At 47.3% G+C, this 230,686-nt stretch carries 207 protein-coding genes, 1 tRNA gene, 2 pseudogenes and 1 riboswitch (2 of these 211 only partly in view); of the genes and pseudogenes, 156 read left to right on the forward strand and 54 right to left on the reverse strand.

The window, feature by feature from the left end; genetic code table 11:
- The 4 genes in view from fliD to ACTNEN_RS02390 are tightly spaced (at most 23 nt apart) and all read left to right on the forward strand, a layout consistent with a single transcriptional unit that may run on beyond the window.
- Positions 1–1,808, forward strand: the 3' portion of a protein-coding gene (gene fliD / locus ACTNEN_RS02375; RefSeq protein ID WP_441204464.1) for a flagellar filament capping protein FliD. The gene continues 706 nt to the left of window position 1, outside the view; only the last 1,808 of its 2,514 coding nucleotides appear in the window; its start codon lies beyond the left edge, outside the window; the stop codon is at positions 1,806–1,808.
- A 15-nt stretch (positions 1,809–1,823) separates the two neighbouring features.
- On the forward strand, positions 1,824–2,234 hold the full coding sequence (locus ACTNEN_RS02380) for a flagellar export chaperone FliS (RefSeq protein ID WP_441204465.1): 411 nt from the start codon (positions 1,824–1,826) through the stop codon (positions 2,232–2,234).
- A gap of 16 nt (positions 2,235–2,250) precedes the next feature.
- Entirely contained in the window at positions 2,251–2,703 is a 453-nt protein-coding gene (locus ACTNEN_RS02385) for a hypothetical protein (RefSeq protein ID WP_441204466.1), read from the forward strand.
- Positions 2,704–2,726: 23 nt separating this feature from the next.
- Positions 2,727–3,926 carry a hypothetical protein gene (locus ACTNEN_RS02390; RefSeq protein WP_441204467.1) on the forward strand — a complete coding sequence of 400 codons (1,200 nt, stop codon included), beginning with the start codon at positions 2,727–2,729 and terminating at the stop codon, positions 3,924–3,926.
- A gap of 162 nt (positions 3,927–4,088) precedes the next feature.
- Here ACTNEN_RS02390 and ACTNEN_RS02395 read toward each other — a convergent pair whose 3' ends face one another.
- The 6 genes from ACTNEN_RS02395 to ACTNEN_RS02420 all read right to left on the reverse strand — a co-directional run bounded on the left by ACTNEN_RS02395 (position 4,089) and on the right by ACTNEN_RS02420 (position 9,289).
- Entirely contained in the window at positions 4,089–4,331 is a 243-nt protein-coding gene (locus ACTNEN_RS02395) for a carbon storage regulator (RefSeq protein WP_441204468.1), read from the reverse strand.
- Between the two features lie 154 nt (positions 4,332–4,485).
- Positions 4,486–4,923, reverse strand: coding sequence for a flagellar assembly protein FliW (gene fliW, locus ACTNEN_RS02400; RefSeq protein ID WP_441204469.1), 438 nt, complete (start codon positions 4,921–4,923; stop codon positions 4,486–4,488).
- A gap of 129 nt (positions 4,924–5,052) precedes the next feature.
- Positions 5,053–6,498 carry a hypothetical protein gene (locus tag ACTNEN_RS02405; protein ID WP_441204470.1) on the reverse strand — a complete coding sequence of 482 codons (1,446 nt, stop codon included), beginning with the start codon at positions 6,496–6,498 and terminating at the stop codon, positions 5,053–5,055.
- Positions 6,499–6,519: 21 nt separating this feature from the next.
- On the reverse strand, positions 6,520–8,280 hold the full coding sequence (locus ACTNEN_RS02410) for a flagellar hook-associated protein FlgK (protein ID WP_441204471.1): 1,761 nt from the start codon (positions 8,278–8,280) through the stop codon (positions 6,520–6,522).
- A gap of 197 nt (positions 8,281–8,477) precedes the next feature.
- The gene (locus ACTNEN_RS02415) at positions 8,478–8,909 is read right to left on the reverse strand and encodes a hypothetical protein (protein ID WP_441204472.1); all 432 of its coding nucleotides are present in this window, start codon (positions 8,907–8,909) and stop codon (positions 8,478–8,480) included.
- Between the two features lie 56 nt (positions 8,910–8,965).
- Positions 8,966–9,289: a flagellar biosynthesis anti-sigma factor FlgM gene (locus tag ACTNEN_RS02420; protein WP_441204473.1), complete on the reverse strand. Its 324-nt coding sequence runs from the start codon at positions 9,287–9,289 to the stop codon at positions 8,966–8,968.
- 207 nt (positions 9,290–9,496) lie between these two features.
- On the opposite strand from ACTNEN_RS02420, the gene ACTNEN_RS02425 reads away from it, so the two are divergent.
- From ACTNEN_RS02425 to ACTNEN_RS02440, 4 genes are all read left to right on the forward strand, one after another.
- Positions 9,497–10,897, forward strand: a complete 1,401-nt coding sequence (locus tag ACTNEN_RS02425; RefSeq protein WP_441204474.1) for a hypothetical protein — start codon at positions 9,497–9,499, stop codon at positions 10,895–10,897.
- On the forward strand, positions 10,884–11,189 hold the full coding sequence (locus tag ACTNEN_RS02430; RefSeq protein WP_441204475.1) for an EscU/YscU/HrcU family type III secretion system export apparatus switch protein: 306 nt from the start codon (positions 10,884–10,886) through the stop codon (positions 11,187–11,189). The genes ACTNEN_RS02425 and ACTNEN_RS02430 overlap by 14 nt, the downstream gene beginning before the upstream one ends.
- The gene (locus ACTNEN_RS02435) at positions 11,176–11,994 is read left to right on the forward strand and encodes a lytic transglycosylase domain-containing protein (RefSeq protein WP_441204476.1); all 819 of its coding nucleotides are present in this window, start codon (positions 11,176–11,178) and stop codon (positions 11,992–11,994) included. The genes ACTNEN_RS02430 and ACTNEN_RS02435 overlap by 14 nt, the downstream gene beginning before the upstream one ends.
- Before the next feature lie 184 nt (positions 11,995–12,178).
- The gene (locus ACTNEN_RS02440) at positions 12,179–13,357 is read left to right on the forward strand and encodes a flagellin N-terminal helical domain-containing protein (RefSeq protein ID WP_441204477.1); all 1,179 of its coding nucleotides are present in this window, start codon (positions 12,179–12,181) and stop codon (positions 13,355–13,357) included.
- Positions 13,358–13,564: 207 nt separating this feature from the next.
- Here ACTNEN_RS02440 and ACTNEN_RS02445 read toward each other — a convergent pair whose 3' ends face one another.
- The 6 genes from ACTNEN_RS02445 to flgB form a co-directional block, all read right to left on the reverse strand.
- Positions 13,565–14,512 carry a C39 family peptidase gene (locus tag ACTNEN_RS02445; RefSeq protein ID WP_441204478.1) on the reverse strand — a complete coding sequence of 316 codons (948 nt, stop codon included), beginning with the start codon at positions 14,510–14,512 and terminating at the stop codon, positions 13,565–13,567.
- Positions 14,509–15,567, reverse strand: coding sequence for a protein-glutamate methylesterase/protein-glutamine glutaminase (locus ACTNEN_RS02450; protein WP_441204479.1), 1,059 nt, complete (start codon positions 15,565–15,567; stop codon positions 14,509–14,511). The genes ACTNEN_RS02445 and ACTNEN_RS02450 overlap by 4 nt, the downstream gene beginning before the upstream one ends.
- 18 nt (positions 15,568–15,585) lie before the next feature.
- Complete coding sequence (locus ACTNEN_RS02455) at positions 15,586–16,401, reverse strand: CheR family methyltransferase (RefSeq protein ID WP_441204480.1); 816 nt, start codon at positions 16,399–16,401, stop codon at positions 15,586–15,588.
- 93 nt (positions 16,402–16,494) lie between these two features.
- On the reverse strand, positions 16,495–16,989 hold the full coding sequence (locus ACTNEN_RS02460) for a chemotaxis protein CheW (protein WP_441204481.1): 495 nt from the start codon (positions 16,987–16,989) through the stop codon (positions 16,495–16,497).
- 11 nt (positions 16,990–17,000) lie between these two features.
- Complete coding sequence (locus ACTNEN_RS02465; RefSeq protein ID WP_441204482.1) at positions 17,001–19,121, reverse strand: ATP-binding protein; 2,121 nt, start codon at positions 19,119–19,121, stop codon at positions 17,001–17,003.
- Between the two features lie 49 nt (positions 19,122–19,170).
- Positions 19,171–19,560 carry a flagellar basal body rod protein FlgB gene (flgB, locus tag ACTNEN_RS02470; protein WP_441204483.1) on the reverse strand — a complete coding sequence of 130 codons (390 nt, stop codon included), beginning with the start codon at positions 19,558–19,560 and terminating at the stop codon, positions 19,171–19,173.
- A 216-nt stretch (positions 19,561–19,776) separates the two neighbouring features.
- Between flgB and ACTNEN_RS02475 the strand changes: the two genes are divergently transcribed.
- A complete protein-coding gene (locus ACTNEN_RS02475; RefSeq protein WP_441204484.1) occupies positions 19,777–22,065 on the forward strand; it encodes a methyl-accepting chemotaxis protein in 2,289 nt (762 codons plus the stop codon).
- A 133-nt stretch (positions 22,066–22,198) separates the two neighbouring features.
- Here the strand turns inward: ACTNEN_RS02475 and ACTNEN_RS02480 are convergent, their stop codons facing one another.
- Positions 22,199–23,299, reverse strand: coding sequence for an HD-GYP domain-containing protein (locus ACTNEN_RS02480; protein ID WP_441204485.1), 1,101 nt, complete (start codon positions 23,297–23,299; stop codon positions 22,199–22,201).
- 252 nt (positions 23,300–23,551) lie between these two features.
- On the opposite strand from ACTNEN_RS02480, the gene ACTNEN_RS02485 reads away from it, so the two are divergent.
- Positions 23,552–24,478 (forward strand): hypothetical protein, encoded by a 927-nt coding sequence (locus ACTNEN_RS02485; protein ID WP_441204486.1) that lies wholly within the window; start codon positions 23,552–23,554, stop codon positions 24,476–24,478.
- A gap of 55 nt (positions 24,479–24,533) precedes the next feature.
- Here the strand turns inward: ACTNEN_RS02485 and ACTNEN_RS02490 are convergent.
- Positions 24,534–24,668 (reverse strand): annotated as a pseudogene (locus ACTNEN_RS02490) (IS30 family transposase); the annotation flags it as partial.
- Positions 24,669–24,762: 94 nt separating this feature from the next.
- On the opposite strand from ACTNEN_RS02490, the gene ACTNEN_RS02495 reads away from it, so the two are divergent.
- The 9 genes from ACTNEN_RS02495 to ACTNEN_RS02535 all read left to right on the forward strand — a co-directional run bounded on the left by ACTNEN_RS02495 (position 24,763) and on the right by ACTNEN_RS02535 (position 33,960).
- Positions 24,763–24,933 carry a flavodoxin gene (locus tag ACTNEN_RS02495; protein ID WP_441204487.1) on the forward strand — a complete coding sequence of 57 codons (171 nt, stop codon included), beginning with the start codon at positions 24,763–24,765 and terminating at the stop codon, positions 24,931–24,933.
- Complete coding sequence (locus ACTNEN_RS02500; RefSeq protein ID WP_441204488.1) at positions 24,917–26,134, forward strand: GNAT family N-acetyltransferase; 1,218 nt, start codon at positions 24,917–24,919, stop codon at positions 26,132–26,134. The genes ACTNEN_RS02495 and ACTNEN_RS02500 overlap by 17 nt, the downstream gene beginning before the upstream one ends.
- A gap of 4 nt (positions 26,135–26,138) precedes the next feature.
- Positions 26,139–26,420, forward strand: coding sequence for a DUF2200 family protein (locus ACTNEN_RS02505; protein WP_441204489.1), 282 nt, complete (start codon positions 26,139–26,141; stop codon positions 26,418–26,420).
- 3 nt (positions 26,421–26,423) lie between these two features.
- Positions 26,424–27,458 (forward strand): hypothetical protein, encoded by a 1,035-nt coding sequence (locus ACTNEN_RS02510; protein ID WP_441204490.1) that lies wholly within the window; start codon positions 26,424–26,426, stop codon positions 27,456–27,458.
- Positions 27,430–28,482, forward strand: a complete 1,053-nt coding sequence (locus ACTNEN_RS02515) for an SPL family radical SAM protein (protein WP_441204491.1) — start codon at positions 27,430–27,432, stop codon at positions 28,480–28,482. Before ACTNEN_RS02510 ends, ACTNEN_RS02515 begins: the two co-directional genes overlap by 29 nt.
- Positions 28,483–28,662: 180 nt before the next feature.
- Complete coding sequence (locus tag ACTNEN_RS02520) at positions 28,663–29,640, forward strand: ketopantoate reductase family protein (RefSeq protein WP_441204492.1); 978 nt, start codon at positions 28,663–28,665, stop codon at positions 29,638–29,640.
- A 332-nt stretch (positions 29,641–29,972) separates the two neighbouring features.
- Positions 29,973–32,252: an endopeptidase La gene (lon, locus tag ACTNEN_RS02525; RefSeq protein WP_441204493.1), complete on the forward strand. Its 2,280-nt coding sequence runs from the start codon at positions 29,973–29,975 to the stop codon at positions 32,250–32,252.
- Between the two features lie 176 nt (positions 32,253–32,428).
- The gene (locus tag ACTNEN_RS02530) at positions 32,429–33,082 is read left to right on the forward strand and encodes a YczE/YyaS/YitT family protein (protein WP_441204495.1); all 654 of its coding nucleotides are present in this window, start codon (positions 32,429–32,431) and stop codon (positions 33,080–33,082) included.
- A gap of 176 nt (positions 33,083–33,258) precedes the next feature.
- A complete protein-coding gene (locus tag ACTNEN_RS02535; protein WP_441204497.1) occupies positions 33,259–33,960 on the forward strand; it encodes a C40 family peptidase in 702 nt (233 codons plus the stop codon).
- Between the two features lie 219 nt (positions 33,961–34,179).
- On the opposite strand, the gene ACTNEN_RS02540 is transcribed toward ACTNEN_RS02535, so the two are convergent.
- Both ACTNEN_RS02540 and ACTNEN_RS02545 read right to left on the reverse strand, forming a co-directional pair.
- Positions 34,180–35,397 (reverse strand): dicarboxylate/amino acid:cation symporter, encoded by a 1,218-nt coding sequence (locus ACTNEN_RS02540; protein ID WP_441204498.1) that lies wholly within the window; start codon positions 35,395–35,397, stop codon positions 34,180–34,182.
- 105 nt (positions 35,398–35,502) lie between these two features.
- Positions 35,503–36,780 (reverse strand): L-cysteine desulfidase family protein, encoded by a 1,278-nt coding sequence (locus ACTNEN_RS02545; protein WP_441204499.1) that lies wholly within the window; start codon positions 36,778–36,780, stop codon positions 35,503–35,505.
- Between the two features lie 158 nt (positions 36,781–36,938).
- On the opposite strand from ACTNEN_RS02545, the gene ACTNEN_RS02550 reads away from it, so the two are divergent.
- On the forward strand, positions 36,939–37,850 hold the full coding sequence (locus ACTNEN_RS02550; protein ID WP_441204500.1) for a LysR family transcriptional regulator: 912 nt from the start codon (positions 36,939–36,941) through the stop codon (positions 37,848–37,850).
- A 145-nt stretch (positions 37,851–37,995) separates the two neighbouring features.
- Here ACTNEN_RS02550 and ACTNEN_RS02555 read toward each other — a convergent pair whose 3' ends face one another.
- Entirely contained in the window at positions 37,996–39,336 is a 1,341-nt protein-coding gene (locus tag ACTNEN_RS02555; RefSeq protein WP_441204501.1) for a C1 family peptidase, read from the reverse strand.
- A 133-nt stretch (positions 39,337–39,469) separates the two neighbouring features.
- On the opposite strand from ACTNEN_RS02555, the gene ACTNEN_RS02560 reads away from it, so the two are divergent.
- The 7 genes from ACTNEN_RS02560 to ACTNEN_RS02590 all read left to right on the forward strand — a co-directional run bounded on the left by ACTNEN_RS02560 (position 39,470) and on the right by ACTNEN_RS02590 (position 48,069).
- Positions 39,470–40,417, forward strand: coding sequence for an L-lactate dehydrogenase (locus ACTNEN_RS02560; RefSeq protein ID WP_441204502.1), 948 nt, complete (start codon positions 39,470–39,472; stop codon positions 40,415–40,417).
- A 265-nt stretch (positions 40,418–40,682) separates the two neighbouring features.
- Complete coding sequence (locus ACTNEN_RS02565) at positions 40,683–41,987, forward strand: GH25 family lysozyme (protein ID WP_441204503.1); 1,305 nt, start codon at positions 40,683–40,685, stop codon at positions 41,985–41,987.
- A gap of 71 nt (positions 41,988–42,058) precedes the next feature.
- Positions 42,059–43,294, forward strand: coding sequence for a hypothetical protein (locus ACTNEN_RS02570; RefSeq protein ID WP_441204504.1), 1,236 nt, complete (start codon positions 42,059–42,061; stop codon positions 43,292–43,294).
- Between the two features lie 97 nt (positions 43,295–43,391).
- Positions 43,392–44,651 carry a ComEC/Rec2 family competence protein gene (locus ACTNEN_RS02575; RefSeq protein ID WP_441204505.1) on the forward strand — a complete coding sequence of 420 codons (1,260 nt, stop codon included), beginning with the start codon at positions 43,392–43,394 and terminating at the stop codon, positions 44,649–44,651.
- A 180-nt stretch (positions 44,652–44,831) separates the two neighbouring features.
- A complete protein-coding gene (locus tag ACTNEN_RS02580; protein ID WP_441204507.1) occupies positions 44,832–45,755 on the forward strand; it encodes a nucleotidyltransferase family protein in 924 nt (307 codons plus the stop codon).
- 20 nt (positions 45,756–45,775) lie between these two features.
- Positions 45,776–47,065 carry a DUF5711 family protein gene (locus ACTNEN_RS02585; protein ID WP_441204508.1) on the forward strand — a complete coding sequence of 430 codons (1,290 nt, stop codon included), beginning with the start codon at positions 45,776–45,778 and terminating at the stop codon, positions 47,063–47,065.
- A gap of 53 nt (positions 47,066–47,118) precedes the next feature.
- Positions 47,119–48,069 carry an ROK family glucokinase gene (locus ACTNEN_RS02590; protein WP_441204827.1) on the forward strand — a complete coding sequence of 317 codons (951 nt, stop codon included), beginning with the start codon at positions 47,119–47,121 and terminating at the stop codon, positions 48,067–48,069.
- A gap of 63 nt (positions 48,070–48,132) precedes the next feature.
- Here the strand turns inward: ACTNEN_RS02590 and ACTNEN_RS02595 are convergent, their stop codons facing one another.
- The 3 genes from ACTNEN_RS02595 to ACTNEN_RS02605 are packed head-to-tail and all read right to left on the reverse strand — an operon-like array spanning position 48,133 to position 52,831.
- Positions 48,133–49,542, reverse strand: coding sequence for an ATP-binding protein (locus ACTNEN_RS02595; protein ID WP_441204509.1), 1,410 nt, complete (start codon positions 49,540–49,542; stop codon positions 48,133–48,135).
- An 11-nt stretch (positions 49,543–49,553) separates the two neighbouring features.
- Positions 49,554–50,300 (reverse strand): response regulator, encoded by a 747-nt coding sequence (locus ACTNEN_RS02600; protein WP_441204510.1) that lies wholly within the window; start codon positions 50,298–50,300, stop codon positions 49,554–49,556.
- 35 nt (positions 50,301–50,335) lie between these two features.
- On the reverse strand, positions 50,336–52,831 hold the full coding sequence (locus ACTNEN_RS02605; protein ID WP_441204511.1) for an endonuclease MutS2: 2,496 nt from the start codon (positions 52,829–52,831) through the stop codon (positions 50,336–50,338).
- Positions 52,832–52,981: 150 nt separating this feature from the next.
- Here ACTNEN_RS02605 and ACTNEN_RS02610 point away from each other — a divergent pair, with 150 nt between their 5' ends.
- The 4 genes from ACTNEN_RS02610 (at position 52,982) to ACTNEN_RS02625 (ending at position 57,665) form a co-directional block, all read left to right on the forward strand.
- Positions 52,982–54,256, forward strand: a complete 1,275-nt coding sequence (locus tag ACTNEN_RS02610) for a S1C family serine protease (protein WP_441204512.1) — start codon at positions 52,982–52,984, stop codon at positions 54,254–54,256.
- Between the two features lie 47 nt (positions 54,257–54,303).
- Positions 54,304–55,275: a 3'-5' exoribonuclease YhaM family protein gene (locus tag ACTNEN_RS02615; protein WP_441204513.1), complete on the forward strand. Its 972-nt coding sequence runs from the start codon at positions 54,304–54,306 to the stop codon at positions 55,273–55,275.
- Positions 55,262–56,647: a 23S rRNA (uracil(1939)-C(5))-methyltransferase RlmD gene (gene rlmD, locus ACTNEN_RS02620; protein ID WP_441204515.1), complete on the forward strand. Its 1,386-nt coding sequence runs from the start codon at positions 55,262–55,264 to the stop codon at positions 56,645–56,647. The genes ACTNEN_RS02615 and rlmD overlap by 14 nt, the downstream gene beginning before the upstream one ends.
- 211 nt (positions 56,648–56,858) lie before the next feature.
- A complete protein-coding gene (locus ACTNEN_RS02625) occupies positions 56,859–57,665 on the forward strand; it encodes a hypothetical protein (RefSeq protein WP_441204516.1) in 807 nt (268 codons plus the stop codon).
- A 45-nt stretch (positions 57,666–57,710) separates the two neighbouring features.
- On the opposite strand, the gene ACTNEN_RS02630 is transcribed toward ACTNEN_RS02625, so the two are convergent.
- Positions 57,711–58,106: a hypothetical protein gene (locus ACTNEN_RS02630; RefSeq protein WP_441204517.1), complete on the reverse strand. Its 396-nt coding sequence runs from the start codon at positions 58,104–58,106 to the stop codon at positions 57,711–57,713.
- 376 nt (positions 58,107–58,482) lie between these two features.
- On the opposite strand from ACTNEN_RS02630, the gene ACTNEN_RS02635 reads away from it, so the two are divergent.
- The 6 genes from ACTNEN_RS02635 (at position 58,483) to ACTNEN_RS02660 (ending at position 61,677) form a co-directional block, all read left to right on the forward strand.
- A complete protein-coding gene (locus ACTNEN_RS02635; RefSeq protein ID WP_441204519.1) occupies positions 58,483–58,779 on the forward strand; it encodes a type II toxin-antitoxin system RelB/DinJ family antitoxin in 297 nt (98 codons plus the stop codon).
- Positions 58,780–59,115: a type II toxin-antitoxin system RelE/ParE family toxin gene (locus ACTNEN_RS02640; RefSeq protein ID WP_441204521.1), complete on the forward strand. Its 336-nt coding sequence runs from the start codon at positions 58,780–58,782 to the stop codon at positions 59,113–59,115.
- A 380-nt stretch (positions 59,116–59,495) separates the two neighbouring features.
- Complete coding sequence (locus tag ACTNEN_RS02645; protein WP_441204522.1) at positions 59,496–60,125, forward strand: NAD(P)-dependent oxidoreductase; 630 nt, start codon at positions 59,496–59,498, stop codon at positions 60,123–60,125.
- A gap of 66 nt (positions 60,126–60,191) precedes the next feature.
- Positions 60,192–60,629, forward strand: coding sequence for an Rrf2 family transcriptional regulator (locus ACTNEN_RS02650; protein ID WP_441204523.1), 438 nt, complete (start codon positions 60,192–60,194; stop codon positions 60,627–60,629).
- 368 nt (positions 60,630–60,997) lie between these two features.
- Positions 60,998–61,276, forward strand: coding sequence for an AbrB/MazE/SpoVT family DNA-binding domain-containing protein (locus ACTNEN_RS02655; protein ID WP_441204524.1), 279 nt, complete (start codon positions 60,998–61,000; stop codon positions 61,274–61,276).
- Positions 61,273–61,677 (forward strand): putative toxin-antitoxin system toxin component, PIN family, encoded by a 405-nt coding sequence (locus ACTNEN_RS02660; protein WP_441204525.1) that lies wholly within the window; start codon positions 61,273–61,275, stop codon positions 61,675–61,677. Before ACTNEN_RS02655 ends, ACTNEN_RS02660 begins: the two co-directional genes overlap by 4 nt.
- 288 nt (positions 61,678–61,965) lie before the next feature.
- Here the strand turns inward: ACTNEN_RS02660 and ACTNEN_RS02665 are convergent, their stop codons facing one another.
- Positions 61,966–62,091, reverse strand: coding sequence for a hypothetical protein (locus tag ACTNEN_RS02665; RefSeq protein WP_441204526.1), 126 nt, complete (start codon positions 62,089–62,091; stop codon positions 61,966–61,968).
- A 245-nt stretch (positions 62,092–62,336) separates the two neighbouring features.
- Here ACTNEN_RS02665 and ACTNEN_RS02670 point away from each other — a divergent pair, with 245 nt between their 5' ends.
- Together ACTNEN_RS02670 and ACTNEN_RS02675 are read left to right on the forward strand one after the other, a co-directional pair.
- Positions 62,337–63,680, forward strand: coding sequence for an MATE family efflux transporter (locus ACTNEN_RS02670; RefSeq protein ID WP_441204527.1), 1,344 nt, complete (start codon positions 62,337–62,339; stop codon positions 63,678–63,680).
- 172 nt (positions 63,681–63,852) lie between these two features.
- Positions 63,853–64,218: an ACT domain-containing protein gene (locus ACTNEN_RS02675; RefSeq protein WP_441204528.1), complete on the forward strand. Its 366-nt coding sequence runs from the start codon at positions 63,853–63,855 to the stop codon at positions 64,216–64,218.
- Here ACTNEN_RS02675 and ACTNEN_RS02680 read toward each other — a convergent pair.
- Positions 64,126–64,503, reverse strand: a complete 378-nt coding sequence (locus ACTNEN_RS02680) for a hypothetical protein (protein WP_441204529.1) — start codon at positions 64,501–64,503, stop codon at positions 64,126–64,128. The genes ACTNEN_RS02675 and ACTNEN_RS02680 overlap by 93 nt on opposite strands.
- 381 nt (positions 64,504–64,884) lie before the next feature.
- Here ACTNEN_RS02680 and ACTNEN_RS02685 point away from each other — a divergent pair, with 381 nt between their 5' ends.
- From ACTNEN_RS02685 to ACTNEN_RS02710, 6 genes and pseudogenes are all read left to right on the forward strand, one after another.
- Positions 64,885–65,508: a TetR family transcriptional regulator gene (locus ACTNEN_RS02685; RefSeq protein ID WP_441204530.1), complete on the forward strand. Its 624-nt coding sequence runs from the start codon at positions 64,885–64,887 to the stop codon at positions 65,506–65,508.
- A gap of 52 nt (positions 65,509–65,560) precedes the next feature.
- Positions 65,561–65,689 carry a hypothetical protein gene (locus ACTNEN_RS02690; protein ID WP_441204531.1) on the forward strand — a complete coding sequence of 43 codons (129 nt, stop codon included), beginning with the start codon at positions 65,561–65,563 and terminating at the stop codon, positions 65,687–65,689.
- Between the two features lie 89 nt (positions 65,690–65,778).
- Positions 65,779–66,258 carry a flavodoxin gene (locus ACTNEN_RS02695; protein WP_441204532.1) on the forward strand — a complete coding sequence of 160 codons (480 nt, stop codon included), beginning with the start codon at positions 65,779–65,781 and terminating at the stop codon, positions 66,256–66,258.
- 173 nt (positions 66,259–66,431) lie between these two features.
- Positions 66,432–67,478, forward strand: coding sequence for an aldo/keto reductase (locus ACTNEN_RS02700; protein WP_441204533.1), 1,047 nt, complete (start codon positions 66,432–66,434; stop codon positions 67,476–67,478).
- 491 nt (positions 67,479–67,969) lie between these two features.
- Positions 67,970–68,134 (forward strand): annotated as a pseudogene (locus ACTNEN_RS02705) (ATP-binding protein); the annotation flags it as partial.
- A gap of 77 nt (positions 68,135–68,211) precedes the next feature.
- Positions 68,212–68,877 carry a B3/B4 domain-containing protein gene (locus ACTNEN_RS02710; protein ID WP_441204534.1) on the forward strand — a complete coding sequence of 222 codons (666 nt, stop codon included), beginning with the start codon at positions 68,212–68,214 and terminating at the stop codon, positions 68,875–68,877.
- Positions 68,878–69,117: 240 nt separating this feature from the next.
- Here ACTNEN_RS02710 and ACTNEN_RS02715 read toward each other — a convergent pair whose 3' ends face one another.
- Positions 69,118–69,363 (reverse strand): hypothetical protein, encoded by a 246-nt coding sequence (locus tag ACTNEN_RS02715; protein WP_441204535.1) that lies wholly within the window; start codon positions 69,361–69,363, stop codon positions 69,118–69,120.
- A gap of 336 nt (positions 69,364–69,699) precedes the next feature.
- Here ACTNEN_RS02715 and ACTNEN_RS02720 point away from each other — a divergent pair, with 336 nt between their 5' ends.
- The 3 genes from ACTNEN_RS02720 (at position 69,700) to ACTNEN_RS02730 (ending at position 72,193) form a co-directional block, all read left to right on the forward strand.
- Positions 69,700–70,104 carry a MerR family transcriptional regulator gene (locus tag ACTNEN_RS02720; protein ID WP_441204536.1) on the forward strand — a complete coding sequence of 135 codons (405 nt, stop codon included), beginning with the start codon at positions 69,700–69,702 and terminating at the stop codon, positions 70,102–70,104.
- A gap of 120 nt (positions 70,105–70,224) precedes the next feature.
- On the forward strand, positions 70,225–71,388 hold the full coding sequence (locus ACTNEN_RS02725) for an iron-containing alcohol dehydrogenase (RefSeq protein ID WP_441204537.1): 1,164 nt from the start codon (positions 70,225–70,227) through the stop codon (positions 71,386–71,388).
- Between the two features lie 67 nt (positions 71,389–71,455).
- The gene (locus tag ACTNEN_RS02730; RefSeq protein WP_441204538.1) at positions 71,456–72,193 is read left to right on the forward strand and encodes a carboxymuconolactone decarboxylase family protein; all 738 of its coding nucleotides are present in this window, start codon (positions 71,456–71,458) and stop codon (positions 72,191–72,193) included.
- A gap of 311 nt (positions 72,194–72,504) precedes the next feature.
- Here ACTNEN_RS02730 and ACTNEN_RS02735 read toward each other — a convergent pair whose 3' ends face one another.
- On the reverse strand, positions 72,505–72,648 hold the full coding sequence (locus ACTNEN_RS02735; protein ID WP_441204539.1) for a hypothetical protein: 144 nt from the start codon (positions 72,646–72,648) through the stop codon (positions 72,505–72,507).
- A 276-nt stretch (positions 72,649–72,924) separates the two neighbouring features.
- On the opposite strand from ACTNEN_RS02735, the gene ACTNEN_RS02740 reads away from it, so the two are divergent.
- The 17 genes from ACTNEN_RS02740 to ACTNEN_RS02820 all read left to right on the forward strand — a co-directional run bounded on the left by ACTNEN_RS02740 (position 72,925) and on the right by ACTNEN_RS02820 (position 88,309).
- Entirely contained in the window at positions 72,925–73,779 is an 855-nt protein-coding gene (locus ACTNEN_RS02740) for a LysR family transcriptional regulator (protein ID WP_441204540.1), read from the forward strand.
- Positions 73,780–74,072: 293 nt separating this feature from the next.
- Positions 74,073–74,618: a pyridoxamine 5'-phosphate oxidase family protein gene (locus tag ACTNEN_RS02745; protein WP_441204541.1), complete on the forward strand. Its 546-nt coding sequence runs from the start codon at positions 74,073–74,075 to the stop codon at positions 74,616–74,618.
- An 18-nt stretch (positions 74,619–74,636) separates the two neighbouring features.
- On the forward strand, positions 74,637–75,584 hold the full coding sequence (locus ACTNEN_RS02750; protein ID WP_441204542.1) for a lactate/malate family dehydrogenase: 948 nt from the start codon (positions 74,637–74,639) through the stop codon (positions 75,582–75,584).
- A gap of 158 nt (positions 75,585–75,742) precedes the next feature.
- A complete protein-coding gene (locus ACTNEN_RS02755; protein WP_441204543.1) occupies positions 75,743–76,594 on the forward strand; it encodes a MerR family transcriptional regulator in 852 nt (283 codons plus the stop codon).
- 103 nt (positions 76,595–76,697) lie between these two features.
- On the forward strand, positions 76,698–77,726 hold the full coding sequence (locus tag ACTNEN_RS02760) for an NAD(P)H-dependent amine dehydrogenase family protein (RefSeq protein ID WP_441204544.1): 1,029 nt from the start codon (positions 76,698–76,700) through the stop codon (positions 77,724–77,726).
- A 239-nt stretch (positions 77,727–77,965) separates the two neighbouring features.
- Positions 77,966–78,136, forward strand: a complete 171-nt coding sequence (locus tag ACTNEN_RS02765; RefSeq protein ID WP_441204545.1) for a hypothetical protein — start codon at positions 77,966–77,968, stop codon at positions 78,134–78,136.
- A 366-nt stretch (positions 78,137–78,502) separates the two neighbouring features.
- Positions 78,503–79,525 carry a LacI family DNA-binding transcriptional regulator gene (locus tag ACTNEN_RS02770; protein ID WP_441204546.1) on the forward strand — a complete coding sequence of 341 codons (1,023 nt, stop codon included), beginning with the start codon at positions 78,503–78,505 and terminating at the stop codon, positions 79,523–79,525.
- Between the two features lie 202 nt (positions 79,526–79,727).
- The gene (locus ACTNEN_RS02775; RefSeq protein WP_441204547.1) at positions 79,728–80,897 is read left to right on the forward strand and encodes a TRAP transporter substrate-binding protein; all 1,170 of its coding nucleotides are present in this window, start codon (positions 79,728–79,730) and stop codon (positions 80,895–80,897) included.
- Positions 80,898–81,031: 134 nt separating this feature from the next.
- Positions 81,032–81,532: a TRAP transporter small permease gene (locus tag ACTNEN_RS02780; protein ID WP_441204548.1), complete on the forward strand. Its 501-nt coding sequence runs from the start codon at positions 81,032–81,034 to the stop codon at positions 81,530–81,532.
- On the forward strand, positions 81,532–82,836 hold the full coding sequence (locus ACTNEN_RS02785) for a TRAP transporter large permease (protein WP_441204549.1): 1,305 nt from the start codon (positions 81,532–81,534) through the stop codon (positions 82,834–82,836). The genes ACTNEN_RS02780 and ACTNEN_RS02785 overlap by 1 nt, the downstream gene beginning before the upstream one ends.
- A gap of 124 nt (positions 82,837–82,960) precedes the next feature.
- Positions 82,961–83,803, forward strand: a complete 843-nt coding sequence (gene kduI, locus ACTNEN_RS02790; protein WP_441204550.1) for a 5-dehydro-4-deoxy-D-glucuronate isomerase — start codon at positions 82,961–82,963, stop codon at positions 83,801–83,803.
- Between the two features lie 32 nt (positions 83,804–83,835).
- Complete coding sequence (locus tag ACTNEN_RS02795) at positions 83,836–84,201, forward strand: VOC family protein (RefSeq protein WP_441204551.1); 366 nt, start codon at positions 83,836–83,838, stop codon at positions 84,199–84,201.
- Positions 84,202–84,251: 50 nt separating this feature from the next.
- Entirely contained in the window at positions 84,252–85,223 is a 972-nt protein-coding gene (locus ACTNEN_RS02800) for a sugar kinase (RefSeq protein WP_441204552.1), read from the forward strand.
- On the forward strand, positions 85,220–85,852 hold the full coding sequence (locus ACTNEN_RS02805) for a bifunctional 4-hydroxy-2-oxoglutarate aldolase/2-dehydro-3-deoxy-phosphogluconate aldolase (RefSeq protein WP_441204553.1): 633 nt from the start codon (positions 85,220–85,222) through the stop codon (positions 85,850–85,852). Before ACTNEN_RS02800 ends, ACTNEN_RS02805 begins: the two co-directional genes overlap by 4 nt.
- Positions 85,853–85,980: 128 nt before the next feature.
- Positions 85,981–86,853 carry a gluconate 5-dehydrogenase gene (locus ACTNEN_RS02810; protein WP_441204554.1) on the forward strand — a complete coding sequence of 291 codons (873 nt, stop codon included), beginning with the start codon at positions 85,981–85,983 and terminating at the stop codon, positions 86,851–86,853.
- Positions 86,854–86,886: 33 nt separating this feature from the next.
- A complete protein-coding gene (locus tag ACTNEN_RS02815) occupies positions 86,887–87,372 on the forward strand; it encodes a YhcH/YjgK/YiaL family protein (protein ID WP_441204555.1) in 486 nt (161 codons plus the stop codon).
- Positions 87,373–87,418: 46 nt separating this feature from the next.
- Positions 87,419–88,309 carry a dihydrodipicolinate synthase family protein gene (locus ACTNEN_RS02820; RefSeq protein ID WP_441204556.1) on the forward strand — a complete coding sequence of 297 codons (891 nt, stop codon included), beginning with the start codon at positions 87,419–87,421 and terminating at the stop codon, positions 88,307–88,309.
- Positions 88,310–88,558: 249 nt separating this feature from the next.
- Here ACTNEN_RS02820 and ACTNEN_RS02825 read toward each other — a convergent pair whose 3' ends face one another.
- Positions 88,559–91,750, reverse strand: a complete 3,192-nt coding sequence (locus tag ACTNEN_RS02825; RefSeq protein ID WP_441204557.1) for an EAL domain-containing protein — start codon at positions 91,748–91,750, stop codon at positions 88,559–88,561.
- 585 nt (positions 91,751–92,335) lie between these two features.
- Here ACTNEN_RS02825 and ACTNEN_RS02830 point away from each other — a divergent pair.
- Positions 92,336–93,409, forward strand: coding sequence for a LacI family DNA-binding transcriptional regulator (locus tag ACTNEN_RS02830; protein ID WP_441204558.1), 1,074 nt, complete (start codon positions 92,336–92,338; stop codon positions 93,407–93,409).
- A 222-nt stretch (positions 93,410–93,631) separates the two neighbouring features.
- Here ACTNEN_RS02830 and deoC read toward each other — a convergent pair whose 3' ends face one another.
- Positions 93,632–94,279: a deoxyribose-phosphate aldolase gene (gene deoC, locus ACTNEN_RS02835; protein ID WP_441204559.1), complete on the reverse strand. Its 648-nt coding sequence runs from the start codon at positions 94,277–94,279 to the stop codon at positions 93,632–93,634.
- A gap of 468 nt (positions 94,280–94,747) precedes the next feature.
- Here deoC and rbsK point away from each other — a divergent pair, with 468 nt between their 5' ends.
- The 17 genes from rbsK (at position 94,748) to fba (ending at position 114,261) form a co-directional block, all read left to right on the forward strand.
- Positions 94,748–95,665 (forward strand): ribokinase, encoded by a 918-nt coding sequence (rbsK, locus tag ACTNEN_RS02840; RefSeq protein WP_441204560.1) that lies wholly within the window; start codon positions 94,748–94,750, stop codon positions 95,663–95,665.
- A 45-nt stretch (positions 95,666–95,710) separates the two neighbouring features.
- A complete protein-coding gene (locus ACTNEN_RS02845; protein ID WP_441204561.1) occupies positions 95,711–96,157 on the forward strand; it encodes an RbsD/FucU family protein in 447 nt (148 codons plus the stop codon).
- Between the two features lie 68 nt (positions 96,158–96,225).
- Positions 96,226–97,392 (forward strand): substrate-binding domain-containing protein, encoded by a 1,167-nt coding sequence (locus ACTNEN_RS02850; RefSeq protein WP_441204562.1) that lies wholly within the window; start codon positions 96,226–96,228, stop codon positions 97,390–97,392.
- 97 nt (positions 97,393–97,489) lie between these two features.
- Positions 97,490–99,016 carry a sugar ABC transporter ATP-binding protein gene (locus ACTNEN_RS02855; RefSeq protein WP_441204563.1) on the forward strand — a complete coding sequence of 509 codons (1,527 nt, stop codon included), beginning with the start codon at positions 97,490–97,492 and terminating at the stop codon, positions 99,014–99,016.
- Positions 99,017–99,029: 13 nt separating this feature from the next.
- Complete coding sequence (locus ACTNEN_RS02860) at positions 99,030–100,001, forward strand: ABC transporter permease (RefSeq protein WP_441204564.1); 972 nt, start codon at positions 99,030–99,032, stop codon at positions 99,999–100,001.
- Between the two features lie 307 nt (positions 100,002–100,308).
- On the forward strand, positions 100,309–101,958 hold the full coding sequence (locus ACTNEN_RS02865) for a DUF3298 domain-containing protein (RefSeq protein WP_441204565.1): 1,650 nt from the start codon (positions 100,309–100,311) through the stop codon (positions 101,956–101,958).
- Positions 101,948–102,100: a hypothetical protein gene (locus tag ACTNEN_RS02870; protein WP_441204566.1), complete on the forward strand. Its 153-nt coding sequence runs from the start codon at positions 101,948–101,950 to the stop codon at positions 102,098–102,100. The genes ACTNEN_RS02865 and ACTNEN_RS02870 overlap by 11 nt, the downstream gene beginning before the upstream one ends.
- Before the next feature lie 115 nt (positions 102,101–102,215).
- Positions 102,216–103,259, forward strand: coding sequence for a P1 family peptidase (locus ACTNEN_RS02875; RefSeq protein WP_441204567.1), 1,044 nt, complete (start codon positions 102,216–102,218; stop codon positions 103,257–103,259).
- Between the two features lie 162 nt (positions 103,260–103,421).
- On the forward strand, positions 103,422–104,507 hold the full coding sequence (gene gap, locus ACTNEN_RS02880; protein WP_441204568.1) for a type I glyceraldehyde-3-phosphate dehydrogenase: 1,086 nt from the start codon (positions 103,422–103,424) through the stop codon (positions 104,505–104,507).
- 380 nt (positions 104,508–104,887) lie between these two features.
- Positions 104,888–105,565, forward strand: a complete 678-nt coding sequence (locus tag ACTNEN_RS02885; RefSeq protein WP_441204569.1) for an HD domain-containing protein — start codon at positions 104,888–104,890, stop codon at positions 105,563–105,565.
- A gap of 463 nt (positions 105,566–106,028) precedes the next feature.
- Entirely contained in the window at positions 106,029–107,477 is a 1,449-nt protein-coding gene (locus ACTNEN_RS02890) for an ABC transporter substrate-binding protein (RefSeq protein WP_441204570.1), read from the forward strand.
- A gap of 217 nt (positions 107,478–107,694) precedes the next feature.
- A complete protein-coding gene (locus ACTNEN_RS02895) occupies positions 107,695–108,552 on the forward strand; it encodes a carbohydrate ABC transporter permease (protein ID WP_441204571.1) in 858 nt (285 codons plus the stop codon).
- Positions 108,552–109,457, forward strand: coding sequence for a carbohydrate ABC transporter permease (locus tag ACTNEN_RS02900; RefSeq protein ID WP_441204572.1), 906 nt, complete (start codon positions 108,552–108,554; stop codon positions 109,455–109,457). Before ACTNEN_RS02895 ends, ACTNEN_RS02900 begins: the two co-directional genes overlap by 1 nt.
- 60 nt (positions 109,458–109,517) lie before the next feature.
- A complete protein-coding gene (locus ACTNEN_RS02905) occupies positions 109,518–110,549 on the forward strand; it encodes a LacI family DNA-binding transcriptional regulator (protein ID WP_441204573.1) in 1,032 nt (343 codons plus the stop codon).
- Between the two features lie 23 nt (positions 110,550–110,572).
- Positions 110,573–112,060, forward strand: a complete 1,488-nt coding sequence (malQ, locus tag ACTNEN_RS02910) for a 4-alpha-glucanotransferase (RefSeq protein ID WP_441204574.1) — start codon at positions 110,573–110,575, stop codon at positions 112,058–112,060.
- 2 nt (positions 112,061–112,062) lie between these two features.
- Positions 112,063–113,220, forward strand: coding sequence for an ABC transporter ATP-binding protein (locus ACTNEN_RS02915; RefSeq protein ID WP_441204575.1), 1,158 nt, complete (start codon positions 112,063–112,065; stop codon positions 113,218–113,220).
- A gap of 174 nt (positions 113,221–113,394) precedes the next feature.
- A complete protein-coding gene (gene fba / locus ACTNEN_RS02920; protein WP_441204576.1) occupies positions 113,395–114,261 on the forward strand; it encodes a class II fructose-1,6-bisphosphate aldolase in 867 nt (288 codons plus the stop codon).
- A gap of 181 nt (positions 114,262–114,442) precedes the next feature.
- Here fba and ACTNEN_RS02925 read toward each other — a convergent pair whose 3' ends face one another.
- A complete protein-coding gene (locus tag ACTNEN_RS02925) occupies positions 114,443–116,362 on the reverse strand; it encodes a PrpR N-terminal domain-containing protein (protein WP_441204577.1) in 1,920 nt (639 codons plus the stop codon).
- 211 nt (positions 116,363–116,573) lie between these two features.
- Here ACTNEN_RS02925 and ACTNEN_RS02930 point away from each other — a divergent pair, with 211 nt between their 5' ends.
- From ACTNEN_RS02930 to ACTNEN_RS02945, 4 genes are all read left to right on the forward strand, one after another.
- Positions 116,574–117,854, forward strand: coding sequence for an SLC13 family permease (locus tag ACTNEN_RS02930; RefSeq protein ID WP_441204578.1), 1,281 nt, complete (start codon positions 116,574–116,576; stop codon positions 117,852–117,854).
- Between the two features lie 39 nt (positions 117,855–117,893).
- Entirely contained in the window at positions 117,894–118,892 is a 999-nt protein-coding gene (locus tag ACTNEN_RS02935) for a mannonate dehydratase (RefSeq protein WP_441204579.1), read from the forward strand.
- An 11-nt stretch (positions 118,893–118,903) separates the two neighbouring features.
- Entirely contained in the window at positions 118,904–120,187 is a 1,284-nt protein-coding gene (locus ACTNEN_RS02940) for an SLC13 family permease (RefSeq protein ID WP_441204580.1), read from the forward strand.
- A 74-nt stretch (positions 120,188–120,261) separates the two neighbouring features.
- The gene (locus ACTNEN_RS02945) at positions 120,262–121,149 is read left to right on the forward strand and encodes an MBL fold metallo-hydrolase (RefSeq protein ID WP_441204581.1); all 888 of its coding nucleotides are present in this window, start codon (positions 120,262–120,264) and stop codon (positions 121,147–121,149) included.
- 182 nt (positions 121,150–121,331) lie between these two features.
- Here the strand turns inward: ACTNEN_RS02945 and ACTNEN_RS02950 are convergent, their stop codons facing one another.
- Positions 121,332–123,074, reverse strand: coding sequence for a carbon starvation CstA family protein (locus tag ACTNEN_RS02950; protein ID WP_441204582.1), 1,743 nt, complete (start codon positions 123,072–123,074; stop codon positions 121,332–121,334).
- A 700-nt stretch (positions 123,075–123,774) separates the two neighbouring features.
- On the opposite strand from ACTNEN_RS02950, the gene nrdD reads away from it, so the two are divergent.
- From nrdD to ACTNEN_RS02975, 5 genes are all read left to right on the forward strand, one after another.
- A complete protein-coding gene (gene nrdD / locus ACTNEN_RS02955; protein ID WP_441204583.1) occupies positions 123,775–126,024 on the forward strand; it encodes an anaerobic ribonucleoside-triphosphate reductase in 2,250 nt (749 codons plus the stop codon).
- 289 nt (positions 126,025–126,313) lie between these two features.
- Complete coding sequence (locus ACTNEN_RS02960) at positions 126,314–128,296, forward strand: aconitate hydratase (RefSeq protein WP_441204584.1); 1,983 nt, start codon at positions 126,314–126,316, stop codon at positions 128,294–128,296.
- Positions 128,297–128,440: 144 nt separating this feature from the next.
- The gene (locus ACTNEN_RS02965) at positions 128,441–129,316 is read left to right on the forward strand and encodes a LysR family transcriptional regulator (protein WP_441204585.1); all 876 of its coding nucleotides are present in this window, start codon (positions 128,441–128,443) and stop codon (positions 129,314–129,316) included.
- A gap of 173 nt (positions 129,317–129,489) precedes the next feature.
- Positions 129,490–130,665 carry an isocitrate/isopropylmalate family dehydrogenase gene (locus ACTNEN_RS02970; protein WP_441204586.1) on the forward strand — a complete coding sequence of 392 codons (1,176 nt, stop codon included), beginning with the start codon at positions 129,490–129,492 and terminating at the stop codon, positions 130,663–130,665.
- A gap of 163 nt (positions 130,666–130,828) precedes the next feature.
- A complete protein-coding gene (locus ACTNEN_RS02975; protein ID WP_441204587.1) occupies positions 130,829–131,977 on the forward strand; it encodes a 2-methylaconitate cis-trans isomerase PrpF family protein in 1,149 nt (382 codons plus the stop codon).
- Between the two features lie 157 nt (positions 131,978–132,134).
- On the opposite strand, the gene ACTNEN_RS02980 is transcribed toward ACTNEN_RS02975, so the two are convergent.
- Positions 132,135–132,827: a response regulator transcription factor gene (locus ACTNEN_RS02980; RefSeq protein ID WP_441204588.1), complete on the reverse strand. Its 693-nt coding sequence runs from the start codon at positions 132,825–132,827 to the stop codon at positions 132,135–132,137.
- Positions 132,828–132,917: 90 nt separating this feature from the next.
- On the opposite strand from ACTNEN_RS02980, the gene ACTNEN_RS02985 reads away from it, so the two are divergent.
- The 8 genes from ACTNEN_RS02985 (at position 132,918) to ACTNEN_RS03020 (ending at position 141,181) form a co-directional block, all read left to right on the forward strand.
- The gene (locus tag ACTNEN_RS02985; RefSeq protein WP_441204589.1) at positions 132,918–135,092 is read left to right on the forward strand and encodes an ATP-binding protein; all 2,175 of its coding nucleotides are present in this window, start codon (positions 132,918–132,920) and stop codon (positions 135,090–135,092) included.
- Between the two features lie 130 nt (positions 135,093–135,222).
- The gene (locus tag ACTNEN_RS02990) at positions 135,223–136,620 is read left to right on the forward strand and encodes a CitMHS family transporter (RefSeq protein WP_441204590.1); all 1,398 of its coding nucleotides are present in this window, start codon (positions 135,223–135,225) and stop codon (positions 136,618–136,620) included.
- 102 nt (positions 136,621–136,722) lie between these two features.
- Entirely contained in the window at positions 136,723–137,277 is a 555-nt protein-coding gene (gene nrdG, locus ACTNEN_RS02995) for an anaerobic ribonucleoside-triphosphate reductase activating protein (protein WP_441204591.1), read from the forward strand.
- 13 nt (positions 137,278–137,290) lie between these two features.
- Positions 137,291–137,680, forward strand: coding sequence for a hypothetical protein (locus ACTNEN_RS03000; RefSeq protein WP_441204592.1), 390 nt, complete (start codon positions 137,291–137,293; stop codon positions 137,678–137,680).
- Between the two features lie 285 nt (positions 137,681–137,965).
- Positions 137,966–139,465: a 4Fe-4S dicluster domain-containing protein gene (locus ACTNEN_RS03005; protein ID WP_441204593.1), complete on the forward strand. Its 1,500-nt coding sequence runs from the start codon at positions 137,966–137,968 to the stop codon at positions 139,463–139,465.
- A gap of 216 nt (positions 139,466–139,681) precedes the next feature.
- On the forward strand, positions 139,682–140,290 hold the full coding sequence (locus ACTNEN_RS03010; protein ID WP_441204594.1) for a hypothetical protein: 609 nt from the start codon (positions 139,682–139,684) through the stop codon (positions 140,288–140,290).
- Positions 140,291–140,314: 24 nt separating this feature from the next.
- Positions 140,315–140,518, forward strand: coding sequence for a DUF1858 domain-containing protein (locus ACTNEN_RS03015; protein WP_441204595.1), 204 nt, complete (start codon positions 140,315–140,317; stop codon positions 140,516–140,518).
- A gap of 36 nt (positions 140,519–140,554) precedes the next feature.
- The gene (locus ACTNEN_RS03020) at positions 140,555–141,181 is read left to right on the forward strand and encodes a hemerythrin domain-containing protein (protein ID WP_441204596.1); all 627 of its coding nucleotides are present in this window, start codon (positions 140,555–140,557) and stop codon (positions 141,179–141,181) included.
- A gap of 100 nt (positions 141,182–141,281) precedes the next feature.
- Here ACTNEN_RS03020 and ACTNEN_RS03025 read toward each other — a convergent pair whose 3' ends face one another.
- The 3 genes from ACTNEN_RS03025 to ACTNEN_RS03035 form a co-directional block, all read right to left on the reverse strand.
- Positions 141,282–142,166, reverse strand: coding sequence for a DMT family transporter (locus ACTNEN_RS03025; protein ID WP_441204597.1), 885 nt, complete (start codon positions 142,164–142,166; stop codon positions 141,282–141,284).
- Complete coding sequence (locus tag ACTNEN_RS03030; RefSeq protein WP_441204598.1) at positions 142,153–142,791, reverse strand: histidine phosphatase family protein; 639 nt, start codon at positions 142,789–142,791, stop codon at positions 142,153–142,155. The genes ACTNEN_RS03025 and ACTNEN_RS03030 overlap by 14 nt, the downstream gene beginning before the upstream one ends.
- A 162-nt stretch (positions 142,792–142,953) precedes the next feature.
- Entirely contained in the window at positions 142,954–143,331 is a 378-nt protein-coding gene (locus ACTNEN_RS03035; protein WP_441204599.1) for a hypothetical protein, read from the reverse strand.
- A 168-nt stretch (positions 143,332–143,499) separates the two neighbouring features.
- Positions 143,500–143,671: riboswitch (Lysine riboswitch) on the forward strand.
- 93 nt (positions 143,672–143,764) lie between these two features.
- On the opposite strand from ACTNEN_RS03035, the gene ACTNEN_RS03040 reads away from it, so the two are divergent.
- The 15 genes from ACTNEN_RS03040 to ACTNEN_RS03110 all read left to right on the forward strand — a co-directional run bounded on the left by ACTNEN_RS03040 (position 143,765) and on the right by ACTNEN_RS03110 (position 158,486).
- Entirely contained in the window at positions 143,765–144,694 is a 930-nt protein-coding gene (locus tag ACTNEN_RS03040) for a transporter substrate-binding domain-containing protein (protein ID WP_441204600.1), read from the forward strand.
- Positions 144,694–145,464 (forward strand): amino acid ABC transporter permease, encoded by a 771-nt coding sequence (locus tag ACTNEN_RS03045; RefSeq protein ID WP_441204601.1) that lies wholly within the window; start codon positions 144,694–144,696, stop codon positions 145,462–145,464. The genes ACTNEN_RS03040 and ACTNEN_RS03045 overlap by 1 nt, the downstream gene beginning before the upstream one ends.
- Before the next feature lie 3 nt (positions 145,465–145,467).
- Positions 145,468–146,205, forward strand: coding sequence for an amino acid ABC transporter ATP-binding protein (locus tag ACTNEN_RS03050; protein ID WP_441204602.1), 738 nt, complete (start codon positions 145,468–145,470; stop codon positions 146,203–146,205).
- 174 nt (positions 146,206–146,379) lie between these two features.
- Complete coding sequence (locus ACTNEN_RS03055; protein WP_441204603.1) at positions 146,380–147,540, forward strand: exonuclease SbcCD subunit D; 1,161 nt, start codon at positions 146,380–146,382, stop codon at positions 147,538–147,540.
- Positions 147,537–150,314 carry an AAA family ATPase gene (locus ACTNEN_RS03060; RefSeq protein ID WP_441204604.1) on the forward strand — a complete coding sequence of 926 codons (2,778 nt, stop codon included), beginning with the start codon at positions 147,537–147,539 and terminating at the stop codon, positions 150,312–150,314. Before ACTNEN_RS03055 ends, ACTNEN_RS03060 begins: the two co-directional genes overlap by 4 nt.
- Before the next feature lie 176 nt (positions 150,315–150,490).
- Positions 150,491–150,712, forward strand: coding sequence for an acyl carrier protein (locus ACTNEN_RS03065; protein WP_441204605.1), 222 nt, complete (start codon positions 150,491–150,493; stop codon positions 150,710–150,712).
- Positions 150,713–150,775: 63 nt separating this feature from the next.
- Positions 150,776–151,591 (forward strand): acetyl-CoA carboxylase, carboxyltransferase subunit beta, encoded by an 816-nt coding sequence (accD, locus tag ACTNEN_RS03070; protein WP_441204606.1) that lies wholly within the window; start codon positions 150,776–150,778, stop codon positions 151,589–151,591.
- A gap of 11 nt (positions 151,592–151,602) precedes the next feature.
- A complete protein-coding gene (locus ACTNEN_RS03075) occupies positions 151,603–152,415 on the forward strand; it encodes an acetyl-CoA carboxylase carboxyltransferase subunit alpha (protein WP_441204607.1) in 813 nt (270 codons plus the stop codon).
- The gene (locus ACTNEN_RS03080) at positions 152,412–153,410 is read left to right on the forward strand and encodes a ketoacyl-ACP synthase III (protein ID WP_441204608.1); all 999 of its coding nucleotides are present in this window, start codon (positions 152,412–152,414) and stop codon (positions 153,408–153,410) included. Before ACTNEN_RS03075 ends, ACTNEN_RS03080 begins: the two co-directional genes overlap by 4 nt.
- Entirely contained in the window at positions 153,407–154,318 is a 912-nt protein-coding gene (locus ACTNEN_RS03085; protein ID WP_441204609.1) for a nitronate monooxygenase, read from the forward strand. The genes ACTNEN_RS03080 and ACTNEN_RS03085 overlap by 4 nt, the downstream gene beginning before the upstream one ends.
- A complete protein-coding gene (gene fabD, locus ACTNEN_RS03090; RefSeq protein ID WP_441204610.1) occupies positions 154,315–155,274 on the forward strand; it encodes an ACP S-malonyltransferase in 960 nt (319 codons plus the stop codon). The genes ACTNEN_RS03085 and fabD overlap by 4 nt, the downstream gene beginning before the upstream one ends.
- Positions 155,267–156,034 (forward strand): 3-oxoacyl-[acyl-carrier-protein] reductase, encoded by a 768-nt coding sequence (gene fabG / locus ACTNEN_RS03095; RefSeq protein ID WP_441204611.1) that lies wholly within the window; start codon positions 155,267–155,269, stop codon positions 156,032–156,034. Before fabD ends, fabG begins: the two co-directional genes overlap by 8 nt.
- A 147-nt stretch (positions 156,035–156,181) precedes the next feature.
- Positions 156,182–157,429 (forward strand): beta-ketoacyl-ACP synthase II, encoded by a 1,248-nt coding sequence (gene fabF / locus ACTNEN_RS03100; RefSeq protein ID WP_441204612.1) that lies wholly within the window; start codon positions 156,182–156,184, stop codon positions 157,427–157,429.
- Positions 157,430–157,431: 2 nt separating this feature from the next.
- Complete coding sequence (gene fabZ / locus ACTNEN_RS03105) at positions 157,432–157,869, forward strand: 3-hydroxyacyl-ACP dehydratase FabZ (RefSeq protein WP_441204613.1); 438 nt, start codon at positions 157,432–157,434, stop codon at positions 157,867–157,869.
- A gap of 164 nt (positions 157,870–158,033) precedes the next feature.
- Entirely contained in the window at positions 158,034–158,486 is a 453-nt protein-coding gene (locus ACTNEN_RS03110) for a MarR family transcriptional regulator (RefSeq protein WP_441204614.1), read from the forward strand.
- Between the two features lie 69 nt (positions 158,487–158,555).
- Here ACTNEN_RS03110 and ACTNEN_RS03115 read toward each other — a convergent pair whose 3' ends face one another.
- Complete coding sequence (locus ACTNEN_RS03115; protein ID WP_441204615.1) at positions 158,556–160,367, reverse strand: acyl-CoA dehydratase activase; 1,812 nt, start codon at positions 160,365–160,367, stop codon at positions 158,556–158,558.
- Positions 160,364–161,656: a 2-hydroxyacyl-CoA dehydratase subunit D gene (locus ACTNEN_RS03120; RefSeq protein ID WP_441204616.1), complete on the reverse strand. Its 1,293-nt coding sequence runs from the start codon at positions 161,654–161,656 to the stop codon at positions 160,364–160,366. The genes ACTNEN_RS03115 and ACTNEN_RS03120 overlap by 4 nt, the downstream gene beginning before the upstream one ends.
- Positions 161,657–162,064: 408 nt before the next feature.
- Here ACTNEN_RS03120 and ACTNEN_RS03125 point away from each other — a divergent pair, with 408 nt between their 5' ends.
- The gene (locus ACTNEN_RS03125) at positions 162,065–162,292 is read left to right on the forward strand and encodes an HPr family phosphocarrier protein (protein ID WP_441204617.1); all 228 of its coding nucleotides are present in this window, start codon (positions 162,065–162,067) and stop codon (positions 162,290–162,292) included.
- Between the two features lie 128 nt (positions 162,293–162,420).
- Positions 162,421–162,981, forward strand: coding sequence for a M48 family metallopeptidase (locus ACTNEN_RS03130; RefSeq protein ID WP_441204618.1), 561 nt, complete (start codon positions 162,421–162,423; stop codon positions 162,979–162,981).
- Between the two features lie 48 nt (positions 162,982–163,029).
- On the opposite strand, the gene ACTNEN_RS03135 is transcribed toward ACTNEN_RS03130, so the two are convergent.
- From ACTNEN_RS03135 to trmB, 6 genes are all read right to left on the reverse strand, one after another.
- Positions 163,030–164,661, reverse strand: a complete 1,632-nt coding sequence (locus ACTNEN_RS03135; RefSeq protein ID WP_441204619.1) for a D-alanyl-D-alanine carboxypeptidase family protein — start codon at positions 164,659–164,661, stop codon at positions 163,030–163,032.
- On the reverse strand, positions 164,658–166,829 hold the full coding sequence (locus tag ACTNEN_RS03140) for a sensor histidine kinase (protein ID WP_441204620.1): 2,172 nt from the start codon (positions 166,827–166,829) through the stop codon (positions 164,658–164,660). The genes ACTNEN_RS03135 and ACTNEN_RS03140 overlap by 4 nt, the downstream gene beginning before the upstream one ends.
- Positions 166,830–166,859: 30 nt before the next feature.
- Entirely contained in the window at positions 166,860–167,570 is a 711-nt protein-coding gene (locus tag ACTNEN_RS03145) for a response regulator transcription factor (RefSeq protein ID WP_441204621.1), read from the reverse strand.
- A gap of 269 nt (positions 167,571–167,839) precedes the next feature.
- Entirely contained in the window at positions 167,840–169,459 is a 1,620-nt protein-coding gene (locus ACTNEN_RS03150) for a C40 family peptidase (protein WP_441204622.1), read from the reverse strand.
- A 241-nt stretch (positions 169,460–169,700) separates the two neighbouring features.
- A tRNA-Lys gene (locus tag ACTNEN_RS03155) sits at positions 169,701–169,773 on the reverse strand.
- Positions 169,774–169,959: 186 nt separating this feature from the next.
- The gene (gene trmB, locus ACTNEN_RS03160; protein ID WP_441204623.1) at positions 169,960–170,637 is read right to left on the reverse strand and encodes a tRNA (guanosine(46)-N7)-methyltransferase TrmB; all 678 of its coding nucleotides are present in this window, start codon (positions 170,635–170,637) and stop codon (positions 169,960–169,962) included.
- 366 nt (positions 170,638–171,003) lie between these two features.
- Here trmB and ACTNEN_RS03165 point away from each other — a divergent pair, with 366 nt between their 5' ends.
- Positions 171,004–172,395, forward strand: coding sequence for an SH3 domain-containing protein (locus tag ACTNEN_RS03165; RefSeq protein ID WP_441204624.1), 1,392 nt, complete (start codon positions 171,004–171,006; stop codon positions 172,393–172,395).
- Between the two features lie 67 nt (positions 172,396–172,462).
- Here ACTNEN_RS03165 and ACTNEN_RS03170 read toward each other — a convergent pair whose 3' ends face one another.
- The gene (locus tag ACTNEN_RS03170) at positions 172,463–173,395 is read right to left on the reverse strand and encodes a LysR family transcriptional regulator (RefSeq protein WP_441204625.1); all 933 of its coding nucleotides are present in this window, start codon (positions 173,393–173,395) and stop codon (positions 172,463–172,465) included.
- Positions 173,396–173,600: 205 nt separating this feature from the next.
- Between ACTNEN_RS03170 and ACTNEN_RS03175 the strand changes: the two genes are divergently transcribed.
- From ACTNEN_RS03175 to ACTNEN_RS03235, 13 genes are all read left to right on the forward strand, one after another.
- Positions 173,601–174,287: a F0F1 ATP synthase subunit A gene (locus ACTNEN_RS03175; protein ID WP_441204626.1), complete on the forward strand. Its 687-nt coding sequence runs from the start codon at positions 173,601–173,603 to the stop codon at positions 174,285–174,287.
- Positions 174,288–174,308: 21 nt separating this feature from the next.
- Positions 174,309–174,530 carry an ATP synthase F0 subunit C gene (atpE, locus tag ACTNEN_RS03180; protein ID WP_441204627.1) on the forward strand — a complete coding sequence of 74 codons (222 nt, stop codon included), beginning with the start codon at positions 174,309–174,311 and terminating at the stop codon, positions 174,528–174,530.
- Positions 174,531–174,577: 47 nt separating this feature from the next.
- Positions 174,578–175,066, forward strand: coding sequence for a F0F1 ATP synthase subunit B (gene atpF / locus ACTNEN_RS03185; RefSeq protein ID WP_441204628.1), 489 nt, complete (start codon positions 174,578–174,580; stop codon positions 175,064–175,066).
- A 5-nt stretch (positions 175,067–175,071) separates the two neighbouring features.
- Entirely contained in the window at positions 175,072–177,123 is a 2,052-nt protein-coding gene (gene atpA / locus ACTNEN_RS03190) for a F0F1 ATP synthase subunit alpha (RefSeq protein WP_441204629.1), read from the forward strand.
- Positions 177,124–177,125: 2 nt separating this feature from the next.
- Positions 177,126–178,034, forward strand: coding sequence for an ATP synthase F1 subunit gamma (gene atpG, locus ACTNEN_RS03195; RefSeq protein WP_441204630.1), 909 nt, complete (start codon positions 177,126–177,128; stop codon positions 178,032–178,034).
- Positions 178,035–178,040: 6 nt separating this feature from the next.
- Positions 178,041–179,432: a F0F1 ATP synthase subunit beta gene (gene atpD / locus ACTNEN_RS03200; protein WP_441204631.1), complete on the forward strand. Its 1,392-nt coding sequence runs from the start codon at positions 178,041–178,043 to the stop codon at positions 179,430–179,432.
- Positions 179,425–179,841: an ATP synthase F1 subunit epsilon gene (atpC, locus tag ACTNEN_RS03205; RefSeq protein ID WP_441204632.1), complete on the forward strand. Its 417-nt coding sequence runs from the start codon at positions 179,425–179,427 to the stop codon at positions 179,839–179,841. The genes atpD and atpC overlap by 8 nt, the downstream gene beginning before the upstream one ends.
- A 534-nt stretch (positions 179,842–180,375) precedes the next feature.
- Positions 180,376–181,086 (forward strand): hypothetical protein, encoded by a 711-nt coding sequence (locus ACTNEN_RS03210; RefSeq protein ID WP_441204633.1) that lies wholly within the window; start codon positions 180,376–180,378, stop codon positions 181,084–181,086.
- Positions 181,087–181,182: 96 nt separating this feature from the next.
- Complete coding sequence (locus ACTNEN_RS03215) at positions 181,183–181,665, forward strand: Lrp/AsnC family transcriptional regulator (protein WP_441204634.1); 483 nt, start codon at positions 181,183–181,185, stop codon at positions 181,663–181,665.
- A complete protein-coding gene (locus ACTNEN_RS03220; protein WP_441204635.1) occupies positions 181,662–182,840 on the forward strand; it encodes a pyridoxal phosphate-dependent aminotransferase in 1,179 nt (392 codons plus the stop codon). Before ACTNEN_RS03215 ends, ACTNEN_RS03220 begins: the two co-directional genes overlap by 4 nt.
- Positions 182,840–184,159: an alpha-amylase family glycosyl hydrolase gene (locus ACTNEN_RS03225; protein WP_441204636.1), complete on the forward strand. Its 1,320-nt coding sequence runs from the start codon at positions 182,840–182,842 to the stop codon at positions 184,157–184,159. The genes ACTNEN_RS03220 and ACTNEN_RS03225 overlap by 1 nt, the downstream gene beginning before the upstream one ends.
- Positions 184,160–184,341: 182 nt before the next feature.
- The gene (glgB, locus tag ACTNEN_RS03230; protein WP_441204637.1) at positions 184,342–186,297 is read left to right on the forward strand and encodes a 1,4-alpha-glucan branching protein GlgB; all 1,956 of its coding nucleotides are present in this window, start codon (positions 184,342–184,344) and stop codon (positions 186,295–186,297) included.
- A 249-nt stretch (positions 186,298–186,546) separates the two neighbouring features.
- A complete protein-coding gene (locus ACTNEN_RS03235) occupies positions 186,547–187,338 on the forward strand; it encodes a tRNA threonylcarbamoyladenosine dehydratase (RefSeq protein ID WP_441204638.1) in 792 nt (263 codons plus the stop codon).
- Between the two features lie 82 nt (positions 187,339–187,420).
- On the opposite strand, the gene ACTNEN_RS03240 is transcribed toward ACTNEN_RS03235, so the two are convergent.
- From ACTNEN_RS03240 to ACTNEN_RS03290, 11 genes are all read right to left on the reverse strand, one after another.
- Entirely contained in the window at positions 187,421–188,629 is a 1,209-nt protein-coding gene (locus ACTNEN_RS03240) for a DUF6382 domain-containing protein (protein ID WP_441204639.1), read from the reverse strand.
- Entirely contained in the window at positions 188,610–188,852 is a 243-nt protein-coding gene (locus tag ACTNEN_RS03245) for a hypothetical protein (RefSeq protein ID WP_441204640.1), read from the reverse strand. The genes ACTNEN_RS03240 and ACTNEN_RS03245 overlap by 20 nt, the downstream gene beginning before the upstream one ends.
- Positions 188,839–189,312 carry a hypothetical protein gene (locus tag ACTNEN_RS03250; RefSeq protein ID WP_441204641.1) on the reverse strand — a complete coding sequence of 158 codons (474 nt, stop codon included), beginning with the start codon at positions 189,310–189,312 and terminating at the stop codon, positions 188,839–188,841. Before ACTNEN_RS03250 ends, ACTNEN_RS03245 begins: the two co-directional genes overlap by 14 nt.
- Before the next feature lie 47 nt (positions 189,313–189,359).
- Positions 189,360–190,127, reverse strand: coding sequence for a hypothetical protein (locus tag ACTNEN_RS03255; protein WP_441204642.1), 768 nt, complete (start codon positions 190,125–190,127; stop codon positions 189,360–189,362).
- A 178-nt stretch (positions 190,128–190,305) separates the two neighbouring features.
- The gene (locus tag ACTNEN_RS03260; RefSeq protein WP_441204643.1) at positions 190,306–192,354 is read right to left on the reverse strand and encodes a DUF5702 domain-containing protein; all 2,049 of its coding nucleotides are present in this window, start codon (positions 192,352–192,354) and stop codon (positions 190,306–190,308) included.
- Positions 192,341–192,538, reverse strand: coding sequence for a Flp1 family type IVb pilin (locus ACTNEN_RS03265; RefSeq protein ID WP_441204644.1), 198 nt, complete (start codon positions 192,536–192,538; stop codon positions 192,341–192,343). Before ACTNEN_RS03265 ends, ACTNEN_RS03260 begins: the two co-directional genes overlap by 14 nt.
- 53 nt (positions 192,539–192,591) lie before the next feature.
- Positions 192,592–193,974, reverse strand: a complete 1,383-nt coding sequence (locus tag ACTNEN_RS03270; RefSeq protein ID WP_441204645.1) for a hypothetical protein — start codon at positions 193,972–193,974, stop codon at positions 192,592–192,594.
- Positions 193,975–193,977: 3 nt separating this feature from the next.
- Positions 193,978–194,769, reverse strand: a complete 792-nt coding sequence (locus tag ACTNEN_RS03275) for a type II secretion system F family protein (protein WP_441204646.1) — start codon at positions 194,767–194,769, stop codon at positions 193,978–193,980.
- Positions 194,705–195,880 (reverse strand): CpaF family protein, encoded by a 1,176-nt coding sequence (locus tag ACTNEN_RS03280; RefSeq protein ID WP_441204647.1) that lies wholly within the window; start codon positions 195,878–195,880, stop codon positions 194,705–194,707. Before ACTNEN_RS03280 ends, ACTNEN_RS03275 begins: the two co-directional genes overlap by 65 nt.
- A gap of 10 nt (positions 195,881–195,890) precedes the next feature.
- Complete coding sequence (locus ACTNEN_RS03285; protein ID WP_441204648.1) at positions 195,891–196,889, reverse strand: hypothetical protein; 999 nt, start codon at positions 196,887–196,889, stop codon at positions 195,891–195,893.
- A gap of 72 nt (positions 196,890–196,961) precedes the next feature.
- Positions 196,962–197,375 carry a prepilin peptidase gene (locus ACTNEN_RS03290; RefSeq protein ID WP_441204649.1) on the reverse strand — a complete coding sequence of 138 codons (414 nt, stop codon included), beginning with the start codon at positions 197,373–197,375 and terminating at the stop codon, positions 196,962–196,964.
- A gap of 293 nt (positions 197,376–197,668) precedes the next feature.
- On the opposite strand from ACTNEN_RS03290, the gene ACTNEN_RS03295 reads away from it, so the two are divergent.
- The 25 genes from ACTNEN_RS03295 (at position 197,669) to ACTNEN_RS03415 (ending at position 230,140) form a co-directional block, all read left to right on the forward strand.
- On the forward strand, positions 197,669–197,851 hold the full coding sequence (locus tag ACTNEN_RS03295; protein WP_441204650.1) for a hypothetical protein: 183 nt from the start codon (positions 197,669–197,671) through the stop codon (positions 197,849–197,851).
- Positions 197,848–198,249, forward strand: coding sequence for a DUF488 domain-containing protein (locus ACTNEN_RS03300; protein WP_441204651.1), 402 nt, complete (start codon positions 197,848–197,850; stop codon positions 198,247–198,249). The genes ACTNEN_RS03295 and ACTNEN_RS03300 overlap by 4 nt, the downstream gene beginning before the upstream one ends.
- Before the next feature lie 264 nt (positions 198,250–198,513).
- Complete coding sequence (clpB, locus tag ACTNEN_RS03305) at positions 198,514–201,165, forward strand: ATP-dependent chaperone ClpB (protein WP_441204652.1); 2,652 nt, start codon at positions 198,514–198,516, stop codon at positions 201,163–201,165.
- 126 nt (positions 201,166–201,291) lie between these two features.
- Positions 201,292–201,741 carry a hypothetical protein gene (locus ACTNEN_RS03310; protein WP_441204653.1) on the forward strand — a complete coding sequence of 150 codons (450 nt, stop codon included), beginning with the start codon at positions 201,292–201,294 and terminating at the stop codon, positions 201,739–201,741.
- A gap of 186 nt (positions 201,742–201,927) precedes the next feature.
- Positions 201,928–203,352, forward strand: a complete 1,425-nt coding sequence (locus tag ACTNEN_RS03315) for an ABC transporter ATP-binding protein (RefSeq protein ID WP_441204654.1) — start codon at positions 201,928–201,930, stop codon at positions 203,350–203,352.
- Positions 203,349–207,044, forward strand: coding sequence for a glycosyltransferase (locus tag ACTNEN_RS03320; protein WP_441204655.1), 3,696 nt, complete (start codon positions 203,349–203,351; stop codon positions 207,042–207,044). The genes ACTNEN_RS03315 and ACTNEN_RS03320 overlap by 4 nt, the downstream gene beginning before the upstream one ends.
- A gap of 18 nt (positions 207,045–207,062) precedes the next feature.
- Entirely contained in the window at positions 207,063–207,779 is a 717-nt protein-coding gene (locus tag ACTNEN_RS03325) for a nucleotidyltransferase family protein (protein ID WP_441204656.1), read from the forward strand.
- Positions 207,776–208,492 (forward strand): D-glycero-alpha-D-manno-heptose-1,7-bisphosphate 7-phosphatase, encoded by a 717-nt coding sequence (locus tag ACTNEN_RS03330; RefSeq protein ID WP_441204657.1) that lies wholly within the window; start codon positions 207,776–207,778, stop codon positions 208,490–208,492. Before ACTNEN_RS03325 ends, ACTNEN_RS03330 begins: the two co-directional genes overlap by 4 nt.
- Positions 208,462–209,319, forward strand: a complete 858-nt coding sequence (locus tag ACTNEN_RS03335; protein ID WP_441204658.1) for a glycosyltransferase family 2 protein — start codon at positions 208,462–208,464, stop codon at positions 209,317–209,319. Before ACTNEN_RS03330 ends, ACTNEN_RS03335 begins: the two co-directional genes overlap by 31 nt.
- A complete protein-coding gene (locus ACTNEN_RS03340; RefSeq protein WP_441204659.1) occupies positions 209,279–211,480 on the forward strand; it encodes a hypothetical protein in 2,202 nt (733 codons plus the stop codon). The genes ACTNEN_RS03335 and ACTNEN_RS03340 overlap by 41 nt, the downstream gene beginning before the upstream one ends.
- A 17-nt stretch (positions 211,481–211,497) precedes the next feature.
- Positions 211,498–213,105, forward strand: coding sequence for a hypothetical protein (locus ACTNEN_RS03345; RefSeq protein WP_441204660.1), 1,608 nt, complete (start codon positions 211,498–211,500; stop codon positions 213,103–213,105).
- Entirely contained in the window at positions 213,065–214,543 is a 1,479-nt protein-coding gene (locus tag ACTNEN_RS03350; protein ID WP_441204661.1) for a hypothetical protein, read from the forward strand. The genes ACTNEN_RS03345 and ACTNEN_RS03350 overlap by 41 nt, the downstream gene beginning before the upstream one ends.
- Entirely contained in the window at positions 214,540–215,313 is a 774-nt protein-coding gene (rfbF, locus tag ACTNEN_RS03355) for a glucose-1-phosphate cytidylyltransferase (RefSeq protein ID WP_441204662.1), read from the forward strand. Before ACTNEN_RS03350 ends, rfbF begins: the two co-directional genes overlap by 4 nt.
- Positions 215,314–215,322: 9 nt before the next feature.
- Positions 215,323–216,429 carry a CDP-glucose 4,6-dehydratase gene (gene rfbG / locus ACTNEN_RS03360; protein ID WP_441204663.1) on the forward strand — a complete coding sequence of 369 codons (1,107 nt, stop codon included), beginning with the start codon at positions 215,323–215,325 and terminating at the stop codon, positions 216,427–216,429.
- A gap of 158 nt (positions 216,430–216,587) precedes the next feature.
- Positions 216,588–217,937 carry a lipopolysaccharide biosynthesis protein RfbH gene (rfbH, locus tag ACTNEN_RS03365; protein WP_441204664.1) on the forward strand — a complete coding sequence of 450 codons (1,350 nt, stop codon included), beginning with the start codon at positions 216,588–216,590 and terminating at the stop codon, positions 217,935–217,937.
- The gene (locus tag ACTNEN_RS03370) at positions 217,937–218,812 is read left to right on the forward strand and encodes a LicD family protein (RefSeq protein ID WP_441204665.1); all 876 of its coding nucleotides are present in this window, start codon (positions 217,937–217,939) and stop codon (positions 218,810–218,812) included. Before rfbH ends, ACTNEN_RS03370 begins: the two co-directional genes overlap by 1 nt.
- 46 nt (positions 218,813–218,858) lie before the next feature.
- Positions 218,859–219,803, forward strand: coding sequence for a glycosyltransferase family 2 protein (locus ACTNEN_RS03375; RefSeq protein WP_441204666.1), 945 nt, complete (start codon positions 218,859–218,861; stop codon positions 219,801–219,803).
- A 366-nt stretch (positions 219,804–220,169) separates the two neighbouring features.
- On the forward strand, positions 220,170–221,309 hold the full coding sequence (locus ACTNEN_RS03380) for a galactose ABC transporter substrate-binding protein (protein WP_441204667.1): 1,140 nt from the start codon (positions 220,170–220,172) through the stop codon (positions 221,307–221,309).
- 99 nt (positions 221,310–221,408) lie between these two features.
- Positions 221,409–222,917: a sugar ABC transporter ATP-binding protein gene (locus ACTNEN_RS03385; protein ID WP_441204668.1), complete on the forward strand. Its 1,509-nt coding sequence runs from the start codon at positions 221,409–221,411 to the stop codon at positions 222,915–222,917.
- A gap of 36 nt (positions 222,918–222,953) precedes the next feature.
- Complete coding sequence (locus ACTNEN_RS03390) at positions 222,954–223,958, forward strand: ABC transporter permease subunit (RefSeq protein ID WP_441204669.1); 1,005 nt, start codon at positions 222,954–222,956, stop codon at positions 223,956–223,958.
- 143 nt (positions 223,959–224,101) lie between these two features.
- A complete protein-coding gene (locus tag ACTNEN_RS03395) occupies positions 224,102–224,434 on the forward strand; it encodes a hypothetical protein (protein WP_441204670.1) in 333 nt (110 codons plus the stop codon).
- A 12-nt stretch (positions 224,435–224,446) separates the two neighbouring features.
- Positions 224,447–226,066, forward strand: coding sequence for a response regulator (locus tag ACTNEN_RS03400; protein WP_441204671.1), 1,620 nt, complete (start codon positions 224,447–224,449; stop codon positions 226,064–226,066).
- 32 nt (positions 226,067–226,098) lie between these two features.
- Positions 226,099–228,084, forward strand: a complete 1,986-nt coding sequence (locus ACTNEN_RS03405) for a histidine kinase (RefSeq protein ID WP_441204672.1) — start codon at positions 226,099–226,101, stop codon at positions 228,082–228,084.
- Positions 228,081–229,061, forward strand: coding sequence for a substrate-binding domain-containing protein (locus ACTNEN_RS03410; RefSeq protein WP_441204673.1), 981 nt, complete (start codon positions 228,081–228,083; stop codon positions 229,059–229,061). Before ACTNEN_RS03405 ends, ACTNEN_RS03410 begins: the two co-directional genes overlap by 4 nt.
- A 14-nt stretch (positions 229,062–229,075) precedes the next feature.
- Positions 229,076–230,140, forward strand: a complete 1,065-nt coding sequence (locus ACTNEN_RS03415; RefSeq protein WP_441204674.1) for a galactose ABC transporter substrate-binding protein — start codon at positions 229,076–229,078, stop codon at positions 230,138–230,140.
- Here ACTNEN_RS03415 and ACTNEN_RS03420 read toward each other — a convergent pair.
- Positions 230,134–230,686: the 3' portion of a DUF6553 family protein gene (locus ACTNEN_RS03420; protein ID WP_441204675.1), read on the reverse strand. The gene runs 68 nt beyond the window's last position; 553 of the gene's 621 nt are visible here — the last part of the coding sequence; the start codon falls outside the window, past its right edge; its stop codon occupies positions 230,134–230,136. The genes ACTNEN_RS03415 and ACTNEN_RS03420 overlap by 7 nt on opposite strands.

The raw sequence follows: 230,686 nt of genomic DNA on the forward strand, positions 1-230,686 counted from the left end.
TTGAGTTGACCTCAGATAAAAAGATTCGTCTGACGGGGTCGGAGGGAGAGTTAAACCGTAAAGGAAGTATTCCTGGTGTAAATATCAGTGCAAGCACAGCCCTGAGCGGACTTGGTTTTAAAACAACTCTTACCGGAAATGCCAAAGGCATGATTTCCTTAGAGGAGTTGAATAAGAATGCGGATAAGACTTTTCAAGATGCATATGCCGCAAAAGATACAAAGACCAGCATGGCGCAGTACCTGAAGGAAAACAAGGTTAATATCAGTTTTTCCGGGACATCAAAGGAACTGAGTCTTGTAAATGATGAAGCCGTAAAGGCAGCTGGATTTCATAATATTTCTGAGATTACGTCCAATGAAGATCTGCAGAAGGTCGTACAATCCGCTATGGAGACTGCATTTGGAAAGGGAAAAATCTCTGTTACATTGAAGCAGAGTACAGATGGCAGTGATCAGACCTTGTGCTTTGATGCGGCTGACGGAAAGTCTACACTTACCATCAATGCGTCCGATATACTTGTACGTGGTAATATCGGAATTAAGGAAAATGAATCCAATCGTCTTACACTCCGTAATTCAATTTGGGATAATCGGGAGAAGCTGGGACTTCTTAGTTATCATACAGAAGAAGAGATGAATCAGGCACTGGCCAACTTTTCTATCAATGGAAAGGTAATCAAAGGAATTACTGCTGATACCTCTATTTTTGATATGCTCAGCAAGATTAATAACAGTGATGCGGGAGTAAAAGCGTCATATTTATCAGACAGCGGCAGATTTATCCTGATTTCGGATGAAACAGGAAGCGGGCGGCAAATAGATATCCATGGAGATGGTTCCAACACGATTGCCAATCAGATTTTTGGAGGCGGTCAAAATACCGACGGTCAGGACGCAGAGATGGTATATACCTATGGGGGTACTGTCCAGGAAACTGTAACAAGCAGTACCAATACCTTCCAGATTGATGGGCTTAAGGTCACGGTAAATGGAATCTTTGGCGGCGCCAGTCGTGATGAAAACGGTGATCTGCTTCGTAATGCAAAAGGAGATGTAGTGCTTGACAGCTCTCAGCAGGTTACGTTTACAGCAAAGGCGGATACGGATACTGCAGTAAAAAAGGTAAAGAGCTTTATTGAAGCATTTAATAAGCTGGCAGAGGGTGTACGGAAAGAAGCAACGACCAGACCGGATAAAAGTTATACTCCACTCACAGATGATCAGAAAAAGGAAATGAGTGAGGATGAAATAAAGAAATGGGAGGATAAGGCAAAATCTGGTCTTCTCTATGGGGATAGTACCATAAGTTCCCTTTCTTCTTCACTGGAGACTGTATTTAGCCGGTTTATGAACAATGGCGGAAATTATGAAGAACTTAAGGAGATTGGTATTTCCATGTCAGAAGACACCTTTGATGGAGGAAAGATCCAGTTTGATGAGACAAAGTTCAGAGCAGCCATGGATAATGATCCGGATAAGGTAAAAAAGCTGATGGCCGGTGGTGAAGGAAACAAAGGCCTGGGAGAAATCATAGAAGATATCCTGACCCCCTATGCTACACGTTACGCAACGAGAAACGGTAACTCCTATGGATCGCTTGTAAAAGAGGCAGGATCAACTAAGATTCCTCTGTCCATCAGAGATAATCAGATTTTCAGTGATCTTAATATACAGAATGATATGTTAACACAGCTTAAGGGAAAGTTGAAGACAGAGCAGGAGAGTTATCTTAATCAGTTTTCTACATTGGAAACAACGATCAGCAATTTGAACAGTCAGTCCGCTTACTTGTCTTCATTAGCGTAATACGAGGAACCAAAAATGGAAAATTCCTTCCAAAAATATAAAGAAAACAGTATTCTGTCCATGAGCCAGCCAGAGCTTCTGCTTCTTTGCTTTGATGAAGCAATCAGAAACCTGCGGAAGGCACAGATTTCACTTGATGACAAAGAATATGAATATTTTGAAGCATCCCTTCAAAAAACATCAAGGATAATCCGTTATCTTACGGTGACACTGGAAATGAATGTGCCGATCTCTGCGGATCTTAAGAGGCTTTATAATTATATCAATTTTGACATCGGCAGACTGCTTGCAGGCAGAGAGAGACGGAAAGATGAGCTGCCGGCGCTGATTCAGATCCTTGCAGAACTGAGAGAGGGATTTGAAGGCGCAAGTCGTGAAGCTGGAAATGCGGCGCAAGGACCTTCGGAAACCGGCATTGTCGTGTAAGAGTAAACAGGATTTAATGGCAATGGAAATTACAGATGATGAGACACAGGCTTTAACAAAACAGTCTGCAGATTTAGCGGACCTTACCTGGGAGGCTGCGCTGCTTTTACAAAAGAGATACAATATTATTTCCGACATAAGAAACTGTACGGATGAGCTGTTGGAAGCATCTCAACGGGGCGACCAGATTTCCATTGACCTTCTTATCGGGATCAGAGAGGAAGAAATCCTGAAATGTGAAGAGAACTGGAATGCGCTTCACCAGCTTGTATTGTCGGATACACCCGGAGAGCATTATCTCAGGGAAATGATCTTTGCTGATCCTGAGAGTATGCATCCTGGTAATGGAATTGAAAACAAGCTTTTGGAACTTCGGAGACATATTCAGTCGCTTGTCAATGAAGTGAAAACAAAAGATCGCTGTTTAAGCAGAAATATTGCAAAGGAGAGGTCTTTTTATCACAAATAAATCAGGAAACGGAAATTAACCACATGAATCAGAGGATTGCAGATGGCAAGTTAATAGTCAGCATGGTCGGTAGTACGATGCGAGAAGGAAATCTTGTAGTAAATGTGAAGCAGGCAAGGGATTGGGAAAAGATCTATTTGCTTGCGAGGCATTTTCAGGTTGGAGATCTGGTGTACCTTTCCATGCTTGGAACAGACCTCCCGGTTCCTGTGGATATTCATAAACTCTTTTTTTTACAGTACATTGCGTCGCTAAGATACAACGAAATTGAAGATAGCTCTGAAAACGGGATACTCGATTATTTTAATCAGAGAGGACTTGAAACAACGGTAATCTCCTCTTCCCGGATTCGTAAACTTTACCCAAGAGAAGAAAATGGTGGATGTACGCCACTCGTGCTTCTTTTAAGTCAGGAGAATTTTTTTCTTGCCAAGGGATATCTTGTGGATATGGGTTATTCTCTGGATAAAAGCTTCCCTCATTGTGGAGAAAGGATGTCCGCACCTGACGGATTTATCGTAGAGCTTTATTATGATCTGCCCTTTTTTACAAGAGAACTTGTGAAGGTGACAGAATCGCTGCTTTCTCAGGCAGTGAGGGATCCGCAGAGGCCTTTGATCCGATTTCTGGCAGAAGAGGATCGTTTTTTACTGAAATGGATGAAAGCATGCTGGGATTATTGCAGAGCGGAACTCTCACTCCGGATGATGCTGGATATTTTTATCCTGTATCAGACGTACACCGATCAGGCTAATACAGCGAGAGTTAATATGAAGCATTGTTTGCAAATTCTGAAGCAGGCTAAAGTTGAAGCGCTTGCAATGAGGATCCTTTCCATTTCCGAGATGTGGTTTGGACATTACGAAGGGAAAGATTTGACCAAGGCTGATTTTGAGATCTTTGACAAAATGGAGAAAAGAATCCTAAGCGGTGATAATGAATATGATAATCCGATTCCGGAGGCCGCACATCTGCTGTCAGAAATACAGCTTAGTCAGGAAAAAAGAAATCAGGAGAGGAAAGGAATCATTGACCAGATTCTTTTTGTGCTTCATGTAACGGCAATACATTTTGCAGATGTAATTCACTGGATCTTACCGGGGTATCGCGATATGTGTAGAGAGTATCCGATCCTTACATCCATCCCCCTGCTGCTTCCGATATTCTGGGGGATCCGGGGAGTGAATTTAATTTTGAAGTCTGCATATCACAATAATATATAAAAATTTGTTATAAAAAAGCCACATAATAGTAACCCATCATGGTTGTGATGGGTTACTATGTATTTTTGATTCATCATAATAATAAAATATTTTTATATATTCTTTGTAACTTATAATGGACAAAATTGTGTGAAAACCATTTAAACAGGATTTGTATCAAAATTAATTGTCTTTTTTCTCCAGATGTGAAATCTTATGGATCATATTGGATAGAGCTGCAGAACTTGGAGTGCTTGCTGCTTCATTCGCTTTTGTAGCATAGGAAAGCTCTTCCCGGATGATGGATACAGATTTTGGTGCATCAATGGCAAGACGCACACCATCGGCAGCGGTTTCGACTACAGTAAGCCTAATATTATCTCCAATTAATATGCTGTCGTTTTTTTTACGACGTAAAACTAACATAGTTCCTATAACCCCTTAAAAATCGTCTAGGCAACATTATAACATGTTTTAAAAATTTTTAAATAAAATTTCTGAGAAAAATATAATATCTTTATAAATAATAAACCACAGAATGGCAAAAACTTCAACTGCAACTAAAAAATTATTATTTTATTTATACAAATTCACTCAATTTATGACTGTACTTATAATTGGAATCTGATAAGATGACCTGCATGCCTGTCCGATTCTCAGGATTAATCACGATGGGACACTTGAGATTTACTGTATTATCCTTGTAATTATCACGCAAAACACAGATTGCATAATAGGAAAGTTTATCCTCAGAAGATACGCCCATATAGGCAAGTTCCTCGGGAAGGAGAGAGGGAGCATAATTAGGATCCAGCATAAAGGGATCAATGACTGCAAAGGCGATAGACGGGTTTTCCTTTGCGAGAAGCAGAAGGATAGAACCATCGCTCTGGTCCTCTAATGCGAGTGGTATAAAGCTTTTTAATTCACTAAAACCAAAGATACCGTCCGGAAATGCAAGGATATCTTCGTTGTGATACTCAATTTTTCCATAATCCTTAGACATTAATACTGACATAAATGATTCCTTTTCACTGAAAGTAGGATATTACACATAAAATAGTGTGGTAAAAGTCGGAATGTGATATATAGCTATGTAGAACATTTAACGTAAAGACATTTGATTTGCGATAAAAGAATACTCGCATCATTGGACAAAGTCAAATAGAGAATTTTGCATGATTTTTGATCCTACCTTCATTGCGGCTTGGTAGGAGAACTGATTGGCATACATCTCCGCGATTGCGTCATAGGTATCTACTCCCAGACGTTCGGCATATTCATTTTTGTAAGTATCTTCCTTTAAATCAAGGGCAGTCTGCGTGTTTTCCAGCAGGGAATAACGTACACCAAGCTCACGGTAGGTATTGCTGACGCGGTCCTCGGAATGTGTCCACTCACCGATAATTTCAGCCATGCTGGTATGCAGCTGTTTCCGCACATCGGATGTGTCAGTGGAGTTGGAATTTTCCTTTAATGCATCTGAAAAGTCGGTTGCGGTATAGGTAGCTTTTGAGATTAAAAAAACAGGAGAGTTCTTTAGACCGCTGTCTATGTCTGCATAAATACCTGCCATATCCGGAGTGCTTAATGCGGCTTTTTCCCGCAGGCTGTCAGAGGTAACACCGGTAATCACATTGAGACCACCAGTGTAAGTATCGATCAGTGTCTCTCTTTCTCTGATATTTCCGTAACCGAGATCCATACGTCCCTGTTCTTTCATTGCAGAGGCAATTTTATCGAGCGCGTTTCTGCCAACCGTATCACCTTTCGTGTGAAATTCAGGCTGATTTGAGCCGTCAGATGTACCGTTGTCATAAACAATCGTACCGGTTCCGGGATCCTTTTTTCCAAGGGCGTATTCCATAATGTAACCGTCGGATGCATCCAGATCATCAACGGATGCATTGGTACTGCTTTTTGAATTTTTAGAGGCAGCCTTTTTGGAAGCCTCTATTTCCGCATCGGTTGCCTTACGGAGACGCATTTTCATAACGGTCACTTCGTTCTCGCCCGGGAACTTGTGTTCATAGGTGAGAGTATTGTAGGTATCTGTGTCCAGTGAAATACTTTTATTTCCATCAGGAGTTTTTGAATCTACCGGCAGCGAGGAAATACTTTTAGAATCTTCTTTATCAGAGGATGTCAGTGCAAATGGCAGTGTAGACATATCATTACCACCATATACATAGTAGTTTTCATAGGTAGCATTGAGATTGTTTACGATTGTCTGATTTCTGGTCTGGAATTCCTCAATGACAGTCTGTACAGTGGCTGCATTTCCAGTAGAGGAATCTGTATTAAGGAATTCCAGCTTGCTGTTTGTTTTCCGCATCTCTGCCTGGATCGCGAGAGCACCAGATTCCTGCTGATAGAGTCTGTTTTTGACAGAATCAGCAGTGGTATTTTTAGCCTTGACATCCTGGTATAGATTGTCCAGCTTTTTACCGGCATAATAGGATAAAGGGTCATCCACGGAGCTGTTATACTTTCTTCCGGTGGAAACCTGTTCCATACTTTTATTGTATTTCGATTTCAGATCCTGCACACTTTGTGCATAGGTTTTGTAAAATGTACCACTTGTTACGCGCATTGACTGTCTCCGTTCTTGAGGTTATCCTGCAATGTTAAGAAGTGTTTTCAGTGTGTCATCCAATGTTTGCATGAGTTTTGCTGCTGCATTATAGGATGAGGCATAGGTCATCATATTGGCGGCCTCCTCATCCATACTGACACCGGAAAGCTGGTCACGAGATTGATTGATTGCGGTCCGGACAGCGTCATTAGCGCTTAATGCACTTTTGTTGCTAAATCCGTCATTTGCAAGTACGGTGGAAATATTGTTCATATAGTCACCATAGGATTTCTGATCCAGATCAGGCTGAGCGTCTGTCATGGATTGCAGCATATTGAGCACCGTGTCTGTCGTACTGTCGCCTTTAATACCAATGTGGGTATGATTATTTGTCCAGTTTTTGGCAATGCTGATATTGATGGCACGGATATTGTTTCCTGTTTCCGCATTTGCCGGATCATTGGTGCCGCGGTTTACAAGCAGAAGATACGAGTTGCCTTGTCCATCATCGGTACGGCTTTTAGCATAAGCTTTGCTGGCATCATTTATGGTGCGCAGGTCTTGATCTGCATAGTTCCGCCCGAGCATATTGATTGTATTGAAGTTTTCTGCAAATTTCCCCGCCAGATCATCGAGACGATCCATATAGTAATCATATCCGTAAAAGGTGCCGGTTTTGAGTGTATCTGCATCGGAGGATGCCAGCATATCCAGACTTGCCTGTAGAGATCCGCCGGTAAAGCGCACACTACGGTTGTCGGTTGTCATGGATTGCGGGGCAGCGTCGCTTTTTAGCGGATCGGAGGAAGTGTTCTCGGAACCGGTGAATGTAAGTTCGCTACCGATGGGAGAGCTCTCCGAACCGGATTTCAGTACGACCTTTCCAACATTTTTAGGGGGAATGCTTTCTCCACCAAGAGCGCCATTTACCAGGGTAAGCCGTTGCTCCCGGTTTGCCGCATCTGTATAAACGAGTTCTACACGGAGATCCTCCGGATACGAGGATTTTGTTGTAGCCTTTCCGTCAGCATCATAATTCATCGTTTTAAGACGAGTGACACCGTTTATTTCATAGGTTTCGGAAAAGGTGGACGTTTCAATTGGAACATAGGCAGAAAGCTTATCAAGCAGCAGATTTCGCTGATCTTTGAGTTCCAAAGCGCTGTTTCCAAGCAACTCATTTTTTTTGATTTTTACGTTAAGATCACCGATCTGCCGGATATAGTCATTGATTTCCTGTATTGCGCCATTTTCACTCGTACCAGTTCCGTCTATCTTATGAAATTCGTTTGCCTCTTCTGTCTGGATCTGACGAGCTGCACTGTTTAGTTGATTTGCGGTAGCCGCCATCCGGGAGCGAAGCTCGGATTCATAAACAGGATCGTTTACCTTGGAAGGATCCTGCATGGTAGTGAGTGCTGTCTGGACATTGTCAAATGAGGCAGCGATACCATCTACCTTTGTTTCATCCAGAAACTGCGTAAGTGCACTGACGCTGCTGCTGATGCTCTCGTTGTAGGAAGCGGAGGCATTTTGCTGGCGATATTGTTTATCGAGAAACTGATCCCGGAGCTGAGAGACCTTGTCCATGGAAACGCCAAAACCCACATTAACATCGTTTTCATTCATATAAAAAGAAACCGGGTTCTCATAGTTGAGACCGGAGGTTTCCAGTTTCTGACGGGTATAACCCTCCACGTTCATATTTGCAAGGTTCTGGCTTGTGACGTCCAGCTTTTTGGAATTTGCCTGCATCGCGGTAAGCGCAGTTTGAAAGCCTGCGAATGTAGCTCTGATCATGTTTTCCTCCAGGGTACCATAAAGAATCTATCTATAATTAAATTATCGGCAGAATCCGCGTAATGATAAGAAATAAAGAGAAAGAATCCATCTAAATAAAAAAGTCCGGTTCTATCGCAGAGCCAGACTTTACAATAGTACGATATGAAGCAATCGGTTAGAGCGTGAATAATACAGGCACAAACAGGCGAATGAATTCAGGCTCTTATATCATGGGATACAGCTGCCGCTTCCGGGTGACTGTTTAGGATGAATTCAGTATCCATTATACGTGTCCGCAAAATCCTTGTGGCAGAGGATTGAGCGTCCTGAAGCTGGTTCAAGGCAGTGCGCAGCTGTATGAGACAAGGTGAGAGAGAAACTGAAATTTCCGGATTATCTTCCGCAAGGAGCGTACTGATCGTTTTACTACGGAACCCCAACTTTTCTGATAATGTATTATGGAGAAGCTCCAAACCACGGAATTTAAGCAGCGTGGGCTCTGCACTTTGCATGACCTGACGAAGCTTCTCTATATCTTTTTGAGATGCGGCTGTGGCAAGTGCCTGTTCTGTTTCTGTCAGATGGTCTGCAGTTTTTGTGATTTCGATCAGAAGATCACGGTATTGATGTAATAATTCCGGATTCATGAAATGCTCTCCTATTAAATAAAAATAAACAAAAGCTTTCTCTGGATTGTGTGCTTTTATTCGCGGTATCCGAGCAGCTTTTCTGCAACGCGCCGGGCATTGACATGATACTGTCCTGACTGAACCAGAGCCTTTAATTCTTCCACACAGTCATCGGATACCTGCTTATTTTTGATCTCATGCACAATACGATTAGAAAGTGCTTCCGTAAAAGCTTTATCAGATTGTGCTGCAGGTTGTGATATTTCTATAGAATCACAGTTTATAGCTGCGCTTGTTTTATCTGAATAGGAGGCTCGTTTTCCCATAGGCTTTCCTGCTTCTTTATTATATATTTTACGCTTTTCCATTGAGAGATCGGTATTGAAATTGATACTCATAGCGTTTCCTCCTTTGGTGTGATGCTCTCGGCGAGATCACAATATACTCTTTTATATTATTTGTCGACACAAAATGTAAAATAATAATGGTTTTGAAATAAAATAATATAATTTTTTTGAAGAGCATCTATTTTTCGCTAATAAATTTTGTAAAGCTGACGATAGTATATTTGATATATAATAGTATTGCAATTCATGGGGATGAAAATGGCAAATATTTTACAGGTTTCTAAATCTGCGGTTTCCGCAAAAACAGAGATTTCTGATCATTCCGGAGTTCGGTCACAGGAGTCAGTAACACTTCATCCGGAGAGAGAAAACATATCTGTGCAGGATCCGGCTGCACGTCAGCTGGAGCAGGAAGGCCGCAAATTCATTCATTTTGAGAGCAATGTTCAGAACTTTCTCAGCCGGCTCTCTCAGGGGATGTCACTTTCCAAGGAACTTAACGAGCTCTTTTTCCGCGATTTAGGGACCGCGGCAGAAATCTCGGATCCTGAAACTGATGCACTTTATCAAGCATTGTTAAAGGAGATGGATCTACAGAATCCGGAACAGCTTATGGAGTTTATGGATTCGATCAATCGATCTCAGCGAGGCTTTGCAGGAGACTTTTTTCAAAGTATGCAGAGCATCCTTTCAGCCCCGGTTTCTCAACAGCTTAAGGATGAGGTTTTTCAGTTCGTAAAAAGTTTTGACAATATGTCTGCAGGCTCCCATCTACTTGTACAGCTTAAGGACATTGGCAATGATCTTACACAATTGATTGTTCCGTCCGCCCGGCAGCAATTTACAGCACTTCTTAATGAAATAAACTGGGAGGAAACGCCAGGTAATACAGAGCGAAATGCCAAGGTAATGAATGAAAAAATCATACCTTTTCTCGCAAAGTATATTTCAAAAAATCATCACTATGGAGCGGTACGGACGGCGAGTGCGTTTTTTGTCCTTTATGCGGCTAAATATGAAAACGGAGATCAGACAAGACTTCGGACTGCTTTTGCACGTTTACTAAAAAACGCAAGTTTCCGGTCATACTTTCAAAAGGATCCGGAAGAATCTTTTCAGGAGCTTGTGAAGCAGGCAGAGCAAAAACAGATGGGAGAGTCACGATTCCCGGAGTTGTTTGCAGAGATGCTGGAAAGAGGAGCTGAGGGAAAGGCAGGAGGAGACAGCATCGAGCGATATATGAGTGTTCTTAACAGCCTGCTCATGAATGAGAGTGTTTACATGCCGCTTCTGCATATGCTGATTCCGTTTCACTATCAGGATAAAAATGTGGTATCGGAGATGTGGGTGGATCCGGATGCAGAAGATGAGAGCATTAATAAGGTACAGCGCTTCTTTGTGAAATTTCAAATTGAAGATAAAGGATCTTTTGAACTTGTCTCTACGGTGAAGGATGCTTCTGTCAGTATGCAGATGTTTATACCGCATGAACTTACCATGGATTCGGAACAAATGAACCAGGATATTCAGGAGATTCTGAAACGAAACGGGCTTAAGGTTAAGTCACTGCTGATTACCGGGAAGGAACGGGATCTCCGTGTCGATGAGGTATTTCCAAAGATTAGAGAGAGGGCAAAAAGCATCAATGTCAAAGTATGAAAATTTAAAGCAGAAGCGGGCAGCCGCGCTCAAATATGATCCGGAACGAAACAATGCGCCCGTCGTGGTTGCCGCGGGGATGGGATATACTGCGGAAAGGATTACAGAGGCGGCGATGCGGGCAGGAGTACCGGTATATGAGGATGATTCCACGGCAACGCTTCTCACAAGACTGAAGCTTGGAACGGAGATCCCTCCGGAGTTGTATCATGCGATTGTGGATATTTATCTGTATTTTCTGGGTATGACACCGACGACAGTAAAAGAGGAAAGAAAAGATGCCACTCATTGAATCCATTACGGAATTAAATAACATCGGAAAGAAAAGGGCAGAGGGAGCACAGATACTTTCTGATCGTGCAGAAACATTTCAAAATGTGCTGACGGAAAGAGCGGAAAAAGAATCTCTCTCAAATGTGATACCGACATCCGTATCCACCCAGGCCGTTTCGCCATCGATGCAGGCTGAGCCCAAACAGTCTGAACCTACAAGATTTGACAGAATTTTTGAGGCAGCGTCTCAAACAACAGGGGTACCTGTTCGTATTTTAAAAGCGGTTGCAAAACAGGAATCAGGCTTTTCCAGCACCGCTGTTTCCAAGGCAGGGGCCATGGGCGTCATGCAGCTGATGCCATCTACAGCCAAAAGCCTTGGAGTCAGAGATCCGTTTGATCCGGAGCAGAATATTATGGGTGGAGCAAAGCTGCTTGCTGCCAATCTGAAGGAATATGGAGGCGATCTCAGACTGGCGCTTGCGGCATATAACGCAGGCTCCGGTGCTGTAAAAAAGTATAATGGAATTCCACCTTATCAGGAAACACAAAATTATGTAAAGTCTATCATGGGTAATCTTGGTGGAGAAGGTAAATATGTATCGCGGGACAATTACACTGGTCCCGGTGTTGGCATGTCCAAAGGCCGGGGTGGATCTGACTTATCCGGAATATCAGGATATAGTATAAAGACAAATGAGGATGGCGATATTGTGCTTGATAAAAAGATGTTTTTAAATCTGATTGAGATACTCCGCATGCAGATTTTGATGCATACAGACATGTCGGTCGGGGATACAGAGCCACAATTTATGAATATTTGAACCCTATATAAGACAGTATCACAAGAGCTTTTGAAAATCTTTTTTCAGAAGCTCTTATTTTTTTTAGTTTTTAACCGAACTATATAGTGTAAACAGAAAAAACAATGCATCCAGCAAGGATCCAGCGGGGTGCTAGCGGGGACAGGGAGGTTCCGGCGAAAAAAGAAAGGAAGTTAAATTTATTATGGTTATTCAGCACAATATTCCAGCAACCAATGCATACCGTCAGTTAAACACCAATCAGTCAGCACTTTCCAAGAATCTTGAGAAGCTGTCTTCTGGATACCGCATTAACCGTGCAGCGGATGACGCAGCAGGCCTCGCAATTTCCGAGTCGATGCGTTCCAAGATCAATGGCCTTGATCAGGCAACTGCCAATGCAAATGACGCCATCGGGCTCATCCAGACAGAAGAGGGAGCTCTTACCGAGACGCACAGCATGCTGCAGCGTATGACAACTCTTGCTACACAGGCTGCTAATGGCACGTATAATAAGACATCACGTGCATCCATCCAGAAGGAAATGGATGAGCTTGGCAAGGAGATCAACCGTATCGCCAATAATACTGATTATAATGGTATTAAGCCACTTGCGCAGAAGGGTGAGAACGGTCAGGTTGATACGATGACGATGCAGATCGGTGCCACCAAGGGCGAGACGCTGACTCTCAATGGCTCTGACATGACGACAAATGGTATTTTCAGTGCAATTGATACTGCCAAGAAAGATACGGCTTACAAAGATCTAACAAAAGATCAGAAGACACAGTATGAGGCTGATCTTACCGCTGCGGCTAATGACTTAATTAATAAGAATAATATTACCGGAGCAACTGTGAAGGTCGACACGACGACAGGAGCGCTTACCGTTACAGCTGATAAAGATGCCGCTACTAAAAATCTTTCATTACAGACTGCTATTGATGCTATTTTTACCGAAGACAAGAAAAAGGGTCTGCAGGCATCTGCTACAGATAATTCGGATGGAGTAAAGGCAACCGGAGATCCCGCAAAATTCACGGGTGATGCATCAGGTCTTGAGTATCTGCAGATCGAGTCTACAGAGGGTGAAGATCCGACCGCAAACGCAAACCAGGTTGTACAGAACATCCAGAAGGCGATTGATCATGTCTCCTCCTACAGAGCAGACCTGGGTGCAAAGCAGAACCGTCTGGAGCACACCATCAACAACCTGAAGGTAACATCTGAAAATACTACAGCAGCAGAGTCCCGTATCCGTGATACTGATATGGCAAAGGAGATTGCATCTTATACAAAGAACAACATCCTTTCACAGGCTGCACAGTCTATGCTCGGACAGGCTAATCAGTCCGGTCAGGGTGTACTGTCTCTCCTTCAGTAATACTTTTAAGGAAGGATCAAAACAAGCTAACCGAAAGGTTAGCTTGTTTTTTTATGAATAGGTTTTTGCTTTATAGGGAGATTCTATAATTGTATGGTAGAGACAGACGTAAAGCGGAAAATGCTTTACAAAAAAAGATAAAATAAAGGTCCATATGTCTTTTAACGTATCATGTCTTAGACATATGGGCCTTTGTAAAATTATAGATTATGATGGATTTCTGCGGACGGACCAAAGTGGACCTCCATCGCGGTCACGATATTTCATCTCAGAAATAAGTTGTTCCGGACTCCAGGGTCTCTGACAGTTCTCAAAGTTGTTAGTATCAGCAACATAAATGAGCCCGTCTGAAGTAGTCTTAGCAAGTAATAAAAAATGTCCGGTGTTTGTAAAGGATCCCTTGCCCATGAGAGCAATCAGCAGATGGCCGGCAGAGAGCTCAGACCGGATGGTATCCGGTGTGATATCTGTGACAGGGACCACTTCCATGCCATAAGCAGTCAGCGCATTGGAGATCAGACTGTGGTAGGAGCCTCCACCTGGGGCATATTCCCGATTGGCAACTGCCCAGTCTGCGATTTCCTGTGGTTCTATTACATTGGGATCATCGGAAAAGCTATTTAAAATCATCGCAACCACAGTAGGACCGCATCCATAATGCGCAAGTGGATCCCGTCCCCCGATAAGATAGTTTCCCCAGTGGCTGTCATGCTGATTAAAGTAAAGCATCGGTCCCATGGCTGTGTCAAGGAGTACGTTGTAGTCATTGTCGGTATAATGAAAGCCTTCCGGCAGAGGGAAATCGCTGTTTCCTGTATCTGAGCTTCCGTTCGATCCTGTAAGAACAGAATCTTCTGCATCGGATGAAACATCGACGGACAGGGCATTTTTGGTGTTTTCGGATCCATTGGATACTTCTTCCTGCGGATGCTTTTCCCAATAGGATGTCCACTTGTCATGGATCCCTTGTATACCATTATTTAATACTGCTCCACAGGTTACAAGTCCACTCTCTGCAAGCTCTGATACGGATGGCGCATTTTGGGGCCGGAATGTGGAGTAAGCGGAGACAGTCACGGATGCAGAACAAACGAGGATACCCGTCTTAAGTGCATGTGGAAGCAGACCAGAAGTCGAACTTCGTGTGCGGTTCATCTGGAGACTCCATTTAACTGATTCAGGATAAGCTGCGGAATCTGCGAGAGAGGTGCCTGTTTTATTACGGCTCCGATTTTCCATGCTTCCATTGGCATCCCGTAAACAACACAGGAATCCTTATCCTGGACGATGGTATAGGCACCGTTTTTCCGCATACGCAAAAGACCCGCTGCGCCGTCTGCGCCCATGCCAGTCAGAAGCACGCCAATTGCTTTTTCACGAACATGCTGGGAAACAGAGTTAAATAGTACATCTACGGATGGACGGTGGCCATTGACCCGGTCCTCCTCTGTAACAGTGACTTCATAACCATTTCCGATGCGGATCACTCGCATTTGAAATCCGCCGGGCGCAATCAGGATCCTGCCGCGGCAAACCTTATCCCCATTTTGGGCTTCTTTAACATCCATATGACAGATCCGCTGCAGTCGCTCAGCATACATTTCGGTAAATCCGGCAGGCATATGCTGTGTAACGACAATTCCAGGAGTATCGGCAGGCAGATCCTTTACGACACTCAAGATCGCTTCTGTACCGCCGGTAGAGGCACCAATTGCAATCACTCGGCTACTGTCTGTATATTTACGGATACCGGATGTAGATACAGATGTCCTGAGTACAGGTACGGGTTTCGGGGAGCCGGATGGCAGATGAACATGTGCGTAGCTTGCGAGAAGCACTTTTGATTTTAATGTTCTTTCAAACGCATCAGCCGCGTTTTTACTGTTGAAATCCGGTTTACGGACATAATCCACCGCACCTGCTGCGAGAGCGTCAAATACCCGGATATTAAGAGAAGAACAGAGCACAACAGGTACAGGACAGATGGGCAGCAGATTTTTAAGAAGCTCCAGTCCGTTCATACCAGGCATTTCAATGTCAAGTGTGACTACATCAGGTTTAAGCTCTGGAATTTTTTTTAATGCTTCCAAAGCATTGGATGCGGAGCCGATGACCTCAAATCGATCCTCTTTAGATAAACTCTCCAGGAGAAATCTGCGAAATAATGCAGAATCATCTACATTAAATACTTTAATTTTGGAAAGAGCCATGATAATACTTCCTTTATGTTATGTTTTTTTCTGGTAGATTGCAGGCATGATATACTGATACGGACAGTTGGCCTTATTGAGACCCTCCGAGTGGCCGATGAAGAGATATCCTTCCGGCAATGTGACGTCATAAAAACGCTTTACCAATGCGTCTTTTGTTGGCTGATCAAAATAAATCATGACGTTACGACAGAAAATAAGATCAAATGGACGTTTCCAATGAGGAGTATCCATCAGATTAAAGGTTCGGAAGATTACATTATCCCGTATTACAGGAGCGATGGTATAATTTCCATCCGGTCGGGGGAGAAAGTATTTTTTTTGCCATGCAGACGGGAGTTTGCGGATACTTTCCGTACCATAAACCGGATGCATTGCGGAGTTCAGGATGTTTTGTGATATATCCGATGCCAGCACACGAAGGTCCCAGCGACAGGCATCCGCACCGAAATATTCCCGGAGATACATGGAGATCGTATAGGGCTCCTCTCCACTGGAGCAGCCCGCGCTCCAGATGGACAAGGAGCGATCTTTCATATGCTTTTTTTTAAGTTCCGGAAGCACCACCTGTTCCAGGAAATCAAAATGTTCTTTTTCGCGGAGAAAATAAGTATAGTTTGTTGTAAGGCGGTTCAGCATGGCCGTGATGGCAGCCTGGTCCTTACCGCCAAGTATGAGCTCAGTATAATCGTGAAAGGAGGTATATCCCTCCTGCATCAGCCAGTTTGTGAGGCGGCTTGAGATCAGCTGCTTCTTTTTGCTCAGATTGATCCCATAATTTTTCTGGATATACTGCCAGAGACGGACAAAGTCCTGATCTGTTAAATCCTGCAAGGAAGACCTCCTTTATCACTTAAGACAGCCTGTCCACTGTCTGTGGGCAGGCTGGATGTGCAAGTTTGTATACGATGCGCTGTAAATACTTTTTTAGTTTGTACAGTTAATCAGCGCATTATAGTCAAATGACATGGCAACCGTGCCATCCTCAAGATTCAGCATGCCGTTTAGCAACTTCTGCTGGCGTTTCACAGGGATTGGCCGGATTGCGTTGAAATCAATATCTATGACCTGTCGGACATTGTCCACGACGATACCGATTGGGAGTTCATTGATATTAAGTACAATGATACAGGTCTTGGAAGTATATTCCGGTATCTCGTTTCCCATCAGCAGCTGGATATCCACAATCGGGAGCACCTGTCCTCGCAGATTAATGATGCCCTTTACATACGACGGGAGCATAGGCACGGAAGTAATGGAGTGGCCGTTGATGATTTCAATCACAAATTCTGTACTTATAAACATGAGGAGCCCGCTTGACTCAAAGGTCAGGCAGCGTACCAGTTTTCTGCTGTCATCGTTTGGCTGACTCTCGTCAATCGGGCGGGCTTCATCACTCATCGAAGTAAGTTCTTCTGACATTTTTGCCTCCTTTATGCTTCAATGGCAGCATTGTAGATACCCAGCACATCCAGGATGATGCTGATTGTGCCGTCACCGAGGATGGTACATCCATTGATGCCATAGTTTTTTAAATTAAAGTTTGCAAGATACTGGGGCAGCGGCTTGACCACAACCTGCTGCTCACCGATCAGTTTGTCTGCATAGAGACAGCAGCTTCGATCTGCGGCCTCGACCCAGATTAGTATACCGTCCGAGATATTCTGGCAGGTCCCCTCGATTTGGAAGAAATGATCCAGCCGGACAATCGGATAAAATTCTCCGAGTCGGTCTGCCATCTCGTTTCCACTTTCGTCTCTTACCACATCGGCTTCAGAGAGCTTGAAGGACTGGCGGATGTTTGAAATCGGGATTGTGAATGTGGTATTACCGACGGAAACCTTCATACCGTCCACGATGGCAAGTGTAAGTGGAATCTTCATGGTAATCGTTGTTCCCTTTCCGAGCTCGGATTCAATAGAAAGCGCACCACCGACAGACTCTACATTTTTCTTTACGACATCCATCCCGACACCTCTGCCGGAGTACTCGGTGACTACTTTGTTGGTGGAAAAGCCAGGCAGCATGATCAGTCCCAAAGCTTCTTTCCTTGTATACTGGTCTCGCGGTTTTGTCAGGATTCCTCGTTCTTCCGCTTTATCAAGAAGCTTTTCCGGATCCATACCATACCCATCATCCTTAATAGAGATCACGACCTCAGAGGAAGTATGAGAGGCGGAGAGAATAATTTCTCCTTGTGGATCCTTACCTGCCCTTATACGTTCATCCGAGGTTTCTTCAATGCCATGGTCCATAGAATTACGGACGATATGCATAATCGGATCTTGAATTGCATCAACGATGGTTTTGTCCACTTCGGTGTCCTCACCGATCAGTGTAAGACGAACATCCTTATGCAGCTTTGATTTCATATCGCGGACGATTCGGTTCATTTTCTGAAATACGCCGGAAATGGATACCATGCGGAGTGACATGGAAATGTCTTGCAGGTCATCGGTAAGCTTACGGAGCTGGCGGGCAGATTTCATAAAACTGTCCATATCCTCTTGCGGCAGAAGACGAAGAACAGGATTGGAGGTTACCATAGATTCAGTGATAACAATTTCACCAACCAGGTTGTTTAATGCATCGAGTTTCTGCAGATTTACACTGATCAGACTCTGTTTGACAGGTCCGGTGGATTTTGACTTTGCGGATTTTGCCGGTGCAGAGGTACTGCCGGTAGATGCAGTATTTTGCGGAGCAGGCGTAGCTGCATCAGCAGGTGCAGCTGCAGAAGCTGGAGGTACCGGATCTTCCTTTGGAGGGTCGATGGTTTCAACACTGCTTATATGTGCCATTGTTTTTAGAAGCGTCTCGGCAGAAGCCTCGGCATCAAGTGAATCAAAGGTGAGGTAAAAGCCATTTGCGATGATGCTTTTGGCTGTATCTGGATTACTGTCCATGTCCTGCGGATAATAACGAAATTCCAGTCCACTTTCTTTCAGAGCATTGACAATCATAAAAGCACGGAGGTTTTCCATGCCGACGCCGTCTTCCAGATAGATATGCGTAAAAACATGAGCGTTAGGATCTTTTGGGAGAGATGCCGGATCTGTTGAGGGAGCAGCTGGTGTGGAAGAAGCAGACACTGCTGTATTAGCAGATGCAGCTGCATTACCAGACTCTGCTGCTGTCTCATCCGCCTTAAGGCGAGCCAGATAATCGTCTATGATGGACTGAAATTTACCAACATCCTGATCTGGATCTTCTCCGTTTTCAACTTTTGCAACATTAACTCTTAAATAATCTTCGCTTTTGAACATGAGATCAAAAAGCTTTTCTTTCTGTTCCTTGTTAAGGAAATCAATACCTTTATCCCGGATAAAAAAGAAAAGGTCTTCGACCCGATGTGCAATGACAGAGATTGGAGTAAACTCCATCATTGCACTGGAACCCTTGATCGTATGCATGATCCGGAAAATTTCATTTACATCATCCGTTGAAAAATCCCCGGCTTTTTCATCAGCAACAAGCATCTCGTCCAGACGGTCCAATAGACCATTGGTTTCAAAGAGATACGTGTCAAGCATGCCTTCCATTTCTGCGTTCATGAATTTCTTACCACCTTTATCTGTTGCTTTTTATATTGCCTACAGGATCTCAGAAGCTTTTTGCGGCTGCGCGAAGCCGGCTCAGCTCGCTGTTTACCGATTGCACCATATACTGGTACTGATAGGCGTTTCGTACAAGATCGACCTGTTCCTGATCCATATCCACATTATTTCCGTCAAGACGAGTGGACTCATTGCTTGTGGTATGGATTGAGGCACGATTGTCCCGGATGGCCTGTTCTACTGCGTTTGCAGTTCTGGGAGAGTTTTGCGCAGCGCAAATACTTCGACTCAAAGTGTCCTCAAATGTCATGTACTGTGATTTAAATCCGGGAGTGTCAACATTCGCAATGTTGTTTGCCGTAATCTGCTGGCGGCTCCAGATATAATCCAAAGTCCGTTCTGTGAGATTTACGCCGTTTCCATATAAATTAACCATGCTGCTCCTGTATCAGCCGTCCCTGGCAATCATTATTTTGAGATCCATCTCAGTAAATATATCGATCCTTTTTTTGCTTATATAAGCGTAGAACTCTCAAAATTTCATTTGCATCTGTCTTATAGGAGCGAGAATACAGTCGATAACTATTGCATAAACATTTTATAGTTTAACGGATTTCATAATCCAATATCATAATTAAAAGCGAGGAGTACAATGAAAAAGTCAAAGGATCATAAGAAGAGCTTTTGGAAGGACATGAGTGTCGGCAGACGTCTGGCCGCGTTTATTTCGGTCGTGGTACTTGTCTGCATGGCTGTACTTACCTTATATGTAAGCATGATTTCAAAAAAGGCGATCAATGATAAAACAGATGATGGGATGTATGGATACAGTCAGACCAATGTCAAGGCGCTGGATGCAATCATGAAGCCGACGCAGATCATGGATCGTGTTGTGAGCGCTGCTGTTGCGGATCGCTATGCTGTTGATGACAGTATGGATCCGCAGACGGTTTTGAGCCGTGTTTCTGGCGGCATGCTTACGGAAAGCCAGAGTAAAGCGGAAAACACCATACTGAATGTAATCCTGTCCGCAGTAGAAAAGGATGAAAACATTATTGGCGCCGGTGTGTTTTTTGAACCGGGAGCATTTGGAGGCAACACTCCGGTGTATGCGCCTTATGTCAATAAAGAGGATCTTGAGAGTGGAGAGATTGAGAACCTTCCTTATGACAGCTATGCCGGCGAGGATTACTACACAACTCCCAAAAGTACCGGAAAAATGGGATTTTCAGATGCATATGTTGAGGATGGGATCAATATGGTCAGCGTATATTATCCGCTTACAAATGCATCCGGAGATTTTGTCGGAGCACTGGATGTGGATTATGATACCAATGTTTTTGCAGTAATCGATCAGAAAAACAGCAACTATCCGTCCATGTATGTCAATGTTATCAATGCCAATGAAAGCATACTTTATTCTACACATACGGATGCGATCGGAAAGAAGTTTAAGGATACTGTCTCGGAAGATGCATATAAATTAATTTCCTCTAAGTGGGCATCCGGAAATATGTTTAAGGTGGAAACCGATTCGGGTAACGGAAAGGTGGTGCGGTTTTATGCACCTCTCACGATGGGAACTCAGACCTGGTGGGTACAGACCGCAATTTCAAGTAAGGAGTATAACGCGGCAGCCAATCACATTGCGGTGGCAATCCTTGTAGCAGCTGTGATCATAGTTCTTTTGCTGGCAGTATCTGCAAGACGTGTTATCAAAAAGGCATTGAAGCCGCTTGAAAAGATTGATCTTGCGGTAGAGCAGGTTTCCAAAGGAAATTTCAGTAATGTGGATCTGGTTTATCTCCGAAATGATGAAATCGGAAGAATCACCGCCGCAGTACAAAGCGTGATTACCCGGATCCAGAGCATTATCGGGGATCTGGATGAAAAACTCGAGGATGTAGCTAAAGGCCATTTTGACCTTGATCTTACCGATCAGGACAATCGATATATTGGAGATTATGCGCCGCTGCTTAAGTCTCTCACAGATATTACTGAGGATCTGAATACAACCATGCTGGATATCCGCGAATCCTCCCGCCAGGTAGCGAGTGGTGCGGATCAGGTTTCCGGAGGTGCGCAGGAGCTGGCACAAGGTGCGACAGAACAGGCATCCTCGGTAGAGGAGCTGTCTGCAACAATGAATGATATTTCCGCAAAGGTGACAGAAACTGCGGATAAGGCCAGACAGGCAATGGAGATCAGCGATCAGGTGGGTAATTCCATGCAGATCAGTAATGAGAAGATGGATGAGATGTCAGATGCTATGACAGAAATAACCGGAAAATCCACGGAAATTTCCAAGATCATCAAAACCATAGATGATATTGCATTCCAGACGAATATCCTGTCTCTGAATGCGGCAATTGAGGCGGCACGCGCAGGTTCTGCGGGTAAAGGTTTTGCAGTTGTTGCGGATGAAGTAGGTAATCTTGCCAAGAAGTCGCAGGAGGCCGCACAAAATACTGCGCATTTGATTGAGGAAACCATAGCCTCCGTGCAGAAGGGTGACCGGATTGCAAAAGAAACAGCAGAATCTCTGCACAATGCGGCAGACAGCGCCAAGCAGATTACAGGATTGGTTCAGCAAATTTCCAGTGCAACCGGAAGTCAGGCAGATGGTATCCGTCAGGTAACCCAGGGCATAGATCAGATTTCTTCCGTGGTACAGACGAATTCCGCTACGGCTCAGGAATCTGCAGCTGCGTCTGAGGAGCTTTCCGGACAGGCTAATACGCTGGAAACACTTGTGAGTAGATTTCGCTTGAAAGAGGATGCACATCCTTCAGAAACATCGGATGCGCAAGATGGAGCATCTGATTTGGAAAAGCATGCTTCAGCAGGGACCACAGATATGAGAGAATATGAGGAGAAAAAATCTAGTGTAAATTCACGTGATTTCACTTATGATACTCAAAATTATGCCGATAAATATTAATGTGAGAGCAATATAGCTTTTCACAAACATCCCCAGAATAACCGCCGCACTAAGTGCTTCCCCTAAAGCACGCGGCGATTTTTTTGTTATAAAAATGCAGCAATATAAAATGATCGAGTCCTGATAAGAAGTATCAGGACTCGATCACTATGTTTGCACGGTCGATTTCTGTAAGATTGTAGACGTTACCGGAAGTGAGTCCGACAACTACAGGACGGAGGGGATATCCAGGGGTTCTGCGAACGACTCTTGCAAGTTCTCCATTACTGAGAAGTAGGGTGGAATCCACAGGGTATGGAACTAATGCTTGGAGAAATGCTTTCAGTACGTTTTCATCAAGCTCGGAAATCATACCGTACATCATTTCAATAGCTTCCCGTGGGGTTTTTGCCTTTTTATAGGGTCGTTCTGTGACCAGGGCGTCATAAATATCTGCCACAGCAAGAATTTTGGCATAAGGATGGATCTCATTTTTTTTAAGACCTAATGGATATCCGCTGCCATTTAATTTTTCGTGGTGCTGCATCATGGCACGCGCTACAGACCTTGGAATTTCATGATTATTTTCCACCATAGCATAACTGAAATAACTGTGTTGCTTCATGATCTTGAATTCTTCATCTGTAAGCCGCGCCGGCTTATTGAGGATTTCCGGTGGAATACGGGTTTTGCCAATGTCGTGAAGGAGACCGGCTTCCCCGATTTCATAGATTTCCCTGGTGGAGTAATTCATCTGCTTGGCAATCATCATGGATAGTACAGCGACATCGATACTATGCTTATAGGTGTATTCATCAGAAATTCTGAGGTCATTTAAGTTAATTGCCACTGCATTATTACTTTCGATTGCTTTATAGAGATCTTTTGTGACATCAGTTGCAGCCATGGCAATCTCGTGTGGACTGCTGAAACGATAAACCTTTTCAATATCCTGCGCAAGCTTCTTGCGTGCATGCTTGCTAAGAGTAACCTTTGGCGGGTCTCCTCTTCTTAACTCACGGATTGTATGCAGTATAGCAGGAGATATTTTTTGTTGCGGCTTAAGATCTTGAGTTTTACTCAAAAACAGAATGGGTATTGCTTCGATCCCATATTTTTTCAGGTTCTCGATGATGTAGGCATTAATTACAGCACCTCTTTCCACAAGATGACGCCCTAAATTGTCAAGGACCGGACCACCACAGATCATACCTTCTTTTATATTTTTTATTGGAATAAGTTTTATTTCTGACATGATTTCTCTAGCCTGTAAAGGCTCTGTTATCTTACATTGCTGCACCTATTGGATGTATCACACTAGACAAACAATAAACAAAGGATATAATTCTGCATTTCTCTATCAAATATAGATATATTTCGGCATATTATGATCAAAATATAAGTACCTGGACAAAATTTTTTATGCTTTATCAGATGAGTGAAAAATAGTTATAAAATTGGATAAATCTGCCGAAGTTTAAAAAGAAACAGCAAAAGAGGGACAAATATGAAAGAGCCATGGTTACCAAGGATAATATACAGTACGGCAGTGTTTATGGTATGCTGCCCTCTTTTTATTCAAGCGGAGGAAAGGGAGACAAGCAGTGCTGTGATTTCCAGTGAGATGAGTTCTCCGCCGGCGGAATCGGGCATCATAGAGGCTGGTTCTGAAACGGAGAGCATTGCTAATGGAGAGACTTCCGGAGTGGATCCAGAACAAAGTGACGGGGAGCAGTACAAAGACTATTATGTGCTTGTTACATCAGATGATGGTGTTTCTCTACATCAGGATGCATCAAACAGTAGTCCGCTAAGCATTAATATTCCGATTCCTAAAGGTACGCTTTTACATATAACCGAGGAAAAGCAGGATGCAGAAGGTAAGATCTGGGGATTTACCCAATATGCGGATCTTAATTCGGGGTATTTCTGGACCGGAGCAGCATCTGCGGTTCAGATTTCCACCGGAAAAGAGCAGGCGGAAAAAAGGATGAAAAATGGAAATGCATGGGGAGACAGCTTTGTCCCGGTAGATGGGGCAGGCACTCCGATTACATTTAATAGTATCCCTGAAGAAGCTGTAGAGGAGGCTGAATCCAGGCAAAACGAGGAGAGTATACAGCCGGAGACGGATGCTGACACAGAGGAAACGGATGCAGCAGATGGAGCAGTTAGTAATGGAAATGATCAGCAACAGAGTGGTGACGATAATAATACAGATGAAAACACTGTAAATATTGCAAGTGATGTTCCGATCAATAAGAAGGGTAAATTCTCTATTGCCACGTTTGGATTTGGATTTTTGTCTGCAATTGGCCTGGAGGCAGTGATTGCAGGATTAATGATTCTTTCCAGGAAATTCCGGGGTAAGAGTAGTGGGAAGTTTAGGTTCAAGATCGGAAGAAAAAAGAAGAGTTCATATCAGAATATCTGATGTGAGATGTACATGTGAAAAGTTTACTTCCAGTCTGACAGCAGATTTTGTCTGATTAGTTGTTCCGAATCAGCTTAGGCGAGAGTTTGACTTCATCAGGGTCAATGCGCCTAAGCTGTAGTTTTTTTAAGACTTCCTCGCTGTATGCTTCGGCAGAAACATTATAGGGTGTACTTCCATTCAGGCTTTTACTTGTAACCTATAATACGTTATAATTTAGACACAACAAATAATCTATGAATGCCTGATCAGGCTTATACCTGGGCAGATAAAGAAAGAAGACAATGAGCAAGACATTAGTAGCGTATTTCAGTGCAAGTGGTGTGACTGCCAAGGTTGCAGAGAGGCTGTCGCACGTGTATAAGACCATGCTGGAGGACATGAACAGCATGTATCTTTCTGATTTATATCAAGAGATGAAGGAGCAAATCAGTAGAGATGAGTCAGGAAATTAAGATCAGAAAGCTTAATACGGAACAAGAGCGCTTTCAGGCGGAACGCTTGCTTGCGACATCTTTTTTGCATGATTGGAATGAAAAAGAGGCGCAGGAAGCCGCAAGGAAGCCTAATGGTGATGTCTTTGCAGCGTTTGGAGAGAATGGGAATATGATATCCGCGACCTTAGTCCTGCAGCGTGCATCCACATTTGAAGGAAAGGTTGTTTCCTGTCCGGAATTTCATATGATTGGAACGCTTCCGGAAGCAAGGGGAGCAGGTGCGGTTCGGACATTGCTCGGTTCCATTTTACGAGAGCACGCATCAAAAGGCGAGCTGTTTGCGGTACTGATTCCGTTTTCATTCGCATTTTACCGGAAATATGGATTTGAAGTGGCTTCGGAGATACTTGCGCAGGAGGCGGGGATTGAGCAGTTTGCCTCGTTCCGGCAGGAGTTTGAGGCGGAGCAGATCCTCTCGCAGAAGGATGTGGATGAGGCCAGGCAGCTTTATACCGATTTTATGGCAAAATACAATCTGGCGGACCTTAGGTCAGAGGAGGACTGGAAGTATCGCGGAAGCGGAGAGTTTGGAGAGCGAAGCTGGGAGTATGCGGACAAGACGCATTATTCCTATTTGTTCCGGGATGGAAATGGCAAGCCGGCGGCATATTTTACCTTTGCATTCACGCATGGTGCGGATGGACCATTTACCGGCACGATGCGGGTTACGGAGTTGATTTTTAACAGTCCGGAAGCGCTTTGCAGTGTGTTTGGGTTCTTTTATGGTATGCGCGCCAAAATTACGGATGTCAGCCTTGAACTGCCGAGGGATGTGGATCTGAGTCTGCTCCTGCCGGAGTGTGACAGCGTGAAGCGTCGGCTCAATGGCTATTTCATGGCAAGAATTTTGAATGTTGATAAGGTGCTCGCAGCGCTGTGTCAGCCGAAGGGAGAGGGTAAGTACAGCATACATGTTGTGGATCGTTTCCTCCCGGAAAATACCGGAACGTACGATGTAAGCTATCGTGATGGAAGGACGATGGAAATTACCAGAGGCACGGAGTCTGCGGATCTGGATGTTACGGTGGAAACGCTCTGTCAAATGGCGGTAGGGCTCAGTGACTTGGGAGCTGCGCTGTACCGCGAGGGCACGATTCTGCGATCCAATCGGGATGTGCTGGAACAGGTTTTTGTCAGGAAGCCCTTGTTTCTGAGGTAGAAGTATGGCACGGCAAAACGTTTTTGATATGAAGCTTTCAAAGCTCTATACTCTGCTTACAGCCAAAGCGATTAAAAAGGGTAGAAGTAAAGCTGAGGTGGACAGAGTGATTTCCTGGTTGACAGGCTGGGATATGAGCCGTCTCGATATGGAAATGCCATATGGGGATTTTCTTGCGAATGCGCCTGCCTATTGCAGTCAGGTGCTTCTATTGAAACTGACTTTCATTAATATAGATCCTAGTCCGATGGATAATAAGGTATTTGATACGAAAACAACGAGGTAAGGCATGATTTATATATTTGCGGCGCTCTATGCGGAGGTCAAACCTCTGATTGAAGCTCTGCAGCTTAAGAAGCGGATGGACAGCAGCCATTTCCAGCAATTTGCATCCCGAGACGGAGAGCTGCTGCTTACGCTGACGGGTGTAGGGATAATACCCGCGGCGGCTGCGGTGGGAGCTGTGCTGTCGCAGGGCAGGGCAGGCGCGACGGATCTGCTTCTGTCGATCGGAAGCTGCGCGGATTTGAATGCTTCAGACATTGCTAAAACCCCGGGCACCAAAACGTACCTGCTGCATAAGCTGATAAATGAGAGCACCGGACGCAGCTTTTATCCGGATATTGTGCTGGATACGCAGATCCCGGAAGCCACCTGTATTACCGGAGCCAGGGTTCTGGAAAGTCCGGCAGTGAAACCTGGCCCGCAGCAATCATGCGAGGACAGGATCGGCACAGAACTCCAGGACCAGTCGATCACCAGCACTTCTTTACATAAAAGGCTTACGTCTGCTAATGAAATGTACATAGCGGAGGAAGCTGCATTGCAGGTCAAGCAGATGGAGTATTATGAGCGAGAAGCCTTGGCTGGAGCCGGTCCACTTCTCTACGATATGGAGTCTGCCGCGATTTATGAGGCGGGATCTATTTTTCTGGGACCGCACCAGATGCATTTTTTACGATTTGTGACGGATACCGGCGCAGAGCAGGTTACCCGGCAGCAGCTTGAGGCGAGAGCCGGGGAGGCAGCCGGAACCATTCTTTCCTATATTAAAAAGCTTCAGGAGCTCATGGGAATGCTTCAGGCGCGGCAGACCATCCAGACACAGGAGCAGGAGATGGAAATTTCCAGGCTCGGAGAGGAGCTGCACTGCTCCACTGCGATGTATTATGAGCTAAGGCAATATCTTAAGTTTGCGATCCTATCGGGACTTCACTGGGAGAGTATGGTGGATGAACTCCGCAAGACAGGGAAACTGCCGACAGGAGACCGGAGAGCAGGGAAGAAGGTGCTGAATGAAATCAAACATGCAATACTCGGATAGGGCGGGGAACTGTCTGATGAAGCCGTTCTCCCATATCTACGTTGAGGACAGAGTCCGGGTTTTGAGCCGTACCGCAGAGATCCTTAAAAAATTCCCCAATGCCAAGGTCATCCCGATCCATCATTATAAGGACGTTTTTAACCGGCGGAAACAGAATTACCATCTGCAGCATGAAACGCGGGCGCTGATCCTTGCATGTAAGGAGGGACAGCTTGTGTATCCCGGCGCGCCGGTCTGCCAGAGCTTTGGAAACGAGCACTTTTATTACAGCTCGTCCATGATGAACTGTGTCTTTGACTGCGAATACTGTTATTTAAAGGGGATGTATCCGTCCGGAAATATTGTACTGTTTCTAAATCTTGAGGATATCTTCCGGGAGGTGGAAACGCTGCTTCAGAAGCATGCAGTCTATCTTTGTGTGTCCTATGATACGGACCTCCTTGCGATGGAAGCGTGCACAGGCTATGTCCGGGAATGGACCAGATTTACGGCGGAGCATCCGGGGCTCTCGATTGAGATCCGCACCAAAAGCGCCGCGAATTTTTTCTGGGATACAGCGACCTTATCTGATCGGAATATTTTTGCCTGGACCTTGTCCCCTGAGAGGATCATACGGACTTACGAGCATGACACGGGAAGTCTTGCAGGCAGGCTCGCAAGCATCCGGCGGGGGCTGGAGCTGGGATTTCCGGTGCGGCTCTGCTTTGATCCGATGCTGTACTGCCCGGACTGGAAGGAAGCCTATGGCAGCATGCTGGAGCAGGTAGCGTGTGCGATACCCATGGATCGGATCCGCGATGTCAGTGTCGGATCGTTCCGGCTGTCGCAGGAGTATCTGCAGGCAATGCGGAAAAATATGCCGGATTCAGCCGTGGTGCAGTATCCTTATGTGAATGATCATGGCGTCTACCATTATCCTGAGGAGCTTACGGAGGAGATGGAGCGGTTTCTCGTGGACCGGCTCCGGCAGATGGTCCCGGAGGAGCAGATCTTCCGCTGGGAGAATTCGGACGATCTGACATAACGTTTCGTGCAAGCAAGCAGAAAATGCAGCTGGTAGAAAATGTAGTCAGCAGAAAATGTAGACAAAATGCGCTAATAGAAAATACAATAAGAAAAGACAGCAGGGTGGTGCAGCTACTGCATTAAGTACAGGCATCATAATATCGTAAGGCATTATAATTAATATAGTAGGAAACATTTTATGGAAATGAAAGATAACAATATGGATTTCAATACAGCAAAAATCTGCGTGGCGGGCATCGGCGGCATCGGTGGTATGCTTGCCGGAATGCTGGGCAGAAAATATGACAAGAATCTGAGCCTCATTGCGCACGGCGAGCACCTTAAGAAGCTTCAGCAGCAGGGAGTAATTCTGCACAGTGATTTTTATGGAGACAGTGTAACGCATCCGGCAGTAGTGACAGAGCAGGGAGAGGAGATCGGAACTCAGGATTTTATCTTTGTCTGTGTTAAAAATTATTCGCTTGAGGAGCTTGCCGGGCAGCTTCGCCCTGCTGTGGGACCGGACACGGTGCTGATTCCGGTCATGAATGGCGTAGAGCCCGGAGATCATTTGCGGAAGCTGTTTCCGGAGGCGATCGTCGTGGATGCACTGATTTACACGATCAGCGCGGCAGAGCCGGATGGCTCCACAAAACAATCCGGTAAATATACACATATCTTCCTTGGGAGCAAGGAGCAGGATGCCCGCCATGTAGATGCGTCCAAACAGGCATATGCATTGCTCAAGTCCTGTGGCTTTGATGCTCGCTACACAGAGGATATCGAGAGCGAGATCTGGCAGAAGTATATCCTGAACTGTGGATTTAATACGATTACAGCACGATATCTGATTTGTTCAGGAGATATACGGAAAAATACTAAGTACCAGGAGGATCTGCATGCCATCTTACGAGAGGCGAATGCGGTCGGCCTTGCATTGCACGTCCATCTCCCGGAGGGACTCGCGGACACCAAATTTCATTTTGTCATGACGGCACAGCAGGATACGGCAACGAGCTCGATGCGGAGAGATGTGGAGGCACATCGCAGGACGGAGCTGGATGCCTTCCTCGGTGCACTGATCCGGAAGGGTAAGGAAACAGGAGTCCCGACGCCGGTTGCAGCCAGATACTATGCAGAGCTGAGTGAAATTATCGACGGGTATTTAAAAAAATAAAAAGCAGAATCATAGGCAAAATAAAAACCAATGATCAAAACAAAATTATAACGTAGACGATAATCGGGATAAAGCAAAATAAAGCAAAGTCTTAAAATATAAAAGTTTTGTTAACAAGATTGACACCGGATATTCCCGGTGTTATTCTGTATCTTACAGTTAGCACTCTATAATACTGATTGCTAACAAAAACATTATTTAGATAGACAGAAGACAGGAAGCTTATGAGCATCAGAGATGGAATTGGACGTTTTACGGCAGAAATTATAAAAAAAGCATCCGGCAGGCGAAGCTATACCGTCATACAAGCTAAAGATACAGGAGGACATGACATGACAGTAATACCCGTATATAATGTGCTGGTTTTACCGCATTCCAATACATATTTTCAAACCGCAACCTTCCGTGCTCTGGCAGGAGACAAGACGCAGCAGGGAGATGATATTATCTTTGTGATCCTCAGGAAGGAGCAGGCACTGAATGAGATCACCAAGGACAGTTTTTATCCGATTGGTGTTGCAGGTACGGTACAGGAGATTTCGCAAGAGGGTTATGTTGTTATCAAAACAGAGGACCGCGTAAATCTCGACGAAATCATCATTCACGAGGATCACAGCATAGAAGTCAGCGGTTCCCGTCTGTATGATGTTATGGATCTGGATCCGGAGGAGAGTCATGTAAAGCTTCAGAAGATCAAGGAGGATTTTAAGGAGCTGGCAAGCAGGTTCCGCTGGGGCAGCGTGATGCAGACCTATATCGACCAGTATACAACGATCGAGGAGGCGGCAGCGATTCTGAGTCCGTGGCTCACGATCTCAAATGAGGAACGCTACAACGTCCTTAAGGAGGATCGCCAGTCGGTTCGCTTTAAAATGCTGGAAAAGATCATCTATGAATATATCGAGGTGACCAAGGTTACTACCGACGCGCAGTCCGCGCAGCAGGAGGATTATCAGAAGCTGTACCGGGAGCAGGCGCTGAAAAAACAGATTGATTATCTTCAGAAGGAGCTGGATGAGATGCATCCGGAGCAGGTTTCCGATGTCCGGAAGTTTGAGTTAAAGATCCAGGAATCCGGTATGAATGAGGATGCCAAAAAGGAAGCCACCAAGGTGCTCAATCGTCTTAAGAACGATGGTCAGAACTCGGCGGAGTCCGGTATGTTATATGATTATCTGGATTTTGTGACAAATCTCTCCTGGAAAAAGGAACCGGCTAAAACAATTGATCTGGATGCCGCGCAGAAGATCCTGGATGAGGATCACTATGGTCTTAAAAAGGTAAAGGAGCGTATTATCCAGCAGATTGCGGTGATGAATCTTAAGAAATCCCAGTCCGGATCCATCCTGCTGTTTGTCGGTGCGCCTGGTACCGGTAAGACCAGTATCGGCAAGAGCATCGCAAAGGCACTGGGGAGGGAGTATGTCCGTGTGAGCCTCGGCGGTGTACGAGACGAAGCTGACATTCGCGGACACAGGAGAACCTATATCGGCGCCATGCCCGGACGGATCATGGATGGCATCTCCAAGGCGGGGGTATCCAACCCGGTGATGGTACTGGATGAGGTGGATAAGCTTTCCAGCTCATATAACGGAGATCCGGCGAGCGCACTGCTTGAGGTGCTGGACCCGGAGCAGAACAATACCTTTACGGATCATTACATGAATGTGCCGTATGATTTGTCGGATGTGCTGTTTATCTGCACAGCCAATACGATGGATACGATTCCGGCGCCGCTTCTTAACCGTATGGAGGTGATCCAGTTCCAGGGCTATACTCCGACGGAGAAGTTCCAGATTGCAAAGCAGCATCTGATCCCGAAGTCGCTTAAGGGAGTAGGTCTTACGCCTGAGCAGGTGACGATTTCAGATGATGCGCTGGATACCATTATCTCGGATTACACGAGAGAGGCCGGAGTCCGTGGACTTAAGAAGCGTCTGGATACACTGGCGAGAATTGCAGCAGTGCGTTCTGTCCGCGGTGAGGGAGAGACGGTTCAGGTTACCAGAGATGATCTTAGAGAATATCTGGATATGTCGCCGCTCCCGCATCAAAAGGTTAAGGAGCAAAGCAAGCCGGGTGTGGTTACGGGACTTGCCTGGACGCAGGTTGGAGGTGAGATTCTTTATATTGAAACCTTGTTTACCAAGGGTTCAGGTAAGCTGATTATCACCGGGCAGCTTGGTGATGTCATGAAGGAATCCGTGCAGATCGCGGTGAGCCTTGTGAAATCCATGTATCCGGACAAGGCAGAGGTTTTTGAAAAAAATGATCTGCATATCCATGTGCCGGATGGTGCGACACCGAAAGACGGTCCGTCCGCAGGCATCACCATGGCAACTGCGATTGCATCCCTGGTATCCGGAAATGCGGTGGATCCGCATATCGCAATGACCGGAGAGGTTTCTCTGGAGGGTACCGTTAATCCGATCGGAGGACTCCCGGAAAAGCTGATGGCGGCACAGCGCGCGGGTGTCACACGGGTATTCATCCCTAAGGATAATGTCAATGATTTACGGGATGTCGCAGAAGAAGTGAAATCCAAGCTGGAAATTATTCCGGTAACAACGGTGGAGGAAGTGCTGGAGCAGACCGGCGTAAAAAAGGCTTGAAACAATGAGCCTTGAAACAATGATAGTAAGAGCAGTGGAGAAATCCATTGCTCTTTTTTTGCGTCTGAAATATAATTTTTTTGCATGCGGTTTTTGCAGGCAAATTGCCATGCACGGCAAATTTATATATTGAGAAGGTAAATATGCGAGTACAAGGATATAAGGAGAAGAATTTTATGAAAACAATTTCGCTGCGCAGAGTCATTGGAATGATTATAGGAGTCATCATTATATCACTTGGCATCGCAATCTTTAAGGAGTCACATCTGGGCAATGACTCCATCAGTGCATTGAATCTGCGTATTGCGGACTTGCGGGGAGTTTCCTTCGGCGTACAAAACATGACGATTAATGTCGTATTTCTGATGATCGAGTTTATCTTTGGGCGGAAATATATCGGGCTTGGAACTCTCGTCAATGGAATCGGCGTCGGTTATATCGTGACGTTCTTTTCCGGATATCTCACCCAGTGGTTTGGCACATTGCAGTCTTTACCCGTACAGCTTTTATTTGTCGTGTTGGGCGTACTTGTGACTTCGCTGGGGGCTTCCCTTTATCAGACGGCAGATCTGGGCATTGCACCTTATGACTATCTGTCTCTGGGATTAAGAGACTATACGCCATTTCCATATTTTGGATGCCGAATCTTTACCGATGCACTCTGTGCCTTGCTCACATTTCTGCTCGGAGGACTGGTTGGAATTGGTACACTCGTATGTGCGTTCTGCCTCGGACCGTTTATTTCTTTCTATAATAAAGCAGTTTCGGAAAAAGTACTTCGCTATACACCCGGAGGCCTGGATGCAGCCGATATGAGTTCAAAGAATTGAACATTTGTCAAGCTATAAATGCAAATTATAGTGAAAATTAGCAAAAAATTAGAAAATCAGAGAAAATCTTAAAAAAGTCTCTGCTTTCCTGTAAGAATCGTTTAGATAGTTTTTAGGCTGAGTTATCATTTTAGTCATATTTAAAACGTAAAGTAAAACCTCGAAAGCGAGGTTTTATGGTTTTTACAGAAGACACAACAAGAAACGAAGTAATAACACGAAACATTCCTACAGCCGGAAGCATCTTTTACCGGTCTTTGATTGGTATCGTTTTTGGCTTCATGGCGCTCGTTCTTATGGCGCGACCGGCAATGGCAGACACCAGATCAGCTTCAAGTATGCAGCTTCTGGAGACATCTATTAAAAATGAAATATCTGATAAGGTTGTAAAAACGGCAATCAAAGCACAGAATGCGGCTGCGATCGCAGAAGCCAAGGCGGCACAGGAAGCAGAGGCGGCGGCGAAGCTTAAAGAGGAACAGGAAGCTGCCGCAAGAGCGCAGGCAGAAGCAGCAGCCAAAGCTCAGGAGGACCGCAGAAATGCAGTTGTAAGCTTTGCCTCTCAGTTTATTGGAAATCCCTATGTATATGGAGGGGTATCTCTTACGCATGGAGCAGACTGTTCCGGCTTTGTCATGAGCGTATATTCGCATTTCGGCATTTCCCTGCCGCATAGCTCGGATGCCATGGCAGGTGTAGGTTCCAGAGTATCCGGCGGTCTTGCCAATGCACTGCCGGGAGACATTATTGTATATGACGGACATGTGGGCATCTACCTTGGCGGTGGCAGGCTGCTTAGTGCACTAAATTCCCGAAAGGGCATTACGATCAACTCCGCAAGCTATAAGGCGATCGAGAGCATCCGGAGAGTGCTGTGATTTTATAAGTGCGTTGAATGCAGATGATCATAAATATGCTTAGTTAGAGCAGGCGGTAAAACTCTAAGCCTTTAAAACTCTCAGTTTTTGCTATATCTCGACACCAATTAACGGAAACATGATATATTAAAAATGACTGCGGTATCTGTCTGGGAATCAGGGACAGATACCGCAGTCATTTTATATTCAGCATATATCGCACAAGCTTATACAGCAGGCTTAAGCCTCAAGAGTTTTCTCTTGCTTCATATCGGCGATATGATGTTTTTCCTTATATCCAGTAAGAATTAGGGTAAGCGCGCCGTCGCCGGTGACGTTGCAGGCGGTTCCGAAGCTATCCTGCAGAGCAAAGATTGTAAGCATCAGGGCGGTACCAGCGTCATTAAAACCGAGAACTCCGGTGATCAGTCCGAGAGAAGCCATTACCGTGCCACCCGGAACGCCAGGAGCTCCTATGGCAAAGATGCCAAGCAGCAGGCAGAACAGAATCATAGTGCCCGGAGCCGGTATGGCGCCGTAGAGGATCTTTGAGATCGTCATGACAAAAAATACCTCGGTGAGTACAGATCCGCAAAGGTGAATGTTGGCAAACAGCGGGATGCCGAAGTTGACCATATCATCTGACAGTGGTGGCTCTGACTTCTTGGCGCAGCGGAGCGCAACTGCGAGTGTTGCTGCGGAAGACATAGTTCCGACTGCTGTGATATACGCAGGTCCGTAATTTTTAAGGACATTGAGCGGATTTTTGTGAGTATACGCTCCGGCAATACCGTACAGCAGGGTAAGCCAGATATAGTGTCCGATCATGACGATTACGATAATCTTAAGGAATACCGGAAGCTGCTTTGTAATTGTACCCTCATAGGATAGTCCGATGAAGGTGACCAGGATAAAAAATGGCAGAATCGGAATGATGATCTTGGTTACGATGGAGAGTACGATATTCTGGAACTCCTCGAGCAACCGGATGGTTTCTTTAGAGTTTGTCCATGTTGCAGCAAGTCCGAGCAGCATAGAAAACGCAAGCGCACTCATTACGCTCATAATCTGCGGAATGTCCAGCTGAAATGCCGGAACCGGAAGTTCTCGTAAGCCTTCAACGCTGCTTACAATGGAGAGATGCGGAATCAGCGCGTAGCCTGCGGCGGTGGACATCAGCGCTGCGCCGAGCGATGAGACGTATGCGATACACACTGCGACCAGAAGCATTCGCGAAGCATTGCGACCCAGCCTTGTGATAGACGGAGCAATGAAGCCGATAATAATCAGCGGAACGCAGAACATAATCAGCTGGTTCAAAACATATTTAATGACAACGATTACCTGCATGACAGTCTCATTCAGGACCTGTCCGAGCAGGATACCGGCGACAACTGCCAGCAAGAGATGAAATGGCAGACTGTGCAGAATGCCACTCTTACTTTTTGTACTACTCATAATTTTTCCCCTCCTAGGTGTTTTGTTAGAGTATTTGCTTTGTTTGCTGAGCTTATCCATGGGTTTTTGGGCTGCATGGATCAATTTTAATGAACAAATCTATGCTTACTGTCCGATCATGATTTTAATGATCTCGTTATTGGTTTCGCGCATGCCGTCTTTGCCGAGACGTCCGACATTTGCAAGAGTATTTTCAATACCCTTGGTGACGATGCCGTCGCCGCCGTGGAACTGCTGCCCCTGCAGATACATCTGCCAGCCAAGGATCCCCGCATCTACAGCAGAAGCGATCTTAGCGGCACAGGATGCCTTAGCACCATCGCAGACAATGCCGGAGACAACCGCAAGCGCGTTGACGACGGTGTGGATGATTGTCTCATAATCTCCGCCGCAAACATAGGCGATACCGGCACCGGCGCCGGATCCGGCATTGACCGCACCACAGAATGCAGATAGACGGCCAATTGCGGATTTTTCATGGATTGCTGTGAGGTTTGAGAGTACCAGAGCCCGATAGAGCGTTTCCTCACTGACCTTTTTTTCTCTTGCATAGACAATGACCGGAACGGATACGGTGATTCCCTGATTGCCGCTGCCACTGTTTATGATAACCGGCATTTCACAGCCGTTCATCCGTGCATCAGAGCCTGCTGCTGCCATTGAAATCGCCTGGCTGCGGACATCACTTCCGTAAGAATGCAGGATAACCTTGCCGATATTTGCGCCGTAATTGTTATGGATTCCTTCCTCGGCAATCGCCATATTGAGACGGATCTGTGGTTCGATGATTCCACGGATATCCTCAATGTCTACGGTTCCGGCAAAATCCCAGATATCCTTCATATTGAGCACGTCCCTCGGTGTCATACCCTTGTCATCATCGTTTTCTACCGGGATGTCTTTGATGATCTCACCATTACGCTCCATATATACGATATTTGTGTGGAAGTTAGCGATGCGCACCTTGGAATATGCGGTACCATGGTGAAGCGTGACCACAATGTCAAAGGTGAGTGGTGTTTCAAGACAGCTGACCTTGAATTCTGTATTTTTAAGATATGTCTGGATTTCCGGAATCTGCTGCTCCGTAATATCAGAGAGCACCTGGAGCTCTTTGTCCGGGTCTCCGGCGACAATACCTGCAGCAACAGCAGCCTCAATACCCTTCATATGTCCTGTGTTAGGGACAATAACGGATTTTACGTTTTTGATAATGCTTCCGCTGGCACCGACCTCAACACGTTCCGGGCGCACGCCGAGCAGCTTCCGGGCAGCCGCTGCCGCATAGGCAAGCGCAATCGGCTCTGTACATCCCATCGCCGGAATGAGTTCTTCCTTCAAAATGCTGATATATGCATTATATTTATCATCCGTTTTTAGCATGAATTAACCTCCTTCTATCAGCCTGGATGGAAAAGATATACAATTTCTTGCAACTTTCATAGACTTTATGTATCATAAATAAACAATTAAGTGAAATGAGCAGATTTCATTCACAATATGAATATTTTTTATATCTAGTAGAAAGACAGGTAATATCAATGGAAATCAGGTGTATGCGCACCTTCCTTATGGTCGCGGATCTCGGAAGCTTTTCCAAGGCGGCTGATGTGCTCGGCTATACGCAATCAGCAGTCACGGTCCAGATCCGGCAGCTGGAGCAGGAGCTTGGGCTGCCGCTTTTTGATCGGAACGGCAAATGTGTTACGCTCACGGATGTTGGCAGATCGTTTTATGATGGAACTATGCAGATTGTCAATGAAATGGATGAACTGATAGATAGTACACTTTCATCTAAGGAACTATGCGGAGAACTGCGGATCGGCACAGTCGAGTCAGTCTGTTCCAGCATTTTGCCGACCGTGCTTACCAGCTTCAGCAAGACCTATCCTAAGGTCCGGGTGAGTGTTGAAATCGGATCTCCGGGAGAGCTGCTTGACCAACTGGACAAAAATCTTTTTGACGCAGTTTATCTGCTTGACCAGGGGATCTATGGTTCTAAGTGGACTACGATTCTTGCAAAGCCGGAGGAAGTGATTTTTGTGGCATCCCCCAACCACCCGCTTGCCAGGCAGCAGCGGATTACTCTGGACGAAGTCATTGCCTGTCCTGTAATGCTGACCGAGGCTAATGTGAGCTATCGCCGTGCGCTTGAGAACTATCTTGCAGCAGAGGGTAAGGACATCAGGACACATCTCTCCAGTGCAAGCACGGATCTTATTTTAAAGGTACTCTGCCTTGGCGGAGGTGTTTCGTTTCTTCCGGAATTTACCGTCCGTAACATGGTGACATGTGAAAGTCTCAAAGTGCTCAACATTACGGACTTTCATTTCCGGATCTGGAGGCAGATTCTCTGCTCATCCAGGCGCCATATCTCGCGGGAGATGCAGGCATTTTTTGATATTGCGGCACCAGAATGGAAGAATTTGCTTACAAATAAAACTTGTGAATGAGAGTGAAGCTTAAAAAAAATACGTCCGCAGGAGGCATGAACACCTTCTGCGGACGTATTTTATCAATTTCGTTTTGGCAGAACCAAAAGTCTTTTACTGCAGCATTTCAGCGGGTATGAATATCTCTCATCCCGGGTACATCCCATTACTCTGCAAGGGAACCCATCGGATCCCATGGCTTCAGTACGATCGGATCCTGATCAAATGCTTTTTTCTGCTCCTCCGAGAAGTACTTCCGGTGTAAAAGGATCTGGTAGGCAAATTCCGAGAACCACTCATCGCTCATGACATAGTAGCCATCCTTGCCACGGTCCTTGCCCCAGGAATTTTCCACCTTCCACTTTACTGGTTTGCCATCGGCATCGAGATCCACACCGGTGATAACCATTGCATGTGTCATCAGACTCTCATGGTAATCAAGACGCTGTGCTTTGGTGAGAGGGAAGCTTGTGTTAAACAGAGCATCTACGGCCAGGCTGTCCTTTGACAGGAATCCCTTGGCACGATCAGAGAACTGTCCTACATCCGAGCCGAACCAGACGCACTGGTTGTCCTTTAACTGCTTGATGGCAAGCTCCTTAAGCTCCGCCATGGGAAGATTTAAATACTTCACCGGGTATTTTCCGCCGCGGACAGAGCCGAGATACTGCACGGTATAGGTTTTGCCGTAGGGCTTGTCCTTTGTCGGAGCGTTGATTACTGTAACATAATCATTTAAGTCCCAGCCGACGTATTCCTCAAAAAATTCCTGTGGGCTTACATCCTGTAAACGGATAAACTTTCCGTCCTTGTCATAGGTCTCCCAGTCAAACTTCACAGGCGGTTTGCCGAGCGCAATGCAGAGCATCCGGAAAATGGTCTCCATCATCTCATCCTTCAGCGCCCGGAGTCCGGCAAGGTCCATCCCCTCGCTATGACGGGTACGAAGAGTGCAGGCATATTCGCGGAGCTTACATGTGAGGTATTTACGCAGCTCGGCTGTGTTTTCCGAAACGGCTGACTCCGGGTACACATCCTTTGGAACCACGCCGTACTTTGCAACCAGGGAACGGAACATGTCCCACTGTCCGCCGTCACCGACCGGGTCCTGCAGCAGGAAGCTTACTACGCGGCTGTCCTCCGGCTCATCCAGAGTTTCCAGGATGTTTTCCAGGAGATAGTTGGATTTCTCGAGCTTATCGTAAAAGAGCGGATAGGCCTGGGAGAGCTCTGTGTTGGGGAGGTTTAAACGCTTCATGACCTCAAGACGCATCACGTTAAGGCTTGCAAACATCCAGCACCTGCCTGAATGTTTCTGATCGCAGACATCCCCGGAGTCTACGGTAATGGAGAAGGCATGCTGAAGCTTACCTGCAGCATCATAGCGCAGTGCGGAGTTAACGATACCGTTGTGGACAACTGCATTCATCGCAACTGTATTGACAGGATCCTTCTGAAAGGCAGCAGCAAAGGAATCAAGATCGGTGACAGAAATGGATTCGTTCATGAATTTACTCCTTCATTTAATATTTGACATTGCCGACAGACTGGTCAGCATTTAATATTTTACTTCATATTCATTTAATGCTAGTATGAAGTTGTCTTAATGGATTATAAGCTATTTATAGAGAGGTGGAAAGATGAGCAGTGTAAATTTACGTAAGGTAGCCATGATCGGCTGTGGATTTGTTGGTTCGGCTTCCTGCTTTGCACTCATGCAGAGCGGACTTTTCTCTGAAATGGTTTTGCTGGATATGGATCAGGACAAGGCAGAGGGAGAGGCGCTGGATATCAGCCACGGACTTCCGTTTGCCCAGCCAATGCAGATTTATGCAGGTGGATATGATGACATCAAGGACGCGGCAATTATTATTGTATCCGCGGGTGCCAATCAGAAGCCGGGAGAGACCCGTCTCGACCTTGTCAAGAAAAATGTAGGAATTTTCAAATCCATCATGCCGGAGATTAAAAAACGTGACATCGGAGGTATCCTGTTGATCGTTGCCAATCCGGTGGATATCCTGACCTATGCGGCAATTCAGCTTTCCGGACTGCCGGAGAACCGGGTGTTTGGTACCGGTACGGTTCTGGATTCTGCAAGATTACGGACGATCCTCGGAGAGCATCTCGGTGTGGACAGCCGTTCGGTACATGCATCCATCATCGGAGAGCACGGAGATTCCGAGATTGCGGCATGGAGCAGTGCCAATGTTTCCGGCATCCCGATCCGCGATTTCTTTGAAATGCGGGGCTTCCATGATGTGGATGAATATCTTGCCAAGACGGCAGAGGATGTTAAAAACGCGGCATATGAGATTATCAAAAAGAAGCATGCGACCTATTATGGCATTGCCATGTCGGTGAGAAGAGTATGTGAAGCCATCATTCGCGATGAAAAGTCGATTCTGCCGGTATCGAGCCTGATTTACGGAGCATATGGCATCGAGGATGTCTGCCTCAGTATGCCGGCGATTGTATGTAAGACCGGTATTGAGACACTGGTGCCGATTGAGCTTTCTGCTAAAGAGCAGGAGGCACTCAGAAATTCAGCGGATACGCTTAAGCAGGTAATCCGTGACTCGCTGTGAATTTTGATTTATGTAGCCTGCAGGCCAAGACTACAGTGATATGAGCTGCATTGACCTGCACGGCTTGTGGACCAGCGAACAGCGCAGAAAGGTTTATCCCGGGAGTGATTTACCTCCTGGGATTTTTTATGACCTGCAGGGCTTGCGACGGTTTTCCTACCCGTTCTTTCTTTTTTCTGACGATCACTTTAAACTTACCCTAATGCCCTTGATTCGGATATTTATAGCTGTTATGCTGACAATGCTAAAAAGGAGATCGAAACGTATGAATTTATACAAAAGGAAAATCGCGGCAGCAGCACTTATGACGCTCATGTGCATGTCGCAGGCAATAACAGCATGGGCGGCAGGACCGGGAGATGCCATGACCGGCAGCAGTACAGCGGGCAGCAGCACAAATTCTGCCGCATCCTCGGATGCCTGGTCAGGCTATACCAACGAGGACGGATCTGCGTTTTCCTATCTGGAAAAAGGAACCGAGGTTTCCCGCTTCCAAAATGATGCCGGAGAGATTAACTGGAACAAGGTAAAGGCGGCAGGGCTTGATTTTGTCATGGTCCGGATTTCCTACGGACTTACCGAGGATCAGTATTTTGACACCAATGTTTCCGGCGCGCTTGCTGCAGGGCTCAAGGTGGGTGCCTACGTCTGCTCTACGGCTAAGAACATGGACCAGCTGGTGGCGGAGGCAAATCTCGCAATCGAAAAAATTAAAAAGTACAAGCTCCAGTATCCGGTAGCCTATGATGTGGAGGTGAGCTCGATCCTGAGTGAGGGCGCAAGCAAGGAGGACATCACGGCAATGGCCAACAAGTTCTGCAGTATGGTGCAGGCAGCCGGCTATACCCCGATCGTCTATGCCAACAAGACCTGGCTTACGACACATATGAATGTTTCGGATATCCCGTATGATGTCTGGTATGCTTCGTATGCGGCGGATAAGGTTTACCGTCCGGTCAGCGGCACCAAAACGACCATCTGGCAGTCCAGCGAGAAGGGTATCATCGATGGAATCAAGGGCAATATTACCACGGAGTTTTCCAAAAAGGCATATGGCGGCGGTTCCGGTGCGGTGATCTACTCCAAGGGTACGCAGGAAAAAATTTCGGCGGTTATCCCGGTGCCATCCTCCGCTTCTGAAACTACGACTGCGGTGGTGAATGCTTCCGGCCCGGCTGCTACGGGCAGCGCTGCGGGAACCTCAAGCGGAAGCATTCAGACACAGGAAAGTCCGGCAGCGGCGATCAGCTCCAATGGTCCTGTCAATGGATGGGTCAAGACCAATGACCAGTGGTTCTACTATGAAAACGGCAAACAGGCAACCGGCTGGCGGCTTGTGGATGGAAACTGGTATTACATGGAGCAGAACGGTGTCATGGCGAGCGGCTGGCGGCAGGTAAACGGTGTCTGGTACTGGCTTGCATCTGATGGCGCAATGCGGACCGGCTGGAGATATATCAATAATGTCTGGTATTACATGAACGAGAGCGGCGCAATGCTTGCCAATACTACGGCGACCATCAATGGAGTGAGCTACAGCTTTGATGCTAGCGGTGCCTGGATCCAGTAAACATAAAGCTTTTCCGGAGACGCATCCGGACTACATTTATCAACAAGTCATAATAGAAAGAGAGGAATCGTATGAAACGTAGCATCAGAAACTTCCTGGTGACTGCAGTGGGCATGATCCTGCTGTCCGCTTTTCCGGTCATGGCTTCAGAGGTACGGAATGTAAAGGTGGATATCGGACCGGCAAGTGACCGGGAGTGGCAGGCAGGCGAGATCTGGGCAGGTGAGGAACCGGAGCTCTCGTCCGATGGATATTATCTTTATGATTATTCCACCACAAGTCACACAACCCCTAAAAACTCTTACACCTATACGATGGACATCCGGACAGAGGATGGATACAATTTCAGCTCCGGCTGCTCTGTATCCGTGCGCGGAGCATATGAGGTTACCATCACTTCAAGATCCTCGGATCGGATCCGCATTAAGGCAAAGACCTATCCTTACTATACGCTTGCCAATGCCCGCAATATCCATGTGGATGGCAAGTATGCCAAATGGGATGAAATAAAGTACGCCGGATCCTATGATGTCATGATCTACTATGAAGATAAGGACGGGGATGATCACAGCGTTAAAAAAACAACATCCAAGGCAAGCATAGATATTTCCAACTATAAGAACTCCAGCAGAACCCTGGATCATATTTCTGTCCGCGGTAAAAAGTCCACCAGCGGCAAGGCAGCGGATTACATCGCAAACGGTAAGTATGTGCGGGAAAATGGTTCTCTGGACGATGACGCGGAGGACAATGAGGACTATACGTTTACCGTATCGACGGTGACGGCAAGTACATTAAACAGTGCATCTACCAGCAGCTCCAGCTCTAATGGCTCCTCCAGCCTTTCCGTCAATAACAATGGCGGACCGTCCAGTCCCGGCTCCGGCAATCGAAACGGCTGGGCAGGTTCCGGCAACGACTGGTACTATTACAGCAATGGTGCACTGGTACGCGGATGGGTTAATCCATCGGGCAGCGATTGGTATTATACCGGCAGTGATGGCAAAATGTTATCCGGCTGGCAGTATGTCAATGGCATCTGGTATTTCATGAATCCAAATCATGATGGCACCTATGGCAGAATGCTTACGGGCTGGCAGAATGTCAATGGCTTCTGGTATCTCATGAATCCAAATCATGATGGTACCTACGGTAAGATGCTTACAGGCTGGTGGCAGGTTAATGGGAAGTGGTACTATATGAATGCGCAGTCCGGAAATGGTATTCCATTCGGCGCTATGTATACTAACCGTACCACACCGGATGGAAATCATGTCAATGCAAGCGGCGAGTGGATGGGTTACTGACATTCGCCGTAAGACATCGTGCGGCGTAGGAGCATGCATAGCCGTGTGAATGGCACGAGATAGAAATAAATTGTAGATTCAGAGGAATTTTGTTTTCATGCATCAGATTACGAAACTGAAACAAGTGGCAGCGGTTTGTGCCGTTGTGGGTCTTATGACTCTGACGATTCCGGGGGATCCTGCCCGGGCGGAAACATCTTTTACCCGGGATGGGATCCCGACGACAACAGCAGTATCGATGGCAGGATCTTCAGCACAGGGCGGTACCACTGGCTCTATAGGCAATACAGCCGCACAGGTTACAGCAGCAAATTCTGGAACGGGTGTGCAGGCTGCGACAGCATCGGGAAATACGCAGTCAGCAGGCAGTGGCACACAGACGGTTGCTGCTGCGACAATGGCGGCTTCTGCCGGGGCAGGAACCAAGACTAAAAGTACGATCAGCTCCAGCTATTATGTTGTCGGTCAGGGCAAAAACGTAAAGCAGAACGTAGACAGCAGTATCGGACTCGGTGGGGCGACCATCACAATGCTGAAGGGCACCGAGACCGGGCAGCAGCTTGCCATTGTGATACAGACCTCGGATGGGCATCTCATTGTGGTAGATGGCGGCATTAAGACCAATGCTCCTTATCTTGGCAATTTCATCAAATCGCATGGCGGTAAGGTGGATGCATGGCTACTGACACATCCTCATGTGGACCATGCCGGCGCCCTTGCCGTGATTCTGGAGCATCAGATGAATCCCTCTGTATATCAGAGCTATGCGGATTTTCAGATTGATAATCTCTATTACAGCTTTGCGCCAATGGATTTTTATCAGGCGCATGAGGACGGATATCGTATTCCGTTTATCCAGGAAATTACGGCAGACCTTGCGCAGTATACCTCTACGCAGGTGAAGGCGGTGCATGCCGACTCTCCGGCGGGTACGAGCTTTAATGTCGGGAATGTTAACATTCGCATTTTGAATCAGGCAATGCAGATCGATACGGATTCCGGAAACAATTCTTCTGTTACCTATATGATTACCATTAATGGTAAGAAATTACTGATCCTTGGAGATCTGCCGTATGAGGCGTCGCAGGTGCTGCTTCAGAAGTATGGCAGCGAGCTTAAGGCTGATATTGTTCAGATGGCGCATCATGGACAGCATGGCGCATCACAGGTGTTTTACCAGACGGTCGCGCCGGAGTATGCGCTCTGGCCGACACATCAGGCGCTCTGGACGGCTGTGACGGACTCCTATGACCCCAATCAGTCAGTTTATACGATTGCGCTCACAAAATACTGGATGGATCAGATCGGCGTTAAGAAAAACTTTGTCATGGCGGATGGAGACTGGATCCTGAAATAAAGGAAATTAAGCCTTTTGCAGGCTGTGTGTCGGATAGACAAACGATTTTAATTCGAGTATACTTTGAGGGTGACCTGTGAAGTATACTCGATTTTTTAATACATATTTAAATACATATTTTAATAAATTTTGGGAAATTCCGGAAAAACGGAAAATACCAGGTAAAGAGAGGATTTGGGCATGAAAAAAACTGCACTGGTAATCATGGCGGCGGGACTAGGATCTCGTTTTGGCGGCGGCATCAAGCAGCTTGCAAAGCTTGGACCAAGCGGTGAGATTATTATGGATTATTCCATTCACGATGCACTGGAAGCAGGTTTTGATAAGATTGTGTTTATTATCCGTAAGGATATTGAGGCGGATTTCCGCGAGATTATCGGCAACCGGATTGAGAAGCTTGCAAAGTGCGAGTATGCTTTCCAGGAGCTTGATAAGCTGCCAGAGGGGTATTCTGTACCGGAAGGGAGAAATAAACCCTGGGGCACTGCACATGCATTGATCCAGGTGCGGGATCTGATTGACTGTCCGTTTGCGGTTATCAATGCGGATGATTTTTACGGTAAAGAGGGCTTCCGCCTGATCCATGAGTATCTTGTCAATGAAATGGATGAGGATAAGCCGGTCTTTGATATGTGCATGGCAGGATATATTGTGGGCAACACGCTTTCGGATAACGGTTCGGTAAACCGTGGTGTCTGTGTCATGGGAGAGCATGGATATCTCCATGAGATTGATGAAACCTATGATATCATGCGGCAGCCGGATGGCAGACTGATGGGTAAGGATGCTAAGGATCAGCCTGTTGAGGTGGACGGCAATGCGATTGTTTCCATGAATATGTTTGGTCTGCCGAAGAGATTCCTGGATACACTTGTGGAAAACTTCCCGGCATGGCTGGATCAGCATGGTAAAGAAATGAAGTCAGAGTACCTGCTGCCGCAGGAAATTAGTCGTCTGATGCTGGAGGGCAAGGCAACGGTTAAGGTTTTAAAGGATCATGACCGCTGGTTTGGCGTAACCTATCAGGAGGATAAAGAGGCAGTGCAGAAGTCTCTGAGAGAGCTGGTGGATCAGGGCGTTTACCCGGAGAAGCTTTTTAACTGATGGAGTAGCTGACGGAGCATATGGCAGATAAAAACAGAGAAATCTTAAAACAGAAGCTGAAACAGCGGGTTGTGGATCCGAGAGATCTGGAGGAGGAGCCGGCCGGATCCTATCAGGGCGACGCAACATCCGGGTCCGGGAATCCACGGGGCAGAAAACGCTTCCTGATCATCCTTTTTGCAGCTCTGGTGCTTGCAATCCTAATAACCGGAGGCATTTTACTGACCCGCCGCCAGTTCGGAGGCTATGATGTTTCATGGACTACGGATTTTGCGGCTGCAAACGGCACGGTGGAATCAGACTATGAGAGCTATGAACCGTTTGGCAAGGGCATGATCAAGGTAACAAGAGACGGTGCCAGCTACATAGATGCCAGCGGCAAAACCATCTGGAATCAGTCTTATGAAATGAATACGCCGTATGTATCGGTCAACGGAGATTACTGCGCAATTGCGGATCAGACACGGACAACGATATATATTCTGAGTACCAGCGGACTTACCGGTCAGGCAGAAACCAGTCTTCCGATTACCAAGGTTTCGGTTTCCAGCGAGGGTGTTGTCTATGCACTGCTTGAGGATTCCAATGCAAGCTATATCACGGTCTTTACCCGGGAGGGAGCGGCACTGGATATTACGATCAAATCTGTATTGAGCGGTGATGGATATCCGGTGGACATTTCGGTATCTCCGGATGGTACGGAGGTCATTGCGTCCTTTGCCTATCTCACCAATGGTACACTCAACAATAAGATTATTTTCTATAATCTTGGTGAGGTTGGACAGAATGCCAGTACCAACCGTGTGGTTGGAGGTTTTACCGATGATTTTGCGGGACATCTGACCGGTAGAGTACATTTTTCCGATAATTCCAGCGCACAGGCATTTTATGACGGAGGAATTGCATTCTTTTCCACCAAGGTGCTCACTTCGCCGGAGCTTATTAAAAATGAAGCGATCTCGCAGACAATCCGGGCGATTGCGTATGACCATGATTATGTCGGACTCGTTACGGATAATGTGGGGACGGACAGTCAGGAGCCGTATCGTCTCATGCTGTATAAGACCAACGGAACAAAGCTTTTTGACAAGCCGGTCAGTTTTAATTTTGAACGTTTTGATATCAGCAATGGTCATATTTTACTTTACAATGACACATCGCTTGAGGTCTATGATAATAATGGAAATCTGAAATATCAGGGAAATCTGGATACGACGATCACAAGAGCAAGAGTTATGAGCGGCGGCGTTTTAGGACTTCATCTCCTGGTGGGAAGCGAAGGCAAGATGGAGAGTGTACGCCTGAAGTGAGTTAAAAATACGTCTGCCACGTATAGTGCATGTAACAGCAAGGGGGTTATATGATGAAACAGTATTGTGTGGGTATTGATGTCGGAGGAACTACCGTAAAATGCGGACTTTTTACTACGGATGGTTCTCTTAAGGATAAGTGGGAGGTTCCGACCCGCAAGGAGGAGGAAGGCCGCTTTATCCTGCCGGATGTTGCGGAGGCACTTAAAAAGAAGCTCGCGGAAACAAATCTCAGCATAGATGAGCTGGAGGGGATCGGCATTGGAGTTCCGGGACCTGTAGAGCCGGACGGCTATGTCCATACCTGCGTAAATCTCGGGTGGAAGGGACACTGGCCTGCAAAGGAGCTTTGCGAGCTTATGGATGGTAAGGTTCACTGCGCGGTAGGAAATGATGCCAATGTCGCTGCCCTGGGTGAGATGTGGCAGGGCGGCGGTAAGGGACATGATAATCTCCTGATGGTAACACTTGGAACCGGTGTCGGCGGTGGCTTGATCCTTGACGGACATGTTGTAGCCGGAGTGCACGGTGCCGGTGCGGAAATCGGTCACATTCATGTAAGAGATGGAGAGCAGGAGACCTGCAACTGCGGCGGTCATGGCTGTCTTGAGCAGGTCGCGTCTGCGACTGGCATTGTCCGGGAAGCCATGCGGAATCTTAAGTCATCCTCGGAAGCATCCGCCATGCGGGAGTTTGGAGATCAGCTCAGCGCCAAGGATGTCTGCGATTGTGCCAAGGCAGGTGATGCACTGGCAGTAAAGACGATCCGTACCTCGATGCGGTATCTTGGACTGGTGCTTGCAACCGTGTCTATGATCGCGGATCCTGAGCTTTATGTGATCGGCGGGGGAGTGTCCAGAGCCGGTCAGTATCTTATTGATCTTACAAAGCAGTATTATGAGGAGTATACTCCGCTTCTTAATAAAAAGGCAGAGATTGTACTGGCAACCCTAGGTAACGATGCAGGTATCTACGGCTCCGCACGACTTGTGCTTACCAGGTAAGACTTGCGGCAACCTAAGAGGCAGAAGAGATAAGACAGGAAGAAAGCCTGGATCGAACAGCGCTTACTCTGCGTCATATCTTGCCGGAGGCAGGGTAAAGGTAAACTCTGTACCGACATTTTGTGTGGAAACGCAGTCAATATTTTCCCCGTGGGCATTAATGATGGATTTTACAATGGAGAGCCCGAGTCCGGTGCCCTGCTTGTCTCTGCCCCGGGACAGATCGGTTTTATAGAAACGGTCCCAGATTTTACCGAGATCCTTCTTGGCAATTCCGATACCGCTGTCCTTTACTGTGATAAAAACCTTGGAGCCGCGGATTTCTGTACGGATCTGAATTTCCGTATCCGGATTGGAAAACTTTACGGCATTATCTACAAGATTGTAAAGCACCTGCTGGATCTTGGAGTAGTCGGCATAGACCATTTCTTTTTTATCGGAAAAGGTAAGCGCAAAGCTGAGCCCCTTTTTCTGACAGGTCATTTCAAAGCTTGCCAGGACATCCCGTATCATGCGGTTAATGTCAAAATTGGCGCGATTGAGGAAGCCCTTGCTGTCAATGGAGTCAAGTGAGAGCATGGAGTGTGTGAGCTTTGTAAGACGATCCGTTTCCGCAATCAGCCGGATCAGGTATTTCTCCTGCAGCTCCGGGGGAATGGTACCATCCAGAAAGGCCTCAAGATATCCCTTGATGGAGGTCAGCGGCGAACGGAAGTCATGGCTTACATTGGCAATAAACTGCCGCTGGTAGTCATCTGCCTTGGCAATTTCATCTGACATAAAATTCAGAGTTTCTGCAAGATATCCCATTTCATCGTGGGAGCTTGTTTCGATCTTGTATTTATAATCACCGGCGGCGTATTTGGTTGCGCCCTCGGTGATTTTTTTTAGCGGACGATAGACAATAAAGTAAAATACCAGGAGGATCAGGAGAGAGAGCGCAAACAGGATCAGTCCCGTGATATAGACAATGTTAAGGATCTGATACTGGGAGTTCAGGATATGTGTGATAGGCATATGGATCAATACATAGCCGCTGGTCGTATATCTCCTTGTGATCGGTGCCGACACCGTAAGTACCGGATCGGTAAACATGTCGTGATAGGTACCAGTCAGATAACGACGGTTCCCGGTCATAGTAGGATCAAAGTTCGGAATGACTTGATTTTTTTCTGCCTCTTGATTGGAATCGGAGATGATTTGCCCATTCCGGTCCACGAGCCAGATGTCGACATGGAGAAACTCGGAGACGGCTTTCATCTGCTCATTGATGATTTCCTCAGAGAGGGCAGCATTCTCATCATCCGAATATGTGGTGGAAATCAACGTGGCTTCGGAGTACAGGTTCTCTGCCTGCTCCCGGATCAGATAATTATAGGTGAGACGGGAGGAAAGAGTTGCAATTACGGTAAATGCCAATGCACCAAACAGGATATAGGTAAGCAGAAATTTAAGAAACAGAGATTTTTTCATAAAAGCCTCGTTTAGCCGACACGGAATTTATAGCCGATCCCCCAGACGGTCGCGATTTCCCACTCGCTGTTGCCGGGCAGCTTTTCCCTGAGACGTTTGACATGTACATCCACGGTTCTGGAATCTCCGGCAAATTCGTAGCCCCAGATATGATCCAGAAGCTGCTCCCGGGTAAAGACCTGGTTGGGTGAGCTTGCAAGAAAATAGAGAAGCTCCAGTTCCTTGGGAGGCATTTCCAGGGTTTTACCCTTATAGGAGACCGCATAGTTGGTTTTACTGATGATCAGATCGGTATACTCGATGTAATCACCGCTGCGCAGCATATCCCCGGAATCAGCGGATACAGTCCGGGCGGAGACATTGGCAGACTCCTGCTCAGGGGAAGCAGTGGTATAGCGGCGCAGCACGGCTTTGACTCTCGCGACAAGTTCTTTGGCATCAAAGGGCTTGATCATATAATCATCTGCCCCAAGCTCCAGTCCGAGCACCTTATCAAAGGTTTCTCCCTTGGCAGACAGCATGATGACGGGCACATTGGAGGTGGTCCGAAGTCTGCGGCAGACCTCGTAGCCATCGATTCCGGGCAGCATCAGATCCAGAATGATGAGATTGGGCTGATACTCGGGGAAGACCTTGAGCGCGGACTCTCCGTCCTCAACGATCCTGGTATCGTACATTTCCTTCATGAGATACAGGGAAATCAGCTCTGCGATGGAGCTGTCATCATCCACTATCAGAATTTTCTGTTTCTCAGCCAAAGTAAGCCTCCTTGCGGATCGGAATCGACCGAAATTTATTTCTTAAAAAATGCTATCGTAACACCGTCGGAGCCCTCGCCGTATTCTCCGAGACGGAAGGAATCTACGTACTTGTTCTTTTTAAGGACAGTGTGCACCATCTTTTTTAGGGCACCGGTTCCACGCCCATGGACAATCCGCACCTGTGGAAGACGCGCAAGATAGGCATCATCCAGGTACTTGGTAAGTTCCGGCAGTGCCTCGGAGGTGGTTTCTCCGATCAGATTGATTTCAGGAGAGATGCCCATAGCCTTGGACATGCCGATACTGCCGCGACCCTTGGTGCTGCCCTTTTTATGCTCGATCCCCGGGCCCGAAACGGACGGTTCATGTACCAGCTCCAGATCCCGGATGTTGACCTTGGTCCGGATGATGCCTGCAGTTACATAGAGATTGTCATTTTGATCCGGCAGTGTGGCAACCGTGGCATTGAGATGCATGGAGAGAACCTTGACGGTATCGCCGATCCGAATCTTTTTGGGACTGATTGGCTGTGCAGGTCCCTTGACCTTGTCACTGCCGCTGGAGAGGGATGCCTGTGTTTCTCTCAGCTTTTTATTGAGCTTACTTCGGGTCTTCTCGGCATCCATGGTGCTGGCGCTGTTCTGCTCCTGTTTCCTCAGCTCTTTTACGATGGAGTCCGCCGTTTCCTTGGCATCTGCCAGGATCTCGGCGGCTTCTTCACGAGCCTTTTGCAGGATCCGGTCCCGGCCCTTTTCCACGCCCTTGGAGCTTTCCCGGGCGCGCCGCTTGTATTCCTCGATTTCCGTCTTGTATTTCTCAATCTTCGCACGTTCACGCTCTACGGTCACGCGGCTCTCCTCGAGACTAGCGATGACATCCTCAAACTTGACATCCTCGGATTCCAGCCTGCTTTTGGCATCGTCAATGATAAACTGCGGCAGTCCGAGCTTCTGTGAGATTGCGAATGCATTGGACTTCCCGGGTACCCCGATGAGCAGGCGATAGGTCGGGCTCAGGGTATTGACATCAAACTCGCAGCTTGCATTCTCCACACCCTCCGTAGAGAGCGCATAGACCTTGATCTCGGCATAGTGCGTCGTCGCAATGGTGCGGGTCTGCATGTTATGCAGGAAATTAAGAATTGCCATGGCAAGGGCGGCACCCTCTGTGGGATCTGTACCGGCGCCGAGCTCATCAAAGAGGCAGAGGCTGTGCGCGTCCGCCTGACCCAGGATCCGGACTGTGTTGGTCATGTGCGCAGAGAAGGTAGAGAGACTCTGTTCAATCGACTGCTCGTCTCCGATGTCTGCAAAAATCTCATCGAACACTGCAAGCTCCGAGCCCTCAAAGGCAGGGATAAACAAGCCGGCCTGACCCATCAGCTGGAAAAGTCCGACGGTTTTAAGACATACGGTTTTACCGCCGGTGTTAGGTCCGGTAATTACCAGCATGGAAAATTCATCTCCGAGGTAGATGCTGATCGGCACAACCTTGGCGGGATCAATCAAAGGATGGCGGGCATCCTTGATGTTGATATAGTAGCGGTCGTTGAAGCCGGGCTTTGTGGCCTTGATGGAGTGAGCATACTTTGCTTTGGCAAATACAAAGTCAAGATGTGACAGCAGGCGGATATCCTCGGCAATCTGTTCCGTGGAGCCCATCAGCGAAGAGGAAAGAGTTTCCAGAACCTTCTCGATTTCCTTCTTTTCCTCTGCCTCCAGTTCCCGGATTTCGTTATTCATACGGACAATACTGATCGGCTCGATAAAAAGCGTAGAGCCGGTCGAGCTTTGATCATGTACCATGCCCGGGAAAGAGGATTTGTATTCTGCTTTCACCGGAAGACAATATCTGCCATCCCGCATGGTAATCACCGCCTCCTGCAGCATCGCGCGGGAGGCATTTAACGTTGCGTTTAGCTGTGAATGAATCCGCTCCTCCAGAACATGCATTTTGCGGCGCACGCTGTAGAGCCCGTCACTCGCATCATCCGCGACGGTATCCTCGGAAATGATGCATCGCGTGATTTCCCGGTTAATTGGAGTCAGAGGCTCAAGCGCATGGAAATATGAGCTCAGTGCATCCTCTGTGGATTCCGGTTCCTCGGAAGACACAGAAGCCTGGTTCTGCAGATTTTTGGTATAGTGCTGTACCTTGCGGATCTCGCGCGGCACTGGCTTCGGAGCTTTTTTGTCTTCATCGGTGTCTCTGCCGTATGCCTTGGCTCTTGCAGCGACCGTAAGGATTCCGCTGATTGCAAGCAGCTCCGGGATAGAGAGGGATGCCGCAATCTCAAGACGCTTGAGAGAATCCCGTACGTCTTTTACGCCGGAGAAGCTGATATTTCCATAGAGCCGGATCCGGTTAACCGCAGACTCGGTCTCGTCCTGATTTGTCCGGATTTCATTGATATCTGATGATGGCTCCAGGGCGCGGACCTCTTTTTTTCCTTCCTCGGAGCTTGCATAGTCTTCAAGCTTAAGGAGTATCTTATTGTATTCGAGAGTAATAAATGCTTTTTTATTCATAGAAAGAATTATACCAAATCGGAAGTGGGATTTCCATAGCGCATGTTTATCTGCCGGCTTTACCGGCTTAAGATGCCGGCAGGTAAGAGCAGCTAAAGTCCGCAAGGCTTTTTCTTGCGTGCCATACGGGTTCTGTATATAATACAGATTATGGCAGATAAAGATTTTATCAAAGAAAATATCGTCGGAAGGAAGCAGAGCTGGAGGAAGCGCGCAAGGCACTATGTCCGGGTGATTGTGTCTGCGCTGCTTTTTGGTGTGGTGAGCGCAGGGACTCTTGCGGTAAGCGAACCATGGATCTCTGCGCGGATTCATCCGACGGAGCCGGAAACGGTGGATCTTGAGCCGGAAACTACGGTTCCGGTGGAAACTACAGCTGTCCCTCAGGAGGCAGAAACCACGGCAAAAGAAACGGAGCCGATTGAGGAGGTTGTACGGTCGGAGATTGAGACCTATCCGTTTTCTGTCAATGCGGTAAGTGCTATGGTCTCGAGTCTCAAGCAGGTAGCCACCGAAGCGGAAAAATCTATCGTTGAGGTGACGAGCAGTGTCAGTCAGAAGGACTTTCTGGGACAGGACATCAAGGCGGAGAACAGCCGTGCCGGTGTGATTATCGCGATGACTGGGGATGAAATCCTGATCATGTGTCCGGGGCAGGATTTAAAGGAACAGGATACTGTAGAGGTTACGTGCCTCAGGGAAAGTGTGTATTCTGGACAGGTTAAGGCGCTGGATCACACGGACAATATCGCTATCATTTCTATACCGCTTTCTTCCGTTTCGGAAAAGGACCGCACAGAGCTTACCGGCATTCGCCTTGGCAGCTCGCATCTCCTGCAAAAGGGAGACCTTGTGATTTCCGTGGGCGCACCGGCAGGAGAGCTGTACTCGATGAGCTATGGCAATGTATCCAGCATAAACTATAATTATCCATATATTGATGGCACATTAGGGGAAATCCTTGCAGACCTTGACAGTGATGGTACAATGGGTACGTTTGTACTAAATACCTCCGGGGAGCTTGTCGGCTGGGTTTCCGGAAATTTTGGCAAAAGTCCGGAGCATTACTGCCATATTGCGGGCATTTCTGATTTTCTTGGTACAGTGGAGTCTCTCATCAATGGTGCAATGGTGCCGTATCTTGGACTTGATGTCCAGCAGATCACGGCAGAGATGCAGCAGCAGGGGATTCCCGCAGGGCTTTACATCCAGGAGGCGCGGACGGACTCGCCGGCATATGCGGCAGGAATCCAGAGTGGTGATATCCTTGTAAGAGTAGGAGACCGGGAGATTGGCTCGGCGTTGGATTTAAGCACTGCACTCAAGGGATTAAAGGTTGGAGACACGGTGACATTGTCGGTTTTACGTCAGAAAGGGACAGAATATACGGAGGTTGCATTCCCGTTAACGGTAGCAGCGAGGTGAGCGGTAAAATGGAGTTCAATGAGTTTTTTAAGCAAAGGAAAAATGAAATGAAATATATTGAAAATTTCCATGATGGACTGAGAGTAGCGGATGTCTATCTGGTAAAAACTAAAAATGCAGCGATGACCAAAAATGGCAAGGAATATCTCAATGTCACGCTGCAGGACCGGACCGGCTCGATTGATGCCAAGGTGTGGGAGCCGAACTCTCCGGGGATCAATGACTTTGATGTCCTTGACTATGTTTATGTAGAGGGAAATGTCACGGTCTACAATGGCACCAATCAGCTCAGTATTCAGCGCCTTACGGTAGCACATGAGGGCTCCTACGATCCTAAGGATTATCTGCCAGTGTCCGGAAGAGATATCAACGATATGAAAAAAGAGCTGGAGCAGGATATCAGAAGCATTCAGAATCCGTATTTAAAGGAGCTTTTGAACCGGATTTTTGTTCAGGATACCGAATTTTATAAGGAATTTTGTGTACATAGTGCCGCGAAGTCGGTGCATCACGGATATGTCGGTGGTCTCATGGAGCACAGTCTCTCTGTTGCGGCGATCTGTAATTATTTTGCGGAGCATTATCCGGATCTGAACCGGGATCTCCTGATGACGGCGGCGCTCTGCCATGATATCGGTAAGGTGCGGGAGCTGACGGCTTTTCCGAGAAATGATTACAGTGATGAAGGTCAGCTCATCGGTCATATTGTGATCGGCTATGAAATGGCAATGCAGACGGCAAAGGATATTCCGGGCTTCCCTGAGAAGCTTGCGGCAGAGCTTGGACACTGCATACTGGCACATCACGGAGAGCTTGAATACGGCTCGCCCAAGAAGCCCGCGCTGATGGAAGCTATGGCGCTTGCATTTGCCGACAATGTGGATGCCAAGCTGGAAACCATGCGGGAGGCGCTTAACGCAGCCGACAAAAATGGCAAGGTGAGTGAGAACAATGGATGGATCGGCTTTAACCGGCTGATTGACAGCAATCTGCGCAGAACTAGCCATGAAGAAAAATGATCAGTTTGAAGTAACGATAGAGGATATGTCGTCCGAAGGACTCGGAATCGGCAGACAGGATGGCTTTGTCTGGTTTATCAAGGATACCGTCGTTGGAGATCATGTACTCGCGGCGGCGACCAAGGTAAAAAAAACCTACGGCTTTGCGAGACTTGTCCGGGTGCTTACGGTAAGCCCGGACCGGGTGGAGCCGCCCTGCCCGATTGCGCGCCGCTGCGGCGGATGCCAGCTGCAGGAATTAAGCTATCCTGCACAGCTTCGGTTTAAATCGGAGAAGGTGTATAACAATCTTTTAAGGATCGGAGAGGTCGAGGAGGATGTTCTGCGGCGGGCTTTTGAGCCGATCATTGGCATGAAGCATCCATTGCGCTATCGAAATAAAGCGCAGTTTCCGATTGCGAGAGACCGGGATGGAAATATCATCGCAGGATTTTATGCAGGCAGAACCCACAGTGTAATCCGCTGTGAGGACTGCCTGCTTGGCGTACAGGAAAATAAAAGAATCCTTGAGATTATCCTTACATGGATTAAGACCTATGGTATCGAGCCGTATCACGAGGAGAGCGGCAGGGGGATTGTCCGGCACGTGCTGATCCGTAAGGGCTTTGCGTCCGGGGAGCTCATGGTGTGTCTTGTGATTAATCAGGACAAGCTTCCGCATCAGGAGGAGCTCATGCGCGCATTTCAGGAGGCTGGAGACATTCGCCTGCAGAGTCTGAGCTATAACATCAATAAAGAGCGTAGTAACGTCATCATGGGACGTGAGCTTGTGAATGTCTTTGGTCCGGGATACATCGAGGATTCCATCGGCAGTGTACGTTTCCGGATTTCACCGCTCGGCTTTTATCAGGTGAATCCTGTCCAGACGGCGGAGATGTATGGTGCTGCGCTGGAGTTTGCGGACCTGCATGGTACGGAAAATGTCTGGGACCTGTACTGCGGCATTGGTACGATTTCTCTTTTTATGAGTCAGAGGGCGCGGCATGTGTATGGCGTGGAAATTATCCCGGAGGCAATCGAGGATGCCCGGCAAAATGCAGAGTTAAATGGAATTTCCAATGCGGAGTTTTACGTTGGCGCTGCGGAGGAGGTGCTGCCGGAGTGGTATGCAAAGCATCCGGAGGAAAGGATCGATGTTGTCTGTGTGGATCCGCCCCGGAAGGGCTGCGATGAACGGGCGTTGGATACAATTGTTTCGATGGCACCGGAGCGGCTTGTTTATGTGAGCTGTGATTCTGCGACGCTGGCAAGAGATGTGAAATATCTGAGAGCACATGGGTATGAACTCAAGCGCGTCCGCCCTGTGGATAATTTTCCTATGACAGTACATGTTGAGACGGTAGTATTGATGTCAAAGGTCAAAGGGAAATAGGCGCGAAAACCCTTGATTTCAAGCACTTTTCGGCTTTAGGTAGTTTCGATCAGGTGGAGACGGTAATCGCTCTGCGGTAACTTATCTATGGCGGCTTGGCTCAAAAAGTGTGAGAGTGGAGTTGCCGGATTAGATGTCACATAGTTGAAGCTGTGGATTAGATGTCAGGGGTGTTGAGTGTTCGAGATAGATGTCAGAGGAGGTTTTGTATTTGTTTAATACTTATGATATACGATCTTCTGCAAATGCCTGTAAAACATTAGTAGGACTAAGCGGAGTCGACATTTCAACTTTGGAAAAATTTGTAGGGCATGAAAGTGAATACAGATATACAGATGATTTAGTGGAAGAGGTAATAAAAAGATTCGGACATCTTCCGAGAACATATCTTGGTTTTAATTTTGTGTATTTTCACGTAACCACGAGTGCAAACGAGTGTGAAGCTATAAAGAAATATGGAATCTTAGATTTAAAGCAAGCATACCTTTGTGTCGAATCAGAACTGAGAGTTTTTTTAGATCGGCACGGGATAATAATAAATATAGAGGACGCATTATTGACATATAAAGGGAAAGCCTTTGATATTTCTTATAATGCTGGCAATTGTCCCAGAACAGGTACACAGGAATATTTATGCTGGTTGATTGGAAGAAAGTTCTATTATGATTTTACAACTTGCGGATTTTTATCGGTATGGGAAAGAAGTCCTTATGGGGGTCAGGTTCATTGCCGCCCGGAAATACTATGGGATATTGACAACCTATTAAGATTAAAATTATCTGAGGAATGGGAGCAGTCGCATTTCCCATATGAAATAGTAGCTCAAGTAAATGGTTCCGATATTGTTTTTGGCGGGGACGATGATCAGAGCGATAATGACAAAGTAGTGATGTATTTAACGATGGCTTACGATACCGCCTTTGGAGAGCCATTTGAGCATATTCTTCTGATGAAAAACGGTATTCAGATTTCTCCAGATCGAATAATTGAAATAAAACCTTTAACATGTTGGAGGTAAAGCAAACAAGCATCTCAGATAATAAGTCTGTGATGCTTGCTCTTTTTATGATTCAATTTCGATTGCAAGCCCAGATTTGAGCCGGACGGTGAAGCGGTCATCATAAACGGTGATCTGTTGGATAAGCTTTCGGATGAGGCTTTCGTCGAATTCGGTGATTTCGGATTGCTGACTTCCGATGAAGTCCTGCAACTCGGCGATGCGTTTCTGTGTCTCCTCGCGGTTGCGGGTGTCTGCCTCGGCCTGTGCTTTCTGCTCACGCAGCGTAAAGATCTCATCGGCGATGGCATCGTAGTCCTGCTTGCTGTTGGCCTTTCGGATGAGCTCATTCTGCAGCTCGTCGAGCCTTGCCTGGATATCGTCCGGGCTCATCGTGTCGGCGGTTGTTATCGCTTTTGCGATGTTCTCCTGCATCTGCCGGACATGGAAATTATAAGGCAAAATGGAATCAAGTATCCTCTGCTGTGATTGTATTAGATGCAATGATAACTTTTATAAATGGTAAACCATCAATACCAAGCCTCCTTTGGAGAAGTCGAAAAACCTTAGATTTATTCGACTCCATTATCGCAAAGGCCAGCCAGGCACAACAGGGTACTGATGGTTTGCCGTTTATGTAATAGATATAAGGACTGGGTTATTACCCGTTTGATTTCGCTTTTTTCGCACAGAAGACCCCGCGCCGTTTTCCGGGGAAAAGGGTCGTAGAGATTTTGACCGCCCCTGCCAATGTATAAGTTCACAAACAGTCCATCCGGTTTGTATTGTAATTAGCAAGACAATGAATTACAATATAACTAACAGGAGGTGTAATCAAATGAAAGATTCAACAGTAAGCGCACGTGTTGAAGCCGATGTAAAAAATGAAGCAGAAGATATCTTGCAGAAGCTTGGAGTTCCTGTCTCTGTTGTCATCAATTCCCTGTACCGCCAGATCATTTATCGTCATGGCATTCCGTTCTCACTGACTGTTCCGTCAGAGCCAAGAACACTGGATGCAATGTCGGATGCTGAGCTTGACGCAAAACTTCAGCACAGCTATGCCCAATCGACTGCAGGTGAAGGCAGACCGCTCGGGGATGTGTTCGATGATCTGGAAAGGAGCCTTGGATAAGTGAACTCCTATGAAATCATCGTCACACCGGATGCGGAAGCAGACCTTTATGAGATTAAAGACTACATAGCGGAAACCCTGCTGGTACCTGATGTTGCCTTAAATTACATCCGAGTCATCCGCAAGGAGATGGAGAAGCTTTCCTACATGGCAGACAGCATTGCGCCGGAGGAACGTGAGCCGTGGCACTCCAGAGGCGTGCGTAAGATCAGCGCGAAGAACTTCTACATCTACTATCGCCCGGATAAAGTATCCGGAAGGGTCTATGTCCTGAATGTGATTTATGCAAAGCGTGATCAGCTTAAGGCCTTAAACAAAATGAATCTCTATGATTGACAAAAGGCACGTGGAAACCGTGGCTCTGCTAACAAGAACAAATTGAAAGAGGGTTGGAAAAGCCCGTATTTAAGCTATTTCTGCGGCATCCGTCTTTCTGAGAAGAGAGGCGGGTGCCGCGTTTTCTGTCCAAAAAAATGAGAATATTGCTCTGGCGTGACTGTGGAAAGGCTATAACCGCTGGAGTATACAAACAGAGGACGGTACAGACATTATGCTGTACCGTCCTCCCTCTATTAATCGGATCCTCTTATGCAGCGTAAAAAATCTGCAAAAACATGTAACATAAATATTGATATGTAGGACCGGCACTGCTATGATAAACATGTAATTACAGATATTATATGTTAGAGCGAAGCAAATTTAAGGAGGATTCTATTATGAAGATTGCGGTTGTAGCAGCAAACGGAAAAGCCGGTAAGCTGATTGTCGAAGAAGCTGTAAATCGTGGTATGGATGTTACGGCTATCGTCAGGGGAGAAAATAAGACTGTAGCGCCCAAGACTATTACAAAGGATCTTTTTGATCTTACCAGCGAAGATCTAAAAGGGTTTGAAGTTGTTGTGGATGCTTTTGGCAACTGGACGCCCGACGCCATTCACCTCATCCCGGAGGCCACCGTTCATATGGCTAAAGTGCTTTCCGGCAGCGATGCACGCCTGCTGGTCGTAGGTGGAGCAGGAAGTCTTTATGTTAATCCTGAGCATACCAAGACAGTTGTTGATGTGACACCATTCCCAGAAGCAGCTATGCCCGTTGTAAATGGTCATGGAAAAGCACTTGAGGAGCTTCGTAAGTTTGACGATGTGAACTGGACTTATGTCAGCCCTGCCGGAGATTTTCAGGCTGATGGCGAAAGAACCGGAAAGTACATTCTGGGCGGCGAGGAACTGGTTCTCAACAGCAAGGGCAAAAGCGTGATCTCCTATGCCGATTATGCGATTGCTATGGTCAATGAGATCGAATCCGGCAAACACATAAAAGAAAGAATTAGCGTTGTAAGTGAATAACGATTCTTGTTACCTGCATTGACTTTTCTCCTGTAATTTCATATATTACAAGATGGAGGCGATGCTATGCAAATCTCAAGTAAGTTCACAATAGGAGTCCATCTTCTTGCGGTTATAGATTATCTTGGCGAAGATGAAAAAGTGACCAGCAATATTCTGGCGAGCAGCATAGGCGTAAATCCCGTCATCGTCAGAAATGTCATGGGAAACCTCAAAGAAGGGGGACTTATAAGCATCAGTCAGGGCAAAAGCGGGATATCTTTAACAAAAACTCCTGATCAGATCACCTTCTATGATGTTTACAAGGCTGTAGACAGCGTAAAAGATGAAGGACTGTTTCACTTTCATGAGAATCCGAATCCGGAATGTCCGATAGGCAGAAATATTCATAAGGCGATGGATTCAAAATTGAAAAGAGTCCAGCGGTGCATGGAAGATGAAATGAGAAAGATTACCCTTGCTGATGTGATGACGGATATTCAAAATGAACTAAAGAATGAATAGTAAAATTGTCTCTAAGCCAACATGGTTTAGGGGCATTTTTGCGTATGCGGGATTACGTTTTGTACCAAACTTTAGCATAGAAGAGAACACATATTATTCACTGCTTAGGCAAGGGCATAAATTATTAGATAAAACGTATAAAGAGTACAGACTTCAGCTTATGGATACTTTAAAGCAATCTGATGATTACTTCTATTCTATAAGGACTCCTTTGTCTATAGCGACGAACGTGTACTATAATGTTGGAACCGATATATGTCATGGTGAATATTGTGGAAACACAATAAGATTTAGTGCTTGATATTTTGACAGCCTTCGTTATAATAAAAGTAGGGAATACCCTACTTTCGTGGAAGGAGGCGAACATTATGGAAGCAATATCAGATAAGAGCACTTTTACGGATGATGCTAAGGTAATGTCGAAAGGACAGGTGACAATACCCAAAGATGTCAGAGAGGTTCTGGGCGTTGGTAATGGGGATCGTGTGACATTTGTGGTTGATCATGGAAAGGTCACTGTTGTGAACTCAGCTGTTTTTGCAATGAAATACTTGCAGGATCAGCTTAAAGGTGAAGCGGAAAAGCTGGGGCTTGAATCGGAGCAGGACGTTAACGATCTGATGAAGTCTATCAGAGATGAGGATTGAGGATAAAGGTATTTATTGACAGCAACGTCCTGTTCTCAGCCGCACTTTTTCCCGGAAGCACACCTGCAAGAGCTCTTTACAAGGCACTAACAGAACCCAATGATGCGATTGTATGCGAGATTAATATTGATGAACTGAAGAAAGTATTTAAGAGGAAAATGCCGGAAAAGATATCCGTGCTAAATACATTTCTGTCTATGCTAATGACAGCAGTCACAATCGTAAAGGTTCCAGAATCAGAAATAGCAGATGAACAGAAAATCCGGGATGAAAAGGATCGTCCAATCTTCAGGGCGGCAGTTGCATCAGGCGCCGATGTGATTTTGACTGGAGATAAAGACTTTCTTGAGTCAGGAATTACAGATCCCCGAATTGTTTCTCCGGGAGAGTTTCTGAAATAAGGTAAAAATCGTGTTGAGCATCGGTGATGAGCCGGTGCTTTTTTCGTGCCAATTTTCAGGAGGTGATGAGCTATGGCAGATCGTATCAAGGGCATAACGATAGAGCCGGAAGGCAGATAAGGCAGACGAGGTTGCAAACGGTGGCATACGTGCTATGACAAAAGGCAAAGTCCTTAGCTATTATGGTAGATACACAAAGTGCATGAGCTTTCTGTGCAGGATAGTTCCAAGATCTGTAGCAAGAAAATATGCCGAAAAGATGAATAGTTGAGAAAAACAAGCACACTGTCATTTCTGCTTGTGCAGCGTAAAGATTTCATCGGCGATGGCATCGTAGTCCTGCTCGCTGTTGGCCTTTCGGATAAGCTCCTTCTGCAGCTCGTCGAGCCGTGCCTGGATACCGTCCGGGCTCATCGTGTCGGCGGTTGTTATCGCTTTTTTGCCGTCTCGGACTATCGGGACGGCTTTTCTGTTTTTCACGAATTCCAAACATGATATACTAAGTAACGAAATTGTGCTGACGAGAAATGAATATAATTGCTACTGATTTCAAAGCCACTTGGAAGAAGACAAGATACGTATTCCAAGATATAAATCATAATTTGAGAAGGTAAGTGAATGAGATACCACGATACAAGATACCATGGAGGAATGTGATAATGTCGAAAGATGAGTATTTGATGACCGATACGCCCCTTAAAGCGTTAACGGTTTTTGCAATGCCAATGATTCTTGGAAGTTTTTTTCAGCAAATATACAATATGGCCGACTCTATTATTGTCGGCCAGTTTGTTGGTTCTTCTGCACTTGCGGCTGTTGGTGCTTGTGCTGCACTGACCAATGTTTTTATTTGTGTGGCGCTTGGTGCTGGTGTGGGCGCAGGTGTGCTTGTGAGCCGTTGTTTCGGAGCCAGGGAGTATGGCAAAATGAAAACAATCGTGTCAACCTCCTTGATTAGCTTTTTACTTCTAAGTATAGTCCTTGGTGTTTTTGGCTTTTTCTTCGCTAACTCGATGATGAGTGGACTGCAAACCCCTGCCGACATACTGGATGATGCAGTACTGTATCTGCGGGTCTATTTTGTGGGCTTTCCGTTTCTGTTTATGTATAACATTCTTTCTACCATGTTCACCTCAATTGGCGAATCCAAAATTCCGCTGGGACTGCTGATTTTTTCGTCCATCCTGAATATTTTAATGGATCTTTGGATGGTAGCCGGACTAGGTCTCGGTGTGTTCGGTGCGGCTATTGCAACCCTGATTGCACAGGGAATTTCCGCAGTGTTTTCGTTTTTGATTTTCTTTGCACGGATGCAACAATATAAAAGCCCCTTTAACAGGTTTGAACGGCAGGAGCTGTATTCCATGCTTCGCATTGCGGTGCCGACGGTTTTACAGCAGTCCACAGTGTCCATCGGTATGATGATTGTGCAGGCAGTGGTAAATCCTTTCGGTACACAGGCACTCGCCGGGTATGCAGCAACGATGAGGGTGGAAAATGTTTTTTCATTGATCTTTGTATCCATCGGCAATGCGGTTTCACCGTATGTTTCCCAGAATCTTGGTGCAAAGAAAATTGATCGTATCAAAAAAGGCTACCATGCTGCACTGGTGCTGGATCTGTGCTTTGCGGCTATTGCGTTTGTGACCATTGAAGCGCTGCATACGCAGATCTCCTCACTGTTCTTAGGAAAAGACGGAACAGCGTTTGCCTATCAGGTGTCTGGTGATTATATGAGGTGGCTTGGTTACTTTTTCATCTTCATGGGTATCAAGATGGCAACCGATGGAGTTCTTCGCGGTCTCGGAATTATGCGTCCGTTCCTCGTTGCAAACATAGTGAATCTTGCGATTCGTCTATCCGTTGCCCTAATCTGTGCACCACGTTTCGGCATTGCCTTTGTCTGGCTTGCGGTACCGGTTGGCTGGCTTGCAAACTTTTTAATCTCCTATGTGGCTCTTAGGAGATCATGGCCGACTGATAAAATGGCATCCATTAGTTAACTTCCAGTTTGTTGATGCAGAGCAGAGAAGGCAAGTCAGGTCAAATAGTGCGAGGGTTGAGTTGCCACGATAGATGTCACTATGTTGAGTTGCCAGGTTAGATGTTGAGTAGTTGTGGCTGTGGGATAGATGTCAGAACGACAACTTGATATTTGTAGGGAAGGTATTTTAGATGGAATTGAAGACGATCGACCATAAACTTACTGTCTGTAAAGTGACTGAGGTATCGAATATTAACATGAATACTGATTTCTATTTTATTGGAAAGACGGATGAAGAATTATCGTTAGTATGTAAAACGGAGGATACGCCGCAAAACACGATTGAGCGTGATGATGGATGGAGAGGCTTCCGTATACAAGGCATTCTCGACTTTTCGTTGGTTGGTATTCTGTCAAAACTGTCCGGTATCCTCGCAGAGAATCAGATAGGGATTTTCGCTGTTTCAACATATAACACAGATTACATTCTTGTGAAAGAAGAAAACTTCGAGAGAGCGTTGGAAATATTGGCTTTCAAGGGGTACAAAATAGTATGAATTCCGGTCTGTATAATACACACCAAGCCAATAAAAATGAAGGAGCAGAGAGACTGGATCTGTTGATCTCTCTCTGGTCTTGTGCATTGAATCACTCAAAAACTCATTGCTGAATGCCGGCGTACCCATAGTGATGGGAGTATTCCGGTTTGTGAATGTTTCCGTGACAGCGTTGTTCAATTTCCCGTTTCGCAGGATCTTGTTGATGGTGGAGTCGTACCATTTTGTCTTGCCCGCGCCGGTGAGGATGCCGTTCTGCTCCAGTCCTTCGGCAATCTTCTTCATGGAGAGCCCTTCGAGGTACTCGCGGTAGATCCGCTTGACGACCTCCGTCTGTACCAGAGCTGTGGCTTCATTGCTTGTCGTGTTCTTCAGGGCGTCTATCTGTTTTCTAATCTTCTCTTCCGGTCCTGATGGAAGCCGTTATCATGGGAGTCACGATCGGTACCGGCATTATTGAGAGCCTGGTCGACGCAGCACTGATGGGAATTGCCAGTATCTGAAGCAGCATTACACGTGCTGCGCCTTACGTAGAACGGTCCTGAAGCCAAAACTTCGGGGCCGTTTTGCATTTAGGTAAAATTTGAAAATGAGTATTGACACGATGTCAGAATAGATGCATTATATATACTGACACGGAGTCAGAATAAAAATGGAGGAAATGTCATGCCAAAGGGATCACCGGAATTAACAGCTGCCAGGAAAGAAGAGATCATTAATGCCTGTGAACAGCTGTATCAGACGATGAGCTTTAAAGAGATCACACTGAAAGAGATCGGGAATGTGACTTCTTTTACAAGAACTTCTATTTACAACTATTTTCAGACAAAGGAAGAGATCTTTCTGGCGCTCTTTCAGAGGGAATACGACCGCTGGAACGAAGATCTGACCAACATACTGAATGAAAATGAGCAGTTGACGAAAAAGGAGCTTGCAGAACGCATCTCCCATTCTCTGGCGGGACGGCAGCAGCTTTTAAAGCTTCTCTCCATGAATAACTTTGATATGGAAGCCAACAGCCGGCAGGAGCTGCTGACGGCTTTTAAGCATTCTTATGGCCGTTCCATGCAGCTGATATCCATGGTGGTACAGAAGTTCTGCCCGGAGATGACTGTCTCGGATATTCAGAATTTCATCTATATCTTCTTCCCTTTCATGTTCGGCATTTATCCATATACAGAGGTTACGGAAAAGCAAAGGGCCGCCATGAAGGAGGCGGGGATTAACTACGTATATCAAAGCGCTTATGAACTCATCTACAGCTGCCTGACCCGACTGCTCGGTGCTTAAAGACGGCTGACGAGAAACAATTGAAATTAATAACAAAAAGGAGTATACAGCAATGGCAAATTTACCGAAAATCGCGCTTGGCGCATGGGCATGGGGAAACGACGGAACCTTTGGAAACAGTCTGACAGCAGACAGTCTGAATCTGAACGTCATCCGCATGTGGGAAAAGGAGATGAAATAAGATGAGCAAGAAAAATTATGAATATTTCGTGACAGGCGAAAAAGCTGGCAACTGCGGTAAGATGAACTGATCCGGGAGGAAAAAACAAAATGGCAAATAAAACATTAGTAGCGGTATTTTCCGCCAGTGGCGTAACAAAGAGGGTCGGTGAAGAGATCGCCAGGATCGCGGGTGCAGACTTTTATGAGATCGTCCCGGAGGAGATCTATACTTTGGCGGATCTGGACTGGATGAACAAGAAGAGCCGCAGCAGCATCGAGATGAACGATCCATCCGCAAGACCAGAGATCAATGGCAAAGTTGCCGATATGGCTTCCTACGATACCGTGATTGTGGGTTTCCCGATCTGGTGGGGCGTAGCGCCCAGGATCATCGATACCTTCCTGGAAAGCTATGATTTCTCCGGCAAGAAACTCATTCCCTTCTGCACGTCTGGCGGAAGCGGCGTAGGCAGAAGCGACACGGCCCTTCATAAGGATGTCAGCGGCGAGGTGAAGTGGGAAAAGGGCAGACAGATCAATCGGGCAAATGAGGCGGAGATCCGCCGTTGGCTTGACGAAGTTCTGTAAGAATACGAAATGGAGGTGAGCCTTTCAATGGCTGTAAAAGAGAAAAAAGTAGAACTGATCGAGCTCCTCTATGATCTGATCTATGTCTATGCCATTTCCAGGCTTACCATGCTGATCTAAGAACCGGCTTTACCTGACCAATTACATAAACCGCTGAAAGGGGAAGCATACGTATGAAATATACAAGACTTGGAAATAGTGACTTAAACGTATCCCGGATCTGCATGGGATGCATGGGATTCGGTGATTCCGGACGGGGCCAGCACAGCTGGACCATCGACGAGGAGCATACCAGAGAAATCATAAAGCGCGGGCTGGAGCTGGGCGTTAACTTTTATGACACAGCTATTGCTTATCAGAGCGGCACAAGTGAGCAGTACGTAGGACGTGCCCTGCGGGACTTTGCTAAGCGTGAAGATGTAGTTGTCGCTACCAAGTTTCTTCCAAGAACACAGGAAGAAATCGAAAATGGCGTCAGTGGTCAACAGCACATCGAAAACATGATCAACGCAAGCCTGCAGAATCTTGGAATGGACTATGTGGACCTCTATATCTATCACATGTGGGACTGGCAGACACCGATCGAAGACATCATGGATGGTCTGAACCGCATCGTGAAGGCGGGAAAAGCCAGATATATCGGCATCTCCAATTGTTTTGCCTGGCAGATCGCCAAGGCAAATGCCCTGGCGGAACAGGAAGGCTTTGCGAAGTTCGTCTCCATCCAGGGACATTACAACCTGATCTTCCGGGAGGAAGAGCGGGAAATGGTTCCCTACTGTAATGAAGAGAATATCGCACTGACCCCTTACAGTGCATTGGCAAGCGGCAGGCTCTCCAGAAAACCGGGTGAGGGTGGCACCAAACGCGCTGCGGAGGATGCCTACGCAAAATTCAAATATGACGCAACGGCGGCGCAGGATAATGTGATCATCTCCCGAGTCGCTGAACTGGCAGATAAACACGGCGTGACCATGACGGAAGTGTCGTTGGCCTGGCTGCTCACCAGGGTGACGTCCCCGGTTGTCGGAGCCACAAAGCCTCATCATATTGAAGGCGCGGCAAAGGCGGTGGAACTTACACTGACGCCGGAAGAGATCGTTTATCTGGAAGAACCTTATGTACCGCATCCGCTGGCTGGCGTTATGGCTCAGAACAAGCCGACCGCCGCAAAAGAAAAACATGTCTGGTCCACGGGTGATCAGAAGATCGGAAAGTGAGGAATACGTAAAATGGCTGAAAAGATTGTACAGATCGCAGGAAGAAACTAGCTGGGAGAATTTGCTCCGATGTTCGCGTGCTTGCCGCTCATTGAATTTCCTGCCATAATACGTTTCTTTTTTCAAAATGCCCCAGAATCCTTCCATCGGTCCGTTATCGATACAATGTGCAACACGAAACATGCTCTGCTTCATATGATGTTTTTTCAGACGCGTCGAAAACATAGCACTCATATACTGGAAACCGCGGTCTGAGTCTACAAAAAGGATCTGGTCCCGAAATACGATATTCCGGAGATTTGATCCGGCGGGCAGCACATGCTGCCCCCATACATCTGAAACAGGCCGAAAGGCCTTCTCACATTCACAAGCAGGGCAATTCAGAGTAAACTGCGAACACAGGTGCGAAACTTTAAAAAAATTTCAATTTCGGAAGTGACAGTATGAAATAAATTGAAAGACCAGAATATATGCAGCGGCTTCTTGATCTGATGTATATCCAGGTAAGTGACGATATATCGCGGCCGGAGACCTTTGAACGTGAGTATGATCCCCTGCTTAAGATCAAAGATGCGTATCCCAAGCTTATTCTGGCCAATACCAGGCATGAGACCTATGATTATGAAGGCATTAAAATCCATAATTTATCAGACTAGCTGCTGAAGATTGAATAAAGGCAGCATGAGAGTGATAGAATTAAGCAAATTGAAGATTTGGCAAGGAGAGATTACATATGAAATATGATGTGACTATCGATAAGGAATTGTTCAGCGTCTATCCGGAGATCAGACTTGGGATCTTACGATTCCATGCAAATGTGAAAGCGCCGGATGATCGTTTCTGGGATTATATGAATGCGGAAGTCCTGCCGCAGGTGAGAAGTTGCGTGGAAGGAAAAGAGTGGAGCGAGATTCCGGGCATAAAGGGCAGCCGTTCGGCTTATAAGGCTTTTGGCAGAAACCCGGGCCGCTATAGAGTTTCATCTGAAGCTTTGATTCGCAGAGTTCGCCGTGGGGATGAACTGTATCACATCAATTCTGTCGTCGATGTGAATAACCTGATCTCTGTGAAAAGCGGCCTGTCTGTCGGGTCATATGATCTCGGCCAGATTCATGGTGCGATCAAGCTGCGCAAAGCGGAACATGGCGAAGGCTATACAGGGATCGGCAAGGATTTTCTGGATATGGAGAACATGCTTGTGCTGGCGGATGATGAAGGAATCTTCGGGTCCTCCATGTCTGATTCTACGAGGGCGATGGTCACTGACTCTGCAACGGACATTCTTGTTTTAATCTACTGTTTTGAAAACAACATTGATCTCGACACACTGCTCTGTGATGCAGAAGATGCATTTGAAAGGTTTGCCGGAGCAGAGAATGCAGAACATTGGATTGTATAAAGTCGGATTTGTCGATCAGATATGAAAAACAAAAGAAAGGATAAGCAAAATGTATTCGCTTGATGATGGTAAGTTTCAAGTGGTTTATCTGAATAATCTGGAGATATATTGACAAGATGGGACATGCCCCAGTCTGCCAGTTTTGCATGGTGACGGTTCATGCTGGAAATCATCAGACTGCCGAGGAGTCCATCTGGCTTCTGCGTCTGCTGGAGATAGTTTTTGATCAAATCCATATGGTTATTTCCTTCCTGTCAGAAGGGCTGACCCTGTTAACATCAGTCTTCCTGCTTCCTTTCTGGTCATAAACAGACCATTTGTCGTATCCATCAATTCTACTTTTTCATAACCCATATCCTTCAGCTTCTTTACAAATGCCTGCATGTCACCATATTTGCCTTTGGTAAAGATGTCATGAATGGCAAAGGCTGCAATCGCAGATATGACCAATCCTTCTGGCATCCAGTTTTTATAATCAGGTTTCATCAGATCTCCTTTTCGCATATAAGAAAGCATGTAAATTCTTATCAGTTAGCACAAGCTAACTATATCATATTCACTGCAGAATACTCACAAAAAATCATGATTTTCCGGGGACGGCTGCAGAAGAATGCGGAGTATGCCCAGTACCGCGCGGAGCGAGAACGGATGAGGGATCTTGCCAATGCGAGAAGAAATGCAGAGATGATTTTGCAAGATGACGAATTTGCTAGGACAACTGAATTAATTTCAAAATAATGCTTGACTTGGAGTTAACTCCAAGGAGTATAGTCCAGTTACAGATGACAAAGTAAGAGGCAAACTGTAAAGAGGTTGATGACGATGACGATAAAAGAAGTTTGCGAAAAATTCAATCTTTCTCCGGACACGCTGCGCTACTATGAGCGCGCAGGTGTAATTCCGGAAGTCAGAAGAACGAAAGGCGGGATTCGAGACTATTCACAGGATGATGTCAACTGGGTTGAAAATGCCGTCTGTATGCGAGGTGCCGGAGTCCCCATCGAGATGCTCATTGAGTATGTGCGGCTGTTTCAGATGGGTGATGAAACGATTGAGGCAAGACGTGATCTTCTTTTGGAGGTTCGTAGTGAAATTCAGAAAAAACTGGATCAGTATCAGGAAACGATGAACCGGCTCAATTACAAGATTTCCCGGTATGAAGAAGCCGTGAAGACGGGTGTCCTCAGCTGGGATGACGAAGATATCAAGAAGGATTTTGAGGTATAGAGTCTCGAGGACATTCAAAAGATGACTGTAATGTAAGTGCCGATGAACCATTGATCGGTAAACAGAATGAAGGTCAGGGTATAACTTGAGCCAATACGTGTGATTTAAAGGAGAAAAGACATGCAGAATTTTGATTATTGCACACCGACAAGACTGATTTTTGGTCAGGGAGCTGTGGAAAAGCTTCCAGAGGTTATGGGCAAATATGGGAAAAGAATTCTTCTGACCTACGGCGGCGGAAGTATCAAGAAGATTGGCCTTTATGACAAGGTAAAGACACTTCTCAGTGATTTTGAAATTGTGGAACTGTCCGGCATTCAGCCAAATCCCAAGTATGATCCAAGTGTCCTTGACGGCGTAAGGCTTTGCAAGGAACATGATGTAGATGTGATCCTGTCGGTTGGCGGAGGCAGTGTACTCGACTGCTCGAAGGCAATCGCAGCCGGAGCAAAGTATGATGGGGATCCATGGGATCTGATTTCCTATAAGGTAAAGGCACAGTCAGCACTTCCGATTGTAGATATTATTACGCTTGCTGCTACGGGAAGTGAATATGATTGCGGCGGAGTAATTTCCAGAACTGAGACAAACGATAAGATTGGCTATGTGGATCCGCTTCTTTATCCTGCGGTTTCGTTCCTTGATCCGACGTATACATTTACGGTATCAAGAAAACAGACGGCTGCCGGCTGCGCGGATGCCATGAACCACATCATGGAACAGTATTTCTGCGAGGATTCCACACTTCTTAACGATGGATTTATGGAGGCGGCGCTTAAGAGCCTTATGGTAAATGCAAAGAAGTGTCTGGAGAATCCGGAAGACTATACGGCAAGGGCAGAAATGATGCTTGATTGCACCTATGGATGTAACGGGATCTATTCGCTTGGAAACAGTGCGTCCGGCTGGCCCTGCCACGGCATGGAGCATGCGCTTTCGGCATATTATGACATCACGCATGGGGAGGGACTTGCGATCATTACCCCGAGGTGGATGAAGCATATCCTTAACGAGAAGACTGTAGATCGGTTTGTCAAATACGGTGTCAATGTCTTTGGAATTGATCCGAACCTGGACCGGTTTGACATTGCAAATCGGGCGATTGAAGAAACGTACCAGTTCTTCGCATCGATCGGTATCCCGATGCATTTGCGGGAAGTGGGCATTGATGAGAGCCGTATTGATGAGATGGCACATCATGTAGCAGAGAATGAAGGACTTGAAAGTGCATGGGCGCCGCTTCAAGAGAAGGATATTGCAGACATTTTCAGAGCATCCTTATGAATGACAAAGAAAACTTACTGATGAGGCAGATCCTGATTAGAAGAAATTGAAGAGGAGAAACGAAAGTATGAGTGGGAAGATTGTACAGACGGCGGGAAGAGACAGACTGGGAGAATTTGCTCCGGAGTTTGCCCATTTCAATGATGATGTGTTGTTTGGAGAGAACTGGAATAATCCGGATCTTGATCTGAAAACCCGGTGCATTATCACAGTAGTTGCACTGGTGTCATCCGGTATTACAGATTCGTCACTGACGTATCATCTTCAAAATGCTAAGATGCATGGTGTGACGAAAAGTGAAATTGCCGCGATTTTGACGCATGTGGCTTTTTATGCGGGATGGCCGAAGGCATGGGCAGCGTTCAATCAGGCGAAGGAAGTCTGGAAAGAAGAAGCTCCTGCAGAGGCAACGGAGATGGAAAAATATCAGAAGTCCCTATTCTTCCCGATTGGTGAGCCCAATGATGCTTATGCCCGTTATTTTTCTGGCAGAAGTTTTCTGGCACCGGTTTCCGCTTCGCAGATCGGAATCTACAATGTTACTTTTGAGCCGGGCTGTCAGAACAACTGGCATATCCATCATGCCAAAAGCGGCGGTGGCCAGATTCTGATCTGTGTCGGCGGAAGAGGATGGTATCAGGAATGGGGCAAGGAACCGGTTGCGATGAAGCCGGGTGACTGCGTAAACATTCCTGTTGGCGTGAAGCATTGGCATGGCGCAGCAGAGGACAGCTGGTTCTCGCATCTGGCAATAGAAGTTCCGGGTGAAGAAACATCCACAGAGTGGCTGGAAGCATCGAAATAAGACGAGCAGGGCAATTGAGTTATACAAAAGTTTGAGTGATATCGGGTGACTGATATCACTCTTTTTGCCGTCTTATTAAAAAAACCGGATAGAAAGAATCCTTTGATATTGCTGAATTATCATAATCACAAGCAGAAAATAGAGAGGAATGGTGAAGGGCTCGAGATCATCGCTTCAAGATGCATGAAGCACATACTTGGTAAAAAACAATTGTTAGAACCGGATTCTTATGTAAGGTTCCCGGACGATGCAAAATTAACATCATTCGGGAACCTTGTTTTTTGTGCCTTGCGGGGGTTATTCAGCACGCATCAGTGAGGCTGTCTCATGACAGTGATCTGCTCGTTTCTGCCATTGACCTTATCACGGGAAAAATGAGAAATTTTACGTAATCCTGAGTGCTCGTATGCTGTAAGAACCAAAGTGATAATTGCGATCGTAATGATAGTTGTCATGATGTAACCTCCTGATTCAGTATTGATTTGCGATGTGTTTCGCATTTCTTTCTTACAGCTGAGATAATAATACAGATATATACATGAGTAAAATTCTTATTTATCCTGTTTATACATTCTGATATGGAATGTATAATGGATCTGCCCTGATATCATTGAAGCAGGCAAAATCTTTATTATATAGTTGATCAGGCGAATGTCTAAGAGCCGGATATCACCGTAATTAACAGCTTAAAGAAATAGAGTGGATTTTAAGGAACAAGGAGCTTTTGCATCGTGACAGAAAAAGATATAGAACTATTAACGGATCTTTCCAAAACCCACAACATTACAAGAACCGCGGAAAGGTTGTATACGACGCAGTCAGCACTAACGAAACGGGTACAAAGTCTTGAAGAAGAGCTAGGATGTCAGCTTTTTATCAGATCAAAGAAGGGCGTCCTGTTGACACCTGCAGCAGAGTCCATACTTCCCTATGTCCGGAAGATAGAGCAAAATATGGACCAGATCCGAAATATCGCTTCCTGCTCGGACGGAGAACTCGGCGGTACCTTGAGAGTAGGTGTTGCAGTTAATCATGCGAGATATAAACTGCCAGATCTTCTTGAGGCATTTATAGACCGCTTTCCAAAGGTGGATTTGCAAGTCATTGTGAAACGCAGTCCTGATCTTTATAAGGATCTTATTTCAGGTGACACAAATTTAGTTATTATACGTGGCGATTACCCATGGACGGAAGGAGATTTCCTGCTTTGCGAAGAAGCTGTATATCTTGTAAAAGGCAGTAAAATGAAAGCCCGGGATCTCAATGATGTACCTTTCATTGAGCGAACTTCTGATGTGAGCTTTGATGCGGATGTAAGCCGATGGATGCGTGAAAACCAAATAAGAAGACATTCGGGACTTCAGATTAACGATGTTGAAACCATTATAAATATGATAGAAAGAAACATCGGCTGGTCCATACTCCCGGAAATCTGTCTTTCGGATTTTGATGGCGCCAAAGAACCTTTGTCTTTTAAATCCGGTAATGCATTTATGAGACGGACGCACCTCCTGTACAGACCAGATTATATTAAACTCCCTCAGGTACAGGCTTTTATTGAAATGCTGAAGGAGATGCGGAAATGATAGGACCCATCTACGAAGGATCATTGTATTTTTTGTGTTGTTTAGCATTTTATGCTTTTGATGATACGGTTTATGATAAAATATAAATATCTATAAACTGAGGTATGTTGTGTATTATTACAGCAAAAAAAGCAAAAAACGGAATCGCCGCCTCCATTAAAAGGGACAAAGCGTTACAAAAAGCTCCAAAATAAAATAAAGCGTGACAAACTTAAGGCAGAACGGAGTAATGTTTATCATCTTTTAGAGGAACTGGAAGCAAAGCGAAAAAATTCTGAAACGAGGCTAAACAAATGACGGAAGAACAATACACACAGGCGGAGTCCTTTTGGACCCGTAAGGATGAAATAGAAAAGAAACTGGATGCAGATACATTGTATCAATGGATTGATGAATTTTTATCCTCCCATAAGGTTCTTGCACTGGCAACCGCAGCGGAGGATTTTGTGCGCTGCACACCGCTGGAATACAGTTGGCACGATGGCGCGCTTTGGATCTTTACTGAGGGCGGGCTCAAATTCAGAGCTCTTAGGAAAAACAAGCATGTCGCAGCTGCGGTGTTTGATGCGAATGCATCCTTCGGCGGACTAAAATCACTGCAGCTCGAAGGGACAGCGGAGCCTGTTGAGCTTTTCTCCGATGCATATCAAAAGGCAGCAGCATTTCGGAAGATTCCGTTGGAAGTTCTCAGGAAACTGGAAGAACCGATGTGGCTTCTTAAGATTGTGCCGACGGAAATTATATGCCTGAATTCGGACTTCAAAAAGGATGGTTACGGCAGCCGGCAGGAGTACTATAGTTATACTAAACAGCATGTAAAATCAAACGAGCTGGGATGAGTATATGGAGGTTTTGTGATGGGTATTTCATATGGAAAGCTTGTAATAATCGGGGCGGGAAATGTCGGATCAGCGGTATTGAATTCTGTCCTGCGCATGAATATTATTGATGATATTGTGGTGATCAACCGGAACAGAGACAGGGCGCTCGGTGAAGTGCTGGACGCCAGTCATACCACAGCATTTGCCTATAGCTCCAATGCCAGCATCCGGGTGGGTGATTACAGTGACTGTAAGGATGCGCATATTATTGTCATTACCGCAGGACCATCGATACTGCCGGGTAATCATGACCGCAATACTTTACTTAAGAAAAATGTGGAGGTCATGGACTCTGTGATGAAACAGATCACAACGTATACCAGAGAAGCTGTGATTATCATGATTTCAAACCCACTTGATGTACTGACATATTATTTCCAGAAGAAGTATGACTACCCGGCAAACAAAATTCTTGGCACAGGTACGCTCCTGGATACAGCCCGTTTTAATAAGATGCTGGGCGACCTCTGCGGCGTAGATGCCAAAAACGTCGTTGGCTTTGTGCTTGGCGAACATGGCTCAACCTCGTTTATCCCATGGAATACCGTGAATATTGTCGGCGTCCCATTTGACGATCTTACAGATAAATTTGGTCTGGCATCGCCTATTGATAAAGAAGCACTGCTCAGTGAAACCAAGAGCATCGGACCGCATATTGTAGATCTTAAAGGCTATACCAGTTCGGGCGTAGCGCTGGCTGCATGCCGTATCATCGGAGCTATCGTGCGGAACGAACACTGTATTGTTCCGGTATCGACAGTAATGAGAGGACAGTATGGGTATGACGATGTTGCTATGAGCCTCCCTTGCATTTTGTCCAAAACAGGAATTGACCGCATCATTGAGCTGCCGTTGGATGCAAAGGCGATGGATGATCTGCGCATCTCGCATGACCATTTGAGAGAGTTGATCGACTTGATTTGAGATCACATGTTTTTTAACAAGCCTTTTTTAGCTCGCCCTTAGAGTTTTGTATATGCGATTTCGACGGCGGACAGCTTTGGGCTGCAAATATTCGCATGAGGGAGGAATGGTGCGTATGATACTGATGAAGTGTTTTAAGTAGGAGTTGAGGTGATGCTATGGATAAAAAAGGCCTGCTCAGCATCGGGCAGATGGCGGAGCTCAATCATACGACCATTGCTACACTCCGATTGTATGACAAGGAGGGACTGCTTATTCCGACCTACACGGATCCGGAAACGGGATACAGGTACTATGACATCCGCAAAAATGCACGACTGGATCTGATTGCCTATATGAAAGAGCTTGGGATGAGTCTCGGAGAGATCCGTTCTGTCTTAAAAAGCGGGGATCTGACGAGGATCGAGAGCATTCTCGTAGAACGGGATGAGCAGATTTACAGAGAGATCCGGGACCTGAAAATGCAGCATAATGCAGTAAAGCGGGCGATTCATGCAATCGAGCGCTATCGCAAATCTCCGGACAAGGGTACGATCTCACTGGAATTTATCGAACGACGTTATATCTGTGGGATTCCCTGCGGCAAAAATTTTTATCAGGGCGATATTCAGGATTTTGAAGATTGTCTTACGGAGTTAAGGACATCGTTGATCGCAAAACAGATTCCGGAGATTCATACTTACAGTGTGGGTACATCGATCCGGGGTGAGGATTTTGCTGCAGGCAGGTTTCTTGCAGATCAGATTTTTATATTCGCGGATTATACACTTTATAAGGAACGTCAGGATGTGCAAATTGTGGACAGTGGCATGTATGCCTGTATCTACGCAGATAATTACGATGATGAACTCTTATATGCAGGTAGACTTTTAGACTATTGCAGAGAGCATCATTACCACATTTCCGGAAATTATTTTTGTGAAATTCTCTCTGAATTTAAAATATTTGATGAGGATCAGCGGGGAATGTTTCTGCGGCTGCAGGTTCCTATCGATTTTGTGCGAGTATAATGACTCAGAAATGCACTGATAAAAAAATATCAATTTCATCTTGACTCTCATCCGACAACAGACTTTATACTGATGCCATCAAAAGTAAGGAGGACGTGAAGCAATGCGTAAAGTAAAGGTTGTTCAGTATGGCTGTGGTAAGATGAGTAAGTATACTCTGCGTTATGCATATGAGCATGGGGCTGAGATTGTGGGCGCAATTGATGTTAACCCCAAGGTTGTTGGCATGGATGTCGGTGACTGGGCAGGCCTCGGACTCAAGACCGGAGTTATCATTTCAAGTCATGCTGATGAAGTACTGGATCATTGCGATGCAGATGTTGCAATTGTAACATTGTTTAGTTTTGTTAAAGATATCTATCCCATGGTTGAAAAGTGCATGAGCCGTGGGATTAATGTCATTACCACTTGTGAGGAGGCGATTTATCCTTGGACAACAGCGGCACCGGAGGTGAACCGGCTGGATAAGATTGCCAAGGAGCATAACTGCACGATTGCCGGTACCGGTATGCAGGATATTTTCTGGGTAAATATGGTTGCCATGGCAGCAGCAGGATGCACCAGCATTTCCAAGATCAAGGGTGCATACAGCTACAATGTTGATGAATATGGCATGGCACTTGCCAATGCGCATGGCTGCGATCTGACACCGGAAGAGTTTGAAAAGAAGATTGCACATCCGGAAGTTTTTGAGGCTTCCTACGCGTGGAACTCGGTAGAAGCGATCTGCAGCAAGCTGCATCTTACGATTCGGAGTATTGATCAGAAGCATGTGCCGATTACGCTTGATCATGATATTTACAGTGAAACACTTGGAAAGGACATCAAGGCGGGACACGTCATTGGCATGTCGGCAGTGGTAACGGCAGAGACTGCACAGGGAATTACCGTTGAGGAGGAAACCATAGGCAAGGTATATGCCCCGGAGGATGGCGATATGTGCGACTGGTGGATTACAGGTGAGCCGAATCTGGAATATCATGTGGTTAAACCGGCTACTGTTGAGCATACTTGTGCAACACTTGTAAACCGTATTCCGACGCTCATCAATGCGCCTGCCGGATATGTAACTGCTGATCAGCTGGATCCGGTTTCCTATATGCCATATCCGATGGAATTTTATGTAAAATAAGGTGATTCCACAACAACAAAAGTGCTGTATTAGTAAGATATGAAAACATACACTGCTATATGCAGATTGGTAGAAATAAAACATAGAAGTTTTAGAAGGGCTGCTCTGTATGGGGCACCCTTTTTTTATTGTAGCTTTGATTACGGTTGATGCATCCCAAATCAGAAATCTATGCTCTTAAATGCTGGATAAAAATTATCATAAATAAATCTATTAAAACCCGGGCGACCACCCAGAAGATGGCACAGTCCATGGTACTGGGACGTTTCGGACGGCTTGAAGATAAATTTTTTACACTGATACCCAAGGCACTTGCGTTTAAGCCAATCTCTGATATCAAGGAATTTGTCTATACCTCTCCGATGGACGGAACCAGCGGACCATTCATAGCGGGAGGATCCCTTCTTTAAAGAGCAGCGTACGTTGTTTAACGAGATGCTGAAGACGAATAAGAAGCTTGAGCAGGAGTGCATTGTGTAATATGACATAATGCACTCCTAATTTTTTATACAATACATCTAAGTAATATACAATATAATCTATTATTTAATAAAATAAATATAGATATGGAAAATGGTATCGGTTTCAAATTCAATTAGCATTTCTTATGAAGCGATTAGAAAAAGTGCAGAAAACCACATTAAATATTCACAAAATCCACATATAACATTTGTATAAAACGATAAATATGTGAAATATAGTTAAATTCCTTTTGACAAAACGGTTTCATAGATCTAAGATTAACATTGTCAAAAGGAGAGAGGTGGTGGGTGCAGATGATGAAGCAGAAAATCACAATTGATTCTGTAGCCGAGCGGGCTGGAGTATCCAAAACCACAATCTCCCGATATCTCAATGGACGATATGACATGCTTTCCGAGGATACGAGGGCTAAGATTGAAGCGGCTATAAAGGAACTTCATTACAGACCTAACCGGATTGCACAAAGCCTGAAAGGTGGTCAGTCCCGCCTGATCGGGTGTATCGCGAGTGATATCGGAAGTCCATTTACTTCGATCCTTGTTAAGGGAATCAACAGTGTAGCGACCAAAAAGGGATATGAAGTTTTTCTGGTGGATAGTGAGGATGATCCTGAAAAAGAAATGCGGGCATTTCACAATTTTCAGGAAAGCAGGATGGATGGAATCATCATCAACTCTACAGGAGTAAATGATGAGAAGCTTCTGGAATATGCAGAGGATATCCCGACGGTGTTTGTTGATCGTCCGCCAAGTATCAAAGAAAAAGTGGATACTGTTTGTACCAATAATTACAGTTCCACCAGAGAGTGCCTCAGGTATTTAAAACAGCTTGGATATAAAAGGATCGGCCTTTTTACACAGCCGATTGGCTGTAATACTGCAAGACAATTGAGACGTCAGGGATTTACGGATAGTCTCCGCGAGGATTTCGGACTTGAGGGAGACGATGCGGTTTTCTCCTACACGTCGAGCAGGGAGTGCCTGGAACATCTACGATATTTTGTGACGCACGAGCCGGAACTGCGGCCGGCAATCCTGGCAATTAATGGTGTTGCGCTGCTGGATGTGTTGCATGCCATTAAAAAGACCGGTATCCGGATTGGTAAGGAATGCGGTGTATGCGGGTTTGATGACTGGGGCTGGGCTGATCTCATTGATCCCGGAATTACAACAATTGCGCAGGACTCCTGGCAGGAGGGCGTAATCGCGGCAGAGATGATTCTTAAGAGGATCGAGGGAGGCAAAGATGAGCCGGTTGTATTCAGAGAATTAAAAAACCGGTTGGAAATCCGTGGATCAACGGTTTCCCAGGGATGATCATGGCTGGAATGTATGGCTGAATGAGATGCGTTGCGCATTGACGTCCGGTTATGCATCGATTGCAGCAGATCTTCTGTGAATATCGTATTGTAAACAACAGATGCTTATGGGTCGGCATAATGCCGGATATGAAATGACGATTTTTGCTGAACCTGGCAACTGTGAAATTATATTTCTAATTTATTTAGGGAGGCTTTTTATGAAACGTAAAGTGGTAGCAACCATGCTTGTAGCAGCAATGACAATGGGCCTTGCGGCATGTGGATCCTCTGCATCAAGTACAGCAACGACTGCAGCAGCTAAGGAAGAAACAACTGCAGCGGCTAAGGAAACTACAGCGGCAGCCGGAGAAACAACTGCGGCAGCAGGCGCTGAGAGCAAGGCAGCTGATACTAAGGCGGCAGCAGAGACCAATGCAGAGGGTGCGGTTACCGGTAGTAAGGAAGGTCAGACCGTCCTTAAGTGCTCCTTTAACCAGAGTGCGGACAACCCTGAGGCAGAGGCTGTAAGAGAGATGAGCGATGCGCTTTACGATGCTACAGAGGGCAGATATTCTATAGAGGTTTATCCTAACGAGCTTCTTGGAAATCAGCAGGACTCTCTTGCATCTGTAAGTGCAGGTGCGGTAGATATGGCTCTGGTTGCCAACTCACTTCTTGAGGGTGTTAATCCGGACTTCGCAGTTCTCGGTACACCGTATATGTTCGAAAACATTGACCAGCAGGAGGAGCTCTTTACTAACGGTAATGATGCCGTTAAGAAGCTGTACAGCACAACAGAGTCCAAGGGATTTAAGGTACTTGCAGCTTACTGCCTTGGACCTCGTAATATCTATACCAAAGATGGTCCTGTTACAAAGCCGGAGGATCTCAAGGGCAAGAAGATCCGTGTTATGCAGTCTGATACGATGATTGCAATGATGAAGGATCTTGGCGGTGTTGGTACACCGATGTCACAGGGCGATGTTTACTCCGCAATTCAGACCGGTACACTGGATGGTGCTGAAAACAACATCATTACCTATATGGATCTTAAGCAGAATGAGGTTGGTCCGTACTACTCCAAGACACAGCACCTGATGATCCCGGATGAGGTTATCATTTCCTCCACAGTGCTTAATACCATGAGTGCCGATGATCAGGCTGCACTTGAGAAGGTTGCTACAGATTCTGTTAAGACTGCTTACAGCCTCTGCGCAGATCTGCGTGACAAGTATGAGGAAGATGCCAAGGCTGCCGGCGTTACGATCACAGATGTGGATATTACTCCGTTTAAGGATGCATGCCAGGAGCTCATCGAGAAAAATGCCAACATGTCCGATGATACCAAGGCAGTGTATGCTGAGATCCAGAAGATTCAGAACAAGTAATCCTTGTATGATTTGCTAAGGACAGAAGATCAGAGTCTGATTCATTGAGTAAATGTGAATGAATGGGCCCGCGGGGAGCCCCGCGGGCCCATATTATAGCCAAAATGGCTGATGAGATAAGGAGGATCATGCAAGTGATTGCTATCAAAAGGGTTGTGGACAAGATCGTTGCATGGATTAATATTATCCTGCTGGGAATTATGGTTGTCCTCGTTACGTATCAGGTTATTGCAAGATATTTCTTTAATGCTCCGAGCACCATGGCGGAGACGCTTGCGCAGTATATGTTTGTGTGGATCATTATGTATGGATCCTCTTATACCTTTGGACTGAGAGAGCATCTGGAAATTTCCGTATTAAAAGACAAGCTGCCGCCAAAGGCAAGGTTTCTGGATGATATGCTGATTGACATTGTGCTGGTGCTTTTTGCACTGGGAGTCATGGGCTGCGGAGGATATGCACTTACAAAGCAGCAGATGGGTGTTACGGATGCAGCGCTTCAGATTCCTATGGGAGTCATCTACAGCGCGATCCCAATCAATGCAATCCTGATTCTTTTTTACGCGGTTTATCTGATCATGGATGATCATCGTCTTTTCCTGGAGCGCTCCAAACAGAAAGGGGGAAATGAATAATGTCACAAGCAGCATTAGCCGGCCTGGTCATGGTCGTTGTTATCGTTATAACGCTTGCGCTGGGATTCCCGATCGGACTTTCCATCGGAACCGGGTCTGCACTGGCCATCATGGTGATTCTGCCATTTGACCGTGCAATGATTACCGCAGGTATGAAAATGTTTACCGGAGCCAATTCGTTTTCGCTTCTTGCCATTCCGTTCTTTGTTCTGGCAGGAAATCTGATGAACAGTGGCGGTATCGCGAAACGTCTGATCGGCTGTGCGCAGATTCTTGCACATCGTCTGCCGGGATCTCTTGCACAGACCAATATTGTTGCCAACATGCTTTTTGGTGCGATTTCTGGTTCTGGTGTTGCCGCAGCTTCTGCTATGGGTTCCATCCTTGGACCGATGGAAAAGGAGGATGGCTACTCTAACGAATACAGTGCAGCTGTTAACATTGCATCCGGCCCGACCGGAATGATGATTCCACCTTCTAACATCGATATTGTTTATACCACTGTTGCTTCCGGCGTATCTGTAGCCGCGATGTTTATGGCAGGATACATTCCGGGCATTATGTGGGGCATTGGCTGTATGATTGTTGCGGGGTATCAGGCAAAGAAGAGAGGATATGTCTCCACGCAGCACATGACAGGAAAGGAAGTTGTAAAAACCCTCTGGGAAGGTATCCCCTCACTTCTGATGATCGTTATCGTCATCGGCGGTATTTTAAAGGGTGTGTTTACAGCAACGGAAGGCTCTGCCATTGCAGTAGTTTATGCGCTGGTGCTTTCTCTTATTTATAAGAATCTGAAGATTTCCATGCTGCCGAAGCTACTGCTTGACTCTGTAAAAACTACAGCAGTTATCGAGTTCCTTGTATGTGTATCCTCGATCATGTCCTTTGTTATGTCCTATGCCAAGATCCCGCAGATGATTTCCAGCGGTATCCTTGGCATCAGCAAGAGCCCGATCGTGATTCTGCTGATCATGAATGTGATTCTCTTACTGGTTGGTACCTTTATGGATCCGACACCGGCAGTCCTTATTTTTACACCGATTTTCCTGCCGATTGTGCAGACCTTCGGTATGAATGCCGTTCACTTCGGTATGATGATGGTTATGAACCTTTGCGTTGGTACGTTGACACCTCCGGTTGGAGCGATTCTTTTTGCAGGATGTCGTGTAGGCAATGTTTCGATTGAACAGGTTATAAAGACGCTGCTTCCATATTTCCTGGTGGTTATCATCTGTCTCATGTTAGTAACCTTTGTTCCGGCTTTGTCTCTTGCAATCCCGCAGGCACTTGGTTTGTGCTGATTACATGATACACGATCGGTACGTCCGATGGATACGATCCAATCCCGCGGGTCTTGCTTTAGCCGGGATTGGATCAATTGACAGTTAAAAGATTATAAGATGACAGAAGTAGGAGATAAGTGTTATGGATATTAGATATAGTGCCAATCCGGCAGATATCAAAAGATATACAACAGAAGAGCTGCGGAAGGAATTTCTGATCCAGGATCTGTATGAGCCGGACCAGGTTAAGGCAGTGTACTCCCATGTTGACCGTGCGGTTGTACTCGGTATTTTACCGGTGCACGAGGAAGTTCCGGTGGATAAGGGTATTGACATCCGGAAAAATTTTGGAACCAAATTTTTCTTTGAGCGCCGTGAGGCTGGCGTATTTAACCTTGGTGGTAAAGGCACAATCCGTGTGGATGATGAGACATATCCTATGGACTTTGAGGATTGCCTGTATATCACGATGGGAACCAAGAAGGTAACATTTGCATCAGAGGATCCGGAGAATCCTGCCAGATTTTATCTGGTATCGGCTCCGGCGCATAAGCCATGCAAGACAACATTCATCAGCTTTAAGGATGCTAAAAAGCGTCCATGCGGTGATGAAAAGACAGCCAATAAGCGTGTCATTAACCAGTTTATCCACCCGGATGTGTTGGAAACCTGCCAGCTTTGTATGGGTCTGACACAGCTTGCACCGGGCAGCGTATGGAACACCATGCCGGCACATACACATGAGCGTCGGATGGAGGTTTATACCTACTTCAATATCCCGGATAACAATGTGGTTTTCCATATGATGGGACAGGGACAGGAAACGAGACATATTGTCATGCATAATTTTGACGCGGTGATTTCTCCGTCCTGGTCGATCCATGCAGGATGCGGCACATCCAACTATACCTTTATCTGGGCAATGTGTGGTGAGAACAAAGAATTTGATGATATGGATGAAATACCAATCACAGAGATGCGTTGATGTTTCATTAGTCTAAAAGGAGCAGATAAGCAATGGATAAGGATATTTCAAAATTTAACTTTGAGCTTGCGCATGTAGGTATCAATGAGCCTGACGCCGAGGAAGCTAAAAAAACAGCAGAGCTGTTAACCAGGCTTTTTGGATTTAAACAGAGAGAGACTTCGGGATCAATTTTTTCCAATGAGCAGTTTGAAATCATGAAAATGCCGTTTTTAGGACGGCTTGGACATATTGCGATCCGGACAAGCTATATCGAGGAAGCCAAAAAGTATCTGGAGGAGCAGGGTGTGGAGTTTGATGAATCCACAGCTAAGTATGATGAGGCAGGAAAGCTTCGCATCATTTATTTTAAGGAAGATATTGCAGGGTTCAGATTTCATCTTACAGCCAGAAACTGAGCTGGCAGGGTGAAACGATATAATGCAGGATAGATATGGAGAGAGAAACTATGAATAAACGAGTCCTGACATTTGGGGAACCGATGGGCCTGTTTATCGCCGAGGAAGAAGCACCGGTTGAGGATGTTAAGCATTATACTATGTCGCTTGCCGGCGCAGAGTTTAATGTGGCTGTCGGGCTTACAAGACTAGGGTATCAGGTTGGATATCTCACAAAGCTCGGACATGATCCGTTTGGCAAGGCGATTGAAGCGGGCATGCGGCATGTCGGCATCGATACCTCGATGACGATTTACAGTGAGGATCATCAGACCGGTTTTATGCTGAAAAGCAAGACGGAAAAAGGAGATCCGGATACTTTTTACTTCCGTAAGAACTCTGCTGCTTCCACTATTTCGATACAAGATGTAGAAAAGATTGATCTAAGTCAATGGGATGCGCTGCATGCATCCGGTATCCTGCCGGCAACGAGTGATACGGCGCATGAGGCATCACGCTATCTTTTAAAGAAGTCAAAGGCAGCGGGCATCCCGATCTTTTTTGATCCGAATCTGCGTCCTGCCTTATGGAAGGATCAGGAAACCATGATTGCAGCAATTAATGAGCTCTGCTTTATGGCGGATTATGTTCTGCCCGGGATTAAGGAGGGCGAGATCCTCTGCGGCACCCGGAACCCGGATGAAATCGCGGACTTTTACTTATCTAAAGGTGTGAAATGTGTGGTTGTCAAGGTAGGCGCGGATGGAGCCATCGCTTATCAAGGCGGCAGGAAATACGCGGTTCTATCATATCAGCACGGACCGATTGTAGATACTGTAGGTGCCGGTGATGGATTTGCTGTCGGTGTAGAGAGTGGTCTGCTGGAGGGATTATCCCTTCCTGATGCAGTGCAGCGAGGCAATGCAATCGGTACGATTCAGATTATGAATGTCAGCGACAATGAGGGACTTCCGACTCGGGAGCAGCTCATGACTTTTATGAAAGACACACCGCTTGCTGTTCCGGAAGGAGTAAAAGCATGACTATTTTTGAAAAGCTTGCAAGTATAAAAATTATCCCAGTTATAAAAATTGATACGGTGGAACACGCAGTTCCGCTGGCTGAGGCATTGGTGGCAGGCGGATTGCCGGCAGCGGAAATTACATTCCGGAGTGATGCAGCGGAGGAGAGCATCCGGCGGATCACCGAGGAAGTGCCGGAGATGCTGGTGATCGCAGGAACAGTGCTGGATCCTGTGACAGCAGACAGAGCCGTAAGGGCAGGAGCCAAGGCCATTGTAAGTCCGGGTCTTAACCTTGAGACAGTCCGTTGGTGCAATCAGCATGGTATTCCTGTAATTCCCGGGACAGCAACACCGGGTGAGCTGGAAGCCTGCATGCGTGAGGGACTGAAGGTTGTGAAGGTATTTCCTGCGGAGGTACTGGGCGGTGTAGCATACTTGAAAGCACTTGCCGGACCTTATGCCTCCATGAAGGTTATGCCGACAGGTGGTGTCAAGCCGGGCAATGTCCGCGAATATCTGAAGCAGCCGAATCTGCTTTGCTGTGGCGGTACCTGGATTGTACCAGGGGACCTCTTAAAGGCAGGAGATTTCAAGGCGATCGAAAAGCTTGCAAGAGAAGCTGCTGAGATCCGGGATGAGATGGCATAATATTGCCTAATCAGATTTTGCTGTGATGATGAAAACTGCAGCAGTAAAAGTTTAGTAATGAAAATTGTGCATATACATAGTGCAGTAAGCAGGATATGTAAGTTGTTACATATCAGTAAGGAGACTATATGAGTGGAATTCTGGATAAATTCAGACTGGATGGTAAGGTTGCCTGGGTGACCGGCGCAAGCTATGGACTGGGACTTGCATATGCCACTGCATTTGCAGAGGCCGGTGCCAGAAAAATCATTTTTAATGATATCAATCAGGAGCTGGTAGACCGTGGTCTTAAGGCATATAGAGAGAGAAATATTGATGCTGATGGATATGTTTGTGATGTTACCAACGAGGAGCAGGTACAGAAGCTTGTAGAGGATGTTACTAAAAAATACGGTGGTATTGATATCCTTGTAAACAATGCAGGTATCATTAAGAGAATACCGATGATTGAGATGTCCAAGCAACAGTGGGATCAGGTGATTAGCGTGGATCTTACAGGCCCGTTTGTCTGCTCCAAGGCAGTTTTGCCACAGATGATCAAGAAAAATTCAGGCAAGATCATCAATGCCTGCTCCATGATGTCAGAGCTTGGCAGAGAAACGGTATCTGCTTATGCTGCAGCCAAGGGCGGACTCAAGATGCTTACTAAAAACATCTGCTCGGAGTATGGCAAATATAACATTCAGTGCAACGGTATCGGACCTGGATACATCGCAACACCGCAGACTGCACCGCTGAGAGAGAAGCAGCCGGACGGCTCCATGCATCCGTTTGATCGTTTCATCCGTTCCAAGACTCCTGCGGAAAGATGGGGTGAAACGGAGGATCTGGAAGGACTGGCTGTATTCCTTGCATCACCTGCTTCTGACTTTATCAATGGGCAGGTTGTGTATATCGATGGTGGTATCCTTGCCTATATCGGACAGGATCCATCCCAGCTGGATGAATCCAAGTTTAAGGATGAGGTTACCAAAGAGGATGTCAAGGTAAATGATCAGTAACATGCATGGTATACGGACCAGGGAGGTGCCAGGATGATATATGGCAATGTCAATGCTAAGGAAACGGAACACGCATATGATCCGCTGATTGTCCGTGCCATTGATTACTGCAGACATACTAAGGCAGAGGACATCCATGAAAGCAAGTTTATGCCGGAGGGAGAAGACTTTAAGGTCTTGTATTGTGAGAGAGTGACTGGACCAAAGTCGGAAAAGAAGGCGGAGGTTCACAGCCGCATGGTGGAAATCCAGTATTGCGCAGAAGGCAGACAGAGCATGGGTTATTATCCGGATCTGGGATGTTTTCCGGTGCTGGAAGATCACCTAAGTGAGGAACGGGATGTACGTTTTTATCAGAATACAGAGGACGCAGGAGAGATCATGCTGCCGCTGTATCCTGGTCAGTACTGTGTTTTCTTCCCTGAGGATGTCCATCGCCCCTGGTGCACTGCAGGCACAGGGCCAGAACCGATTAAGATGATCGTTATTCAGATTCCGCTTAGTAAATTGTCAAGATAAGGCGTTCTTAAACGGGAGCGTCAGAACAAGGAGAAAGTAAAAGGATATGAAAAATCCAAAGGAGCTTGGAGGCATTTACGCAGCAAGTATTACAGCCTATGAAAATAATGGTCAAGTATCCGCGCCGAGACTTCAGAAGGTGATGGAGCGAAATCTTAGAGAGGGCGCAGCCGGTTTTTTTATTGGCGGTAGCAGTGGCGAATGCTTTCTGCTTACAGAAAACGAGCGTATCCAGGTTTTTGAAGCGGCATCGGTATATCGAGGAAAAACAAATCTGATTGCGCATTGTGGGGCAATTGGCACGGATGAGGCAGTACGTTATGCTAAAAAAGCAATGGAACTTGGCTATGATTTTCCGGCAGCTACTGCACCGTTTTATTATGGATTTTCGCCAAAAGAAATCTGCAGCTATTATGATGCCATTGCAGAAGCAGCGGGAGTACCAGTATTGATCTACAATTTCCCTGGAAATACACATAAGGAATTTGATGTTTCCGATCCGAATTATGTTTCGCTTTTCAGGAGTGGAGCAATCCTTGGCGTGAAGCAAACCAATTATAATCTGTTTCAGATGGAACGGATTCTCAATATCAATCCGGATCTGATCGCATTTGACGGTTATGATGAAACCATGGTTGCAGGCAAGGCACTCGGTTGTATTGGCGCAATCGGCAGCACCTTTAATATGATGCTCCCGCATTATAAGAAAATCTGGGATTTCTATGATGCTGGCAACACCAAGGAGGCACTAAAGCTGCAGCATAAGGCTAATAATTGCATGGAAGCTATGTGTCGTGTGGGCTTGATTCCTGCTATCAAATATGAGCTCGGTAAAATGGGGGAGCCGGTAGGCGAGGCCCGGAAACCATTCTCACCATTGAGTGATGAACAGAAAAAATATGTTGATGAAGTACTGAGCCGGAATCTGATTGTTTAAGATCAGCTCAAATAAAACTACTTAAGCCAGAAAAAAGCATGTGAGCATTTTGCCCGCATGCTTTTTCTGGCTTGATCACGGCTCTCGCTGCTTTTGTTTTTGCATTCTGAGAAATGCTGCAGCGCAAGAGACCAGAAACCTCCCGTTATATGGGCGTTGTTTTTATGAGATGATTATCTATGCAGGACAGGCAGTTTATATAGAGGAGGTAGTCCGGATTTAGGATACCGGGCAATACTTTTACAGGTGTCACTGCTCTGACCGGCGGCTGCGATGACATCTTTTTTTCTCTTCGTACATAGCCGTATCCGCCTTGGCGAGCAGAGGATCCGGGTTTGTAACGGGGCCATAGTGCACATAATATCCGAGCGCTATGTCAATGCCAGAGCTTAGGGTAAGAGCATGGAGTTTATGCACAAGATCCTTAACACCACTTATGTCCATCCCCTCCTGGATCAGCAGAAATTCATCACCACCAGTACGGAAGGTATGATCTCTATCGGTACAATTCATCAGGATCTCTGCGGTTCGCTGGATCAGCATATCTCCGGCATGATGCCCTAAGGTGTCATTGGTGGATTTTAAGTTGTTAATATCACCGGCAAGAAGCGTGAGATATCCTGTACCCTTATAGGAGGCAATGAAATGCTCCAAGCCTCTCCGGTTTAATGCACCGGTAAGTGGATCCCGGACACTTTGCTCCTCCATGTGCTGCATGGTATTCCGGTTCCGAATCATGATGGACAGAAAGCTTATAAGAGTTGAGAGTACCTGGCTTGCAGTCTGGAAGGTTTCATCGGATGAGTTGATCACCATGGTAAAGCCCATGAGCTGCCTTGCCATCATAAGCTGACCGGATACTATATTTTTAACGTTTTCAATCGGCAGATGAAGCGTAGGATTATCACGGATAAATTCTGGATAATTTGGAATCCTTGCTACCTGCTGCAGTTGAAAGAGTGCATAGAGCGGCTGCACATCCTCATGACGGAGGTTGGTCAGTGCAGGCTTCAGCGGAGCAAGCTGCTCCTGATGCCATTCGTAAGTGCAGTAAACAGAGCCGTCGTTTCTCCGCTCAAAAATCAGGAGTCTCTCAGATTTCAGACTTTCGGCAATTTTGGCTATCGTTTTTTGGATACCTGTGGACGGGTCAGGTTCTGACATTCCCATCATGATAGCATCATTGGCGTTGGACTCATAAAAAAGAAGGTTGTCATTGTCAGACTGGTCTGTTTCTGATGCTGTCTCTGAAGGAACGGATAGGCCATAGCTTTTAAGAAATTCCGGTAGAAGCCAGCCACGATTTGGGTGGCGCTCCCATAGATCCTCCTGTTCCGCCAGCAGGATGTCTTTGGACGATGTTTTCATTAGAACTAATGCACGGAAGACTGTCCAGCGACAGGATCCATCCTCTCTTTTTACCCTGAAAAGATCTGCAGCTTCTGCACTTCCGGATTTTTCTGCCATCAAGTAGAGATGATCCGGATTAATAAATGCCAGAAAGCGTTTCACATCTGCAGTATGCACAAGCTCTTCCGCATATATACGGAAGGATTCTGAAATACCATGAAATACGGTGCCTGGCTTTACTTTAGGATGCACACAGTCCAGTACTTCAATCTGATCCTCCTGCATATTGAGATAATAGAGTCCGTCATACAGAAGCTCAAGATTACGGAACACAGAGTCCAGCTTCCTGGCGGGACCAAGCATATCGATGGAGCTTAAATTGGTGAGAGATGCTTTGCCCAGCCAGTGATCCCTGGAACCTGCAATCTTGATCATGGAAACCTGTAGGTACTGTCCGCTGTCTACATAGGTCAGGCTGCCGGAGGTGTTGGTATAGACCTGTTTCATAAATTCCTGAAATCTGCTTCTGGTTGGGTAACTCGGCAGATCAAGATAGCGGTTGGATGAATCCAGGTCCTGTGTATGTACAGAATTGAGTGCTTTAAGATAAGCGGTGTTTGCAGTCAGTAGACGGATCCTGTCCGGAGTATATTCGGCGATTGCTACCGGACTATCACAAGCGACATTGACCAGCTCTGCTGTTTTCATCATATCCCGGTCTTCTGAGGTCTCCATCTGGAGGCCTTTGGCATTGCTGTCAGCCAGAGCACTACTGTAAGGCAGAGGATGTCCATAGTAATATCCCTGGATCATGCCGCAGCCAATGAATTTCAGAAATTGATACTGTTCTTTGTTTTCCACACCTTCTGCAAGTGTATGCATCCCAAGAGATTTAGCCATGGTTACGACACTGGTGATGATTTTCCGGCTCTTTTGGTCAAAGTTCTGAAAAAATCCCATATCGATTTTTAATACATCAAAGTTGTAATTATGCAGCGCGTTGAGCGAGGCATATTCGCTGCCAAAATCATCCAGCCAGACCTCATACCCTGCGTTATGAAATTTGCTGATGATACGTTTAAGATTCTGACGGTTCCATACCATGACAGATTCTGTGATTTCAACATGGAAGTAGCTGCGGGGAAGATCGTATTTTTTTACAGTCTGCTCCAGAACCTTGAGAGGATCCATCAGGATGAAATCCAGCTTGGACAGATTAAAGGAGACAGGTACCACGGGCAGTCCGGCAGAGAGACGTTCGCGGAACATGCGGCCGACCTCTGAGATAATATAAGTATCCAAACGGTCAATCAGTCTGGAGCTTTCCAGCACGGGGATAAAGATATCAGGGCAAAGTGTACCGTTTTCCGGATCCTCCCAGCGTGCCAATGCTTCAAAGCCGCAGAGTTCCTCCGACAGCGTGCGGACAACAGGTTGATAGTACACCTTGATATAGCCTTTTCTTAATGCTTCGTCAATGTGCTTTATGACATAGAGATGATTATCAATCTGTTCTCCCATGGCATCTGTATAGATCGCGCAGCATTGCGTAACATCTGTTTTAATGGAATTGTAGGCAATTTTAGCCATATCAAAGCTGTTGATCAGCCACTGACGACTTGCATTTTCTGCAACATATACGATGCCGCATTTTAAAAGAATGTTTCTGTCGTTGATCCTGTCGTTGATTTTTTCGCAGACGGATTCCACCCTCTCGATAAGATCATCCTTTTTGAGCAGCGCCGCAAAACAGTCGGCAGTAAGATGCCCGATTGCCTGTCCGGGGAACGCTTTCAGCAGAGTATCCGCAATCTGGCGGAGGAGATGGTCGCCGGCGTGTATTCCGAAGCTTCTGTTGTATTCGCGGAAGTTTGTGACGTCAAAGTATACCGGACAGTATTGCGACAAAATGTGTTGCTGCCGGTTCTGATCTGATATTTCCAGGGCTTTTTTAAAGAAATCATTTCTGCCGAGAAGTCCGGTCAGCCCATCTGCTTGAAACGCATGTGAAAGCATTTCGGAAGATAGGACCTGCAGTATAAATACCTGATGACCATCCAACCCGGAGTGAGTCAAGAAAGCCTCTGCCATACGGAAATGACCTGCGAGAGTGCGGTATGTATAAGTGAAGGACGATGTAGTTTGCACTTCTCCCAAAATGCCGGAAAGGGAAGAGGCAGAAGATTCTTCTTCGATCCTCATGCCCTGAAAGTGTCCGCCGGTTAGATGCATAAAGCTGGACTCATCTGGGCAATCATATAACTGCAATAGTTTTGCATTGGCAAAAAGAATTCTTTCCTGTGGGTCCACAGATAAAAAGCAGATTCCAAAATCTAATTTGTCGTAAAAAGTGTGATATTGCTGAGTATTAAACATAGAATTATTTATCCGGACTTACAGTCTGTGAAATCTTTTCCAAAATCAGAAAGGATGGAATTAAAGCAAGTTGGAGATATTTTACTTTAGAATTTTTAATCCTGCAAGATGGTATGCAATATCAGAATGTCAGCTTGAAAGATTGGAATTGATATTTTACGCATAGCTTTAAAGCGGGGTGATGAAATAGAGACATAAATGTGCTATAATTTTTATATTCATTCAGACATTCAGAGCTTGGATATTAGTTAAGCATGTGCACGGATTCTGAAATATTCTATATTGGAAAAGGTTCAGAACATGAAACTAACAATTTATGATATAGCTGAAAAAGCCGGAGTTTCCCCGGCTACCGTTTCCCGGGTAATCAACAAAAAGGGAAATGTAGGAGCTGCTACCCGCAAAAGGGTGGAAGATATCATTGCGGAGGAAAATTATGTTCCGAATGCAACCGCGCAAAATTTAAGCAACGGTTCCTCACATCTACTTGTGTTCATTGTTCCGGATATTGAAAATCCGTTTTTTGGCAAGATTCTGCATGGCATTACAGAACGTGCAGAGGAAATGGGCTATAGTGTGCTGCTTTATGGTACGGATGGAGATCTGGATAAGGAGCATCAGATTCTGCATACACTCAGGACCGATATGATTGAGGGAGTTTTTATTTCGATCGCAAAGGATGATGATCAGGTTTCTATCAGGACACTGGAACGCCTCAAATCCGGCGGCATTCCGGTCGTTCTTGTTGACAGGGACATCGAGAATACGATTTTTGATGGTATTTTCTCAGATGATCAGCAGGGAGCATATGATGCGGTGCAGTGTCTGATCAAGGAGGGACATCGAAATATCGGGATTATTACCGGGCCAGAGCATTCTCTTCCAAGCAAGTCGCGGCTTACCGGATATCGAATGGCACTCGAGGACGAAAATATACCCTATCGCATGGAGTATGTTGTGGATGGCAATTTCCGAATTGAAGAGTCTTATCGTGCTACGGAACAACTTATAAATTTAAAGATTCCGCCATCTGCGATTTTTACCTGCAATAATCTGAGTACTCTTGGGTGCCTGCATTATCTGACGTCACATGGATATACAGTTGGTAAGGATATTTCCTTAATTTCGTTTGATGAAATCCCTGAGCTTACGTATGGTGGAGTTCGTCTTACTTCTGTTGATCGTCCGATTGTGGAGATGGGATATGAGGCTATGAATATCATGTACCGTCGGCTGACGGAAAATCAAGGTACGACAGCCAATACTATCAGCTGGTATGACAAAATTGTGCAACGGAGCTTCGTTAAAACTAAAATCGTCCTAAGGGGATCTGAGAAGTTGAATCCTAAGGAATCTAAGGACAAAAAACTATAGTTAATGAAGTATATGATGTGTAGAATTTAACAAATGAAACCCGAAATTTATAAAGGGACTGCTGTGTAGATGCAGCAGTCCCTTTATAAGTGGTTATAAGTTGCTGATTGGGACCGGACCCTTTACTCGTTCAAGTTTTCGGATCCGGAGAAATTAGAAACAAATGAAATCTGGAGTTCGTCTGCTATGAGGACAGATTCAATGAGGCTTCCTGATATTGGATTATTTTATAATTGCAACACCGTTGGATGCGCCGAGTCTGTCTGCACCGGCAGCAACAAGCTGCTCGGCAAACTCTCTTGTATGGATGCCACCACTGGCTTTTACGAGCATACGGTCTCCCACAGTTTTTTTCATTAATGCAACATCCGGCACAGTCGCGCCACCCTTGGAAAAACCGGTGGAGGTTTTTACAAATCTGGCGCCTGCCTGCTCGGAGAGCTCGCATGCTTTGACTTTCTCATCGTCAGTGAGCAGGCAGCATTCAATTATGACTTTAACGATGGCTGGTTTTGCAGCGTCCACAACAGCCTTAATGTCCTCCAGGACAAGCTGATAGTTTTTATCCTTCATGGCGCCGATATTCATAACCATATCCACTTCTCCTGCACCATCCTCTACGGCACATTTTGCTTCATAAGCTTTGGCACGGGTTACCATAGCACCCAGCGGAAAGCCGACAACACAGCAGGTGGTAATGCCGGTGCCCTTAAGCTCCTCCGCTACAAGCTTTGCGTGGCAGGAGTTTACGCAGATGGAGTGAAACTTATATTTTTTTGCCTCATCGCAGTACCGTTTGATGGTTTCCGTTGTTGCATCTGCCTGCAGCATGGTGTGGTCAATCTTATCGGCTAATTCTTCTACTGTCATAATGGTATATAAGCTGATCTGAGAAGCAAAATCAGCTGACTCCTTTCTCCTATATTAACATTTTAATTTTTCATTCAGTTACATTCATTCCGTGGCATTCATTCAGATCAGATAGTGTGAGCATATATTTCAGATCTTTGAAAGGATGGCTTCTACAAGCTGATTCCCTTTACAGGATTTGCATAAGACGGGACAGCTTCATCCTTTGGCACGGATCGTTTATTTATTAATCAGATAAACTATAACACTGAAACATAAAATAGTAAAGCGGTTGCAGAATATACGTAAATAATTTCATCTTTGCTGATACATAATCAGGTAGATAATAGGTTAAAATTACCAATAAAGTATTGATTAATACTGATAAAATCATAAATATATATAATTTTTCCATTGACTTTAAAATTTACTAGTGCTAGCATATGAAACAGAAAAGGAAACCGGTATCACAAATCGGAGGTAAAATACATGGGTAAAACAGCGGTATTTGGCAGCTTTGTTGTGGATTTGATGGCGAGAAGCCCGCATCTTCCGGTGCCGAAAGAGACTGTGAAGGGCTCAATGTTCCGCATGGGACCAGGTGGCAAAGGCTTTAACCAATGTGTTGCAGCACATAAGGCAGGTGCTGATGTTATTATGATGACTAAGCTTGGCAGAGATACCTTTGCCAATGTGGCACTGGATACTATGACAGAACTTGGTATGCCAAAAGATCATCTTTTCTATAGCGATGAAACGGGGACGGGAATTGCGCTGATTCTTGTAGATGAAGGCACAAGTGAAAATGAGATCATTATTGTTCCGGGAGCCTGTGGAACAATCACTGCGGCAGAAGTTGAGAGTGTGGAAAGCGTCATTAAAGACTGTGAGTATGTGCTTCTGCAGCTGGAGATCAATCAGGATGCCAATGAGATGGTCGCGGAGCTTTGCAGGAAACATGGTGTCAAGATGATTGTTAATACTGCACCATATTCGCCGGTAAGTGATGCGTTTCTGTCTAAGGCATGGATGGTGACTCCCAATGAAATTGAGGCGGAGGAGCTTACGGGTGTAAAGGTTACAGATTTGGATTCTGCCAAGGCTGCTGCACAAGTATTTTATAAAAAAGGCGTGCAGAAGGTAATTATTACATTGGGTGGCAAGGGAGTGTTTGTTTCATCAGATGGCAGAGAGGAAATTGTTCCGGCAAATCACGTTCAGGTAGTTGATACGACAGGAGCAGGAGATGCGTTTAACGGAGGTTTACTGTGCGCACTTGCAGAAGGTAAGGATATCTGGGAAGCAACGAGATTTGCTCAGGCACTTGCGGCACTGTCGGTACAAAAGATCGGAACGACTCCGTCTATGCCGACAAGAGCGGAGATTGATGCATTTTTAAAAAATTAAGTAACGAAATAAACGGATCATTAAAACATATTGGAGGTAAGAAAAATGTTAAAAGGAATTCCTGACAGAATCGGATCAGATCTTTTAAAAGCACTGGCAGATATGGGGCACGGAGACATTCTCATTATTGCAGATCACTATTATCCTCCTAAGACAAAAACACCAAATGGGATAAGCCTGCAGTGCAAGGGCAATACTGCCGCAGAGATGGTGGACGCGATTCTGCAGCTTATGCCTCTGGATGACAGATATTGTGAGCATCCGGTGGAATATATGGTACCAGATAAGGATTCCGGAGTTGTTGTTGAGCACTCTGAGGCCTGGGAGCAGGTGTTTGCAGCGGTAAAAAAGCAGGGCTATGATCCGGAGAAGGTTTGCGGCCCGATTGAACGTACAAAGTTTTATGAAAAGGCAGGCAGAGCATATGTTACGGTTTGTACCAGTGAGACCAAGGAGTATGGCTGTTTTATCCTGCAGAAAGGCGTTAATTGAATTTGTACAATGCACAGCATGAGAGAAAGGCTGTGAGGAAATAAGTTTCAAGTTTAAGAGGAGGAATTATGAGAACAAGACGGTCATTGGCAATGATTCTGAGCGGTGTGATGGCGATTTCGCTCGCGGCTTGTGGTGGAGGATCTACAGCGGCAACAAGCAAGGCAGCAGCGGATACAACGGCAGCTGCTGCAACGACAGCTGCTGCAACGACAGACACTAAGGCGGCTGGAGCAGCAGAGACAACAGCGGCACAGGGAGCTGCTTCTGATGTGGCAGGTAAGGAATATAAGATTGTATATCTTACACCTTCTACAGCATCACAGTTCTGGACCTATGTAGAGATTGGTATTAAAAATGCAATGCTGGATCTCCAGGATAAATATGGAATCAAGATTGACTACTCGACAGTCGGACCATCTGAGGAGAGCCAGACGGAGGATTATGTAGCAGCATTTGAACAGACGATTGCGCAGAAGCCGGATGCTATTGTAACAGCGACACTTGCGATTGATGCAACCATTCCAAAGGCGCAGGAAGCTACAAATGCAGGCATTGTTCTGAATTTTGTTAATTGCGGCCTCGGTGTTGGAGACGATGGAGCCAATGAGGACACTTACAATGAATTCTATTATTGCTCCAATGATACCATCGGCGAAATGGCAGCACAGGCATTTGTAGATGCATGCAAGACCAAGGGAATTGATATTACCAAGGGTACAGTAGGTATTAATACCAACGTGGAAAATGAAGCATTGAATCATCGTGTAGATGGTTTCCGTAACAAGCTGAAAGAGCTTGCACCGGATCTTACGCAGACCGATACATATTATAACGGCAATGTTGTTGAGACAGCGCAGTCCAACGCGGAGAATATCATTTCTACCTATGGTAACGATCTGATCGGTATGTATTCCGGAAATAACATTACTGGTGACGGTGTTTGCAATGCGGTTCAGGCGGCAGGTATTGGAGACAAGATTGTAAATGTTGCCGTAGATTCTGATGATACAGAGATTGCGGCTCTGAAGGGTGGATATGCTGACGCTATTATTGTTCAGGATGCATATCAGCAAGGATATCTCTGCATGGAAAATGCAATTGAAACACTTGTACAGGGTAAAAATCCAGAGAGCAAGAAACAGATTAACTGCCCGCCGGTTGTTATTACTCCTGATAATATGAACAATACAGAAATGCAGGATCTGCTGGATCCGACAAGACTTTCAAAGTAAGCTTCTGGATTATTAGATCCTTTATTAAAAGAAGTGAAACGCGGACTGCTGCTTCAAAATGAGGAGCAGCAGTCCTTACTGTCTGAAAGGTTATACTATGGCTGATACAATTTTAAAAATTGAACATGTAAGTAAATATTATCCCGGTGTTACAGCCCTGAATGATGTCAGCTTTGAGATAAACAAGGGAGAAGTCAGGGCACTTGTTGGCGAGAATGGAGCTGGTAAATCGACACTGATCAAATGCATCATGGGCGTTGAAAGGCCGGATCAGGGGAGAGTATTACTAAACTATAATGGCAGTTGGATTGAAAATAAAAATGCACTTGAAGCGCAAGAACATGGAGTATTTGCAAACTATCAGAATGTCAATATTGCTCAGGATTTGAGCATTGCAGAGAATTACTTCCTCGGCAGACAGCCGAAAACAAAAATGGGTCTTGTAGACTGGCCACGTATGAAAGAAGACAGCCGCAAGATTATAGACAAATTTAAAATGAATGTAGATCCATCTAAAAAGATCAGTTCATTGCCGATCGCCATGCAGGAGATGGTGACAATCAGTAAGATTTCGGTCAATAATGATATCAGAGTCGTGATTTTTGATGAACCTACTGCATTACTTGAAAATGAAAAGGTTGAAATCCTTTTTAACTATATTAAAGAGTTAAAGAAACAGGGAGTGAGCATTATTTATATCTCACATCGGCTGGAAGAAATTATGGACATCTGCGATACGGTTACAGTATTGAAAGACGGTACGTATGTAGATACCAGACCGGTGAGCGAAGTCACCACAGATGATCTGATTACTCTGATGGTTGGCCGTAAGATGTCTGACATTTATAATATTAAACACTGTACGCCTGGAAAGGAACTTTTAAGGATTGAGCATTTTACGGATTCAAGGCACTTTACGGATATTAGTTTGTCAGTGCATGCAGGGGAAATCGTAGGCCTGGCAGGACTGGTTGGTGCCGGAAGAAGTGAAACCATGCGTGCACTCTATGGAGTAGAGAAACGTCTCAGTGGAGATGTTTATATCAAAGGAGAGAAGGTGGAGATAAAAAATCCATCTGAAGCCATGAGATATGGGATCGGCTTTTTGACAGAGGATCGGCGTGCTGATGGTCTGGCATTAGGGTTATCAATAAAAACCAATATCAATATGAACTCCTACGAGGAAATTTCCAAAGGACAGATTATTTCTCTTAAGAAAGAAAAAGATCGGGCCATGGATTATGCCAAGATGGTGAACGTTAAGACTCCATCTATAGACCAGCTTGCCGGTAATCTTTCAGGAGGAAATCAGCAGAAGGTGGTTATCGCAAAGCTGCTTTGCTTTAACCCGGATGTACTGATTTTTGATGAACCTACAGTCGGCGTTGATGTCGGTGCAAAGCAGGAAATCTATAAGATCATGGAAAATCTTACAACGCAGGGCAAGGGCATTATCCTGATTTCATCTTATCTGCCGGAGGTTATGGGGCTTGCAGATCGCCTGCTTGTGATGGCACAGGGCAGAATCACTGCCGATTTTACGTATGATGAAATCAAAACACTACATGAAGAGGACATTCTGCGAAGAGAGTCGCTTGAGGTAGCAGAAGCCAAAGAAGCATAGGAGGTTTACGATCATGGCAGAGAGTAAAGTAGGAAATAAAAAAACAACTAATATTTTTCAGCATACAGAATTTACACTGGGAGTCATTATCGTTGCTCTGTTTATCTTGGCATCCGTGGCAACCAAAAATTTCTTTTCACTTTATAATATTACCAATCTTTTAAAACAATGCGCCATCATTGGTGTTCTTGCCTGTGCACAGACGATGATCATTATTACAGGTGGCATCGATATCAGTGGCGGTGCAATTACCGGACTATCGTGTATGGCAATGGCAATCCTGCAAAGAGATACAAGCCTTCCGCTGGCGGTTACACTGTTGGTTGCGCTTGCAATCGGCACTGCCTGCGGCACTGTAAATGGTATTATCATTCACGATCTTAAGGTTCCGGCGATGATTGCGACACTTGGCACATCGACGATTATCCGTGGAATTGTCTTGATCATCAGTAATGCGTTGACAGTCAGCGGATTGAATAAAAGCCTGCTTGCCATGGGTTCCGCAAGCCTTGGCGGGGTTCTGCCGGCACTTGCACTGATCTGGATTTTGGTTGCAGCACTGGTGCTGTTTTTGCTTCGATATACGATCTTTGGACGTAATCTATATGTCATGGGGTCCGGCGAGGAGGTTGCCAAACTCAGTGGTATTCGGGTCAGAAAGATGTCGTATATGGTTTACGGACTTGCAGGTTTTATTTATGGCGTTGCTGGAATAATGCTTGCGGCTCGTGTACAGAGTGCACTTCCAACAGGTGGCGAGGGATATGATATGAATGCGATTGCCGCTGCTGTAATCGGAGGTTGTTCGCTCGCCGGCGGCCGCGGAAATGTCAGCGGTACAATTCTCGGTACGATTCTTATGGTTTTAATCAATAATGCCGGTGTTCAGTTTGGACTCAATACCCATGTGCTCGAGATTACCAGTGGTGTGCTGATCATCTTTGCCGTAACGATGGATATGATGAAAAACAGAAAGAAGGCCTGATAAAAAGCTTGACCAAAAAGAATTGACCTGAATTAATTTCTTAAAAATAAAAGATATTCATTGTTATCAACCACAATGGTTTTGACAATCGTTGTCGGCGGTTAACCTTTCAGATGTCCGGGGACTCTAGCTCCCGGACATTTTTGTTATTTAACAAGTATTCTGACCGTATATAAGGATTTTCGTTGTCTGTTTCAGGCCATCATCCCGAAATCCTTGTAAAAAAACAGAAAAGCCTTTACTATAAAATCAATAATAAAGTCAGTTGGAATCGGAGTCTACAGCACGTAGTAAGGAGAAAAACGACATGAAGCAATTTATGATGACAGGAATATGCGTTCTGCTGATCACAGGACTCCTTACGGGATGTTCTGCAGGGCAGAAAAACGCATCAATAGAGACAGCACAATCTGCACCGGCGGGTGAGGAGACAGCAGCGACAAATTCCTCGCAGGAATCTGTGAATGAAGCTGCATCACCAGCTCATCGGGAGGGCTCATCGGAAACGGGAGAGAAGGATCGTCTTGCAGCAGAGCCTCTTGCCATATATATGGACGTACAGTATCAAAGTGAAACTGCGGATGACGGCACTATGCTGGTAAGCGGTCATTATCCAAGGATCTGGATGGGCGGGGAGGATAGCAGATATGAAGCCTTGTCCCAGGCCATAACAGCGTATACTGAGAAGCTTGCGGAGAGCAATGCGCAGGAAATCGCTCAGCTAAAGGCGGATGCCGAGAGTGGAATGAAAGATGGCTGGTGGACGGAAGGAAGCTATTATACGTCCGAGCTCGATGCCAGGGTGATGCGGAGTGACAGCACTGTGGTCAGTGTCCTTGTCACTGCCAGCAGCTTCAGTGGAGGGGCACATCCAAATTATGGATATCAGGCTGTGAATTTTGATTCCCGGACCGGGACGGAACTGGAGCTTAACGATGTGCTGGAGGATGGTCAGCTTGACAATCTTCCAGAGATGCTTTCCACAAAACTTCTTGAGATGTACCCGCCGGAGACATTTTATGCATCCGCTAAGGACCTTGCCGGGACCATCCGGACGGCGCTTCTGGACACAGGTAAAGATGATGCGGAATCCGGTGGTGTTGCGTGGACGCTTGGCAATGACGGCATCCGGTTTTATTTTGCACCCTACGAGATTGCACCGTATGCAGCCGGTACGCAGATGGTAATGTTTCGATACGCGGACCATCCGGAGCTTGTGAAGCAGGAATATGTGTCTACTTCCTTGGATTTTATAGAGCCTTTTATGATGGATGTGCCCACGACCTTACCGGGGACCAAAGCGAAGGCGCTTAAGGTTTCGTATCTGCCTGGCGGAAGCAGTGATGAAGATGAGTATACTTTTACCATGACGCTTGGTGACAATACTTATACGGAAGACATTCACGGATATCATTTCGATCCGTATCTTGTGCATAAGGGTGAGAGAAATTATCTGTATCTGGAAGTTGGTGTCGAGAGCGACTGGAAATATCTTAAAATCTATGATCTCAATGGAAATCAAATCCTGGAGGCAAAGGAGTTTGATCGTGGGTTTCGATATGAGTCTCCGACGGATCCGGACCATATGGAGCTTGCCACAAGGACAGATTTGCTTTCCACCAACGGTGCCTGGCGGCGATATACGCTGGATGCAGCAGGGATGCCCAAAGAGATTGAGACCTATGATTATATCCAGCCGGATCTGGTGTCCAGTCTAACGACGCTTAAAGAGCTTAAGGCGGAGGTGCGGAGCTCGGAACAGGGTTCAGGCACAGAAGAGACGATTGCGGCGAGTACAGTACTGAACTTTTATGCCACAGATGAGGAATCCTGGGTTGATTTTAAGGATGCCGATGGCCACTTTATCCGTATTGCGGTAAGCAAAAATGATGGAGTTGACCAGATTGACGGAGTACCGGCGGAGGAGCTTCTGGATGGAATGATGTTTGCAGGATAACAAGATTATCATTATAAAAATCCGCAGACGGTTTTTGCCGGTGCCTTCCGGATATGATGTGGATGCGGAGCTTAAGATCCGGTATCTGTCGACAGCAAGTCCGATTGGAGAATTAGACGCTATCAAAGACATTCCGGCTTAAAAGTACAAAATGATACGCAATGATCTGATGAAACATACGAATGCAGAGAGTGAGACGGTAGGAAGCTATGACTGAACTACATAAAATACCCATACAAAAAATATCGATCAGTGAAATGGAACGTTATGTCCATCTGGGACACGCAGAGGATACAGAGGCTAAGACCGGAGTGACGGTACTGTATTTTCCGACTGGCGCAGAGGTCGGCTCGGACATCTCAGGTGGGGGACCTGCGTCCCGGGAGACACCGCTGACACATGCCATTACGGCGGATAATCCGATCAATGCGCTTGTGCTCGGCGGGGGATCTGCGTACGGTCTTGCCGCAGCGGATGGTGTCATGCGGTGCCTGGAACAGCATGGCATTGGCTATAACACCGGGGCGGCGCTGGTTCCGCTGGTTGTCCAGTCGTGTATTTATGATTTATCCTATGGCAGGCGGGACGTCCGTCCGAATGCCGCGATGGGGTGGAAGGCATGCGAATGTGCCTTGCAGGGAACCTCGGATGCCCATGGCAATGTTGGCGGCGGTACGGGTGCTACGGTTGGCAAGCTTGCCGGGATGAAACGGGCGCAGAAGTCCGGGCTTGGGATTTATGCCATACAGCTTGGCACGGTCAAGGTTGCGGCAGTGGTCATTGTCAATGCGGTCGGAGATGTCTATGACCCTGCTTCCGGAAAAAGGATTGCCGGGACGCATGATGAGAGCAGGTCAGCTCTGATTTCAGGTTCGGATCTCCTGCTCGAGTATGCGCTTCATGCAATGAAGAAGCAGAGTGATGCATCTGAAGCCAATGAAGCAGATTCGCAGACAGCATTGGAAAAAGAGGAGATGCAGGCAGCACCAGGAGAGGCAATGCGGGAGCATACCAATACAACCATCGGGGCTGTCATTACCAACGCGTCCTTTAGCACTGCAGAGGTCAACAAGCTTGCGTCGATGACCAGGACAGCCTATGCCAGATGTATCTGCCCGGTAGGCACAATGGGAGATGGAGACAGTATTTATTTTGCATCTGTCGGAGCTGTGGATAAACGGACGGTTAGGATGGATATCAACGCGATGGGTGTGCTGAGCTCGTATGTCATGGAGCAGGCGATCCTGGATGCGGTCAGATCATCGGAGATTCCGGATGAGGAATATCTTGCGAATCTTTGAATACGCAGATACTCTGCTTTGGATGGCGGAAGTAATGCACTTTCTGGTATGAAAATTTAATTGCTATGGAGGCAAAAGTTTAAAAATTAACTTTTGTATACAATGTTCATATTTCATGCTATGGTGAATGCATCAATTAAATATTCATTCATAGGAGGTTGTATGAGCAAGATCAACGTTGGTATCAATGGATTTGGAAGAATTGGCCGTATCATCCTTAGGAGTCTTGAGGAGAGGAAAGAGAATCAGATCAATATCTGTGCCATTAATCTGCATCATGCCAATCATGAGCAGATGGCGTACCTGCTGGAGTATGATTCCGTGTTTGGGCGTTTTAAGGGCAAGGTGGAAGCCACCGAGGATGGCATCCGTGTAAATGGCAAGGATATCAAGGTCTTCAGTGAGGATGATCCGGCGGATATTCCATGGGCGAGTGCCGGTGTAGAGTACGTGATTGAGAGTACCGGTAAGTTCCGCTCTAAGGAAGACTGTGCAAAGCATTTCAAGGGTGGCGCCAAGAAAGTGATTCTCAGCGCTCCGGGCAAGGAAGCAGATTTTCCGACCTTTGTTATGGGCGTGAATGAAGATACCTATGATCCTTTTACAATGAATATTGTTTCCAACGCAAGTTGTACAACCAACTGTCTTGCACCGCTTACCAAGGTCATCAATGACAGGTTTGGTATCGAGAAGGCATTGATGTCAACCATCCATGCGTCAACCTCCAAGCAGAAGCCGGTGGACTCCAATAGTGGTCGTGACTGGAGAACCGGACGTTCTGTGTTTAACAACATCATCCCTTCCTCTACCGGTGCTGCTAAGGCGGTTACCATGGTTATTCCGGAGCTTGCAGTGCGCATGACGGGCATGAGCTTCCGTGTACCGTGTAATGATGTTTCTGTAGTTGATCTTACGGCAGAGCTTAAGACCTCCACAACCTATGAGGAAATCTGCGAGGTGGTGAAGCAGGCGGCGGAGAGCAATATGCGAGGTGTGATTGAGTATAATACGGATGCATTGGTTTCAGGAGATATCCGTGGCAATTACAATACCTGCGTGTTTGATGCACAGGCAGGCATCATGCTGGATGACAAGTTTGTAAAGCTGATCGCCTGGTATGATAATGAGTGGGGATATTCTAATAAGGTAATTGATCTTGTGATTCATATGGCACTTACGGACCGGATTGCATTCCGGAATCAGAGCGGTGAGGGAGTGCCGACCGTTGCGGAAGCGCCGGAAGCGTAAAGCGCTGTTAGCAGGTAATATAAAGCTTGGCAATGTATCAGCTTCCTTTCATGTCAAAGGTGCCTGTGCTGCATGATTCTAAAATATGAAAATCATGTGCTGTGCGGCATATGGGACGGAAGTATACATTTATATAATTTATGTGATAGGGGGTGTCTGTGCGCGGACGCCCCTTTTGGCGTATAAGAGCATAAATGGGCGCGTATTTCAGGGCGTGCATGCGCTTACAGAATTTCACAGCAATTTAACGATATATTAACGGTGAATATGCTATAGTTTAGAAGATGTTTTTTACTGTAGCAACATTAAGTAGGAAAAGAACACGAGAGGAAGCATCAGGTTTAAAAATTCAGATACAAAGATTTGAGGGAGGGAGTTTTATGATCGATCAGACAAGGTTTCCGCTTTTTACTATGGTCAAGGCGGATCATGATGTAACAACCTATATCGGCGAGCAGAACAAGTCTATGAAGGCACTGCATTTTACAGAGCATAGCTTTGCACATGTCGGCATGGTGACGGAACGGACTTCGTATATTCTGGAGACGCTCGGCTATGATGACCATACCATTGACCTCGCACTGACGGCGGCCTGGATGCATGACATCGGGAATATCGTGAATCGCGTGGATCATTCGCAGACAGGGGCGCTGATGGCATTCACCATCTTAAACCGTTTGCATATCACTGCCGAGGATATTGCACCGATCATCTGTGCCATCGGAAATCATGACGAGGGAAATGGCGTCCCGGTCAGCAATATTTCAGCAGCATTGATTCTTGCAGATAAGTCGGATGTGCGCCGGAGCCGGGTGCAGGAAAAAGATGAGCATAAGTTTGACATCCATGACAGGGTCAATTACTCTGTGACGGATTCGGAGCTAAAGATCAACAAAGAGCACAGCGCCATCAAGCTGAAGCTCGGAATTGACACGCGGTACGGAGAGATCGGAGAGTATTTCGAGATCTTTATGGAGCGAATGCTTCTCTGCAAGAAAGCCGCAAATTTCCTCAAGATGGACTTCCACTTGATTATAAATGAACAGACACTGATGTAAGAAACAATCATCCGTGAGATACAATCATCCGTCCCTAGGAACTATCTTGGGAACGGATGATTTTTTTTACTTTTTTTGGCTTGCATTCATCCGGATCTTGTTTATTTCCTCATTTCGGATGAATCTCTGCTGAAATTTTTATAGAAAAGTCATCCGAAAGGTCTTAAAGGTAAAGCTTTCGGATGCCCTTCCCTGGATGCCCTTTATGAAAAATTCATGTGAAAAAGAGATAATCAAAGGAAACTGCAAAATTGCACAATACAACCATATATAAATGATACATACTATACAAACTTCCAATTCGTGGATTGACATTTTTGAGATATATCCATAAAATAACAACTGTAAACGTTAACGGAAACGTTTACAAAACAATTTACAGATAACTCATAGCTGATATTTGTTCATAATTAAATTCATCATATATTTTTAAGCATGAATTTCATATCAAGGAGGAAATGTTATGAAAAAGAGACAGGCAATGGCGCTTGGAATGGCAGCAATCATGCTGACTGGCTGTGGTGCATCATCATCGGCACCGGCTACAACGGCAGCAGCAGGATCCAGTGCTGCGGCAAGTACAGAGGCTGCTGCAGAGACAACGGCTGCAGCCAAGACAGAGACATCTGGCAGCGGTAAGGTTTATCTCCTTAACTTCAAGCCCGAAACCGATGAGCAGTGGCAGGAGCTGGCATCTACATATAATAAGCAGACCGGCGTTGAGGTTAATGTCCTCACTGCAGCAGATGGCCAGTACAACACGACACTTCAGTCTGAAATGGCCAAGACAGATGCACCGACGATCTTTAACATTGGTAATACGAGTGCTGCACAGACCTGGGACGATTATACCTATGATTTAAAGGATACAGATCTTTACAAGCACCTCACTGACAAGAGTCTTGCAGTAGAGTATAACGGCAAGGTTGCAGCCGTTGCCAACTGCTATGAGTCCTACGGCATCATTTATAACAAGACTATCCTTGATGCATACTGCGGTCTTCCAAATGCCAAGGCAGCATCCGTAGAGGATATCAATTCCCTGGATAAGCTCGAGGCCGTTGCCGATGATATCAATGGCAGACTTGACGAGCTTAACAAAGCGCTGGACGGTGCGTTTGACGTGACAGAAGCATTCGCATCCGCAGGACTGGACGACGGATCCTCATGGAGATTCTCCGGACACCTTGCCAATATGCCTCTGTACTATGAGTTTAAGGATGACGGCGTAGATGTGACTGCCGGCGAAGCTACGATTAAGGGCAAATACCTTGATAACTATAAGAGAGTCTGGGATATGTACGTAAGAGATTCTGCTGCAGATCCTAAGACACTGAACTCCGGTGCGCTCAATGCAGAGCAGGAATTTGGCATGGGCGAGGCTGTCTTCTATCAGAACGGTGACTGGGAGTGGTCCGCACTTACCAGCGGCGACAACGGTTATACCGTAACTGAGGATGACATCGACATGATGCCGATCTACTTTGGTGTAGATGATGCAAACGAGGGTCTGTGTGTCGGTACTGAGAACCACTGGGCTGTGAATGCAAAGGCTCCGCAGGAGGACATTGACGCGACACTTGCATTCCTGAACTGGGTGATCACAAGTGATGAAGGTCGTGACGCCATTACCAATGGCATGGCTTTGTCAGCACCGTTTGATACCTTTGAGGGTGAGTATGCTCCGACCAACAAGTTTGCTGCAACCAGTGCAAAGCTTATGAAGGATGGCAAGACCTCTGTAGCATGGTCCTTTAACGCAACACCTAACGTAGACGACTGGAGAGCTGATGTAGTTTCCGCTCTTACCGCTTATACAGATGGTTCCGGAAACTGGGATGCTGTTAAGACTGCATTTGTAGACGGCTGGGCTTCACAGTGGAAGCTTGCCGAGGAAGCAGCTAAGAAATAATCAGATAGCGTAAACCTTTTATTAGAGATTGAAATCTGACGTTATGGCATAACCATATAAACGATGTAAGAGGGTGAGTGAATGGATCTTCATTCGCTCACCCTCTTTCTGCTAATAAGACCCTGAGAAACCTTGACCAAGATCCCGAAGTATCTTGTCTGCCGGAAGCAGACTTGTCTTTTAGCAGAGTTGATCATTTTATCTATAAGGAGAAAAAATGAGCAGAACCATAAAGAAATACTGGCCGATTTTTGTGGCACCCACGATGGCAGCCTTTATGATCGGCTTTGTGATTCCGTTTTTCTATGGAATCTTTCTATCCTTCTGCAAGTTCACAACTGTGGTGGACTGGAAGCCGGTAGGACTTCAGAATTATACGAGGATTTTCTTTGTGAATGGCAAGCTGGACACAACCTTCCTGCATTCACTTTGGTATACGGCACTTTTTGCAGTTGTGACGCTAGTCATTATCAATGTAGTTGCATTTGCAATTGCGCTGGCACTGACCAAGGCAATCCGTGGAACCAACCTGTTCCGGACGGCATTTTTTCTGCCGAATCTGATTGGCGGTATCGTGCTTTCCTATGTATGGCTCATGATTTTTAACAGTGCGCTTGCAAAATATTCCATGACCATTGTTTCCACCCAGTGGACAGCATTCTGGGGCCTTGTATTGGTTGTCAGCTGGCAACAGATCGGATATATGATGATCATCTATATCGCAGGCCTCCAGGCGATCCCGGAGGATGTGATGGAAGCAGCTGAGATTGACGGAGCTACGGCATGGCAGAAGCTCTGGAAGGTAACCATCCCGATGATGATGCCATCCATTACCGTCTGCACCTTCCTTGCGCTGACCAACGGATTTAAGCTGTTTGATCAGAACCTGGCTTTGACCGGTGGTAATCCCGGCAAGATGTCACAGCTGCTTGCACTTAATATTTACGATACGATGTATGGAACTACCGGCTGGCAGGGTGTAGGACAGGCCAAAGCTGTGATCTTCTTTATCCTTGTCGCAGCACTTGCACTGCTTCAGAACCGTCTCACAAGAAGTAAGGAGGTACAGCAGTAATGAAACAGACAAAAGCAAAGCCTAGCAGTGGCAGAACATTAAAACACAGCGGATTTCTGACTGCCATTTTTGCGATTATCTCTCTTGCGTGGATCTCGCCGCTACTGATCGTTCTTTTAAATTCCTTTAAGAGAAAGGCGTATATTTTTAAAAATCCATTTGGCATTTCCACAGCCAGCATTTTTGATGGATTTGAGAAGTGGATGGCAGGGATCAGCAAGACCTTTGTGGGATTCTTGAACTACAGCAATGCGATCAAAAAGACGGATTTCTGGCACAGCTTCGGATACTCTTTGTTTATCACAGTAGGATCGGTACTTCTGATTGTCATCTGCTGCAGTATGTGCGCCTGGTTTATTACCAGAGTGCAGACCTGGTGGACCAAGCTGATTTATGTGTTCTGCCTGTTCTCTATGGTCGTGCCATTCCAGATGGTGATGTTTACCTTGTCAAAGTTCGCAAATATGCTGCATCTTTCCAATCCGGTCGGCATCCTTGTAGTGTACCTTGGATTTGGCGCGGGGCTTGCGGTCTTTATGTTCTGCGGCTTTGTTAAGTCTATACCGGTTGAGATTGAGGAGGCAGCCATGATCGATGGATGCAATCCATTGCAGGCATATTTCCTGGTGGTATTTCCAATTATGAAGCCGACAGTGATCACCGTGGCAATCCTCGACGCCATGTGGGTCTGGAACGATTATCTATTGCCATCGCTTGTATTAAATGTCAACAAGTACCGTACCATCCCGATTGCTGTACAATATCTTAAGCAGTCGCATGGCCAGATTGACTGGGGCGCTATGATGGCAGTGCTTGTCCTTGCAATTCTGCCGATCATTATTTTCTATATTGCAGCGCAGAAGTATATTATCAAAGGTGTGGCTGCAGGTGCAGTCAAGGGATAAAACAGGATCACTTGACGGATAGCAGCAGCGAGGCTGATGGAAAGAAAGGAATTTACATAAATGGTTACCATCAAGGATATCGCCGAGCTCTCCGGCTACAGTATCGGCACGGTTTCACGAGTGATCAACAATCATCCGGATGTGAGTCAGAAGGCGCGGGATAAAATAGACCAGGTGATCCGGGAGCAGAACTTCCATCCGAACTCCAATGCGCGGGGACTAAAGCAGGTACTGAATACCTCAATCTCCATCATCGTGCGAGGCTTCCACAATATGTTTTTTGAGGGGCTGCTGGAGCAGGTGCAGGCAGATCTCAGAGAAAACGGCGAGGAAGCAGAGGTTACCTTTTTGGATGAGAATGCGGACGAGGTGCAGGCTGCTCTTGAGATCCTGAGAGTCCGGAAGCCCAAGGGTTTTATTTTTCTGGGCGGAAACCTTGAGTATTTCCGGGCGGAGTACCCCGGCATTGATGTGCCTTCCGTACTTCTGACCAATACCACAGAGGAGCTTAAGCTTCCGGGACTTAGTTCATTTACAACAGATGACGAACGTGCTGCAGGAGAGGTCATTCGATATCTTGTGCGTATGGGACATCGTAAGATCGGTATTATCGGAGGATCTCAGAGCAGAACGGGAAGCCAGGTCGGTTACCGCAGACTGATGGGATGCGAGAAGGCATTTCAGGAGAGTGGCATCCCCTTTGACCTCAAGAAACAGTATGAACCATCCTTGTTTTCCATGCAGGGAGGATATGATGCAGCCCGGAAATTGCTCGACAAGGCGCCGGATATTACAGCGATTTTTGCAATCGGCGATACCATTGCGATAGGTGCGATGCGCGCGATCCGGGATCAGGGACTTTGTATCCCGGAGGATATTTCCATCATCGGATATGATGGGATAGAGGAGTCAAGGTTTATGATCCCGAGGCTTGCTACGATCCGGCAGGATACGGAAGCGCTTGCCATGCGGGCAGTGGAGGACCTTCTGTTCCGTCTCAATTACCGGCATCCGGTACGGCATGAATATGTGCCGTTTGAGCTCGTGGAGGGCGAGAGCGTAAGTATTATGGATGAAAGTCCGGAAATATGATAGAGTAGTAAGGGAGGCAGTTTATGGCAAGAAGTGCGGGCGTATTGATGCCGATTACATCTCTTCCATCCAAATATGGTATAGGGACGATGGGAGAAGCAGCCCGGAAATTTATAGATTTTCTGGAGGAAGCAGGGCAGACCTGGTGGCAGATCCTGCCACTTGGACCTACAGGATACGGAGATAGTCCTTATCAGGCGTTTTCCTCCTATGCGGGAAATCCTTACCTGATTGATCTGGATGATCTGAAAGACGCAGGATTGTTGGATACATCGGATTACACATCCGAGGACTGGGGAGCAGATCCTGAAAGAGTCGACTACGGACAGATGTATGAGCACCGCTTTAAGGTGATTAAGCTTGCGGTTCAGCGCTTTATGGAAAATCCGCCGGAAGACTATGAGACGTTTCTTAGAGAGGAGTCCGACTGGCTTCCGGATTATGCCTTGTTTATGGCAATTAAGGAAGAACAGGGCGGCAGATCCTGGCTGGAATGGCCGGAAGAGCTGAGACGCCATCAACCGGAAGCGCTGCGGGAGGCATCCGACCGGCTCGCGGAGAAGCTTACGTTCTGGAAGGTGATTCAGTATCTGTTTTTCAGACAATGGGAGCATCTTACGGAGTATGCGCATCAGCATCATGTCAGAATCATAGGAGATCTCCCGATTTATGTGAGTCCGGACAGCGCAGATGCATGGGCTGATGCAAAGCAGTTCCAGCTGGATCGGGACGGTAGACCTACGGAGGTCTCCGGATGTCCGCCAGATGGTTTTGCTGCAGATGGACAGCTCTGGGGCAATCCTCTTTACGACTGGGATTACATGAAAACACAGGGCTATGACTGGTGGATCCGCCGGATCAGGTGTCAGTTCAGACTGGTGGATAAGCTGAGGATTGATCATTTCCGTGGATTTGAGTCCTATTTTGCCATTCCCTATGGCGACAAAACAGCGCGGAACGGAGTCTGGAAAAAGGGTCCGGGTATGGATTTGTTCCGGGCCATCGGTCATGCGCTTGGCAAGGTGGATCTCATAGCAGAGGATCTTGGGTATCTCACGCCGGAAGTCATTCAGATGGTAAAAGACAGCGGATTTCCGGGGATGAAGGTGCTGCAGTTTGCATTTGACACGAGAGATACAGGCACAGGGTATTTGCCGTATCAGTACACTCGCAACAGCGTGGCTTATACCGGAACTCACGATAATGAAACAGTGAATGGTTGGATCGCCACAGCGCCCCGGGAGGATGTGGAGCTGGCGGAGCGTTACTTGCATCTTGATCCGATTGAGGGCGCCCACTGGGGATTTATCCGCACGGTTTACGGCTCGGTCTCGGATCTTGCGATTATCCCAATGCAGGATTTCCTGGGACTCGGACATGAGGCAAGGATCAATACACCATCTACTACGGGAAATAACTGGACATGGCGGGCTTCAGAGGATGCGTTTACACCGGAGCTTGCCCGGAAAATAAAAGACTTTACAGAACTCTACGGAAGGAAAGAGGTATAGATATGGCAACAGTTACGCTGAAGCATATTGAAAAGGTGTATCCTAATACGGGGGACAAGAAGAAAAAACACAATCTTAAGGTCACCGATGAGGGAGTCGTTGCAGTTCAGGATTTTAATTTGGACATTGCGGATCAGGAGTTTATTGTACTGGTCGGTCCATCCGGCTGCGGTAAATCAACGACGCTGCGCATGGTTGCAGGTCTTGAGGATATCACACGTGGTGAGCTGTATATTGATGGACAGCTTGTGAATGATGTTGCTCCAAAGGACCGCGATATTTCAATGGTATTTCAAAACTATGCATTGTATCCGCATATGACCGTGCGTCAGAACATGGAATTTCCTCTGAAGCTGCGCAAGCTTCCCAAGGAGGAAATTGATAAACGTGTAAATCATGCCGCAGAAATCCTTGGAATTACAGAGTATCTGAACCGGAAGCCTAAAGCGCTGTCCGGTGGTCAGCGTCAGCGTGTGGCAATCGGACGTGCCATTGTCCGGGAGCCGAAGGTGCTTCTGATGGATGAGCCTCTTTCCAATCTGGATGCAAAGCTTCGCAATCAGATGCGCGCGGAAATTCTGAAGCTCCGGAAAAAGATCAATACCACATTTATCTATGTAACGCATGACCAGACCGAAGCGATGACCCTTGGTGACCGCATTGTCATCATGAAGGATGGCGTGATCCAGCAGGTTGGTGCGCCGCAGGAGGTTTATGACAATCCTGTCAATATCTTTGTTGCCGGATTTATCGGTGTGCCGCAGATGAACTTCTACGATGGCGAGCTTAAGAAGGATGGCAGTAAGTACTGTGTACAGGTGGAGGATGCAGTGATTCCGCTGGACGAGAGTAAAAATCAGCACCTGCTTGCACAGGACATCAAGCCGCAGGAGATTGTTGTTGGGGTAAGACCGGAGCATATTTCGCTTGACAATGTTCCCGGACGCATGATTCACGGTGTCGCCGATGTTTCCGAGCTCATGGGAGCATCCGTACATCTCCATATCAATGCAGTTGGCAAGGACGGCATCATTATTGTGCCAACACTGGATTTAAAGCAGGATGCCGGATTCCAGCCCGGGCAGAAGATCGACTTTACCTTTGGCGGTAATGTTGTGCATGTATTTTCCAAGGAGACCGGCAGAAACCTGGAGTATTAATTCGGAATACGGTAATCCGGGTGTAAGAGATATATGCTTATGCTGTATCTGCATCGGGACCGTCCAGGCGATTGTGCAGAATTTAACATAACTTTATAGCAAAAGAAAACCATATGTGCTACTATGTACCTATGAAATGTTACTTCTAATTGAAGTTCTATAGGAGGAAATTAAATGTTAGTTAACGCTAAAGAGATGCTGGACAAGGCACTTGCCGGACATTATGCAGTACCTCAGTTTAACATCAACAACCTTGAGTGGACTAAGTCTGTCCTGCTTGCCTGTGAAGAAATGAAGGCTCCGGTAATCCTGGGTGTTTCCATGGGCGCGGGAAAGTACATGACCGGATTTAAAACGGTTACCGCAATGGTTAAGGAAATGCATGATTTCCTTGGAATTACAGTTCCGGTTGCTCTGCATCTTGATCATGGCACATACGAAGGATCCTATGCCTGCATTCAGGCTGGCTTTACTTCCATCATGTTTGACGGTTCTCATTATGATATTGATGAGAATGTAGAGAAGACCAGAGAGCTCGTACATGCGGCTCATAACATGGGAATCTCCATCGAGGCAGAAGTCGGTGGCATCGGCGGTACAGAGGATGGAGTTACTTCCGCCGGCGAAAAAGCTGATCCTGCAGACTGCAAGAGAATTGCAGATCTTGGAGTAGATTTCCTGGCAGCAGGTATCGGCAATATCCATGGTGTATATCCACCAGACTGGAAGGGACTTGACTTTGACGTTCTTGCCAAGATTAAGGAAGCAATTGGTCCGGATCTTCCGCTGGTACTTCATGGTGGTTCCGGTATCCCGACAGACCAGATCAAGAAGGCAATTTCGCTTGGCGTATCCAAGATCAATGTAAACACCGAGCTTCAGATTGTATTTGCCAAGGCAACCAGAGAGTATATCGAGGCTGGCAAGGATCAGGTCGGCAAGGGCTACGATCCTCGTAAGCTGCTTAAACCGGGCGCGGATGCGATCATTGCAGAGTGCAAGAACAAGATCGTTGAATTCGGCTGCGATGGCAAGGCTTAAGTCTTTGCGGTTGGATGCAAGATATCTTTAACAAAAAGCTGTTTCTCAGATTATATTTCTGGGAAACAGCTTTTTAGATCATAAGGTGCATCTATTTTGAAGTAAATTCTATGATTTCGATAAATTTTTTTCATGTGAAAGTTGAAATTTCAACATGGATATAATTTGAGTCAAAACATGATCATATTTTACCTTCGTTTTTAGGAATCTTAAATGTTTTCATCTGACGCCACAATGTAGAGACGCTGATCCCAAGCGATGCAGCGGTTTGTTTTCGGTTCCCATGGTAGTTATGGAGCGCAGCAATAATTTGAGATGCTTCTTCAGGCAGGATTGCTTTATCCGAAACATCAATATCGGTATGCTGTGGATGAACAGAGAAAGTATGATCTATGCAGGCTTCAATATCCGATGTATTAAGGTAATATGACTCCGAATTAACATAAGCTCTGGAAATGACCGCGTCAATTTCCAGAAGATTACCTGGCCAGTCATATCGAGAAAGAAAACTCTGCGCATCCTGTGTGAGCTTAATATAACGTCCATACCGTTTCTCAAGCTCGCTGAGGGTGGAATCCACAAATCCCATAACATCCATTTTTCGTTCACGAAGTGGCGGCACGCGCAGAGTCAGCTTTGAAATAGCATAGTAAGTTTCTTGTCTAAAAAGGCCATCGCGCACGAGAGGTCTAAGATCCTTACTGTCGGTCAGGATGAAGCGGATCTGATTTGAGCCAACAGACAATTTTGTTGGATCCAGTACGGTCCGGCTGGTACTGACCAAGGTGTAAAGCCTCTGCTGCGCATAGCTTGAGAGGGAAGAAATCTCATCCAGATAAATCGTACAAGGAGTGTTACGCAGTAATTTGAATTCTTCAAAGCAGGTAAATCCGGAATCAAGAATTTTATTAAGAGCATCCGGATTATAGCCGCTGCAGTTAATCCGGATAAAGGGATATTTTTTATAGGAACCTGCATTATGTATGCATTCTGCAATCCGCTGTTTTTCTGTTCCGTGCTCTCCAATCAATAGGATCGGCAGTAGATATGCAGCATAAAGTTTTGCTTTACGGATAATTTCCTGCATTGCAGTGGAGCGGCTGACCATGGTATTAAATGTCGCTTTTGCAGTGTATCCACGTCGGATCAGTTCGTTCTGGTTGTTTTCAACACTTGTGGATAAATTTGGGATACCTTCAAAGAAGTTGATGATTACACTGCTCACCCGATCATCAACAATGACAGGATTCATATTAATATAGAATTCTCCTTCATCTATGCGGACATTCAGACCGTGGATGCCCTTTCTTCTTGCATAAATACGTGTGACAAAGTCTAAAGAAATGTCCGGGATAAATGTGTCTATAGCTTTTCCTATAATTTGATCTTCCGTTGTCCGGAAAAGATGGGTTACAAACTGATTGACGCGGATGATATTTCCTCTTTCGTCAATCTGGATTACACCGCTTGAAATTTCATCGATAAACATGGAAAGACTGGCGGCGTGCTTCTTTTCATTGTCCAGGGCATCGCTAAGGATTTTTGCAATACGACATGCTTCATACATACTTTCCGGTCCAGAGAACGTTCGGAGAGTGGCAACTCCATGTTTCTGACAGTAGTCTGTCACGGTTTTACCGCCAATCACAACGTCAGGATTTTGTGTACAGACATCCGCGGCAGTTTGCTGCATTTCCTCGGCAGAATCAAAAAGGGCAAAACGTAGGCGAATCTTTAGATTTTTTTGCAAAGAAGAAATGCTTACGTTATCAAACATATTGTCAGGTCCGGTAACATAAATCAATGGATTCTTATGCTGAGTTAATTCCTTTGCTTTATTTAACATTAGAAATAGTTCATACGGTGTGATTTTAATTTCAACCACAGGAAGAGAAGAAATGGATTTCAGGGTTTTAGCTTGACCACCGCGAGCGATAATTACAGCAGGATTATTTTTATCAATCAGGGCGGATAGTAATTGTGGAAGTGATCGCTCTGTGATTGTGGAAACCGTAGAGAGATCCAAATGATTTTTTGCGGCAGCTTGTACTGCGCTTTCTACGAGATCAGAATTTGGTAAAAGAATTGCAACCTTTGCCATAAACAGCGCACCTCCTGAATTATATGAATGAAAATTGAAATCTATTAGAATGTAATGAAACAATTATATCTCAATAATTGAACTTTTGCAGTTGTGCATAGAAAAAAAGTTAAGATTAAGATAGTTTACAAATAGATGGGTTTGTTAAAATTATGTAAAGTAATCTCATCAAATTTAGGCGGATGGCGCCGCGTATTTAAGGGAGGTTACTATGAGTCAGCTCACCATTGTATTATTAATCACGGTCTTTATGATCATTTCTTTTTTCCTTCATAAAGTGCCATTTGGTCTTACGACTATGACTTGCTGCGCATTATTGTTTTTTACTGGCATTTTTGATTTGCCTACGGCATTTGGCGGTCTAAGCAATAAAAACGTCATTCTTGTTGCAGGTATGTTTGTGATGAGCGCAGCATTTGGAAAAACAAGTCTTCTTAAAAAAATCCGTGAAAATATTTCAAAAATGGAAGCTAAAAGAGGAATCGTCCTGCTGATCATTTTCTATGGCTTAGCAATTATTTTTGCACAATTTCTGCCGACTACAGGAAACATGACCATTATGATTATGTTTTTACTTTCATTAAGTGATACAGGTGATATTACACCATCTCGTATGCTTCTTCCGGTACTTGGTATCATTTCAGTCTGGGGCACTAAACTTCCCATCGGCATGGGAGCAACTTCTTTTGCTAACCTGAATGCACGATATGAGGGACTTGGTGCATCTCCGAATCAGCTTTTGGGTGTGTTTGACAGATTCAAAGTTTCCATCATCCCATGTATTCTTATTCTGATCTATTGTATGGCAGCATATAAACTTATGCCAAATCGTCCGATAGCGCAGGAAAAACTTAAGGAGACAAAGGAACAGAAGGAGATTTCCAAGAGAGATGAAACTATTATCTATATAACTTTTATTTTGGTTATGTTCTCTCTGTTCTTCAACAAACTTTTGGGAGATTTTATGTATGGTATTCCTATTCTCGGAGCACTTCTACTTGCATGGACGGGCGCTATGAGCACTAATGAAGTTGTTAAATCAATTACGAGTGACTCCACATGGATGCTTGCAGGTGTTTTAGTCATGGCCGATGCCATGGGACAGACTGGCGCCGGAGATGCCATAGGAAATCTGATTATCCATATCCTCGGAGGAAATCCAAGTGGTATTGCTGTGCTGACAGTATTTGCGATTGCAACGGTACTGATGACGACTTTTATGTCAAACTCCGCAACTTCCAACATTCTTATTCCGATTGCTGCATCTACCGCAATCGCTGGAGGTATGGACCCACGAGGAGTGGTTTTGATCGTATCGTGCTGCTCCGGATATGCAATTGCCTTTCCGTCAGGATCCCCGGCGTGTGGTATCGCCTTCGCAACCGGTCAGTATAAAATTGGCGAGACATTGAAATTTACAATTCCATTTCTGATTATCGGAACAGTTTCCATGGTACTTTGCGCAAATTTCTTTTTCCCGGTTTATGGTTGAGTGAATGCGTAATTAGCGTGATAAAGGAGGATTGAAAAAATGAGTTTAAGACCACAGGTACCAGTAAGAACTGCTGATTCGGATGACACGTTAAGATATATTGAGCAAATGGGGATAGAATATGTTGGACTTTCTCTTAAGGAATCTGAAGTCCTGGGACAAGATGGATACGATATCATTATGAGACAAAAGGAGCGTTTTGCAAAGTACAATCTTAAGGTATCGGATGCTACTGTCGGTTCATTACAGAAAAACAAAGCGATCCATCTGAATCTGCCGAATCGCGATGCAGAGATCAATAAGTTTCAAAAGATGCTTGAGGTTTTTGCCAAGGCAGAGATTCCTTTTACGTCTATTGCCTGGCAGCCAAATGGAATACTTAGAACGGATCATCGAGTTGGTAAGTATACGAGGGGAGGAAAATCAGCTTACTGCGATGCAGATGAGATTCTGGCACGCCCAAATGCAGAAAAACGCGCCTATACGGAAGATGAAATCTGGGAGAACTTTAAATATTTCATGGATCAGGTCATTCCGGTGGCGGAAGATCATCACATACGGTTGGCACTTCATCCTAACGACCCGCCAATCGCTTGTATGGCAGGCATTCCATCGCTGATTTACAACATGGAGTGCTATCGTAGAGCGTTTAAAGCAGCACATGGTTCCAAAACATTAGGAATTAAGCTATGCACTGGCTGCTGGCTGGAGGGAGGCAGTGCCTTCGGAGACATATTCTCGGATATTAAAGAGCTTTGTGCTGAGGATCGGATACTCTGTGTACATTTTCGCAATGTGAGTGCACCACTTCCGAGGTTTGAGGAAACTTTGGCGGAGGATGGATATGCGGATATGTATGCTATCATGAAACAGTTGATTCAATGCAATTGCAATGCGGTGATTTCTGTCGATCATGCATTTGAGCCATTGGACGGATTTGGAGGTATGATGGGTTCCTTTGCATACCCGACAGGCTTTATGAAGGGATTAATCTGGGCGATTGAGAAAGAACAAGAAAAAATAAGTCCGAAAAAATAAGGAGGAGGGTTATGTCACAGACGTACATTGTTTTAGCCATAATGATTTTTATGGCTGTAATGTTTGTAATTAATAAAGTTAAGTTTGGTATTGTGTCCATGTCCTGTTGTGTTTTGCTGGTCATCACCGGAGTCATGGATATCCAGACGGCGTTTAGTGGATTTGCCAATAAGACAATCATTCTTGTTGCGCCAATGCTTGCATTAAGTCAAGCGCTTACAAAGACCAGTCTTGTGCCGAGAATCAGAGTCTTTTTAAATGAGCAGCAAAGTAAGCGTGGAATGTTGCTGATTGCTTTATTTTATTTGGTCGGAGCTGCATTTGTTCAGTTTATCCCGGCAACTGCTACGATTGCAATCATGTTTGCATTTATGGAAACGATGGATGATTCTGGTGAAATTACACCGAGCCGGCTTCTGCTTCCGCTTCTTGGAGTTATGCAGATATGGAAAGGATTTATACCAATCGGAATCGGAGCTACAACATTTGCATCAGTTAATGCAAAATATGAAGGCATTATTCAAAATGAAAATGTAATGCTTCAGATGTTGGATCCGTTTAAAGTCACAATACTTCCGGTGATCGTATTAACCATTTATTGTTTGTTTGCTTGGAAGTTAATGCCCAGAACTACGCAGACCAATAAAGCGGCGTTAAAGGACGTCAAGGATCAGAAGACACTGGATCCAGTAAAAGAAAAGATAATTTATGCAGTTTTTGTCGGGGTTATGGCATGTTTGGTACTTAATAAATTTACCGGAAGCTTTATGTATCTTGCTCCGTCAGTAGGGCTTTTAATTCTTTTGTATACTGGAGCATTTTCGGTACAGGAAGCTGTGCACGCACTTACTGCTGATATGGTTTGGATGATGGCAGGTGTATTAACAATGGCTTCAGCGTTGGGATCATCGGGGGCCGGAGAACTGATTGGAAGTGCGATCATTGGCGTACTCGGAGACCATCCAAGTTCGTTTATGATTATCTTTACTTTCACTGCAGTTACTATTATCATGACATCTTTTATATCCAATGCGGGGTGTTCAAATGTTCTGATTCCCATTGCTGCAAGTATTGCTCTGGCAGGCAATATGGATCCGCGAGGGCTTATCCTTGCAATCAACATTGGGTGTCGTCTGGCTATTGGATTTCCTTCTGGATCTGGAGAAGGTGCGGTCACATATGCTGCAGGTGGTTACAATCCGGCTAAGGTGGCAAAATTTACGGTACCATATATTGTACTTGCAATCATTGCTGTTTCGGTAAGCTGCAATTTCTTTTTCCTGGTTTATGGATAAAAGATAAGGCAGATTTTGTGATGATTAGGAAATACTGCGCATAAATATGTTTGTAGCATGAAAGGAGATGCATTATGATGAGCGATGAAAAAATATTTGGATACAAAAATCCGAAACCTAGATGCGGAGGTCACCTGAATGAGAGATGGAAGTATACAGAGCCGGTGTATCGTATGGCACCTCATGTTTGGAATGTAGGCGGACAGGATGATGTAAGTGCATATCTGCTTGATAGCGGAGATGGGTTGATCCTTATTGACACAGGTTATGAAGCTACATTGTATCTTCTTATAGATCGGATATATCAATCAGGACATAATCCGAGAGATATCAAAAAGATTCTGCTTAGTCATTATCACGGAGATCACACACAGGGCGCAAGATTGCTTAAGGAAATGACAGGTGCAGAGATCTGGTTATCCAGGGAAGATGAAAAAAATCATCAGAGAACCAGAGATGACAGCTTTCCAATGCCTGTATTACCATATACTGTAGACTGCTTCTATGATGATAATACGCCTATTATTTTAGGCAGATTCAGCATTCGGACTAAGCTTACGCCGGGACATACTCTTGGTGCGACTTCATTCTTTTTTGATGATACGGATGATGAAACCGGTAAAACATATCACTGCGCAATGCATGGTGGCATGGGAACCAAAATGATGTGCCCTGGTACAAAACAGATGGAACATGAACTGACCACGCCGGAAACAGCGGAGAGATTTATTAACGATCTTAAAGAAATGGCACAGTGGCCTGTAGATATTAACCTTCCGAGCCATTTAAATCAAGCCAATATAGATGAAGTACTGCCGACAATAAAGGATTATAATGATTATTCTATTTTCGTTACAGATTATAGCTGGCATGATATGTGTATAAATCGGGCAGAGGAAGTCATGTCCTATTATCCAAAAAAGTATCCTCATTTGGTCAGAACCTGCCCTACCAGATCATGATCTGATATGGTAAGGTTTCGGAATTATCCTGGCAAAAACAAAGCATGAAAAACCGGGCGGCTCCTAAGTGGGAACTGCCCGGTTTTTCATGCTTATATTGGTTTATGAATAGAAGTATTGGTTAATGATTTGTTTCATAATTCATAATGATCAAGCACTGCTTAATAAGGCAATGGATAGTCTCAGGCTGCGGAAACAGCATTCTCTGCATCCTTATTGAGATCTGAGCCAGCCTTGGTTGCGATAAGCTTGCGAATGCAGGTAACCGCAACGATAACACCAAGTACAATCAGAAATGCCGCCACTACAAGCTGCAGACCATTGACAAGCAGCGTACCTGTGCCATTGGCAAATGCCTTAACATTGCCAACGATGTTAAGAGCGATGGCTGTAAAGGTTACACAAAGCATGATGGTCATCGGGATGTAAAGCATCCAGCCCTTCCGACCGGTAGCTTTTAAGAAAACAGCGATACCGATGAGTACCAGTGCGGCAAGCAGCTGATTGGCTGATCCAAACAGAGCCCAAACCTTTGTATATCCACCAAGGCAAAGCAGATATCCAGGAATCAGCGTAACAAGAGTTGCAAAATACTGGTTTGTAAAAAGCTTCTGCCATGCAGGAACCTTTGCCGGATCCGTTTCATCAGGTCTGAAAAGCTCCTGGAAGGACATACGACCGATTCTTGCTACAGAGTCAAGTGAAGTTAATGCAAGTGCGGATACGCACATGGTCATAAATACATTTGCTACAGAGTTTGGCAGACCAAAGGTCTCAAGGAATCCGGCAACACCCTGTGAAAAGATCTGGAACGGCGTGAGATCTGCAGGTACAGCACCGTTGACTGCAACGGCACCACAGATCAGGAGTGAGCAGACACCAAGGAGTGTCTCAAGAACCATTGCACCATATCCGACAAAGAGCATATCCTTCTCATTGCGGACAGTCTTGGAAGAAGTACCTGAGGATACAAGGCTATGGAATCCGGAAACAGCACCGCAGGCAATTGTTACAAACAGGGTCGGGAACATGTAGCTCTTGACACCCTTGGCATTGGTAAGAACAAAGCCGTTAAATGCGTTAAGCTTCATATCCGGATGTGCAACAACAAGACCAACAACAGCGCCGACAATCATGCCAACGAGCATAAAGCTTGTAAGATAATCTCTAGGCTGCATCAGAAGCCACATCGGCATTACAGATGCTGCAAAAAGATAAGCCATAATCACGAAATTCCACTGTGATCCGGTAAGGTAGATCGGAAGATACATACCAGCGGCAAACATTGCAACCAGAAGTACAATTGCGGTTACAGACTTTGCAGCTTCAGACATATTTTTGAAATGACGCTGTACAAGACCAAAAGCCATAGCGACAAAGATAAAGAGCATGGAAATGGTTGCAGCTGCAGCACCATTAAAGTTCTGCGTAACAGTTCCATCAGCTGCTTTTGTAAAGCCATTGAAGGTGCTGCTGGTCATGGAAGTAAATGCTGCAATGACGAGCAGTGTAAACAGCCAGCAGAACAGAGAGAAAAATCTTCGACCGGCCTTGCCGATATATTTTTCAATAACGAGACCAATGGACTTGCCATCATTCTTTACAGAAGCGTACAGAGCTCCGAAATCCTGTACGGCACCAAAGAAGATACCGCCAAAGAGGAGCCATAAAAAGCATGGAACCCATCCAAATGCTGCAGCAAGAATCGGTCCCTGTACCGGACCTGCACCAGCGATGGATGAAAACTGATGGGTAAAAACGGTTAATTTTGATGAAGGGACATAATCCTCACCATCCTCATACTTTTTAGCCGGAGTGACGGCCTTTTCATCAATGCCCCATGTCCGAGCAAGATATTTACCGTAGATATGGTAGCCACCTAACAAACAGACACCGGCGATAAGCAATATTACCAAGCTATTCATAATTAGCTCCCCCTTTGGAATGTTGTTTTTTTGAATGAAACCGACTCTAGCACTTCATAAATCGAAGTTCAATGCCTTTATCAGACTTTGTAAAATCTTTGTGAAATATTAAATTTTTATAATATTTTAATGGCATTGAATTAACTATTATGCCATATAGTTATGGAATCACTGATATTCCTGCGTGAAATGCCGATTTTTGGAATGGATTTGTAAGGATGCGTTTGCTGTGCTTTGCGTTACGATTCGGGCATGTTTGTTTCATTACTGCAAATAGACCGAAGGCGAGATTATGATACTTGCGAGCAGCAGGAAACAAGAAATAATAAATGAGATATAAGATAAGAAGTAAGAGACTAAAAATAATAGATCATCGACTAGAGGCAAGATACAAATGAATAAAATTCTTGACGAAAAATATCCGGAAATTTTTACAGAATAAACAAAACTAGATCCAGGAGTTATAATGCTCTTTCTTTTTTCTTGAATTTGTCGTATAGTAATCATCGCACACAATATGTTGGGCTTGAGATTAATATAACAACAATATTTTGTTTTAAAAAACACGTAAATGTAAGTAAATACGCCATGTAAGCGCCGTTTCAGCATAAATCCGGAAACAGGTTCAGCGATTTGTTAATCATAGACGGACAGAGTGGCAGGTCAATTTATGATATTTCAGGGGAGAGGAATGCAGGATATGAATACACAGGACAATGAAATCCAGGTTAAAACCAATGTGATCAAGCGTAACGGCAAGGAAGTAAAGTTTGATATCAGCAAGATTGCCAATGCCATTCGTAAGGCAAACAATGAGGTGGAGCCGATCTACCGGATGAATGAGTATCAGATCCTTGGTGTTGCAGATACGGTTGCTAAAAAGGTATCGCAGTCTTCTCATGCGGTTAATGTTGAGGATATCCAGGATATGGTGGAGACTGGCATCATGGAGATGCGTGGCTACGAGGTTGCGCAGAAGTATGTGCGTTACCGCTATAAGAGAGAAATCGCCCGGAAATCCAACACTACAGATGATGAGATTCTTTCACTTATTGATCAGGCAAACGAGGAGCTGAAGCAGGAAAACTCCAACAAAAACCCGGTGATCAACTCTACACAGCGTGATTACATGGCCGGAGAGGTTTCCAGGGACCTTACCCGTCGTCTGCTGCTGCCGGAGGATGTAGTCAAGGCGCATGAGGAAGGCGAAATTCATTTCCATGATTCAGACTACTATGCGCAGAAGGAGCATAACTGTGACCTCATTAATCTTGAGGATATGCTTCAGAACGGTACGGTTATTTCGGAGACCATGATTGAGAAGCCGCATAGCTTTTACACAGCCTGCAACATTACAACACAGATCATTGCTCAGGTCGCATCCAATCAGTATGGCGGACAGTCATTTACCCTGTCTCATCTGGCACCGTTTGTTGATATCAGCCGTAAAAAGATCCGGGAACAGGTTATCGCCGAGCGTAAGGAAAATGGGGATGATCTGGATGAGGCAAAGATTGAGAAAACGGTACATAAGCGCCTCAGAGAGGAAATTACTCGCGGCGTACAGACCATCCAGTATCAGCTGATCACGTTAATGACCTGTAATGGACAGGCGCCGTTTGTTACGATGTTTATGTATCTGGATGAGGTTGAGGACGGACAGCTGAGAGATGACCTTGCCATGGTTATCGAGGAGGTCCTCAAGCAGCGGATGCAGGGCGTAAAAAATGAGAAGGGCGTCTGGATCACACCGGCATTCCCCAAGATCATTTATGTGCTGGATGAGGACAATATTTATCCGGAGTCCAAGTACTATTATCTTACAGAGCTTGCTGCAAGATGCACTGCCAAGAGGATGGTTCCGGACTACATTTCCGCCAAGAAGATGAAGGAATATAAGGGCGATGTATATCCGTGCATGGGCTGCCGTTCCTTCCTGACTCCGGACAATGAGCAGCAGCCGGAAGGGCTTTGCAACGATGATAACAAGGCGGGTGCGCTGAATTACAAGCAGGGTCAGCACAAGTATTACGGACGGTTCAACCAGGGCGTTGTTACCATTAACCTTGTAGATGTTGCATGCTCAAGCTACGGAGATATGGACAAGTTCTGGCAGATCCTGGACGAGAGACTGGAGCTCTGCCACAAAGCACTGAAGTTAAGACATGAGAGACTGATGAATACGGTTTCCGATGTAGCTCCGATCCTCTGGCAGTATGGAGCGCTCGCAAGACTTAAGAAGGGTGAGACTATTGACAAGCTTCTGTTTGGCAATTATTCCACACTTTCTCTCGGGTATGCAGGTCTCTATGAGATGACCATGCGGATGCTTGGCGTATCGCATACCGAGGAGCATCAGGGCAAGCCTTTTGCTTTAAAAGTTATGCAGCACCTCAATGATAAGTGCACGGAGTGGAGAAAAGAGGAGAACATCAGCTATTCACTTTACGGCACACCGATGGAGTCCACAACGTATAAGTTTGCGAAGTGCCTCCAGAAGCGTTTTGGCGTGATCAAGGATGTAACGGATCATAACTACATCACCAATTCCTACCATGTAAATGTACGTGAGCAGATTGATGCATTTACAAAGCTTAAGTTTGAGTCCGATTTCCAGAAGCTCTCTCCGGGTGGAGCCATCAGCTATGTTGAGGTTCCGAACATGCAGAACAATATCCCGGCGGTACTGTCTGTCATGAAGTTTATTTATGACAACATCATGTACGCAGAGCTGAATACCAAATCAGATTACTGCGAATGCTGCGGATACGATGGTGAAATCAAAATCGTCGAGGATGAAAACGGCAAGCTGGTTTGGGAGTGTCCGAACTGCGGCAACCGTGATCAGTCCAAGATGTCTGTTGCGAGAAGAACCTGCGGCTACATTGGAACCCAGTTCTGGAATCAGGGGCGTACACAGGAGATTAAGGACAGAGTCCTGCACCTGTAATAGCAGACTTTATGCCTGGCGGAATAATAAAAACATAAATGCAAGTGGATTTCCGTTAACTATTTATTGAAACGTTAAACTGAAATATCCATATAAGAGGCGTGTCGCATGAGCACATAAAGTGCCGGCGGCAGCCTCTTTTTTATCTGAGGACATTCCAAATTGGAATACCATTATTTGTTTATTGCATTTCTTTCTTTTCTGCAGCATCAAGTACAATGGAAGCATAGAAAATTGACAAATAATTAACTACGAGAATATAAGAAACGTCAGGGAGGAAAACATAAGCATGGGAGATTCACTAACACGTAAGATTATTCGTTCACATATGGTCGCTGGCTCGATGCAGCCGGGAGAAGATGTATTTGTCAAGGTCGATCAGACGCTGACACATGATATCAATGCCGTTATGACCTATCTTGGATTTGAGCAGCTGGGCATCCCGACACAGGTAAAAACATCGGTATCCTATCTTGATCATAACCTTCTTTATATTGATTTCAAGACACCGGATGACCATAACTATCTGCGTACGATCGCGGAAAAGACCGGAGTATATGTGTCCCGTCCCGGCAATGGTATCTGCCATATGGTGCAGACCTCCCGTTTTGCGGTTCCCGGTGAGCTGCTCATGGGAGGAGACAGCCATACGCCGTCCGGCGGTGCTGTCGGCATGCTCTCGATCGGCGTAGGTGGCATGGATATTACCACAGCGATGGCAGGTGTTCCGATGCGTCTGACGATGCCTAAGGTTGTGAAGGTAAATCTTACTGGTAAACTAAGAGCCGGAGTCAATGCCAAGGAGGTCGTGCTGGAGATGCTTCGCCGCGTGACGATCAAGGGTGGTCTCGGCAAGGTTTTTGAATATGTCGGTGAGGGCGTAAAGACGCTTTCAGTTCCGGAGCGGCTGACCATTGCCAATATGGGTGCGGAAATGGGCGCGACAAGCTCCATCTTTCCGGCAGATGAGGTTGTAAAGGAATTTATGGAAGCGCAGGATCGCGGAGACCAGTATAAGGCGTTTCTTCCGGATCCGGATGCGGAATATGATGAGGAGATGACTCTTGATATGAGTGCTCTTGAACCACTCATTGCGCTCCCGCACCAGCCGGACAATGTTGTGCCGATGCGGACGCTTAAGGAGCATCCGGTCGTTGAGCAGGTGTTCATGGGCTCCTGTACCAATGGCTCCTACAGCGACTTTGCCAAGGCTGCCCTTGTAATGCAGGGCCGTCATGTCAGTGAAAACCTTCAGTGCACAGCAGGAATTGCCAGCAAGCAGATCTATAAGCAGCTGTTGAAGGATGGCTATCTTGATATGCTGATTGATGCCGGAGTACGGATCCTCGAGCTAAGCTGTGGTCCATGCTGCGCCATCGGGCAGGTCCCACCGACCAATGGTATTGCTGTGCGTACCTCAAACCGCAACTTCCGTGGCCGTGCCGGTTCTCCTAATGCGAATGTTTATCTTGTGTCGCCGGAAACCGCAGCTGCGACTGCCATAAAGGGAACCTTTGCGACCGCAGAGGAAATTATGGGTGAGGAGGTTCAAAGGCTTGCCAATATTCAGGAACCGGTACATTACATAGTGGATGACGCGATGATTATCCCGCCGCTTCCGGAGGAGGAACGAGCGAAGGTGAAGGTTCTGAAGGGACCGAATATCGCCTTCCTTCCGGTACCGGAAAAGCCGGAAAAGAACCTCTGTGCACGGATTTCCTTAAAAGCCGGGGATAATATTTCAACAGATGATATTACACCTGCGGGGGCGGAATTCTCTTCCATGCGCTCCAACATTCCGCTCATGTCAAAATACTGCTATCACCGCTATGATCCGGAATTTGCCGGGCGGGCGAAGGAACTTAAAAAGTCCATCATCATTGGAGGTGAGAATTACGGTCAGGGATCGTCGAGAGAACATGCCGCGATCAACCCGATGTATCTCGGCGTGAAGGCGGTCATCGCAAAGAGCATCGCGCGTATTCATAAAGGCAATCTGATCAATCATGGAGTGGTACCAATGATCTTTGAGGATCCGGCGGATTATGACAGGCTGGATCAGATGGATGAGCTTGAGATTGATGACTTTATCGGACAGATTCCAACGAGAGAAGTTCTGGTGCGTGACGTGACCAGGGATTTTACATTCAAGTGCCGTCTGGAGCTCTCGGATGCGCAGCTTGCGGTTGTACTTGCCGGAGGTCAGCTGAGATATCTTAAGCAGCAGCTTGTCAAGATGGGCGTGCTTAAGGTGGAAGCGCTGGAGCAGTAACGGAATATAGAGCGCAGGCAAAAGCAAAAAGAAAAAGAGCTCACGGAAAGCATTGGAGCAAGTAAATCAGAGATATCGGCTGTTTTGTATTGGCAGGAGTCTTACTTATCATGCTATGATAAAAGGCATGATAAGGAGGGCTTTATGCGGGACAGTGACTGGAAAATCATTTATGAGCTGCATCAGCATCCGAGCATCACAAAGGTGTCGGGACTATTGTATAAGTCGCAGTCGGCAATTACAAAACGGATCCAATCCATCGAGGAGGAGCTGGAGTGCCGTATCGTGGAGCGGACACCGCAGGGGGTGAGCTTTACACGCGAGGGCGAATTTGTTTATGAGATGGCGGAAAAGCATATTCGGATTCAAAATGAGCTTAAGGATGGACTCCGGAAGCTGCGGGAACAGAACAAGGAGACGATCCGGATTGGTTCTGCCTATACCTATACAAAGTATTCGCTATATGACGTTTTGAACCCGTTCAGCGAGGCACACCCGGAGATCAGCATTCGCATTATCAATAAGCAGAGCAATTTGCTCTATGAGATGCTCATGGAGGGAGAGCTGGACGCTGCGTTTATCCGCTCGGATTATACGGCTCAGGTCTATCACGAGCTGGTAGATCATACTGCGGCATACTGTGTGACGCGCGATCCGGTGGACCTTCTGCGGCTTCCGGACATGGAGCTTGTGGCGTATCAGACCAACCAGAAAACGATGGGGAAAATTGCGGACTGGTGGAGGGAGCGTTTTGACACAGAGCTTCCGGAGCCCTCCGAGGATGCCGGCTATATTGAGTTTGCTTTCCGGAGTATTTCCGATGGAAATAAGTATCTTTTATGCTTCCTGCCGGATAATTTTGTGAATGAATATCACCTTACTTTGACGCCGCTTCTCATGAAGGATGGGAAGCCGATTACACGAGACAGCTGGTTTATCTATAAAAAGGAGAAAAACCGGCGGACTGCAGTCGATGAGCTGATTCGCTATGTGATAAAAAATGTCAAGATCAAATCGTGATGAAGTTTTACATACATAGAAAATATATGATGAAAAGTATACTTATTTATATATTTTACACTATATAGAACCGCCGCTATACTATGTCAATAGAAGGGATGTCCGCGGAGGAGGCAGGCATCCGGGGAAGGAAATGTTTTATAGCCCTCAGGGCATTATAAAGGAGAGAACAGATGATTACAGAAGAGCAGATCAAGGCAGCAGAAGCTAAATTTGGCGATCTGATCCGCAGCGAGAATGCGCGGATTGAGGCAATGAAAAAGGACAGTGAGGTAAAGGATTTCTCAAAGCTTTCACATATCAAGGTCGGCATCCTTCCGGGCGATGGCATTGGTCCGATCATCATGGAGCAGGCGGTTCGTGTGGTAAAGGAACTCCTGAAGGATGAGATTGCCTCCGGACGTGTTGAGCTTCATGAGATTCCAGGTATGACGATTGAGCGTAGATCCGAGCTCATGGAGTCCCTGCCGGCAGATGTCATGGAGGAATGCAGGAAATGCGATGTGCTCGTCAAGGGACCATTTGTTACACCAAGACCAGGAGATCCGTATCCAAATCTTGTGTCTGCCAATTCCCTGCTTCGCAGAGGCTTAAATCTTTTTGCGGCGGTGCGCCCGATCAAGATCCCGGATAAGGGCATTGACTGGACCTTCTTCCGTGAAAATATCGAGGGCGAGTATATCTGGGGCAACAAGGGTATTGAGGTGAATGAGGATCTCGGCATTGACTTCAAGGTCTGCACCAAGCCGGGAGCAGAGCGTATTGCGCGTGCGGCATTTGAATTTGCACGTAAAAACGGCAAGACCAATGTCACTGTTGTTACAAAATCAAATATTGTGAAGCTTGCCGATGGTAACTTCCTTAAGACTGTGCACCATGTTGGCGCGGAGGAATATCCGGAGATTGAAGTGCAGGATCGTCTTGTGGATGCGATGGCGGCCAAAATGACGGATCCGGAGTTCAATGCCGGCATCCAGGTTGTGGTACTGCCAAATCTTTATGGCGATATTGTAACGGATGTAGCAGCAGAGCTTCAGGGCGGACTTGGCACAGCTTCCAGCTCTAACATTGGTAATCAGTATGCTCTTTTTGAAGCAATCCATGGTACAGCGCCATATCTTATGAGTCACGGCCGCGGACATTATGCAAATCCATGCTCGCTGATCCGTGCGATGGGAGAGATGATGGCACACATCGGTTATGGCGACCGGAAAGACATCCTGAGTAAGGCACTGGATATCTGTACTGTGACAGAGCGTAAGGTTGTGCTTACGACCGAGACGAAGGATGCATCTACTGCGGAATTTACAGATTATCTCATTGATACAATCAAGCATCTCGAGAAATAAAAGGGATCTGGAGTGAAAGATTGTAGATACGTTCACTCTTATTTGTGAAGACGACCGCTCATCATCTGGTGTGAAGCACGAGATGGCGGCGGAGTTGCCGTATTGTGCAGGTAAATACTCGATTGCTGCAGGTTAAAAGCGGTGGAATGGAGATTTTTATTATATGAGAAAATTTAAAACGGTATTTATGCGCGGCGGTACATCCAAGGGCTGCCTTTTTAAGAAAGAGGACCTGCCAGCGGACAGATCCGAGTGGGATAAGATTTTTTTGCAGACGATGGGCAGTCCGGATCCGAAGCAGATTGATGGCATGGGCGGTACGGTGTCCAGTAATAATAAAATTGTGGTTATCTGGAAATCTGAAGAACCCGATGTGGATATCGAGTATCTGGTGGGTCAGGTGATCGTTGGTAAGGAACAGGTGGATTATAAGTCCAATTGCGGCAACATGACTGCTGCGGTACCGGCATTTGCTGTGGAAGAAGGCATGGTAGAGATCAAGGAGCCGGTGACCACGGTTCGTATGCTTAATAAAAATACAGATAAGTATATTAACGTTGATGTGCCGATTGATCCTGTAACGCATACCTTTGCACAGGATGGAGACTGTGAGATCGCGGGTGTCGATGGAACGGCAGCCGAGCTTAAGGTGGATTTCCTTAATCCCGCAGGCGCCAAAACCGGCAAACTCCTGCCGACCGGAAATGTTATGGATGTACTTGATATCCCCGGCTTTGGCAAACTGGAAGCGACCATCATTGATGTATCCAATCCGATTGTTCTGGTGAGAGCGGAGGATATCGGTATGAAGGGAACGGAGCTTCCCGCGGAGATCAACGCAAACCTCCCGCTCATGGAGCTTCTGGAAAAAATCCGTGGTACTGCGTGCATGATGATGGGCTTTGCCAAAGATCTTAAGGAAGCAACAGACAATCAGCCGGGTGTACCTAAGGTCGGTTTTGTCACAAGTCCTGTAAGCTTTACGGATATCGAAGGCAAGGAAGTCAGGGCAGACAGGATGGATATCTGCGCTCGTGTGATTTCGGTTTTTAAATGCCATAAGGCAATACCGCTTACGGCAGCAAGCTCCGTTTCTACAGCAGCGTTTCTGGATGGAACGATTGTCAATCAGATTGCTCCGATCAAGCCGGGGCAGTCTACCGTCCGTATCGGGCATCCAAGCGGTGTTATGACCATGGTTCCGACAGTAGTAAAGCACGGCGCAAATATGGCGGATGCTACGGTTCCGGGAGTAGCCGTACAGCGGACAGCCCGCCGTATCATGGACGGGTATGTATATATCCGGAATTAAAGCTTCTGGGATGCGAAGTTTCCGCAGCATGAAACCATGATACGGGAGTGTAGCTATCTTAGCGGTAGTCTTATAAACTATGATCGGAATGACTAAGATAAGACTGCCATAAGACGGAAATCAATATAAAAAAGACTGTCATCAATGCGCAAGCTGTTTATGGCACGAACCGGTACCCGAGACCCCGGACGGTCAGAATATGAACTGGCCGTTTGGGGTCTTCCTCTATTTTCTGACGGAGACGGTTGATGTATACCATAATGGCATTATCATCCACCGCTACGTCTGTCTGCCAGACATGCTCATAGATCTGGTCCTTACTGAAAATCTTCTGCGGATTTTTGAGGAAAAGTAAAAGCAGAGTTGCCTCTCTGGAGGATAACAGAAGCTCCTGATCTCCCTTATAAAAATTCATCGTGGAGGCATCATATCGGAAGCTGCCCACATTTAACAGATCTCCACCGGCGGCATCGGCTACAGACTGCCGGTTTCGCCGGATCAGTGCCTTGACCTTGGCGCCCAGTACGACCGGACGAAATGGCTTGGTCACATAATCGTCGGCACCGATGGACAGACCGTAAATAGAGTCATAATCCTCATTACGACCGCTCACGATGATGATCGGGGTGGAGTTGCCATCTGAACGGATCTTTTTTATGACATCAAAGCCTTCCGTGTCGCCCAGCATGACATCCATAAGAATCAGATCAAAATCGGCTGACCTTAAGAGAGCCAATGCCTCTTTTCCGGAATTGGCAACCTTAGTCTCAAGGTCATTGGAATGCAGCACTTTTTCCAGCAATTTGCAGATTGCCGGATCATCATCAACAATCAAAACTTTATCAGCCATATTACTCGCACCTGTCCATTAACTATATTATACTGTCATAAGAAATACGCGTCAAACAATGAAGCACTTCTATATGGAAAATATGCGGGTATGAAATATAAAATATACGGAAAAACTAAAAACAAAAAAACTGAAAAAATTAATTATCTGATGTTTCTTACGGGGATTGTGTTTACGGCAGTAACGGTACTATTGATTGCTCTTGCAAGAAGTGTATTTACTGATTACCGCAATACCCTGATGCAAAATCAGCAGACGCAGCTCCTTAAGTTATCGGAAACGCTTGGTCAGCATATCAGCCTCGATATGCGGGAGTATGTTGGTGAGCTGGATTATCTTGAGGATCTTGAGAAGCATGCGGTATCTGATGAAATCTATAAGGACTATATCAATGAAAGCGGCAATTTCCTGGAGAATATATTCTGGGAGGATTCTGATGGAAACGTGATCCGGTCCATTTTAAAGCTTAAGCTTTCGGAGCCGCTTAAGATCACGGTATATGATGACCGGACGTCAATTTATCAGTACAGTGCTCCGGAAGAGAAAGATTATCTTGTGCTTAAAAGAACTACGTCTGATGGCAGGAGACTGTGCCTTGCTGTATCCGAGGATGAATATTATCACAGCCTGATTTCTGATATTCAGATTGGAACCAATGGATATGTGGTGATTAAAAATTCAGATAATATCATGCTGATGCATCCGGAGAAGGCACAGTGGGGCATCAATGTCATTGCGGATCGGATAAAGATGTATCCTGATGTCGATCTTGGCAGTCTGGAGCAGATGCTTGAGCATCAGAAGCAGGGACAGGAGGGAGTTGAGGAGTACTACTCATACTGGTGGACAGATCCGTCTCTGCCACGGGTACGTAAAATCAGCGCGTACTGTCCGGCATATATGGGTGAGGACTTCTGGATTGTGAGTGCAGTGCTGGATTATGCGGATTTTTATGCGCCGATCCAGGAGGGATTCAGTCGGATCCTGATGATTTTTTCGGCGATTCTGCTGATTTTTATGGTGGCTGCGATTATGATGGCAAGACTGCTTTATGATAACACCAAGGCGTCCCGGGAAATCAATTATCTTAAAAATCTTAACGAGACACTGGAGGAGGTGCACAAATCCGAGGAGACCATCGCGCATCAGCAGAGACTGCAGATTATGGGAACGGTTGCCGGAGGTATTGCCCATGAATTTAATAATTTCCTTACACCGATCATGGGCCACGCAGAGCTTCTTATGATGACGCTGCCGGAGGACTCAGAGGAGTATGACAGTGCGAGAGAAATCCTGGATGCGTCTGAAAAAGCGAGAGATGTGGTGAAGCAGATGTCGGGACTCAGCCGGAAAAATGTGGAGACGGTATATCAGAATCTGGATGCGGCAAAGCTTGTCAACCGGAATATCCGGATGATCCGCTCAATCTGCCCGGAACGGATCGCACTTAAGACAGAGAACTGTCTTAAGGATGAGCATGTGCTTGGCAACTCTACACAGATCAATCAGGTACTGCTTAATATTACGGTGAATGCGATACAGGCAATCGGTATGCAGGAGGGACACATATCCATACGGGCAGAAGCTTCTGAAGTAAGCAAGCTCGGATATCCGGAGATTCCGGAGGATGCTTCCTGGAAAAAATATATTCTGATATCCATCCGGGATGATGGTCCGGGTATGTCTCAGGATACCATACGGCATATTTTTGATCCGTTCTTTACCACAAAACCGCAGGGAGAGGGTACAGGTCTTGGCCTTGCGCTTGCGCAGCAGATTATCGGCGCACACAGAGGTTTTATACATGTTGACAGCAAGCTGACAGAGGGCAGCTGCTTTATCGTAGGGCTTCCTGTGGTGGATGCAGAGGAGACTTCCGGGATCCCGGATCTGGAACGTGACAGTCTGCTGATTGTGGATGATAATCACAAGATCCTGAATCTCCTCGAGCAGGGACTTAAGCCTTATTCTAATCTCAGGGTAAGGACAGCAGACAGCAGAGAAGCATGTGAGAGCTTGCTTTTGGGAGAGCGGCCTTCTGCAGTTGTAGCGGATCAGAGAGTAGGTAATGCAGACGGAGTGGAGCTTATGATGTCGTTATTATCCCGTTATCCCGAGGTGATCCGCATTATCATGACGGATACCATTGACCGGGAGCTGATGGAGGCAAAGCAGCGCGGTATCATTCAGGGGATCCTGCAAAAACCGGTTTCCGGGGCACAGATTCTTGAGTTGATAGAAGAAATCCGTACAGAAGAAGCTTAACAAATTGTAAGATACAGCTTAAAGAAAATTCACAATGTTTCAAGTCCCCTGTAAGGTTGGATTGCTATAGTTTTTAAGCATTAACAAGGTCTTTTTAAAGACTTGGTGATTTTCCATAGGGGGAGAAAACATGAGTACAACTGTTGTTGGAATTCTTGGCTTCCTTACGATTGTGGCGATTGTCGTCACACTCTTTAAGAGCAAGACACTTCCAAGTATTGCGTTCATTGTATGGCCGATGATTCTTGCCTGTATCCTTGTAATTGGAGGATACTATACGATCGGAGATATCGGCAAGCTGATTAAGGGCGGATTTGGCAGCACCGGACCGACTGCCGCACTGTTTGTGTTCTCCGTGCTGTATTTCGGTATCATGACGGATGCAGGTATGTTTGATGTTATCATTGATAAGCTGATGAAGCTTGTAAAGGATAATGTCATCGGTGTAACCGTGATGACTGCAATCATTGCGTTGATCGGACATCTGGACGGCGGTGGAGCATCCACCTTCTGTATCGTTGTTCCATCCATGCTTCCGGTATATAAAAAGATGCATATGAGACCGACAACACTGCTTCGTGTTTCGGTACTTGCCATGGGTGTCCTCAACCTGATGCCGTGGGCAGGTCCAACGATGAGAGCGGCATCGGTACTTGGCATGGAGGCAGGAAAGCTCTGGAGAACCATCATTCCGATCCAGGTTTTCGGTATTGCACTTTGTCTTGCACATGCGGTTCTTGCCGGTGTACAGGAGAAGGCAAGAGGTGCCGGACTGCATGGCAAGCTCGCACAGGAAGAGGGCGAGATTCATGTAGATACAAAAGAGGCGGATGCACAGAAAAACGAGCTTGCAAGACCGAAGCTTTTTGTATTTAATATCCTGCTTACGATTGCTGTTATTGCGCTTCTGATCTGGGATCAGTTCCCAAGCTATGTTCCGTTTATGATTGGCGTAGGTGTTTCCATCCTGGTAAACTATACACCGATCAAGCTGCAGAAAAAGGTAATTAACCTGCATGCCGGTCCTGCACTTATGATGTGCTCTACACTGATGGGTGCCGCTGTACTTATGGGTATCCTGGTTTACGGATTTAATGCCGATGGCGCTGCAGCAATTGCAAAGCCTGGTGTAGAGATGGCAAAAACTTCTGTCGTTACCAACATGGCACAGATTATTACACTGATCCTGCCAGCATCTCTTGGTATGCATCTGCCAATCGTAATCGGTATTCTTTCCGTACCGCTTGCACTTGCATTTGATACAGACTCCTACTTCTATGGCATGCTCCCGATCATGATTGCGATTGGCGCAAGCTTTGGTGTAGAAGCACTTCCGATTGCGATTGCCATGGTTGTATGTCGTAACTGTGCGACCTTCATCAGCCCGATGGTTCCGGCAACGCTGCTCGGTATCGGTCTTGCGGATGTAGATATCAAGGATCATATCAAGGCAAGCTTTGGCTATGTCTGGGCGTTCTCTATCATCTGCATGCTTTTTGCAGTAATTATAGGTATCATGCCATTATAAATACATACGGGTCTGTAAGATCGTATAATATTGAGCGGTTTCCTGGTGTCAGGAAACCGCTTTTTCTGTTACAATAGAGCTGGAAAAAAGCGGAGGTAAAGGATGAACTACGCAGAAATTAAAGAACATGATATTGCCAATGGTCCTGGCGTACGCGTCAGCCTGTTTGTATCCGGCTGTACGCATAAATGTCCGGGCTGTTTTAACGAGATTGCCTGGGATTTTAACTATGGTAAGGAGTTTACCAAGGAGACAGAGGACAGGATCCTTGATGCGCTGGCAGATCCCTGCTATCAGGGGCTTACGCTGCTGGGAGGAGAGCCGATGGATCCTAGAAACCAGCCGGGGCTTCTGTCGCTGGTAAGACGCTTTAAGGAACGGTATCCCGAGAAGGACCTCTGGTGCTTTACCGGATATCTGTATGACAGGGACGTCCTTGGATGGATGTGGGAGCAGGTGCCCGAGACAAGGAAAATTCTGAATTATATAGATGTACTGGTGGATGGACCATTTATAATGAAGGAAAAGGATGTGACACTTCTTTTTAAAGGCTCCCGCAATCAGAGAACGATAGATATCCCGAAGTCGCTGCGGGAGGGGAAAATTATCACATGGGATCCGGGAGATACTTCTATGTCTCCCAATGCCAAAATCTGAGAGGAGGTTTTCTATGAGAGAGCGGTTACGGATTCTGACGGTACTTCTGCTGAGTGCGGCAGTGCTTAGCTCTTGCGGAGGGAAAAAGCCGACGGCAACAGAGGCGGTAACGGAAACGGCGATAGAGACAGAAGCTTCAGAAGCTGTGACAGAGACGGAAACGCCTGCAGCATCTGCCGGAGCCGAGATGGCAGATGCCAGGGAAATTACCGGTGAAATCGTGGATGCCGCAATGCACAGTCTTGTACTTAAGGATGCCGAAGGAACGCAGTATGAGCTTAGTGAGGTAGATGATGTGGACACCTCCGGACTTTCCGGATCCATCCTTGTTGGAGCTAAAGTCACGGTAACACTCGACTCGTCCGGTATGGTGACAGCGATCCGGGATCCGGAAAAGTCTTAAGCGTCGGGAAATCCCGGATGTTCAGGCGTAAATGAGCTTGCACGGTATTTTTGCGGGAATTTACAGGGTAGCTTAAGGATGCTTTAAAAGCATGGCAAGGCATGGTTTCAGGCATGGTTTCAAAGGCATGTACTGGAAAAAATCATTCATTTCTTTATGAACCATGATATAATGTTAACAAAGTTTGTCCTTTCATAGATGTAGACTCCTCTCGCTGTGGAGGTCAGGAGCCACAGTGGGAGTTTGTCTCTGAGAAAGGACACTTATTAAAAGAGGGAGATCATTATGGTTACTAACGACAAGGGTGCGATTGAGCTTAAGCATTCGGTAATTGAGAAGCTTGCAAGACTCCAGTGGGCAGATAATCTCAATGAGGAAACGATGAAAAATATCTGCTATGAGATTTCTCCGGGACCTCATGCAACATGGAGATGCTGTGTTTATAAAGAGAGAGAAATCCTGAAATGGAGGATCCATCTGTCCATGGGACTGGATGCCAATCCAAGAAAGCCGCATAAAAATGTAATCCAGGTGATTGAGCCGGCATGCGAGGAATGTCCGCTCTCGACCTATACGGTAACAGATAACTGCCGTCTCTGCCTTGGCAAGGCATGCCAGAACAGCTGCCGTTTCGGTGCGATCAGCATGACCGAAACCAGAGCACACATTGATCCCAACAAGTGCAAGGAGTGTGGCATGTGCGCCAGTGCCTGTCCGTACGGAGCCATTGCACATCTTGTTCGTCCGTGTCGTAAGCCATGTCCGGTCAATGCCATCAATTATGATGAAAACGGCATCTGCCAGATCGATGAGGAGAAGTGCATACGCTGCGGTCAGTGCATTCACAGCTGCCCGTTTGGTGCGATCGCTTCCAAGGTTTATGTGATTGATGTGATCAAGGCGATCCAGGAGGGTAAGGAGGTTATCGCGATGTGCGCTCCTGCCATCGAGGGTCAGTTTGGTAAGGATATTACCATGGCTTCTGTTAAAGTTGCTTTAAAGAAGCTTGGATTTGCCGATATGGTCGAGGTTGGTCTCGGCGGAGATATGACTGCCGCATGGGAGTCTGCAGAGTGGTCGGAGGCAAGGAAGGAAGGTAAGAAGGTTACCACCTCCTGCTGTCCTGCATTTATCAATATGATGATGCGTCATTTCCCGGATCAGTTCCATAATAATATGTCCGAGACTGTGTCTCCGATGTGCGCGGTTTCCAGATATCTTAAGGCGACGCACCCTGGCTGCGTAACGGTATTTATCGGACCGTGCATGGCCAAAAAGTCCGAGTCCAAGGAGATGAACATCGAGGGCAATGCGGATTATGTATTAAGCTTCGGTGAGATGCAGGCAATGCTTCGTTCCAAGGATGTGGAGCTGGAGCCGGTACTGGATGAGTATCAGGAGGCTTCCATCTGGGGCAAGAGCTTCGCGTCTTCCGGCGGCGTTGCCAATGCTGTTATGGAGTGTATGAGAGAACGTGGTGAGGATACCACCGGTATCAAGCTGAGAAAGTGCTCCGGCGGTAAGGAATGCTTCACGGCGTTAACGCTGCTCAAGATGGGTAAGCTTCCGGAGGAGTTTGTCGAGGGCATGGTCTGCGATGGCGGCTGTGTCGGCGGACCGTCCAAGCATAAGACGGAGATGGAGATCCGTAAGGCTCGTCAGGAGCTGCTGGATCAGGCAGACGACCGTAAGGTACTTCAGAATTTAAAGAAGTATCCGATGGACAAGTTCTCCATGCACCGGGATGGAAGCATGAGCATGGTGGATCTTGGACCGGATCAGTAAATAAATCATAAAATTTTTTGAGTCCGTAACTTAGGTTACGGACTTTTTTTCTGCGTTTCTGTATGATAGGCACTGTCCATCAGATAAGGATGAACTTCCGATGGCGTAAGCTTGAGAGATCAAATGGATCATCGTCAGGAGGCTGTGGTAGAGAGACATCAGGAAAGGCGATGATCAAACAGACATTCATACAGAAATAAAAGCAGGAGGGATGCAATGAGCGCAGTACTTGGACCAATTCATCACTGGATGTACCGTAAGATCCAGCTTCAGGAGGAGCTTATACGGGATATCCTTCATACAACCCGGGAGTCGAATTGGGGAAGCGAGGTGGATGGAGCGGAGCTTACATCCTATGCTTCCAGTGAGACTCGTCCGCTGGAGGAGATCATCGACTTAAGCAATATCCACGGCTGGCTTTCCAGTCAGATCGATGCTCCGGAGCGCCGTTATGCGCATCTTGTAACCGGACTCCTTAAGGAGGATCCGACACGTCTGGAAGTGCTTGCGGGTACAGCATATCAGTTTGGCAGGAAGCATCCGGTGAATGCCGGCGGTACCGCACAGGACGCATTCCGTGCAATTAATGACCTGCTGCTGGATGGTATGCCATGTGACCGTGCGGTACAGGTCACAGACAACGCGGAGGATCATGTCACATTTCTGCAGACAGAAGATCTGCACAGTCCGTACTGGAAGGAGTATGGCGGAGATGGAGACAATTATTACTATTTAAGAAGCCGGGTGATTGACGGCATGCTGGAGCATTCCGGTTATGCATTAAAGAAGCTTGGCGACGGAGAATTTGAGATTGCAAAGGCCTGAAAGAGGCAGAAGGAGGATATTTCTATGGAAAAGATTACAAAGGATATGATTATGGGTGATATTGTGAGAAACTATGCAGGAGCATCCATGGCACTGATGAATGTTGGTATGGGCTGTGTTAGCTGTCCTGCAGCACTTTCCGAGTCTCTGGAAAATGCAAGTATGGTACATGGACTGGACGGACAGGAAGTGGCAAATTATCTTAACGAGCAGCTGAACCTTGCATAAGTTTAGGTTTCATCAGTTTAGATTTTGGAGGGCGTTATGTACTGTACAGAGGTTATGCAGTCGGAGCACGACAATATCCTTTCGTTTCTTGATGTGGTAAGAGCTATGTGCTGCCATGTCCTTGAAACAAAGGAGGTAGATGCGGGAGATTTCCGCAAGGTGATTGACTTTGCGCGGAATTATTCTGATCATCAGCATCACGGCAAGGAGGAGAAGTTTCTGTTTAATGAGATGGAAGCCCGGCTTGGCGCCATGGGTCAGAATCTGATCCGGCATGGTATGCTTGTGGAGCATGATCTCTGCCGGGGACATATCCTGGATCTTGAGGCAGCGCTCGATCTTTATGATGCGCATCCGGACAAAACAGTGTATGTCCTGGACATTCTGGAAGCGGCGGAAGGCTATGCCACACTCCTGACAAGACACATCAAAAAGGAAAATACGGTGGTTTATCCCTTTGCGGAGAGAAGTCTGCCTGCAGAGGTTGTATCGGAAATCAATCGTAAGGTTGAGGATTTTGAAAAAGAGACCGAAAAGCAGGGGATACAGCAGCATTACCTTGCATTGAGAGATGAGCTTAAAGCAAAATACGGCACAGTAGAGGATCAGCATGATCTTGCGGCTGCAGCGCCGCTTCCTGCCGGATTACATAAAAAAGCGTGAGGATTTCCTCACGCTTTTTTTGCGATTATTTTTTGTGTTGGTATGTCCGGCGGCACCAGATGATTCAGATTCACGCTTTGGTAGATCTCCGATATCTGTGTCATGCCTTGTTAAGAGCATAATACCATTTGCCGATGGCGGTGCCGATGATAATGATATACCCTATGATGCTGTAGATATCCGGAATCTCATGGAAAAAAACAAATCCCAGCATGGAAGCAAAGAGCACCTGGGTATAGTCAAATACGGAAATATCCTTGGCGGGTGCATAGGTGTAGGCTGCAGTTACTGCGATCTGTGCTAAGGCTGCGGCACATCCGGCGGCAATGAGGCATAAGAGCTGACCGATGGAGATCGGTACAAAGCTTAAGATTGTGAACGGCAGGCAGACCAGGGTGGAAAACACCGAGAAGCACAGTACGATCACAGGACCTTGTACGCCATGCGTGCCGAGCTTCCGCACAAAGGTGTAGGCACTGCCGGCGCATAGACCGCCAAACAACGCGACCAGCGCGGGTGCAGAGGCGACACCGGATCCGGGCTTTACTACAAAGGCGGCGCCGATCAGTGCGAGGAACACACTCAGGAGTTCAATACCATTCGGTTTCTCTCCCAGAACCATGATGGACATCACGATGGAAAAAAACGGGGCCATCTTGCTGAGGATATTGGCGTCTCCGATTTTTAAATGGGAGATTGCCCAGAAATTGGCAATCAGTCCGGCAGTTCCGAAGCTGCAGCGGAGCAGCATGGTGAGATAATTCCCCTTTCCGATGCGGAAGGGATGCCCGGAACGCTTCAGGAGGAGGAAGGCGGCAAAGGAAGCCACGAGGTTACGAAACACCGCTTTTTCCATAACCGGGATATCTCCGGATGCCTTGACAAAAAAAGACATCAGGGCAAAGCCGAGCGCGGAAATCACGATGTAAAGGATCCCCTTCTGCCTGGCTTCCGTAAGACGCTGTGCGGAATCAGAAGCGACCAAAGCTTTTTTCCTCCTCCCCTATGATGTCGATCGTTTTGGTAATGCTGAGATGTCCATCCTTTAGAGACAGTACCACCGCTCCGCAGTTCGGAATAATCGGACTTGTCCAGAATTCTGCCTTGGGGAGACCCAGAACGACACTTTCCATACCGCGAATGATTCCGCCGTGTGCAACCGCAAGGACCCGCTTGCATGTAGGCTCGTCAGGGATCAGATAGTTATCAATAAAAGCCTTGCAGCGGGCGGTGACTTCCTCAACGGACTCGCCGCCCTTGGGCGGCTGATATTTCTCGGGAGCACTGAAAAAGTCCTTAAGATTGCGGAGCTCCGGACTGATCGGATCGCCCGACAGATTCATGCCCTCACCGACACCAAAGGACATTTCCCGAAGCTCGGATACTTCCACAGGCTTTGGTTCCCGGTCCTTCATGATAATCTCTGCGGTTTTGCGAGCGCGCGCAAGCGGACTGGTATAGACCTTGTCAAATTCTGTATCCCGGAAATACCTGGCAAGCTTTCTCGCCTCTGCCAGACCTGTATCATTAAGAGGGATATCAGATCTTCCCTGAAGCTGATGCTTCCGGTTCCACTCGGTTTCACCATGTCGTATAAAATAAATTTCCATTTCGTTTGTTCCTCTGATCGTTTTTCTGTGAGTCATCATTTTCTGCTTCTTCGTATGAAGTGCAAGCTGTAACAGCTTGACCTGCGCACGCTTTTCTGACCGGATTTCGGATCTCACGCAGGGCAAATGCCCGGGGATCCGCTTTTCCGGAAAACAATGACATTACCCGCCGATAAATGGAAGAGCATTCAGAAGACCCGAGAGTGTCTCAATGGTCTCCTGGAGCTTGTCCAGTGTGCTTAGTGCATTGTTGATTTTATCCTCATTGGCAGCATAAAGTACCTTGAGGCTTTCTACCATGGCATCAATTTCCTTTATCGTGTCAAAGGCACTGTCGATGCGTGCGGTATATCCGTTAAGCACGTGCCGGATATACAGGAAGCCTCCGATCAGGAGCATCAGCAGGCAGACATTCAAAATAAGAAGAAGATCACTTTTTTGATGCAGTCTGCGTATTTCTTTCATTAAAATATGTGCATCCTCATTGGAAATGCTGGTATGCTCCCGGTTGGGATCGGGGCTGTTTTGATGATGCGTCATAAAAAACACCTCCGGTGCGTAAAATCAACAGGTTAAGTGCCATTATACCACAGCTCCCGGAGAGATGCATGAAACGTGCAAAATTTATCCCGGGATACCGCTGTAATCCGTCAGATTTTGCCTTGACAGGGTTTCAAATGCGTCTTATAGTTACCAGGTAATAATTAAGTAGTATGTAGAGGTAGCGGTGCAAATGAGTACCCCACGGAGCCGGCAGGCGATGAAGTGAGGGAAAGGTAATCACCGCCGAACGGAGCCGTCCGGCAGGGCAGCTTGACCGTGGGGATGCAGACAACATCTGTATCACTCCTTCACCCGTTGAAGTGGCGCTATTGCTTATGGGAGAGTTCAACCGTATGTGATAGCACATACGGTTTTTTTGTTTTGCAGGGTTCTCCAGGGATTCCTGCAGCTCTTACAGGAGGAAATAATTATGAAAAAGAATCTTATGATTTCTGCAGCTGTTGTATCCGCAGCAGCAATGCTTCTTGCAGCCTGCGGAGCAGGTTCATCCACACCAGACGCAGCGACACAGGCAGCGTCCAGCGCAGCAGCAAAAACAGAGACTTCAGCTGCAGGCAGTGAAGCGGCAAGCTCCGCAGCAGCCGGACAGGAAAGCGCTGCGTCAGAGGGTGGTGTGCTGAGAGTCGGCATGGAGTGTAACTATGCTCCGTTTAACTGGACCACAACAACGACCAATGAATTTACCAAGCCGATCACCGGTGTAGACTATGCAGATGGATACGACGTTGTTATGGCAACCAAGCTTGCCGATGCCATCGGTAAGGATGTGCAGATTGTAAAGCTTGACTGGGACAACCTGATTCTGTCTCTCCAGAACAACCAGATTGATGCAATCATTGCCGGTATGACAGATACTCCGGACCGTGAAAAAGAGGTTAACTTCACTTCTCCGTACTATGAGTCAGAGGAGGTCATGATTGTGAAGGCAGACGGCAAGTATGCCAATGCTTCCTCGATCCAGGATTTCTCAGGTGCAACTGTGCAGGGGCAGATGAATACCATCTATGATGAGGTTATCGATCAGATCAATGGAGTAAAGCATCAGCCGGCGGCAGAGACATTCCCGGCAGCGATCCAGGCACTGCAGGCAGGCGCGGTTGATGGCGTTGTTTCCGAGCTTCCGGTTGCCAAGGGCGTCGTTGCAGCCAACAGTGATCTTGCAATCGTACGTTTTGCTGAGGGCAAGGGCTTTGAGGCAGACACCACCGTTTCCATTGCTGTGAGAAAGGATGACAGCGAGCTTAAGTCCCAGCTGGAAAAGGCACTCGAAGGTATCTCCAAGGATGAGAGAGATGAGATAATGGAGGCAGCTGTCAATCGTCAGCCTGCAAATGAATAATGTTTATAAACAACTGTATTGATATCATTAATAAATATGGCTCCAGCCTGATGCTGGGTGTCAGAACCACACTGATTGTGGCATTGACCGGTACTGCATTTGGACTTGTACTCGGACTTCTGGTGGGTGGCTTCCGTGCTGTCCAGCTGGATTATACTGCGAGTCCTGCGGCTGTTTTTGTAAAGAAGCTCTTTAACCTGATCGCCAATATCTATATCACGATTTTCCGTGGAACCCCGATGATGGTGCAGGCGGTGTTTATCTATTATGCACTGCTCAATGTCATTCACTGGGATACGCTCACAGCGGCGATCGTAGTTATCAGTGTGAATACCGGCGCCTACATGGCGGAGATTATCCGTTCCGGTATCCAGGCAGTGGATCCCGGACAGACCGAGGCGGCACGTTCCCTCGGAATGTCCAATGCCCAGACGATGCTTGGTGTAGTGCTGCCGCAGGCGATTAAAAATGCTTTCCCAGCCATCGGTAACGAGCTGATTGTCAACATCAAGGACTCCTCGGTGCTGATGATTATCTCTATCACAGAGCTTATGTTCCAGGCCAAAAGTATCGCAGGCTCCACCTTCCATTTTACGGAGACCTATTTCCTGGAGGCTGTGATCTATCTGATTCTGACCTCGATCGCCAGCCTGATTCTGAATTCTATTGAAAAAAGGATGAATCAGTCCGAGAACCGGACCCTGAAGCTTCCGATGAGCGATACGGATCCCAAGAGCATCGGATACAGTAAAGTGGCAGAAAAGGAGTAAGCTATGGCAGAACCAGTTGTTGAAATCAAGGATATCCATAAAAGCTTCGGTGCGCTCGAGGTGCTGAAGGGCGTGGATTTCTCGGTAAATGAAGGAGAGGTTGTCTGTCTCATTGGTCGTTCCGGCTCCGGTAAGTCCACCCTGCTTCGCTGCATTAACCTCCTGGAAAAGCCGGATAAGGGTGTGATTACGGTTTTTGGTGAGGACATCCTCCATACCCGTAATGTGAATGCGTACCGCGCCAAGGTGGGCATGTGCTTCCAGCAGTTCAATCTCTTTAACAATATGAATGTGCTTGAGAACTGCGTGTATCCGCAGCGGAAGGTCCGGAAGCTCTCCAAGGAGGAAGCGGAGAAAAACGCACTGCATTACCTTGATAAGGTAGGCATGCGGCAATTTGCCGGTGCCAGTGTGCGGACGATTTCCGGCGGACAGAAACAGAGAGTCGCGATCGCAAGAGCACTCTGCATGCAGCCGAAGCTGATGCTTTTTGACGAGCCTACTTCCGCGTTGGATCCCGAGATGGTTGGAGAGGTTTTAAATGTTATGAAGGACCTTGCCAATGAAGGTCTCACCATGATCATTGTGACCCATGAGATGGGCTTTGCAAGAGAGGTTGCAGACCGGGTTGTCTTTATGGATCAGGGCCGGATTGAGGAGCAGGGAGCTCCGGAGGAGCTTTTTGAGCATCCAAAGAGCGAGCGGACCATCAGCTTTTTACGCGCATCCGTTAATAAATAAGAGACATTTTTAAGAGACATTTTTTTAAAGCTGTATTACGATAGTACCGGCGGCAGATTTATCTGCGCCGGTATTTTTGCGTATTTATGTGCTTTTACTCTTGCGGCTTTACAGGCTTTTGTTTTACGCAAGCTTATACTTTTATATATTTTTAAATCAGGAGGAGCAGCAGAGATGAAATTTCTGCATCTTGCGGACCTGCATTTAGGCAAGCGGGTGAATGAATTTTCCATGCTGGAGGATCAGAAGGAGATTCTCCGGCAGATTCTTAGCATTACGGATGAGGAGAAACCGGATGGGATGCTGATTGCGGGGGATATTTATGATAAGCCGGTTCCGCCACAGGAGGCGGTGCAGCTGTTTGATGAGTTTCTCTATCAGCTTTCCGAGCGCAAGCGTACAGGCGGTGGCGCACTTCAGGTCTTTATCATCAGCGGAAACCACGACTCTGCAGAGCGGATTGCATTTGGATCGAGGCTTATGGACCGGACCGGAATTCATCTGTCTCCGGTATATAACGGAACCGTGCAGCCTTTTTGCATGCAGGACAGATATGGTGATGTCCGGGTCTTTCTGCTGCCTTTCATCAAGCCCGGAAATGTCAGAGCAGCCTTTCCGGAGGAGGCGGAGGAGATTGTATCCTACACTGACGCTGTGCGTACAGCCGTCCGGCATATGGATGTGAATGCTTCTGACAGAAATGTGATCGTTACGCATCAGTTTGTCACAGGGGCGGTGCGCTCGGAGTCAGAGGAAATATCAGTAGGTGGGCTTGATAACGTGGATGCTTCTGTTTTCCAGGCTTTTGATTATGTGGCGCTCGGGCACATTCACGGACCACAGACGATCGGACGTGAGAGCGTGCGCTACTCGGGCACACCCCTGAAATATTCATTCTCCGAGGTAAAGCAGCAGAAGTCCGTCAGTATCGTGGAGCTTTTAGCCAAGGGTACGGTCAGGATACGGACGAGGGAGCTGGTGCCGGTGCATGAGATGCGGGAGATCCGCGGAAGCTATGCGGAGCTTACCGCCCGGCAGAATTATGCCGGTACTCAAGTTCAGGACTATCTGCATATCACGCTTACGGATGAGACGGACATACCGGATGCCATCGGGAAGCTAAGGACGATTTATCCTAATCTCATGAAGCTTGATTATGATAATCAGAGGACAAGGATGCATCAGAGCCTGGAGCTTAAGGATAAGACGGAGCATCGCTCACCGCTTGAGCTGTTTCGGGAATTTTATAAAAGGCAGAACAATCAGGAGATGTCGGAGGAGCAGAGGAATTTTATGAAGGAAATGATCGAGAGCATCTGGGAGAATGAGTCATGAGACCGGTAAAGCTTGTATTGTCTGCATTTGGACCGTATGCCGCAAGAACGGAGATCCCGATGGACGCGCTCGGAAGCAGAGGACTATATCTTATCACGGGCGATACCGGTGCCGGCAAGACGACAATTTTTGATGCGATTACATTTGCATTATTTGGTGAGCCGAGCGGTCAGAACCGGGAGGTATCTATGCTCCGGTCCAAATACGCGGAACCGGAGGTACCGACGGAGGTGACCCTGGACTTTATGTATAGTGGCAAGCTGTACCAGGTGCGGCGGAATCCTGAGTATGAAAGACCGGCGAAGCGCGGAAGCGGTATGACGAAGCAGAAGGCGGATGCCGAGCTGACACTGCCGGACGGCACGGTGATTACCCGACAGAAGGATGTGGATCGGAAAATCCGGGAGATTCTGGGTGTGGACCGGAATCAGTTCTCGCAGATTGCCATGATTGCGCAGGGGGATTTTTTAAGACTCCTGCTGGCGGATACCAGGGAGCGGTCGGAGATTTTCCGGAAGCTGTTCCGGACAGAAAACTACCAGATCCTCGCAGACCGGCTGAAACAGAAATCCGGGGCATTGCAGGATGCCTGCGAGCGTGCGGAGCAGAGCCTTCAGCAGTATATCTATGGTGCGGCGGCCGATCCGGAGAGCGCATGTTACGAGAAGCTTAAGCGGATCCAGGATGCACCGGAAGCGCCGGAGGCAGAAGCAGATATTGCAGAGCTTCTGACAGAGCTCCTCCGGGAGGACCAGGAGAGACAGGATGCGGTAGCAGGTGAGATCAGGACACTGGACGTAAAGCTTAAGGACAATGCCGCAAGACTCCAGCAGGCGGAGTTTTATCATAAGACACGAAGGATGCTGGAGGATACACTTGCAGCACTGACCAAGGCGTCTCCGGAGCTTGACAGGCGGAGACAGATCAAGGAGCAGGAGGACCAGCGGCAGCCGGAGCGGGAGGAAGTAAGCCGGGGCATTGCCCTGATTGAGCAGGAGCTTCCGGAGTATGACAACCTTGAGGATACACTTCGGGCGCAGAAGGAGCTGAAAGGAAAAGCGCAGACACTTGCCGGAGCACTTTTAAAGGATCAGGAGGAAAGTACAAGGGAACGGCAGCTGCTTCAGGATAAAAAAACAGAGCTTAGCGCGTTGGGAGATGCTGCGGCAGTTAAGGAGAGACTCACTGCAAAAAAGACGGAGCTTGACCGCCGGATGCAGGATTTAAGCGCACTCTGGAAGAAAATAAAGGCACATGAGGAGCGGAAAACGCAGCTGGAGGAAGTGAGGAAGCAGTATCTTAAAGCGGCAGGAGAGGCAGAAGAAGCGGCACAAACCTATGTAAGCTTAAACCGTGCATTTCTGGATGAGCAGGCAGGGATTCTGGCAGAGCAGCTGGAGGAGGGGCAGCCATGCCCCGTATGCGGATCATTGCATCATCCTGCTCCGGCAGGGAAATCCGCCAAGGCACCTACCGAAGCGTCGCTGGAGCAGGCGCGGAAAACCTCGGAAAAGCTAAGTAAAACCGCATCCGATTTAAGCGCTCTGACGCATGGACGGATGGGCGAGTATGAGACAGAGGAAGCAAACATCCGCACCATAGCCGGGGAGCTCCTGGGGGAGCTGGCTCCGGAGGAAATCCGGGAGCGTACACGTACACTTGGAAATACGCTCTATCAGGAGAGCGGGAAGCTTAAGCTGGAAATCGAAAAGGCAGAGAAACAGGCAGCACGGAAAAGTGCGCTGGAACAGGAGATTCCTAAAAAAGAGGCGGAGCTACTGGCACGGGATCAGGAGATCGAGAAACGGAAGCTTCAAGTCCAGGAGCTTACCATCCGGGGAGAAGAGAGTGATCAGGCGGTCGTCGCACTGCAAAAGAAGCTGAAATATGCTGGTAAAGCCGATGCTCTACGTGAGAAACAGCGACTTGAGGAACTTAAAACACGCATGGACCAGAGTCTCAAGACAGCGGAAGAGAAGCTTATGGAAGCGCAGCAGGAGCTCACGCGTCTTACAGGACAGAAGGAGCAGCTGGAAAAGGAGCTTGCGCAGCAGATCCCGCTTGACTATGACAAAGAGATGGCAGCCGAGCGTGCGCTGAGCGCGGAACGGGATCAAAAGAGAGCTGAGGCGCAGAAGCTCCATGCCAGGATTTCTGCGAATGCTTCCGCTCTTACCCATATCCGCGAGCGCTCCGGTGAACTAAAAGCGCTAAGGCAGCAATGGAGCTGGGTCAGGGCACTCTCCAATACAGCAAACGGAACCATCACTGGCAAGGAGCGTGTGATGCTGGAGACATGGATCCAGACAAGCTATTTTGACCGGATCCTTGCAAGAGCCAATACCCGGCTCATGGTTATGTCCGATGGACAGTATGAGCTTAAGCGGCGGGAAACCGCGGAGAATCTTCGTTCGCAGAGCGGACTGGACCTCGATGTCATTGATCATTACAACGGTACGGAACGCTCGGTACGCAGTCTCTCCGGAGGAGAGTCCTTTAAGGCATCTTTGTCACTGGCACTGGGGCTCTCGGATGAGATTCAGTCCTCGGCGGGCGGGATCCGGCTGGATACCATGTTTGTGGATGAGGGCTTCGGTTCGCTGGATGAGGAATCACTGGGACAGGCAATCCGGGCGCTGGAGAGTTTGAGTGAGGGTAACCGTCTGGTAGGTATCATCTCTCATGTAGCAGAGCTAAAGGACAAGATCGGACGACAGATTGTCGTTAGCAAAGAGCGTAGCGGCGGCAGCAAGGTGGAAATTATTACTGACTGACAAAAAGCCATAAAACGTCAAAAATTAGACGTTTTATGGCTTTTTGTATATTTATTTATGCTTTACAGAATGGAAAACCGTCAATCTTTCTGTTGACTTAGGCAGAAAATCTGCTAATATTTGATTCTGTAATTTTACATAAAATAATTTAACTAAAATAATGGAAGAGGTATCATATGCAATTTGATGAGCTTAAAAAGATTATTGTTGACACGCTTGCCTGCGATGAGGACAAGGTAACTCCGGAAGCAAGTCTGGTGGATGACCTGGAGATTGATTCTCTATCTCTCGTAGAGCTGCACATGGCTCTTGAGGATGCCGTCGGTAAGACGATTCCGGATGGAGAAATCGGAAAGCTTCAGACGGTGGAGGATATCCTCAAATACCTCAATGCCTAAGTCTATGGTCCGGGTATTTTGTAACAGTGAGATCCTGGTATTAAGATCAAAGGAGGCTTCTCAATGGAATTACCGGTATTTAAAATCCCTTCCGGCTTTATCAGCTGCCGTGCCTGCGGCAGAAGGGCGTTGAAAATCCGCTGGAAAAATAACATGAATGTGTGTCCGATGTGTGGTCATTACAGTCCCCTGACGGCGTATGAGCGGCTGTCTCTTGTTTTTGACAAGGGAAGCTTCCGGGAACTGGATCGCGAAATTAAGGCATCCGACCCGCTGAAATTTCCGGGATATCAGGATAAGATCCGGGATCAGGAAAAAAAGACCGGACTCAGAGAGTCGGTGGTATCGGGTGTTGGAAGCATCGGAGGCATTAAGACCGTTGTTTCAGTGCAGGATAGCCGATTCTTTATGGGTTCCATGTCCCGGGCGGTAGGTGAAAAAATCACAGAAGCTGTGGAATATGCCGAGGCCAACCGCCTGCCGCTGATCATTTTTTCTGCGAGTGGAGGTGCGAGGATGCAGGAGGGAATCTTCAGTCTCATGCAGATGGCAAAGACCAGTGCTGCTGTGCAGCAGTTCTCGGAGCATGGCGGTTTATTTATAAGCTATCTTACGCATCCGACCACCGGAGGCGTCACCGCGAGCTTTGCTTCACTTGGAGATATTACGCTGGCAGAGCCGGGCGCGCTGATTGGGTTTGCCGGACCCAGAGTGATCGAGCAGACCATCGGTGAGAAGCTGCCCAAGGGCTTCCAGAGAAGCGAGTATCTGGAGCAGCAGGGCTTTGTAGACCGGATTGTCGAGCGGAAGGATATGAGAGCCGTACTGATCGACTTGCTGCAGCTGCATGTTGATTCCAGCCGCAGAGAAATGGCGTGAGGAGGCTTTGCATGGTGGAAAATCAAGGTAAGGAGACCCGGACATGTACGGCGGCAGAGCGGGTGCGTATTGCGCGTAACCCGGAGCGCCCGCATATTACGGATTTTATTGAGCACCTGTTTACAGACTTTTTTGAGCAGAAGGGAGATCATCTGTATGAGGATGATCTCAGCATTTACGGTGGGATTGCCCGCTTCAGGGGTGTGCCGGTGACAGTGCTCGGACACCGTAAGGGCAGGACTACAGAGGAGAATGTGCGCTTTAACTTTGGTATGCCGCGACCCGAGGGATACCGCAAGGCGCTTCGTATGATGGAGGAGGCAGAGAAATTTGACCGTCCGATTATTACGTTTATTGATACTCCCGGAGCATATCCCGGTAAGGAAGCCGAGGAGCATGGACAGGGAGAAGCGATTGCGAGAAATCTTGCGGCAATGAGCAAGTATACGGTGCCGGTGATTTCCGTCGTCACCGGAGAAGGAAATTCCGGAGGCGCGCTTGCAATCGGTGTCGCCAATCGGATCCTCATGCTGGAGAATGCAGTATATTCCGTGCTGAGTCCGGAGGGCTTTGCATCGATCCTCTGGAAGGATCCGTCCCGTCATGAGGAAGCAGCGGAAGTGATGAAGCTGACAGCGCAGGATCTTTTTCATGCGGGTGTCGCCGATGTAGTGGTTTCTGAGCCTGCGGGCGGAGCTCATAAAGCTCCGGAGGCGCTTTACCGGAATCTTGATAAGGCGTTAAGCGACTGTCTTACAGAGCTCCGGAAGCTCTCTCCGGAGGAGCTTCGGAAAGACCGGATGGAGAAATACAGAAGGATATGAGAGCAATTGAAATTATAGGAACGGGTTCCTGTGTTCCACATCATACGATTACAAACGATGAACTTGCCCAAAGCATTGATACCAGTGATGCATGGATTTATCCGCGCACGGGGATCCATGCACGGGAGTTCTGCACTGCTAGGCAAAGTACGGTAACCATGGCTGTCGAGGCTGCGCGGAAAGCAGTGGATGACGCAGGCATTCCCGTTACAGGGATCCGCGCGGTGCTTGCAGCCACGATGTCTCCGGATTTTTCCACACCGAGTACAGCGTGCTTTGTTTCGGAAGCATTAAAGCTGCGTGAGGATACTGCGGCACTGGATCTCAATGCTGCCTGCAGCGGCTTTATTTATGCGCTTGAGACAGCGAGGGGCATATTGTCCGGTATACAGGAGATGGAGCAGGAGGATGCGCCGTTATATGCCCTTGTGATCGGAGCCGAGCAGCTCTCCCGACTCCTTAAGCTTGAGGACCGTACCACTTCCGTCCTGTTTGGGGATGGAGCAGGCGCCGTTATCGTAAAGCTCACAGAGGCGGGGCGAAGCGATTACGCTGTAACGCTCGGCTCACGGGGCTCCCGGGATATCCTGGCGCCGGGGCTGTATACCGGCGCTATTGACAAAAGCGTGGATCATATGGTGATGAACGGCAAGGCTGTTTTTGTTTTTGCCGTTGAGATTATTCCGAGGCTGATTGAGAGGGTACTTCGTCTGAGTGGTTCGGACCTTGCGCAGATCGATTATGTCCTTTGCCACCAGGCGAATGCACGGATCATCCGGCATGTGGTGCGGAAGCTGCAGGTACCGGAAGCGAAGTTTCCGATGAACATGGAGCGTCTGGGAAATACCAGTGCGGCTTCGATCCCTATTTTACTCGATGAAATGCATGGAAATGGAACGCTCAGGGGCGGAGAGAAGCTGCTCCTTGCAGGCTTTGGCGGAGGACTTACCTTTGGTGGTATGCAGCTTAGGTTCCGCCCGGAGGACAGAACATGAAATATTTAAATGAAATCTTAGACATAAAATATCCGGTGATTCAGGGCGGCATGGCCAACATTGCCACCGGAGCATTTGCTGCAGCCTGCTCTCAGGCGGGCGCACTCGGCATGATTGCAACCGGGGGCATCCGGGAGGCGGAAATGCTGAGAGAGGAGATCCGTACAGCCCGGAAGCTGACTGATCAGCCCTTTGGTGTAAATCTTATGCTGATGCATCCGCTGACAGATGCGTTTGTAAAAATCTGCTGTGAGGAGAGGGTTCCGGTGGTGACGACCGGGGCCGGAAATCCCGGTCAGTATATGGAGCAGTTTAAAACAGCGGGAATCCTGGTAATCCCTGTTGTCGGTGCTCCCATCCTTGCAAAGCATTTGGAACGGTTGGGTGCAGATGCAATAATCGCGGAGGGCTGCGAGAGCGGAGGACATGTGGGAGAGATGACCACCATAACGCTGGTACCGCAGACCGTGGATGCAGTACAGATTCCGGTGATTGCCGCCGGAGGGATTGCGGACCATCGTCAGTTCCGGGCGGCGATGGCGCTTGGCGCCTGTGGAGTGCAGGTGGGTACGGTGCTGCTCGCTTCGGAGGAATGTCCGATCCATGAGGCCTATAAGCAGGCACTCATGAAAGCCAGGGGATCAGATACGGTAGTGACCGGCAGAATTTCCGGTACACTGGTACGGGTCCTTAAAAATCAGATGACAAAGGAGTATATCCGGAGGGAGAAATCAGGTGCCGACAAGATGGAGCTTGAGAGATTTACTCTGGGGAGTCTCCGCCGTGCGGTTTTTGAGGGTGACACCAAAACAGGATCCCTGATGGCTGGGCAGACCTGTGGACAGGTGGAGAGGATCCGTCCGGTTTCAGAGATTCTTGCCGGGATCTGCGGAGGTTTTGAGGGATGAGCAGAGCTTTTTTATATGCAGGACAGGGAAGTCAGCATGCAGGCATGGGGAAGGATCTCTATGAGACATTTCCGGAGTTTAGGGAGGCATTTGACAGAGCTTCCGCTCAGGTGAAAGGATTTGACTTAAAAACGGTATGCTTTGAGGGTCCGGAGGAGATTCTTCACGAGACCCGATATACGCAGCCTTGTATGACCGCCTTTGCTGTGAGCATGACGGAAGTATTAAAACATAAGGGGATCCTGCCGCAGTATACTGCCGGGTTATCGTTAGGTGAGTACGGAGCGCTGGAAGCGGCGGGCGTGCTGGACCTCGAGGCAACGGTCCGTACGGTAGATTTCCGGGGTCAGGCGATGGCAGCGGCATCTCATGGCATTGATTGTGGCATGACGGCGATCCTCGGGCTTACAGAGGATTGTGCTGCGGCATGCTGCGACAGAGCTAAGGAAGTGGGCAGGGTTTCTGTCTGCAATCTGAACTGTCCGGGGCAGGTCGTCATTGGCGGTGAATCTGCTGCGGTATCAAAAGCATCGGAGCTTGCTGCGGAGGCAGGTGCGAGGAGATGTATCCCGCTTAAGGTTTCGGGACCGTTCCATACCGCCTTTATGAAGCCGGCCGGGGATCAGCTCGGAGCATATTTCAAGGAGCTCAGCTTCCATACACCGGAGTGCGTTGTGATGTATAATGTTCTCGGACATGAAAATGATGCCCGTCTTAATCCGGATGGTCGTGAATGGTCTATCCCGGAGCTGCTGGAGCTGCAGGTGCAGCGTTCGGTGCGGATGGAAGACTGCATTCGCAGGATGCTTACGCTTGGAGTAGATCAGTTTGTGGAAATCGGTCCGGGCAAAACGCTGGCAGGCTTTGTACGGAAGACGGCGAAGGACATGGGCATCTCAACATATGAGGTGGTTTCACTGGAAACTGCAGAGGAGCTTGAAAGGTATCATGGATAATCAGGAAATTATAAAGGATGAACGTCGGACAGCACTGGTAACAGGCGGGAGCCGGGGGATCGGCAGGGCGGCAGCCCTTAAGCTGGCGGAAGCAGGCAACAATGTTGTTATCAACTATCAGGGAAATGAGGCAGCGGCACGTGAGACGGAGGAGCTGATTCATGCTGCCTGCCAGGATGCCGGGACACTTATTGTGCGGGCGGATGTATCCAGGGAGGATGAGGTCCGTGAGATGGTGGACAGTATTATGGATGCATTTGGCAGAATTGATATCCTCGTAAATAATGCCGGGATTACGCGGGATCATCTGTTGCTACGCATGACCGCAGAGGATTTTGATCAGGTGATTGCCACCAATCTCCGGGGATGCTTCCTCTTATCCAAGTATGCAGGGCAGCAGATGCTCAAGGCACGATATGGCAGAATCATTAATATTTCCAGTATTTCCGGAACCCATGGCAATATTGGTCAGGTCAACTACGCTGCGTCCAAGGCAGGTATCCTTGGTATTACAAAGTCTCTAGCCAAGGAGTACGCATCCCGTGGTATTACTGTGAATGCGATTGCGCCCGGGTTTATCCGTACGGATATGACGGATGTACTGCGTGAGGATATTCGCGAACGGATTCTTGCCGAGATTCCGGTCAAGAGGCTGGGAGAGCCGTCGGATGTAGCAGATGCAATCGTATTTTTATCACGACCGGAAAGCGGCTTTATCACAGGTCAGGTGCTGGGTGTTGATGGCGGAATGGGAATCTGAGGATACCTGAGAGAAATAACGAGCTTTGTCGATCAGACGGATATATCCAGATTTCAAGATCAGCCAGGAGAGTAAGATACGAAAGACTGAGAGAAAAGTCGGGATAGTCAGATTATTTCAGGTTAGGAAGGACAATCAAAACGTTTTATGGAAAAACGAAGCGTTGTAATCACGGGTCTCGGAACTGTAAATCCCACGGGAAATTCAGTGAGCGAGAGTTGGAAAAATATTATGAAGGGAAATGTCGGAATCGGACCGATCACAGCCTTTGACACGACTAATTTCCAGGTAAAGCTTGCCGGAGAGGTCAGAGATTTTCATCCGGAAACACGGATCAATAAGAGGGAGCTTAAGCATATGTCCCGCTTCACTAAGTTCGCGGTCTATGCTGCCGAGGAGGCACTGGAGCAGAGCGGAATCCTTACAGCGCTGGGCAGCACATATCGTCCGGAGCGGGTCGGCGTTGTGGTGTCTTCCGGCATCGGTGGATTTGAGACGATCCAGGAGGAGCATGACCGCGGACGGGAAAAGGGATATGAAAGACTGAATCCTTTTTTCATTCCGATGGCGATCTCCAACATGGCAGCGGCGCAGATCTCGATCCGGAATGGTCTTAAGGGTCTCTGCAGCTGTCCTGTGACGGCTTGTGCCGGAGGCTCCAATGCGATTGGAGATGCGTTTCACAGGATCCGGGATGGCTATGAGGATGCCATGGTTGCAGGCGGCACCGAGGCAGCCATTACAGAGCTTGCGATTGGAGGATTTTCCAGCATGAAGGCATTGTCCCATGCTGCGGATCCCAACCGGGCGTCGATTCCCTTTGATCTTGAGCGGAACGGCTTTGTAATGGGAGAGGGTGCCGGGATCCTTGTGCTCGAGGAGCGGGAGCACGCGCTTGAGAGAGGCGCAGCGATCCTTGCGGAAATCGAGGGCTACGGAGTAAGCTCTGACGCGTATCATATTACATCTCCTGCGCCGGAAGGAGAAGGTGCGGCCCGGGCTATGACAGCTGCGATCGGGGATGCCGGACTGACGGTAGCGGATATCGATTATATTAATGCACATGGAACATCCACACATCTGAATGACGCAGGAGAAACCAGAGCCATCCATCTTGCCTTTGGTGACGCAGCGGATCATCTTGTCGTTTCCAGTACCAAGTCCATGACCGGGCATCTGCTCGGAGGTGCGGGAGGGGTGGAGGCAGTATTCTCCGTACTTGCACTACGAGATCAGTTTATCCCTGCCACGGTAAATCTTAAGGTTCCGGATCCGGAATGCGATCTTGACTACTGTGCCAATGAGGGAAGACCCGCCGTACTTCGGCATGTGATGAGCAATTCCCTCGGATTTGGTGGACATAATGCCTGCCTTGTATTTGGAAGAAAGGGCTGAATATGGAGCTGGATATTAATGAAATAAAGAAGATCCTTCCGCACCGGTATCCGTTTTTACTGATTGATGCGGTAGAGGAGTATGAGCCTGGAAAATTTGCAAGAGCCAGGAAATGCGTCAGTGCAGATGAGCCCTTTTTTCAGGGACATTTTCCGGACTATCCTGTGATGCCGGGGGTTTTGATCATAGAGGCACTGGCACAGACCGGTGCGGTAGCGCTTTTAAGCCTTCCGGAAAATAAAGGTAAAATTGCCCTCTTTGGAGGCATCAGAAATGCAAGATTTCGCCAGCAGGTAAAGCCGGGAGATGTGCTGACGCTGAACTGCGAGCTGGTGCGCATGCATGGACCGGTCGGGATCGGACAGGCAGAGGCAAGAGTCAACGGGAAGCTATGCTGCAATGCGGAGCTGAGCTTTGCTATCATGGATCCGGTCTCGTAAAATCCGGCATAGTGAGATTAAGGAGGCTTACACAAGGCTTTTCATCGGCATTTTGCACAGCATGCAGCAGGCAGAAATTGTACTCATCTCTTAAATATTGTTACATAAATGCAATAAAAAGATGTTATAATAAAAATAATTAAATTATTGATCGAGGTGTAACTATGTTAAGTGATGAGATTATTGACATTTACAATAAGTGTCGACTCTATTTCTACATGCAGGTTTTTTCACGTTTTGAAAACCGTGAGGCAACGCTTACAACCGTAGAGTCCTTTAGCATGGAATGCATTAAGGCGCTGGGAGAACCCACCATCCAGGAGTTTGCCAATATGATGGGTATTTCCGCACCCAATGCAGCATACAAGGTAAATTCGCTGATCCAGAAGGGATATATAGAAAAGGTACAGTCCGCAAACGATAAGAGAGAATATCATTTACGCCCGACACAGAAGTTTCTGGATTATTATAATGTCAGCTATGCCTACGTAAAAAAGCTGGAGGAGCGCTGCAAACGCCGTTTTACATCGGAAGAGCTGGAAAAGCTGGATGAGATGCTCCGGATTATATCCACAGAGCTCATGCCGGAGCTTGATAAAAAAAATTTCCATAAATAATTTTTGTCAGTCTTGTCAGTAGTTATGGAATGAAAAAACCTCGCGTGGATTTCCATGCGAGGTTTTATTTTATGCTTTTACCATATCTCTTGCAAAAAGAGCGGCACCGAGAGCACCGCAGAGCTGTGCCTCCTCCCGGATTATAATCGGAGCACCGACCTTCTCCTCCAGCGTTTTGACAAGACCTTTGTTTTTGGATACACCGCCGGTCATCATATATTTCCCTTCGCCGCCGACACGCTTTACAAGGGCGCTTGTCTTGACCGCGACGGATTTGTTGAGACCATGTACAATGTCATCAGTGGATTTGTTTTCTGCAATCAGCGAAACAACCTCCGACTGCGCAAAGACGGAGCACATAGAGGAGATGGTGATATCTTCTTTATAATTCAGCCCGTGCAGTGACATCTCCTCGAGGCTGAGCTCCAGAGAATGCGCCATCATCTCAAGAAACCGTCCGGTACCCGCAGCGCATTTATCATTCATTACAAAGTTTATGACATTCCCCTTATCGTCCAGACGGATCACCTTGGAGTCCTGACCGCCGATGTCGATTACCGTGCGGACCTCCGGCTCCAGAAAATGTGCGCCTCTTGCGTGACAGGTAATTTCCGTGATGGATTTGTCACCGTCCTCGATCGCCGTTCTGCCATAGCCGGTGGTGACCATGGCGTCAATATCCGTACGCGCAAGCCCGGACTGACGGAGAGCTTCTTCCAGGGCTTTTTCTGCAGAGTTCTGCGCACCGGCACCGGTAGGTACAATTATGCCGCAGACCATCTTATTATCTTTATCCAGGATGACAACATCCGTTGAAGTGGAACCGGAATCGATTCCGGCAAAATATCCCTTACCCATATTCGTTTTCTTCCCTTCCAATTCCTCCGGGTCTATGCTCTCCGCAAAGGCTTCCAGACGTGTCAAAAGCTGACCACTGGAGGATGTAGTATAATCTGACTCGATTTTAAGGATCGGTACCGGAGCATGCTGTCTTAGATCCGCATATTCAAAAGAGTAAAAGTCACAGAATTTAATGGTGTGATAAATGATACCCTTGAGATTTGGATCATTAAGGAGCGCGCGGCGGCCGGTCTTATCCATCATGCGCATGCATGGAATCTGTTTGATGAGCTCATAGGCATACCAGTCCATGAGTCGTGCGAATGCAGGCGAGTCCAGCACATCTCCATCTGTCCTGGGAGACTGTGCAGCTTCCGGAGCTGCTGTTCCACTGCATTCTGTGCCCTGGAGCAGTTCTTCCCTTAGAGAAGCCAGGGTCGGTGGCATCACTTCACCCACAGAGCGGTTGTTGACACAGCTGTCATTCTGCACAGGTAGCGGCATGCAGTCCTGAACCATCTCAAAAAGCTGCTTCCCCATACGGGCGCCCAGCACACTTAAGTGAGGCTCCTGCAGACGCTTTGGCGGATGAAAGGCTGCCCGGAATTTTGCTTCGTCAAATTCCTGTCCCTTATAGTGGCGGTAAGCCTTGGCAAATGCAATGAGCTGAGCGGAGATCTGCTCACGGGAGCATGCCCAGCCGCTATGCAGCATATCGATCATGTAAAGGAAATCAAGCTTTTTTGAGTCCCTAAGGATGTCATAGACAGAGCGTATGGTATCACAGCAGTTGACCAGTACCAGCTCATGAACTTCACCAGCCATGACAGACTGCATCAGTGCCTTGCCGAAGCCGCAGACATTAGGATTGATAACCTGATCGGCAAGCTCAAAGCCCTCCGGCATATGGTTAAGATTGCTGTATTCCCCTTCAAAGGCAGCCATCAGCTCAAGAGGCGTATATTTGCATACATAGTAGCTGCATCCGTTTTTCCGGATTTCCATTGCACCCTCGCAGCCCTGACATTTTGTCTGATTCATGCGGAAACCTCCTTGGAATCTTTGGATTTATCAGCCTCCAGCATCTCGAGAAACGCTCCGAGGCGGGTTAAGGTCTGTCCTTCACCGCCGTGGCTCCGGTCACAGCCATCCCCATCCAGAAGGAGACAGGGAAGCCCTGCTTCCTCAAATTTCTTTTTGGCAAGAAGCGCGCCGCCCAAAGTATGCTTGCAGCCCCAGTGATTGAACCAGACCACACCATCCGCGTGCAATGCTCTGGCATGCGCGATACCGTTGTCGATCCGGCGGTGGATAGAACCGTTGAGAGCATGGTGAACCATGCGGGATGCCATGGCGCGGTAGGGATTGGATGGATCAAAGTCCGAGGAGCATACGGACTGCAGCTCGTCACCGACAATCTGCGCATCCTCCTTGAAATATAAGAGTGAACGGACGGCATCGGACCAGAAGGGGAGCGTATGCATCCAGTAGATACGCTGTCCTCTGGCAGGACCTGCTTTTTTTATGTCCTGATTTAATAGATCTACATAGTGCTCGTTCTGTTCTGTCCCAAGCAGGATATTGTTGGTCATACCGGAGTAAAGCGGAGTGACAAGGTCCGTCGGCACATATTTCTCGGCCTTTGCAGTCTGATACTGCTCAAACTTCATAAGCGTCCGCCTGGAGCGTTCCACGCGGCTCCTGAGCTTATCCTCCTCAATTGTCTTTCCGGTTTCATGCTCGAGCCATAGCTTAAGATCCCGGAGCTGCTTCTCCACATAGCTGATGTCCGCCTCTGTCATCGCCATCGGTACGTCAATGGAGAAGCAGGGCACATGATAGAGGTCCGCAAGGTGACGGAAGGTCACAAGATTTGCGTCACAGGTCAGGTTGGTGTACACAATGCATTTTGGCTTTGGCATAAGCCCGCGTTCAGCAGCACCGATAAATGTCCGGTGATAGCTGCAGAGGGTCTCGGACAGACCGTCATTTTCTGTCTGCTGCAGGCAGTAACGCTCTACCCGGGATGCCTCAAGATAACAGCTGAATGCTTCTGCATTATATGGATGGAGACCTGCCTCCTGCAAAAGCTCACATGGTACAAAAATACTTACAATCGCAGAATGGTCAGGTGATTTGAGTGGTGCCAGCATGGACTCCATCATAAACTGTGCGAGATACCGGTCTGCGGGCATCAGCCGTTGATCCGGAAAGTGACGGAATTTAAAATTCTGTGCCTCCCAGCCAAGCTTTAACAGCCTCCGACCCTGTGCCGGGTTACGGTCGGTATATTTTGTGACATATTGACCAAAGGTCTCAGTGATATTCATGGAAAACTCCAATATATAAAATTATTTAAAGAAACCCCACTATTTTAGGAGCATCCGCGTGGCTTGTCAATGGAAGAACCGGTTGGAATTGCACTAAAATGAAGGAATCCGATGGACAGATCGCCATGAGAAATAACGCTGTAAACGATTACAGCAAATCTTAATACCATGGCGAATGCAGGATACTTGGCAGAAATCACTCCTTTTTTTGTGCATATTTACATTGTTTTAACGAAATAATATGTCAATGTAGACAGATAATAGATTGATTCGTACATATATTCGCTGTTTCGACTGTTGAATCCGGATCTTTAAAATGTTATAGTATCCGCAACCTGGACGTCCGAAACCAATCGGGGCGTAGGATGATATGGATTATTATTGTTTTCCAGGTAAGAGGTAAAAAGAATGAGTACTTTAAATGTAATGTTCTCATCCGTGGATGCGGTTAGGAATTTTGTAGCCAAAGTATCCAATATGCCGTTTGATCTGAATCTTGGGGCTGGAAGCCGTATTGTGGATGCGAAATCTCTTGTTGGTGTAATGTATATGGGAATCGGCAGAGTGATCCCGCTGCATGCTCCGGCAGAGAAGGAAAATTATGTAAAAAGCGAGCTTGCAGAGTATCTTGTGTAATCAGAGCCTGCATGAAATCTAATTAAACCAGATAGTAAGGCGGACCGCAGCATTGCTGTGGTCCGCCTTACTGTATTCCGGGATCGGGATATGATTCCGGATCGGGAAAGATGTGATATAGTAGCAGCATGGAAATCGAAATCAGAAAAAGCAAGCGGAAAACAATCTCTATTACGGTAACTCAGCAGGGCGGAGTGATTGTCCGTGCGCCATACCGGACACCGGATGGATACATACAGAGAGTACTGGAGAAGCGGGCAAGCTGGATCGCAAAGCATCTGGCTCAGGCAGCGGAGCGGCGCGCCCGGGAACCGGAGCCGGAACTGCTCACGGGATCCGAGGAAAAGGCTTTACGGAAGCGTGCCAAAGCGTATATTCCCGGAAGAGTGGAGCTTTATGCAGCAAGGCTTGGTGTAAAGTACCGAGCGATCAGCATTCGCATGCAGAAGACAAGATGGGGGAGCTGCAGCATCAGGGGAAACCTTAATTTCAATGCGCTGCTGATGCTGACGCCACCAGAAATCATAGATTATGTGGTGGTTCATGAGCTCTGTCATCTTAAAGAAATGAATCACTCGCCAAAATTCTGGGCAGAGGTTGCAAAAATCCTGCCGGACTATAGAGCACGGCAGGATTGGCTTAATGCGCATGGCAGCAGGATCATCGCCCGTAAGTATGGCAGAACCTGAGCAGATCCACCCGGAAAGATGGCATGCTGTTTCATTAAATTTAAAAGTTTATTTTCTGCGGTAGCGTCGATCATGGTCCCGGTTATTGAGCATCAGATCCCGGCGAGCCTTCTGCTCCCGTGTGAGGTCCCTGGTATGCTTCAGCATCCTGGCTCTCCGGCGTTTCCGGATAAACTCGTCTCTTCGTTCCAGAAGGTAATAAAGTAGGAAAATGATTCCGGTAATCGCCGCGAGCAGTCCGAGAATCACGAGAACTCTCAGGACCGGCGTCTGAATGATAATCCGGCCGCTGTTACGATCAAAAATCACAGGTGCATGGTTTTCCCGGGACTCCTGGGGCAGCTGCCCGGCAACAGAGGGCTTCACGGCTTCCTGACTGCTGTCCATGGAAATGCTTTGCGGTACGGTTTCCTGCACCTTGGCCTCCATGATTGTGGCATCCTCGGAAGCCGCCGCAGTTTCTTCCGCAGGAGCCTTAAGCCGGATATAGGCATTGCCGACGGCTTTTCCGTCTAAAGTATAATCCACTCTTGCAATGGCAGCATCGTTTCGTTCGTCATCGCTGAGATCATATATGAGCTGAGAGGATACCTCCGAGAAGCTTATGGTCTTAGGCAGGGTCACATGATCTGTTTCATCAATTGAGAATGTGAGAGCATTCACGAGCGGAATGCCGTCTACCGTAAAATGATTCCCGATATCCGAGTAGGTGGCATCGTTTGCGGCCACCGGCAGGGACTGAAATGACGTATATCCGAAATCAAACAGCGCCTTGGTATCGGTATACTGGCAGTTATGACCATTTAAAATCACGCAGATCAGCGTCATACCATTCCGCTTGCAGGCGGTGACGAGTGTGTTGCCTGCTGCCATGGTATATCCGGTTTTACCGGCAAAGACTCCCTCGTAGTATTCCGGGTAGACACGGCGCATCATCCTGTGATGTGCATAGACCGTGTTTTCCGGCGCGGAAGCCTCGGGATACTTGCTGATCGGGGCGTGGGTATATACCTGTGTGGCATCAATCTGCCGGAAGGTCGGATTTTTAATGGCATACTGCATGATTTTAGCGTAGTCCCGGCAGGTTGTGTAATGATCCGGATTATTGAGTCCGGAGGGTGTTACAAAATGAGAGCCGGTGCAGCCAAGCTCCTGTGCCTTCTGATTCATAAGATCCGCGAATGCTTCGTTGGAGCCTGCCACGTATTCCGCCAGTGCATTGGCACAGTCGTTGGCAGAGTGCAGCAGGAGACAGTAAAGGCAGTCCCGGACGCTCAGCTTGTCTCCGGCAACGGCACCGATGACTGTGGCATTGTTTTCCAGATTGGTATTGGTCGCCGCATAGGAAAATGTCACCATATCATCCAGATTTTTTACATGCTCCAGTACGATCACTGCGGTCAGAACCTTGGTGATTGACGCGGGATAATACGGAGTGTCTGCATTTTTTTCATAGAGCACCGTGCTGGAGTCGGCATCGATGAGAATCGCGCCCTCCGACTGAATCTCTGCAGCCGGTTCCGGCCATTGCGCTGCTTCTGAAGTGATCTGTCCCGAGATCATGCAAAGAGGAGCAGACACTGTAAAGGCGGATACCGGCAGCAGGGTAATTGCGGAGTAAAGCAGCAGTCCTGCCAGTGACTGAAGCAGTATTTTGTGTTTTAAAATGTATTTTTTCATGATGTACTTTCTGTAAGTTCTGCCTTGTTTGTAACCTTAGGCAGGATAACCTCAGCTTTATAGAGATCTCCGTCGATGCTGATAACAAACTGACCATGCATCAGTGCTGTGAGACTTTTGGCAATGGCAAGTCCCAGACCGGAGCCCTCGGTGGTTCTGCTGACATCTCCCCGGACAAAACGTTCGGTAAGCTCCTCAGGTGAAATATTAAGAGGTGAGGAGGAAATGTTTTTAATTGTTAAGACCGCCCGGCTGTCCTCCTCTGAGATATCCACATAGACGCGGCTTTCCCTGAGTGCATATTTACAGCAGTTATTGAGGAGATTTTCTATGACTCTCCAGAGATGCCGCCCATCAGCCAGGATCATGACCGGATGATCGGGATAGTGCTCCACGATTTCCAGCTTGCAGGTATGAAATTTGTCCTCGAACTCACCCAGTGCCTGCATTACGATTTCACTGTAATTGATTTCCGTAAGCGTTATATTGACGTTTCCGGAGCTGGCCTTGGACGCCTCCACCAGATCTTCTGTCAGTGTTTTGAGACGGTTGGATTTCTGGTCCAGCACGGCGAGATACTCCTGAACTCTCGGATTATCGATATGCTCCCGCTTCAGGAGATCCACATAATTAATAATTGATGTCAATGGAGTCTTCAGATCATGTGAGACGTTGGTGATGAGATCGGCTTTTAAGCGTTCAGATTTTACTTGTTCATTTACTGCCTTGGTAAGGCCAGTGGCAATGCGCCAGGTGTAGAAATCAATCGCCAGCATGATAAAAAATAGTGCCACAGCGACTAGAAACGCAAACAGACTCTGGTGCTGGAAAAATCGTATCAAGAGCACAACGATCATGGCAAAGGATGCAGCATTCGGAAGCAGAAAAAGAAAATAGCTCCAGAATTTTGGCGCCGTCAGCGCAGCGGCATGGATGTAGTAGCGGATCAATTGGAGTATCCGGTAGATCAGTGTATTGTGCCAGAGGACATCCGCCTTATAGGTCCGGACAATCGACAGGCAGAGAGGCACAAACATGATGTATTTCAACAGGAAGGAAACTGAGGTCTCCCAGAAATCCCACGCCGGTAAACTCCCCAGGATTAGTTCGATAGAATTAAGCAGTGCAGGCGTCAGATGGTCAGCAGCACGGAACCAGCCGGCAAACATCAGAAGCACAAGATCCCCAGGGAGTTTATCCAGCGGAAAGAGATAAATCCGATTGTCCTCCGCATGCTCCGGATGTCCCGCCAGCAGGACGAGTGTTGCCAATGTCACTGCCGCAGTAATTGCCGAGATGGACAGGAGGATGATGCCGACAATGGCACTTTTCCTGCGTGCGTTATATGCATGAGCGGCCTCCTGAAATGCATCCTCTGCAGGGAAATTGGTGTCAATGCCTACCGCAAACTCATAGTCTCCATTGTCATAGGGATTTCTTGCCTGCAGCAGGGGGATCACATTGGACGGGGCGGTTTTCAAATTGGTACGTACCTCCAGATTTGTGCTGTTTGTACAGATGTATTTTCCAAGCTCCGCAATTTGTGCCGGTGTCATGGCCGAATCATTGGTATATGTGACAGATTTATCGCCCTGCGCGTAGTAAGCAAAAAACTTGAGATTGGTTGCATGATCAAAAAACTCGCTTCGCACTGCATAGTATTTTGCAAGATAGGTAAGCGTTTCCCGGGCAAGCTGCCCCATGCTCATAATGCCGTCAGCGGGACTCGAAGGCTGATAATCCGGCATATACGCCCGATACGTCACTCTGATTTTGTTTTTCAGGTCCTCCTCGTGGGAGAGCGTTGCAGGACCGTCGTCCGCAAGCTCATTTTTATCATTAAGGTAATAGCCCATCGAGCGGGCATACTTGATCAGATAATCCAGGCTGTAGGAAGCCGGTTGTCCGTTTCGCTCTCCCTGCGCAATGACCTGATTCAGATCCAGTGTGCCCTTTTTTTCAAAAAGATCCTTAAGATTGATATAGTCAAAGATGTCATTTACTGATTCGCTGACTCTTGACTCAAAGGCGGAAGAAGTAATGTACTCAGGCTGGCGGATGGAGTCCAGAGCGGTTTTATCCGAGGTTCCGAGCGTCAACATAAAGATGCTGAAAAGCAGCATCAGAACTGCCAGCGCGTGAATGGTTCCGGCAATGATTTTTTTCATAAGCTGAATCCTTAGTTAAATCCTTTTATCTTAGTCGCCGTCCTTGTCCTGCTTCTCGATTTTATATCCCACACCCCAGACGACCTTAAGGTAGCGGGGCTCCTTGGGATTGATTTCGATTTTTTCCCGGATATGTCGGATATGCACAGCAACGGTATTGTCGGCTCCGATTGCCTGCTCGTTCCAGATGGATGTGTAGATTTCATCAATGGAAAATACCTTGCCGGCATTTTTTACGAGGAGCAGGAGGATGTTGTATTCGATCGGAGTAAGCCGTACAGGTTCGCCATCCACAGTGACCTCCTTGGTATCATCATTCATTACAAGACCTCCGCAGGTATAGATATTATCGTTCTGCGGATCTCCGATATTTCCGAGCTGTGTGTAACGGCGAAGCTGGGATTTGACTCTGGCTACGAGCTCCAGCGGATTAAAAGGCTTTGTAATGTAATCATCGGCACCGATATTTAATCCAAGGATCTTATCATTATCCTCGCCCTTGGCGGATAAGATGATGATCGGGATGGAGGAGGTCTCACGGATTTTTAAGGTTGTCCGGATGCCGTCGAGACCAGGCATCATGACATCAATGATCATGAGATCAACCTTGTTGTTTCCCATGATATCTAGTGCATCATAGCCGTCATATGCCTTAAGTACGTTAAAACCTTCTCCTGTAAGGTATATTGAAATTGCTTCGACGATCTGCTTGTCGTCATCACATACAAGAATTGTCTGCATGTTCTGCCTCCCGTTTCCAAGGCTGCAGCAGTCACATACCTGCTGCAGGGGGTAAATAAACAATTTGATACCCTATTATACAATACCGTCAGTTGCAATGCAAAGACACAAAAAATCCTGCGGGATGGACGTGTTTCCATTTCGTCGCATCTCGCAGGACAAGTTTAAATCTACATTTTTACGGTATAAATCTACAGTATAGAGCAGTGTTTGTTTAAAACGTATACATTCGCATGCTCTTAAAGGCAGACCAGACAGGAAATGTCTGATCAGCTGAAGATCCGCCATCCCGCAATAAAGTTGTTAGCCCACCATCCGGAGAGAGATCTGTGGACAACTCTGCCGTTGGAGGAGGATGCATCGATGACCGAGCCGCCGCCGGCACAGATACCTACATGACCCGATACCACGATGATATCACCTGCCTGCAGTTCGTTGTAGGAGACTCTGCGGAACCGGCCCGGATTTCTCCAGCCGGAGGAGGTCATATAGGACACTCCGACACCTGCCTGGTTGAGACACCAGTAAACAAAACCGGAGCAGTCAAAGGAGTTCGGACCCTTGGATCCCCAGACATACGGACTGCCGATCTTGGAGGCGGCGATGGATACCAGTGCGCCAGCGGAACCGGATACTGTTGCGCCTCCGCCGCCGGCACTGGCGGAACCGGAGGAAGCGGAACCGGAGCTCTTGGAAGAGCCGGACGAGGATTTACCTGATGTCTTACCGGAGGAGGACTTACCGGAGCTTGTGGAGGTCTTAGGCTTAGGCTTGGACTTGGCATTACCGGACCGTAACAAAGCCATGGTGCTCATACCTGCTGTACCATCGGATGCAAGACCGTTGACACTCTGGAAGGATGCAACAGCAGCTTTGGTCAATTCTCCGAAATATCCGGAAGCATTATCCTGAGACAGATATCCATATTTTACAAGCAGATCCTGCAGCTCTTTTACCGCATCCGACTGCTCACCGATCCGCATGGCATACGGCTTGGCTGTATCGGCATCCATAGCGGCTCTGGTATCTGTGCCAAGGTAGCCATCGACAATCAGATCGTTGCGGGACTGGAAGGACCGGATCGCATCCTGTGTGGTCTGTCCGAATTGTCCATCCGCTGTGCCACCCATATATCCGAGATCAATCAGACGCTGCTGATATTTCTTTACGAGATCAGACTGCTCGCCGAGAGCGATGATGTTGGCCTTGACATCATCAGAGTAGAGCAGATCATGTGTGCTCTGTCCCACGGTTCCATCGACAGTGAGACCATTCACCGTCTGCATCTTGCGTACCGCAGCTTCTGTTGTATCATCAAAGGTTCCGTTGATCTGTCCGGCCTCGGAAAGATACCCCAGGTTATACAGACGATACTGGATATCTGTGACATCATCTCCCTGGAAGCCCTTTTTAACCGCATAGCGCGGGGCACTGTCCGACATGATGGCATCCCAGGTATCGACACCGGTAATGCCATCCATGGTCATGCCTGCCTGACGCTGGAAATACTGCACCGCCTTGGAGGTTGCGGCGCCGTAATAGGCTGTCGGCTCATCGGCATCCATATAACCGAGATCCATCAAACGCTGCTGGAGATCACTTACGACACTGTTGATGACACCGACCGTCAGATTGACAGGGGCAAGCGCTTCCGCATTGGCGTCAATGGTTACGCCCTCAATGGAGGGTAATACATTAGCATTGGCACCAAGAGCAGCGACTGCCTGGACAGCCTGTGTTTCCTCGGCAGTGGTAACGACAATATCCGAAGCTGATGCGACTGCAGTGGTGGCGGTAGTTCCGACCTTCTGTTCGCAACCGGTAAGCCCCAGCAGGACTCCGGTCAGAAGCAGCGCAGTGCCTCGCCGATATAACTGATTTTTTATCATGCAATGTTTCCTCTTAGATAGTTCAGCATACAATTAGCTCAATTATAAAATCTTATAGATTATAGCACCGTTTTCCCGGGAGTTCTTGAAGATTCTCTTACGATACCGGGGATGCGAATGTCTCCTGCGGTTGTACGGCACGATGCCAGAGGCATGAATGCGGCCTGCGTTGGTGCAGCACAATTTCACAGGATAAAAATCAAGAAACAAAAAAACCGAAAGCTAAGTGCTTCCGGTTTCATGCGCCTTCAGGGACTCGAACCCTGGACAAATAGATTAAGAGTCTACTGCTCTACCAACTGAGCTAAAGGCGCATCTCAGTGGGCTGTTTCACAGCGCTCATTTACTATACGAAATCCTAGGGGAATTGTCAAGCAAAATTCTAAAATATTTTTAAAAGCAAACATTTTAAAGTAAAAGTGAATCAGATTGCGATTCTGGTAAGGTGAAAGTCGCCTGTCTAAACTGTTTTTTCGGAGCTTAATCGATTCGTCCGTATTTCAGAGTTCTTTGGAACTACCTGCAGGCTCTGCAACGAGCTTATAGATCGGATTTCCCTTGGCACTGAATTTCTCCTCATATTCTGTCATGATATTTCCTTCATTCATTGCGGCATCATGGTGAAGATCCCGTGTCACAGATTTTAATTTCCAGCCGGACTGAGGGATGGAAGTGAGAGAGTAATCAAAAAGCTCTGTATTATCGGTTTTGAATTCCAGGATTCCATCGGCAGCAAGAAGCTTCTGATAAATTGCCATAAATATAGGACTTGTCAGTCTTCGGTTTGCGTGGCGATCCTTGGGCCAGGGGTCTGAAAAATTAAGATAGATCCGATTAACCTCACCTTCAGCAAATACATCATTTAAAAGTCTTGCGTCAATGCTTATAAATGTGAGATTAGAGAGCTCTGCACCCTGCCGGACTGCATCCTCCCGCTTCCGGATCGCTTTTAAAAGCACGGTATCATACCGTTCAATGCCGATGTAATTGATTCCCGGATTGAGCGCCGCAAGCTTTGTGATGAACTGCCCTTTCCCCATGCCGATTTCTATATGGATGGGATGATCATTATGAAATACATCGGATGCCCAGCGGCCTTTAAGTTTTTCCGGTTCATGGGTAACAAACTCTGATCCGGCGACCATATCCTCGGATCCGGTAATATGACGTAGTCTCATGTGTTTTCCTTTATTTTTATATTAGCCTTTGCATCAACAGAAGCTCTGCACATTTATATAGGAAACAACAGGTGTAAATTTGCTGATTTCCCCGGATGCAGGAGCCGTTTTTCTGACATTTGCCATGTCATACGCTGCGGGCATTCTATCATGAGTTTACGATTTTAACAATATTTTGTGTCACTAATTTTAAATTAGGCAAAACGGCGGATGCTCCCTTGAATATGAAAATAATTTTTTGTATACTAAAAATGTATTTGACAAAAATGATGAATTGTTATAATAAAGCGTAAATTTAAGGAAGTTTAACGCTTTGTTATTGCATTTTATACATAATCCGGCAGCAGACCGGAGGAGGTCGTGTAAATGCCTACACCAAGAGATAAAAGTATCTGGGGAAATATCCGCGTACAGCTTAATACAGTTCAGAAGGAGATCCTAAACGGACAGTACCGGGAATCTATGATCCTCAATCAGGAGATTCTTAAAACGATTGTCCGGCTGCAGGTAGATAAAGCCTGTCTCGTAAGCGAGTCACTTGAGCAGGATATTGATCAGCTGTTTGAGGGCCGGTATATTTCCAAAAAAACACAGGATCATTATCATGCCATTGTTTCCTATGCAAAAGAAGCAGAGGAAGGAAGTAGTGTCAGTGCGCAGGCGGCGAATGAATCTTTTTCGCTGATCCGCGAGGAGCTGGAGGCATATGTGGACGCCAATCAGAGGACACTGCACAGGTCGGAAAGAGAGAGCAATGAGGATATGGAACCGGAGAGTAGGGAGGCAGACGCTGAAAGCACTGCAGCGGATGCCACCGCCTCTATGCCGGAAGATACCACCGTGGCTTCGAGAGTCAGCCACTCCGGGGCATATGCGGATGCGCCGAGGATTGGTGGGCTGGATATTCCAATTGATAGAAGCCGGGATCGCAGCACTTCCAATGGAAGATCCGGTGCCGGTACGGATCGGGCGAGAGAGATGCGACGTTCCGTTTCCGGTTCCCGGACGGCACGCACAGCAAGAACCTCTGGCAGACCCTCAAGACCGGTGCGGTCAAGCGATAACGCACGATCCGCTCAGGCAGTCAGACGGCAGACAGTGCAGGGGCAGAGACGGAGAGGATCCTCCGGAAACAGGAGATCGGATCGTAACCGCCAGACATCACAGGAGATTGATCTGTACCGCATCCTCCGGGTGCTGATTCCGGTGGCGTGTGTTCTGCTGTTTGTGATTCTGATTCGTGTACTTATGAGCGGCGGCAGTAAGGTGGTCGAGACAACGGCTGCGGCAAGCACAGAGCAGCAGACCATGGCAACCATTGCAGAGACTACCGTTCCGGAAACGACGGAACCCGAAACTACTGCAGCAATTTCCGCTACATGGGTAACCACTGCAGGTGTCAGAGTCCGTACGGCACCAAGCACGGATAACTCACAGGTGCTGGATGTGCTTGATCCGGATACGGAGATTACATATAAGGGCGATTATGATACAGAGTGGATCATTATTGATTACAATGGTCAGGATGCTTACATTTCCAAGCAGTATGCAAAGCCAAAGGAATCTGCGGCAACCACGGCTTCTGCCGCAGCGACCGGAGCAGGCTCCGGCTCTGCAGCATCCGGCGGAGCTTCCACTGCGGGATCATCCAATACGACAAGCAGCGGGACTTCCACAGCCTTATCAGCCAATACACCGACGGGCACCATCAGTGCGCTGGGATCGTCTATTACGGTAAGTACCACAGCGGCAAACTGAGATACGGCGATGCGGTTTACAGGCATCACGATACAGCGATAGCTTAATATACATATATATAAAATATTTATGCAAAATCTGAGGACTCTCCTTCGGGAGGGTTCTTTTTTATCTGTGTGAAATGGCGGATATCTGTGATCAGGCGTCTTGCGGCGGTACTCATCACATGGGTTTGATCCATAACAAGGCAGAAGGTACGCTCCGGGATGTCCTCCGTCAGATGGAGCGGACAGATGCGCTTCCGGTTGATGGCGTCCCGGGCAAGGTCCTCTGGATAGAAGCCGATGCCTAAATTATACTCTACCATGGGCAGAATCTGATCGGTTGAGGAGGCTTCCAGCTCCGGATGGAAAGAAAGATGATGATCCATAAAGTATTTTACATAGAACTCCCGGGTACCGGTGTTTCTGCCGACACTGATAAGAGGGTATTTTTTTAAATCCTTGAGGGTCAGCGTTTCGGATTCAAGATCGACGTATTTCAGCCCTGCGATTGGGATTTCCCGGAAATCACAGAGAGGTTCCGCAATCAGAGGCTGGCGGATATCGAGAGGAGTAGTGGCGATCGCAAAGTCGGCAAGTCCGCTCTGCAGTGTCCGGATTGCCTGCGGAGTTGCGTGATTGGAAATACTGATGTGGATTTCCGGAAATTTCAGCTGGAAGTTCCGGAGGACAGGAAGCAGCAGAACCCGGAGGGAGGTTTCGGAAGCGGCAATGGTGACATGACCACTCTCCATATTGAGATCCTGACGGATTTCGCGTTCGCCGGATTCCAGCTGGTCAAATGCAATCGCCACATGCTCAAACAGTGCTTTGCCGTTTGGAGTCAGTGTGATGCCGCGGTTACTGCGCTGCATCAGCTTGCAGCCAAGCTCCGACTCCAGGTTGTTCATGCTTCTTGTGATATTGGGCTGGTTATTGCCAAGGATCCTGGCAGCCTTTGTAAGACTGCGGCAGGAAGCAACATAATAAAAAATCCGGTAGTAGTCGTAGGTGATCATGTGATGCTCCATGTATAATGCCATAAACATTTTAGACAAAAAAAGGTAACACAATTTAGCTGACTTTGATACATACATATCAATTTGATATAGATGACATACAAATAATACGTCTTGTGAATACTGAAAGCAAGACTATAATAGGGAAAGTATGATTCTACTGCTGTATTATTGTGCAGTCAGCAAAGAAGCGGAGGTGAATTTAATGGAAAAACTCGCATCGGCGCTCCTTGAGGAACTGAATGTTAACACGGTGTTTACCATTCCTGTTCTTGGAGGAATCCCAATCTCCGAGTCCGTTGCGGTAACATGGGTCATTATGGCCGTGCTGGTTATGCTGTCGGTTTATCTTGGTTCCGGGCTTACTGTGAGGAACCCCGGTAAAAAACAGCAGATTGCCGAGCTCATTGTGACCTGGCTTGACCATTTTACGGAGGGGATGCTTGGAGACAAGGCAAAGCAGTACAGCACCTATATTTCGGTGATACTGCTCTACATTGCATTTTCTAATGTGATCGGTCTTTTTGGACTGAAGCCGCCGACAAAGGATCTCAATGTAACGATTGCTCTGTCAGTCATGAGTATCGTGCTTATTGAGTATGCCGGCATTCGCAGGAAGGGTATGGGCAAATGGCTTAAAAGCTTTGCGCAGCCGGTGGCCATTGTGACGCCGATCAACATTCTGGAGATTGTCATCCGGCCGCTGTCTCTCTGTATGAGACTTTTTGGCAATGTTTTGGGAGCTTTTGTCATCATGGAGCTGATCAAGCTGGTGGTGCCTGTCGGTATACCGGCGATCTTCAGTCTCTATTTTGATATTTTTGATGGTCTGATTCAGGCCTATGTTTTTGTATTTCTGACATCACTGTTTATCCAGGATGCCGTGGAATAAGGTTTTACGGAGGATATGAACATGAACGTAACAGCTATTGGAGCAGGTTTGGCAGCACTGGCTTGCATCGGTGCAGGTGTATCAATTGGTTTTGCAACTGGTAAGGCTGCAGAGGCGATCGCAAGACAGCCGGAAGCAGACAGCAAGATCATGAGGATCCTGCTGCTTGGATGTGCCCTTGCAGAGGCAACCGCCATTTATGGATTTGTACTTGGCATTCTGATTATCTTCTTCCTGAAATAAGGACCTGGGATCAGACAAATACATTGACATGAAGGGACGGAGGAAACATGTTACGAGTAGATATCAATCTTTTATTTACGATTGTCAATCTTCTGTTTCTTGTCTTTCTGATGAAGAAGTTTCTGTTTAAGCCGGTTCGCAAGGTTTTAAACGAGCGTAAGGCAGAGATTGACGCAACTTACCAGAAAGCAGAGGAAACAAAGCTTGATGCCGAGAAGCTGAAGCAGCAGTATGAAAGCTCCATGGCATCTATTGATGCCGAGCGTCAGAAAACGCTCAATCAGGCAAGAATCGACGCATCTCATGAATATGATGAGATCATTGAGAACGCAAACCGGAAGGCGGATAAAATCATCAAGGATGCAGGCATACAGGCAGAGAAGGAAGCCGCGGAAAAGCGGGAGAAGGTGCAGAAGGAGGTTGCTGAGCTTGTAGCAGAGGCAGCATACCGTATGGCATCGGCTCAGGATTCTCATGAAAACGATCAGAAACTGTATGATCGTTTCCTGCAAAATGAAGAAACAAAGAAAGGCTGAACAGAATGACAGAAACCGCAAAAGAACAGGCTGAGAAGCTGATTCAGCTCAGGGTTCCGGAAGAAGTGATCCAGGAAACCACCCATATTTTTGAGGTGCTTCCAGAAACCTCTTCATCGCTGTCCGATCCGACGGTTCCGCTGGTGAAACGGCACGAGGTGATTGACAGCGTATTTCCCGCAGAGATCAGGAGCATTTTAAAGATTCTCTGCGATAATAATGAAATAAAGGACTGGCCGGAGGTTGCGGATCAGTACCGGATCATGAAAAGTGAGTCGGAGAAGCAGCTGAATGTCAAGCTTTTTTATGTTACAAAACCATCGGAGCGTCAGCTTCTGGAAATCCAGAAATTTGTTAAGGATAAGTATCAGACAACACATTTCAGCTTCACCATGAAGGAGGAACCTTCTCTTGGAGGAGGATTTATCCTGGAAGTAGGGCATGATCAGTATGACTGGAGTACCAAGGGACGGAGAGATCAGTTCCTTAAAGAACTACAGGAAACCCGCTCTTCACTGCAGAGTGATGCGGATATCCTGACGATTCTGAGAAGCAGTATTTCAGATTTCGGCGTCCGCGTAGAGAAAAAGGAGATCGGCTTTATTGTCACCATTGGTGACGGCATTGCACAGATGAACGGTCTTGACCATGCCATGTATGGTGAGCTGATCCGCTTTGACAATGGCACTATGGGTATGGTGCAGAACATTGAGAAGGATCGGATTGGTGTTATTCTGCTTGGAGATGACGGCGGACTGAGCGAGGGCGATCGAGGTATCCGGACTGGTCAGATGGCAGGTATCCCTGTCGGAGAGGAATATCTCGGCAGAGTTGTAGATGCACTTGGAAATCCGATTGATGGCATCGGACCGATCCATGGAGAGGAGTACCGCGCGATCGAGCAGCCGGCACCGGGCATCATTGACCGTCAGCCGGTAAATCAGCCGCTGGAGACAGGTATCCTTGCGATTGATTCCATGTTCCCGATCGGACGTGGGCAGAGAGAGCTGATCATTGGTGACCGTCAGACCGGTAAAACCTCGATAGCAATGGATACAATTCTTAATCAGAAGGGTAAGAACTGTATCTGTATCTATGTTGCCATCGGACAGAAGGAATCTACGGTTGCCGCACTGGTGGAGAACCTGAGAAAGCATGACGCGATGAAGTATACCTGCGTCATGGCAGCTACCGCCGCGGATCCGGCACCGATTCAGTATATCGCTCCGTACGCAGCAACCTCTCTTGCAGAGTATTTCATGCATAAGGGTCAGGATGTGCTGATTGTTTATGATGATCTTTCCAAGCATGCAGTGGCGTATCGTGCGCTTTCCCTGCTTTTGGGACGGGCTCCCGGTCGTGAAGCATATCCCGGTGATGTATTTTATCTGCATTCCAGACTCCTGGAGAGATCCGCTAGATTGTCTGAGAAGCTGGGCGGCGGTTCGATCACTGCACTGCCGATTATTGAGACGCAGGATGGTGATGTATCCGCATATATCCCGACCAATGTTATTTCCATTACCGACGGACAGATTTTCCTGGAATCCGATCTTTTCTTTGAGGGACAGAGACCAGCCGTCAATGTCGGACTTTCCGTCTCCCGTGTAGGTGGAGCAGCGCAATCCAAAGCGATGAAAAAGGCATCTGGATCGCTGCGTATTGATCTTGCACAGTATCGTGAAATGGCTGTATTTACCCAGTTCTCATCCGATCTTGATGAAAACACCCGGGAGCTTCTGGCACAGGGTAAGGTGCTGATGGAGCTCCTGAAGCAGCCACTCGGACATCCGATGAGTATGGGCGACCAGGTCATCATCCTGGTGGCAAGTCTTCATAAGAAGCTGATCCAGGTAGCCCCGGAGAAGGTCAAGGATTTCGAGCTTAGGCTTCTCCATTATTTTGCCAGCCGCTATCCGGAGGTTGGACGAAATATTGAAATTTCGGGACAGCTGGATGATGGCAGCATCGACAAGATTCTTTCTGTGACGGATGAGTTTTCAGAGTATTACAGAGAGCATCCGGATGCGCCGGCAGAGGAAAATGAGGAGGCATAATTTTGTCAACAACAAGAGAGCTGAGAGACCGGATTTCCAGTATTGACAATACGCTCAAAATCACCAACGCAATGTATCTCATTTCCTCCACCAAGTTAAGGAAGGCAAGGATCGAGCTGCAGGAAACAGAACCATATTTTTATACCCTGCAGTCCACGATCCAGAGAATCCTGCGGCACCTGCCTCCGGATTTTACGCATCCTTATCTTGATGTGCGTAAGGAACTCAGAACCTCCGGCAAGGAGGAAGAGTATAAGACAGCAATTATCTCGGTCACAGCCGACAAGGGTCTGGCAGGCGCATATAATCATAACGTGCTCAAAAAGACAGAGGAGCTGATGGCGAAGAGACCGAAGCACAAGTTGTTTGTTGTAGGGGATATGGGACGTGTGTATTTTCACGCCCGCGGCATCCATGTAGAAGAGCATTTTCACTATACGGCACAAAATCCGACACTGCATCGTGCCCGTGTCATCACCGGCCGCATGCTGGATCTGTTTGAGGCTGGTGAAATCGATTCGGTTTTTATCGTCTATACACGGATGAAAAACAGCATCGAGGCAGAGACCGAGGTACAGCAGCTGCTCCCGCTGGATAAACTGGATCCGAGTCTTGTGAAGCTGCCGATGGTCTCCAATATGGAGGAGTTCCGTATGCGTCCGACACCAAAGGCCATCATTGATAACATTATCCCGAGCTACCTCAATGGATTTATCTACAGTGCTCTGGTCGAATCCTTCTGCTCCGAGCAGAACGCGCGTATGACAGCGATGGATTCCGCCAACAGAAACGGTAAGGATCTGAAGCAGAGTCTGGCGATTCAGTACAATCGGCTCCGTCAGGCAAAGATTACGCAGGAAATCACCGAGGTAGTCGCGGGAGCACGAGCACAGAATAACGGAAGGAGATAAGTCAGGATGCAGACTGGCAGAATAATAGAAGTAAAGGGTCCGGTCGTCGACGTGGAGTTTGATGCACTGCCGCTTCCGGATCTGAGAACTGCTCTGGAGGTTGACAATCACGGCAAAAAGCAGGTCATGGAGGTTGCGCAGCAGATTGGAAACAATACCGTGCGCTGCATTATGATCGGAGCCAGTGAGGGACTGGAGCGGGAGATGCAGGTAACAAATACCGGACGCGGCATTTCCGTGCCGGTAGGTGATAAAACCTTAGGTAGATTATTTAATGTACTGGGTGAGACCATTGACGGAAAGCCGGCTCCGGAGACGGAGGAGAAGTGGGAAATCCACAGAAAGCCGCCGAAGTTTGTAGATCAGAGTCCGGTACAGGAAATCCTGGAAACAGGTATCAAGGTTATTGATCTGCTTGCCCCATATGCCAAGGGCGGCAAGATCGGTCTTTTTGGAGGTGCCGGTGTAGGTAAAACCGTCCTGATCCAGGAGCTGATCCGTAACGTGTCCACAGAGCACGGAGGATATTCGATTTTTACCGGTGTCGGAGAGCGTTCCCGTGAGGGTAATGATCTCTACAGTGAGATGAGTGCCTCCGGCGTTATTAAAAACACTGCGCTGGTGTTTGGTCAGATGAACGAGTCCCCCGGCGCGAGAATGCGGGTTGCGGAAACCGGACTCACGATGGCGGAGTATTTCCGTGATGTTGAGCATAAGGATGTACTGCTTTTTATTGATAACATTTTCCGTTTTGTACAGGCAGGCTCCGAGGTTTCCTCACTGCTTGGTCGTATGCCGTCAGCCGTTGGTTACCAGCCGACACTGGCAACGGAAATGGGTCAGCTTCAGGAGCGGATCGCTTCCACAAGACATGGCTCTGTTACCTCTGTACAGGCGGTTTATGTACCGGCAGATGATCTTACAGATCCGGCGCCGGCAACCACCTTTGCCCATCTGGACGCGACGACCGTGCTCTCCCGTAAGATCGTAGAGCAGGGCATTTATCCTGCCGTAGATCCGCTGGAATCCTCGTCCAGAATTCTTACGGAGGATATTGTCGGCAAGGAACACTATGAGACCGCGCAGAAGGTACTCCAGATTCTCGAGAAGTACAAGGAGCTGCAGGATATCATTGCAATCCTGGGTATGGAGGAGCTTTCCGAGGAGGATAAGCTGACGGTGTATCGTGCGCGTAAGATCCGTAACTTCCTGTCCCAGCCGTTCTTTGTAGGAGAGCAGTTCACAGGTATTCCCGGCAGATATGTACATCTGGAGGACACCATCCATGGATTCCAGTCGATTATCAAGGGCGAGATGGATGACTATCCCGAGAGTGCATTCTTTAATGTCGGCACCATTGAGGATGTAAAGAAGAAGGCGGAAAATAAACATGAGTGAGGCAGTATTCAGTCTCCGGGTGATTGCTTCCAACAAGGTCTTTTATGATGCGCATGCCACGTATCTTAAGATCAATACCCTGGACGGATCCTTTGGCTTTATGGCGCATCATGCACCGGTGGTGGTTGCGGTAGAAACCGGCCCGATGGCAATTGTAAAGCCGGACGGGACCAGGATCGAGGTCGTTGTCAGCGGCGGTATCCTGTCCTGTGCCAACAACCGTATTACCGTGCTTGTGGATACGTGCGAAACCGCGGATGAAATTGATGTCCGCCGTGCGGAGGAAGCCAAGGAACGGGCAGAGGAACAGCTGCGTCAGAAGCAGAGCATCGGAGAATACAAAATGTCGCAGTCATCGCTTGCGAGAGCGCTCAGCCGACTGGAGTTCTCCAAAAAGCATTATATCTGATACTAGGGTCTCATCTGAACGGACAGTCTCCGGGCAGATGAGACCCTATTTGTATCAATTTGTATCTATCTGTAGCTGCCGGTATTTGCCGGATCTGGATCAGGTATATACCAGATTTCGATCAGGGACTTGTTATTTTTACAGAAAAGTACTAAAATATGAGCATTATCGGCAAAGCTTCAGATACAGCTAAGGTAAGGAGAGATATGCTTAGTCCAAAACAGAAAAAGACAATATCTGCGGTGATTGTCGTTGCACTGGCATTGGCTATGGTGCTGACGATGGTCCTCCCATATATTGCCCGAGGTTAAACACAGGATGTGAGCGGTGGCCATGGTATGGTCATCGCTTTTTTGTTGGTTGTGACCACGTCTCTCGCACTGCTTCTTTTTTTACGTTCCGAAAAACGACGAAGCGCGAGAGATTGGAAACTACCCGCCAGGCAGGCGGTATTTTTATCTGCCTGTGAGCTGAGGCAATTGAGACAGGTGGGGCAAACGAGACTTTGAAACGTGGAACATAAAGGGAGGCGCTATGTATCAGATTACCCCGGGACAGGATCTTTTGTGCATCGGATACACCGGACTCTACGGGACCAGATACATCCTGGACCGTAAGCTTGATAAAATCACAGACCATTTCAGCAGAACCTATCTCACGGAGGAGACACAGCACCTTGACAAGCTCCCGCGGATTGACATCAGAGACCATAGGATATCTGTTGAAAATATCCCGATTCTGACACGTACCGGAGTTCCTGTCAGAGAGGATGAGCCGGAGCTTGTCGCGATGCTCAATGCCGGTGAGCTTAGCTATGGTGCAATTTCCGACCTGCTCCCGTCCTTTGAAATGAAGTACGGCGTAAGCAAGATCCGAGAGATCCGGGAGGGCGGTATCCTTTCCGCACTTTGGGATTTCTGTGCCGAGGAGGGACGCGATCCCGCGACCGGGCGGATTCTTTCACCAGGTCCCGGATGCGAATACTTCCTGAGTCGGATCCCCGTGCTGCAATTTACAGTAGAGCTTTGCGAGTGCCTGGAACTCATGCCATTCAGGATTTACGCAGGAGGAGCATATCTTGCTGCGGCATCGCAGGGGTATCGTCTCTGTGAGGAGCTGAACCGGCTGGGCGTTTCCGCATCGGTTTTTGGACATCTCACTGCCGGACGGCAGCGTCTCAGGATGGATGGGGCGGAACCAGGCTTTCTTACCAATGAACATCGGGACGAGATTGATAAAATTTAGTTGAATTTAAGCCGGAATTCATTGATGATACCTTAGATTCAAGGTAAAATGAGAGCGTTGGCATCGTTTATAAAAATCCAGACAGGAGTGTTATATATGAGAGAAAGAATACTTGCCATTCTTGAAAAAAATTCAAGACTTACGGTCAAAGAGCTTGCGTCGATTTTAGGAGAAGACGAGGCAATGATTGCTCATGAAATCGAGGCAATGGAAAATGAGCATATTATCTGCGGCTATCACACGCTGATCAACTGGGACAAAACCAAGGATGAACGGGTAGATGCCCTGATTGAGGTTAAGGTTACTCCACAGCGTGGCATGGGCTTTGACAACATTGCTGAGCGGATTTATCAGTATGATGAGGTGGACGCGGTGTACCTTATGAGCGGTGCATTTGATTTCATGGTACTGATCAAGGGTAAGACCATGAAGGAGGTTGCAAGCTTTGTATCCATGAAGCTGTCTCCGATGGACTCGATTCTTTCCACATCGACACACTTTGTGCTTAAGAAGTACAAGGATCACGGCACGGTCATTGATCAGCCGAAGTCAGATGAGAGAATGAAGGTGTCCCCATGAGAAATCCATTAAATGACAGAATCACGAGTCTCGAGCCGAGCGGGATCCGTAAGTTTTTTGATATTGTGGCGGAGATGGATGACGCTATCTCTCTCGGAGTGGGAGAACCGGATTTTGATACCCCGTGGCATGTCCGCGAGGAGGGTATTCACTCGTTGGAACGGGGCAGAACCTTTTATACCTCCAATTCCGGCTTAAAGGAGCTTCGTGAGGAGATCATCCGGCTCATCAAGAGAAGATATGATGTGCACTATGATCCGATGTCTGAGTGTATGGTGACGATTGGCGGTTCTGAAGCGATTGATATTGCCATGCGTGTGATGCTGAGTCCGGGCGATGAGGTTTTGATTCCACAGCCAAGTTATGTAAGCTACGTACCATGCTGTATCATGGCAGGTGGTACACCGGTACCGATTGAGCTCGAGGAGAAGGATGAGTTCCGTCTGACACCGGAGAAGCTTGCTGCCAAAATTACGCCCAAAACTAAGATTCTGGTGCTGCCGTTTCCTAATAATCCAACTGGCGCGATTATGGAGTACGAGGATCTTGCGAAGCTCGTGCCGATTATAGAAGAGCATGATCTTTATGTGATTTCGGATGAGATTTATTCTGAGCTTTCCTACAAGGGTAAGGTACACTCCATCATAGAGTTCCCCGGGATGAGAGAGCGTACGGTTTACATCAATGGATTTTCCAAGGCGTATGCTATGACCGGGTGGCGACTCGGATATGCCTGTGCACCGCAGATGATTCTGCAGCAAATGTTGAAGCTTCATCAATTTTCTATTATGTGTGCGCCGACAACCTCGCAGTATGCCGCAGTGGAGGCGCTCCGAAACGGAGATGAGGATATCGCAAGGATGAGAGAAGCCTATGACCAGCGGAGGAAGTATCTTGTGTCAAGACTTCGTGAGATGGGCATGGAATGCTTTGAACCGTATGGTGCGTTTTATGTATTTCCGTCAATTAAGCGCTTTGGTATGAGCTCGGATGAATTTGCAACAAGGCTCCTAAGAGAGGAGAAGGTTGCGATTGTGCCGGGTACTGCTTTTGGTGCGTGTGGAGAGGGATATATGAGGATTTCCTATGCATACTCACTGCAGGATCTCAAAAAGGCGCTGGAACGAATGGAGCGCTTTGTGAACGGCATAAAGAAAGAAAAGGGACTTTTGTAATGGCTTGGTATGATTGCGCGATTTTTTATCACATGTATCCTCTTGGTATGGTGGGTGCAGAGCGTGTCAATGATGGAGGCATAGTGCATCATCGTTTTGGTGAGCTCAATGCATTTCTGCCATATCTCAAGGTTCTAGGCTGCAATGCAATATACATCGGACCTGTGTTTGAATCCGGTTCTCATGGATATGATACTTATGATTATAAGAAAATAGACCGGAGACTGGGCAGCAACGAGGATTTTAAAAAATTTGTAACGGATGCGCATAATTACGGGATCCGGGTTGTTGTTGATACCGTGTTTAATCATACGGGACGCGGATTTTTTGCCTTTCAGGATATAAAGGAGCATGGACCGTCCTCCCGCTATGGGTCCTGGTATAAGGGGGTCCGTTTTGATCAGCGTTCTCCGATGGGAGATAACTTCAGCTACAGTGCCTGGCATGGAGCCAATGAACTGCCGGAGCTTAACTTTAACAATGAGGAGGTCCGGAAGTATCTGATTGATGTGGTACGGTACTGGGTCAAAGAGTTTGACATTGATGGACTCCGCCTGGACTGTGCGGATGTACTGGACCTTCAGTTCCAGAAAAGCCTCCGATACTTTACCAATGAAATGAAGCCGGAATTCTGGCTGATGGGTGAAGTGATCCATGGAGAGTATGCAAGGTGGGTAAACCCGGAGACATTGCATTCGGTTACCAATTATGAGCTTCATAAGTCGATTTACTCCGGCTTTAACTCACATAATTTCTTTGAGATTGCGCATAACATTAACCGGAATATCAATATCGCCAATGATCTCTATACCTTTCTTGAGAATCATGATGTGGACCGGATTGCCTCCAAGCTTGATAACAAGGCGGACTTAAAACCATGTTATATGGCGCTGTTTACCCTGCCGGGGCACCCGTCGATTTACTATGGTGGAGAGTTCGGACTGGAAGGCAGAAAAAACGGAGGGGATGACTCACCGCTTCGCCCCAGGATTTCCGAGGAGGAGATGAAGCCCAACCGCTTTACCTCATATATCGCAAAGCTTGCGGAGATTCATGGTAAAAACTCCGAGCTGCATATGGGCAGATATAAGGAGCTCTATCTCCAGTGCAGACAGTGGGCGTATGCAAGGATGGATCAGAACAGCTGCGTTATTACTGCCCTTAACAATGATGATCAGGGTGCGGCATTTTACGTTCCGCTTCCGAGACCGGCATCGATTGCCTTTGATCTCATTACGGAGGACGAAATTCCGATCGAAAACGGCAGAATCATGGTAAATCTCGGACCACATGCTGGTCAGATGATAAAAATCAAGTAAGTATAATTAAGACGTATGCAGCAAGACCGGGTGACCATATGGTCACCCGGTTTTTGTTGACAAAATTATAGGATAATTGACATTCTGCACAAATCTGTTGGTCGCATAAGTTTATATTTTGTAATATAATAAAGCTATTGATAGATCAGGATACGGACGAGTATCGGCATTAAGGAGGATATATGGTTAGGAAGTCAAATCGCTCTGCGGGTAAGGCGACGACAAAAAAAGCACCTGTAAAGCAGCTGGATCCGGTTTTTCTGACGCAGCTTGACAGATACCTTTTTGGAGAGGGCAGAAATTATAAGATTTATCAGAAGATGGGTGCCCATCCGGCTGTATTGGATGGAAAAAAGGGAATGCACTTTGCGGTATGGGCACCGCATGCCAAGGCTGTTTCGCTGGTTTGTGACCGGAATCACTGGGATCCGTCGGCGAACTATATGCTTCCGCTGGAGGACAGCGGGATCTATGAGGGCTTTATTGAGGGCATGGGGTTTGACGAGATCTACAAATATGCAATCACCACCCAGCAGGGAGATATCCTCTATAAGGCAGATCCTTACGGCTTTTCTGCAGAGTTCCGCCCTGGCACGGCATCTAAAACAGCAGATATTGATAACTTCCGCTGGACAGATCAGAAATGGATGACGGAACGTGCTGCAAAGCCGACATTCGCACAGCCGATGTCGATTTACGAGTGCCACCTTGGCTCCTGGAAAAAGACCGATAATCCTGAAATGAATGGCTTTATGAATTACACGGAGGCGGCAAGGGAGCTTGCAAGGTACTGTAACGATATGGGATACACCCATGTAGAGCTTATGGGTATCGCGGAGCATCCTTTGGATGCTTCGTGGGGATATCAGGTGACCGGATATTATGCACCGACCTCACGGTATGGCACGCCAAAGGAGTTTATGTATCTTGTGGATTATCTCCATCAGCATGGGATCGGAGTAATTCTTGACTGGGTACCGGCACATTTTCCAAAGGATGCGCAGGGACTGGCGGATTTTGATGGAACACCGACGTATGAATATGCTGACCCGAGAATGGGAGAGCATCCGGACTGGGGAACAAAGATTTTTGACTACTCTAAAAATGAGGTGAAAAATTTCCTGATCGGCAATGCACTGTACTGGTACGATGAGTACCATATCGATGGACTGCGGGTGGATGCAGTGGCTTCGATGCTGTATCTGGATTATGGACGTAAGGCAGGAGAGTGGGTGCCTAATAAGTACGGCGGAAATGGAAATCTTGATGCCATGGAGTTCTTTAAGCATTTAAACTCTGTAATCCGCGGACGGAAGGATGGAACCATCATCATTGCGGAGGAATCTACCGCATGGCCTAAGGTAACGGCGGCGCCGGAGGATGACGGGCTTGGTTTTACCTATAAGTGGAACATGGGCTGGATGCATGATTTCCTGAATTATATGAAGCTGGATCCGCTGTTCCGTAAGGGCGCGCATAATCTCATGACCTTTGGTATGAGCTATGCAACCTCGGAAAAGTTTATCCTGGTACTCTCACATGATGAGGTGGTTCATCTTAAGTGCTCGATGATCAATAAGATGCCGGGAGAGGGCAAGGATAAGTTCAGTAACCTGAAGTGCGGCTATTTCTTTATGTTTGGTCATGCCGGTAAGAAGCTGCTCTTTATGGGTCAGGACTTTGCCCAGTATCATGAGTGGGATGAAAATGCTCCGCTTGACTGGTTCCTTTTGGATGAGCCGGATAATAAGGATATGCAGAATTTTGTCCGGGATCTGCTGCATCTCTACCGTAAATATCCTGCGATGTACGAGCTGGATGATTCCTGGGATGGATTTGAATGGATTAATGCCAATGATGCGGACCGGTCAATTTTCAGCTTCATCCGTAAGGACCATACCGGCAAAAACAGTCTTGTATTTGTAGTCAATATGACGCCGGTAGCGCGGGATGATTATATGGTCGGCGTACCTAAGGCCGGTAGATATACCTTGCTTTTTAATGAGCATGGCACCGTAAAGCCGAAATCATGTAAAACTGTATATGTGGCCAAAAAAGGAGAATGTGATGGAAAGCCGTATCGCGTAGAGTATCCGCTTCCGCCTTATGGATGCGCAGTATTTCGGTTTAATTATTGACCTTGTCTTTTCCGGTTATCTTTTCCGGTGCATAAATGGCATCCGTGCGTGACGTAGTTTCTGAGCCGATCGACGTTACATAGCTGCAAATAAGCCGCTCGCTGAGAGATCATTTGATCTATACCAGCTGGCGGCTTTTGTTGTGAAAAAGGATACCGTAATTTTCCGATGTACATGCGCCACTTGACAATCGGTGAGAATCCATTAAGATTAATATCGCTCTTTTGGTATATCAGGAAGGAAGTGACGATGTTAAATCAGTTTTCAAGAACCCAGCTTGTCCTTGGTGGTGAAGCCATGGACATTTTAAAGCATGCCAGGGTTATTGTTTTTGGAATCGGCGGTGTCGGTGGCTATACGGCAGAGGTGCTGGCGAGATCGGGTGTAGGAACCATAGATCTCGTGGATGATGATCTGGTCTGCCTTACCAACCTGAACCGTCAGTTGATTGCAACCCGCAAAACCGTGGGGAAATATAAGGCTGATGTTATGGCGGAACGTATCCATGAAATCAATCCGGACTGCGTTGTCAATGTACATAAAACTTTTTATCTTCCGGAGACGAAGGATGAATTTGACTTCTCAGCATATTCTTATGTAGTAGACGCGGTGGACACGGTAACTGCCAAGATTTCTCTTGTTATGGCAGCAAAAGAGGCAGGTGTCCCGATTATGAGTTCTATGGGTGCCGGCAATAAGCTGGATCCGACAAAGCTTGAAGTTGCGGATATTTATAAGACATCGGTGGATCCGCTGGCAAGAGTTATGCGGCGAGAGCTTAAAAAGCGGGGAGTGAAGCATCTTAAGGTAGTGTATTCCACGGAGAAGCCTCTGCGGCCGCTGGAGGATATGGCAAACAGCTGCAGATATCACTGCATCTGTCCACCGGGGGCAAAGCATAAATGCACGGATCGGAGAGACATCCCGGGTTCCGTTGCGTTTGTACCACCGGTTGCGGGGATGATCATCGGAGGAGAAGTCGTCAAGGATTTGACGAAAGATGCCCGGCTGAGAGCAAGAGCAGCAGAAGCAGATGCATAAACGAAGCAGTCGTAAGCTCACTGATAAAGTGAGATTGCGACCGCTTTTTTTTGCGACAGCGTAAATTTCTTTTCTACAAGACTTACTCCTCGGGAAGCTTTGCCATCAAAACATCCAGTGCGGTGACAACTGCGCATCCAATTTCCAGCACGAGGATCAGGGGAAACAGCCGCTTAAAAACGGCAGCGCCCTTCAGAAACCATATAAGAGAGGGGAGAAGCGCCATAAATGCAAGGCTTAGGATCAGCTTACGGTGAATTGCCCGGTCACGCTTTTCTATATCCAGAGTTTCCTTAAGCTCCTTGGATTTGGGCTTTTCTGATGCAGATGCAGAGGAAGCTGGTTCAGCTTTGTTTGTTTTATGAAATAAAGCTTTGATAAAGCTGCCGCTGCCCACTTTTGAAAGGTCGGATACCTCAGGAAATTCATTATCCTTAAGACTCACCGTTTTGCAGCAGGTATTTTCATTTTGAGGGGAAAGCGGATCAGGCTCCCGGTCAGATGGAAAGGTGTACAAATCCTCATGTGTCCAGTCATCCTCGGAATTATGGATCAGACCATCCTGGGTGCCTGCTTCAGACGCAGTGAGTAACGGTGCCTCCTCCCGCAGCATAAGGATCCCGTCTTTTATTTCCGTAAAGGGCATATCCTGCGTCCTGCTGAGCGCTTGACTTTTGTTAGTGAGCCTGGTAGGTTCCTCTGACGCCTTGGATTCTTTTTCCAGATTGAGATCGGTAATGTGGATCAGAGACTGTATGGTAAAAAAATCCTTGGATGATTCCTGAAACAGCGAATATGCAAGGATTACGGTTCGGTCCTGAGAGTAATCGATCTGCTCCAGGATGAATTTCAGCATCCGTTTCAGGTCCTCTGTAAAATTAATTTCCTGTCCGGGGAGCAGTGTATAGTAAAAGCACTTTTTTTCTTCATCAAAAAAGACGGTATCCGGAGAGAGCAGGAGAGAGTTTTCAGAAAGGAAGTATTCCTCCAGAGTTGTCAGCATGGCATCCAGAGAATGCAGAAAGTCTGCGATTTCCGGATACACCATAAGACGGTTTTGATATCGGGCTCTAAGACATTCCAAGCCGGAAACATCATAGCGCATGGCAGGCTCACCAGTGCTCTCATCGAGATGCACCGGAAGTGCAGAGGGAATCTGCGAGTGGAGGAGCATATTCAGCTCGTGGCTTTCCTGACTCAGAGATACTGGAGAAATTGTCATATAGCTATGCTTAAGAGTACGCTCCGTCGTCAGTGTTAAGTTTGTCAGATTATTTATCGGCATGTTCATTTTTTTCCTCGTTTTTTTCCTTTTCTAATAATGTGACACTTCGGATAAAGTCCTCCGGACGGAAGCCTTTACTGCCACCCTCCTCATGACTTTCCACTTCCTCCTGCAGCAGGGCTCTGGTCTCGGTTATGACCTGTTTGTTCAGCCGGATGGTACTGCTTGTCAGAGTTAACATGACCATCATGGATAAGGCAAAGATATAGGCTGCTTCAATGGTATGCATTTACGGAACCTCCCAGAAGTAAGATCAGTGCGGGCAGCATACAGGGAATAAAAGGAATGGTCTCGTGCTGCAGACTCCTTTTACGGAAATGAGCCGGGAGGATCATCAGGATGCTGACGATTGCACTCACAAATATACCAATCAGCAGCAGGATCAGGATTTCCCGGAAGCTTAGAAATAAAGCAGAAAGCACAAGAAAGAGACCATCACCGATACCCAATGCGCCTTTTGTTAAAATAGATAAGCCAAGCAGCAGACATCCCGGCAGAAATCGTAGAAGTGCTTTAAAAAGAAAAGTTATGGTGACAAAGGTTCCGGCATGCAGGCAGGCATAAAAAAAGCAAGGTATGCCGGTGAGCAATGCCAAAATAAATAAGAGGACAGGGACGGATTTTTTATAAAGGTCACAGACTGCCGCGGTTAGAAAAAATAATAGGTAAACCAGTGTAGATATTGCCATTTTTATGAGATTCCTTTCTGAAACTTTGAGGATTTATCAGGGGGGGGTCAATCGGCTCCGCATCGGACACAAGGGTGTCTGCCCTGCGCTTTTGCCTTGGAAAGCGGCATTGACTGCGGCTTACTTTCCATGGAACGACAGTCAGGGTCACTATGAAAGCTGCTGCCGTTTTCCGTGCAGTAGATTTCACCGTTAAGAGTTGGGCGGCAGATGGCACAGGCAGTCAGGGTTCGCCCTTGGAATCTGATTTTGCCGGGATCAGATCCCCGGTTTTGAGACGGGATACTTATAACCGCATGCGTGAAATAACTGCAGGAGAGTGATGTATGATAGACATTTCCAGGGTCCTGACCATAACCGACATATACAAGAGGATCTTCCGGGGAACCATCTGAAATGGGATCTCCCCAGCGATATCCGGGGGCACCGATCCAGGCTCTGCGGGAGGCGGTTACCTGCTGTGGGAGACTATGGAGCCCAAGTATGGAGAAAGGCATGATTGCATCATAATTTACAACAAACTGAATGTTTTCTTCATTTAGTTTTGTGTCACTGTAAAGATCAACAAGCTGCATACCGGGCATATGCAGCTTGTCCCGGAGAGCGGCATGACTCATCACAAGCTCCAGGTCCCCGATGAGATCCGGATTTAAACCGATTTTATCTGAGAGCTTCTGGCTTTTTTCCAGATATTTATATTTGGCTAAGCGCTCGACATGCTGTTCCAGTACAAGACTGATTTTCTGATGCCGATGAAGGATCAAGGTAGGTACAATCAGTACCGTGCCTGCCATGATAAAGAGGCTTAATGCCAATGCAGCTTCTATTGTAAAAGAGCAGGAACAGCGGAAACAGAGTAACTTTTCTATGAGTGTTTCCAATGATTTCGGTAGTGATGTTTGTACTTGGAGTGTACGTTTTTGAAATTTGATGGAAGGGGTGCGCTGTTCCATGCTCTTATTACTGTGATTAACAAAAATAGGATTTTTTAATTTACTGTGTATCATTTCCATAGCTGTAAAAGCTGTCAAGCTTTATTGCGTAGGACTCGCGGCTGCTTAAGTCCTGTCCGGCAGCAAAGCGAAGGATGCCAATGCTATACATAGAGTGTCTGGCATTGATTCCCGCCTTTGTACCAATGGCATAGAGACAATGGTCGATGGCAAAGGATCCTGATGGCTGAAATTTGCCGGAGTCCAGGTTCTTTTCAATCCGGGAGAGCATCCTAGTATTTATAACATCCTGGTGCAGAAGTCCTTCACCATAGAGAAAAGCCCTAAGATAATCCCGGTAACTGAGCCCGTGCCCCTCGGAGCTTCCGGATGAAGGTCCACTCTCTCTGAAAAGGAGTAGATCTTTTACATCAATACTCCAGCTTTGCTTATTATGTATCAGTGGAACCCGCCCGCCCGAAAGCAGTGTCCGGACATCCATAATTGCCTGTGCAAGCGCCCAGACGCCTAGTACAAAAAAGGTAAAAACCGGTATGAGAAGCGGAGTGCCTGCGGTGACAAGGAAGGTACTGACAAAAGCTCTTGCTTCCGCCTTGCGTCCCGGGTCACTGTAGAGATATAGAAGATTCAAGCCTTCTCTTACAGCAATCAGCTTTGTGACCATGAGGGAGAGATTTTCCCGATCACTTGCTTTGCCGCCGAGCAGGTACTCAAGCTCCAGAGTCCCTGCACCGCTGGGTGGCAAGCCTTCGGAGTTATCTTTTATGTGGAATCCATTGAAATAATGCAGCGCATATTCGCCGATCAGAGCGAGCTCCACTGGATTTGCTTCAGAGTCAGCAGTAAAACGTATTTCGGTATCGTGCAAAGCTGCATCGGATGGAAGCTCCGCACCCTCAGGCAGTACCAGGGAAAGAAGATTTTCTGAAAGTCTGTCTTTGAGATTTTCCAGCGTCCGCGTATTGTTATGGTTTATTTCACTGGTCTTGACATTGTAGCGTATGAGTGACAGGCTCTGCCACTCCGAGAGAGCAGAGCGATAGAAGGCATCGATTTCAGCTGAAAAATCATAATCGGAGCCGTCTTCATCCTCGTCTTCCTCAGCCTCTGCGATCGCTTCTGCCAGCCAGTCCTCAAAATCGGAAACATCAGAGCAGATCTTGTCAATATGCCGATGGAGTGCTTCTGCTACCGCAGGGATCTGTTCTACCTTCTGCCGGATCTGCCCGTTTCTTAGGGTATAGTTCTCGTATCCTGCGAGCTCGGACTCTACGATGCGAATGGAATCGGGACCTAAAGATGCCCGGGTATCCTCTAATTTCTGTTTTAGCTCTGCAATTTCGATTGACAGCTCATCTGCCGCCTTGGAATACTCGGAAACGGCAGCAGGAAATTTGTCAAGCTCTGCCTTCAGCACGTCAGATGCCCGGTAAAAAGCATTCGCATCCTGCCGGGAGAGCGCAGCTTCCCCATCTGCATGGAGGGAGATACTGCTTTTTGACAGGGCTGCAATGTGATTAAGGGCATTTTCAACCCGGACAAGATGCCGGGTATCCAGCTGATATTCTGTCTGAATTTTCTGCAGGTTCTCCATATCGGCAGCTCTTTTGGTGAAATCTGACAGGCTTTGCGACAGATCAGACTCATTCAGTCCTGCTTCATTAAAAGAAAGCAGCTGGTCCATAAGACCATATTTCATGTAGTCCAGTATTTCTGTTTCAAACACGGTATCCTCGCTTAGGTGTCGATGCCCGTAAAAATCCAGATGATCCTCACTGAGTCCGGACGGAAAGAGATCCCGGTTCTTAAGGTAGGGCTCCATGAAATCATAGAGCTCCTCTTGCAGGTCTCCTTCGTCACGGTATTCCAGTCCGAAGATACGATAGTTCTCCCATAAAGGTCGATGGTATTGGGAAAACAGAGATTCCATCCCGCCATTGAGCGCCACCTGCATATAATAGCGGTGAGCAGCGGTACGGGAGATTTCCGTAATACCCAGAACCAGCCCGGCGATGAGAGCAAAGGACAGAGCAAGAAATACCGTGACGGAAGCATCTGCTCTTTTAGATGCAGGATTATGCCCAGACATCACTTGCGGCAGAATCAATCTGTTCTACGATGGTGTTAAGCAGTCCGACGATGTATCGTTTAAAGATCGCAACCAGAGCAATCAGAACGATCAGGATCAGCACGACCTCAATCGTACCGATGCCGGACTCGTCGGAAATAAGATAATGCAGCATGTTTCCTGGGGTAAGTTTTTTGTTTTTCATAAACAGCTCCTTACAATAAATAGATTTATATTGATTACGATATGTACCTCAGATTATGTGAATGAAATCATCGCAGGTACAATCACGATCATCATTACAATGGCAAGCATCATAAACAAGGGAAGCAAAAGCCTCGTGCCGGCCTCCTCACCGAGACGGAGAGCAGTACTTTTGCGAGTTTCAAAGGCATCCTCCATCTCAAGTTTTAACTGCTGACGGAGAGCCTGTCCGCCGTTTCTGCGATTCTGCTCCAGGATACTGATGAGCCTGGTGTAGGGTTTAAGATTTATTCGCCTTGCAAAGGCAAGATACGCATCAGACTCGGGGACATTACGGTTAAGTTCCGTATCTAAAATCTGCAGCTCCTGAAACAAGGGACGGTTCTCTACGATACCGTCATGAATCAGTGACTGATAGTGCCGGCTGATCTCAAGGAAGGCATTTCGCAGAGTAAAGCCGGCGCCACTGTATACCATGAGCTTGGAGACAAGCTCCGAATAATCCAAAAGGAGAGAGCTTTCCCTTTTTTTCTTTGCGTCCTTCTGTTTTTGACCTTGACGAAACCAGAGGAGTACTGCGGCGAGAACCCCGAGACATGGGAAAAGCATCCAGTCAAGCTTCAGAGGGTCATGGAAAGAGAGAGGGTATCCGTCTAGTTCAGATGGAAGCTCATAGTAGTCAGATGCGGGATTGTTCAGATCCTGCTCTTCCAGCAGCTTTTTTAAATTCCGGATCATGCGCTGCTTCCGGGTATATGTCCTGGGTACAACATTGACATAGATCTGATAGGGCTCGGACTTATACCGGCGATCTGCATATTCCGGGGATTCTGTTGGATCAATTTCGGAACTCATTATGAGGGACAGATATCCGGTAATCACAGTGCCCTCTGCCAAATCCTGGTTATGTACTGTCCCGTCATGATCAATGAGATTTCGCCAGGTCCGGTAGTAGGTCGGATCTTTTTTATCCCCCTGAAGAGATTCCGGATAATAATCCCAGGAGAGGCGCACTCCATATTGTGGGAGCGTGGCAGGGAGTTTCAGATCTCCGGAGAGTGCAGCAAGGCTGTCCCCCTCTGATACAATCAGAGACTCGATTTTTTGATAGATCTCAGCAAACACCTGATTGGCTTCGGCCATGGTGTATTTTTTGGAACTTACGGAAACCTCGACAGAAAGAGAATCCTCCTCCGGGAGTCCATTCACTATGAGCGGAAAGCTCTGCCCGGGGCTTCCGTAAGATCCGCGCGGCAGGCGTGTACCGTGGATCAGAGCGCTTTCTCCTATACCGGCGAGGAAAGTGAGTACTGCCAGTACGAGAGAGACGCCGAGTACCATAAGCTGCTTTTTTACAAGACTTCTGGGAATCTTTCTGATCCAGAGGTTTTTAGATACCGTAAGTTTTATCCAGTTCTTTATTTTACGTTTCATCATAGCTTAGACACGGATCTCCATGATTTTTCCCGATATCCAGATTGCGAGAAGATAAATCCCCAGGCAGACCGTCATAACCACGCGTCCTGCTAAAGTTTTATAGAGCACAGTGAAAAAATCCGGAGATGTCACATTCATGTAGAAGATAATGAGGAAGGGTACAAGGTTCATGATTTTCTGCTCATATTGCCTGGATGCATTGAGCGTCAGGATCTCCTCGGAAATGCTGATTCTGTCCCGGATGATTCCGGAGGTATGTCCGATGATCTTGACAAGCTCTCCACCGTTTCGTTTTGCCGTACTGTAGATTTCGGCAAAGCTCAGGATGTCATCTACAGACGACCTGCGCGCAAAGTCTGTCAGCAGGGATTCCAGAGACTGATGCATGTTAAGACCATTGACGATGCCCTGAAACTCTCTAACGATCATGGCATCCGACCCCAGAAGCTGCCGTAGCTCCGGTAGAGAGGAGCGGAATGCGTTTTCCGTGGATAAGCCTGCGGACAAAAATGAAGACAGGATGCCAAGAGCATCCCGAAACTCAAGGAGCAGCTGCTGTTTCTGTTTCTTGACTAGAGATCGCCGCATCAGATAAGGATAGGCAGCGGCAGCAGGCAGAAGGATGAGAAAGGCAAGGATGTTCTTATAAAAGGTGTAGGATACCGCCAGGTCCATAGCGAGTGCCTGCGTAAGCAGCTTGAGATATTGGATCCATGTGAAGTGGTACTGATTATAGTCTGGTCTTGAACTTATGCTGGTTCTGGAGCTCACCTGTTTTGATAAGAGTCGTTCCATCAAAGGAAAAGAGTGCTTTTGTTTTAATTTCATTGTTTTCAAGTCCTGTTACCTCGGATATTTCCATGACACGGCGTTGATGATCCCGGGTTCTCCCTAAATGAATGATGATTTCAATGGCGGAGGCGATCATGCTGCGGATCGCGGGAAGTGGCAGATCTGCGCCTTGCAGTACCATTGTTTCCATCCGTTTCAGCATGTCCTTGCCGGAGTTGGCATGTCCGGTCGAGAGGCTGCCATCGTGTCCTGTATTCATCGCATTAAGCATATCGAGCGCCTCTTTGCCGCGGATCTCTCCTACAATGATGCGGTTTGGTGACATCCGGAGGCTTGCCCGGATCAGATCCTGGATGGAGATGGCACCCTGTCCTTCGGAGTTTTTGTTACGGGTTTCCAGGCTGACGAGATTGGGAATGTGCTGCAGCTTAAGCTCCGCGGAATCCTCGATGGTGATGACACGTTCAGAATCCGGAATGTAGGCGGAAAGTGCATTTAAAAAGGTGGTTTTACCAGAGTTTGTGGCGCCGGAAATAAAGATGTTATAGCCTGCCCGGATCAGCTGACGGAGAAATTCCGCCGCTTCCGGGGTGATGGAGCCCCATGCGATCAGCTTTTCCATGGTGATGGGTTCCGGAAACTTCCGGATTGTCATGGTGGCTCCCTTTAATGCAACCGGAGGCAGGACTACATGGACACGGGAGCCATCCGGGAGACGCGCGTCCACGATGGGGGTGGAGGTGTTTACCGTACGATTGACCTGGGACACAATGGTCTGTATTACCTCCTCAAGCTGATCCGGCGTTTCAAACTGCCGATTCCAGCGGGACATTCTGCCGTTTCTCTCTACAAAAATCTCTTCCGAGGAATTGATACAGATTTCTGTTATGGAAGGGTCATCCAGCAGCTCGGACAGGAGGTCCAGTCTCCGGAAGCTGTTAAAGATGGCGGAGCGGAGATAGAGCCGGGTTCTAAGGTCCAACTCCGGGTGGAGCAGCATCAGAGCGTCAATTCGCTGATAGAGGTCATCGTCATTTAATTCCAGTCCCTCCGGCAGATTTTCCAAAAGCTGTCTACGTAGTGTGAGCTTCAGCTGATCTGTTTGAGAAGTCATACCGGGTCTACTACTCCTTTACAATGTTATCAATTAATGCATGACTTAGCTTCTGCAATGATCCGTCCAGAAGGAGCGGCAGACTGGTGATTTCCGCGGATTCTGCGACAGGTGGCACAACCAGGCGGGTGATGCCTTCCGGCAGGTATTGATTTCCAAGACAGGACTCAAAGTGATGAAGCTTGGCAAGACTTCCCGGATCTGTCCGGACGGGAAGAAAAAGGTGCTTTGATATAGGTAGGATCTCCTGAAACCTGGATGTAATGGAATCAGTGTCCAGTACGAGATAGTCATAGCCGGAGCCATCCAGCAGAGATTCGATCAGAGCCTTAAGATCATGTGAGGAAAATAGCTCAAGGTCTCCTGGAGAGCGGCATGGCAGAAGCATGTCGATTTCGTGGAGATGCAGCACAGCTTTTTTAAGAAGCTCCCCGCAGGATGATTTGTCCTGCTTATAGAAATACAGCAGGTCGGAAAGTCCAGTGTCGGGAAGAGGCTGATCGTTAAGTAATGCAGGTAATCCGGAGTTTTCCTCCATGGAGAGATATAGCGTCCGGTGAGCTTTGTTAAGTTCGTGCGCGAGACTTAAAGCAAGCCTCGTCTTCCCCGACTGTCCGATCGGACTGAATACAGTGATGAGCTCCGTGCTGCCATGGGCGGAAAAACCGTTTTTATCTGTTGCGCTGCCTAGGTACTGCATGAGCTCCCGGAGAATGTTTTCACCGGATTGATACCGGTAAATGCTCCGGCTCTCATGGAGACTGGAGCCGGACTGCTCTGTGAGATACAGAAACTCCCTCGCAGGGATCTGTTTAAGATGATCGGTTTCCTCCGGTACGGAGAGCAGGATGTCAATCCTTCGTTTCCTGGAAAAGGTCAGCAGTGTATCGAAATCACTGAAGCTGTATACGGTAAAAGGAAGTGGAGAGCGATTTCTGACATAATCTGTAAAATGCTTTGTATAATCCGTGTTTCGGTCGTAGAGTACCAGTGTTTTTTCCATTCGCATGGATTTCGTTCCTTCCTGTGATTTTTTGATATATCCTCATCCGCTTCCGGTGCTGCGCTGTCGGGATGCGTTTTAAGGCAGCAGCAGAACGCCGGGCAGAAGAGTTGGAATCGCGCCCAGTAGTAAGGGTTGGGCAAAGGGCACGGTTTTCCTGTGAAAGAGAAGCATTTGTATCAGGGCAATGGCGCATGCGGGAAGCAGGACTCTGGCTCCGTCTGTGATGCCAAGGAAACTTAGCACGATGGCGGACAGCTTGAGATCACCTGCTCCGGCGCCTCCCAGATAAAAGACGGGGCAGAGCAGCATAAGAGCAGCTATAAATGTCAACAGATACTTAAGCTGAGACAATAAAGAGAAGGGCAGCAAAAGTGCACCTGAGAAAACACCCATAAGGATCAAGGGGTTTGGGATAACACGATATTTCGTGTCATAGTACGCTGCAATCAGCAGCAGCTGTAAGAGAATAAGTAATCTGCTTTGTTCCATATGACCTCCGTCTGTAGCCACAGTATACGTGAGGATCCGTAAAGCTCCTATACTCCATATTTGGATAATATTCATAAAAGGATATTAGCTTTTTATGGATAATATACTGGATTGTAAAACTGTCAGATCGTAAATACAGGAGTGTAAGGAGTGGAGATACGGTCGTAAATATCAGAATACCGGAATTTTAAAGAGAAATTATACAGATTCAACAAATCGTATGTTTGTAACACAGGTTACGGAAAAGCAGGCACTGCGGAACTACAATCTAAGGCATGAGAGGAGGAGAAACAATGGTTCCGATATATGATCCGTATCACTGTCCATGTCATAATACAGACTGTGAGCGTTACTGCGACTGCAAGCCCTGTGTGGATTTCCATCATAAACAGAGCCGGTATCCGCTGACGGCATGCGAACGTCTGGCAAAACAAGAGGGTACACTGGAGGGAAGATATCAGGAGGCGCTTAGATGAATGAGCTTAAAATCAAGAGAGCGTATCAGCCAGCAGAAGAGTCCGATGGCATGAGAATCCTGGTGGACAGGCTCTGGCCGAGAGGGGTATCCAGGGAGAGAGCAAGGCTCGACCGCTGGGCAAAGGAAATTACGCCGACACCGGCGCTCAGGAACTGGTTCGGACATCAGCAGGAGCTTTTTGAGGAGTTTAGCTGGAAGTACCGGCAGGAGCTCTCGGAAAATCCCGCGGCGGAAGCATTCGCAAGGGATATTGCGGCAGAGCTTAAAACGCGTAATGTAACGCTTGTGTATGCGGCAAAATCAGAAACCTGCAACCATGCTCTTATTTTACGGGACTGGCTTCTGGAAACCATGCATGGTAAAGCAGCTGATGAGAGTAACGATGCAGCTGACTAATATATGAGGTATACAGAAAATGGTTTGGGCTTTAGTTTATCCTTCCTTTAGAAAGTTCACAAATCTTTCATAGAAGAAATTAGCACTCAATGCTTGACAGTGCTAACAACTATGCTATAATGATAATCGCTGACAGAGGAGCTCCTGCGAGGAGCACTCCGCCAGCGATTCTTTTATTATCCGAAGGCTGCCGGGAGATCTGGCGGTTTTCGGTTTACATATATGTAATGAGCATATAAAAAGAAATTTAAAGGGAGGATATCTATGAACATCAATAAATTCACGCAGAAGTCAGTTGAGGCTGTAAACAACTGTGAAAAGATTGCACTGGATCATGGCAATCAGCAGATTGTTGAGATGCACATCCTCTATAGTCTTTTAACGATAGATGACAGTCTGATTGCAAAGCTCCTGACCAAAATGGGAGTGCCGATTGATGCCTTTAAGCAGGATGTGGAGCAGGAAATTGACAAGCTGCCCAAGGTTTCCGGTGCAGGGCAGATGTATTTTTCACAGGATGCCAACAGGGCTCTCGTCAATGCCGAGGATCATGCCAAGGCGATGGGCGATGAGTATGTTTCGGTAGAGCACATTTTCCTGTCTCTTATGAAAGAGGCGGATCGTCCGATGAAGGAGCTCTTAAAGAAATATAACATTACCAAGGATGGCTTCCTGAAGGTGCTTTCGGAGGTGAGAGGTAATCAGAGAGTGGTTTCCGATAATCCGGAGGCAACCTATGATACCTTAAATAAATACGGATATGAGATGGTACAGCGGGCAAAGGACCAGAAGATGGATCCGGTCATCGGCAGAGATGACGAGATCAGAAATATTATCCGGATCCTGAGCCGTAAGACAAAAAACAATCCGTGTCTGATCGGTGAGCCTGGTGTCGGTAAAACAGCCGTCGTTGAGGGACTTGCACAGCGGATTGCCAAGGGAGAGGTACCGGATTCTCTTAAGGATAAAAAGATCTTTGCACTGAATATGGGCTCTCTCATTGCAGGCGCCAAGTATCGTGGCGAATTTGAGGAGAGATTGAAGGCGGTCCTGGATGAGGTGAAAAAGTCCGAGGGTCAGATCCTGATGTTTATTGATGAGCTGCACACGATTGTCGGTGCCGGCGCATCGGAAGGCTCCATGGATGCGGGCAATATTCTGAAACCGATGCTGGCGAGAGGTGAGCTGCATTGTATCGGTGCAACGACCTTAAACGAGTATCATAAATATATTGAGAAGGATCCGGCGCTGGAGCGTCGTTTCCAGCCGGTAATGATTGACCAGCCGTCTGTCGAGGAAACCATTTATATCCTGCGTGGTATCAAGGAAAGCTATGAGAAGTACCATGGCGTTACCATTACCGATAACGCACTGGTAGCAGCGGCGACACTTTCCGACCGTTATATTTCCGACCGGTTCCTGCCGGATAAGGCAATCGACCTCGTAGATGAAGCCTGCGCCATGGTGCGGACGCAGATGGACAGCATGCCGGAGGATATGCAGGAAATGCAGTCCAAGATCACACAGCTTAAGATTGAGCAGGTTTCCCTCAAGAAGGAGGACGATAATCTTTCCAGGGAGCGCCTGGCAGAAAGTGAAAAGGAGCTGGCAGAGCTACAGGATCAGTTCAATGTCAAGAAGGCACAGTGGGAAAACGAAAAGAACTCTGTCGGTAACCTTCAGGCGCTGAGAGAGAAGCGCGATAAGATCAAGGCGGATATTGAGATTGCAAAGCAGAAATACGATTATAATACCGCGGCCAAGCTCCAGTACCAGGATCTCCCGGAGGTGGAGAAGCAGCTTAAGGATACGGAGGCGAATGTCCATGGCCAGGACTCAAGCATTGTCCTTGACCGTGTGACAGAGGATGAGATCGGAAAGATCGTGAGCCGCTGGACCGGCATCCCGGTCACCAAGTTAAACGAGTCCGAGCGTTCCAAGGTGCTGCATCTCGGAGATCAGCTCCATAAGAGAGTTATCGGTCAGGATGAAGCGGTGGAAAAAGTAACGGAAGCCATCATTCGCTCCAAGGCCGGCATTAAGGATCCGACAAAGCCGATCGGTTCCTTCCTGTTCCTGGGACCTACCGGTGTTGGTAAGACAGAGCTTGCCAAGGCTTTGGCGCAGAGTCTGTTTGACGATGAAAATGCCATGGTGCGGATTGATATGTCCGAGTACATGGAAAAGTATTCTGTATCGAGACTGATCGGCGCCGCTCCCGGATATGTCGGATATGAGGAAGGCGGTCAGCTGACCGAGGCTGTCAGAAGGAAGCCGTACTCGGTTGTGCTTTTTGATGAAATAGAGAAGGCACATCCGGATGTCTTTAATATCCTGCTGCAGGTCCTGGATGACGGTCGGATCACCGATTCCCAGGGTAAGACGGTGGACTTTAAAAACACCATCATTATCCTGACCTCCAACCTTGGCGCACAGGCGCTTCTGGATGGGATTGATGACAAGGGAAATATCTCCGAGCAGGCACAGAAGGAGGTGCATGAAGCACTGAGAGCTGCATTCCGTCCGGAATTTCTGAATCGTCTGGATGAAATCATCATGTTTAAGCCGCTTACCAAGGACAATATTTCCGGCATTCTGGATCTCATTGTGAAGGACATTGACCGGAGACTGGAGGATAAGCAGCTTACCGTTACGCTTACACAGGCTGCCCGGGAGTATGTCATTGATCATGGCTATGATCCGCAGTTTGGTGCAAGACCGCTTAAGAGATTTGTCCAGAAAAATGTGGAAACGCTGGTTGCCCGGATCATCCTTGAGGGTGAGGTCCATGAGGGAGATACCATCGAGATTGACGCGGAGATGGGCAAGCTCAAGGCCAATATCAAGGAAACCGAGAGCGCTGAACCGGAGCCTGGCGAGACAGTGGACAGAGGTACCTGGACGGTGGACAACTGATGCTTCGGCAAAGCATTTTTAGACGAATCGTAAGGGGAATGTAAGTACGGTTGTTCTTTTGTATGCTATACTGAGTACAGAACAAAGAAACAATGGTACGATGAGAAAGGACCTGTGAGGATGAGAGTGGACAGGATAAAAAAAGCAGCGGCGGTTTTAGCTGTCGCAGTGATGGTTTCAGCGGTGCCGGCATTTGCGGCAGAGGGAGAGTATGTTGTCACGGGAAGTGGCGCGATTATTTCCAGATCTGCAGGCAGAATCAGCTCCAATGATCCATATAACAGCTCAAGATTCATCACAGGTCCTGAAACGGTTTCTGCATCCGGGATTACCGGCGGAAGCTACAGTGGTCCGGATACCGGATCCAATGAGACAGAGCAGAAAAAGGTTACCATAGTGCATGCAGACAGCGGGGCGGCTCCCGGAGATTTTTATATGCCTTCTGCATCTGAAAATACGTCTGCATCCGGGATCACCGCAGGCAGCTACAGCGGTCCGGTCACGGGATCTGTAAAAAGCAATCGTGGCACCACAAGCAACACAACTGGTGTGCATGCAGTACCGGGAGTTTCTTAAGCTGTGGCCTTAAAACAGCCGGCAACGGACCTTTATCCCGGCAACAGATCTTAATCCCTGTAATTTGCAATAAATCATAAATATGATACAATGTTCCCAAATGCGTAATGCGCATTTGGGATTTTTTGTTTTAGCGCATTCGTGCGTATTTCTATTTTAAAAGAAAAGGGAGATCCCCTGAACGATATGGGAAAAACAGATGAACAGGAAACGATGATCGAGGTGAAGGATGTCACCAAGGTGTACCGGTTGTATGACAAGCCGATTGACCGTCTCAAGGAATCGGTCAGTCTTACACATAAAAATTATCATCGGGACTTCTATGCATTAAATCATATTTCCTTTGATGTAAAAAAGGGAGAGGCTGTCGGCATTATCGGAACCAATGGCTCCGGTAAGTCCACCATGCTTAAAATTATCACGGGAGTCCTGACTCCGACTGAAGGTACCGTGTCGGTCAAGGGCACGGCAGCGGCGCTGCTGGAGCTTGGTGCGGGCTTTAACCAGGATTATACTGGTATTGAAAACATCTACATGAACGGGACGATGATGGGCTTCAGTCGTGAAGAGATGAAGGAGAAGCTTCCGGCGATCCTGGAATTTGCGGATATCGGTGATTTTGTGTATCAGCCGGTGAAGTCCTACTCCAGTGGTATGTTTGTGCGGCTTGCATTTGCGCTTTATGTCACCATGGATCCTGACGTTCTGATCGTGGATGAAGCTCTGTCTGTCGGAGATGTCTTTTTCCAGGCAAAATGTTATCACCGCATGGACGATCTTAAGCGGAAGGGAACGACCATTTTGATGGTGACGCATGATCTCGGCTCAGTTATGAAATACTGTGACCGGGTTGTGCTGCTCAATAAAGGTGAAAAGATTGCCGAGGGTAAGCCGGGGGAGATGGTGGATCTCTATAAAAAGATTCTGGCAGGTCAGTATATCGGAAACGAGGATTTTGTTGATAAGGCGGATTTTGGTGTGGAGTCCATCGGCGCGGCAGCGTTAGGTGCCTCCCGGACAAAGCCAGATGCAAATACAAATGACGCTATGGAAACGGATGCTTCCGATCAAGGCTCGCTTGTGGAAAAGCTGGATCATGCGGCAGAGCTTGAGCATGTGAGCGAGGGTCTCATGATGGACCGCCTTACGTTAAATCCTAACGTGCAGCACTATGGCAATGGCAAGGCTTCTCTCTATGATTTTGGTATTTTTGATGCACATGGAAAACTGACAAACGTGGTTTTAAAGGGTGAAATGTTTTCCATCAAGGAGAGAATCCGTTTTAATGACCGGGTCGAGTCGCCGATTTTTACATTCACGATCAAAGACAAGCGTGGAAATGATCTTACGGGCACCAATACGATGTTTGAGGGCAAAGAAATCCCGCCGGTCAAAAAGGGAGATGAGTATGTCTGCGTTTTCCGTCAGAAGATGACGCTGCAGGGAGGTGAATATCTCCTGTCGATGTCCTGCACGGGATTTGAGCAGGGGACACATACGGTATATGATCGGAAATATGATGTGGCAAGCATTACCGTACTCTCCAATAAAAATACGGTCGGAGTTTATGACATGGAGTCCGAGGTGACTCTGGAAAGGCATGAAGCATGAGTTTTGAGCATCACAGAAGAAATCTGATGGACTGGCTCTTTTTAGAGGATGAAGCTTCGGACATAGGCGGGGCGCATGTGCTGCTGCTAGGAGATAAGGACGAGGTGAAGCCGTTTTATGAGCTTCTTAAGCGTCGGGGATGTAAGGTCTCGGACAGAACAGAGTCGGGATTGGTCTATGACTGGATTCTGGTTCCAATGCTCACACGTAGAATCCTTGCCGGATTCCGGAGGGATCCTCGGGAGATGTTTAAGAGCCTTACGGAAACATGGCTGGCACCGTCAGGTAAGCTTGTGGTCGGGATGGAAAATGCCTGCGATATTGATCGTCTGGCAAGTGGACAGTACGAGAACGAGATTTATTACATGACAGAGGAGGTGCTGCGGGGGATCCGCACTTCGCTTAAGGAAAGCTTTCCGTCCTCCAGAGAGCTTATGTATTTTCCAATGCCGGAGCTGGAGATGCCGCTCGTCATGTACTCCGAGGAGCGGCTTCCGGCTCCGGGGGAGGAGGACGATAAGACGACAGCGCTTGTGCACGGTGGTGAATTTGGAAAGTTTGCGCCTGCATGGCTCTATGTCTTTACAAAGGATGCCTTTATCGGAATCGGAAACGGTAAAAAAGAAGATATTCCTCTGTATATTAAATATAATTCCAGCCGTAGGGCAGAATATGCGATTAAAACCGTGATTTACCGGGATGCGGAGGGCAGGAGGCATGTCCGTAAGGAGAGCATCACACCGGAAGCCAATACACATGTCGAGTCGCTGATTCATAATGCAGAGCTTGTCCGGACTGGAAACCCCGGGCTTCAGGTGCTTAAAGCCGAGGTGGAGCGGAAGGCAGAAAAGGAGGGGGAAACCTCCTATGTGATCTATCCCTTTGTGTCGGGTAAGAGTGTCGCCGAGGAGCTTGGGGACAAGATCAAGGATGGTACCGCACCTGTGGAGGAAATCCGGGCAGTGATGCGTCAAATCATTGGGAAAGACAGCGGCGTACAGAATCCTGCCAATCTCGACGGATTGTTTCAGAATGTCCTGATGGATGGAGCTGTCCCTACGCTCATTGATTGTGAATGGGTACTGCCGGAAGATACAGAAGTTAAATTTCTTGAATTCCGTATGCTGAAATATTGGTACCTGGAGTATAAGGATGCAATGGCTTACACAGAGCTTGCATCCTTCTTAAGGCTGTTTGGATTTACAGCAGAGGATCTGGAAAGGTATGACAAGGCAGAGGCTGCGTTTCAGAAGCGGGTGCATGGAGATGGGGAGGAGTCCAATCTCTGGGCATATCAGTCTGGAAGAGTGACGCTTAAAAATTTCCTACGGCAGAAGGATGAGATTACAGAGCAGGAGGCTACCATACAGGAGCTTGCGCGGCAGGTTAAGGAGCGGGATATTGCGCTTCGGAAGGAACGGGAGGTAAGCCGCCTTACCAACGTGCACGTCGGCAATCTCGAGAAGGTGATTGCCATCCATGAGCGGGATATCAATACGCTCATGCAGGAGCGGGAGTATTATAAGAAGCATCAGAGCTGGTCATCAAAAAAGAGAGAAGCGCTGGAAGCGGTGTATGACAAGCATTTCCCTTATGGCTCCAGGAAACGGAAGATTATGGACTATGCCGGTAAGACAATTCGTCATCCGATCCATACAATTCCGATGTACTTTTCGGATCGCGGTAGAAATCTCATAAAGGGAGATTTCCGCATCGGTGCACAGTATCTGGAGGGTGGAAAGCTCTGCTTTGAGAGGACGGATGCGCCGCTTGTCAGCATTGTAATTCCCTGCTATAACCAGATCAATTATACGTATCAGTGTCTGCTCTCGATTTTACGGCATACGGATTTTAAGAAAACCCCGTATGAAGTCATTATTGCCGACGATGTTTCGCAGGATGCGACGAAGGACCTTGCCGAGTTCTCGGAAAATCTTGTGATTGCCCGGAATACGGAAAACATGGGCTTCCTCCGGAACTGTAATCAGGCGGCAGCCAGGGCAAGAGGCAGATATATCTTCTTTTTAAATAATGATACTGAGGTGAAGGAGGGCTGGCTTTCCAGTCTTGTGGACCTCATTGAGAGCGATCAAAGCATCGGTATGGTTGGCTCCAAGCTGGTGTATCCGGACGGCCGACTCCAGGAAGCGGGCGGAATCATCTGGTCCGATGCTTCCGGCTGGAACTATGGACGTCTCCAGGATCCGGAGGAGCCGGAGTATAACTATGTCAAGGATGTGGATTATATATCCGGTGCTGCCATCATGATCCGTGCAGAGCTATGGAGGGAAATCGGAGGTTTTGATGAGCTTTTTGCTCCGGCATACTGTGAGGATTCCGATCTTGCGTTTGAAGTGCGGAGACATGGAAAACGGGTAGTGTATCAGCCGAAGTCGGTAGTCATTCACTATGAAGGCATTTCCAATGGCACGGATGTCCAGGGAACCGGTCTTAAGCGCTATCAGCTTGTGAATCAGGAGAAGTTCCGGGAGAAGTGGAAAAAGGAGCTGGCGGAGCAGTCGGTAAACACCGGAAGTCCAAATCCGTTTAAGGCAAGAGAGAGAGGACAGAACAGCCGGTATATCCTGGTTGTGGACCATTATGTGCCGACCTGGGATAAGGACGCCGGATCCAAGACAACCTATCAGTACCTTCAGATGTTTGTGCATATGGGTTATAAGGTGAAGTTCCTGGGAGACAATTTCCTGCATGAGGAACCATATACCTCTGTGCTTGAGCAGATGGGGATCGAGGTGCTGTATGGTAAAACCATGCAGGCAAATATCTGGAACTGGATCGATACCAATAAGGATATGATCAACATTGCCTTTTTGGAGCGTCCGCATATTGCAACCAAATATATCGATTATATCCGGGAGCATACCGGCTGGAAATGCATCTTTTACGGACATGACCTGCACTTCCTGCGAGAGAGACGGGAGTATGAAATCACGCATGATGAGGCAATCCTCGAGGACAGTGAATACTGGCGGAGTCTGGAGCTCTCGGTAATGAAAAAAGCGGATATCAGCTACTATCCGTCTCAGGTGGAGGTGGATGCGATCCATGAGATTGATCCGTCCATCCCGGCAAAGGCGATTACCGCGTATGTGTTTAAGGATCCCGCCAGGGTTTCCGGTGATTATGCAAAACGAGAGGGACTTCTGTTTGTCGGAGGCTTTGCGCATCCGCCAAACAAGGATGGTCTCCTCTGGTTTGCGGATCATATCCTGCCGGAGATTCAGGAAGCGATTCCCGGAGTAAAGTTCCGGGTGGCAGGCTCACATCCGGATGATGAAGTCCTTAAGTTGAATGAGCGGGAAGGAATCGAGGTGCTGGGCTTTGTCTCCGATGAGCGGCTGGAGGAGCTCTATCAGGAAAGCAGGATTGTCGTTGTGCCACTCCGCTATGGTGCCGGTGTCAAGGGCAAGGTCGTGGAGGCGCTGCATGAGGGTGCAGCCATTGTGACTACCAGCTGCGGAGCAGAGGGAATCCCGGGCGTGGAACAGGCGCTTATGATCCGGGATGACGAGCATGCCTTTGCAGAGGAAGTGATTTCCCTGTATCACGATGTACCGGAGCTTGGCAGACTTTCTCAGAGAGCACAGCAGTTTGTATCGGATCATTTTTCTGTGGAAGGCGCCTGGAGCCGTATCCGGGAGGACTTTGAGACCGATCTTAATCATAAGTAATAGAATAAGGGAGAGTGTATGGAAGCAGTACTTCTCTGCGGAGGTCTCGGGACGAGACTCCGTTCTGTGGTATCGGACCGCCCCAAGCCGCTTGCGGATATCGGCGGCAAGGCATTTATGGAATATGTGACGGATCAGCTGGTGCAGCAGGGGATCAGAGATATTGTGTTTGCCGTCGGCTATAAAGGTCAAATGGTTGAGGACTATTTTGGTGACGGCAGCCGTTTTGGTTTCCGGGCAGCGTACTCATATGAGGAGGAACCGCTTGGAACCGGAGGGGCGATCCGGCATGCGCTTCCGAAGCTGAGAGGTGACCGGGCATATGTATTAAATGCGGATACCTATTATAAAATCGACTTCACAAGACTTGAGCGCTGTATGGATCATGCGCATGCTTCCATGGCGCTGTTTACACGGGAGGTACCGGATATCTCCCGCTACGGTGAAGTGAAATCAGAGAGGCAGCTGCTTTGTTCCTGGAATGAAAAAAGCGATGCTGCCCGTCCGGGAGAGATCAACGGCGGCATTTACCTTATCCGGAGAGAGCTGCTTGAAAGCATGCCGGAGGGGAAGGCAAGCCTTGAACATGACTGGATCCCGCAGTGGCTCTCACAGGGTGTCCGGATTGCGACCGAGTTATCCGATGCATATTTCATCGATATCGGTGTTCCGGAGAGCTATCGCAGATTCCGGGAAGATGTGGCAGCCGGCAGAGTAGGAGAGGACATTTCATGACCAAGGTGCATCCACTGGATCCGAATCCGAAATCCGGATGGCAGCCCAAGATCGTGTTTCTTGACCGGGACGGAACGATCAATGAGGAGGTGAATTACCTCTATAAGCCGGAGGATCTCGTGATCCTGCCGGGAGTGCCGGAAGCGCTCCGGGAGCTGAAGAAGGCAGGGTACCTGCTCATCCTGATTACTAATCAGGCAGGGATTGCCCGGGGATATTATACGGAGGAGGACTGCATAAGGCTGAATCTTGTGCTGGACACGGAGCTGAAACGCGCGGGCGCCGGACTGAATGCCGTATATTACTGCCCGCATCATCCGGAGCATGGAATCGGGAAATATAAGCTGCACTGTCACTGCCGGAAGCCGGAAACCGGACTTTTACTGCAGGCGGAGGCCGATCTTATGTCCTGCAGGATCCCATCCGGAGACACGCTTTATCAGAGCCGATGCATACTTTCCGAAGCAGAGCAGAAGGCACTTTCCGAGTGGAACAGAAGCCCCGAGGGACCGGATTTTACAAACTGCTTTATGATCGGGGATAAGCTGGGAGATATCCTTGCCGGACGTCGTTTCGGAGTGCGCAGCATCCTGGTGGGCACCGGATATGGGAAAAAAGAGCAGAGAGCAGCTGCGGCAGGAAGCTATGATTATTATGCGGATACGCTTAAGGAGGCAGCAAAATGGATTATAAGGCAGCAGAGCATAAGGTGAAACCGGGACAGAAGCACTATAAGCATGTCTTTGCCGTGGCAGCCTATGGGGAGTCGCCGTATCTTGATAAGCTTCTCCATAGTCTTACTAAGCAGAGCGTTCCGAGCCGGATTATCCTGTGCACGTCTACGCCGAATGCCTATATTACATCGTTATCCGCGAAATACCGGATTCCTGTCTATGTAAGGCATGGAGCGCACGGACTGAAGGAGGACTGGAACTTTGCCTATGAGCAGGGAGCAAGGTTTGCACCGCTTGTAACGATTGCACATCAGGATGATCTCTATTTTCCGGATTATACCAAGGCACTGCTCTATGCCTTTTCACAATATCCGGATATGTCGGTTTTCTGCTGCCGATATGACACCATAGATGCTGCGGGAAATACCATAGAAGGAAAGTCAGAGCAGGTTAAACGATATCTAAGGATCCTGCTCCGGGACCATGCACATGCGGACAGAAGCTTTGTAAAGCTTAGCGCGCTCCGCTATGGCAACGGTATCGGCTGTCCGACCTGCACCTATCAGACCCGGCTTTGCGGATTTCCCTTGTTCCAAAATGACTATAAATTTGTCATTGACTGGGATACACTGATCCGTCTTGCCAGACTTCCGGGACGTTTTATCTGCATTGAGAAGCCCTTAATGGCTTACCGGGTGCATAGCGGAGCGGAAACGGCAGCGCAGATCGAGAACCATAACAGGGAGAAGGAAGAAACGGAGATGTTTGAGAAACTGCATGGGAGGTGCTTAAGCAGGATCCTCATGCATTTTTACAGGAAGGCATATGCAGCATATGACACGGAACCTAAAACCTGCCAATCGTAAATGTACCGGATTTCCGATCATCACAGGGATCACTGTGCTTTGCTTTTTGATTTTCTATGCAGCTTCCGGAAACCTGGAAAGGCAGCTGGAGCCTGTAAACCGGGCTGCACTTACGGAAATGCTGTTTGTTTCATTGCTCCTCCTGGGGATCGGAAGGCTTCCGCTTTTTAATACAGGGAAACGTCAAATACTTGCGACAGCAATTGTAATTGTCACAGAGATTTATCTCCACCGCATGCTGCTTCCGGTCGTTTTTTCAGGACTTTGGTTCCTGTTTGTTGCTATAGTATTTCTCTTTATCTTTGGTGTAATCCGAAGCAGGAGAGATCTCCGGAAGCCACAGCTGCCGGGAGATCCCGGGGAATACCGTCCCCTGCTTCTTGCACTTCCGTTTCTTTTGCTCCAGCTGAACCGTATGAACATCGCTGTGGATTATGATTCCCTCCGATATGGACTTCGTTCGGATTATGTGCTTTTTAACGGAAGCTTCTTTGACGCATTGGGTCAGATCAATGCGGTCTATACCTATCCTAAAGGACTGGAGGTTTTGACGGCACCACTCAGCAGCTTTCATAGCTTTGCGCTGCTTCTGATGTTTCAGTTCTGGACGTTGCTCTCCGTGATGGCGCTTGTGTTTTTGATCCTCTACCGGATGACGGGACGGGTGCGCAATGGTGTTGCAGCCGTGCTGGTCCTGTCCATGATGACAAGTCTCACCAATATGTCCATTACCGCCAAGACGGATCTTATCACGCTGCTTCTTCAGCTTATCATGTTCTGGTTTTTCCTTACAAGAGAGCCGGGCAAGGCTGCCGCAGCCGCCATCCTGAGTCTGTCGATGAAGCCTACGGCAGTGGTGTTTACTACAGCCGCATGGATGACCCTTATGGGAATGTCACTTTGGGATGCACACCGTAAAGCAGGACGGAATGTGTCACCGCGGGAACCGCAGCTGCCTGGTATACGGATGCAGGAATCATGCATTTTTACCTCCGGAGTATGGCTTTCCGCACTGCCTGCACTGATATTTTCCATCCTTTTTACCGGCATCATTACACTTCGGACGCTGGTGATTACGGGAGTGCCTTATTCAACGACCTTTACTGCTTTATTTCAGACACTTGGTTTCCGGGTAAAGTGGCCCTTTAATTTTGACGCACATGTGGATTACGGAGCTTCGGTCAGCTTCGGGCAGGCAATGCTTTCCTTAGCGCGGCGGCTTTTTTTGTTTTTATTTTGTCCGGTCGGAGATGACATGGCGCATGTCATGATCGCGTGGGGCGGAGTCATGGTTCCTGTACTTTTATATGCCGTGCTCCGGAAATGGAAGCTACTTTTCGGGGGCAGTCGGGAGCAGCGGATGTCTGCGATGCTCCTTATGGTGCTTACGGGACTTTCCCTTCTCACGTTTTATTTTCTCTGGCAGGTGGATGGCAATTATTATATCTTCTGGGATGTGATGCTTGTAATCACCGCCTTTTCGCTACTGGAGGAAGGGCCTGATCTACATCCGGGTAGAGTTAAAATATTAGGAGCGGGGATACTCTGGGCAGCTGCATTCGCAACAACCATCATTACAAGCTGGGCTGGAGCGGTAGGCTTTACACCCATCGATTTTGTAAACAAGGGGTATTATGATAATCTTGCGGAAATTGCAGAAGCGCAGAGGCTCCGCGGATCCTACGGCGTATGGTCTCATATGGCGGCGGACCCTGCAAACCGGGTGATCGCCTTTGCAGAGACGCCGGATTGCTATGAAATCCCGTGTAATGTTGAGAGCATTGCGGATGTGGAAGGCTCCGGAGGCAGTCCGGGGCTCTATGACAAGCCGATGTTTTTTGAATGGTTTTTAACCTGGGCGGATACGGATTATCTGTACGTTGAGCGGGGCTTTCTGGAACAGCCGGAGGAAACCCGGGCGCGGGAAATGGTGGAGACACTGATCCGTGAGGGTATGATTTCCGACATTATGACAGAGCGTGCCAGTCAGGAGCCGGAGCTTCACGGCATCGGACCGGAGGAGGATTGTTATCTTCTGCTCTCGGTGGATAAGGCGCGGCTTCGCTATATCTGGGAGGAAACGACACCGCCGCCGGCAGATCCGGCGCGTACGGCAGAGCTTCTGGGCATATTCCGGACTGCGGCATATTTTGCAAGGTAAGGTAACGAGGGAGACTCATGAGAGAAACAGGAAAAACAAGGATTTTTGCGGCGATACTTGCGCTGATCCTATTCAGCCTGGTTGGATTTTACGTAAACCGGTACATAAAGATCGAGGGACTGTATATGGATGACCTCTATATGTGGTCCTGCTACGGAGAGCAGTCTTTCCGGGAGTTTGCATTCCCGATCGGAACCTCTACCAGATTTCGTCCGGTCTACTGGACGCTTACGTATCTTGAGATGATGATCGTACGGAATAACGTCAGGCTCTTTGTACCGATTAATATTATACTGAATATTGGAGTCGCTTTTACCATTTATCTTTTTGCGCGTAGATTAAGTCATAACAGTATCTTTTCCATGCTGGCAGGATACATGTATCTGATTTCGCATTTTGCGTATTACCAGATTGCGCAGGCATTGGGACTGCTGGAGACGATGTCACTCTTTATGGCGGTGGTGATCCTCTGGCTTCTGTATGATTTTCTGAATCTCGGCTCCAAGATCTATTTCTATATAGCGGGTATTGTGTATTTCCTTCTGGTGTTCTCGCATGAACGTTACCTGTCGCTGATGCCGCTCTTTTATATTGCGCTTCTTTTTGTGAGATTTCGTATCCATGTCACGAGCGGCAGGGGAAAGTCACGGCGCAGGGGAAGTCTTGCGGGGATTGTACGGATCAGGAGCTTTGACTGGCTGTTCCCCATCCTTCTTTTAGTGCTGATCCTCGGCATCCGGCGATTTGCCATTGGTACCGCGGTACCGGCGGGAACCGGTGGAACGGAGGTTACCGATACGTTTCAGCTTGCCACGGCATTGAGCTATGCCCTGGATCAGGTAAAGTATATTTTTGGCATAAATATTGGTCCTGCATATCTTAGCGGGATTACCTGGACGGATGTGATTCCCGAGATGAAGTATTTTGTTTATGGAAGCTGGATTCCGCTTTTGCTTCTTGTCGTATGGTTCCTTTTTATATCGATCCGGCGGGGATATTTCCGGACGACAGCATGGTTTGGAAATCATGCCCTGTTTCTTGGATTCATTGCGCTTTGCATCGGATGTTCCTCTGTTACAATCCGGGTGGAAATGCGCTGGGTCTATGTGAGTTATACCGGAGCGCTGCTCTACCTAGGATGGATGATCGGCGTAATCAGCGGGAGAGAGCAGCCGGAGCGTTACGTAGGGGAAAGCTTGAAGTTTGGAAAACGGAGAGTCTCTGACCGGGTGCTGCCGCTTCTGTTTCTTGTTTACTGTGTCCTGATGACTCCGGTAGAGAGATATTACCGCACCTACTATAATCAGATTTATTTCTGGGAAAATCAGGACCGTATGAACTCTCTCGCGGAGCAGACCGTCATGAAATATGGCATTCAGGGTGTACTTGGAAAACAGGTCTATATCCTGGGCAATACCTATGAGATGACGGATTTCTATGCCCGCACCTTTTTTAAGGTCTATGATCCGGAAAAAACCGGACAGGGCACGGAGATTCATTTTATTGAAAGCATAGACGAGCTTCCGGAGGAGGCAAGTCTTCGGAACTCTATTGTACTGAAAGAGGCGCCGGAAAAGAGGGGATATGATGATATCACAGCGGAGAGCTTTAGAAACAGGAAATAAAAGCAGAAAGAGCAAAGGTCAAAGGAACGGCACGACCGGAGCAATGTATACAGTGCGTACAGGACTGGTGCTGGCACTGCTATTTTCCGCACTTCTCTTGGTCTATGTCACACATGCGTCACGGGATGTTGTCTTTGCTGATTACATTCGCCTTGTGAACTCGTATTTGCCGGATCCGTTGAAGCCGGAGAGCTTCTTTACGCCCGATATCCTCACAAGGATCCCGCTGACCTATCTTGTCCGCTGGGTGAATGTCCGTCTGTTTTCATATTCCGTGCATTTTGACAGAGTGCTCGGGATTCTCGGACTGTTTTTGTCTTCAGTCGTGATCCTTATGTATGCCGGGAGAGAGCGCACACCGGCGGTCATATTGCTGCCTGTGCTGCTTGTGCTTTTTAGCCTGAATAAGTGGGAAATGCTTTTAAACGGCAGCGGGTATGCACATTTTCTTGCATTTGCCTGTTTTTACTGGAGTTTCCTGATCGCAGACCGGATCTATACCGGCACGGAAAAGCGGCATGACCGGCTCTTGATGGTGCTGCTGCCGTGGCTTACGCTGCTCACGGCAGGACCGTATATTGCGGTTTATCTCGTCACCATGATCCTGTGCGGACTCTGGACCGGACTCCGGGAGCATAAAAATACCGTATTCTGGATCGTCTCCTCGGTACTGGTGCTGGGTTTATATTTTCTTTCCAATCATTACGCGGTCTATGAGTACTCTGGAGCAAGAGATGTAAGTCTCAGGGAGGTGCTCACGCAGTATCCTGGATTTGCGCTTCACTTTTTCTTAAATGGATTTGCATCCATGCTGCTCGGAGGCGAGGTGCTGGAGGAGCTCCTTAAGGGAGCAGTGCTTGGATACTGGGGCATTTATCTGCTTGGAGCCTTTGTGCTTTTTTGTTATGCGGCTGCATGGGCCCTTTATGTATATCGGGGCTATTGGAAACGGACGCTGTTTCCGGCACTCTTAATGCTTTACGGGCTTGGCAGTCATGCGATTGTTTTTTTGTCACGGTATATCTTTTTAAATGAGACGTATGCATGGCAGAGCAGATACGCACTGCAGTATCAGAGCGGAATCCTCGGGATCCTGCTGGTGCTGGGGCTCTACATCCGTGAGGAGAGGCGCGCGCAGAAAGGCTTACGGAAATCTGCTTTTATCCTTATTACTCTTTTGCTTCCATTGACCTTTGCTCTCGGAAACTGTTATACTACCTCTCGTGAAATCCAGAAAATGCCATATCGTCTCGCAAGCTTTGAACGGATGGAATCAGCTGCGCTGGATCCGGAGGAGTACAGCGATGAGGAACTGGAGACCGTGTTTGAGTACCATCATGGGGGAGATCGGATTCGTCACGCCCTTGATATTCTGAGAGAGTATCATCTGAATGTTTATAAGAAATATAGTGAAGTAGAAATACAGGAGGCAGCATGAAGGTTTGTATACTTGCCGGTGGCTTCGGAACCAGAATCTCCGAGGAAAGCCATCTTAAGCCAAAGCCTATGATTGAGATCGGAGAGATGCCGATCCTCTGGCACATTATGAAGTATTATGCATCCTATGGATTTAATGAGTTTATCATTCTTGCAGGCTACAAGCAGTATGTAATCAAGGAGTTTTTTGCCAATTATTTCCTGCATAACGCGGACATTACCTTTGATTTATCCAATAACCAGATGGAGGTGCACAATCACTTTTCCGAGGACTGGAAGGTTACTATCGTCGATACCGGTCTTAATACGATGACAGGCGGTCGGGTCAAAAGAGTGCAGAAATTTATCGGAGATGAGCCCTTTATGCTGACCTATGGAGACGGCTTATCGGATGTGGATCTTGACGGTCTGCTCCGCTTCCACGAGTCTCATGGTAAAATCGCGACGATCACTACCGTGAATCTTGCGCAGCAGAAGGGCGTCCTGGATATGGGGGAGGATGGCAGGATCAAGGCATTCCGCGAAAAAGCAGATGAGGATGGCGCCATTATCAACGGTGGCTTTATGGTGTTAAATCCCGGTGTCTTTGATTACCTGTATGGGGACGACTGTGTCCTGGAGCAGGAACCGATGCATAAGCTGGCAGAGGATGGGGAGCTGATGGGCTTTTATCATCCGGGCTTCTGGCAGTGTATGGATACCCAGCGGGAGAAAAAACTCCTGGAGGAGCTCTGGCAGAGCGGCAGAGCACCATGGAAGAGATGGGAGTAGGATAACGATATGGATTTTACAGAGCTCAAAGATTTTTACAGTGGGAAAAGGGTTTTTGTGACCGGGCATACCGGCTTTAAGGGCAGCTGGCTCACACTCATGCTTAAGATGCTTGGAGCCGATGTCTACGGATACGCGCTGGAGCCTCCGACAAACCCGGAGCTTTTTACCATTCTGAGACTTAAGGATGAGATTCATCATGAAATCGGAGATGTCAGAGATTTCCCGCATTTGCAGAGCGCCTTTATGGCGTCAGGACCGGATGTCGTATTTCATCTTGCGGCGCAGCCGATTGTAAGAGACTCTTATAAGTATCCGAGGGAAACCTATGAAACCAACGTGATGGGGACGGTAAATCTCCTGGAGTGTATCCGCAGAAGCTGTGCCTCCGGGGACTTTATGGTGGAGAGCGTTGTCAATGTTACTACCGATAAGGTTTATGAAAATAATGATATACCGGAGCACGCATTCCGTGAGGAGGAAAAGCTGGATGGGTATGACCCGTACAGCAATTCCAAGTCCTGCTCGGAGCTCGTGACGCACGCCTATACGAAGTCCTTTTTTACAGCTGCTTCGGAAACCGGTGGGGATGGCATGCATCTTCCGGTGATTTCCACTGCGAGAGCAGGCAATGTGATCGGTGGCGGAGACTTTGCCAATGACAGGATTATCCCGGATTGTGTGAGAGACACTATGGCTGGGAAGCCGATCCATGTGCGGAATCCGTACTCTACAAGACCCTATCAGCATGTACTCGAGCCTCTTACCGTGTATCTCATGATTGCCATGGAGCAGACTAAGGTAAGGGAGCGTTCCGGAGCCTACAATGTGGGACCGGATGCGTGCGATGCCATTACGACAGGTGAGCTTGCGGAGCTTTTTGTGAAATACTGGGGCGAGGGAGCCTCCTGGCAAAGTGCCGCAGAAGCCAATGCACCTCATGAAGCCAATTTCCTGAGGCTTGACTGCGGGAAGCTGAAGCATACCTTTGACTGGCAGCCCGTCTGGCATGTGGAGGAAGCGGTGCGGGAGACCGTCCGCTGGTACCGGGCATGGCAGCAGGGCTCTGATATGAGAGCGTATACAGAAACGCAGATCCGGGACTTTCTTGGGTAAAGGAATACTAAGATTAAGGCGATAAAAGCTAAAAAGCTCAAAAAGACGAAGCTAAAAAGGGTAAATAATAAACACAGATATAATATTTAAAACCGCATCTTTCTGAGACAGGAAACATTAAAAATGCGGAATCAAAACAATCTATCAGGAGGCAATTTATGGCGGATAAAACCGAGCAGGAGGCACGTCAGGAAATTCTTGATCTTGTAGCCGACTATGCCAAAAAGTATAAGATGCCGGAGCAGCATAAGGAGTATCACCCGGGAGACCGGATTCCGTATGCATCCAGGGTCTACGATGATAAAGAAATGGTAAATCTTGTAGATTCCGCGCTTGAGTTCTGGCTTACCGCAGGCAGATACACGGAGCAGTTTGAGAAAAATTTTGGAAAATATCTGGGCGTACGATACGTAAGCCTTGTAAATTCCGGTTCCAGTGCAAATCTCCTTGCATTTTCCACGCTGACCTCACCGCTCCTCGGAGAACGCCGTATCAGGCGTGGAGATGAAGTTATTACGGTCGCCGCAGGATTTCCTACAACCGTTACACCAATCCTGCAGTATGGAGCTGTCCCGGTCTTTGTGGATGTAACGATTCCGGGCTATAACATAGACGTGACGAAGCTTGAAGCAGCCTTAAGCAATAAAACCAAGGCGGTTATGATCGCACATACACTGGGAAATCCCTTTGATCTGGGGGCTGTAAAGAGCTTCTGTAAGGAGCATGAGCTCTGGCTTGTGGAGGATAACTGCGATGCGCTTGGCTCCACGTATACCATAGATGGAGAAACCAGGTTTACAGGCTCGATCGGAGATATCGGCACGAGCTCTTTTTACCCGCCTCATCATATGACAATGGGTGAGGGAGGTGCGACCTATACCAATAACCCGTTGCTTCACCGGATCATGCGTTCGATCCGCGACTGGGGCAGAGACTGCTGGTGCGCGCCGGGCAAGGACAATACCTGCGGACACCGTTTTGACGGACAGTACGGCGAGCTGCCAAAGGGCTATGATCATAAGTATGTGTATTCGCACTTTGGCTATAATCTTAAGGCGACCGATATGCAGGCTGCGGTAGGCTGCGCACAGCTTGAGAAATTTCCGGGCTTTGTAGAGCGCCGCAAGCATAATTTTGCTTATCTTAAGGAGCAGCTCGTACAGGCAGGAGCAGAGGACAAGCTGATTCTGCCGGTGGCTGCCGATCATGCGGATCCCAGCTGGTTCGGATTTCTGATGACATGCCGGGAAGGTGTAGATCGTGAGAAGCTGGTGCGCTTTATAGAGGCTCATGGGGTGCAGACGCGAATGCTTTTTGCCGGAAATCTGATCAAGCACCCTTGCTTTGATGAGCTGAGACAAAGCGGCAGCGGCTACCGCGTTGTCGGTGAGCTTACAAATACGGACCGTATCATGGCTGACAGCTTCTGGGTAGGCTTATATCCCGGCATGACAGATGAGAAATTAAAGTATATGGCAGAGACCATTGTGGAAGGACTGAAGCAGTGATGGCAGAGGACAGAAGCTTTGAGTTTGATCTTTCCAAGGTACACCGCGCCAATCTGGAGATTCTGGAAGCCATTGACCGGATCTGCAGGGCACATCAGATTACGTACCGGCTCGATGCGGGAACTTTGCTCGGTGCGGTGCGGCATGGTGGCTTTATTCCCTGGGATGATGATGTGGATCTGGTGTTCCGCAGGGAGGAGTTTGAAAAATTTGCCGCGATTGCAGATCAGGAGCTTCCGGACAAGATGGAGTTAATCCATCCGACGGACTATCAGCATGGCAGAGCGTTTTTTGACTTTGTACCCAGAGTCATTTATAAAAATTCCAGGAGACATGCTGCGGATGATGCGGACCAGAACTTTTATGAAGGAAAGCTGAACCATCTGTGGGTAGATCTTTTTATCATTGACCGCCTGCCGGACTCCCCGATCGGAGAGAGGATCTGCAAGCTCCGGCAGCAGATTGTATTTGGTCTTGGAATGGGACACCGGAGAGCGGTGAACTTCCGTCAGTATCATGGGCTTCAGAAACTGGAGGTTATGCTGCTTGCAACTGCCGGCAGATGCCTTTCCATGCCGTCCATTTTCCGTCTGCAGGATCGTTGGGCACGGAAATATACAGATCGTGTACGAAAGACCGGACACATGACCAAAAGATCTTATTTTTCCAATTATCAGCCGGATTTTCAGTACTGCACGGTAGAGAACTCCTGGGAGGAACCGGTCAGAGACATTTCATTTGAGGGAAAGACTTTTTACGGACCGCAGGATACGGATAAAGTGCTCACCATGCTCTACCATAATTACTGGCAGCTGCCGCCGGAGGAGAAACGTGTTCCGTCTCATTCCGGACGGGAAATAGAGGTACTGGACTGACTTTGCCGGTTGGTACGGATCATGCTGGGGAAAGAAGGAAATAAATTTGGCTAAGCTGTTAAGTGTGATTGTATCAGCCTATAATGAAGAGGCAGGCATCCGGGAGTTCTATGCCGTAACGAGCGGATATCTCGGGGAGCTTTTCGGATCAGGCTGGGAGTATGAGATTCTTTTTGTGAATGATGGAAGCCGTGATCATACCGGGGAAATCCTTACGGAGCTTGCCGCAGAGGATCCTCGGCATGTACGCACCATCACATTTTCCCGGAACTTCGGACATGAAGCAGCCATGACGGCAGGACTGGATTACGCATCGGGTGATGGACTTGTATTTATGGATGCGGATCTCCAGCATCCACCGCAGTATTTGAAAGAAATTACAGAAAAAATGGATGCGGGTTATGAAGTGATTTCCATGGTGCGTACACGGAATCAGACCGCAGGTCTTATTAAAAATATTACCTCCGGTGGCTTTTACTGGCTGATTAATAAGCTGTCGGATGTCCATTTTGAGCCAAACGCTTCTGACTTTTTTGCAATTTCCCGAAATGTTCAGACTGTGCTTAAGAAAAATTACAGGGAGAAGGTACGGTTTCTCCGGGGGTATGTACAGAATGTCGGCTTCCGTAAAACCACTATTTCCTATGAGGCAGCGCCGAGAGTTGCCGGAAGCAGTCACTATTCGCTTCGGAAGCTTTTTGTGTTTTCCATGAACACGATCATGTGTTTCTCCAATATGCCGTTGAAGCTCGGGATCATTGCGGGAGTTTTTTCTGCACTGCTTGGACTCATTATCCTCTGTTACACTTTGCTTACAAGAAGCGGGGCACCCTCCGGCTATGCTACCATTGTTGTATTGCTTTGCTTTATGTTTGCGGTATTATTTCTTGTGGTCGGGATCATCGGAGAGTACATTGCGGTATTGTTTGAGGAAATGAAGGACCGGCCGATTTATATCGTGGAAAATAAAGAAAATCTGCCGGAAGCGTAAAACATAGAACAGTACAAACTGAAAATGCCGCAAAAATAGAGAAAGTGTAAAATGTAAAATATAAAAAACACTGAAAAAAGAGAGAAAATATAAACAGACAGAACTGGAGAAATCCGGTTTTTGTCTGTTTTTTTATCGTACAAGTTTATACTGAACAGGCAAAAAACACGAAGGATATGAAAAATAGACCTAAATTGCGGGAGTAATCTATGCAAAAATGAGCAGATCAAACAAAGGATCAAAGGATTTTCAAGGTATTGAGAAGAATAATCTATGTTTTAATAATTTAAGGATTGCTATAGTTTGATTAGCAAAAGGATCCGGGACAGGATCCCACAGAGAAAACCATAGGAGGAAACAGGTTTTATGAAAAAAGCACTTAGCGTATTGACAGTTTCAGCAATGGCAGTATCCATGCTCGCAGGATGTGGTTCATCCTCTTCTGCACCGGCAGCAAGCACCGCAGCAGCTCAGGAGACAACAGCTGCAGCAGCTACAACAGAAGCTGCCAAGGAGGAAACCACTGCAGCAGCCGCAGCAACTACAGCAGCCAATGCCGCAGCAGCGCAGGACGTAGACCTTTCCGATAAGAAGGTTGGTGTATGTATTTATCAGTTCTCTGATAACTTCATGACACTGTTCAGAGGCGAGCTGCAGTCTTACCTTGAGTCTCTTGGATTTAAGCCGGAGAACATTGAAATCGTAGATGGTGCCAATGACCAGGCAACACAGACCAACCAGATCCAGAACTTTATCACTTCCGGAGTAGATGTTCTGATCATCAACCCGGTTAACTCTTCTTCCGCAGCAACCATCACAGATATGGTTCAGCAGGCAGGCATCCCGCTGGTTTACATCAACAGAGAGCCGGATAAGGATGAGGAGAAGAGATGGGAAGACAATAACTGGGATGTAACCTATGTTGGATGTGATGCACGTCAGTCCGGTACATTCCAGGGCGAGATCATTGCCGAGCTCCCAGATAAGGGCGACATCAACGGTGATGGCAAGGTTTCCTACATTATGATCGAGGGCGATCCTGAGAACATTGATGCACAGTACAGAACAGAGTATTCTGTTAAGGCTCTGACCGATGCAGGTATCAAGGTTGAGGAGCTTGATGATCAGGTTGGTAACTGGGATCAGGCACAGGCACAGTCTCTTGTTGCTAACTCTCTTGCACAGCATGGCAAGGACATCGAGGTTGTATTCTGTAACAATGATGCCATGGCTCTCGGTGCAAAGCAGGCAATTGAGGCAGCAGGCGAGACGATCGGCAAGGACGTATATCTTGTAGGCGTTGATGCTCTGCAGGAGGCTTGTGAAAATGTTAAGGATGGTTCACAGACAGGTACTGTATTTAACGATCATATTTCACAGTCTCATTCCGCAGCTGATGCAGCAGTGAACTATATCAAGGGCGCTGGCAATCCTCATTACATCGGATGCGACTATGTAAAGGTTACCAAGGACAACGTTGATGATATTCTTGCTTCCCTTGGCTAAGCATGGTGACGATAATTACAAAGTAAAAAAATAGGAGTGCGGGTGCAAGGTTCTGCACCCACGCTCCTTTTTAAACAGAAATTCGCTTGGGAGGACAAAATGGCGGAATATAAACTGGAACTGAAAAACGTGTCTAAGTCATTCCCCGGTGTTAAAGCGCTGGATCATGTCAATCTCGCGGTTCGTCCAGGTACCGTTCATGCACTTATGGGAGAAAATGGTGCCGGCAAGTCCACTTTGATGAAGTGCTTGTTTGGTATTTACCATATGGATGAAGGGGAAATTTATCTGGATGGTGAAAAGGTGACGATCTCAAATCCTGACGATGCCATGAAAAAGGGTGTTGCCATGGTGCACCAGGAGCTTCAGCCGGTTTTGGCAAGAAATATTGCCGAGAACATGTATCTTGGACGGTTTCCGGTACATAAATACGGACCGCTGCAGGTAATTGACCACAAGACAATGTTTGAGGAAACCGAGAAATGGCTTAAGGAACTGGGACTGGATTATAATCCTAAGGCACTTCTCAGCTCTCTTTCCATCGGACAGATGCAGATGGTGGAAATTGCCAAGGCAGTTTCTCATGAAGCAAAGGTCATCATCTTTGATGAGCCGACTTCATCGCTTTCCGATAAAGAGGTTGATTTCCTTTTTAAGGTAATGAATGATCTCAGGGATCGTGGGGTTTCCATGATCTATATTTCCCATAAGATGGATGAAATCAAGCGGATTTCCGATGATATTACCATCATGAGAGATGGTACCTATATCGGTACATGGAAAGCAGCGGAGATGTCCACAGAGGACATCATCACCAAGATGGTAGGCCGTGAGCTTACGCAGATTTATCCGGATCATGACCATGAAATCGGGGATGTGGTTCTAGAGGCAGAGCATGTAACCTCCATCCTTCCGAAATCCTTTAAGGACTGCACCTTTAATGTAAGGAAAGGTGAGATTCTCGGCTTCGGCGGACTGGTCGGCGCACAGAGAACAGAGCTTATGGAAGGTATCTTTGGCATACGACATCTTGCGGAAGGTACGGTTAAGGTGGATGGCAAGGAAGTAAAAATCAAGCGTCCAAAGGATGCAATGGATGCCGGGATCGGTATGATCACAGAGGATCGGCGTGGCAATGGTATTTTTGGATGCCTGTCCATAAAGGATAATGTAGGTATTTCCATTTATAATAAGCACCTGGAGGCAGGCTTTGTACTGAATCACAGGGATATCAATCATATTGTGGATGACAGTATTAAGCAGCTCTCGATCAAGACCCCGAGTATGCAGCAGCATATCGAGAACCTCTCTGGCGGTAATCAGCAGAAGGTTATCGTAGCTAGATGGCTCGCCAATGATCCGGAGATTCTCATCATGGATGAGCCGACACGAGGCATTGATATCGGCGCAAAGCATGAGATCTATGAAATTATGGAAACGCTTGCCCGCCAGGGTAAGGCAATTATCATGATCTCATCTGAGATGCCGGAGCTTCTCGGTATGGCGGATCGGGTATATGTAATGTGCAATGGTAAGATCACCGGTGAAATTACGGACAAGGAAGATATGACACAGGAGAAGGTCATGACTTTCGCAACGCAGTTCTGATCGGCAGGTATCTATAAATGTTAAAGGGGAAATAAAATGCAAAAGACTCAGAAACAAAAAGTCACCGACTTTCTTATCAATAACGGTGTCATCATTGTAATGATCATCCTCGTAATCTATACAGGACTGACCACCAAGAACTTCTTGACTCCAAACAACTTCTTAAACCTCCTCGCCAACATGTCATATCGTCTGGTTATCGCACTTGGTATTTCGGGCTGCGTAATCACCGGCGGATGTGATCTGTCCGGTGGACGTATGGTAGGCTTTGGTGCATGTCTCGCAGGAACGCTGCTGCAGAAGCAGGATTACAGCGGACGGTTCTTTAAGGATGGCTTTATGGCAAGTATTACGCCGCTGAATCCGTTCCTTGTATTGATTTTGGTTATGCTGATTTGTGCATGCTTCGGTGCAATCACAGGCTGGTTTATCGCATATCTCAGTGTTCCTCCATTCATTTCCACACTTGCAATGATGGAAATTATCTATGGTATCGGACTGATCTATACCGGTGCAACACCTCTTGGCGGTTATGTAACTGGATATACCATCTTTTCCACAGGACGTTTCCTTGGCCTCAGCTGGCTGATCTGGATGGCGGTTGGTATGTCTGCGATAACCTGGTTTATCTATAACATGACCCGTCATGGAAAGTACATGTATGCTATCGGCGGAAATGTACAGGCAGCAGAGGTTGCCGGTGTACCGGTAAAAATGACACTTCTTATTATCTATGCCAAGGCATCCGCATTTTTTGCAATGGCAGGCTTTATGCTTGGCGCCAAGGCCGGCGGTGCATCCATTAACACCGGACTTTCCTACGAGATGGAAGGTATCGCAGCTTGTGCACTCGGTGGTGTATCGGTTACCGGCGGACGTGGTAAGGTTTCATCCGCAATTATCGGTGTTGCCGTACTGGAGCTCTTAAAGGTAGCTCTCCAGTTCCTTGGAGTGGATGCCAACGCACAGTATATCGCCATCGGTATTGTAATCTTTGTTGCAATTTCACTGGATATCCGTAAGTACGTTCAGAAGAAGTAATCAGAGGCTGGATGAACCCGCTTTGGTAATTGCCCCAAAGTAATAGACAAGCTATAATAAAGACTGTGGCATATGTCACAGTCTTTATTTTTTAAATAAAATCAGAGGCTTCCATCATATTTTCCAAAAAGAGGATCAGAACTATGACAGCATTTCTTGAGCAGCATGCAATACAGATTTTACTTTGCGTTTTAATTGTTTATGAAGCAGTGCGGCTTCTTGTATTTAAGGATATTGATTCCATTCGTCCCAAGGAGTGGGGACCGGTAAAGGAAGAGTTCCGGGATGCCTATGCCAGAGAAATGGGGATCCTTATCCTGGTCTTTGGCTTATGCATGATCGGGATGGCTGTGATCAGTCTCTATGACGGGCTTATGTCTCTTTTATTTATTTTACTTGCAATTGGTGTGACGTTTTACCGCTTCAACAGAATTGAAAAAAAATACGGTAATGAAAACCACCATTATAAGAGCTGAGGACCGGAGAATATGACACAGGAAGCAATCAATCAATATTCTGTCATGCTTGTGGATGATGAGGAGGATGTTGCAAAGACCATCATCAATAAAATCAACTGGGATGCTCTCGGTTTTACTGTCCAGGGATATGCGCATAATGGACTGGAGGCATTGGAGCAGGCAGAGGAACACCAGCCGGATGTTGTCATGACGGACATTAAAATGCCATATATGGATGGACTGGAATTAAGCCGCAGGCTGAAAAAGCAGTATCCATCGGTTAAGATCATTATTTTTTCCGGATTTGATGAGTTTGAATATGCCAAGGAGGCAATCCGGATTGAGGCAGAGGAGTATATCCTTAAGCCCATTGATGCCGGAGAGCTTTCGGACCTCTTTAAAAGGATTCATCAGGCACTGGATCAGGAATTCAGCGAGAAACAGAACATTAACAAGCTGAAGCATTATTATATGGATAGTCTCCCGATCCTGCAGGAAAACTTCTATACCTCTCTGATCGAGGGCAGAGTCTCGGAGCAAACGCTGCAACGGGAAATGATGGACTATCAGGTAAGCCTCGACGGTCCTTTTTACAGTGTTGTAGTGATCCATAACAGTCAGTCCTTATCACCGGCAGGGATCAATCCGCTGCTCATTACGATGTCTGTAAGGAAGCTTGCGGAGGAGCAGCTTGCGAGGAAATGGAATGCAAGATTTTTTTCGTATCTCGGCAATGTCATTATGATTGCACAACTTCGTACTGAGGCAGAGATCACGGAGCTTACGGATGATTGTGAGGTATTGTCAGGGCTTGCAAAGCATGTGGCGGGAGCAACCATCAGTGTCGGAATCGGCAAGGTTGTTTCGGAGATCCGCAAGCTTCCCTTATCCTACGGAGGCGCCAGAGAGGCAATTTCCTACCGTGTTATTTATGGACGGGGCAAGGCAATCAATATTACAGAAATCGCTCCGGAGGATCATACCGGTGAGGATGTCAGCAGAGACTGGGACCAGTATTTTTTAAGTATTGTAAAAAGTATCAAGGTGGATGGAGCAGAGGAAGTCAAAGCAGCTGTTTCTGCCTTTATCGCTGCCTGTGCACCTAAAAATCCGAGCATTCAGGATTATCATTTTTTTGTCATGGATCTGGTTTCAGAACTGCATAAATTATTAAAGGCAAGTCAGCTCGATGCAGACCTGATTTTTGGCAGAGAAAGTGATTTATATCACAAGGTGACACGTATGGATCTTACGGAGCTTGCGCATTGGCTCGAAGCTACCGCTCTTAAGATCCGGGAAGCTATGAATGAAAACCGCATCAGCTCTACACGCTCGATCGTCATGAGAGCGGAGGACTACGTGCATGAGCATTATGGAGATCAGAACCTCTCCGTGGAGCAGATCTGCGGATATCTTGGAGTCAGCTCCGCCTATTTTTCTACAATTTTTAAGAGAGAAACAGGTAAGACCTTTATTAATTTTCTGACAGATTACAGGATGGAGCAGGCACTCAGGATGCTCCTTGATGAGGAACAGAAAACCTATGTCATTGCGGAAGCCGTAGGCTACTCTGATCCTAATTATTTCAGCTATGCCTTTAAAAAGAAATTCGGCATGTCTCCATCTAAATATAAGGCACAGAAGAGCTGATGCCGGAGCTACAGAATCACAGAAGGACATAAATGGAGCAGAAAAAAAGCCCGGAAAACCTTAAAAAGCAGACAAAAATCGGAAAGCTGGTTTCCGAAACAAACATCCGACGCATATTGCCCAATACGATTCAAACAACCATACTTACATCCTTTACCTTAACCTCCGCAGCGTTACTTATCATCCTGGGAGTTCTTTTGTATGGTGTTTTTGCGGGCAGGATGCGTACGGTTGCGGTTGAAAACACACAGCAGATGCTGGATCAGGCAGTTGTAAGCCTTGAGGATTATCTTGTCAGCATGCGCCGGATTTCTGACGCAATCTATTATGATGTCATCAAAGGCAAGGATATGGATGCGGAAACCGCCGAAAGTGAGATGAATCTCATGTATGAGGCACATAAGGATAATCTGATCAGCATTGCGCTTTTTACCGCAGATGGTGAGCTCTTGTCTGCATCTCCGATTGACAGCCTGAAGGCAGACCTAAATATTCCTAAGCAGCCCTGGTTTCAGAAGGCGATGCAGCAGACCGAGAATCTGCATTTTTCCACACCTTATGTAGAGCATTTGTTTAATGATACATCGTATCGCTATAACTGGGTTTTTTCCCTGAGCCGCGCCGTGGAGCTTACACGCAGCGGCAGCCCTGCCATGGGTGTACTGCTGGTGGATATGAAGTATTCAACCATAGAGCAGATGATGAACCGGATTAATCAGGAGAGTGCGCTGCAGTATGTGTATCTGGTGGATTCTTCGGGCAAAATTATTTACCATCCGAAGCAGATGCAGATTAACTACGGTATTATCCCGGAAAACAATATCAGTGAGGCGCATTATCAGGATGGGCAGCATGAGGAAGTGTTTCATGGAGAGAAGCGCACGGTGATTGTCAGTACCGTATCCTATACCGGATGGAAGATGATTTCTGTGATTCCGCATCGTGTGTACAGCTTCGGACTTGGCAGCATGCGGTATATCCTTGTCATCATCATTGGCATTACGCTGCTTCTGATTCTGGTCTTTTATCAGAGGATCTCGAGCCGTATTTCCCGACCGCTGACGGACCTCAATCATTCGATCCGCAATATGGAAAACGGAGATCTTAATCCGGGAGATATCTATGTGGGCGGCACACAGGAGGTAAGGCATCTTGGGATGACGCTTAGAAACAGTATGCAGAGGATCAACCAGCTGATGCATGATATCGTGGTGGAGCAGGAGGAAAAGCAGAAGTCCGAGATGGATGCCCTGCAGTCACAGATCAATCCGCATTTTCTTTATAATACATTGGACTCCATTGTCTGGATGATCGAGGGAGAGCATAACAAGGATGCTGTGTTTATGGTGACGCAGCTCGCCAGCTTGTTCCGCATCAGTCTTTCCCGAGGTAAGAATATTATCCCGATCGAGCAGGAGCTTAAGCATGCGGAGAACTATATGAACATCCAGAAAGTCCGTTATAAAAATGCCTTTACCGTGCGATTTGACATTGATCCGCAGATCCGCGATTATGCTACGGTGAAGCTGATTATTCAGCCGCTTCTGGAAAATGCCATTTATTATGGCGTTGGAGATATGGAGGAGGATGACGGCGGAGAGATTGTGATCCGCGGCTGGATGGAAGCAGCGCCTGGCACCGGAGAGTCTCCACAGGCACAGAACGGAAAGGAAGATAAAAATGAGCCTGCAGATATAGATGAAGCTTCCTCCGGGGATATTTATATCAGCGTCACGGACAATGGCTATGGCATGACCAAGGAAGCCGCGGAAAACCTGCTTAAGGAAAACCCGGAGGGTGCACGCCGCGCGCCAAGGCATGGATCCGGGGTCGGGCTCCTCAATGTTCATAACAGGATCCGGCTCCGCTTTGGAGAGGCTTATGGTCTGACGGTAGCTTCAGAGCCGGATGAAGGGACGACGGTAACCATTCATCTCCCGGCGGTTCCGTTTACTGATGAGAACCAGAGGCTGCTGGAGAGCGGACGCTATCACAGGAAAGGAGCAGAGAAATTATGAAAGAGAGAAATCCTTTTACTGTGACGGCAGTTTCGACCATTATTATAGCTATTGCCATTGCGTTTTTTATGCTTCTGCGTGGCAATGGACAGAAAAACTATCGCATTTCCGTGATTGTAAGCAATTCCACAGAGAGCCGTTGGAACACACTGCATGCAGGTCTGGAGCAGGCAGCGGAGGATAGTGACATTCGCCTCAATTATGTTTATACCAGCTATCTTGATAAGCTTGAGGATCAGGTGAGACTTATGGAAGCGGAAATCAATGATGGCTCGGACGGGATTATTACAGAATTTTGTGACAGCCAGAATACGCAGGAAATCATACAGCGTCTGTCTGTCAAGGCACCGATCGTCATGATCAATACTACAGCGGAGGCAGATCCAGATGTGGAGGGAAACCACGCGAGTGTGACGCCCGATAACTATGAGATCGGTCGGGCGATCGGAAATGAACTGATTATCGCTTATGGAGATGAGCTTGGCTTAAAGTCCATGGGGATTATAAGTGGAAATCCCAGGCAGACAGCGATGCAGGAGCGGCTCCGAGGCTTTATGGATGTGGTTTCCGACAGAAATCCCGCGATTACATGGCAGATACCGTATGGCAGGGATACAGAAGGACAGATCCGGGAGGCGGATCAGGAGCATCCGGCAGATATCCTCATCGGACTCGACAACGGAAGCCTGGAGGCTGCAGTAGATTATGTATCGGATCAGGGACTTCAGGATAAAACCGTACTTTTTGGAGCGGGCTGCAGCGAGAAGCTGGTGTACTATATTGACAGTGGACTGATCCGCAGTATGATTCTGCCGGATGACTTCCGTGTCGGTTATCAGAGCCTCACGGATCTTGCGGGAAAGCTGGATAACCGAATGTCGGTTTTAACAGATCGGCAGGTAGGATACAACGTGGTGCATAAGGAGAATCTTTTCCGTGAGGAAAACCAGAACATTTTGTTTCCGATTGTGCAATAGGAGGGGAAGTATCTGTGAAAAAAACGCTGTGTTGTGAAAATATCCGTCGTATGCTCTGCCTTTTTGCCGCGGCAGGGATGATGACGGGCTGTGCCGCCTATACTCCTGTAGATAAGACTCCGTCTAAAATACGGATCGGGGTTACGCTCTATGATGAGTATGATACCTTCCTCGGAGAGCTGATGCAGTGCTTTAATCAGGATGTGTTTGCAAAGCAGTCGGAGGGAGGCCCGGAAATTACGGTCAATATGTACGGTGCCTCCAAAAATCAGGCGATCCAGAACGATCAGGTTAAGGAGATGATCAATAATGACTGTGATGTCCTGTGTGTGAATCTTGTAGATAGAACAGCACCGACGGAAATCATTGATTTTGCCCGCAGCGCAGGCATTCCGGTGATCTTTTTTAACAGAGAGCTCGTTGAGGAGGATCTCCTCCAGTGGGACCAGCTGTATTATGTGGGAGCGGATGCATTCCAGTCGGGTACCATGCAGGGAGAGCTTGCGGTAGATGCGATCCGGAGTCAAAACGGTGACAAGAACGGCGACGGAAGCATTCAGTATATTGTACTGGAGGGGGAAGCCGGACATCAGGATGCGATCGTCCGCTCGGAAAACTCCGTCAATCGTATGGTGGAGCTTGGCGTAAAGCTGGATAAGCTCGGCTATGGCATTGCGAACTGGAATCAGGCGCAGGCGGAGACAAAGATGAATCAGTTCATTGATCAGTACGGTTCAGATATTGAGCTTGTGCTTGCCAACAATGATGAAATGGCACTTGGAGCAATCGCTGCCTGCAAAAGTCAGAACATACCGGAGAAAGATCGCCCGATTATACTGGGCATCGATGGCACCAAGACAGGTCTGCAGGCGGTGAAAGATGGTGAAATGTACGGAACTGTCTTTAACGACAGCGCCGGTCAGGCCCAGGCGATGTTTGAGCTTGCGTACCAACTGGCGACGACCGGCACCACAGATGGAATTACACTTATGGATGGAAAGTATATCCGTCTGGATTATCAGAAAATTACAAAGGATAATGTGGATGATTTTATAAAAGGCAGCAGAAGTACTCAGTAGCCGATAAAATCATGCCAGTACTGATCTCCGTTTTCAATCATATTGATATAGGCATGCCGCATGATCTCACGGAAGGGTCCGACCTCCTTTTCGATCCCGAACTTTGCAGGGATGACATGAGTGACTTCATTAATTTCCGCTGCAATTTTCCGGGCGAGGGTCTGGTCCTTCATCCTAAACATCCCAAACGCTGTTGCCTGGTAGTTCCGGTCATTTACGCAGGTCGTAATCCATAGATGGGCAAACTGCCGCCATTCATTCAGCAGCACGGGATCGGGGGTATCCTCCAGCACACAAAGCGCAGTGAAGCATCTGCGGATTTCCCGCTCGATCCTTCGGCGGTTATAAAAGTGGAGATTTGTCCGTCCCTCGATCAGAATTGTCATCCAGGATGCGATGAAATTATCCTTCCGTACACCGTTTGGCAATTTTTTATCCGGATAGCGCTTCCGAAGGAGCAGAAGACGGCGCTGATCCTCCTTGGACTCCGGGTGATCGTTCAGCACCTGAAGCAGCAGCGCTTCCCGTTCATCAATATCCTTTATA

The sequence above is a fragment of the Oribacterium sp. HCP28S3_H8 genome, from assembly GCF_052064775.1.
Lineage (GTDB): Bacteria > Bacillota > Clostridia > Lachnospirales > Lachnospiraceae > Oribacterium.

Bases quoted from the DNA above. Each gene is read 5' to 3' on its own strand.
- ACTNEN_RS02700 (WP_441204533.1), top strand. From the start codon at position 66,432: ATGAAATATACAAGACTTGGAAATAGTGACTTAAACGTATCCCGGATC.
- ACTNEN_RS02500 (WP_441204488.1), top strand. From the start codon at position 24,917: ATGAGTCAGGAAATTAAGATCAGAAAGCTTAATACGGAACAAGAGCGC.
- ACTNEN_RS02485 (WP_441204486.1), top strand. From the start codon at position 23,552: ATGAAAGAGCCATGGTTACCAAGGATAATATACAGTACGGCAGTGTTT.
- fabD (WP_441204610.1), top strand. From the start codon at position 154,315: ATGAGCAGAGCTTTTTTATATGCAGGACAGGGAAGTCAGCATGCAGGC.
- ACTNEN_RS02605 (WP_441204511.1), bottom strand. From the start codon at position 52,831: ATGAATAAAAAAGCATTTATTACTCTCGAATACAATAAGATACTCCTT.
- ACTNEN_RS02410 (WP_441204471.1), bottom strand. From the start codon at position 8,280: ATGATCAGAGCTACATTCGCAGGCTTTCAAACTGCGCTTACCGCGATG.
- ACTNEN_RS03240 (WP_441204639.1), bottom strand. From the start codon at position 188,629: ATGAACATGCCGATAAATAATCTGACAAACTTAACACTGACGACGGAG.
- ACTNEN_RS03140 (WP_441204620.1), bottom strand. From the start codon at position 166,829: ATGAAAAAAATCATTGCCGGAACCATTCACGCGCTGGCAGTTCTGATG.
- ACTNEN_RS03325 (WP_441204656.1), top strand. From the start codon at position 207,063: ATGGAAGCAGTACTTCTCTGCGGAGGTCTCGGGACGAGACTCCGTTCT.
- ACTNEN_RS02915 (WP_441204575.1), top strand. From the start codon at position 112,063: ATGGCAACAGTTACGCTGAAGCATATTGAAAAGGTGTATCCTAATACG.
- ACTNEN_RS02975 (WP_441204587.1), top strand. From the start codon at position 130,829: ATGAGAAAATTTAAAACGGTATTTATGCGCGGCGGTACATCCAAGGGC.
- ACTNEN_RS03300 (WP_441204651.1), top strand. From the start codon at position 197,848: ATGAATGAGCTTAAAATCAAGAGAGCGTATCAGCCAGCAGAAGAGTCC.
- ACTNEN_RS02755 (WP_441204543.1), top strand. From the start codon at position 75,743: ATGGATAAAAAAGGCCTGCTCAGCATCGGGCAGATGGCGGAGCTCAAT.
- ACTNEN_RS03030 (WP_441204598.1), bottom strand. From the start codon at position 142,791: ATGGAAATTTATTTTATACGACATGGTGAAACCGAGTGGAACCGGAAG.
- ACTNEN_RS03085 (WP_441204609.1), top strand. From the start codon at position 153,407: ATGAAATATTTAAATGAAATCTTAGACATAAAATATCCGGTGATTCAG.
- fabF (WP_441204612.1), top strand. From the start codon at position 156,182: ATGGAAAAACGAAGCGTTGTAATCACGGGTCTCGGAACTGTAAATCCC.
- fabZ (WP_441204613.1), top strand. From the start codon at position 157,432: ATGGAGCTGGATATTAATGAAATAAAGAAGATCCTTCCGCACCGGTAT.
- ACTNEN_RS03225 (WP_441204636.1), top strand. From the start codon at position 182,840: ATGGCTTGGTATGATTGCGCGATTTTTTATCACATGTATCCTCTTGGT.
- ACTNEN_RS03390 (WP_441204669.1), top strand. From the start codon at position 222,954: ATGCAAAAGACTCAGAAACAAAAAGTCACCGACTTTCTTATCAATAAC.
- ACTNEN_RS02765 (WP_441204545.1), top strand. From the start codon at position 77,966: ATGGCACAGTCCATGGTACTGGGACGTTTCGGACGGCTTGAAGATAAA.
- ACTNEN_RS03115 (WP_441204615.1), bottom strand. From the start codon at position 160,367: ATGAATCAGACAAAATGTCAGGGCTGCGAGGGTGCAATGGAAATCCGG.
- ACTNEN_RS03060 (WP_441204604.1), top strand. From the start codon at position 147,537: ATGAGACCGGTAAAGCTTGTATTGTCTGCATTTGGACCGTATGCCGCA.
- ACTNEN_RS02895 (WP_441204571.1), top strand. From the start codon at position 107,695: ATGAGCAGAACCATAAAGAAATACTGGCCGATTTTTGTGGCACCCACG.
- ACTNEN_RS02580 (WP_441204507.1), top strand. From the start codon at position 44,832: ATGAAAAAAACTGCACTGGTAATCATGGCGGCGGGACTAGGATCTCGT.
- ACTNEN_RS03075 (WP_441204607.1), top strand. From the start codon at position 151,603: ATGGTGGAAAATCAAGGTAAGGAGACCCGGACATGTACGGCGGCAGAG.
- ACTNEN_RS02785 (WP_441204549.1), top strand. From the start codon at position 81,532: ATGTCACAAGCAGCATTAGCCGGCCTGGTCATGGTCGTTGTTATCGTT.
- ACTNEN_RS02405 (WP_441204470.1), bottom strand. From the start codon at position 6,498: ATGCGCGTAACAAGTGGTACATTTTACAAAACCTATGCACAAAGTGTG.
- ACTNEN_RS02560 (WP_441204502.1), top strand. From the start codon at position 39,470: ATGAGCAGTGTAAATTTACGTAAGGTAGCCATGATCGGCTGTGGATTT.
- ACTNEN_RS02570 (WP_441204504.1), top strand. From the start codon at position 42,059: ATGAAACGTAGCATCAGAAACTTCCTGGTGACTGCAGTGGGCATGATC.
- ACTNEN_RS03125 (WP_441204617.1), top strand. From the start codon at position 162,065: ATGAGTACTTTAAATGTAATGTTCTCATCCGTGGATGCGGTTAGGAAT.
- ACTNEN_RS02535 (WP_441204497.1), top strand. From the start codon at position 33,259: ATGGTTTTTACAGAAGACACAACAAGAAACGAAGTAATAACACGAAAC.
- ACTNEN_RS03170 (WP_441204625.1), bottom strand. From the start codon at position 173,395: ATGATCACCTACGACTACTACCGGATTTTTTATTATGTTGCTTCCTGC.
- lon (WP_441204493.1), top strand. From the start codon at position 29,973: ATGACAGTAATACCCGTATATAATGTGCTGGTTTTACCGCATTCCAAT.
- ACTNEN_RS02865 (WP_441204565.1), top strand. From the start codon at position 100,309: ATGAAGCAATTTATGATGACAGGAATATGCGTTCTGCTGATCACAGGA.
- ACTNEN_RS02795 (WP_441204551.1), top strand. From the start codon at position 83,836: ATGGATAAGGATATTTCAAAATTTAACTTTGAGCTTGCGCATGTAGGT.
- ACTNEN_RS03210 (WP_441204633.1), top strand. From the start codon at position 180,376: ATGTATCAGATTACCCCGGGACAGGATCTTTTGTGCATCGGATACACC.
- atpF (WP_441204628.1), top strand. From the start codon at position 174,578: ATGTTACGAGTAGATATCAATCTTTTATTTACGATTGTCAATCTTCTG.
- ACTNEN_RS02670 (WP_441204527.1), top strand. From the start codon at position 62,337: ATGTCGAAAGATGAGTATTTGATGACCGATACGCCCCTTAAAGCGTTA.
- ACTNEN_RS02565 (WP_441204503.1), top strand. From the start codon at position 40,683: ATGAATTTATACAAAAGGAAAATCGCGGCAGCAGCACTTATGACGCTC.
- ACTNEN_RS02960 (WP_441204584.1), top strand. From the start codon at position 126,314: ATGGGAGATTCACTAACACGTAAGATTATTCGTTCACATATGGTCGCT.
- ACTNEN_RS02980 (WP_441204588.1), bottom strand. From the start codon at position 132,827: ATGGCTGATAAAGTTTTGATTGTTGATGATGATCCGGCAATCTGCAAA.
- ACTNEN_RS02425 (WP_441204474.1), top strand. From the start codon at position 9,497: ATGGCAAATATTTTACAGGTTTCTAAATCTGCGGTTTCCGCAAAAACA.
- ACTNEN_RS03005 (WP_441204593.1), top strand. From the start codon at position 137,966: ATGGTTACTAACGACAAGGGTGCGATTGAGCTTAAGCATTCGGTAATT.
- ACTNEN_RS03405 (WP_441204672.1), top strand. From the start codon at position 226,099: ATGGAGCAGAAAAAAAGCCCGGAAAACCTTAAAAAGCAGACAAAAATC.
- ACTNEN_RS03175 (WP_441204626.1), top strand. From the start codon at position 173,601: ATGGAAAAACTCGCATCGGCGCTCCTTGAGGAACTGAATGTTAACACG.
- ACTNEN_RS03410 (WP_441204673.1), top strand. From the start codon at position 228,081: ATGAAAGAGAGAAATCCTTTTACTGTGACGGCAGTTTCGACCATTATT.
- ACTNEN_RS02925 (WP_441204577.1), bottom strand. From the start codon at position 116,362: ATGGCAAAGGTTGCAATTCTTTTACCAAATTCTGATCTCGTAGAAAGC.
- ACTNEN_RS03080 (WP_441204608.1), top strand. From the start codon at position 152,412: ATGAGAGCAATTGAAATTATAGGAACGGGTTCCTGTGTTCCACATCAT.
- ACTNEN_RS03000 (WP_441204592.1), top strand. From the start codon at position 137,291: ATGAGAGAGCGGTTACGGATTCTGACGGTACTTCTGCTGAGTGCGGCA.
- fabG (WP_441204611.1), top strand. From the start codon at position 155,267: ATGGATAATCAGGAAATTATAAAGGATGAACGTCGGACAGCACTGGTA.
- ACTNEN_RS03165 (WP_441204624.1), top strand. From the start codon at position 171,004: ATGCCTACACCAAGAGATAAAAGTATCTGGGGAAATATCCGCGTACAG.
- ACTNEN_RS03320 (WP_441204655.1), top strand. From the start codon at position 203,349: ATGAGTTTTGAGCATCACAGAAGAAATCTGATGGACTGGCTCTTTTTA.
- deoC (WP_441204559.1), bottom strand. From the start codon at position 94,279: ATGACAGTAGAAGAATTAGCCGATAAGATTGACCACACCATGCTGCAG.
- ACTNEN_RS03270 (WP_441204645.1), bottom strand. From the start codon at position 193,974: ATGATGAAACGTAAAATAAAGAACTGGATAAAACTTACGGTATCTAAA.
- ACTNEN_RS02885 (WP_441204569.1), top strand. From the start codon at position 104,888: ATGATCGATCAGACAAGGTTTCCGCTTTTTACTATGGTCAAGGCGGAT.
- ACTNEN_RS02540 (WP_441204498.1), bottom strand. From the start codon at position 35,397: ATGAGTAGTACAAAAAGTAAGAGTGGCATTCTGCACAGTCTGCCATTT.
- ACTNEN_RS02935 (WP_441204579.1), top strand. From the start codon at position 117,894: ATGAGTTTAAGACCACAGGTACCAGTAAGAACTGCTGATTCGGATGAC.
- ACTNEN_RS03215 (WP_441204634.1), top strand. From the start codon at position 181,183: ATGAGAGAAAGAATACTTGCCATTCTTGAAAAAAATTCAAGACTTACG.
- ACTNEN_RS02745 (WP_441204541.1), top strand. From the start codon at position 74,073: ATGACGGAAGAACAATACACACAGGCGGAGTCCTTTTGGACCCGTAAG.
- ACTNEN_RS02505 (WP_441204489.1), top strand. From the start codon at position 26,139: ATGGCACGGCAAAACGTTTTTGATATGAAGCTTTCAAAGCTCTATACT.
- ACTNEN_RS02380 (WP_441204465.1), top strand. From the start codon at position 1,824: ATGGAAAATTCCTTCCAAAAATATAAAGAAAACAGTATTCTGTCCATG.
- ACTNEN_RS02420 (WP_441204473.1), bottom strand. From the start codon at position 9,289: ATGAGTATCAATTTCAATACCGATCTCTCAATGGAAAAGCGTAAAATA.
- ACTNEN_RS02750 (WP_441204542.1), top strand. From the start codon at position 74,637: ATGGGTATTTCATATGGAAAGCTTGTAATAATCGGGGCGGGAAATGTC.
- ACTNEN_RS02585 (WP_441204508.1), top strand. From the start codon at position 45,776: ATGGCAGATAAAAACAGAGAAATCTTAAAACAGAAGCTGAAACAGCGG.
- ACTNEN_RS03020 (WP_441204596.1), top strand. From the start codon at position 140,555: ATGTACTGTACAGAGGTTATGCAGTCGGAGCACGACAATATCCTTTCG.
- ACTNEN_RS02760 (WP_441204544.1), top strand. From the start codon at position 76,698: ATGCGTAAAGTAAAGGTTGTTCAGTATGGCTGTGGTAAGATGAGTAAG.
- ACTNEN_RS02815 (WP_441204555.1), top strand. From the start codon at position 86,887: ATGATATATGGCAATGTCAATGCTAAGGAAACGGAACACGCATATGAT.
- ACTNEN_RS02635 (WP_441204519.1), top strand. From the start codon at position 58,483: ATGAAAGATTCAACAGTAAGCGCACGTGTTGAAGCCGATGTAAAAAAT.
- ACTNEN_RS02665 (WP_441204526.1), bottom strand. From the start codon at position 62,091: ATGAGCCCGGACGGTATCCAGGCACGGCTCGACGAGCTGCAGAAGGAG.
- ACTNEN_RS03340 (WP_441204659.1), top strand. From the start codon at position 209,279: ATGCAGCATATGACACGGAACCTAAAACCTGCCAATCGTAAATGTACC.
- ACTNEN_RS02730 (WP_441204538.1), top strand. From the start codon at position 71,456: ATGAGTGGGAAGATTGTACAGACGGCGGGAAGAGACAGACTGGGAGAA.
- ACTNEN_RS02495 (WP_441204487.1), top strand. From the start codon at position 24,763: ATGAGCAAGACATTAGTAGCGTATTTCAGTGCAAGTGGTGTGACTGCC.
- ACTNEN_RS03220 (WP_441204635.1), top strand. From the start codon at position 181,662: ATGAGAAATCCATTAAATGACAGAATCACGAGTCTCGAGCCGAGCGGG.
- accD (WP_441204606.1), top strand. From the start codon at position 150,776: ATGGAATTACCGGTATTTAAAATCCCTTCCGGCTTTATCAGCTGCCGT.
- ACTNEN_RS03035 (WP_441204599.1), bottom strand. From the start codon at position 143,331: ATGACGCATCATCAAAACAGCCCCGATCCCAACCGGGAGCATACCAGC.
- ACTNEN_RS02825 (WP_441204557.1), bottom strand. From the start codon at position 91,750: ATGGCAGAGGCTTTCTTGACTCACTCCGGGTTGGATGGTCATCAGGTA.
- ACTNEN_RS03130 (WP_441204618.1), top strand. From the start codon at position 162,421: ATGGAAATCGAAATCAGAAAAAGCAAGCGGAAAACAATCTCTATTACG.
- rlmD (WP_441204515.1), top strand. From the start codon at position 55,262: ATGAAGAAAAATGATCAGTTTGAAGTAACGATAGAGGATATGTCGTCC.
- ACTNEN_RS03290 (WP_441204649.1), bottom strand. From the start codon at position 197,375: ATGGAACAAAGCAGATTACTTATTCTCTTACAGCTGCTGCTGATTGCA.
- ACTNEN_RS02860 (WP_441204564.1), top strand. From the start codon at position 99,030: ATGGCAGAGAGTAAAGTAGGAAATAAAAAAACAACTAATATTTTTCAG.
- ACTNEN_RS02385 (WP_441204466.1), top strand. From the start codon at position 2,251: ATGGCAATGGAAATTACAGATGATGAGACACAGGCTTTAACAAAACAG.
- rfbG (WP_441204663.1), top strand. From the start codon at position 215,323: ATGGATTTTACAGAGCTCAAAGATTTTTACAGTGGGAAAAGGGTTTTT.
- ACTNEN_RS02615 (WP_441204513.1), top strand. From the start codon at position 54,304: ATGAAATATATTGAAAATTTCCATGATGGACTGAGAGTAGCGGATGTC.
- ACTNEN_RS03335 (WP_441204658.1), top strand. From the start codon at position 208,462: ATGGATTATAAGGCAGCAGAGCATAAGGTGAAACCGGGACAGAAGCAC.
- ACTNEN_RS02390 (WP_441204467.1), top strand. From the start codon at position 2,727: ATGAATCAGAGGATTGCAGATGGCAAGTTAATAGTCAGCATGGTCGGT.
- ACTNEN_RS03330 (WP_441204657.1), top strand. From the start codon at position 207,776: ATGACCAAGGTGCATCCACTGGATCCGAATCCGAAATCCGGATGGCAG.
- ACTNEN_RS02810 (WP_441204554.1), top strand. From the start codon at position 85,981: ATGAGTGGAATTCTGGATAAATTCAGACTGGATGGTAAGGTTGCCTGG.
- ACTNEN_RS02845 (WP_441204561.1), top strand. From the start codon at position 95,711: ATGTTAAAAGGAATTCCTGACAGAATCGGATCAGATCTTTTAAAAGCA.
- ACTNEN_RS02820 (WP_441204556.1), top strand. From the start codon at position 87,419: ATGAAAAATCCAAAGGAGCTTGGAGGCATTTACGCAGCAAGTATTACA.
- malQ (WP_441204574.1), top strand. From the start codon at position 110,573: ATGGCAAGAAGTGCGGGCGTATTGATGCCGATTACATCTCTTCCATCC.
- ACTNEN_RS02875 (WP_441204567.1), top strand. From the start codon at position 102,216: ATGGAACGTTATGTCCATCTGGGACACGCAGAGGATACAGAGGCTAAG.
- ACTNEN_RS03145 (WP_441204621.1), bottom strand. From the start codon at position 167,570: ATGCAGACAATTCTTGTATGTGATGACGACAAGCAGATCGTCGAAGCA.
- ACTNEN_RS02590 (WP_441204827.1), top strand. From the start codon at position 47,119: ATGAAACAGTATTGTGTGGGTATTGATGTCGGAGGAACTACCGTAAAA.
- rbsK (WP_441204560.1), top strand. From the start codon at position 94,748: ATGGGTAAAACAGCGGTATTTGGCAGCTTTGTTGTGGATTTGATGGCG.
- ACTNEN_RS03395 (WP_441204670.1), top strand. From the start codon at position 224,102: ATGACAGCATTTCTTGAGCAGCATGCAATACAGATTTTACTTTGCGTT.
- ACTNEN_RS03015 (WP_441204595.1), top strand. From the start codon at position 140,315: ATGGAAAAGATTACAAAGGATATGATTATGGGTGATATTGTGAGAAAC.
- ACTNEN_RS03400 (WP_441204671.1), top strand. From the start codon at position 224,447: ATGACACAGGAAGCAATCAATCAATATTCTGTCATGCTTGTGGATGAT.
- ACTNEN_RS02905 (WP_441204573.1), top strand. From the start codon at position 109,518: ATGGTTACCATCAAGGATATCGCCGAGCTCTCCGGCTACAGTATCGGC.
- fba (WP_441204576.1), top strand. From the start codon at position 113,395: ATGTTAGTTAACGCTAAAGAGATGCTGGACAAGGCACTTGCCGGACAT.
- rfbF (WP_441204662.1), top strand. From the start codon at position 214,540: ATGAAGGTTTGTATACTTGCCGGTGGCTTCGGAACCAGAATCTCCGAG.
- ACTNEN_RS02805 (WP_441204553.1), top strand. From the start codon at position 85,220: ATGACTATTTTTGAAAAGCTTGCAAGTATAAAAATTATCCCAGTTATA.
- ACTNEN_RS02965 (WP_441204585.1), top strand. From the start codon at position 128,441: ATGCGGGACAGTGACTGGAAAATCATTTATGAGCTGCATCAGCATCCG.
- ACTNEN_RS02555 (WP_441204501.1), bottom strand. From the start codon at position 39,336: ATGAACGAATCCATTTCTGTCACCGATCTTGATTCCTTTGCTGCTGCC.
- ACTNEN_RS03295 (WP_441204650.1), top strand. From the start codon at position 197,669: ATGGTTCCGATATATGATCCGTATCACTGTCCATGTCATAATACAGAC.
- ACTNEN_RS03260 (WP_441204643.1), bottom strand. From the start codon at position 192,354: ATGTCTGGGCATAATCCTGCATCTAAAAGAGCAGATGCTTCCGTCACG.
- ACTNEN_RS03265 (WP_441204644.1), bottom strand. From the start codon at position 192,538: ATGAAAAACAAAAAACTTACCCCAGGAAACATGCTGCATTATCTTATT.
- ACTNEN_RS03380 (WP_441204667.1), top strand. From the start codon at position 220,170: ATGAAAAAAGCACTTAGCGTATTGACAGTTTCAGCAATGGCAGTATCC.
- ACTNEN_RS02735 (WP_441204539.1), bottom strand. From the start codon at position 72,648: ATGACAACTATCATTACGATCGCAATTATCACTTTGGTTCTTACAGCA.
- ACTNEN_RS03275 (WP_441204646.1), bottom strand. From the start codon at position 194,769: ATGGAACGACTCTTATCAAAACAGGTGAGCTCCAGAACCAGCATAAGT.
- ACTNEN_RS02720 (WP_441204536.1), top strand. From the start codon at position 69,700: ATGACGATAAAAGAAGTTTGCGAAAAATTCAATCTTTCTCCGGACACG.
- ACTNEN_RS02550 (WP_441204500.1), top strand. From the start codon at position 36,939: ATGGAAATCAGGTGTATGCGCACCTTCCTTATGGTCGCGGATCTCGGA.
- ACTNEN_RS02710 (WP_441204534.1), top strand. From the start codon at position 68,212: ATGAAATATGATGTGACTATCGATAAGGAATTGTTCAGCGTCTATCCG.
- ACTNEN_RS03135 (WP_441204619.1), bottom strand. From the start codon at position 164,661: ATGAAAAAATACATTTTAAAACACAAAATACTGCTTCAGTCACTGGCA.
- ACTNEN_RS02675 (WP_441204528.1), top strand. From the start codon at position 63,853: ATGGAATTGAAGACGATCGACCATAAACTTACTGTCTGTAAAGTGACT.
- ACTNEN_RS02930 (WP_441204578.1), top strand. From the start codon at position 116,574: ATGAGTCAGCTCACCATTGTATTATTAATCACGGTCTTTATGATCATT.
- ACTNEN_RS02830 (WP_441204558.1), top strand. From the start codon at position 92,336: ATGAAACTAACAATTTATGATATAGCTGAAAAAGCCGGAGTTTCCCCG.
- ACTNEN_RS02475 (WP_441204484.1), top strand. From the start codon at position 19,777: ATGAAAAAGTCAAAGGATCATAAGAAGAGCTTTTGGAAGGACATGAGT.
- ACTNEN_RS02690 (WP_441204531.1), top strand. From the start codon at position 65,561: ATGGCAAATTTACCGAAAATCGCGCTTGGCGCATGGGCATGGGGAAAC.
- ACTNEN_RS02890 (WP_441204570.1), top strand. From the start codon at position 106,029: ATGAAAAAGAGACAGGCAATGGCGCTTGGAATGGCAGCAATCATGCTG.
- clpB (WP_441204652.1), top strand. From the start codon at position 198,514: ATGAACATCAATAAATTCACGCAGAAGTCAGTTGAGGCTGTAAACAAC.
- ACTNEN_RS02415 (WP_441204472.1), bottom strand. From the start codon at position 8,909: ATGAATCCGGAATTATTACATCAATACCGTGATCTTCTGATCGAAATC.
- ACTNEN_RS02510 (WP_441204490.1), top strand. From the start codon at position 26,424: ATGATTTATATATTTGCGGCGCTCTATGCGGAGGTCAAACCTCTGATT.
- ACTNEN_RS03110 (WP_441204614.1), top strand. From the start codon at position 158,034: ATGTTAAGTGATGAGATTATTGACATTTACAATAAGTGTCGACTCTAT.
- ACTNEN_RS02990 (WP_441204590.1), top strand. From the start codon at position 135,223: ATGAGTACAACTGTTGTTGGAATTCTTGGCTTCCTTACGATTGTGGCG.
- ACTNEN_RS02655 (WP_441204524.1), top strand. From the start codon at position 60,998: ATGGAAGCAATATCAGATAAGAGCACTTTTACGGATGATGCTAAGGTA.
- ACTNEN_RS02680 (WP_441204529.1), bottom strand. From the start codon at position 64,503: ATGAAGAAGATTGCCGAAGGACTGGAGCAGAACGGCATCCTCACCGGC.
- ACTNEN_RS03385 (WP_441204668.1), top strand. From the start codon at position 221,409: ATGGCGGAATATAAACTGGAACTGAAAAACGTGTCTAAGTCATTCCCC.
- ACTNEN_RS03285 (WP_441204648.1), bottom strand. From the start codon at position 196,889: ATGCGAATGGAAAAAACACTGGTACTCTACGACCGAAACACGGATTAT.
- ACTNEN_RS03250 (WP_441204641.1), bottom strand. From the start codon at position 189,312: ATGGCAATATCTACACTGGTTTACCTATTATTTTTTCTAACCGCGGCA.
- ACTNEN_RS02800 (WP_441204552.1), top strand. From the start codon at position 84,252: ATGAATAAACGAGTCCTGACATTTGGGGAACCGATGGGCCTGTTTATC.
- atpC (WP_441204632.1), top strand. From the start codon at position 179,425: ATGAGTGAGGCAGTATTCAGTCTCCGGGTGATTGCTTCCAACAAGGTC.
- ACTNEN_RS03315 (WP_441204654.1), top strand. From the start codon at position 201,928: ATGGGAAAAACAGATGAACAGGAAACGATGATCGAGGTGAAGGATGTC.
- ACTNEN_RS03370 (WP_441204665.1), top strand. From the start codon at position 217,937: ATGGCAGAGGACAGAAGCTTTGAGTTTGATCTTTCCAAGGTACACCGC.
- ACTNEN_RS03280 (WP_441204647.1), bottom strand. From the start codon at position 195,880: ATGACTTCTCAAACAGATCAGCTGAAGCTCACACTACGTAGACAGCTT.
- ACTNEN_RS02970 (WP_441204586.1), top strand. From the start codon at position 129,490: ATGATTACAGAAGAGCAGATCAAGGCAGCAGAAGCTAAATTTGGCGAT.
- ACTNEN_RS02480 (WP_441204485.1), bottom strand. From the start codon at position 23,299: ATGTCAGAAATAAAACTTATTCCAATAAAAAATATAAAAGAAGGTATG.
- ACTNEN_RS02545 (WP_441204499.1), bottom strand. From the start codon at position 36,780: ATGCTAAAAACGGATGATAAATATAATGCATATATCAGCATTTTGAAG.
- ACTNEN_RS02950 (WP_441204582.1), bottom strand. From the start codon at position 123,074: ATGAATAGCTTGGTAATATTGCTTATCGCCGGTGTCTGTTTGTTAGGT.
- ACTNEN_RS02465 (WP_441204482.1), bottom strand. From the start codon at position 19,121: ATGAACGCAGAAATGGAAGGCATGCTTGACACGTATCTCTTTGAAACC.
- atpE (WP_441204627.1), top strand. From the start codon at position 174,309: ATGAACGTAACAGCTATTGGAGCAGGTTTGGCAGCACTGGCTTGCATC.
- rfbH (WP_441204664.1), top strand. From the start codon at position 216,588: ATGGCGGATAAAACCGAGCAGGAGGCACGTCAGGAAATTCTTGATCTT.
- ACTNEN_RS02940 (WP_441204580.1), top strand. From the start codon at position 118,904: ATGTCACAGACGTACATTGTTTTAGCCATAATGATTTTTATGGCTGTA.
- ACTNEN_RS03050 (WP_441204602.1), top strand. From the start codon at position 145,468: ATGGCAGAACCAGTTGTTGAAATCAAGGATATCCATAAAAGCTTCGGT.
- ACTNEN_RS03045 (WP_441204601.1), top strand. From the start codon at position 144,694: ATGTTTATAAACAACTGTATTGATATCATTAATAAATATGGCTCCAGC.
- ACTNEN_RS03065 (WP_441204605.1), top strand. From the start codon at position 150,491: ATGCAATTTGATGAGCTTAAAAAGATTATTGTTGACACGCTTGCCTGC.
- ACTNEN_RS02435 (WP_441204476.1), top strand. From the start codon at position 11,176: ATGCCACTCATTGAATCCATTACGGAATTAAATAACATCGGAAAGAAA.
- ACTNEN_RS02715 (WP_441204535.1), bottom strand. From the start codon at position 69,363: ATGAAACCTGATTATAAAAACTGGATGCCAGAAGGATTGGTCATATCT.
- ACTNEN_RS02695 (WP_441204532.1), top strand. From the start codon at position 65,779: ATGGCAAATAAAACATTAGTAGCGGTATTTTCCGCCAGTGGCGTAACA.
- ACTNEN_RS03350 (WP_441204661.1), top strand. From the start codon at position 213,065: ATGATGATATCACAGCGGAGAGCTTTAGAAACAGGAAATAAAAGCAGA.
- ACTNEN_RS02430 (WP_441204475.1), top strand. From the start codon at position 10,884: ATGTCAAAGTATGAAAATTTAAAGCAGAAGCGGGCAGCCGCGCTCAAA.
- ACTNEN_RS02855 (WP_441204563.1), top strand. From the start codon at position 97,490: ATGGCTGATACAATTTTAAAAATTGAACATGTAAGTAAATATTATCCC.
- ACTNEN_RS02775 (WP_441204547.1), top strand. From the start codon at position 79,728: ATGAAACGTAAAGTGGTAGCAACCATGCTTGTAGCAGCAATGACAATG.
- glgB (WP_441204637.1), top strand. From the start codon at position 184,342: ATGGTTAGGAAGTCAAATCGCTCTGCGGGTAAGGCGACGACAAAAAAA.
- fliW (WP_441204469.1), bottom strand. From the start codon at position 4,923: ATGTCAGTATTAATGTCTAAGGATTATGGAAAAATTGAGTATCACAAC.
- nrdD (WP_441204583.1), top strand. From the start codon at position 123,775: ATGAATACACAGGACAATGAAATCCAGGTTAAAACCAATGTGATCAAG.
- ACTNEN_RS03235 (WP_441204638.1), top strand. From the start codon at position 186,547: ATGTTAAATCAGTTTTCAAGAACCCAGCTTGTCCTTGGTGGTGAAGCC.
- nrdG (WP_441204591.1), top strand. From the start codon at position 136,723: ATGAACTACGCAGAAATTAAAGAACATGATATTGCCAATGGTCCTGGC.
- ACTNEN_RS02595 (WP_441204509.1), bottom strand. From the start codon at position 49,542: ATGAAAAAATCTCTGTTTCTTAAATTTCTGCTTACCTATATCCTGTTT.
- ACTNEN_RS02515 (WP_441204491.1), top strand. From the start codon at position 27,430: ATGAAATCAAACATGCAATACTCGGATAGGGCGGGGAACTGTCTGATG.
- ACTNEN_RS02440 (WP_441204477.1), top strand. From the start codon at position 12,179: ATGGTTATTCAGCACAATATTCCAGCAACCAATGCATACCGTCAGTTA.
- ACTNEN_RS03040 (WP_441204600.1), top strand. From the start codon at position 143,765: ATGAAAAAGAATCTTATGATTTCTGCAGCTGTTGTATCCGCAGCAGCA.
- ACTNEN_RS02685 (WP_441204530.1), top strand. From the start codon at position 64,885: ATGCCAAAGGGATCACCGGAATTAACAGCTGCCAGGAAAGAAGAGATC.
- flgB (WP_441204483.1), bottom strand. From the start codon at position 19,560: ATGGTTAATTTATATGGAAACGGCGTAAATCTCACAGAACGGACTTTG.
- ACTNEN_RS03245 (WP_441204640.1), bottom strand. From the start codon at position 188,852: ATGCATACCATTGAAGCAGCCTATATCTTTGCCTTATCCATGATGGTC.
- ACTNEN_RS02450 (WP_441204479.1), bottom strand. From the start codon at position 15,567: ATGGCTCTTTCCAAAATTAAAGTATTTAATGTAGATGATTCTGCATTA.
- trmB (WP_441204623.1), bottom strand. From the start codon at position 170,637: ATGAGACTACGTCATATTACCGGATCCGAGGATATGGTCGCCGGATCA.
- ACTNEN_RS03345 (WP_441204660.1), top strand. From the start codon at position 211,498: ATGAGAGAAACAGGAAAAACAAGGATTTTTGCGGCGATACTTGCGCTG.
- ACTNEN_RS03150 (WP_441204622.1), bottom strand. From the start codon at position 169,459: ATGATAAAAAATCAGTTATATCGGCGAGGCACTGCGCTGCTTCTGACC.
- ACTNEN_RS02610 (WP_441204512.1), top strand. From the start codon at position 52,982: ATGGCAGATAAAGATTTTATCAAAGAAAATATCGTCGGAAGGAAGCAG.
- ACTNEN_RS03010 (WP_441204594.1), top strand. From the start codon at position 139,682: ATGAGCGCAGTACTTGGACCAATTCATCACTGGATGTACCGTAAGATC.
- ACTNEN_RS02645 (WP_441204522.1), top strand. From the start codon at position 59,496: ATGAAGATTGCGGTTGTAGCAGCAAACGGAAAAGCCGGTAAGCTGATT.
- ACTNEN_RS03055 (WP_441204603.1), top strand. From the start codon at position 146,380: ATGAAATTTCTGCATCTTGCGGACCTGCATTTAGGCAAGCGGGTGAAT.
- atpD (WP_441204631.1), top strand. From the start codon at position 178,041: ATGCAGACTGGCAGAATAATAGAAGTAAAGGGTCCGGTCGTCGACGTG.
- ACTNEN_RS02725 (WP_441204537.1), top strand. From the start codon at position 70,225: ATGCAGAATTTTGATTATTGCACACCGACAAGACTGATTTTTGGTCAG.
- ACTNEN_RS02445 (WP_441204478.1), bottom strand. From the start codon at position 14,512: ATGAACCGCACACGAAGTTCGACTTCTGGTCTGCTTCCACATGCACTT.
- kduI (WP_441204550.1), top strand. From the start codon at position 82,961: ATGGATATTAGATATAGTGCCAATCCGGCAGATATCAAAAGATATACA.
- ACTNEN_RS02985 (WP_441204589.1), top strand. From the start codon at position 132,918: ATGAAATATAAAATATACGGAAAAACTAAAAACAAAAAAACTGAAAAA.
- ACTNEN_RS02850 (WP_441204562.1), top strand. From the start codon at position 96,226: ATGAGAACAAGACGGTCATTGGCAATGATTCTGAGCGGTGTGATGGCG.
- ACTNEN_RS02395 (WP_441204468.1), bottom strand. From the start codon at position 4,331: ATGTTAGTTTTACGTCGTAAAAAAAACGACAGCATATTAATTGGAGAT.
- ACTNEN_RS02530 (WP_441204495.1), top strand. From the start codon at position 32,429: ATGAAAACAATTTCGCTGCGCAGAGTCATTGGAATGATTATAGGAGTC.
- atpA (WP_441204629.1), top strand. From the start codon at position 175,072: ATGACAGAAACCGCAAAAGAACAGGCTGAGAAGCTGATTCAGCTCAGG.
- ACTNEN_RS02770 (WP_441204546.1), top strand. From the start codon at position 78,503: ATGATGAAGCAGAAAATCACAATTGATTCTGTAGCCGAGCGGGCTGGA.
- ACTNEN_RS02460 (WP_441204481.1), bottom strand. From the start codon at position 16,989: ATGTCAGAAGAACTTACTTCGATGAGTGATGAAGCCCGCCCGATTGAC.
- ACTNEN_RS02945 (WP_441204581.1), top strand. From the start codon at position 120,262: ATGATGAGCGATGAAAAAATATTTGGATACAAAAATCCGAAACCTAGA.
- ACTNEN_RS02650 (WP_441204523.1), top strand. From the start codon at position 60,192: ATGCAAATCTCAAGTAAGTTCACAATAGGAGTCCATCTTCTTGCGGTT.
- ACTNEN_RS02900 (WP_441204572.1), top strand. From the start codon at position 108,552: ATGAAACAGACAAAAGCAAAGCCTAGCAGTGGCAGAACATTAAAACAC.
- ACTNEN_RS03120 (WP_441204616.1), bottom strand. From the start codon at position 161,656: ATGAATATCACTGAGACCTTTGGTCAATATGTCACAAAATATACCGAC.
- ACTNEN_RS02520 (WP_441204492.1), top strand. From the start codon at position 28,663: ATGGAAATGAAAGATAACAATATGGATTTCAATACAGCAAAAATCTGC.
- gap (WP_441204568.1), top strand. From the start codon at position 103,422: ATGAGCAAGATCAACGTTGGTATCAATGGATTTGGAAGAATTGGCCGT.
- ACTNEN_RS02575 (WP_441204505.1), top strand. From the start codon at position 43,392: ATGCATCAGATTACGAAACTGAAACAAGTGGCAGCGGTTTGTGCCGTT.